Here is a 202,792-nt window from a genome sequence, read left to right as displayed (position 1 = left end):
TCCTTGCTTCCAAAATTACCAAGCAAGGCGTCTACAAATCTAGGGGCTATTCAAGGCCCGTCCAAGTCACGCACCAAGACATAGACATTGCGACGAAACTCATTTCGCAGTCGCGCCTCTTCTTCGCTTAGGCGCCCGCCAGAACCCGCCGAGGCGGGTTTTTCCAGCTCCTCATACCCCGCGACAAAATCTGCCCGCAAACGTCGGCATAGCGCGCGGAACCGCTTTTGAAGGATTGCTTGGTCGATCTCCTCTCGCTCAAAAATTTCGAAGAACTTCTCGAACACATGCGGGTAGTTCGTACGCAAAATCTGCGACTCTTGGGTAAATGCGTTTCTGCGCACGATTATCTCTTCCAAAGTATCCTCCGTATTTGCGCACGAATTATTCAACAAAAGTAGGGATAACCCGCCTTTTCAAAGCTGTATACCCCTGATTCTGGGCCAAATCAGAGCAGACTTTGAGAACTGTAAAGAACGGCATCATCAACCATGGAGAACAATGATGCCAAAACCACCTAAGAAAATCCCGATCAAATCAGTTCAAGCTTCGCCCGAAAAAACCACAGCCGACCGTGTAGTGACAACACATAGTGAATCTACACTAAGTGTTTCATATTGGAATGTGATCGGGAACATACCCAACTGCCCTGAAACCTTGCTCACCCAGTTTGACGAGGCAAAGGCCAACATAAATAAGTTTGCATACAAAAAATTTGCAAACAGCCGAGATGCCGCGAGTGATGGCGATGCTGGCCAGCGCTTCATCATTCGCGAGCAACACTTCTATGACTTAGCCACAGCTGGCCTGTCAAAGTTTGCGACCACAAGAGAAGAAGGTGCCGTGTTGCGTAAGGCCATCGGACTGGATCAGCGCAGTATCTCCCCCATCGTATGGAAAACCGCTGCGAACCCGATCTACCGACTGACCTTCGGCAAAGCCCTTGCGTCAACTCTGTTAGACTGGGCTGAGCACAACAAGCGGGACTGCTACCTGATCACCATCATCAACCCAATCTGGCACACCTCTCGCGCAAATCCCAAAGTCGACATCGCAGGCATGAAGGCCGCAGTTGACCAAGTTCTTGCGGACAACTGCTGGGAGGGGTTTCTGTTCATGGAGATTCAGGGCTTGCGCGCACAGCAAAAAGACCTGCTTCCCCATTTCCATGGGATTATCCGCCCAGCGAAAAGGAACGCAAAGTCTATTGTAGAGGTGCGAGCTGCGCTGACCCTCGCCTTCCCAGATGTCGAGCTCGCTGAAGGGGTAGACCTGCATCTGGCGCTTAGCCGCAGTGATGTCGTTAATTTTTTGATGTATGCAGCAAAGTCTCCTTCTACGATCAAGCGGTTATACAAGAGCAATGTAGCCGATAGCCAGTACAAAACCCGTGAGGGCGCGTCCAACTATTCCAGCCGCTTTGCTCTGGATATTTTGGAGGTACGCAGTATTCTGGCGATGTCGGACTTGGTCTATGCACGCGGCAAGACATTTGCGCGGCTCGTAGAATCCGTGTTTTCAGCGACCGAGAGCAGGTTGAAAGCTTTGGGTATCACGACTGCTGCGCCCGACTTTGACGCGCTTGGGAAAACCTGGGTGGCGATCCGTCGCCGCAACCCTGACAGAAAAGTGCCGAGCACCTACGGCAAGAAGCGCCCCAAGATCCTGCGTTGATCTGGCAACGGTCTTGAAGAGTTGCCCATGTCAAAAAGCAAGCTGGAACGCTTGCGCGCTGCCCATGGCAAAGTCGCGCAGCTTGTCGTGATGGATATCGTCTACCTGCCGATTTTCAGTCGGTTGGAGGCTGAGCTTGCGGTCGAGGAGGCGCGGCAGATGCAAGATCACTTTGCATTCGCCCGTGCCGCCTTGGTCGCACAAAAACTCATCACAAAAAATCAATGAACATGGCCCCCGCGCATTTCGTCGCGCGGGGTTCACTTCTTATCTCAAAAGTTCGGAAGGAACACGTCATGACCCGTCATGACCCGTCATGAAACAATCGCGCACATCACGCGCAAAAGCAAAATCGAGGCTAACAGCCAGACGCCCCATCTTTGGCCTGATCTAGCGCCAATTCTCAGCCGCGGGGCGAAGAGACTTGTCGGCAAGAAGATCCATTTGCTGAGAAGCGCCTTAATCAAAAGTGTCGGACTTGGGCCAGACGGACACGCTGAACTTGAACGCGGCACCCTGCGATGGGGCAAAAACTCGCTGTCTTGGGAATTCCGCGCCTATGATCAGCATTTACTCTATCGCGCTTTTGACAATCAAGGTGGTTATGAAACGATCCGAGTGATCTTTGTCCTGACTGCGCAGGAAGCACTGGAAAACCTTGCCCAAGAACAGGCAAGGCTAGCGGCGCTTCGTGCACTGTATTGGCCGCCCAAGGTTCAAAATGGGCACGAAGGCAAGCAACCACTCCGCTCTAAAAGGCGATCCGCAGGGTGATCTCGTGCAACTGCTTAAGGCTAGCACCCTTGCCATAACGCTCGCGGTCTAGGCTGTGGCCGAACAGGTCGCGGCGGATGCGGTCATCGACACCTGCGGCAAGCATGCGATCCTCAAAGGCATGCCGCAGGCTATACATGCTGTGCTTGGGCGACTCGAGCAATCCGTTGTCGCGTAAATACTTGTTCACCGTGGCCGATAGGCTCGGGTTGTCGGCATAACGCGGAAACCCTTCGGGGCATGCGCGAAACGCCTCTAGGCTGACGCCCGCCAAGGGGATTATGCGGCGCGCATAGGCGCTCTTGAGTTGCCGCCCGTTCGGCTCGATTGAGATATGCGGCACCTCGGTATCCAGCCGAATTTGCGCGGGGCCAAGGCATGCGCCCTCGCTGGGGCGGTAGCCCGTGTTGACCATGCCCAGCAGGATACAGCGCGCCTCTAGGTTCAGGCCGTCCAGTGCCCTTGGGGCCAGTAGCTTGGTCTTGATCCAATCGTTCGAGAACGGCGGGCGCTGCCCCTTTTCGCCCTCTTTCAGGGACAAGTCGCTCAATGGCAGCGACAGACCCAGTCGCCTCATGCGGTTGACGGTTTTCAGCACGTCGCCCAGATGCACCAAGTCTTTGTTGGCCGAATTGGGGGTCAGGTCTTCAGCTTCGATCTTTTCCACCCACCACTGGCGAAAATCCAGCATGTCCTCGCCCGTGATCTCAGCCAAGGCCTTGTCACCCACCACATCAACAAAGTTCTTCACCGCTTTCAAGCGAGGGTTACGCCAGCGCCGCAACTGATCTTCAGATTTGCCAAAGGTCTTATCCTTGGCAAGGCCCCAATAGGCAACCAGCGCACGCGTCACGGTGATGGCGGGTTCTGTCACCCCGCCCAGAACAGCTGTAGCTTCAAACGAGCTTGCTTTACCCTCCACGCCGCGAATGGATTCCACGCGGTCTAGGATGTCTTCGACGGGCAGCTTTGCCACCCGCTCTGCTGGCAAATACCGAAATCCTCGCGCCTGCGCGAGTTGCTTGGCCGCATCGAAATATGCATCGGCCTGATCGGTCTGGCCAGCCAGCATCGCCTCCCACGCCTCTAGCATTTCCGACCACGCGGCTGGGGCCTTGGCCGTGGCCGCCTTCTCGGAATCGGTGTGAAGGCTGATCCAAACCGTTTCGCGAGGTTCAATGGCCGCAAAGCGCAGAGGAACTCGCTTGCGCAGGTGATAAGTCTTGCCGCGAAGAGTAGGTTTCATAGCGCAAGCCTAGCGATGGACGCAAGCAACTGCAAGAACATGTGCGGCATTTTGTGTAGCAAAATGTGCAGCAAAATCCAAAGACCTCAGAGCGCTAAGTGTGTAAACTCAAGGAAATTATACCCATATCAATGGCTTTCAGTGAGTCTCAGGAGAGGAAAATGGCGGAGGGAGTGGACCTGACGCCCAACTCTCTCCTGTGCGGATGTCGGACCGCGCGCGATTCGCACGAAGTATTGCGAACTTCTGCGGGACCATGCCTGCTTCGTCTTGCCACAGCCGAAACGTGGCCAAGAACGAAACCACGACTCGATTGGACATGTCCTCCCCCGCGGCAAACGAATAAAACTTCGATCTCAGCGTCCTATTTTCAGCTGCAATTGCACATTTCTATTGAATGCAGCCGGGTTGAATAGAGTGCCGTCGTTTGCCAATACATGGCGATTAAGATCACGACTTAACTGAAGCAAGTCAATGGCATCCAGGTACTGAGTCCTGAATGATTGCATCTCCGCGTCCCGAAGATGATCCAATCCAACATCCGCAATCACTTCAGTTACAAACTTCGAGAGCTGCGGGCCCCAACGAAATCCCTTGATGGTTGAATATCGAAAAGCTCGAACCGCATTTCCAACTGGATTTGGATTTGGCTTAAGGTTTATTTCAAGCACCTTCTGATCAAGGTCACTGAAATAGTCTGATCGTGTCCGAACCTTTCTGCTGGCCAAGTCATAAATGATCGCATCACACTTGAAGAAGGTAACGTTGCGAAGATCCCCAACGGACCTAACTCTCGCATGGCCATTCACGTGCGCCCAAGTCCGTTGTAACGGCCAAACATCAATCTGCCATTTGCATATCGGTAGCGCGTAGCCGCCAAACCGGTTCACACGAGCGCCAATATCCTTCATATGCCTTTCGAAGGCGGCAAGGTCATAAGGATCAATAACAAAGTCTAGATCAGATTTGAATCCAGCATTTCCAAACAATGCAACATCCCGAAGCATACCACCAATAAGAACCAGACGACCAAAGCCGGTAAGCTGCTTTAGAGCATGACGCACGTCTTCTCGCCCGCGATAACGCGAGTTCAAGAAGTAGCGTATTCGTTTCTCAAGCAGGAGTTCCATTGATCTTGTGCATTTCACGATAGTGTTTGTTGAGGTCGTCGTGGAGGTCAATGCAGAACTGGTCTGTCATCCCCGAAACCATGTCCGTTAGTAGCTGCATTTCTTTGTAACGAATGGGAAGTTCCGCATCTTGGTGGTAGCGCGTAACCTTACCTTCAAAAATGCGACGATAGTTCTTGGAGACTCTGCTGTAGACATATGCGGCAAACGGGGAAGTCCGCTTACTCGCCAAGTCACTGTAGACCTCACGCTCCCTGATGCCGATCCAAAGAAAATCCATGAGTCGATTTAGGACATTGTACCCATTCAACTCAATTTCAAGAACTGCTTTGTGGTTGAATGCGTTCTCGCGATCAAAAGTTTTAAGCAACTTACACAGGCTTGCAGCCTTCGATGATTTGATCAGTTCACCACCGAAATCACCTGCCATGATACTTGTGTAGTTTTCCTTGAAAGCCTCAGCGACTGCCGACACCATCAAATGAATTGCATGAACCCGAAATTTCTGGGTCGCAACGTCCTGTAGTTCGCTTGGATGAAGCTTCTGCTGCCGAAGAATGCCAAGCTCCCAGCGTGTTAGTTCGCAAAGATATCTTACCACCTCATCTTGCTTGCCCGATTCCAACGGATTGTGTTCAAGGGCTGCCAAAAGGTCATTAAGAGAGACAATTCCTTTCTTAATTGCATCTTCTGCGTCGAGCATTGAGTATGCGATATCATCACATGCCTCCATAATCAGTGCCAGCGGATGGCGAGCGTCACCGTTCAAACCAACTTCCTCGCGAACACGATCGACCAAGGACTGCTCCGAAGCAAAGAATCCGACTTTCTTTCTTGGCTGCATTTCCTCGTCAATTTCGTCGGAAGAGGCAACATACTTCATCACTGCGGCAAGCGTACCGACTGTCAAGTTAAGCCCAAGATCATCACCAATGACCTGGAGCTTCGTTAGCACCCGGAGTGTTTGAGCATTCCCTTCAAATAGCAAAAAATCGTTCTTATGCTGCTGGGTCAACCCAAAGGACTTTTCACCTGCGTCTTTCCCTTGCGGCTGTTCCGGCTGTTCGAACAGCGCGGTTGCGTTTCGTTTGAACCAGGCGCGAATTGCAAATTCGCCCTGGTGACCAAACGGAGGGTTGCCTATATCGTGTGCCAGCCCAACTGCTGCAAGCACAGCGGGAATTGACCGGATGGAATTTTCTGGCAGATGTTCCTTCATAGACTCAGCAATTTCAATGCCAAGGGAACGTGCGAGGTTCGCTACTTCGTAAGAATGCGTCAGGCGTGTTCGGATACTTTCAATGCTCTCTAGCGGAAAAACCTGCGTCTTGTCACCCATTCGCCTGAAAGGCGTGGAGAATAGGATCCGATCATGATCGCGCTCTTGGGGTAAGCGGAACTGACCTTTGGCGAAGCTTGGGCCAACGGGGGCCTCTCCGGACTTTGGTCGGCCCAACAGGTCATCAAAGCGAGTGCCGCTGAGGAGCTTTGTCCAGTCCATCATTCGCTCCACAACCTCTCGCAGTCATTTTTTCCAAGGGCATCCGCCCCTTCCTCTAGAGGTGTAGCAGACCCTGCAAGCTACATCTAGCAGGCACGGCGCGCCGGTCCTTCAAAATATTCTTCCATGCACCCCGGGCAGCTTCTCGGCGCCCCCGTGTTGGCGACACTCGGCTTGAGTCGGGCCAAACCACATTTAAGCTCTGATGGAGGGGCACCACTTGGCATGGCAGGTGCCTTGTTGAGAGGACCACATTCTAACCGCAGAGCCAAACTTTGGCAGACAGTGTCTGCCTTCAGGTTCTTCCTTTATCCACCCCCTCACTGCCCAACAGACGCACGGCCTTCAACAGTTCTGCAATCGCTTGCTCGGCCGCTATGAGTTTGACTGCCACCATAAGTTCTTCCCGCCCCGCCATCGCAAGAAATGTGCCAAGTACGTCGTCCGAGTGACGGACCAAAGCCACGAGATGTTCGCCGCTAGGGCCGTACTTGCCAGCGAACCAGTTCTTCACCGTCTTCTCGTTCGCCCCGGTCCAAGACGCGACGACCTTCGCACCCGCGCTGCTGTCCCCGACGGATCTGCGAAGCGCTGCCGCGATCTCGAGAGCAAAAACTTTGTCTGGCTCGTTCTGGCCGTTGTCATCATACCCGTTTTTCTTCGGAAAGAACTTGCCCTTTTTCGGAAACGACATTCCGACCTCCCTCGATTTAAATGCATGCGAGGGATTCAGCCCTGGTTTCAGGCGGTTCGGACGAATTTGCCAGAGATAGCGTGGAGATGGACGTGTGAGCGGTCGATTGGTGACCAATTCGAGCAAGAGCGACAGCGCGCCAGAGATGGATGTGCCGGCGGTCGCCTATGTCCGGATGTCGACCGATCACCAGAAATACTCCACCGAGAACCAGCTGGACATTATCCGTAACTATGCCACCGCGCGCGGCCTGCAGATCCTACGCGTGTTCGAGGACTCTGGGCGCTCTGGCCTACGGCTCGACGGGCGCGAGGCACTGCAAAACCTGATGGCCGAGGTTCAGTCAAGCCGTGCCGATTTCAAGGCGATCCTTGTCTATGACGTCAGCCGCTGGGGCCGGTTTCAGGACGCAGACGAGGGCGCCTATCACGAACACGTCTGCTCCCGCGCCGGAATCCGGGTTCACTACTGCGGCGAGCAGTTCGAAAATGACGGCAGCATCGGCTCGAACCTCCTGAAGACCGTCAAGCGGGTTATGGCGGGCGAGTATAGCCGCGAGCTCTCCGTCAAGGTCTTCGCCGGGCAATGCCGCCTCGTCGAGCTGGGCTATCGACAGGGTGGCGCGGCCGGATATGGGCTGCGGCGGATGCTGATCGACGAACATGGCAATCCGAAGGGTGAATTGTCGCGCGGCGAGCAGAAGAGCCTGCAGACCGACCGCGTGATATTGGTGCCCGGCCCTGATGAGGAGCAGCGGCTCGTTCAGCGCATGTACGAGATATTCGTCACCGAGGGGCGCCCGGAAAGAGAAATCGCGGAGATCTTGAATGCCGAAGAGCACCGCACCGACCTTGGCCGCCTCTGGACAAGGGCGACCGTCCATCAGGTGCTGACCAATGAAAAATACATCGGGAACAATGTTTTCGCAAAGGTATCGTTCAAGCTGAAGCAGCGTCGGGTCGTGAACCCGCGCGACATGTGGATCCGCGCGGAAGGTGCGTATCCATCTATCGTCGATCGTGCCCTGTTCGTGCGCGCGCGAGAAATCGTTGATGCCCGAAGCCGTCATTTCACGGACGAGGAATTGCTCGCAGCGCTGCGCTCCATCCTGGAGCGGCAAGGCATGCTTTCCGCACTGATCATCGATGAGCAGGAAGGGCTGCCCTCCTCCAGCGCATATCGCAGCCGTTTCGGAAGCCTGCTCCGCGCCTATCGGCTAGTCGGTTATCAGCCGGACCGGGACTATCGATACATCGAGATCAACCGCGCCCTGCGGGACGCTTATCCGAAAACGGTCGCCGAGATCATTTCTGGCATTGTCCGGCACGGCGGGACCACCGTCCGGAACAAAGACACCGACTTGGTGCTGGTCAACGACGAATTCACGATTTCGATTGTCCTTGCACGATGCCAGATCACGGCGGCAGGGGCCTTGCGCTGGCACATTCGCTTCGATGTTGGGCTGGTTCCAGACATCACGATTGCCGTCCGCATGGATGAAGCAAATGGGGCGCCGCGCGATTACTACCTTCTGCCCAGCATCGACATGACCGTTGGGCGCCTGAAACTTGCCGAACAGAACGGCCTTTCGCTGGATGCCTACAGGTGTGAAACACTTGATTTTTTCTACTCGCTCGCATCGCGGGCGCGGATCTCGGAGGTAGCGTGATGGATGACGACCAGGAGCATGGCGGCCACAAGCAGGTGACGATGATCCCGACGGATCGGATAAGGATCCTGAACCCCCGTGTGAGAAATCGAAGGGCCTTTGAAGAGATGGTCGCCAACATCGCCAGCATTGGCCTGAAGCGGCCCATCACCGTCGCGCCGCGCCCGGGGACCGACCCGACAGAATATGATCTAGTGTGCGGTCAGGGCCGACTCGAAGCCTTCATCGAGTTAAAGCAGACGCAAATCCCTGCGATCGTGATCGACGCCGATGAGAGTCAGTGCCTTGTCATGAGCTTGGTGGAAAATTGCGCACGTCGACAGCACAACCCGATCGACCTGATGCGGGAGATTGGCACCCTGCGGCAGCGCGGCTACAGCGACCGCCAGATTGGGGCCAAGATCGGCGTGACGGGTGACTATGTCGGCATGATCGCTGGCCTGCTGGAAAAAGGTGAAGAACGCCTCGTCTCGGCTGTGGAAACGGGGATGTTGCCACTCAACTTGGCCATCGAGATATCGAAGACGGATGCCAAGGGCGCACAAGACGCCCTGATGGATGCCTACACCCAAAAGAAACTCCGCGGCCGAAAGTTGACCCTTGTGCGCCGTCTGATCCAGCAACGGGAAGCCCGTGGACCTCAGCTTCGCAGCAACCCGCTTGGCCGGAAGGGCCCCAAGCGAGCGCTGACGAGCGAAGGGCTCGTCCGGGCGTATCAGCAAGAGGCGGCCCGCCAGAAGCTACTGATCAAGAAGGCCGAGCTGACCCAGAGTCGGCTCATGTTCGTCCGTGAGGCCTTTCGCACGCTATGCACCGATGACCACTTCCTGACACTGCTCCGCGCCGAGGGGCTGCAGACTATGCCAGGCTACCTGGCCCAAGCGGTTATCGACGGGGCGCAGCCGTGAGGCGGGAGCCCAGCTCTTCCCGCGGGGTTTCTCGAGGATTCGAGGACCAATGCATCACCCTGCGCATCGAAGCGGTTCTGCCCCTCCGGACGATGAGCAAGACCGCGAAATCGAGCAGGAAGTACCGGCAGATCGCTGCGTCCATAGCCGAAATCGGCCTTGTCGAGCCGCCGGTCGTGGCGCGAAACCCCGACGCTGCGGACACTTGGCTGCTTCTGGACGGCCACATGCGTATCGAAGTGCTGAAGGACTCGGGCGCGCAAGAGGTTGAATGCCTGATTTCCACCGATGACGAAGCTTTCACTTACAATCGACAGATCAGCCGCCTTGCGCCGATTCAGGAACACAAGATGATCCTCAAGGCGATTGAGCGAGGCGTGCCCGAGGAAAGGATTGCGGCCGCGCTCGACCTAAGCCCGCGCAGCATCATGCGAAAAGCAAGGCTACTAGACGGGATTTGCGAGGAAGCTGTCGCAATCCTAAAAGACAAACCCTGCACTGCTGCCGTCTTCGACACGCTTCGCAAAATGAAGACCTTACGCCAGATCGAGTCAGCAGAGCTCCTCGTGAACGCGAACAATTTTTCGGTTGCCTATGCCAATGCCATCTTGGCCGGCACGCCTCAGGCGCAGTTGGTCGAGGCGTCAAAGCCAAAGAAGGTCAAGGGGATCACGCCCGAAGCGATGGCACGCATGGAGCGCGAACTGACCCGGTTGCAAGAGGGGATCGCCTCCATCCAGGACACCTACGGCCAAGATCATCTGCAGCTGACGGTGATCAAGGGATACGTCGGCAAACTGGTCGGCAATGCACGGGTCACGCGCTACCTGGCGCAGAACCACGCCGACTTCTTGAGCGAGTTTCAGACGATCACCGAAGTCACTGCGGGCGAGACCGCCCACACCGATTGACGTCCAGAATTGAAGATGACGCGACGGGGACCCGGACCCGATAAGCGCGGGGACCGCAGGAGACGCCGGACGGTGGGCCGGATCAAGCGCGGCGGTGGGGATGGCGGCGAACCCGCTCGGAGCCCACCAGGTCGGCTCGAGGTTTCGCCGACCGCATGGCGAGGATTCAACCTGCCATGTTCAGTGTTGGGCGTGCCGGTCGAGCACGTGTTTGCTCCTGGCACGCCCTATCCTATTGCTAAAACACGTGTTTCACTCGCATCGGCGTTCGCCGTTACACGAGTTTTCGATTGATTACGCTGCCTTGCTCAAGTAGCCTCCGAACAGGTCCAAAAAATGGACGCGCATATTATTTATACGCATCCACGAAGGTAAGAGAACACTTTGGAAAACGGCAGTGGGGAACTTCGTTGGGGCGTCGAGCAACGGCTCGAGTTCATCGAGTTCCGCCTGTTCTGGGAGGGGCATGTGAACCGCAGCGACGTGATGGAGCAGTTCGGGCTGTCGGTAAACCAGGCGTCATCCGACCTGAATCGTTACATCGGCTTTGCTCCGGACAACATGGTCTACGACAAAAGTGCGCGAACATATGTTCGCGGGCCTGGTTTCAAGGCGCAGTTTCTGCAACCTGACGCAGGCCGCTATCTCGCGCAGCTTCGGTCCCTGGCCGACGGACTGCTCGATCCAGAGGATTCATGGATCGCTGTCCATCCCGCTTACGATGCAGCTCCAACCCCGGTACGGGGTGTGAACCCCGTGACACTCCGCTCGATTGTGGGTGCCATTCGTCGGACCGAGGCAGTCGAGGTGCAGTACCAGTCGCTGTCTCGTCCGGAACCAGTCTGGCGCTGGATTGCGCCGCATGCCATCGCGTTCGATGGCTACCGGTGGCACACTCGTGCTTTCTGCCTGCTGGATAACTGTTTTAAGGATTTCCTTCTCTCCCGGATCCTCGAAACGCGCGGCGTGCAGCCATCCCAGATCGGCAGCGTTGCGGACATGGATTGGGCTGAGCAGGTCGATCTGGTGATCGGCCCACATCCGGAACTTTCCGATACACAGCGCCGGGTCATCGAACTCGACTATGGGATGACGGGCGGCAGTGCCAAGATATCCGTTCGACGGGCGCTGCTGTACTACGCCTTGAGGCGACTGGGCCTCGATTCAGCCCCGGGTTCACGAAAACCGGAAGAACAACAGATTGTTTTGCTGGCATCCAGTGCGGAAGTACGTCGCGCTGAAGCTGAAATGTGATGGGGTGCTCTATGCTCGGGCTTAAACTACGCGGAGAATTTCTAGGCCGCCGCTTGCAGGGCACTGCGATTGAACTTTCCAACGAGAGCAATACCGGCGCCACACAGGTACCGGCTCAGAATTTCTTAGAGATTACCTACCCCACGCTTGATCTTCTGAAGGGCATAGAGGCCGTAGGGCCTGGCCAAGGACGTCCCGTCGTAGTCATCGGCGAACGGGGCCTCGGCAAATCCCACTTGATGGCCACCCTTTATCACGCTGTCCACGATCCAGCTTCGACGAAAGCCTGGCTAGGCAACTGGTCAGTGACGCTGAACGATCCGAAGATCGGCTCAATTCCCCTCCGAGACGGCATGCTTGTGCTCGGCGAAAGCCTTCACCGCCACCGGTACAAGTTTTTGTGGGACATGATCTTTGAGCGCCACCCACATGGCACATACATTAAGGGAAAGTGGGAAGGCATGGGGTCGGCCAAGACCGACATACCCTCCGATCAGCTTATTCTAGAACTGCTGCGCCACACTCCGACCATGCTGCTCCTGGACGAGTTCCAGACATGGTACGACAGTCTGACCAACTCAAAGCAAACCCCTTGGAAGAGCTGGGCGTTCAACTTCATTCAGATCCTTTCTGAAATCGCCAAGGAGCACCCGGAGCTTCTTGTGCTTGTTGTGTCCGTGCGAAACGGCACAAGCGATGCGTACCAACAGATCCATCGAGTAAACCCGGTCCAAGTTGATTTTCGAGCAGGTGGAAGCCCTGACAAGATACAGGTCGACCGCCGCAGAATGTTGCTGCATCGCCTGTTTGAGAACAGGCTTCAGATCACCTCGCCAGCGATTGAGAACGTATTGGCGACACACGTCTCGGAGTACATCAGGCTGATGAACGTTCCTGCCGGTGAGCAGGATCGCAAACAGCGCGATTTTCTCGAATCTTGGCCATTCTCGCCGCATCTGCTGCAGCTACTCGAGGACCAAGTATTGGTTGCAACTGATGCGCAGGAGACCCGAGACCTCATCCGCATCCTCGCAAACCTGTTCAAAAGCCGGGGGGATGCGACCCCGGTCCTTACCTCTGCGGACTTCAAGCTCGACGATGATACCACCGGTATTGGTGCATTGCTTGACTCGGTCGCGAACCAACAGCACCGGTCGCTTCGGGACAAAGCCCTACGAAATTTGACCTCTGTGGTCGAAGCCGTACCGGACCACGCATCAAAAGCGCCCCACCTTCAGGAAATTGTCGGTGCTTTGTGGCTGCGGTCAATTGCCGTCGGCAACTTGGCTGGCGCTGACCCAGCGATCCTGCAGGCCGACATCACGAAGACCAAGAAGGTAGACGACAACGCTTTCCAGGTTGAGCTGGCAACCATCATCGAAAACAGCTTCAATATACACCAGGACGGAACGCGGCTGGTTTTCAAAGAGGAAGAGAACCCGCAAGCCAAAGTGATGGCATCCGCCCGCAACGACAGGCTGTTCACTGACGGAGCAGATCTCGCGCAGCTTGCCAAGGAAGTTCGCTACGTCATCAGCGGAACCGAAGAGGTAGCGCGAAACTTCCGAGTGATTGCTTTGCCGCGCAGCTGGCAAACCGACCCGTGGACTGGGCTCGAGGAAAGTGAACACCCAGATCAATGGGACGACAGACTCCCCATCCTGGTTCTCCCTGAAGAACCCGACCGCTTGCATGAACGTCTTGGGCGTTGGGTCAAAGACCACATGCAAAAGCGCAGGAACACCGTGCGCTTCTTGCTGCCGCGCTCGGGCTTTACGAACGCATTCTACGACCGCGACCTGATCATCCTTGCACGCGCAGAAATGAAAGCGCGGGAATGGGGCAACCAGAACGCTGAATATCGTAAGCTTCACGCGAAGTATCAAAGCGAACTGAGGGATATCCTGCGGAAACGGTTCGACCGATTTGCAGTGATGTACAGGTGGAATTTCTCGGATCCTTCGAAGTGTGAGTTTCACGTTGAAGCCTTGCGAGAGCAAGGTTCGAAGATCCCGGACGCCATCGAGAATGCGTTGACGAACGATTTGTTCGTGCCGGAAGACTTCCAAGACCTCGTTCTTGATGCTGCGAACAGTAACAGCTCGGTTGGTAAGCTTCTGAAGGAGCTTCAGGAACCAAGGCCCTCTGGCCAAGACTGCATCCCGTGGCTTGGCGAAACTGCAATGAAGGAACGAATTATCCGGCTGTGTGCCCGTGGCAAGGTCGCAATCAACTTGCGTGGCATGGAGTATTTGCAGGCTCTGGCCGGCGAAGATGAAGATGCCGCTTGGAGACGTCTGAGACCAAAGTTGGCCTTCACTGGTCGTCAGCTGGATGAGGTTTTCATTCTGCCCCCTTCTGCGGTTCCGTCGACCGGCGGCTCTGCATCCGTGACGCCACCACCTTTGGTGCCTCCTGTTGGTGGCCTCTTTGACGGTGGAGCACCAGCACCGACTCCACCGGTTGGTGGAGCCATCGGAGACCCGCCAGTCGCACCCGCCCCAGACCCAACCCCGCCACCGGGCGGGATCTTTGGTGGAGGCGCAGGAAGCGGTCGTACGCCTTTCGCCAGCTCAGCAACCTCCCCTTTGAATCTCATCGGCAAAGTTGAGAGCTGGGGCATTGGTCCAGCGACGCCCGTCAAGGAAGTGACCATCAAGGTAACTGCAGCCACCGGCGCTCAGCTCAAGGAGCTGCTCAAGAAGCTTCCTGATGGCATGACGTTCGAGCTTTCCCTAGACAAGGAGGGCAACTGATGGCTTTGGACGCACAACAGTTGCTTGATCTGACCAAGTCTTCACCCGAAGAGGCTTGGCAGACCGTGATTGAACTCGCCTTGGAAGTCTGCGGCAGTCCGCTGAATGTCGCCAGCGCATCTGCGGAAGTCACACGGCGCGACCGCGCTATCGGTGAGTTGGACCATTTCCTTTCGTCGGTGGCTTGGGATTTGTGGCGGGCTTTTGGGGATATCGTCCCGCGCAACGCCGACAAGGTCAGCGAATGGTGGGAAAAACCATACAGTGCCAAAGCGGTGCTTGTCTTGGACGGCCTCAGCCTGCGGGAACTGCCCTGGCTGATCGAGGGCGCGAAGGCTCGCGGCTTCGCGCGGCATACCTCCACGGCTTACGCGGCTGAGATACCCAGCGAAACAAACGCCTTCGCCAAGGCGCTCGGGTTGAACAGCCGCGGTCAGCTTCAGAACAACGGCGGCGGCCTGCTTCACCGCCTCGCGCCTGCCAGGACCGAGTGCATCGACATGCCTTGGAAAGATTGTGCCGGGCTGATCGACGCCTCACCCAACTGGCTGTTCTGGCACCAATGGCCTGACACGAAGCTCCACGATGGCGCCGGTGCCGGCCAAGGTCTGGATGTGCTCACACGGGACATCGCGGCGCAGCTTACCAGCGACGATTTCTGGTCATTCGTGGAGCGGCTGGCGACAGGTCGCCGCTTGGTGATCACCTCCGACCACGGCTATGCCGCAACCGGCTTATTCTTCGACGCGGCAGACGATCAGGGCACCTTCCTGAAGAACGCCCTCAAAAGCGGCCGCCTCGCCGCTGGCGATCACGACCCGGGCCCGTTCGTTCCCCCGGTCGCGCTGCAGGTTGACAGCCCGCACGGCAAGCACCTGCTCGCCCTCGGCCGCTGGAAATGGAAAAGCCAGGGCGGATACCCCACCCTCGCGCATGGCGGCCTGTCCCTGCTCGAGATGCTCTGCCCGTTTGTTGAATTGACGAAGTAAGGAATTAACGCCCATGGCGACCAAGAAAGAACTGATTGCCCAAGAGGTCGCGCGTGCGGTGGGTGCTAGTAAAGCCGTCGCCATGGAGACCGTCGATTTCAGCGATCCCAACCGGCCCAAGACCTGCCTTGAGGTGGATTTTCCTATCCTGCCCGTGAACCAGGTCGCTGTGATCGAGGGCAACGCGGGCAAGCCGATCTATCAGATGTCGAAATGGTGGGCGCGGCGGCGGTCCAGCGTGTTCCGCTCGATGCTCATCGCGGCCGCGACCAAAGCACCCGAAGATCCGTCCCATGCGGCAAAGCTGGTCTGGGACAACTATTATGCCAACCACCAGAAGAAGGGTGCCTTCAAGCACCTGAAGGTCGCTGACATCTTCATGGGCGGCGGCACCACGCTGGTCGAAGGCTCTCGCCTTGGCATGCAGATGTCAGGCAACGACCTGAACCCCGTTGCCTGGTTCGTGGTCAAACAGGAACTGGCGGATGTCGATCTGGATGAGGTGAAGCGCCTGCTGGCCGACATCGAGGCCGAGGTGAAGCCGCAGATTATGCCGTTCTATTATTGCGACGGCCCGAACGGCGAGAAAGGCACCTGGACGCATAAACCCTCCGGCAAGGTGATGGGCGTGGATTTCGATCCGCTGGCCCTGAAGCCAGAAGAGCGGAAGGACTACGGCTACGAAGGGCCCGAGATCATCTACACCTTCTGGGCCAAGCATGGGCCATGCCAGGTGACAGGCTGCGGCCATCGTACGCCGATAATGACTAGTCCTGTCATGGCCATAAAGACTATTTCTGTGAAGAGCTGGGCACACAAATGCCCGTCCTGCGACACCTCATTCGACATCGAGGAGGCTGAGGCACGTATGGCGCCGGATGTTCCCCTTTATGTTGCGCCAGAGGAGCTGCCGTATGCAAATCTGTCGGCCAGCGGACAAGTAACTTGCCCCGGCTGCGAAATGAAATCCGCCGCGCACGTTCATCCAACGACAGGGCTACACATAGAGAGCGGTCGAGGGCAGCTTCGCTTGGGCAAAGGGAAGAACAAGAAGGTTGAGCTGACATTGCTCGTCCATCCTGACTGGCTAGCAGGAACCGCTCGAAAAGGCCTAGACGGGACAATATTTGGCGGCGCGGCACAGGACGACGCAGCTTCGACTATTCCGTGGAATAACGAACGAGCAAAGAATCTTCATCTGCTCGAAGTTCGCGGCCAACTTCCGGAGTCGGTCACATGCCCAACGACAGGTGTGTCGTTCTCAACGGGAAAGGACGCAGGGACAGTTCCAAAAAAATCGCACTTTACTTGTGCCGCTTGTGGAACTGAGCAAGACGTTCTCCAGACTATGACGCTCTTTGGCAAAGCTGGGCCGATGGCGAACTATGGCTTGCAGGGTTACACTGAGGATCCGTCATCGAAAGCAGCCCCCTATGGCGGGCGCTTTTACATGCCTGCGACAGGGATATACGTCAAGCAATACAATGCCGCGCTATATGAATGGGAGCGTCGCCGGAATACTGATCTAGCAGGGTTCTGGCCAAAAGCACGCTTGCCTGAGGGCTTCAAGACGACTTATCAGAGAATTCCGGAGCACGGGTATCCAGAATTCCAAGATATGTTTAATCCCCGCCAGCTTCTGGTGCACTCGCTCTTGCTCAAGGCGATCTCTGAATGTGGTGGAACAAAGTATAGCCAGTCAGCACGCGAGAGTGTTCTCGGTGGATTCCAACAGTACCTACGAAACCAGTCAATGTTTTCATTTTGGCACATTACAAAAGACCACTACGCCCCCTCAATGTCCAACAATAACTATCACCCGAAGGCAAATGTGGTCGAAGTTGGTGTTTTTGCAGCTGCGGGATACGGCCCATGGAAAAGCACAATAAAGGTAATTCCCGAAGCTTTGGAATGGAAGGATAACCCTTGGGAGCTAGTTGCCGCGTCCAATCTTGAAAGAGAGTGGCCTTCGCTTTCTCAGGAGATTCAAGGTAAAAGCGAGAAGGTGTTCCCAAAGGACCAACCTGCAGCAGCAAGGCTTTTTCAGGGCTCTGCGACTGCGTTGGACGGAATTGAGACCGGCTCAATAGATTTGGTGATCACCGATCCGCCGTTCGGAAACAACATCCAATACTCTGAACTTGCTGACTACTTTTATGTTTGGCTTCGGCTTGTTTTGAAAGGCAAGTATCCTGAAGTTTTTTCTGCGGAACTAACTCCGAAAGCAATGGAAGCTGTAACGAACCCCGTTCGCGAGAAGGATGACCCCGAAGGCTTTTACAAGCGTTTGCTCACGCAAAGTTGGGTGGAGTCTCATCGGATACTAAAGGATGGCGGCCTTCTGGCATTTACATTCCACCACTCTGAGGATGAGCCTTGGGTTTCTGTCTTGGAAAGCCTCTTCGATGCCGGATTTTATCTTGAGGCCGCATATCCGATCCGCAGTGACGAAACCAAGGGCGAAGGCAGCAAGCCCGGTACTTTCGGTTCCCAGCAGATCGAGTACGACATCATTCACGTCTGTCGCAAGCGCACCGAAGAACCCAAGCCGGTCAGCTGGGGCCGGATGCGCCGCGAGGTGCTGGCTGATGTCCGGCAGCTACAGGGCATGCTGGAGAACCACGCCCGTGCGGGTTTACCTGCGGCTGACCTTCAGGTCATCCGCCGTGGCAAGGCGCTCGAATACTTCTCGCGCCACTACGGCAAGGTCTATGTCGATGAAGGCCGTCCGATCTCGGTCAAGGACGCGCTGGTCGGGATCAACCAGCTGATCGACGAGGACGCGAACAAGACGGCCGAGCCGCCGCCAGTGATCGCAGAGCCAATCTCGCGCCAGTTCCTCCGCATCTTCGACGGCAAGACCGAACTGGCCCGCGACCAGATTCAGAAGCTACTCCGCGGCTCAGGCATAGCCCCGGACGAATTCGAGACACGACGCTGGTGCAATGAGGACAAGAAGGTCTTTCACTTGGTGGACCCGCTGGCATTTGCTCGCGATTGGCAGGGCAAGCATCGGCGCAAGCTGACGGCCGACCTCGATCAGGCCCTTGTGATGGTGGGTGCCTGCTATGACGGCAGCGGCATCAACGCCTCGGACACGCTTAAGAATGAGAACTTCAAGCCGCACCCGGCGCTGAAAAGCCTGCTCGAATGGCTGAGCAAGCGGGGCCAGACCCAAACGATGCGTAATGCCGCATCACGGGCACTGACGATCTACAACAACTGGGCCGCCAGCAACAAAGACCAGGTGCGCCAACTGTCGCTGTTCCAGGAGGACTGAGCATGAAGCAGCTTCTCGACAGCGTATGGCAGCGGCGCGGCGTCAGCTGGATCTGGGAAAACGACGCCTTCTCCTCTGTAGCGAAGGCAAGCGAGGTGTTCAGCCTGCGCGAGTTGGTCCGCGCTTCGAGGAGCTGGCCAGATGACTTGCCCAGCAACGGCAGTAACACGCTGGTCGTGGCAGGTCTGGATGCCTGTCTTGATCTCATGACGCCAACCGATGCTGAGGCTTGGCTGGGCAGCGAGCTGAAAGCCACCGTGTTATCATTCCAGGATTTCTATTCTGGAGAGGCCGCTCTTGTGTTCTGGTTGCCCACCGGCCACCGGCGGCTCGGTGTCTCGCCAGCGACCGAAGCAGTTCATTGGCGTTGTTCAGCCCCCTACTCAGACGAACAGATCGAGTTCGGACGGTTGCTCTGGGGCGAAGCCCGGGAATACCCGCAGGAAATCGTCCTGACGCAAGGGAGCAAGCCTGCCGGCCTCTTCCACCTCCGGATCACCTGATGTTGTCAACTGAGATCACTTTCAGCCCGGGTGAACGGATTACCCACCCCGACCACGGCGCTGGCGTCGTGCTTGAGCCACCACGCGACGGCTACCTTCGGGCATTCTTCACCGGCGGCGAGCGCCGAGTTCCACTCGGCAGCATCAAAAAGGAACGGTCAAGGACCGAGCGAATCCTCGGTTCAGTCGAGGGGACCGCTGAAAGAGCACGGAGTGTCTGGCTGTCCTATGAAGCCCATGCCCTGCCAATCATGGAAAGCGCATCGGCGCTGACCTCTGCGCGGATCGACTTGCTACCCCATCAGGTTGTTCTGACCCACCGGATCGCGACAGCGTCACCCCGCCGGTTCCTGATTGCTGACGAGGTTGGGCTCGGCAAAACCATCGAAACAGCCTTGATCCTTCGAGAGCTGGCTAGCCGGGGTGAACTAAACCGCGCTCTGATGGTTGTGCCTGCCGGACTGGTAAACAACTGGCATCGGGAATTGAATGAAGTGTTCAATCTCGATTTCGAGGTGTTCGGTTCCGAGGGGGATATAACAGACCGGAAAACCAATGCCTTCGCGAAACATGATCGGTTGATCGCCAGCATCGACACTCTAAAGCGCCCAGCCCGCATCAAGCGCCTCTTGGATGCGCCACGTTGGGACCTGGTGGTTTTCGACGAAGCACATCATGTCACCGCACACCGCATCGGCGGCAAGGTGCGAAAGACCGAGAACTACAAGCTTGGCGAAGCCCTGAAAGGTCATGCACGCGACCTGCTTCTGCTTTCAGCTACGCCGCACCAGGGAAATCACTTCCAGTTTTGGATGCTGATCCAGCTACTGAACCCAACCCTCTTCAGCAGCCCCGAAGACATGCTGGAGAACCGGCATCGTCTGAACACGGTGATGTTCCGCCGGACAAAAGCTGATGCGTGCAAACCTGATGGCGAACCGCTGTTTGCCCGACGCTGGGTACACACGGAATCATTCCTAATGAGTGAGGAGGAACGGGGCTTCTACGAAAAACTGCGTGAATACCTTGAGGACGGCTTTGACCTGGCAAAGCGCAAAGGCAATCAAGGCCGCGCCCTTGGCTTCCTAATGGCAATATTCCAGAAGATTGCTGCATCCAGTTTCGCGGCCGTTCGACGTACTTTGAAACGCCGGATGCTGATGTTGACCTTGCATGAAGCGCTGCTGCGAGATCGCGAACTCGACATCGAGGGGCGGGAGCGTCTTTACGATGAAGCCCGAGAGCTGATCCATATTGAATGGGGTCTGGGCAGAGATCCGATTTCGAGAAGCGAAGTTGACAGGGTGATGGCAGACCTGAAACATCGCCTCGCCAAAAAGCTGGATGAAGACGAGCTGGAGATGGCGTCGGATCCCTACGGCAGCGAATTCGTGTCCTCGCATCTCGAAGATCTGGCATCCGCCGCGATTGATCTGCATCTTCCCGAAGAGCGGCTCCGAATTGCCGATCTACTCAGCAGCTTCCCAGTCCAGCGCGAAACCAAGGCTCAGAAACTAGTCGACGGTTTGGGTGTGCTCTGGCGACAGAACCCGAACGAAAAGATTGTGATTTTTGCCACGTATCTCGGCACAGTCGATCTGATTGCGAAGGAAATTGAAGCAGTCTATCCAGGTCAAGGGGTAGCAGTGCTACGAGGAGGCGATCACGGGGCAAAGGTAGCAGCGGAGCGTCGATTCAAGCAAAAGGATGGGCCGAGGGTTCTTGTTTGCACTGCCGCTGGTCGAGAAGGGATAAATCTTCAGTTTGCGCGGATACTTTTCAATTTTGACCTGCCATGGAATCCCATGGACATGGAGCAAAGAATTGGTCGCATTCATCGCTACGGTCAAAACCACACAGCCCAAGTCTATAATCTTGTTCTTTCTGACACTATTGAAGGCAGAATTTTCCTGCTGCTTGATGACAAGCTCACAGAGATTGCCCGTACACTTGGAAAAGTCGATGATCAAGGAAATGTCGCTGAAGACCTCAGGTCGCAGATACTTGGGCAGCTTTCAGAGCGCCTAAACTATGATCGTTTGTATCAAGAGGCACTAGGTGATCCTGAGCTTAAGCGGACAGCGGTTGAACTTGAGGCGGCACTATCCAATGCGCGCGAGGCCCGAGAAGTCGTATTTGACCTTTTCCAAGACCTAGATGGCTTTAGTCTAGATGACTATAAGCCATTCTCCGATGTTTCTTCCGGTATGGGGCGACTGGTTGCATTTCTGTCGTCAACCGTGAGCAATCAGAACATGCGAGTGGTCAAGGTCGATGATCGAACTGTCGATCTGATCACTTCTGAGGGAACACTGAAAACAAGGTTCACGCTTGATCGAGATACTGCCACCGGCAACGACAAATACGATCTAATGGGGCTAGATCACCCACTGCTCCAAGAAGAGCTGGGGCGATGGCGCAGCGTTTCGCCCGAGTCGTTAGGCGTTGCCCTTGAAGACAGCGGTCATGGGCCAGCAGTTCTCACTATTTGGATGATCGAGACGTCGAATAGCGCTGGTGAACACAGGTCTACAATCCAAGCAATCGCCGTGAATCTTGAAGGCACCAGGTTACCAGCAGCTGAACGTCAGATAGACATTGTGCTGCGATCAAACCCGTGTCGCCCAGCGCTTTCGGCGGAAGGGCGGATTGAGTTGTTTGCTCAGCATGTGGAACCAACTTTGCAGCGGGAGCTGAGGCACAAAGGTGCCGCTGCTGGCGACGGTAGCTATTCGGCTGAGTTGATTGGGTACATCGAGCTTGTTTCATAGCGCGCTATACTCAGTGTTCAGTAATCTGTCTCCACATACACCCCCGAGCAATCATAAGCGACTGCTGCTGCCGTTGCCCCGTTGTTCATGAACAGCCGGGGTGACAGGAACTGCGTGTTGACTGGCAGGTCGGCGGTGATTTCCTGCTCGAACACTGCGCCCGACACCTCGTCGACCACCCGCACCCAGACCGAACTGCCATTAGGCGGTGCCGCGATGAACAGGGTCAGCACCCCACCCGTCGCGATGGCGAAACTCGCCCCCATGTCGGTCAGCGTCGGTGCACCGGTGCCGTCGTTCGCGACCAGTTGCCAGCGGGTGTGGGAGCCGCGCTGGAAACCGATGCCGATGCAGTTGGTGGCGGCGGCCAGCGTTAGGGTGGTGGCCAGCGCGGCGGTCGAGCCATAGAGGCCGAAGAAGCCCATGCCGGTCGCCTGCAGTGTCGTGAGCGAAATCCGCGTCACGAAGGTCCAGCCGCCCAGTCCCGCCGCATTGCCTCGCCAGCAGGCCCAACCTGCTGAACGTTGCTCGGCCACCGAATCCACCAACGCCGCTGAAGTCAGACGCCAGCGCCGCATGCTGGCGGCAAGGTTCGTCGCAGCCAGCGTCGGGTGCGAGACGGTGCCGACGTTGGTGATCGGCAGACCCTCGGTGGTGATCGTAGTCGTGACGGACGGCGACCAGTTGGCGATGCGATTGACGCCGAAATGGGGCTGGAGCGGGAAGTCCCGGCCGGAGGGGCGCATCACGTCGATCCACGGTGCCCCCGCCCGGTTGCGGGCGTAGACGGCCGCCTTGCCGGTGGGCGGAGGAGATGGAGCGGCACTGAGACCCGGCAGGATGGTGGGCTGCGGCAGTTCCACCTGGCCGCTGGTCCGGTCCACCTTGATGGCATCGAAGAAGGCCGAGCCATCCGGACTGACCTTGAAGCTGAAATCGTCGTTGCCCAAGAGGCCGATCAGCGCCCGGGCCGAAAACCCGGTCTTGAAGGCGAAAGCTGCGTCGTTTCCGGCGGCCGCCTTGTTGACGGTGGCCTCGATCCCGGCACCGGCGTTGTTGAACAGGAGCGCCGGGGTGTTGACCGATACGCGGTTGTAGCTGTCGGCTGTCGCCCCGCCGAGGCCGAGAAGCTGCGCGGTCAGGTTGGCCTGGGGCATGCCGACCTGCGTCACCGCATTGGCGAAAGTCACGGTGGGGGTATTCACCACGGTCGTGCCCCCGGCCCCTGCCGTGGCCGAGCCGATGTTGACGACGGTGGTCGATCCGGATGCGCCACCGGTGCCGAGGTTCACGGTCTTGGTGACGCCGGTGGTCGTCGCCCCGGTGCCCATGCCGTAGGTGGCGGTGGTCGTTGCCGTGCCGATGCTGGCCGAAGCCGCCGAGACCGTGACGGTGCCCGAGGCGGTCAGCGTGCCGGAGAATGTCTTGTTGCCGGTGAAGGTCTGTGTGCCCGCGAGGATCGCCAGTTCCGACGAGGTGTTCGGCAGTGTGAAGGTCCGGGTCGTGCCGGTGGTGATCCCCGACAGCGAAAACAGTGCCTTCTTCGTCGGATCGGCGTCGTTGACGAGGCTGAAGATCGCGTCGGAAACATCCTGCGGCACACCGACCGGATCCCATGCGCTGCCGTTCCAGACCAGGAACATCTGTTCTGCCGCGACCCAGACCAGCCAGCCTTGGCGCGGCACAAGGCGCAGCCAGACGCCATCGACCCAGAAGGCCACGTTCAGATCCCACCCCGCCCAGAGGCCCGTCGCGCCCGATGCCACGAGGTGGCGGTCGCCATCGGCGGGGCTGGCTGGCGGCGTGGTGCGCGTGCGGTCGAGGACCGACAGCTGCACCATGGCGTCGAGCAGGCGCAGGGCCTCGTTGTGGGTGACATGCTTCTGGGCTTGAGCCGCCAGCAGGTACGGCAGACCAAGATGCGTGGAGGTATCGGACATGAGGCGCGGGCCTTCAGAACTGGAGGGTGACGGTAGCGGGATCGCCGCGGCCAAGGCGGTTCGAGAGCTGGTAGATGCGGATTGCGAGCGTCTGGCCGGGCCCGAGCGGCGCACCCCAATCGGCAGTCTGCTGGGCGGCGGTATATAGGACGGAGGTCGTGGTGCTGGTCAGCGTGCGCTTGACCGAAGCGCCATCGAGGATCTGGACGTCATAACCCTCGACATCTTCGGCCAGCGGCACCTCGACCTGTTCCCAGGCATCGGCCACCAGCGCGCGAGACCGCCGCGCCCAGCGGATCGTCAAATCGCCCGGGCTGCGCGCTGTCCGCCACGGCTGCGCGACATGGACCGGGGCGAAGGGCACGAGGCCGCGACCGGCGGGCGTGAAGGCCAGCGCGGTGTAGCTGGCGTCGCTGACGGACCGCGCCGCAGGGCCGATGCGCCAGTTCCACGGCAGACCGAGATCGGCTTCGGCGATCGGCAGCGGTGCAAGGGCGGAATCCAGCACTACCACTCGTGCCCCGGCCGGGGTGGGATTGCCCATCGCGGCTTCAGTGCCGCGCTGGCCGCGCAGCAGTCGGGTCAGGCGATAGCGGCCGGGGGCGATCAGTTCGGCGGCACCCGCCTGCACGATTTCCCATATGCCTGGTGTGGCTTCCACCGCCAGCGCATTGGCGCCGCCAAACAGGGTCAGATCGGTGACGCTTTCCAGCGTGCCGGACGCCAGATCGACGACCAGCGCATTGCCAAGATCGAAGCGCGAGGTCGGGCCCGGGTAGAAGTCCGACGCCAGCGTGCCGATCCGGGCGCGACTGCCAAATGTGGTCAGCAAGTTGAACCCATCCGACGAGGGGCTGCGGAACACTGCCATCTCGCCCGGCCATGGAACCGCATGGGCGGCGACCATCGGTCGGTGCGCGGGCTGGTCCTCGGACAGTTGCGGCAGGTCGAGCAGCACCACATCCGGCGCGCCGAATACCACAGACCGGGTCAGCGAGGCCGGACGCGGATCGCCGGGCGGCAGGTCATAGGCGGCGCGATCCTGACGGACGGCCTCGACACCGCGCCCCTCGGAATCGGCGATGGACACCAGCCGCAACTCGATTTCGCGGCCGTCATGGACCAGCCGGATCACGTCGGCCGGGTCCAGCGCCAGCCGCGAAGGCGGCAGGCGGAAACTGGCGCTCTCGCGACCGATCCAGGCCTCCATCAGCGCGCGGCGGCAGCGGCGTTCGGCCTCCTCGGGCGGGATCGCCATCGGGAAGCTTTCCGAGGCGATGCGGGTGGTGTCGACGGTGATGCGGCGGGCTTCGACAAGGGCCGCGTCATAGTCCTCGTCGGCCCGCGCGACCTGCCACTTCAGCGCCTGCGGCAGTTCGGTTTCCTGCGCGCGGACCAGTTCCAGTGCCTCGCCCTCGCGGGACGCCACGAGGTCATCGTGCGCCAAGGTCAGAACGGACGCCCGCCCGCGCATGACAAAGCGGATCATGCCTTCGGTCTCGATGGCATCGAATCCGAAATGCCGGGCCAGCGTGCTGATCGAGGATCGCGGCGCTTCCAGTGCGGTGATGGCGTAACCTTCGACGGCCCCCCAGAGGCCGGTGACGTCGATCAGGGCTTCCGGCATTCCGGCGCGTAGGCAGATGTGGCGCACGAGGGCCGCTAGCGACACCGCGCCCAGCCGCCCGGTCAGCCAATGACCGAGCCGCCAGTTCGGGCCATCGGTCCAGACATCGGTCAGTTCGGGAAAGAAGGGATAGGGCCGCGCGTCCCAGGTCCAGGCGGCACATTCGGGCACATGCACCATCCGGCCGCCATAGATGCTGGAGGTCGGGTTGTGGGCCGGGTCGCCCCAATGCAGGTAGCTCGCCTCCAGATAGGCCCGTTGGATCGCGTCATCCCGCCAGCCGCGCGAGAAATACGGCGTGAAGCTCTCGGACGACTTCGGGTCGAAGAAGACGTTGGGCTGGTTGGTGCCCCGGTCGATGGCCGGGCAGCCGAGTTCGGTAAACCGGATCGGCTTCGATTGCGGCACCCATGCGGTGGCCAAGCCGCTTTCCACCCCGCCTGGCCGGTTGAAATGCTGGCTCTGCCACCAGGCGCGGATGTCCTTGGGGCGAAAGACCCACGGCTTCGCAACCGCGCCATCCGTGATGGGCGTGCGGATCTGCGCGGAGCGGTCAGCGGCGCTGGCATAGAACCAGTCGAAGCCTTCGCCGCCCGCGATGTTCGCCTGCAGATAGGCGCGGTCGTAGATCGCGGGCCAGCCTTCGAGGGCATCGGCATGGTCGAAGCCGTCGCGCCAGTCCGACAGCGGCAGGTAGTTGTCGATGCCGACGAAGTCGATGTTGGCGTCCGACCAGAGCGGGTCGAGGTGGAAGTATACATCGCCGCTACCGTCCTGCGGGTGGTGGCCGAAGTATTCCGACCAGTCGGCGGCATAGCCGATCTTGGTACCAGCGCCGAGGATGGCGCTCACGTCGGCCGCGAGGGTCTTGTAAGCGGCAACCGCGGGATAGGTGCTGGCCCCCGAGCGGATGGTGGTCAGGCCGGGCATCTCGGTGCCGATCAGGAAAGCATCGACCCCGCCCGCCGCCGCACAAAGATGCGCGTAGTGCAGCACCATGCGGCGCAGGCCCCAGTCGGCGGGCGAGCCGGTGAAGCTGACCGTCTCGCCCGACACGCTGAAATTCCCCGGCGTCGCCGCCCCGAACAGGGCCGACACTTGCGTTGCCGCCGTGCCGGTCTTGTCCACCGATCCGGCAAATCCGGCCGCTGGGGAACAGGTGATCCGGCCGCGCCATGGAAATGCGGGCTGGCCCGGCGTGGCGGCATTGGCGCTGTAGGGGTTCGGCAGGGTGTTGCCGGGCGGCACGTCCATCAGCAGGAAGGGATAGAAGGTGACGCGCAGCCCGCGCGCCTTCATCTCCTGGATCGCCTGCACCACCGCGAAATCCGCAGGCGTGCCGCCATAGACCGGTCGACCCTCGGCGTCGCGACTGACCAGATGCGCGCTGGCCCGGTTGACCCCGTTCACCGACCAGTTGGCGGGCGTCGTGGCCTTGGAAGCGACCTCGACGCCGGGCTTCACCTTGCAGGATCCCGCGCGCAGGTCGTTCCCGAACCAGGCGACCACAAGACTGACGCTCTCGACCGCCGGGGCCATGGCTTGCAGCCGGTCCAGCGCCACGACGATGTCGGGCTGGTCGGGCAGCGCGTTCAGGTTCTCGGCCACGGTCGCACCGCCGCTGCCCTTGCGAATGGCGTCGGTGGCATAGGTGAACTCGCCCGAAGCCGGGATCAGCGTGACGGCGCGGGTCAGCCCTTCGGCGGTGTCGGGGTCGGCCAGCGGGCGGAACACCTCGAAGCTGAGTTGCGGCAGGCGGTTGCCGAAGGTTGCCAGCGCCAGATCCTCGAACACGACATAGGCCGTGCCGCGATAGGCGGGCGTGTTGGCCGCGCCCATTTTGGCGGCGATGAAGGGATCGGCCGTTTGCACCTCGTTGCCGGGATACCAGCGCCAGGTCACGGTGCCCAAGTCCATCGCCTTGCCGTCAGCCCAGACGCGGCCGATGCCGGTGATCGGACCCTCGCAAAGTGCTACGGCGAAGCTGGCATAGTAGAGGTATTCGGTGGTCTTGACCTTGCCGCCGCCACCGCCCTTGCCGCCGCCCTGCGTGGTGGTCTTGGTCTCCTCGCGGAAATCGGTGGCCCAGATGATGTTGCCGCCGATGCGCATGCGGCCGTAAAGGCGCGGGATCACCGCACCTTCGGTGGCCGAGGTGATGCGCAGCGTGTCAAGCCGCGCGCCCTCTATCCGCTGGGTCGGAGCCAGCGAGGACACGATCCAGCTGTCGACCACAGAGCCCACGGTCGAGCCGATGAAGCCACCGATGGCCGCGCCGGAAAAGCCGAGGATCGCGCCGCCAAAGGCCCCGCCGATGGCAGTGCCGACAGCGCCGAGGACAAGCGTGGCCATGGAAAACTCTCAGCGTTGGGGAAAGAGGAAAGCGAAGGCGATCCGGCGTCGCCACGTCGGGGTCAGCGGTTCCTCGATCACGCCGAGCCGCTCGTAGGCATGGAGGAAGGTGTCGGCGCCGGTCAGGATGCCGACATGCTTGGCAATGGCACGCGGCATCATGCGGAACAGGATCAGTGCGCCGGGCGGGGCATCCACGGGTGCGATTTCCGGCATCATGCGGCGCGCGCCATCGGCCAGCACCTCGCGCGGGCCACTCTCGCCCCAGTCCCGGCTGTAGGGCGGAATCGGGAAAGGCTCAGGCCCCACAACCTCGCGCCAGACGCCGCGCGCGAGGCCAAGGCAATCGCAGCCGACGCGCTTGAGGCTGGCTTGGTCGTGGTAGGGCGTGCCGAGCCACGACCTGGCGGCGGCGATGATCAGATCGGGATTGGCAGGCGTCACAGCACCGCACCCTCGTGGCCGCCATCGGTGGTGGCATAGCGCAGGACGGCATCCTGGCCGGGAATATTGGGAAAGCCCCGGAAGTTGGCGACATTGGCGAACTTCGTGCCGCAGGTCGTGATGCGCTTGTCGCACCCGGCGCGGATGGTGAACGTGACGGTCCCTGCGATGGCGCGCACCGGGGCTTCCAGCAGGGTCAGGACGGCAACGCCATCGACGAGGTCGTGCGACAATACCTCGGCCTGTCGGCCAGCATTGGCCCCACTCGTCCAGTCGAGGGTGCCGAAGGTGAACCAGCCGGACGTGAAACCACCGAGACCAGAGGCGGTAAAGGCGCGGTCGCGCAGCAGGTCGATGATCGCCCCGGTGCCCTTGAAGGCAGGGGCCTCGAGATTGACCCCGCAGCGCGCGTCGCCAAGGGCGGCATCGCATGTCGCCTGAAACGTCCGCCCGACGGTTTGGCCGAGGACATGGGCCAGCGATCGCACCTCGGCCACGAACTCCAGCCGTCCCCGCCGGATCTGGCCGATGGCACCCCGCCGCAACAGCACGCGCTGGGAGGTCGCTGCCCAGTTCACGCGCCAGACCTCGACCGCCGCATTGTCCCAGCGGCCGTCGAGGATATCGGTCTCGGTGATACGGTCGGAGGACAACACGCCTTGGGCATCCTGCGCATCCACGGAGAGGTCGGACCCTGACCGCACCTCGGAGGCCGCAAAGCCGCTCTCTGGCTCGAAATCGGTGCCGTCGAACGTCAGAGTCCAGTCGTGGTCGGTGAAACCGAGCGTCACCCCATCGGCCCGCACAATTCGCCAGCACCAGGCCAGCGTCGTCGTGCCCTCGTCGAGATGGGCCTGAAGCGCGGGCGGGAGAGCCTTCACTTCTGCCCCCAGCCGCGCCACAGGGCGACCGAGGCCAGCGCCGAGGAAATCACGCCTCCGGCGGTGCCGGTCAGCGCGTAGAGGTTGAAGGGCCGCAGATCGAAGCTGCCGGTCACCAGATCGAAATCCGCCAGCCCGGCCATGGCCAGCCCGGAGGCAGCAAGACAGGCCAGATAGACCAGCCCACGTGCAAGGTTCCAGTTCATGATGTTGCCTTTCCTTTGAGAAATTCCATCAGCCGCTGCCACCACGACGGGGCGGCAGATGGTTGGATCGGTACCGGCAGCGGCACGGGCAACGGCACCGGCTGGCTCGTCGGGCGCAGAAATACCAGCGCCTCTGCCTCTGTCAGTCGCCGGACTGGTCGCGAGAAATCCACCCGCCCGTTGCGATCCACCGCCCAGACCGGGATGGTGCCGGTCGGATAGCGGCCATCGCGGAACAGATCGCGTTCGGCCTCGCGACGCATGCGGATCGCGGCGGGTCGAAGCCAGCCCATCAAGCCCTGCGCGGCGGCGGCGCGGTTGCCCGTGTTCAGGTGGCGGGTCAGCGACGCTTTCGCGATGCCGCCGGTGTTGTAGTGGAACGATACCAGCGCATCGAACTCGTGCGGTTCCAGCGGCACCTTCACCGCGCGCAGCACCTCGGCCTCGTAGGCCACGATGTCGCTGCGGAAGATCCGGAACGCCTCGCGGATCCCTGCATCGAGATCAGCAGGCATGCCGCGCGGCAACCGTGCCGAATCGGGCGGACCGGCGGCAGCGGTGTGGCCGATGCCGAAGGTCCAGACGCTCTTCACATCAAGGTAGGGTCCGGGCACGAGTCCTTCGTGCCGGACGAGGGCCAGCAGGCCCCGGTCTGTCATGTGCATGGGATCACCCGAAGATGGAGGAAAGGATCAGTATGAAGGCGGCGACCAGCAGGCCGATGCGCAGTCGATGGCTCAAGGCCTGTGCCGGGTCGGCGGCATCGCAGCGGATGGCGCGCGCAAGGCGGAGCAGTTCATGCATCGGGGTTGCCCCCCTTGCCGCTGCGCAGTCGGGCGAGCACGACTTCAATGAAGGCGGGGCCGAAGACGCCGACGAGATAGGCGGCGGAGCCCGCCGCACCCCCGGCCGGGATCGCCTGCGATGGCAGGCCGAGCCAGGCGGTAATCACCGCCATGGACAGGCTGCCCATCCCCGCCGCGATCAGACCGCCGAGCAGGATGTGGCGCAGGGCATCGCGCAGCCGCATCCGAGTGGTCAGGGCGTTGGTCGCCCCGCCAAGCGCGCCCCAGGCCGCCAGGATGACGGCGGTTGAGGTCGCCAGGTCACGCAGCACAGCGGCGACAAAGCCGGTTTCTTCGTTCATCGCCGGATCTCCAGCAGCGGAATGGATGTGATGGACCCGAGCCGCTCGAGGTCGAGGGTGACGTCGAGCATGTCGGTGTCGAAGCGGACGGGGACGTCGAATTCGAAGCCTGCCGTGATTGCGACGCCCGCGCCGGGGGCAGTGGTGAAGGTGACGCTCCCGGTGGTGGTGTTGACGCTCCAGCCGGTCATCTGCTCGACGCCGTTCAGGGCAAGACGGACAGTCCCTGCTACCGGCTTGGCAATGGCGCGGGTCCAGCTTTGCGCGCCGGAGGTGTAGCGCTTCAACAGGGCGAAGGTGGTGACAGCACCATTGCCAGTACCGATGGGCTGGTCGGTTGGGGCCACCGCCTGCGACGGCAGGCAGGATTTGTAGTCGGCCCAATCCTTGTAGCGAAAGCCATGCAGGCGGGCGTTGCGGGCTTCGAAGAAGGCCACGACCGCCGCCAGATCGTCGGCGCGGCGGATGCCGTAGGCCACATCATAGCGGCGTCGGCTGTTCGCCCAGCTGGCGTTGCGCTCCTCGTCGCCAGACGCCAGTTCCACCACTTGCGTGCGCCGTTCCGGCCCCCCGCGCGCCCCGCGGCTGATGTTGTCGGGGAACCTGACCTCGTGAAACGCCATCACATACCCCTCCGACCCAGCGACACGGCGCGGGCGATGTCGCTCGCCACCTGCGTGCGCGATTGGCGGAACCTCGTCTGGCTTGATCCCGGCCCATCCGCCCGCATGCATGCGCGGGGCATTGGCAAAGGCCAGCGCAGGAACCATACGACCGGGGCCCGGCGATCCGACCATGCCACCCGAATGCAGTATGTTGGCGAATATCCCGCCCGCACCGCCAAGGGCTTCGGACAGGGCGTTGGCGATCGGCCCGAGAATGAAGCGCCGTGCCGCCAGCTTGGCCAGATCGGCGATCATCGACGTCACCAGATCGCGGAAGTCGAGCTTGCCGGTCTTGACGAACTCGCCGACTGCATTCTCGGCCGAGGCGAAGGCCCCGACCAGCGCCTGACCGATATCGCCGCCGATGTTGCGCGCCTTGGCAGCATAGTCGGCGAGCGCGGCAGTCACCGCGCCCCAGCCGGTCGCGGCCTGGTCGGCCCCTGCGGCAGCGTCGGCCCCAGCGTCGCGCGCGGCAGCGCCCGCACTTCCGGCAGCGGTCGCGGTGTCGTCCATCTCGGTGTTCAGGGCATCTGCCGAACTGGCGGCATCTGCCAACGCCATTTCAGCCTCCGATCCGGTGCCGGTCACCGCAGCGCGCAAGGCCTGCCAACTGGCCAGCGGACGCCCGGCGGCATCGGCCAACATGCTTGCGGCCTCGCGATAGCCATCCGCGCGGGCGCGGGCATCTTCAGCCATCGCGCCAAGCCCGAGGTCGGGCGGCTCGAGGTAGGTCCGGGATAGCGCTGCCGAGAAGGCATCGGCCGCGGCAGCGCCAGCGGCCGTCGCCGCCCCCTCGAACGGGTTGCCGATCCGGCCCAATTCTAATGGATCCAGCGTGCCGATCCGCACCCCGCCTTCGCCGACCGCCCAGTCTGGCAGCAGGTCCAACGCGGCGTTCAATCCGTTGATGAAATTGTTGATGCGCGTGACGACGCCGTTCAGCATCGCCTCCACCCCGGAAATCAGACCGTTCGCCGCCTGGAAGGCAAAATCACCGATGGCGCCGGGCAGACTGCCCCAGATTGCCACCGCCGCATCATAGGCCCCTTGAAAAATGGCGGCGGTCCGGTCGCCGAAGCTGACCACGCCCGCGATGGTGCCCTCGAGGGCCGAGAGCCCGGCCGCCTTCAACCCCTCCCAGCCAGCAGCCATGTTGGCAAATGCGGCGTCGAGCGCCAGGCCGATGCGCGACCAGACTTCGGACGCCAGGTCGCCCAGCAGCCGAAAGGCCTCGCCCACGCCGCCGACACGGGTGACAAGTTGCGAGAACTGATAGACCAGTTCCCCCGCGCCAACGATCAGCGCGCCGATCCCGGTCCGGATCAGCGCCCCGCGCAGGAAGACCAGCGCCGTGGCAAGGCCACGCACGGACAAGGCCGCCACTGCCAACCCGGCCACCCAGCGACCCGCCATGAAGGCGGCGAATGTCGCGGCATAGGTAGCAAGGCGTGCGAGGTTGTCGAAGACCGCCGTGATCGCGCCGCCGATGGGCCCGGTGCCGCGCGCCATATCGGCCAGAGCGTTCGCCACCGTCTCCAGCGCCGGGGCGACGGCAGCGGTCAGGCGGTTGGTCAGGCCAAGCCAGATCAGGCTCAGCTTGGCGATGGCATCGCCAGTGCGTTCGATCTGCGCGGCATCGCTTGCGCTGACCGCCACCCCGAAATCCTGCACGTCCTGTGCCGCCTCCCGCAGAGTGGCGGCGTCGATGCGCAGGAAGGCCAGTGCGGCCCGGTCCCCGAAGAGGTCAGAGGCCACGGCGGCACGCTCGGCTTCAGGAACGAACTGATTCAATGCCTCCTGAATGGCGACGATGCGCTGGTCGAGCGGCAAGGCCTGTAGTTCGGCGGCTGTCAGGTTCAGCCGCTGCAGTGCCGCCACCGCCGAGCCCGATCCGGCCGCCGCTTCGGACAGCCGCGTGGTCAGTTTCTTGGTGGCCTGTTCGATCTCGCCCATCGAAACACCGGCCAATTCTCCGGCCCATGTCAGCACCTGCAAGCTCTCGACCGTGGTCTTGAGGGAAGCGGCCATGTCCGCCTGCGCGCCGATGACGTCGAGCCCCGAGCGGACCATCGCCACACCCGCAGCGGCTGCGGCTGCCGTGACCGCTGCCAGTGCGATCCCGGCCTTGCGGGCGAAGCTTGAGAGGCGAGCGTTGGCCAGTTCCATTTCGGAGGACAGGCGGCCAAACCCCCGCGAACCGGCCTCGCCGATCCCTTCCAGCTCGGCCCGAACCTGGCGGCCGCCTTCGGCGACCAGCCGGACAGAGACCCTTTTCTCAGCCATGGCCGTCTCCGATCTGTTCGTTCAGCTTGCGCACCATCACCGCCTCGATCTCGGGCAGCAGTTCGGCAGCGATCAGGGCGTCGATCCCGAGGGCGTTCGCCATCGCCATCGCCGCTCCCATGTCCCAGCCAAGTACTGCGCCGGGGATCACCCGCAGCTGGCCCCCAAGTCGGCCGACCATATCCCAGACCTGCCAGCCCTCCTGCGTCTTTGGGCGGTTCAGTCTTGCGGGACAGTCGGGGCAGATGGCCCCGCGGCCCTCGCAGGGTGTGCAGGCCGCGCAGTAGCGGTCGCCCCCGCCGAAGGACCATTCGGCAAGGGCGCGGAGACGTTTTTTTCCGCGTCCAGGATCAGGCCCTTGGCGACGTATTGGGTCTGGAACGCCTCGAAGACCGGCCAGATTTCCAGAAGGGCATCGACGCCTTCGGGGCTGACGGGCACGATATTGCCCGCGTCATCGCCGATGCCTTCCCAATCCAGCACCGCGCGACGGGCGACGGCCTTGGCCATGGCAAGCGCCAGTTCTTCTTGGGTTGCGGTGTCCGGAAGGGCTTCGATGGCGGGGTCGGCGCGGGCAGAAACCATCAAGGCAGTGGTCAGCGGCGCGACCTTCAGGCGAAGGCCGGTGGCGAGGGTCAGCCACGAAGGGGATGTAGTCAGGTTCAGTCTGATCATGGTCAGTAACTCACAACGGTGTTGACGAGGACGGCGGTGCACATGCGGGCGGGGGTGACAGCTTTGGCGGCCTGCCAGTCGAAGGTGGCCTGGATGCCTTGCGGGCCCGGGATCTCGATCCGGGGGCGCGGCAGGTAGACGGCATGCGCGGTGAAGGTGAAGCTGGCGTTGGCCCCGAGGCTCCAGGCAAAGACCAACTCGCAAGGCGTGCCGTCGATGGCCTGCGTGATCAGCGTGCTGTCGGCGAAACGGACCTCGACACGACCTGTCAGCGCGGCCATGCCGGGGTCTGCACCTTCGATCCGGCCGTCCGAGCGGATGGTCTCGATCCGGTCCAGACCGTTGGAATAGGTCACCTCTGCCGAGATGACGTTGCCGAGCGGCGAGCCGTTGCGCGTGATCGCCCCGTTGAAATGGCCGAACCGCTGCAGGGCCAGTGACGTCGGCGTGCCAGCGGCAGTGGCCGCCGCGACGCTCTCGCCCTGCGCCACCAGCCGGGCAGTCGCGGTCAGCAGGCCCGACCGCGCCATCTGCCACGAAAGCTGATCGCAGACGCAGCCCGTGTACATGGCGTAGCGCGGCACCTCGGGCATCGCAGTTTCGATGGCGAGGCTGGGCAGCGTCCAGTTGCCGGACTGGAAGGTGTGGGTCTTGGGCGTCGTGCCGGAGGTGACCGGCGCGCCGAAGGCCGCCTTCAGCCACAACCCGAGGTTCTCGACGTCGATCGGGACCACGACATCGCCATCGGCGGTGACCGCGTCCTTGATCGGAGCCAAGGGATCGCGCCCCTGGCCCAGCAGTTCCGAGGCGATCAGCGGCTGTTCGGAGCCGAGCGTGGTGCTGGCAAAGGGCACCGTGCGATAGCCCGAGGCGGGCGCGGTGCCATAGACGGTCTCGAACGCAAGCGCCATCTGCGCCCGCGCCCCATGGGCTCGTGCCATCGTGTTCTCCTATCGTGAGTTGGGTCAGGCCAGCGGGTCGGCCGTGGAATAGTGCAGGACCACTGGGATCACGGCCGCCTTGAGGCTGGCGGCACCCTCGACCGGCAGATCGACCGGGCGCGGCGCTGCCGCCTCGACCCAGTCGCAAAGTCCGCCCAGCGTCCGGTCGGCGCCAATCGCCGCGCCGATGCTGGCGCAGAGCGTGTCGAAGGCGGCGTCACGGGTCGCGCCCTGCACGACCGCCTCAATCTCGGCCCGGTGCTGGTAGTGGTAGCGCAGAGGCGACAGCGTGACCTCGGGCTCGCCGGGCTCACCGTCGCGCAGGATCAGGAGACCTGCGGCGGGCACGCGCTCGGGCAACACATCACCGCGCAGGGCGGTGGCGGGCAACGCCGAAAACCGCGCGTGCAGCGCGGCGAGGATGGTTTCACGGGGCGTGGGCATACTGATTTCCGAAGGTTGAGGTCGTTTTGACCCCAACAGCGATCTTAGTCAGGCAAAACCACTGAGGGCTATTGCATGAACGCGAGCGAAAGCTGTCGAGTGTTTTGTTCTGACTGATAGCGCCAGATACTCGCATCAAATTCACGCCGAGAGATAGCCAAGAGGTCCGCTGCAAAGCTGAACACTTCACGCAGATAATCGTAGCTATCGTCTTCCAATCCTGCGACCTCAGCAAACCCCCGGATATGACGGTCAACCGCTATGCAATCTACCCCAACCAGGCAAGCCATGTAATCAACTGTTTTTGGGCCGATTCCTCTCACACGCCGGATATCCACTCGAAAGCTTTCGTCCCGCAAGGCCTTGCCGAGATCACATGTGCTCTGAATTTCAGCTTCGGCCATAAAGGCAATCAGATTATCAAAGCGTGAAACCTTTTCCCTATGCTCCCATTGCAGGAATTTGGGACTTCCCTCCTGTTCGATCACGCCGATCAAGATATCAATACTAATGGCGTGCGGAAACGATCTCAGAATGGAAGCGATCCGGGGCTTCACGACTTTCGCGTAATTCAGACCGGCCTGTAATACCGAGTCAGCAAGTACCGCACCCATATGATGATACACCGGCCTGCATGAGGCGCGAGATGCCAGAATGCCTGTCCGGACAGCGTGGTCCGCAACGCGCCTCGCTGCGTAAAGGGCGTCGGAGTAGTTCAGGTGTTCCGCCATTTTTCTTGTTTCCATTCACGTATTGCCAGCTTCTGCCAAGGCTTTCAGCCGCTCTACGCAGTTTGGGCAGGCCCCGCAAGGAAACGAACTTGAGGCTTGACAGGAGAAGGTTCGGCCGATGGGTACGCCAAGCTGCAGCGCTTGTCGAACGACTTCGGCTTTAGTCTTCTCGCGGAAGGGAGCATGGAAACGCACAGCACCGACGCCACGAGAAAGCTCTTCAAGACCGTTCATGAAGGCGGTGCTGCAGTCGATTTCCTTGGCATGATTGCTGTTGATGAAGCCCGAATACACATTGAGGATTTTCAGCGTCTGGGCACGAGCCGCGGCCACAGCGAAGAACAGCATCGTCCGGTACGGAAGGTATAGGTCATCATCAGAGACGGCTTCCTTCCAAAGGTCTGCCTCCACGATCATCCGTGATGGCGAGCCCCTAAAGATATCCGAGATATTCAGACGTTCTGGCAGCATCGCTTCCTGCGGAAGGACCTCCTGTACCTTCGCCCATTCGGTCTCGGCACAGTGTTGTCCGTAGTCGAAGAAGATCGGATGAACTTCCGTCCCCTCGCTGACCAGCAGATAGCAGACCGTCGTCGAATCGAGTCCACCGGAGACCATGACAACAGCCTGTTTCATAGGCGCGTCGCCCTCAGTTTCGACATGGTTTCGAAGAGGCCGTTCAGGCAGCTATCGAGCTTGTCCGAATAGACCGTGCTACCCGCTATGACCATTGTGTTGGCATTTTCATTGAGGGGATCGTAAGTGATGACTGGCTTCTTTAGCGTGAGGGCCAGTCCGATTTCAACGAGTGTGCCTGGATCGCGCCCCAGAGGCAGTGCGAAAACAAGATCACACTCCTCAAGAAGGCTTAAATCACCCAGATATGCGGCGCGCATCTCATGCATCGAGCTTTGCGGAAGTAGCTCTCCGTTCTCTTGTACTGGTCTGCGGAGCCGAAAATTATGGTAAGCGAGCGCCCGAAGTGCCTCTTCGAGGTGCGTCCGGTCGATGTAGGAAAAATCGGGAGCAGCGAAGTATATCTGAAAGGCTGGTCTCACGTGCCAGGGCAGCACCGTGCCGCCTAGGCCGCGCATCTGATCGACGGAGAGCGCCAAGCTGCGCTGAACATCTCTTTTGAAGTCATCCGGGTAGGTCGTGTGGGCGTAGCAGGTGGCAGCGCGTGCGGCCTTCCATCCGGCATCAAAAACGCCCGCATCCAGCGTAGACGAGAAAACCGCTGAATAAACATCACCGACACCGACTGAGTTGACTGTTTCGCCGAGAAGCGCCGGAACCTCGTCTATGTCATCGGTGAGCAGATCGAACACGCGGCTGCCGCCGCGGTTTTCTTTCAACAGTATCGCCTGCGGCGACAGCTCGCGGAGATCATCCAGCAAGCTGGACATATCCTCTGATGCTTTCTCCAGGAACATCGGAGACGAAGTGGAAGTAATTATGGAGACAAGATTTCCTTTAAACGATGAGAGCAACTGAAGGTCTGGAAGATCATAGGCGATATCGAAGCTTGCCTGAATATCCTCTGCAAGTAGGGATCGCAGCACTGTGAGATCGTATTTTCCAGGGAAGATCAGACAGTTCTTGTACGCCTTTAGAACGTCAACTTCGCCGCGATACCCGACGGATCTTTCGCCTCTCAGGATGTCTTGATAGGCTTGGTCCGCGAGTTCGGTCGGGTCACCAATCGCCATCACATTGGGTGCGCCCTTGACCTCTGCCATCCAAATGAATTCGCTGCACCCCAATCGTTCGAGGTAGGCGCGTGCCTGATCGACCAGATAGCCGGGGCATACTGCGGCGACAGAAAAGCTCGCGTCTATTGCCCAAAGCCCGCGGGCCGCGTGAACGATGCCACCGAGCCGTAACTTGCTTTCTGCCCCCACCTTGGGCAGGGTGAAATCAACGTAGACCTCGCCGACCACCAGAAGGTCGTGATTGCGGCTCATGGTATCCGCGGCGCAAAATCCACGCTGACAGATGCAACTGGAGCCGATCTAGAGGAGTTGACGCGCCCCTCATAAGTGAAACCCGCAGCCATGCAGTCTGCCAAGTAGTTGAACCCGGTAGGCAGCGCTCCCACGGTTTGGCCGCCCGCGTCGACTGCAAATAACCTGCCGCGCTGCTCAATGGATAGCGCCATGTTAGCCGGAGGAACGCCGCCGTTTGCCGAAAAGTAGTCACACTGCTCTACCTCTTCGAGGGCGCAGGAGAATGCCCGGGCGCAGCGATCTTCCCCACTGGCGCCGCCACCACCGGCTCCTTGACCTCCCTCTTTAGGGCGCGAGCCGGGATAGTCCGAAAAGCTTCCAGAGCCAGTGCTACCCATACCATCCCTCAAATCAGCATTTTGTGTTCCAAAGATGGTCATTCAGTTGATCTGGTGTTGCAAGCCCTAAATTTTGACTTCCACGAACCACGAAGACAAAAGGCAAGAAGGTGGGCGACCCCAGCGACCGACAGTTCGGTCCATTCTGGCGGGTTCACAACAGTCGTCTCCCTTCCCAGTTCGCCACAATCAGCGCCGGTACGGCGTCGTGCGCCCGCTCGGCGTCCCGCGTGAGATCCAGCCGCTTCGGCAGCTTGACCTGCGGCAGCAGCAGGAAGATCGGTGCGGTGACGACACCACGGCCGGTTTTCGACCGGGACGCCACGGCGCGACCCTTGGTGTTCAGTCGCCCTTCGGCCACCAGCAGGCTCGGTCCCCGGCGGCGATAGATGAACTGCAGTCGAATGCCGGTGCGGCGTTCCCATTCTCCGGGGGTGATCCTGCCGCCTCGGGTGGACTTGCCTGCCGCTGGCGTCGGGATGGCCAGCCAAAACCCGTTCTTCGAGCGGATCAGCGGGCCGGTGTCATGCGCACCGATGATCACCGGGGCGTTTGACCAGACCAGTGCAGCCGCGTTCAGGCTTTCGCCGGATTTCGGAAAGCTGGCAGAGCGGATCGAGTTGGCAAGGCGCGTGCCCAGCCCCGCACCCGTGATCTGTGTGCGCCAGGCGGATTTCAGGCCGGTCCCAGCCTCCCGCATAGCGGCGGTGACGGCGCGTTCCCCGGCGGCGACTTCGGCCGCCATCAGGGCGACGATGTCTGGATCGATGGCGAGTTTCAGTTTCATGCGGGGCGCAAATCCACGGTCCAGACCAGCCGTTCGCGATCACGGACGGGCTCGCCCTGAATGAGGAAGGCGTCGCCATCAATCTCGATCCGGTCGCCGGGGCGTGGGTTTGGCACTTCGGCCACGCGCAGGTCGACGCGCGTGGTTTCCGACCACAGTCGCGCGTCGCCAAAGTCTGTGACGGCATCCGCACGCCGGGCGACGACGCGCACCAGAATGGGCACGCCGCCGTCCGAGGTGTAGACCGCGTCCCGCCCCATGTTCGGATCGGCGAAAAGCGCGCCGACGGCGGCGGCGAAGGCAGACATCAGAACGCGCCGTTCAGTCGTACGCGGCCGATCAGATCGGTGGCCCCGCCCGCCACAGCCTCGGTCGCCACGCCGATCAGCGTGTTCGACGTCAGGGTCTTGGTGGTCTGCTTGGCGGTGTTGTCCCAGTAGATCTTGTCACCGGCGGCCCAAGCCTGCGAGGCCACCTTCTTCAGATCGTAGACGCCTTCGACAGCGGTTTCGACCGCTTCACCAAGGGCGGCGGTGCCTGCGGCGACGCCGAAGATGGCACCGACGAGCAGGCCATCGCCCGAGGTGACGGCATATGGGGCGGGCAGAGTGATGGTGTTGCCCGGTTGCACGTAGTTTTTCATGGGGAGGATCCTTGTGGAAAGACGAAAGGCGGCCCGCCAGGACCGCCCGCATGTCGGGTTTCAACATCTGGTGTAGGTTACGCGCCCGGGTTCTTGTAGAGACCCCGCCAGTCGATGGCCTTGGCGCCGAAGTCGAGGCGGCACTTGATCTCGACTCCGTCGACGTCGAAGCCGTTGCGGGTCTCGATATAGGCACCCTGCTGGCCCTCCAGATAGGCATACTCGATGGTGTCGATCTGGTTCGGGCTGGCCGCCAGATACCAAGAGGTGGCGCTGGCAGCATCGAGCCGGGGCTCGCTGATCGGCGAGAGCGTCCGGATTGACTGCGGCACCACCTTGGTGCTGTCGGCGGGCACGAGGTTCTGCGCCACCAACTGTTCGGCCTTCAGTTCGAGGGCCGCGGGCACGATCAGGAAGGCGGGGCGGATGTTCAGCACGGTCTTCTTGTCGAAGCCGGTCTGCAGCGCCATCGCCGCCCGGGCCGCCCCCACCGCATCGACGGCAAGCGCCGTGCCGGTCCCGGCTAGGTTCTTGTGGGTGGTGTGGAACAGCGCGTTGCCGTCCGCCATCGCCGGGTTGGCGGTGATGATGCCCCAGACCACATCGCTTTCCAGTTGTGCGATCGAGTTGCCATACATCGCAGGAATGCGGGTGAAGGCATCCAGATCGTCGTTGATCAGGGTCTGGCGGGTGATGGCGACCACGCGGCCATAGGTCTTGACCTTGTAGCTTTCCTTGCTCTCACCGAGCGTGCCGCGCTTGAACTCGCCACTTTCGCCGACCTCCAGCAGCTGGGGTGCCTCGCCCAGTTGCACCCGATTCATCGCCTTGAAGTCGGTGGCCAGCACCTGGCGGCAGAACAGCATGAAGGTGCGGGGATAGGTCTCGTAGGCCTGGCGCAGCGTCTTGTTGGTGACGGCCGACAGGATTTCCGGGAAGTCGGAGGTGGAATGCAGCGACCGCGTCGCCACCTCGTCGCGCGACAGACCGCGCGTGTTGACGCCCGCATTGGTCAGGCTTTCGCGCGCCAGTTCCAGGAGCGACATGCCGCGGTATTGGCGGGCAGAGTCGTCCAGCTGGAACAGCGTCGGGCTGTAGCGGTGCAGCAGCGCGTTGGCCACGGCGTCGCGGCGGGTCACGCGTTCGTCCCGACCGCCGAGCGGGATCGAGACATGCGGGAAGGTGCGGGTCTCGTCCGATTTCGCGGCGACCTGGTCGAGGATCAGGCGGCGGGATTCATCGACGGTGACGCCGCGCTTGACCAGATCCTCGGCAAAGCCGCGCTCGAGGTTCAGGCGGCCCGCGAGATCGTAGATGGTGGAGACGCGGTCGCGTTCACCCTCGCGGGCGCGGGTGGCAATGGCTTCGGTGTCGGGCGGAGTCGTCGGGGCGGTCTGCGGCACGGTGCGCGTCTCGACGGCGCGGGCCTGCGGTTCGGCCGCAGGATTGGTGGGGGTGGTCATCGGGGTCTCCTCGGTCGCATGGGGTTCGGCGGCCGCTGCGGCCGGGGTCGGGGTCGGGTCGGACATCGGGGATGCTCCTTGTCGGGTGTTGGAAGCGTCCCGGCGATGAAGGACGCAGTCGTGAAGGGATTGCTGGGCGCGGAAACCGGCGGCGGGGTCGGCTCCGACCGGCACGGCGGAAACCTCGAAGGGCGTCCAGTCGACCGCACGCCAAAGCTCGCGGCCGCCATCGGGCTTGGAGACCTCAAAGCGGTGCACCTGGTAGCCGATAGACACCGCCCGGATGTGCCCGGCCTGAATGTCGCGCCAGATCGGCTCGACATCGTCGCGTTCGCTGATCCGGACCAGTGCGATGCCACGGCCGTTTTCAAGGCGGGCCGAACCGGGCACGACGGAGCCGATGACGGCGTCCAGCGCGCCCAACTCGTGCACCTTCAGGAAAGGCGCGCCCGCGTTCAGCCGTTCCAGCCGCACATGGGCGGGGTCGAGGCTGAGTTCCTCGTCGTAGGGTTCACCAAAGAAGCTGGCGCGGCGGACGCGGGCCCCGGCCGACCATACCACCTCGACAGTGCGGGCCTGCGCATCGGCCGTGTTCGGCGCAAGCTCCGCCGTCCGGCGCATGGCCGGCAGTTCGATCATCGTATCCATGGGGTCAGTCCTGTTGGGCGACGTTGGGTTGCGCCGGGTCGTCTTCGGGGTCGGCGGCTGGGTCGCTGGCGGGGTCACTGGTTTGCGCGCTGCCGGTTTTGGTTACGCGGCGCGGGTCGCTGTCGAGCACCAGCCCCAGCGCATCCAGCTTGGCATTGGTCGCGGCGATCTCGGCCAGCACCGCGTCGGGGTTGCGACCTTGACGGGCGATCACCTCGGCCAAAGTCATGGTACCTGACCGGATCGACAGCAGGTTGGCCATCGCATCCTTCTGCGGATCGACCGCTTCGAACTTGGGCGGCGACCATTCGACCGGTATGTCTGGTGTCGGTATCTGCCCCGCCGCCCATGCCGCCTCGGTGAACCAGCGCCAGACTGGGGCACAGAACATCGGGATGAACAGCTGCCATTGCACGGCGTCGATCTGGCGGCGGAACTCGACAAGCCCAGCCCGGATCGAGGAATAGTTGACCTGGCTGAGATCGCCGGTCAGCAATTCATAAGGCACGCGGAACCCGGCCGAGATCGTGTGCAGGCTCGCCCGCTTGTATTCGCCATAGCCGCCGGTGGCCGATGGCTGGTTGAAGCGGATGTCCTTTCCACCCCGCGCATAGGCAATGAGCCCCGGTTCGAACTGCTCGACCCGGTTTCCATCAGCATCGACCACGGTGGGTGCGATGCCCTGCTGGGACTCGTCATCGCCAAAGACGATGGCGGTGACGCAGGCCTCGGTCTTTTTGCGGACCAGTTCAGCCACTTCATAGTCGTCGAGATCGCGCAAGCTGCGGATGACCGGCGCGCCCCAGGGAACGCCACGCGCCTGCGTGCGCTGCTTTTCATAGACATGGGCGATCTCGGTCGCAGGAACCGGGCGGCTGTCGAGCCCGCCGCGCAATGCACCATGCGCATCGCCGGGATGGTCCGTGTAGAGCCAATAGGCACGGCGCTTGCCGACTGGGTCGAACTCGATCCCCTGCACAATGCGGGCCGAGTTGGCATCGCCGCGCTTGCTGGCATCGAGAAAGTCTGCCTCCAGCACCTGCAATTGCAGCGGCACCGCCAGACCATCCCCCGCCCGCCGCAAGCGGCGGCGCACCAGCACCTCGCCCGCCTCGACCATCTCACGGCAGATCAAGGTCTGAAGCCCATAGAAGTCCAGCTGGCCATCGGCGTCGCACTCCGCCGTCCAACGGGTGAACAGCCCGTCGACCATGCGGTCCAGCTTGTCATCGCCACTGGCAGCACGGGGCATGATGCCCGAACCGATGATGTTGTTCACCAGCACCGCCACGGCCTTCGCCGCATGCGGATTGTTGCGCACCAGATCGCGCATCCGGTCGCGCAAGAGCGCCCCTGCCACGCCGATCTCGGTATCGGCCGACGATCCCGGCGCGCGCCACCCGTCCGTCCGCCGCCCCTTCGACGCGCCATCATAGCCCCGCGTCAGGGTTTCAAACGCCTGCCGTGCCAGCACGCGCCGCGCCGCCATGCGCGGGGCGACCGATGCAATGGCATGGTCCATCCAGTTCGCGGGCATCAGCGATCCCCACGGCTGAAGCCCGCCAACCCGGAAATCGGCAGCGGCCGCGCGGTCCCGGCGATGGCGCGTTCGATGGTGCGGATGCGGCCCAGAAGATCCTCGGCCGAGCCGTAGTCGACAGATTTGCCGTCATAGCTGACACGGGTCGTGCCGCTGGCATAGGCCCGGCGCAATGCGGCCAGCTCTGTCTCCGTCCAGTCGGTCATGTCAGAACCATCCTCCGCGTCGGCCAAGCCAGTCCGACTGCCGTTTTCCCTGGGGTGCGGCTTGCGGCCGGTTGACCCGCCCTGCGCCAGCGATTTCCGTTGGCGCGACCCCGAGTTGATCCTCAAGATCGCGCCATTTCTCGTCGGTCCAGCGATCCGCGCCCGCGATCCAGACGGCGGCACGGGCATAGACCCGGCAATCCAGCGCCTCATTCCGTTCGCGCAGCTTCTGCCATTCCAGCCGGGCAAAGCCGCGCTTGGTGCGCACCGTCACCAGCTGCTCTGCCACGAACTGCTTCAGCCATTCGTTCTCGACCCACTGCGGCAGATGCACCGAGCCGGGCGGGAATGCCGCCCCCTCTGCCATGTCTTCCTCGGTCGGCCGTTCCAGCCGCAGGAAGCGGTAGGTTTCGGCCTTGAAGGTCGACACCGCCACGGTCCAAAGCCGCGCGCCGCGCCGCAGGCGTTTTCCGCCCTCGGTTGCGTCGACGAAGGTCGGGCCCGACACCGGGCTCGAACGGTTGAACCCCTCGACGCCCTTGACCGGCGATACCTGCCCAAACCCCTGCGCCCGAGACCAGGAATAAACCGCCGGGGCCTCATAACCCGTGTCGATGGCAAGCCGGGCAATCCGCAGATGCGCGCCGCGTTCGTGCGGCCAGGACCGGTCCAGCAGCGCGGTCAGTTCCGACCACGCGTCGTGCCGATCCGGCCCGCCCTCGATCACGATGTGATCGACCAGCCAGCTTTCCAGCCCGCGACCCCAGGCCCAGACATCAACCTCGATCCGGTCCTTCTGCACATCGGCCCCGGCGGTCAGGAACAGCCCGCCCGCAGGCACCGTGCCGGATGTCCAGCGCTCGCGTCGGTCGTAGAGCCGCTGCCAGTCCGGCGCCTCGCCGGTTTCGACCCATGTCTCGCCAAGGATCGTGTTGCGGAAAGCCTTGATCGCCTCGTCCGACCCTTGGGCCGTTTCCCATGACCGCACGATCCGCTCCCAACTCAGCCAGCCGATCGGCGAGTAAAGCGCCGAGAGGTGATAACCGACCGTGGTCGGATCGGCGGCAACGGCGGTCGCCCGCCATTCGCCAGCCTCCAACATCGCCGTCTTGTGATGTTCGCCGATGGGCTGATCACAGCCCTCGCAGTGATATTCCGCCGTTTCCGGCTTGCCCTTCTGCCAGCGCAGCCGGTCGAACTTCAGCCATTGGTCATGGCCACAATGCGGGCACGGCACGAAGAACCGGCGCTGGTCCGATGCCTCATATTCCCGTTCGATCCGGCTTAGCCCCCGGATGGTGGGCGTCGAGACCAGGAGCACCTTGCGCCGATGTGCGAATGTCAGCGACCTCGCCTCGGCCAGCGTGACGGGGTCACCTTCTTCGTCGGCCGAAGCCGGATAGGCGTCGACCTCGTCAAGGAAGATGTAGCGCGCCGGGGTGGACCGCAGCCCGACTGCCGAGTTCGCCCCGGTCATGATCAGGATGCCGCCCGCGAATTCCTTGGACAGCATCGTGTTGCCCGCGTCGCGCGACCGCGCCGGTTTTACCCGTTCCCGAAGGTCCGGGCTTTCGTCAATCAGCGGGTCGATCCGCTGGCGCGAGTTGCGCTTGGCCAGTTCCACGGTCGGCTGGACCGCCAGCATCGGCCCCGGTGCCTGGTGGATGGCAAAGCCGATCCAGTTGTTGCCAGCCTCGGTCGCGCCGACCTGCGCCGCCTTCATGAACACGATCCGTTGCATCGTGTCGCCGGGCGACAGCCGGTCCATGATCTCGCGCACGTAAGGTGTACGCGCCGTCCGATAGCGCCCCGGTTCAGCCGAAGCGCGGCCAGACAACATCCGATGCTTGTCCGCCCATTGCGACACTGTCAGGTCCGGATCGGGCGTTAGCCCCGCGCCCCAGGTACGCAGGATTTCTGCTGCGCCGTCGAAATCCGTCAGGCCATCATCGTCACCGGAAATCAGGCCGGACCTCGGCAAGCTCGTCGAGGTGGGCACGGACATGTTTTTCCAAGGCCTTCTGCATCGCGGCAGGCTCCACGCCCAGTTCCGCCGCCATCAGCGCCGACGACCGCGCAGGCCAGTTCACCCAAGCGTCCCGCACCTCCCGCGCCAGGCGAAACACCAGCGACAGCGCGCGCGCCCGCTCGATCAACTCCCCCTTCAGCTTCTGCAGCCGGATCCGACGTTCCTGCGCCTTCAGCACCTCGTTGGCGGTTTTCGCCTGCAGGTAGGTTGTGCCGCCCCCGACCGCAGGCACCGCCAGACCCTGCTCGCGGAGCGTATCGCCGACAGCGGCCACTGCCGCCTCGGGGACGGGCTTCAGCTTCGGCGCGGGCGGCTTCCTCGTCTTCGATGGGTCCGTCGTCTCGGCTCGCTGGGCATCGCTGGCGGCCGCGTTGATGCTGCCGTCCGGATAGAGGACAAGCCGTTCAGCCGTCTTCGCCTTCTGGATCGCGCCGCGAGACAAGCCGACATGCGCGGCGTACTGGCGCTCGCTCATGCCCTGCATTGGTGGCTCCGATTATCATTCATTTTCATACGCTTATCTCGTTGATAAGCGTCGCGGACAGAGCGAACGTGTCTCCAACGAAACGATGCAACTCACTACGGAGCCACCAGAATGACCCGCCGCGCCACTGACAATTCCAAGGCCCTCGACGCCTTCATCGCCGCCAAGACCGAGATCGACGCGATGCTGGAGCGGCTCGCCGCCTTCAGCGCGGACCATTTCGAGACCAGCCCCGACGAGATCAACTGGGGCCATGTCGGCACCCTCAACCACTACCGCGCTAAGCTGCGCGAGATCACCGACATGGCCTTCCACGAAGGCGAACACGCCGAGTGAGGTGACCCGCTCCCGGTCCCGCCCGCCGACTGGCGGGCTTGGCCTCGTAGAAGGGCCCGCATCCCGCGCGCCCCGATACGGGAGACGAGGATGACCCAGCTTTCCGATACCCAAGCCATGATCCTGAGCGCCGCCGCCCAGCGGCCTGATCACATCGCCCTGCCGCTGCCCGAAAGCCTGCGTGGCGGTGCCGCCGCAAAGGTGGTCGGCGCGATGATCGCTAAGGGCTACCTCGAAGAAGTCGACGCCGACTTGCGCAAGGGCGAACCCATGTGGCGCGAAACCGGTGAAGGCCACGGCACCACGCTGGTTGCCACCGACGCAGGCCTCGCCGCCATTGGCATCGAGCCCGAGGGCGCGAACACCACGCCCACTGGCGGCGACAAGGCGCCCAGCGATGTGCCCGCGACGGACGCAACCACCGAGCCCGAAGCCACGCCCAAGGCGCGCACGCCGCGCGAGGGCACCAAGCAAGCCACGCTGATCGCCATGCTGCGTGCGCCGGACGGCGCGACCATCGAGGAGATCATGGCCGCGACCGGATGGCTTGGTCACACGGTGCGCGGTGCCATGGCCGGGGCGTTGAAAAAGAAGCTCGGGCTTGAGGTGACCTCGGAGAAGGTCGAGGGGCGCGGGCGGGTCTACAGACTTCCCGCCGCGTGACCAGACGCCGGAAACGCTACGCCGCCGCCCCGACCGGGCGGCGGCCTGTATCTACGATGGCCTCGTCAGTGTCGCTGTAAGACCGACCAATGACACCTGCGCTAGCAGCCACTTTCCTGCTGCCATGCGCTTCTGGACGTACACGCGATGCTCTTCGGGCGTGGGCGGGCGCTTCCGCTTATGGCGCTGGCTATTGCAGTACNCCAACAGGCCGCAACGATGTTCTCATCAGTGTCGCGACCACCGTCGGAGCGGGCGTGTAGATGCTCGGCGGTGCAGCGTAGCGCCTTTGATGTCCGCCTCGTTTTCTGGTTTCGTTGAGAAGATGCGGCTTCAACAGCATCGTCCCACATTGGCAGGCCGCAATAGTAGCAGCGGCCACCTTGGGCCATCATCTTCCTCTGACGGATACGTTTAACAGATCCCATGACACGGGTCCTTTCATTCGACTTCGTGAGAAGCGAATGCGCGACGCCCGTAACGGACGCTCCCCGGCTGGAAGCTCCTGCTCGCGCGAGGCCCGGTGATCCGTGGCTCCGCATGCCGGACCGCGAAACCTGCAGGACAAGACCTCAGGTCAGAGTAGCCGCTGGCTTACTCAAATCGGCCGAAGCCGAATTCGCAGCAGGATTAGGATAGATGATCGTCCCGCATCGCGTCAACGGAACCTTTCGAACACCCGCCGCAGGATGTAGGATCGTGCGATGCTCACCACGGTGAACACCGCGCCCATCTTCAGGTTCTGCGCCAGCGTCGTGTGCAGGCCAAAGATCGGAAAGATCAGGATCTGCGTGACGACCGCGACGCCATAGCCGACGAGCACGTTGGCGAATGACTCGACCAGCGACATGAGGCGGGACTGCTTCATGCCGCCACCTCATCCATCGGCCAGCAATTCAGCCGCCAAAGTTCGCAGCGCATACGCCGCAACCAAGGGGACCACGCCGTTGCCGCAGAGGCGAAGCCGGTCCACCCGGTGGGCCAGCCCATCAGCGCCTCGACGAACAGCGGGTTCAAGGTCCGGCGCGCATCGCAGGTATTGCTCCCAGCCATCGGCATCACCAGGACCTGGCGGCCAAGCAGGCCGTTCACCGGCGTGTTCGCCAATGTCGTCGCCCCGTCCTTGTGATCCCGCGCCGTCGGCGTCATCCACATCCCGGCCGCATGGGTCAGGTCGGCTGTCCGCCTGTTGCCCGCGCTCGGCTTGCAGCCGTCGTTCGCCATCGGCGTCGGCCAATCGCGCGCCATGCGGTCCAGACCTTTCTCGTCTTTCCTCTCGCCACCCCGGCTGCGGAAACTGTCGATCTGCGGCGTCGGCCAAAGCGCTGCGGTCGTTGCCAGATTCATCCCGTGCTGGCCCGCTTCCTGCGAGGGCGTCGGCTTCGTCTGCCGATTCTCGTTGGCACTGGCCCGAGGCGTCGGCCAAAGGCGCAGCAATTCCGTCCGGTTCCCGCCACTCGACCGGGTTCCAGAGCAGGCGCGCGGGGTCGGCCAGCTCGTCCCCCTCGCGGATGGCAAGGATGAAGAGCCGCTCGCGCTTGTGGGGCGCGCCGACTTCCGCCGCTGTGAAGAGGCCTGCCGCAAGGCGGTAGCCCATGCCGACCAGTCCGCTGGCGACTTCGGGGAATCCGAGCCGCAGATGATGGGCGACATTCTCGAGGAACACGAAGGGCGGTTTGATTTCGCCGATGATGCGGGCGACATGCGGCCAGAGGTGGCGTGGATCCTCGGAACCGAGCCGTCGGCCTGCGACGCTGAACGGCTGGCACGGATAGCCCGCAGTGACGATGTCCACCGCGCCGCGCCACGGTCGGCCGTCGAAGGTGGCAACGTCGTCCCAGACAACAGACTGATCCAGGGACGCGTCTTCCATCCGCGCCACGAGAGTGGCTGCGGCGAAGGTTTCCCGTTCGACATGGCCCACAGCACGATATCCGGGGATGGCGATTGTGAGTCCGAGGTCGAGTCCTCCGGCGCCAGAGCATAGGGACAGGCCGAAGAGGCATGCGTCTCCGGTCCCGGAACCGCGTCCGGAGGAATGTAAAGCCAGGTCATGCATGTCACGCGGCGGTTTCGGGGAGGGTTTCAGGTTCGGCCGGGGTTTCGGCCAGCCGCTCGGCCTTCACGCCCGCAAAGGTCCTGCCATCGCCGTCGAGAATTGCCTCGCGACCGGTGTCGGATTGCCAGCGTTCGACGGCCACATCGATGTAGGCCGGGCTTATTTCCATCGCGAAGACGCGACGGCCATTAGCTTCGCCTGCCATGATCTGTGACCCTGAACCCGAGAAGGGCTCGTAGCAGAGGCCGCCCCGCGCCACATGCTGGCGCATCGGGATTCCGAAGGCGTCGAGCGGTTTGGGCGTCGGGTGGTCAGGGCGTTCATCCTTGGCGAAGTTGGGCAGCGCCCATGTCGATGGCAGCGTTTCTTCGGCCACTTTCGGTGGCCGGTTCGGGCGGCGCCAGCCCATGAAACAGGGCTCGTGCTTCCAGAGGTAGTGCGACCGGGTAAGAACCCCGCGGTCCTTCACCCAGATGATCTGCTGATGCACGAAGACCCCGGCCTTTTCCCAGCAGGCTTCCAGCATCGCCTGGCGACGCGAGGCGTGCCAGCAATACCAGGCGGCATTCTCGTCGATGGCTTCCGCGACGGCGGCCGCGATGAAGCCGTCGTAGAGCTCGGCCCCCTGCGAACTGTCATCCCACGTCGTGCCGTAGGACGCCGACCAGTCCTTGTTGCGGGTCGGATGGTTCGAACCGTCATAGTCGACGAGATACGGCGGGTCTGTCGCGAACAGGACCGCCCGCTCGCCATTCATCAGGCGGCGCACGTCGGCCGCGCTGGTGCTGTCACCGCAAAGAAGGCGATGGTCGCCAAGGATCCACAGATCTCCGGTCCGTGATGCCGGGTTGCGCGGCGGTTCTGGGATGGTCAACGGCGGCACTGAGCCACCGCCGCCACCTTCTTGCCCGTCCCCCTCCGGCACGAAGGCCAAGAGCTTGTCCAACTCGCCATCGGAGAAACCGACCAGCGACAGATCGAAATCCTCGGCCAGCAGGTCGTTCAGTTCCGCCGAGAGCAGCGCCTCGTCCCAGGTGCCGAGTTCCGTCAGCTTGTTGTCCGCGATCCGATACGCCCGCCGCTGCGCCTCGGTCAGATGACCCAGCACGATAACCGGCGCTTCGGTCAGCCCCAGCTGCGTGGCCGCCAGAACCCGCCCATGGCCTGCGATCAGCTCCCCGTCTTCGCCCACGAGGCACGGCACGGTCCAGCCGAACTCGGCCATGCTGGCGGCAATCTTCGCCACCTGATCCGCGCCATGCGCCTTGGCATTGCGGGCGTAGGGCTGGAGCTTGGCCAGCGGCCACATCTCGATCCGATCCGGGGCAAAGCTCAGCGTCATCGGCGGGTCATTCCTTGGATCAGGGTGGATACCCCTGGCTTCCGGACTCCGGGGTCCAGACTGGACTCCACGCGGGGTCCAGCGGCCACCAAGGGTGTCCAGCTTCAAGGGTTTGATTTTGCAGTGTTTCAGGCGGGTTCAGGCGGCGGTGGCTTCCGGCTGGCTTCCCAAAAATCCGGCCCTGTCGCTAGCGATGTGCCGCGCTTCGCCCGCCAGCATACGAATATCGCCCGGAAGGAACCAGCAATCAGTGGGTTAGCGGGATGGACGCCGGTTGGACCCCGCCCGGACCCGGAAGCCACCCCGAAATCCAACTGCATCCGGCCAAAAGAAAAGGGGAGAGTGAACCCTTCGGCGCACTCTCCCCAGCTTGCCTTTGGAATAGCACGAACATGTTGCAGATGTCGAAGGAAAAAGTGTTGCAACACATTGGAGTCGCTCACGCATTCAGTCGCGCCGCGATCTTGGTCAGCGCCAGCTGCCAGCGTCGCCACGCGGTGGTGCGGTCGCAGCCCAGCTCACCGCTGATCTGTTTCCATGGGACGCGGGCGGCGCGCGACCACACGAGCTTGCGCTCGGCCTCCTCAATCCACAGCACCCAGTCCGAGGTCTGCTCCAGACGGGTGATGGCTGCGGCCGATGGCCAGACCCGCATGGGCTCGGGCTCCATCGCGGCGATCTCGCGACTGGTGCGGACGATCTGCGGCCAGGCGTTGAAGAACCCCTGCGCCCTCACCGGCGGCAGCTTGCGGAGGGTGCGGAACGCTTCCTCGAAATGATCGGCCACACACTCGGCCGTCCAGATACGGTCAGCCATGCCGAACCTCCTTTTCCATCGGGCGTCGCCCGTAGAGCTTCTCGCCAAGTTGGCGGACCAGTTCGCGCTCCGGCCATGTCAGACGCTGATCGTCGGCCGACACCGCCAGCACGCCCTGTTCGTGCCAGCCCTCACGCTTGACCTGATCGGGGTCGCGGCGCTGGCCGCCGTAGCCATGGGGATGCCACCTCATGCGACACCCCCATTCGTTGCGATGGCCCAGAGCAGAAGTGCGATGGCATCAGCCTCGTTGTCGTCCGCAGGGCTGAAGCCGCGTGCCCGGGCAGCGGCGATCATGGCGTCCTTGTCGGCATTGCCCTTGCCGGTGGCGTGGCGCTTGATGGTGCCGACCGGGACACCCTCGTAGGGCACGCCGCGCAGTTCCGCCCATGCGGTCAGCGTGGCCATCAGCCCTCCATAGACATGGGCGGCGTCGGTCGCGACATGGCGACGGACCTCCTCGAACCAGATGGCCGCGATGGGACCAGACAGACGGTCCAGTTCTCCCAGCCAGTTGGTAAAGCGGAGGTATCGCATGCCGCCGCCGTCGAAGCGCCCGGGACGGAAGCTCGCCGATCCACTGGTGATCAGACCGTCGTGGCCGCGCAGGGCCCATCCGGTCGTGGTGCCCAGATCGAGGGCGAGGATGCAGCGGTGGCTTGAACTGGTGACGGGCAGCAATTCAAACCTTGCGCTGTCGGATTTGGGGATCAGAGTCGTCGCAGCCATGATGGCTCTCCTGTCTTGGGGGGCTGGTCCTGGTGGAAGACGACGGCGGTCATGTGCTTGGCGGTACGGGCCGCCGTCGTCGGATCGGGGGGGTGGGAGACCTGTAACGGCGGCCCGCGCGCCAAGCCCTTACGCATGGGATGAGTGGCCCACCCTGGCGTGGGGCCATCCCATACGTAGTATGGGGGTTCAGCACCCAACTGTTCGGGTCGAGTCAACACGTTGATTTTGTTTGGGAATAAGACTTCATGAAGTCTTCGGGCATGAGTTAGGGACCTAACTCTTATTTTCACGTAACCCGTTGATTTCATTGAGCTCACAGTTGGCGCTGTCATATGAGTCAGGCCTCACTCATATGAGTTAGGTCGCCCTCGGACCCGTCCTGGTAGACCCAGACAGCAGGGTTTTCGACCTGAAGGCTGAGCCCGGACTGGGGGCATTTGAAGTGGCTGGGCAGGACCGGACGGACCTCCGTGGTGACCTCGCCGGTGGCCGGATCGACCTCCTCGATGGGCGAACCGAACTGCATGCCTTCCACGCAGAGATAGCCGAACCGCGACCGGGTGACGGGAAAACCGAACCCCGATGGGTCGCGCAGGAACTTCACGAAGCCCTTGGTGGCGAGCACAGAGAGGCGTTCGCGGATGGTGTGCTTGCTGCCCAGACCGCCCCGGTTCTCGAAGGTCTCGGCGAACTGCATGGCGGTGTAGAGCCGTTCGCCCGCCGCCTCATCGAGGAGCATGCCAAGGATGACATCGTGCTTGCGCAGCCGTTCGGCATCGAACTTGGCCCCGACCTCCTTGCGCACCAGGCGCTCGTTCCGCGGGTTCAGCTCGACCCATTCGCCCTTCACCTTGTCGATCAGTTTGCCCGGCAGCGCGGGGCCGTTGCGCAGCTCGATTTCCAGGCGGCGCTGGGTGCTGTCCTCGTCGGGCCGGTGCATGAGAAGACCCGAGGTGTAAAAGCCCCGCAGCGCGCTTGCGCCGGAGAGGGCAAGGAAGGGATCGTCCTTCACCTGATGCTTTGCCGCCTTGCGGGTGTGGTGTGCCAGGATGACGCCCGCGTCCGGATTGATCGCTTCGCGCAGAACCTCGACCCTGTCTTTCAGGAAGAACATCATGGCGGTGTTGTCGTTTTCACCGCCACCATCCGAGCCGCCATCAAAGAGGTTGCGGATCGGATCGATGACGATCACGTCGGGCGGCGCATCAGGGAAAGCCGCCCGGATGGCTTCGGCGATGCGGGTGACGCCGTCGGCATCCAGCAGCAGCTTCAGCTTGGGCGTGGCGATGAAGGTGTCGCGTGCGGCTGCGATCACCCCGGCCGACAGGCTGATCTGCTGCATCCGTTCGCGGAGGTAGTGATACTGGATTTCCGCCTGAAGATAGAACACGCGCAGCGGTCGGGGCGGTGTGAAGCCGAGGAATGGCACGCCTGCCGCCATGTGGACGAGCCACGAGATCAGGAAATCGCTCTTGCCGACCTTCGGCGCGCCGCCCAGCACCAGCAGTCCGCCCGGCGTCAGAACGCGCGGCGCGATTATGTCATCCGGCATGGGGCTGCGATCATCAAGCAGTTCGCCAAGGCTGAAGGTTGGCAGCGGGCTGGAGGGGGTGTTGATGCGTGCCGCGCGAATGAGCGGCGGGCCGTTGCGCTTTACATGCAGAGCCCAGAGCCGTTCTGCCTCGGCCTGCAGCCGATCAATCGGCCATTCAGGGCGCAGCATCGCAGCGTTGTAGCCGCAGATCGCTTCCCAGCCTTCGGTGGGGTCAATGCGGCCATCGTGGACCAGGCGGATGTAATGCCCGATGGCGGCGCTTGCCCCCTGAAATCGCGACCAGTCATCTACTGCGCCCTCTCGCACAGGGGTGGTCAGGACGGCATCGACGCCGGGCTTTGCGACCGATAGCGGCGTGCTGGCCATGCCTACGCCTGGCAGCGGTGGCATGTCGGCCACCAGTTCCGCGAAATCCGCCAGATCGACTTCGACCGGGTTGTGGTCGCGGATCTGCACCAGCCGCTGATGGCCGTGCTTGTGATAGACCGTACCCGCGACACGGATAGGCTGGTGCGCAGAGCGGAAATGCGTGTCGCCGCCGACCTTCACCGCGATATCACCGCGCAGGCGGCACAGGGTGGCCAGATCCTCGCCATCGGCAGGTTCGGTCAGTTTCCACCAGACGTGCAGCTTGGCCGCGCCCTCGGGCGTGCGGCCACCGCTTTCTACGATCAGCGTGGGCGTGCCGAGGTGGCTGACGATGTAATCCAGCTTAGCCGGAATGTCACCCGCGTCGAGATCAACCACGAGGGCCTGCATCTGCAGCACATCGGCGGCGCGGGCCTGGCCCTGTTCGGCGACCGTGCCGGGGATGACATAGACGGCCGCCCCTTCACGATTGGCCCATGCCGCGAAGGTCGCCAGTTTTTCGCGGGCGGTACCATCGGCCGCGATCCAGATGTTGTGGGGCTTGCCGTCCCGGCCCTGACCCTTGTCGACAAAGCCGCGCAGGGGGATCAGCCCTTCGCACCAACTGAACACGGTGTCGAGGAAGATGGCGATCTGGTCCGAGTCCGGATCGCAGCCGAACGGGTTTTCGGCCGGTGGGCTGTCGTTGAAATCCACCCACGGATTGAAGTGCAGGATGCTGTCCTCGCTCACCGATCCAGCCTCCAGCAGCGGGCGGCCCATGGGCAGAAGCGGCATTCGAAGAAATCGGCGCTGGCAGCGATACGGGGCAGCAAGTCGCCTGCATCGGTCGCCTGCAGGATCCGCACCCCGCGATCCGACATGCGCTGCGCAAGATCGGCATCGAAGGGCACCATCTCGTGGTGCATCTCAGCCGTGTCCTTGTTGATGGCCGTGAACACGGCGGGCGCAGTGCTGATGCCGGGCACGCTGGCTTCCATGTAGGCCTGATAAACTGCAATCTGCGCGGCATAGACCGGCTTGGACTGCGTGACCCCGTCCTTGACGCAGGCGCGCCAGTTCTTGGCGTTCATGGTCTTGCATTCCCAGAGCGCGGGAACGGCGAGGCTGAAGCCCTCAGGGCCAGCAGCGATGATGCCATCGACATGGCCTCGGATGCGCCCGCCCGCGACGGAAAAGCCAAACTGGCCACCATCGGGCCGGTTGCCCTTTCGGGTGTAAAGGTCGAAGCCCGCGCCGCGCAGCCACGCCACGGCCATATCCTCTAGAGCATGGCCGATGGCAAAGATGCGCAGCGACTGGCCGCTGAAGTCCTGGCCCTCGTCCTTCGGCGTGCCCGTGAATTCAAACTGAAGGGCGCGCTCGCAGGCGTGGCCAAGGCGCGACCCGCCAAGATAGTCGCGGGGCGTGCGGGTCGCCTGATCGCCGGTCAGGGCGCAATCGACGGCGTCGTTGACCCGGTCGGCGAAGCTGGGGCGACGATTGTAATCGAGGGTCAAAACGGCACCTCTGGCGCATTGGCTTTGGCGATGTCGGACATGGCCTCACGGAAGCCCTCGACGGACTCCTCGATCAGGGCACGCACTTGCGCCTCGCTCAGACCACCCAGAGAGGTGGCCCAGCCAATCTCGTCCATCAGCAAGGCGACGCGCTTCATGGTGGCGGCGATGGCCGCGCGCTCGTCATCGGTCAGGTCAACCATGGCCACACGCTCCCGCGCCAATCGCGTCCAGTAGCCTTGGCAAGACATCGAACAGAACCAGACCGATGGCCGGGGCCGCTTCGAGCGCACCGGATCGAACCAGCCAAAGCCACGGCTGGGTTGCCGGCAGACAGCACAGAGCGTCCCACGCGGATGCCAGAGCCGCCGCCGGTCCTCGGCGGTGATGGGGGTGGATGTGGTCATGGGTCATGCCGCCCTCCGTTCGGGGCTGGCAGCGCCGTCGATCAACTGGCGGATGGCGCGCTTGTTGAAGCCAAAGGTCATCAGCGCGGAGGCGCGGTAGCGCGTCAGGCCGAAGTCATGGCGGCACTCGGGCGGCAGGTACTGAAGCTGCTTTTCGGTCGGCGGCTGACGCAGCCAGGAGCGGGTCTTGAAGGCGCTCTCGTCAGTCTCGTGCGTGTTCAGCCAGTCGTCGGCCTGCGCGAGGCAGACCGTGCGCTCGCCCACGCCCAGCAGATGCGGGCGCTCGCCCTTCGCCCCGCCGATGGCGTACCAGACCCCGTCCAGCCAGAAGATGCCGCCCCAGGCGGTGAAGCCCGTGGCCATCATCGCGTCGTCCGTGCCGTAGAGGTCGACCCACGCGAAGCTGGACCGCTTCAGCAGGTCGATCTCGGTCATCATGAAGCCCGAGAGCGGCGCGGCGGCCCCGCCTTCGCCCGCATCCAGATCCTCGCGCGGGAACGCCTCGCCACAGAGCGGGCATTCGGTGGCGGCCAGCGGGATCTCCGCCTCGCAGGCAGGACAGGTCTTGGTCGGCGCCTCGCCGGTCTCGGTCTTGCCATCGAGATCGACATCCTGTTCCAGCGTGCCGTGGATCAGGCTCGACGTCCCGAAATCCAGCACGACGCAGTCGGTTTTCACGATGCCGGGGTGTTCCTCGGGGTCGACGGTGCGCAGCCCGCGCCCGACCATCTGGATCATGGTGGACTTGAAGGAGCTGGGCCGCAGCAGCACGACGCAGGAGGTGGGCGGATGGTCCCAGCCCTCGGTCAGCACCGCCACGTTGACCACGACGCGAATATCGCCCGCCGCGTAGTCGGCGAGGATCGCCTTGCGGGTCTCGGCCGCCAGGTCGCCGTGGATCAGCGCTGCGGGAACGCCCGCTGCCCTGAATGCATCGGTGACGTGTTCGGCGTGGGCGACGGTGGAGCAGAACACCACGGTCTGCCGGTCGCCTGCTTTTTCCTTCCAGTGGCGGATCACCTCGTCGGTGACGGGGGCGCGGTCCATGATGCCCGCGACCTCCGCCATGTCGAAATCCGACATGGTCTTGCGGACCGAACGCAGCTCGTCCTGGACACCGACATCGATGACGAAGGTGCGTGGCGGCACCAGATGGCCCGAGGCGATCAGCTCGCCCAGTCGCACCTGGTCGGCCACGTTGTCGAAAACCTCGCGCAGGCCCTTCTTGTCGCCCCGGTTCGGCGTCGCCGTGACCCCGAAGATGCGGGCGTCAGGATTGGACTCGCGCACGCGGTCGATGATGCGGCGGTAGCTGTCGGCGACGGCATGGTGCGCCTCGTCGATCACCAGCAAGTCAAGGCGCGGCATGTCGGCGAGATTCGATGTCCGTGCCAGCGTCGGCACCATGGCGAAGACGACTTGGCCGCCCCAGGATTTTTCGGTGGCGTCGATGACCGAGGTTGAAATCCCGGGTACCACCCGCTGGAACTTGGCGCGGTTCTGCGCGGTCAGCTCGTCGCGATGCGCCAGCACGCAGGCTTTGGCACCATCGCCGATCATCTCGCCGGTGACCGCCGACAGCATGATGGTCTTGCCCGCGCCAGTGGGTGCCACACCCAGCGTGTTGCCGCGGGAAGCGAGCGCAGCCACACTGCGCTCGACGAAGGCCTTCTGGCGGGGGCGCAGGCGCATGGCCGATCCCCCCTTACTGGGCCCAGCTCGGCCGCCCGGCATTGCCGGGGGCGGAAGCGGGCTGGCTGGGACGGGTGGTGGCCGTCTGCTGCGGGGCATAGCCCTGCGGGGCGGCGGTGCCGATCGGCAAGGCGGCCGTCCCCATCAGGGCGGCATAGTCGCGGTGGTCCGGCGTGACAGCGCCCCGCACTTCGTTCTTATCATCGCCATTGGTGTCCTGGCCGATGTCGATCCGGGCAACGAATTCCAAGCCATCCAGATCGCCGAACCCGTTGATGCGGCGGCGGGCCTGCGCTTCGGGCGAGTTGTCCTTGTCGGAAATCCCGCGCGCCGAGTTCAGGATGGCGCGGATCAGGCTGCGGCCCATGTTGGCCCAGTCCGGGCCCTTCGGGCTGTAGAGGCCGATCAGCGACCAGATCTTGCGGCGCGCATAGGGCCCGTCGACGACCGTGTATTCGGCGTCGAGATAAACCGCACCGGTCGCGGCGCGCTTGGCGAAACCGCCAGTCCAGCCCTGCGACGGATCATCGAAGCCGCCGGGGCGAATGGTCAGGCGCACCTTGGCCAGCGTGCCTTTGGGGATGACGTTGGAGTTGGATTGGGCGGAGTTGAAGTCGTTCCAGATACCGGACATGGCACGGTTCCTTTCAGTTGGAGTTGGTGGAAGGGGTGATTTCTGCCGACGATGCGGCAGGGTCGGCCGAGGCGACGGCCGGATAACTCAGGCGCTCCGATGCCGGGCGGATCGGGCTTTGGATTTTGGCCATCAGCCGCCCGAGGTGCGTTTCCTCGATCAAGGCCAGACGCCCCGAACGATCCTTGGCGGGGTAGCCCCAAGGGTTCAGCGTCTGGCAGACGAAGGTGCGCTGGGGTTGGCCATTGGCATCGGCGATGTCGGCCATCGTGATGACCTGATCGACAATCCCGGGCAGCTCGAGGCCAGTCTTGCTGCCATCGATCTGCGGCTGGAAGACCTTGCGATTGAAGTCGTCCAGCTTCTCGTCGAGGATGCCCACGAACCAGACATGCTTGCCGCGCGCATGCTGCAGGTGGGTCAACCACCCGATCATCTCGCGGCCATGGAGCCCGTAGGCCCCCCGGATGTCCGGCTTGCCGGTTTTGTCCGAGAAGGCTTCGGGCTGCCCCCGGCACCACTGAAAGCAAAGCCGCCCCGCCACAGTGATGCTGTCGATGAAGATCGTCTCGTAGCGCTCCACCACCGCCGGATCGCCGAACCGGCCGCAGACCTCGTCGAAATGCGCCTGGCTGTAGGGCTGGTCTTCGCGCAGTGCCGGGTTCGGCCCGCCGATGAACACCGCGAAATCGCGGCATTCTTTCCATGTGCGGGGCCGCAGCGTGTCGCCGTTCCAGCCCTCGACCGCCAGATCCCCGGCTTCGAGATCCATGAACAAGGTGGTCGAGGCGTTCAGCGTCCACAGGAGGCTGGTCTTGCCGATGCCCGACCGGCCAAAGATGCAGCCCTTGATGCCTTTGCGTTGCGTCAGCCGTTCGTCGGCGCTGATGATCGGGAGGGCCATTATTTGCCCCCCTTCGCTGCGATCAACGCATCGCCAGCGATGTCTGCGCCCCGAGCGCCGACTTTGCGCGCTTCGTCCTGCAAGGTCCGCAAAGCATCGATCTCGCGGTAAAGAACCGAGGACTGTTCGTTCAGTGCGATGAGCGCGAAGGCCAGATCGTCCACAGTCGCGGTTTCGATCGGCTTGACCGTCTCCTCGCGGCGGTTGCCCAACGCGGGGATCCGGACGGTTTCTGGCAGCTTCTCGAGGCCATAATGGCGCGCGCGCAGCTGGCCCATTTTCCTCTGGCCGATCATTTCGTCACCTCGTCGTTCAGGGAAAGGCGGAAGCGCTGCTTGCCGGTCCGCACCGTGCGCGCGCCCTCGAACGCCATGCGGATATGCGCGGGCCAAGCGGAGTACTTGCGCTCGGCAACATCAAAGGAGATGTCGACGTACTCCGTGGGATCGTCGCCATCCGCCTTGATGCGCTCGACAAGGGACGCGACCTGCGCCTGGTCCCAATCGACCCGCTTGGGCAGTTCAGCGACCACGGTCACGGCGCCATCGGCGAAGCGGATCGTGCCGGTGTCTTTGCCATCGGCATTGCGCGCAGCATTGGCCCGGTCGCCGTACTTCAGCGCGATCGCCCCATCGAGCCAGTCGCAGAGGCCCTTTGCGGTGCGCAGTTGGTCTTCGGCTTCCAGACGCAGAGGGGCGAGTTCTTCGCCCGAAAGTGCGGCGATGGCGCCGACCTGCATGCCGCGCAGGTCATTGAGGGTGATGCGATTGGGGATGTTCATGACCGACCCCTCACGCCGACAACGGGCGATGGGGTTCGTGGTCCGAGCCGCGGATCTGCTCCGCCTCGAAAGCCTCGACATCTTCGAGGCGATAGATCACCCGCCCGCCGAGTTTGATGAACTTCGGGCCTTCGCCCGTCCACCGCCAACGCTCCAGCGTGCGGTGTGAAATGTTCCAGCGAGCCGCCAGCTCGATCTGGGACAGATGTCTTAGCGCCATGTGAACCTCCTTCGGATTTGTGCGAACACTTGCGGGTTCAACATGGCCGACGGGGTGGTAGGGCTCAGGGAGGCGGACGGTAGGGCACCCGGTAGGAAAGCGACAAAAAGCAAAAGGCCGCCCCGAAGGCGGCCTTTGTCATCGCGTGCTTTTGCTCGGATCAGGGCTCGATCCAGCAGTTTCCATCAGCGTACTTGATGAATGAACGCCAGTCGTCACGGCCGCTGAAGACCTTTGCTAGGGCGTTCGTGCCATCCTTGTAACCGGCTTCAAACAGAACGGCGGCTGTCCGACATACGGGCGAACCGGACCAGTACGGATCGAACAACAGGCCCAACAGCTGCCGCTGCTTGTCGCTGCGGAAGGTGATTGTCTCACCTCTCAGCCAGATGATCCCGTAATCGTCCGAGTGATCGATTGGGAACCGACGCTGGACCTGACCGGGGAAGATCAGCGCTCCCAGAACTTGAGGCGAGATCGCGAGCTTGCTGGTCCCTATTACGTCTGCAGCGCTGATGACGTGATTGCGCTTCTGGGTGTTGACCGAAATACGATCGCCCGGCGTCGATGTCAGGATGACGCGGACTTCCTCTGGCGGCCTGCGCGCTAGCAGTCCGTCGAGCTGTGCCCATACCGCAGGGTCGCTGAGCCGCCGCGAAAACCAGACCGGCACGGGGGCTTTCGTTCCGGAAAGCTTGATAGTGCCGACATCCCAGACAAGATCGGCGATCAAAGGTGCCGGGCGCGGTGGCCCGGCCCGCTCGAACGCGACCAGCATCCTGGCAAGCGCCAGCCCGTAGTCGACCCTGCACGCCGAGATCTCCTGATTGTCGACTTTGATCCAGCGGCCTGTGCTGTCGTGGTAGCCAAATGACTTTTGCTCGGGCGACCAGGTGGCCTCGATAGGCTCATCTTCGTATTCGTCCATCGCAGCGACTACAGGGACGTGGCCGTTCGCCAACAGGAGCTTTGCCTCGATCAGCAGGTCGGTCGCGCGGCGCGAAACCTGTTGCAGTGTTGATGCCTGCAACGACGAGCTGCGGGCTTCCATGGCCCGCAGCAGAAGGTCGATCGCCCGCTTACTCAAGGACGTCGCCATCGTCATTGTCATCTTTCAGGATTCCCCAAAGACGCAGATACTTCTCGCCGATCAAGCGCTCTTGCGGCGTCATGTCCTTCAGATTGCAGCCATGCGGCATAGTCACGGTCAGGGCCAGAGACTTTCCTCGACCGCCCGAGGTGCCGGGATGGAATTTGATGGTGAAGCGTGCGCGGGTAATCACCCATTCCGGCACGTCACCTGCGTGACCGAACAAATGGGCACCGCCCCCGATGTCCAGTCCGATACGGTGTTCCGCCATCTGCCAGATCGTGCGGTCGGCGCCCGACATGGATTCAAGCGTGATACGCTCCTTTGCATCGCCGAGTTCCATCAGACGCAATTCCTTGACGGTCACGCTGGCAATCCCGTCGGCAGGGTCGGTCGGGAAGTCGAACGGCCGCAGCAACATGCTGAGGTCGTATTCGCGCAGCGGCAGCGACTGGTCTTCACCAAGGGTGATCCCGAGCAGATCGCGCGCCATAAACCGGGTCAGATCGATCCGGTCCTCGCGGGTCTTAGCCACGACTTCGATCACGCCAGTCGCAGCTTCATAGGTCAGCGCAGCCTCGAAAACCGGTTTCACGATCCGGCGCGACAAGGTGCTGTTGGAATCGAAGCCCAGCATGTCTTCAGGGCGCCCTTCGCGATATACCGCGACCTGAACGAGCTCGCATTCTTCGCCGTCGAGGATCACACGGTGGCGGTCGAAGATGTCGACATGGACATTGGGCGTCTCAAACCGCACCCGAATTGCCGCCGTAAACGCCGCGACCGAGATCGGGTCGTTCTTCACCTCTAGATCGGCATCGACGCCAAACCCGCTCCAGGACCGCGTCCGACGACGCTCATCGTTGTAGCGGACTTCTTCCGCGAGACGGAACCGATCAGGTTCTTTCAGAAAAACCCACAGCGAACGGTTGTTGGCCCCTTCTAGCGTATCGAAGACAGCACGGTTCACCACAACGTTCTGCAGGGCATTTTGGCCCGGTTCATCAGCCAGTGCCGCTACACGACCCGCATCGAGGACCACCCGCTGCTTTTCGTTGTCGGACATGCCGTCGACGGCCTTAATCAGCGGCTCGACGACGTCCGGCTCGGGCTTGGTCCAGTCGATCGGCGAAAGAGAGGTGAACCCACCGGCAGTGAAGTAATCCTGCAAACGGGTGACGGGGGTCTTGCGGAGGAAGGCGGCAATGGCGGTCATGCGGGGCCCTTTCTTGGCCAGGGGAGGAGGGAATCAGCGCAGCGCGATACGATGGCGTTCGATATATATCGAACAAACCAATACGTCTACTTGCGAAGCACATTTTTGTTCGGCATACCGAACGCGCCTCCTGCAGCCAAGGAATCAAGGATGGAACGATGACCACGTCCCTCGGCGCCAAGATCAAGCGCCACCGTCAGGAAAAGGGATTCTCCCTCGACAAGCTCGCCGACCTTACCGACTCGAGCAAGAGCTACATCTGGGAACTCGAGAACCGCGATACACGCAAGCCGTCAGGCGAGAAGTTGACTCGCATCGCCCAAGCACTCGAGGTAACGACCGATTACCTCCTCGATGACAGTGAAGAGCCCGGCAACGAGGTCTTGAAGGAGGCCTTCTTCCGCAAGTTCAGCAAGCTCGCCCCCGACGATCAGGCCAAGATCAACCAGATGATCGACATGTGGGGGAAAAAGGATTGAACCTTCCTGCGACGCCACAGAGTTGGGCCAATCGCCTGACCAAGATCCTGTCGTTGCATCAGGCAGCGCATGGACTACCCCGCTTTCCGGTCGATGTGGCAGCGCTGGCGCAGGACTTCTCACGGCAGGTCTTTCCTGACGCCCCGATCACGATGGTCGGCGGGCTAAATCTCTCCAAAGGTGTCGAGGGCATGTTGATGCCGCGCCCGGGTGGATCAGGTGAATGGGGCATCATTTACAACGAAACCATCCGGTCCGTGGGGCGGCGCAACTTCACGCTTGCGCATGAACTGGGCCACTACCTGCTCCACAGACGTGCTCATCCCGGCGGCCTAGAATGCACCAACCGCAACATGGCTGATTGGGATGAGGCACGGAACAAGATCGAGGGTGAGGCTAACACCTTCGCCTCCTACTTGCTGATGCCGCTCGACGATTTCCGCGCGCAGATCAAGGGACGGGTCATCGACATCGACGTGATGACCGAGTTGTCGGACCGCTATGCAGTGTCGCTAACCGCGGCGATCCTGAAATGGATGACCATCACCGACAAGCGCGCCATGATCGTGGTTGGCAAGGAAGGCTTCATCGACTGGGCGTGGTCCAGCGAACCGTTGCTGAAATCCGGCGTCTTCTACCGGGCGCGACAGTCGGTGCTCGAGCTGCCAGCTGGCTCCCTGGCTGCGCAAGAAGTGGATGGGGACTCCGGTCGCCACGGCCACCAACATCCGGCGGGCGTCTGGGCAGGTTCCGAGCCGGTGCGCGAAATGACCGTGTTCTCGCCCGGCAACGAGATGTCGATTTCACTGCTGCTCTATCCCGACCGTGCCCCGTCGCGATGGGAGTTGGCTGAACTCGAGGAAGAACCCACCCTCGACACCTTCGACAAGTTCATGAGCGGCAACGCAGGTTGATTCGCGGCCCAGCGCCTCATTGACAGCCTTTGAGACGAAGGAGCGCGTGCGCAGATTTGCGCGCTGCTTCTCATGAGCCGCGACTGTCCACAAGATATTGAAAGACTTGTGTTTTTCGGATTTCGCGATACCTTTTGACCATCATCCCAATCGCGAAAAGTCGCCATGTTACCTACATCAGAAGGCCCGATCTCGGGGCCCAACCCCCTATGCCCCGACCGGATGTCGGCCGAGGCGCGCCTCGCGGAAATCGGCCGCATCCTGGCCGCTGGCGTCGTTCGCCTGAACGCTGCTCAGCCCAGTGATTTATCTGCCAACGGCGGAGACAGTTTCGTGGACTTCTTGCCCCGAAAGAGCGGTGGTCGTCGTGCGAAACGTATCCGCATCGGAGGAATTTATGAAGCGAAACAATAAGATATCTCCCTCGAAACCAAGCCAAGGTCCACGCTTGGATCAAACGGTTCTGTCGCGCCTGGCCGCGTTGAAAGCCATGTCCGTGAAGGAGCTGAAAGTCGAATGGGAAAAGCTGATCGGCACCGCCGCCCCGAATAATAGCCGAGCGTTTCTGGAGCTTCGGATCGCGTATCGGCTGCAGGAGCTGACCTACGGCGGCCCCGATCGCGACACCCGCCGCATGCTGGAACTGCTGGCCGACGAGGTCGAAGGGCACAATCGACGCAAGCACCAGATCGCGGATCCCCGTAATCCCGTGGCGGGCACGAAACTTCTGCGCAAATGGGATGGCATCGAGCACACCGTCACTGTGCTGAAGGACGGCTTCGACTGGAAGGGTCGCAGGTTCAAATCGCTCTCGGCCGTGGCGCGTGAAATCACCGGCACCCGCTGGAACGGATACCGCTTCTTCGGGCTGCGCGAGCGCATGCAGGAGGGGGCATGATGGACAACAACGCCCGCGCAAACCGCCGCCTGCGCTGCGCCATCTACACCCGCAAGTCGAGCGAGGAAGGGCTCGACATGGAATTCAACAGCCTCGATGCGCAGAGAGAGGCCTGCGAAGCCTATATCGCCAGCCAAAAATCCGAGGGATGGGTCGCCACGCGCGAACGCTATGACGATGGCGGGTTCTCGGGGGGCAATCTGGACCGCCCCGGCCTGAAGCAGTTGCTGACAGACATCGACGATGGGCTGATCGACGTCGTGGTGGTCTACAAGATCGACCGCCTGTCGCGCTCGCTGATGGATTTTTCCAAGCTGGTCGAGGTGTTCGACCGAAACGGGGTGACCTTCGTCTCGGTGACACAGTCCTTCAACACCACCACCTCAATGGGGCGGTTGACGCTGAATATCCTGCTGTCCTTCGCCCAGTTCGAGCGCGAGGTCATCGGCGAACGCATCCGCGACAAGGTGGCAGCCTCGCGCAAGCGCGGCATCTGGATGGGCGGCTATGTGCCCCTCGGCTACGATGTGCAGGATCGCAAGCTGGTGGTGAACGAGGCAGGGGCTGCCAATGTGCGGCGGATCTTCCAGAGGTTCATTGATCTGGGCTCCGCCACAGTGCTGGCGCGGGAACTGCGTGGCGAGGGTTTCCGCAGCAAGCAGGGCACGCTGATCGACAAGGGCTACCTGTACCGGTTGCTGAACAACAGGGTTTATCGGGGTGAGGCCCTGCACAAGGGCAAGGCCTATCCCGGAGAGCATGACGCCATCATCGACGCGGAAGTTTGGGATAGTGTGCATAGCATCCTGAAGGAAAGCCCCTGCAAGCGGGCCAACAACAGCCGCGCGCAGACGCCAGCGCTCTTGAAGGGGATGATCTTCAGCGAAAATGGTGCCGCCATGACGCCGACCAGCACGAAGAAGGGGGCCAAGCTCTACCGCTACTATGTGTCCATGGACGTGATCCGGAACCGCGAGACCGGCGAGGAGACCGCGCCGCCACGGCTCGCCGCCGGAATGGTCGATGACGCGGTCGTGACCGAAGTTCGGCGCATCCTGCAAACGCCGGAGGTGGTAACGCAGGTGCTGGCGGCCCTGAAACGCGACGGCGGCGGAGCATCTGAGGCGGATGCCATCGCAGCCCTTCACGAGTTCAATGCCCTATGGTCGCAACTCTTCCCGGCCGAGCAGGCGCGGATCATCCAGCTTCTGGTGCGGCGTGTCACGGTAACCAGCGCCGGGCTCGAAGTCGACATTCGGCGCGAAGGCATCGCGGGCGTTATCCGTGAAATGGTCGCGCCGCGCCAGATGGAGGCTGCAGGATGACCAAGCCAGACGATACGATCCGCGTCCTGATCCCCTTAACGGTTCGGAAGAAGAATGGTCGGCCGAAAATCATGCCACCTGCCGACTACCGGCCCAGCGATGACCAGACGCAGGACCCGCACGTTCTCCGCGCCATAGGCCGCGCATGGGGTTGGCGGCGGCGAATGGAGGCTGGCGATTTTGCCACGATCCAGGAACTGGCCGAGGCTATTGGGCTAGCAGAGCGCCACGTCAGCCGACAATTGCGGCTCGCATACCTCGCGCCGGAGGTGTTGAAACGGCTGACCTGCGGGCGTGAGCCGTCAACCGTCACCCTCTACGATCTATGTCGGCTTTCCGGGGAAACATGGCAGGAGCAAACTGAACGAGCGCATGGCTGACCGTCAATGAAAACTCGCCTGAAAAGACATGGCGGTCAGCGATACATGCGCACCGAGCGGCGGGTGCAGTTCGAACGCCTTCGGCTCGCGTGAGAAGTTCCACAGCCGGAACAGGCGCCATTCCGACCGCCGCTCCTCGGCCACGGCCAGTTCATTGCGCGTGATGTGGAAGGGCGTGCGTTCCCAGCCGTTCGTCGTTTTCACCTCGATCAGCCGGGGCAACCCATCCGAGGCGAAACTCGCGATGTCGTAGCCTGCGCCATCGCCGTCCTCCTCCGACACCCAGCGGACCTTTCGCGCCAGATCGTCCCGGCCCGCCGACCTCAAAACCGACCGCTCATGCGCCAGCACACGTTCCTCGCCCGCGCGGCCAAGGGCGCGGTTGCGCTCATCCCGGCCCGCCACGTCGAACTTCTGGGCGATGTGAAGCATCTGCTCCAGCTCTTGTGGCGGCGGATGGTTCGACATGGTAGGCGGCGGACCGATCCAGATCTGCGCCGCTTCTCGCAGACCACCTGCGGGTCGCAAACCAACTTGGCGGCCGAGCCATGCCGGATTCAGTGCCAGCCAACGTGCCACGGCGTCTACCAACGTCATCTGCAAGTTGAAGGCAGGCTTGTAGCCAAGGATCCAGTCCTCGCCGAGCCCCTTGAGCACCGCGCTGATGTTCTGGTGCTTGAACTCGATGGAACTGCGATTGCGGTCGATGCGGGCCTGAAGGTCCCGATTGTGCTCGGCCTTGTTGTAGGGCCGTCCGGCGATATCGTCGGCCAGCATCGCGAAGTAATCCGCGACGATCAGGTCGTTCTCTGCATCCGTCCAGGGCCCGTTCGACATTGCGCCAGGCTATGAGGGCGAAGTTCTGTTGTCATCAAAGACTTCGCACCACTCCGCACAACCACGCCGCCTTCGGGGGTCTCCGTTCGCATCGACAGCGGTCGAACGCGCCTCAACTCCGACGCAATCCGCTTTTGCCAAGTGGCTGAAAATCCATCACCTTTTGAATCCATCTCGATTTTGGTGAAGGGCGTGTGGAAAGAGACGCGGGGCTTTCAGAGACTGACTTCGACCGAAACGCCAGTCTCTGAAAGTCGGACGGCCTCGCTAAACCCCTTTGACATCAAAAGAAAAAAGGCCCCGTCAGGGACCTCATCTCGGGTTTGCGGTGTGCAAGTGGCGGATCGATAGGGATTCGAACCCTAGAGACGGTTCCCCGCCTACACACTTTCCAGGCGTGCGCCTTCGACCACTCGGCCACCGATCCGTTGCGGGTGTTTAGCCTGCAATAATGCGTGGGCGCAAGGGGGGAAACTGGGGTTTTCGGGCGGTATTTGCGGGGATTTGTGGCGGATCAGTCCACCAGCAGCAGGTTTACCCGGCGGTTTTGCTTGCCTTTGTTCTCGATGCGACCGATCTCGACGCGTCCGATCTCGGCGGTGCGAGCGACATGGGTGCCACCGCAGGGCTGCAGGTCGATCTGGGCATCGCCCTGTCCGATCCGCACCAGACGAATCCTGCCCTGCCCCATGGGCGGGCTGACCGACATCGTCTTCACCAATCCCGGATTTGCCAGCAACTCGTCATCGCTGATCCAAGTATCGGTGACGGGAAGATCACGCTCGATCAACAGGTTAAGCGCGATATTCAGGGCCGCCACATCAGTCGGAGGCTCTGGCATGAGGAAATCCAGACGGCCCTTGTCCGCCCCAATCTGCCCGCCGGTCACCGGCAGCGGGATCACCACCGACAACAGATGCAGCGCGGTATGCACCCGCATATGGCGATGACGGCGCTGCCAATCCAGCCGCTGTAGCACCTGACTGCCGACAGGCGGCAGCGCGCTTGCTTCGGCGGGCACCAAGGCGATCAAGCCGCCCTCGACCTTCACCGCCGTCGCAATCGGCAGTCGCGCGCCGGGCCAGATCAGCCAGCCATTGTCACCGGGCTGCCCGCCTGCAGTGGCATAAAAGATCGTGGCATCCAGTACGATGCCCCCTTCAGGCGTATGCGCCAGCACCACGGCCTCGGCCTCGCGCAGATAGGCGTCATCGCGAAACAGCAAAGTCGTGCTCATGCGTCAGGGTCTTTCGCTGCAGGGTGCGGGTCGGCATAAGTATCGTCGGCATTGGCATCATCCAGATCGGCACCAAAGACGCTGCGGCTGGATTTTCGCGCCGGCGCCAAGAACGTTTCAACCGCATCAAGATTGGCCTGCTCTTCTGCCAAAGCCTTGAGTTCGGCTTTCGCGTCATCCGCCGCCTTCTTCAAATAGTCGCGGTGGGCGTTCGACATCAGCACACCATCGCTGCCAAAACGCTCGACAATCTGGTGGTTGATCTCGGATCGCACCGCCACCTGAAAATAGATATCGCGCAGGATCAGCCGGATTTCAAAGTTCATCACCTCGCCGGAAAAGCCCATCAGCGCGATCACCGGCGGCGGCGTCAGAATGGCCAAGGGTTGCGCCTCGACGATTGCGCGCAAGATCGCCTCGACCCTACGGCTGTCCGAAGTGAACGGCACAGAGACCGGCAGGGTGATCCGCCCTGACATGTTGAAGCGCGTCCAATTCGTCACCCGACCAGTGATCAGATCAGAGTTCGGCACGATCACATCTGATCGGTCAAAGGTCTGGATCCGCGTCGAGCGCACCGAAATCGCCTGCACGATGCCCTGCGTGGTGCCAACCTCGATCCAGTCACCCTCGGACACCGGACGCTCGACCAGCAGGATGATGCCCGAGACAAAATTCGACACGATGGTTTGCAGGCCAAACCCGATGCCGACCGACAAGGCCGACGCCACCAGTGCCAGACCTGACAGATCAATCCCGGCGGCATTGATCGCCAACAGCGCCGACAGCATCACCCCGGCATAGCCTACGCCCGAGACAATCGCATTCTGCCCACCCTGATCCAGCGAGGTGCGCGGCAGGATCGAGGATTTCAACCCGCCCTGCACCAGTCGCGTCACCGCATAGCTGACCGCAAACACGATGGCGAGGATCAGGAAATTCGTCGGCGAAATCCGCACCCCGCCCAGCGAGACACCACTGCGGAACGAATCCCACAGGTCTAACAGATCAACGACCCGCGCGCCCCAGATCAGCGCCAGCAACGGCATCGCCGCACAGGTGATCACAAACCCCGCCAACACCGGCACCAACGCTTCGCGCTGCGCCTCTGCCGACCGCGACACCGTCACGTAAAGCTCGGCGATAAAGCCCTGCAACACCACCATCACCGCAAACAGCGTCAGCGTGTTGATCGCAGGCCAGATCAGCGCATTGGCCGCCGAGACATAGCCGATCACCCCCAGCACCGGGGCCGCAATTGCAATCGCCGTCACCACCGTGCTGACCCATACGATCAGCTTGGAGCGGAACGCCGCCGCATCCCCATCCTGCCCCGAGGCACTTTGCTGGCGCAAAATCTGCCCCAAGCGAAACAGCGCAATCGCCGCGAAAATCTGCAACGGCGTCTGCACGACCGAAATCGCGGCATCAGTATATTGCGCCACTTCTTGCGCGCGATCCGCAGCAAGCTTGGCCGCACCGCCCAGAAAATCCGCCGCCCGTGGCACGATCCAGACCGTGACCAGGTTGTACAGCGCCACAGCAAGCCCCAGCAGCACCGCTTGCAGACGGCCCTCGGCGCGGCCCTCAGGCCCCATCCCCAAGACGCTTTCCTGCTCGGGATCGCTGGGGAAGATGCGGAAAGCCAGCCAGCGCGTCAGCAGGATCGTCAGCACAAAGCCCGGCAGATTGGCAAAAAGCGACAACACGATCGGGCCAAACAACGAGGCACGCTGCAATGCCAAAGACAGCAGCACCGCCCCCACAACGGGCAAAACCACCTGCCCCAATGACACGAACCCGGTGATCAGATTGCGCCCGCGCATATGGGTCTTGTTCAGCAGCCAGCGGTGCAGGCGCTGCATCCAATGCCCACCACGCACCAGCAAGAACACCGCCAGCAACAACAGCCCTATGATCAATGGCGCATTGTCGCGCAGCTGATCGACGTTCATCGGCCGGGTGAAGCGCCAGCGCGTCTCATCCCACATCCACTGCCCCATCCAGCGGAACATCTTCGCCGCCGCAGGCCAGTTCACCGGATTGGCGACAGAGGGCGACAGCCGCAGCAGCTTGTCTGCCTGCCGCTCGCGGATCAGCTTGTCGATCAGGCCGATTGTGCTGTCGGCCCGCGTCGTAGCCTCGGTCGCCGTCAGCACCGGGGCCTGCAATTTCGACAGGCTTTCAGTCAATGCCGCCCGCCGCGCCGCAATCGCGGGATCCTCAGCCACCCCATCCGCAGGCACCGCGCCAAGCGCTGCGATCTGGCTTTTCACCGTGCTGATCTGATCGGCATTGGCGCTTTGCGCTGCGGTGAATGTCGCGCGCCAACGCACCATTTCAGCCCGCATATTGCCCAAACGCTCGTCATCGACCTGCGCTTGCGCGACCAGCCCCTCGATCTGCGTCGTGGTGGTGTCAAAGGTTTTGTAATCTTCGGCCTTGGGCTGATCCTGCGCAACAGCGGGCGCTGCCAGCACCAGAACCAGCAGGCATGCGCGCAGCAGCGATCCGATCATGCGTCTTCAAACACCGTTGGGATGCTCAAAGGCGCACGGTCCAGCCATTGCGGCACCGGCAAACCCTTTTCCTTCAGGAAGGCCGGGTTATACAGCTTAGACTGATAGCGATTGCCGTAATCGCACAGGATGGTGACGATTGTGTGCCCCGGCCCCATTTCGCGCGCCATCCGCACCGCACCGGCGATGTTGATGCCAGACGATCCGCCGAGACATATCCCTTCATCCTCCAGCATCTCAAACACCAAAGGCAGCGCCTCGGCATCCGGGATACGATAGCTGAAATCGGGTGTGAACCCCTCAAGGTTGGCAGTGATCCGCCCCTGGCCGATGCCTTCGGTGATCGAGCTGCCGGGGGATTCAAACTTGCCGGTGGTATAGAACGCATGCAGCGCTGCGCCTTCCGGGTCGGCCAAGCCGATCTTCACGCCCTTGGGCTGCAGTGCCATGCCAACGCCCGCCAAAGTCCCGCCCGAGCCTACCGCACAGATAAAGCCATCAACCTTGCCATCGGTTTGCTCCCAAATCTCTGGCCCGGTGGTTTCAATATGGCTCAGACGGTTGGCGACATTGTCAAACTGATTGGCCCAGATCGCGCCGTTGGGTTCGGTGCGCGCCAAAGCTTCCGCCAAGCGGCCCGAATAGCGCACATAATTGTTGGGGTTCTTGTAGGGGGCCGCTGGCACCTGCACCAATTCGGCGCCCGCCAGTCGCAGCATGTCCTTTTTCTCTTGGCTCTGCGTCTCGGGAATGACGATCACGGTGCGAAAGCCCATGCTCGCGCCAACCAGCGCAAGGCCAATCCCGGTGTTGCCCGCAGTGCCTTCAACAATCGTGCCGCCGGGCTGCAACTGGCCTTTGGCCACCGCATCGCGGATCATATACAAAGCCGCACGATCTTTCACCGATTGACCGGGGTTCAGGAACTCACATTTGCCCAAAATCGTGCAGCCCGTCAGCTCTGACGCGCGTTTCAGCTTCAAAAGCGGGGTGTTGCCGATCGTGTCAGCCAGATCAGAGTGAATCCGCATGGGGCTTGTCCTTTTTACCGTTGCCAAAGGAATAAGCGAGCGGGCCGGCAAACTCAAGCACAGCCCCACCGAAAAGGAGATCCGCCCAGAACACCCCGACCCGCCCCGAACCCCATCCCGACAATCGCAGGGCAAGCCAAACAATCCCCGGCTTGCGGCTTTCAGACTGGCCCAAATATCCCCGCCGGAGGCTTCAAGCTCACCGCAAACGCCAAAGCCCCAGAACATGGCCCTGAATGGCCACCCCGCGCTCGATTTTTGCGAAAAACCATGCCCGCATCTGCCAACCGCGCCGCAGTTGCAAACCCACCTCAATCCTTAACAAATCCTAAAGGGAAAAAATCAACCCATTGATCTCAAATCATAATCCAAACGGTCCCAACTCGGGACCGATGAAAAAAGGGCAGAGCCTTACAGCCCCGCCCCGATTTTTCTTAAAGATCGCCCTGACCGAACCGGGCCTTATTTGAACAAGCCATCGCCCTTCAGGCCGACATAACATTCATCAATCGACACCCAAGCCCGCTCGATCAGAACGTCGATTTCTTCCAGCGTGATCACCAGCGGAGGCGAAATAATCATCCGATCCCCAACATGCCGCATGATCAGATTGTTGGCAAAACACCGCTCGCGACAGCGATAGCCCACCGTCCCCACATCCGAAGAAAACTTCGCCCGCGCCGCCTTGTTGGGCGTCAAAGCGATGGATCCCATCAACCCCACCAGCTGCGCATCCCCCACCATCGGATGCTCCATCAACCCAGCCCATTTCTTGGCCAGATAAGGATGCGCCACATCGCGGACATGCGCGACGATGTTTTCTTCCTGCATGATCCGCAGGTTCTCCAGCGCCACCGCAGCCGCCACCGGATGCCCGGAATAGGTGTAGCCGTGATTGAACTCATCCGAGCCAATCACCGCCGCAACTTCATCACAGACGATAGATCCGCCAATCGGCTGATACCCCGACGACAAGCCTTTTGCGATGGTCATGATATGCGGCTTGATCCCGAAGCTTTGCGAGCCGAACCAATTCCCGGTCCGACCAAACCCGGTGATCACCTCATCCGCGATCAGCAGAATCCCGTATTTATCAACGATACGCTGAATCTCGGGCCAGTAGCTGCTTGGCGGCACAATCACCCCGCCCGCCCCCTGCACCGGCTCGCCGATGAACGCCGCGACATTCTCAACGCCGAGGTTGAGGATCATGGCCTCCAACTCTTGCGCCCGCGCCAGCCCGAACGCCTCGGGCGTCATATCGCCGCCCTGCGCCCAATAGTTCGGCTCGCCAATATGCACCACACCGGCGATCTTGCCGCCATGTGCATGGATGCCCGACATGCCGCCCAAAGACCCGCCGCCGATGGTCGAGCCATGATAGCCATTTGTCCGCGCGATGATGATGCGCTTTTCCGGCTGGCCCTTCGCATCCCAATAGCGCCGCACCAGACGGATATTGGTGTCGTTGGCTTCCGAGCCTGAACCCGCAAAGAACACATGGTTCATGCCTTCCGGCGCCAACTCGGCGATCTTGGCGGCCAAAGCGATCGCGGGCACATGGCTGGTTTGGAAAAACGTGTTGTAATAGGCCAACTCGTCCATCTGCCGCTTGGCGACATCGCCCAATTCGGTGCGGCCATAGCCGATATTGACGCACCACAGCCCTGCCATCCCATCAATGATCTTGTTGCCCTCGGAATCGGTCAGCCAGACGCCCTTGCCTTGGGTCATGATCCGCGCGCCCTTGCTGCCCAATGCAGTATTAGCAGTGAACGGGTGCATATGGTGAGCCGCATCCAGCGCCTGCAGTTCAGCCGTCGGCATATGATTGGTGATTTTGTTCATCGCATGACCCCTTGATTGGCACAGGCCAAGCCCCGAATCCGGGCGGCCTTTGGGTCAGGATATGATCAAACTTCCGCGCGTTCAAGGAATTTGATCAAATTATGCAGCTGCGCGTTGCGTCGCTCAGATCTCGCCGCGCTGCAAGGCCGCGCGCACCTGCTCGACCCCCTGCGCGATATCGCGCTGCATCGCGGCGGACAGGCCAAGCGCATCGCCCGCCCGCATCGCCGCCAAAGCTTCCTTGTGGCTGTCTGGCAGGCTGGTCGCACCGGATTGGCTGGACACCACCCGCAAACTTGGCCCAAACCGCAGCCAAAGCGAGCGCGCCATATCCAACAGCACCCCCGCCCCCGCGGCCTCGTACAAAGCGAAATGGAAAGCGTGATTGCTTTGCAGATAGCCCGAGACATCATCCGCCCGGATCGCCGCATCAACCAAGCTATCCAATGCCTCCAGCCGCGCGATCAATGCAGGTGTGACAACAGCAAGCCCCGCCAGATGCGGCTCAATCGTCAGTCGCGCAAATGCCACTTGATCGAGGTCTGTCGCACTCAACCGGGGCACAGTTACCCGCCGATTGCCCTGCGGCAGCAAAGCCCCTTCGGCCGCCAGCCGCCGAATGGCCTCGCGCACCGGCGTCATGCCTGCTCCCAAGCCCGCCGTCAGCCCCTGAATCGTCACCGGCTGACCCGGCTCTAACACGCCAAACAGGATCATGTCGCGCAGGCGGGTGTAGGTGACCTCATGGGTCGGAATTTTACGGGCGTCTTCGGTCATGCGGCCTGTACTCATTAGCTCTGAGCGCCGTTTATGACGGCAATGGCCTGCGTTGCAAGCCCGGCGTTTGCTCCAGCGCCGCGTGATCGCTGAACTGGACAAAATCAACACGACGCAGCCGCTTTGGATCAAGCTTTCTGCAGATTTGCCCACGGGCAAAGGGGGCTCCGGGGGGGACGCTTCCCCCCCGGCCTTTGCCTATTTCAACAATGCCCGCGCCTGATCCGGCCCCAAAGCCGCAGGGCGGGTGCAGGTGGTGGTCAGCGTGATGAACTCACCCGTCTCGCCCGAGCGCAGCGCCGCCGTCATCACATCCACCCCGTGCAGCGTCCGTTCCAACGAGCAGCGCGCATCGCGCCCCTCGGTGATCGCCAGCACCATATCCGCCATCCCTGCAGTGCGATAATTCGCCAGATCTTCGCCGTGATGACCCTTTTGGTTGATGATGCCGAAGGGGTGATCCCACGGTGCCACATCTTGCACCACGCCATCGCGCCCCGCGATCTGCAGCGGCCCGCCAAAGAAATTCGGATCGGGGACGTAAAGCGTGCCTTCGGTGCCATAGAGCTCGAAATGGTTGCGCTTGTGGTGCCAGACATCCCACGAGGCCGAGAAACTGATGGTGGCCCCAGAGTGAAATTCCAGCAAAGCCTGAATGTTAGACGGGGTTTTCACCGCAATCTCTTGCCCCGCCCGATCGCCTGAACCGATAACCCGCGCCGGAGTGGCCGAGGATGTCAGCGCCCCGACCCTGCGCACGGGGCCAAGCAGGTTGATCAGATTGGCGATGTAATACGGCCCCATATCCATGATCGGCCCGGCACCGGGCAGATAGAAAAACTCCGGGCTGGGGTGCCAGCTTTCCGGGCCATGGCCTTGGATCGCCGCACAGCCGGTGGTGATCGCGCCCAGCTTGCCTTCGTCAATCAAGGCGCGGGCTTGCTGATGCGTGCCACCAAGAAAGGTATCCGGGGCGCAGCCAACAGCAAGGCCCTTGCTGGCCGCCAGATCACGCAACGCGACACCTTCCGCCAGCGTCAGCACCAAAGGCTTTTCCGAATAGGCGTGCTTGCCGGCCTCAAGTATCCGCCGCGTCACGCCGTAATGCGCGTCTGGAATGGTCAGGTTGATCACCACATCCACCGCAGGATTGGCCAGCAGATCATCGACCGATTGAGCAGCCACGCCAAACTCTGCCCCGCGCGCCTGCGCGGCTGCCATGTTCATGTCGGCGACGCTGCGCACCTCCAGCCCTTTGAACATCGGTGCCAGCCGCAGATAAGAGGTCGAGATATTGCCGCATCCGATGATGCCGATTCCCAAATTTGCCATGATATTTCCTTACAGATTTTCCGCAGTTGCCAAGGATCGCGCCGCAAACCGCGCATGATCGCTGGGGTTGTCATGTTCCATCACGAAATTGCGCACGCCAATCTTGCGCAAGGCGGGCAGGATGCGCGCCCAATCGACGGTGCCATGGCCCAGATCGGCCCAACCATCCTCGGCAAGATTCTCGCCCGCAGCCGCGATATCCTTGACATGCGCCGCCACGATCCGAGATTTGTGATCGTCGATCCAAACCAAGGGATCAGCACCGCCACGCACCACCCAAGCCACGTCGATTTCCCATGCCAGATCCGGGCCACCTTCAAACAAAGCAGTTTGCGGCACAGCGCCATCGGCGGTCTTGAAGAACTCAAAATCATGGTTGTGCCAGCCGAATTTCAGCCCGGCATCGCGCAAGGGCGCCCCCGCTTTTTGCAACCGCGCGCCCAGATCATGCCAGCCCTTGCCGCTGGTGGGCCGCATTTCGGGCGGCAGCCACGGCACGATCACCGTGTGCATCCCCAAAGTCTGCGCCACTTTGATCGCCCAATCCGGGGTTTCCTCGACCTGCGCCAGCCCAAAATGCCCCGAGGGCATCTGCAACCCGCAGGCATGCAGCCCCGCATGCAGATCGGTCAGCCCGGCCTGATCGGCATATAACCCGCCAAAGCCTTCGCAGGCGCGGTAGCCGGTTTCGGCCAGCATTTCCAAGGTCTTGGCCAGTGGCGGGAAGTTGCGCGAAGAATAAAGTTGATAGCTGAACATGTGAGCCTCCTCAGGCGGTCGGACCATAGGTTGCGGAATGAAGGTCGCGGATGGTGAAACGGGGCGCAGCGCCCGGCGTTGTCGGAGTAAAGCTGATCGCCGCCGGAAAACCGGGGAAAACCGTGATGGCATTGGCCGAAAACCGACCCGGCTGGTCGGCCTCTACCGCCACGAACAAGGCCAATGCCTCGGCACGTAGGGTGATGTGATATTGGCCATCGGCTTCGGTCACCTGATGGCGCAGTTGCGCGGGCAGAAGATTGTAATGTTTGTAAGGCTTTGGCGCAAAGCAATCGCCCGAGATCAGCTGGCTGCCATCGGACCAAGTATAGGCCAGCATCTCTTGCGGGCCCAACGCATCTGCCGCAATCGTCAACGCCAGCACAGCGCTTCCCGCGACCTGAATAGTGGCCGCACCCAAATGCCGCGTTTGACCATCCATCGCCACGGCGCTCGCCGTGACCGTCACATCCAAGGCCGCGCCATCATTCACGGCGCGCAATTCAATACCACCCTTGACGGGCACCGCCGAGACCAGCACGGCTTGGAAAAACTGCTTTGCCATATGATGCAACAGCTTCCAGCCGCCACCGTGATCAAGGCTTGACCACGAACATACCGGCCAAGTGTCGTTCAACTGCCAAATCAGCGCGCCCATGCAATGCGGCTTCAGGCTGCGCCAATGCGTCACGGCGGTTTTGATCGCCAAGCCTTGTTGCACTTGCGACAGATAGACGAAATTCTCAAAATCCACCGGAAAGCGGAAATAGCGGAACATCGTCTCGGCAATCCGCGCATTGCCACCGGCGTTTTTCTGATGGCTCTCCATCACGGGCGCTGCAATGTTGAAATCAGCAGGGTCAGCAAAGCGACGGATCACCTGCATGCTGGGATAGCTTTGAAAGCCAAACTCTGAACAGAACCGAGGGCTTACATCGCGGTAATGGTCGAAATCGCGCCCCTCGTGCCAGACGCTCCAAAAGTGCATGTCGCCCTTGGAATCGTCATGCCATGCATCGCCGAAATCCATCGGGCCGGGGCTGGGCGAGGATGGCCACCACGCCGCCTCCGGAACAGCCGCCTTCAAGGCGGTTTCAATCGTGCGGTTCAGGCGGTCATACCCGACCAGATAGCGGTCACGATTGGCGCGCGTTTCAGGAAACCACGTCAGCGCCCCGATCAGTTCATTATCGCCGCACCACAAAACCATACTGGCATGGTGATGCAGCCGTTTGCCCTGTTCGGCCACTTCGATCGCCACATCATCCAGAAAAGCCCGGTCAGCCGGATAAATATGGCAGGAAAACATGAAATCCTGCCAGACCATCAGGCCCAATTCATCGCACAGATCATAGAACCAGTCGGCCTCATACCGACCACCCCCCCAGACCCGGATCATGTTCATGTTGGCATCCACAGCCGATTGCAGCAAATCGCGGGTGGCCTCGGGCGTGATCCGCCCCGCCAGCGCATCCTGTGGTATCCAGTTCGCGCCCTTGGCAAAAATATCGCGACCATTGATACGGAACTTGAAGCCAAGGCCCGCTGCATCCTTCTCGGTGATCAGCGCCGCTTCGCGCAGACCGATCCGCCGCATCAGCACCTGATCACCAAAGCCGATCACCAGATCATGCAAGACCTGCGCGCCCTGCCCCGCAGGCCACCACAGCACCGGATTCTCTATCGTAATCTCAGCGCTCGCCTGCCCCTGATGCACCGTAGCTGTCGTGCGCAATATGCCCAGCGCGAAAGACAGCAGCGCCCCCTCTGCCGCACCCTCCATCGCCACTTGCACCCGCACGACAGCCCGGTTGGCGGAGTGCTGCTGTGAAACCACCACAGAAGACATCCGCGCCGCCCCCAGCGGTTCCAGATAAAATGCGCCGTAAACCCCAAAGCTGGCGAGCGCGATATTCCAATCCCAGCCGAAATCACACGACGGCTTGCGCAGCATGTTTCCGTTGTGGATCGGGGTGTTATTGGCGCTGAACGGCACGAAATACGGCTGCGCCGCTTGCCTCTTGGCAGCCTCGACCTCGGGCGAGCGGAAGATAATCTCAATGTCATTCGCGCCCAGCCGCAGCGCGCCAGACACATCAACCCGGTGGCTGCGGAACATATTGTCCGAGGCCAAAACCACGATCCCATTCACCGCAATTTCCGCAACGGTATCCAGCATCGACACCACCAGCGCGAGGTCAGTCCGCGTCACGCTGAAGCTACGTCGCGCCACCCAATCTCGCCCGCAAATCCAGCGCAGATCATATTCATTCTGCCCCCGATAGGGATCAGGGATCACCCCCGCCTGATGCAAGGCACTGACCCCATCGCCCGGCAACGCAAACGGCACCGCGTAAGTGCCGCTGTCGTCGGTCAGCGTCCAGCCTTCGGCCAAATCCATGTCAAACCCGCTGCTCGCTAACCGTGTCAAAGATCGAAGCTTTGGCAATATCGACCTTCAGATGCACCTGCGTTCCCGCGGACATCCGGCGCTCTACCGGCACGCGGACCGACATTTTCAAGCCGCCCTCGGCCTCCAGCCACACCAGAGAATCCGCGCCCATCGGCTCGTCAATCTCAACCACCGCTGGAATTGTCAGCCCCAGCTCGGCGTGGTCCTGAATCACCAGATGCTCGGGCCGCAGGCCAAGGATTGCTTTCGGGCGCTCCAAAATCGCACCGCCCTCATAGCCAGCAAGATCAATCCGCGTCGCTCCAAATTGAAACGCCCGCCCACCTTCCACCGTCGCGCCATGCAGGAAGTTCATCGACGGGCTGCCGATGAACCCGGCCACAAAAAGGTTCGACGGGCGGTTGTAGATTTCCTGCGGGGCGGCCAGTTGCTGGATGATGCCGCCGCGCATCACCGCGATGCGGTCGGCCAGTGTCAACGCCTCGATCTGATCATGCGTGACGTAAACCATGGTGTTGTTCAACCGGCTGTGCAGCCGCTTGATTTCCACCCGCAACTCGCTGCGCAACTTGGCATCGAGGTTCGACAAAGGCTCGTCAAACAGGAATACATCGACATCACGCACCAGCGCCCGCCCAATCGCCACCCGCTGCCGCTGCCCGCCCGACAGCGCCGCTGGCTTGCGGTCCAGCAGCGGCCCGATCTGCAAGATCTCCGCCGCCCGCGCGATGCGTTTGTCGATTTCTTCCTTCGGCATCCGCGCGTTTTTCAGCCCGAACGACAGGTTTCCCCGCACCGTCATCTGCGGATAAAGCGCGTAGGATTGGAACACCATACCGATGCCACGCTCGGACGGCTCGGCCCAAGTGACATTCTTGCCCTTGATCCAGATTTCGCCATCGGTGATGTCCAACAATCCCGCCAGACAGTTCAGCAGCGTCGATTTCCCGCAGCCCGATGGCCCCAGCAGCACGATGAACTCGCCCTCGGCCACGTCGATGTTCATATTTTTCAACACCGAAACCGAACCGAAGCTGAGCGTCAGGTCTTTGACTTGGATAGAATGGGTCATAGGTCAGCCTTTCACGGCACCCGCAGCAATGCCGCGCACAAAAAGTTTGCCAGAGACGAAGTAAACGAACAGCGGCACGAGGCCCGTCAGCAAAGTCGCCGCCATGTTGACGTTGTATTCCTTCACGCCCTGCACCGAGTTGACGATGTTATTCAGTTGCACCGTCATCGGGTAAATCTCGGGCTTGGTGAACACCACGCCGAACAGGAAGTCGTTCCAGATGCCAGTGATTTGCAGGATCAGTGCGACGACGAAAATCGGCAGGCTCATCGGTACCATGATCTGAAAGTAAATCCGCCAGAACCCGGCCCCATCCACGCGCGCGGCCTTGAACAACTCCTCCGGCAAGCTGCTGAAATAGTTGCGGAACAGCAGGGTCAGGATCGGCATCCCGAAGATTGTATGCACCAAGATCAACCCGTAAAGCGTCCCGTAAATCCCCAGCTCGCGCAGTAGGATCACGATGGGATACAGCATGATCTGATAAGGGATGAAGCTGCCGAAAATCAGGATAGTGAAGAACACTTCGCTGCCCTTAAAGCGCCAGTTGACGAGTGCATAACCGTTCACCGATGCGACGATGATCGAGATGATCACCGACGGCACCGTGATCAGCACCGAGTTCCAGAAGCCCCGTGACAGCCCGTCGCAATTCAGCCCCGTGCAGGCCTCGGACCAAGCCTTGACCCACGGCTGAAACGTGATCTCAACCGGGGGCGCAAAGATATTGCCCATACGGATTTCCGGCATGCCTTTCAGCGAGGTCATCACCATCACCCAAAGCGGCAACAGGTAGTAGACCGAGACCACGAACAACACGCCATACAGCATGATATTGCTGCCCGAGAACCTGCGGCGAGGCTTGGCCCCGCGCGGTTGCACGCCCGCCATGCTGACATCAGCCATGTTTTTTGCCTCCAAATTCCAGATAGGCCCACGGGATCAGCACGATCAGCACCGACAACAGCATCATCGTGCTGGCGGCAAAGCCTTGGCCAAGGTTTTGGGCTGTAAACATATAGCGATAGACATACATCGCAGGCACTTGGCTGGCATTGCCCGGCCCGCCCGCCGTCTGCGCCACCACCAGATCATAAAGCTTGATGATACCCGCCGCGACGATCACCAGCGTCGTGATGAACACCGGGCGCATCATCGGGATCACCACGAACAGATAGGTTTTCCACTTTGGGATGCCGTCCACCCGCGCAGCTTTCCAGATATCTTCGTCAATGCCGCGCAGACCTGCCAGCATCAGACACATGGTAAACCCCGTGCCCTGCCACAGACCCGCGATCAGCAAACCGTACAGCACCGTGTCGGGGTTGTGCAGCGGATCGAAGGTAAAGGTTTCAAACCCCATCCGGCGCACGACCTCTTGAATCCCCATCTCGGGGTTCAAAATCCACTGCCAGACAAGGCCCGTAACGATGAACGACAGCGCAAACGGGTAGAGCATGATCGTGCGGAACGTGCTTTCAAAGCGGATTTTCTGATCCAGCAGCACCGCCAGTACAAAGCCCATCGCGATGGTGAAGATCAGCGACATCACGCCGTAAAACGCCAGATTCCAGATCGCGGCATTCCATAGATCGTTCGACCAAAGCCGTTTGTACTGATCAAGGCCGACGAACTGCCAGCGCGGCAACAGCTTGGAATTTGTGAAAGAATACAGCACCGTCCACAAAGTGCCGCCGACAAACACCACCAGTGTCGTCAGCACCATCGGCACCGCCGCAACCTTGGCGTTCAGGTTGCGAAACAGCCGCAGCCCCCTTGGTTTACCCGACATGCTCTGCTTTCCCCCCCGAAAATCCGCAGTTGGTGACAAAAGCGCCGCCCGAACGGGTCGGGCGGCGCTTTTGCAGGCGCAGGCTTACAGCCCGGTTTTCAGGATTTCGACATAGCGCGCCTGCGCATCCTCTGGGGTCATGTCGGCGCTCCAGAATTCGCTTTGCATGTCATTCAGCTGAGTCTGCACATCCGGCGACCACGCCTGATCACCCGACGGCACGACATTGCCGGATTTCAAAATCTCCAGCCCTTTCTTCATGCAATCGTTGGCCGACGACATATCAATATCACCCCGGATCGGCAGCGAACCCTTCTTCAGGTTGAACGCCACCTGCACTTCGGGGCTGACCAACAACGCGGCCAGACGCTTTTGTGCAGCTTCCTGATCAGGATCGCTCAGCTTCGGGAAGTAGAACGCATCGCCACCGGTCGAGAGATATGCGTTCAACCCCAGCCCCGGCAGGCAGGTGTAATCCTTGCCCGCAACCTTGCCCGCCACCGCAAATTCGCCCTGCGCCCAATCGCCCATGATCTGGCCTGCCGCGTCACCGCTGATCACCATGTTGGTGGCTTGGTTCCAATCCTGCACGGTCGATTTCACCGCCAGCTTGCGCGCATCCGCCGCCGCCTGGAACACCTTCAGCATATCGGGCCCCGCGGCGACCTCCATATCCTTGTCAAGGTTGACCTTTTTCCACAGATCCAGCCCGCCCACGCCCACGGTAATGGCATTGAACGCCAGCGTCGATTGCCAAGGCTGACGGCCCAGCGCCAACGGGATCTTGCCAGCAGCCTCTACTTGCGGCGCCGAGGCCACGAATTCGGTCCAGTTCTGCGGCACCGGGATGCCCAGATCTTCGTAAATCTTGTTGTTGATCCAAAGCCATTCCGGCGAGTGGATGTTCATTGGCGCACAGTAAACCTTGCCGTCAATCGTGCAACCATCCAGCAAAGACACTGGATTGACCACCTCGCGCCACTTGTTGGCCTCGGCCACATCAGTCAGATCCAGCATCAACCCGGCTTGCACCAATTCCAACGCCTGCTGACCGTGGTTGAACTGCGTCGCCCCCATCGGATCGCCGCCGGTGATCCGCGCGATCATCACCGGGCGCGCGGTATCGCCGCCACCTGCAATCGCGCCATCCACCCAGTGATCACCCGAGGCATCAAACGCCTTGGCCAGCTCTGCCACCGCCGCAGCCTCACCGCCGCTTGTCCACCAATGCGTAACCTCTAGGTCGGTGGCGAAAGCCTGCGAGGGCAGCGCAACCGACAACAGCAGGCCAGCGGCCAGTTTCCAATTTTTCATAAGATCCTCCCAGATCGCTTGATATTCTTGAAGTCTATATCGTTATAGTCCGATCCTATAACGTTATAGTTTTTTCAATCAAGCAATCTTTTCGCTTGTTTCCAGTGAATTTCTGCGCCCTGATCGGGGGCACTGTCGTCGCGAAAAACCTAAGCACTGACGACAGGTCTAAGGTGGAAGTCTCTGAAATATCGGGAAAGTTGGCGGGCAGCCCGCGCGCGCAACCACAGGATGCAAAGCAGCATGTCCCGGTGTTTCAGCGAATCACAGGGCTGGAAGAATGCGCGAAATACCGCCACACCATGCGGCAGATTTCGGAAATGGAAGCGATGACAGAATCACCCCTGCCCCCCGTCGGGGCGGAACGGCCCACGCTGAAAACCATCGCAGCCGCCACCGGGCTTGCGATCGCCACGGTCAGCCGGGCGCTGAAAGATGCCCCCGATATAGGCGAGGAAACCAAGCGCCGGGTGCGCGAAACCGCACTGCGCCTAGGCTACCGTCAAAACCGCGCCGCTGTGCGTTTGCGCACAGGCAAGACCAATGTGATCGCCCTGCTGCTGTCGACCGAATCCGATGTGATGAACCATACTTCAAAGCTTTTATACTCTATCGCCGATGCCCTGCGTGGCACGGCCTATCATCTGGTGGTGATGCCGTTCTTCCGCGACCAAGACCCGATGGACCCGGTGCGCTATATCGTCGAATCTGAAAGCGCGGATGGCATTATCCTCAACCAGACCAAGCCTGACGATCCGCGCATCCGCTACATGACCGAACACAACATCCCCTTTGCCACGCATGGCCGCACCGATATGGGCCTCGACCACCCCTATTTCGATTATGACAACGAAAGCTACGGTCGTCTTGCCGTGCAGGCCCTGTCCGACCGCAATCGCCGCCATGTCTATATGATCGCCCCGCCGCGCAACCACATGTATGCCCGCCACATGATCATGGGCGCCAGTCAGGAGGCCGCCGCGCGTGGCATGCGGTTCGAGTTGGCCGATGAAATCACCTCGGACAGTTCCGCCGACGCCATCGAAGTTGACATCGCCTGCCGCTTTGCCAGCAATCCGCCCGATGCCATCATCGCGGGATCGACCACGGGTGCGATTGCCGCCGTTGCGGGGGCCGAGCGTGTCGGTCTGCGCATTGGGCAAGATTTCGACATCTCGGCAAAAGAAGCCATCCGCCTGTTGCACCGATTTCGGAAAGAGATGATCGTGGTGCAGGAAGATGTGGCGCGCGCCGGGAATTTTCTGGCACATGCAGTGATGGCCGCGATAGAGGGTCGCGCAGCCGATCAGGGACAAGCTTTGGAAGTGCCGCAAGCCTCGGACTTCCGCACGGGAAACTAGGGAGAGACCATGAAGACGATCAAAGGACCGGCGCTGTTTCTGGCGCAATTCGCAGGCGATAGCGCCCCGTTCAACAGCTTTGATAGCATCACCAAATGGGCCGCCGATTGCGGCTACAAGGGCGTGCAAGTGCCGTCATGGGATGCGCGGCTGATTGATCTGGATAAAGCCGCAACGTCGAAAACCTATTGCGACGAATTGAAGGGCGTGGCCGTGCAAAACGGCGTGGAAATCACCGAGCTTTCAACCCACCTGCAAGGCCAGTTGGTTGCCGTGCATCCCGCCTATGACACTCAGTTTGACGGCTTTGCAGCCCCATCGGTGCGCGGTAATCCGAAAGCCCGGCAAGAATGGGCGGTCGATCAGGTCACCAAAGCGATCACAGCCAGCAAGAACCTCGGCCTCACTGCGCACGCCACCTTCTCTGGTGCGCTCGCGTGGCCCTACCTTTACCCATGGCCACAGCGCCCAGCGGGTCTGGTCGAGGAAGCCTTTGACGAACTCGCCCGCCGCTGGACACCGCTTCTGAACCACGCCGACGCCTGCGGCATTGATCTCGCCTACGAGATTCACCCTGGCGAAGACCTGCATGATGGCGTGACGTTCGAGATGTTTCTGGAGCGTGTCAACAACCACCCTCGCGCCAACATGCTTTACGATCCCAGCCATTACGTGCTGCAACACCTTGATTATCTTGAGCATATCGACATCTATCACGAGCGTATCAAGATGTTCCACGTCAAGGATGCCGAGCTGAACCCAACAGGGCGCCAAGGCGTTTACGGTGGGTTCCAGTCTTGGGTGAACCGCGCGGGCCGCTTCCGCTCGGTCGGCGATGGGCAGGTTGATTTCGGCGGCATCTTCTCCAAACTCACGCAATACGGCTTCGACGGCTGGGCAGTGGTGGAATGGGAATGTTGCATCAAGCACCCCGAAGACGGCGCCCGCGAAGGGGCGGCCTATGTCGCCAAGCAGATCATCCGTGTCACCGAGAAAGCCTTCGACGACTTCGCCGACGCAGGCACCGACCGCGCCGCCAACCGCCGCATGTTGGGATTGGAGTAAACCATGGCGATCACCGCAGCACACACAGCCCGCGCTCCCCGCATCCGTCTTGGCATGGTCGGCGGCGGCCGTGGCGCTTTCATCGGCGCCGTCCACCGCATCGCCAGCCGCATTGACGACCAATACGAACTGGTCGCCGGCGCGTTTTCATCCGACCCCGACCGCTCCGCTGCCTCGGCTGCCGATCTTGGGGTTTCACGCAGCTACGGCTCCTTCGCCGAGATGGCGCAGAAAGAAGCGCGGCGCAAAGACGGCATTGAGGCCGTCGCCATCGTCACACCGAACCACATGCACGCTCCGGTCGCCTTGGAGTTTCTGAAGCGTGGCATCCATGTGATCTGTGACAAACCGCTGACCGCAACCTTGCCCGAAGCGAAGAAACTCGCCAAAGCCGCCGAAGCCTCAGGCGTGGTGTTCGCGCTGACCCATAACTACACCGGCTACCCGATGATCCGCCAAGCCAAAGCCATGGTGCAAGCGGGCGATCTGGGCGAGATCCGTCTGGTGCAGGTCGAATACGCGCAAGACTGGCTGGCGCATGAGGTTGACAACAAACAGGCCGATTGGCGCACCGACCCGGCGCGCTCTGGTGCGGGCGGTTCAACCGGCGACATTGGCACCCATGCCTTCAACCTTGCCAATTTTGTCAGCGGCCTCACCCTCACCGAACTCGCCGCCGACCTGCAAAGCTTCGTCCCCGGTCGCCGCGTTGATGACAACGCCCATGTGCTGCTGCGCTACAATTCTGGCGCGCGGGGCATGCTGTGGTGTTCACAAGTCGCGGCAGGTCAGGAAAACGGCCTGCGCCTGCGGATTTATGGCACCAAAGCGGGCATCGAATGGGAGCAAGAGAACCCCAATTACCTGTGGGTCACGCCCATCGGTGCGCCTCGCTACCGTCTGACCCGTGGTGGGGCGGGATCCGGAGAAGCCGCAGCCCGCGTCACCCGCATCCCCCCCGGCCACCCCGAAGGTTATCTGGAAGGCTTCGCCAATATCTACGCCGAAGCCGGTCGCGCCATCATCGCGCGGCGCGATGGCAGCGCCTTGGATGCTGCCGTCAGCTTCCCGGGCCTGAAAGAGGGGCTTGAAGGCGTCGCCTTTGTCGATGCCTGCGTCCGGTCTTCTGCCAAAAACGGCGCTTGGACAAAACTCGCGCTGTAGCGCCGCTGCCCCCCGCGCAACCGGAATTTTCCAAAATTCCGGCACGATTTCCGCGCCGGAAATCGGTTGCGCTGGGTCAAGCCTTGCGCAACCGATCCCGGTTTTGGGCCAGCCACAGCGCGCTTAGCAGCGTCGGCGCGTTGGAAATCTCGCCCGACGTCACCAGCTCCATCAACCGCGCAAAGCTAAGCAGATGGCCGCGAATATCTTCCGCCTCGCCCTCCACCCCAAACACCCCCGCCGCCGCATCGGGCAAATCGGTCAGTGCTACGAACGAATACAGATACTCGGATGAACAGCCCGGGCTTGGGTAATAGCTGGCAATGGGCAGCAGATCATCCAGCACCAGACCCGCTTCTTCCACTGCCTCGCGTCGCGCGGCCTCAATAGGAGTCTCGCCGGAATCAATCCTCCCCGCAATCGCCTCGATCTGCCACGGCTGCGGATCGCCGCGCAAATAGGGCCCGGCGCGGAACTGATCTACCACCAGAACCCGGTCGCGCACAGGATCATAGGGCAACACCGTCACCGCATCGGAGGCGATAAATCCCGCCCGCGTCACTTGCGGGCTCATGCTGCCATCAAAGCGGCGAAAGCTGATATCGACCTCTTCGATGGCGAAAAACCGCGCATAGGGTTCGCGTCTTGCGGCCACCGCCACATCCGCCGCCACCGCATTATGGCGCAGCGTCACTGCACCCGCACGCCCGGCCCTCACCCGTGACGCGCCACGGGTCAGCATCTGCTCAAACCGCGCCGCCACCGCCCGTGGCGGCTTTACCCCAAACAGCGCCAGATAATCCCGCGCCATCGCCTCAAACTCTGCGCCATATTGCGCCTGCCAATCCTGCAACCGCCACGGCGCGCCAAGTGCGGGCTTATGTCCCAAAGGTTCTGGATGAAACACCAAAGCCTCGACGGCTCCGCCCTGCTGCATCACCTGCATCGGATGCGCGCTAAAGCCAAAACCGCCCTCGAAGAAATCCAGCCGCGCCACCTCAAGATCAGTGCCAACCCGCAGCAAAATCCCCTCGGCCCGCGCGCCCGGTTGCGGCACCACCGCCGGAAAACTACTGTCTGTCGCGCAGTAAAGCGCATGATCGGCCAGCCAAGCGGGCTCTGCCACCACCGGATGGCCCAGCACGATTTCCAAAAGCGGCAAATGCCGCAGCGTGCCGCAAAAGAAATACAAACGGTTCAAGACCAGCGCTTCCCCGCCCATTCCGTGATCAACCCGGCCAGAGCACCACCGCCCAGCACCACGACCGCCATATCCGGCACAATCAGCATCCGGCCATAGTCGTACATCAGTTGAAACACGCCCAGCACCGCCTCTGACGGGCCGTCATACATCATGCGGCTGGATTTTTTCAGCATGTAGTAGATCGAAAACGTCACGAGCACCCAGAACACCAACACCAGCGCCGTCATCACCCCCGAATTGATCGCCTCGCGGTAGCCTTGACGGGTCAACTTTCCCATCAAAAACCAACCGACCGCAAAGCCAATCGCGGCGGTAATTTCGCGGAAAAACCCCACGGGCGTGCCCTCGGGCAGATATTTGCGAAAGGTCAGCGCGGCGACAAAGCCCAACACGGCAAAGCAGACGGCTGCCACAAGTTTTGAAGCGGTTGGCATGGCGATCCTTCTCAACAACGGCTCAGATCGCCTGCGCTTTATCCAACCGGACGGGTCAGGGTGATCTGCGTTACATCGCAGTTTCCACCCTCAAACGTGCCCGCACAAGAGGCGAGGTAAAAGTTCCACATCCGACGGAAGCGATCGTCAAAGCCCAGACCCGAAGCCTCGGCCCAGCGCGCGTTGAAAACCTCGTACCAGCGCCGCAAAGTCTGGCTGTAGCTTTTGCCAAACTCGATCGACCCTTTCACCCGCAGCCCAGCGCGCTCTGCCTCGCGGCGCAATACCGACGGGCTGGGCAGCATGCCGCCCGGAAAGATGTATTTTTGAATGAAATCAACGGCCTTACGGTAGGTTTCAAACCGCGCCTCTTGCACGGTGATCACCTGCAATGTCGCACTTGCCCCGGGTTTCAACCGATCCCGCACCGTGTCGAAATAGACGGGCCAATACTTCTCGCCCACCGCCTCAAACATCTCGATACTGGCGATCCCGTCGTAAAGCCCGGTCTCGTCGCGGTAGTCCTGCAGCTTGATCTGCACCTGCTCGGACAGCCCCAGCCGTTGCATCCGTGCCACTGCATAATCATGTTGCGCCTGCGAAATCGTCAAAGCCGTCACCCGCAGCCCACGCTCTTTCGCGGCATATTCAGCAAAACCACCCCAACCACAGCCGATTTCCAGCACATGATCGCCGGCTTTCACCCCCATTTGATCGACCATCGAGGCATATTTCTGCGCCTGTGCGGTTTCCAAACTTTCCTGACCAGTGCGATAAATCGCCGCCGAATAGGTCATGCTGTCATCCAGCCACAACCGGTAAAAGTCGTTGCCCAGATCATAATGCGCCGCGATATTCTTCTTGGCCTGCCGTTTGGAGTTTGACTGCAGCCAGAACCGAAACCGTTCGTATGCCCGCACCAAAGCCATGCCCGGGAAAGCGTCATACACGTCGCCATTGCCCTCATGCACCAGATCCATAAAGGTCATCAGATCCGGGCTGGACCAACCGCCTTCGACATAAGCCTCACAAAACCCCAGATCGCCCTCGCGGATCAGCCGCGCGAACAGGTCGGGATCGTGGACCTCAATCTCAGCCGCAGGTCCGGGCGCCTGGCCCTCAACCCGAAACCGCCGTCCATCCGGCAGCACGAAATCCATCCGGCCATGGCGCAGCTTTTGCGCCATTTCAAACACCGTCGCAAAGTAACGAGGCAGGCGCTTCTGGCCCTTGGTTGTCCGCAGCACGTCCATCATTCTTCCCCGTGTGTCTGTGTTGGTTCGGCACCATCCCGCGCCGCATAAGCCGCCAAAGCCCGCGCCCGCCCCTCGGCCAGCGTCACAATCGGCGCAGGATAGGCCGCGCGCGGGCGCAACTGCCAGCGCTCTGGCACCGCCGCAAAGTAACTCAGCGCATCCGGCCCCGGTTTTGGGCTGATCTCGGCAAGCCAGCGTCGCCGATAGGCCGCATCGCTGTCAAATTTTTCCGCCTGACCCGCCGGATTGAACACCCGGAAATAGGGTGCCGCATCGGGACCAGAGCCCGCAACCCATTGCCAGCCCATCGCATTGGCGGCCTCATCCCAATCGGTCAGACACTCAGCAAACCACGCCTGCCCCACCCGCCAATCGGTCAGCAGATGCTTGGTCAGATACGAGGCCACCACCATCCGCGCACGATTGTGCATCCGCCCGGTGACATACATCTCCCGCATCGCGGCATCGACAAACGGCTCGCCGGTCATGCCGCGCCGCCAGGCCTCGGCATCCGGGTTATCACCGCGCCACGCAAAACCTTCCCAGCCGTCGCGCCAGCTTTGCGTCAAAATCTGCGGTGAATGATGCATCAAATGATAGGCGAACTCGCGCCAGACCAGTTCCTTGCAAAAATGTTCGGCACCCGCAGCGCCCTCATGCAACGCGCGCTGTCCGGCCGCCCAAATCGTCCGCGGCCCGATTTCTCCCCAAGCGAGGTTCTCTGACAATCCCGAAGTCGCGCCAATCTGCCCCGGAAAATCCCGCGCCGCACGATAGCGCTCGACGCTCTCTTCTATGAACTCATCAAGCCGGGCCAAAGCCTTGGCTTCCCCAACCCGCTGATGCGGCAAGCACACCGCAGCCCCGCGCCGCATCGCAGCCCCCAGCTGCCAATCCGCCAAATTGTCAGAGGCTGGCCAGACATCGGGCGTGCACATCGAAGTCACCGACGGCACAGGTGCCGCAAAGCCACGCGCGGACACCGCCCGCCAGAACGGCGAATACACTTTATAAAAGCCACCCTGCCCGGTCGCCACCTCCCAAGGTTCGATCAGCAGGGCCCCCGGGAAACTTTCCGCAACCAAACCCTTGGCCTTCAATGCAGCTTTCACCGCTGTATCCCGCGCCACCGCCTGCGGATCATACATCCGCTGCCACATAACGCCCGCAGCGCCAGTCTCAGCAACCAAATCCTGCAAAATTGCCAATGGATCGCCGCGCCGCAAGATCAGCCGCTGCCCCAATCTGGCAAGAACCTGAGAAAAATGTGCCAAAGCCAAGCCCAGCCGCCACTTCGCCGCAGCGCCCAAAACTTCGGCCTGCGCATCAAGCACGAACACCGGGATAAGGGGGCGACCCGTCGCCACAGCTTGCGCCAGCATCGGATGGTCCGACAGCCTGAAATCCCGCCTGAACCACAAAATCAACGGCTTATCTGTCATCACATCCCACAACTTTCAAATGCTTACGCATCAGACGTGCAGTCAGATCACAAGTTCCATCTTCTGTGCACAAATATCCTGCCGGGGAAGCCAAAGGCGGGGGGCGCACAGCCCCCCGATTTTTTAGGTGAAGAATCGTTACAACACGCGGTCCAATGCAGCGATCAATTTGGAAACATCTTCGGCCGAGGTGTAATGCACCAAAGACATCCGCAGCACGCCCTGCTCCAGATCGACCCCCATCGCGGTCAACGGGCGCACCGCGTAGAAATCACCCGCCCAACAGCCGATGCCCTCGCGGCCCAAAGCTTCGGACACCGGCTCTGCCGCTCGGTCCAGCACCACCGCCACCGTCGGCGCACGGTCCTCGCCCCGTCGCGGCCCGATCAGCCGCAGATCATTGCGCGCCGCCAGATAATCTAACAAAGGCGCCACCACGGCCACTTCATGCGCCCGCATCAGATCATGCACCGCCCGATTGCGCGCCGCCGGGTCGCTCTCAGCCCCGAAATGATGCGTGTGCACAGCGTCGATATAGTCCGCCATCCCAGCACAAGCCGCGATCTGCGCATGGTCCGGCCCTCCGGGGGTGAAGCGCTTATGCAAGCTGCCCGCGTTGAAATAATGCCCCTGCGACGGCAGCTCTGCGCCAAAATCCTCCGAGATCACCATGATGCCCTGATGCGGCCCGTAGGTCTTGTAGGCCGAAAACAGATACACATCGCAGCCAAGCGCCGCGAAGTCCGGCAGCCCATGCGGCGCATAAGACACCCCATCCACCACGACCCGCGCCCCCGCAGCCCGGGCCATCGCGGACAGGCTGGCCACATCATTGATCTCTGCCACCACGTTCGAGCAATGCGGCAGACAGACCAGTTTCACCCGACCATCCGCCAGCAACGCCTGCAGATCCGCCGGATCCAGAGAACCCGTCTGCGGATCAATCTGCCACTCGCGCACCTCGATGCCCTCATCGCTCAGCCGCCGCCAGACGCCCGAATTCGCCTCATGATCCTGATTTGTCACCACAATCGCGGCATTCGCCCCGCGCAGCCACACCCGCACTGCCTGCGCCAAAACATAAGTATTTGCGCTGGTCGACGGGCCGAACGACACCTGCTCGTCCTTCACCCCGATCAGCCCCGCCAAACGGCTCCGCGCCTCATCCATCTCGGCCCCGCCGGCCTGCGCACCCGGATAGGGCCCATAGGGCTGCACCTTACGATCAAGATAGAACCGATGCAGGCGGTCCACCACCTGACGGCAGGGATAGGATCCGCCGGCATTTTCAAAAAACGCATGGCTCGACAGCACAGGGCTATCAAACGCCGGAAACTGGCTGCGCACAAAGTTCAGATCAAGTTGGGTCATCAGACACTCTTTCATTGCGATTCATCAGACGGCCCGGCGAAGTTCCACGGTAAAAGCAAGGCCGTGGCAGGTCTTCCAGCCAAGCCGCAACGCCGCAATGGCGCCATGGCAGATCCTGCACAAAGCAGGCTCACAGCAAATCTAGCCGCGGAATTTCAACCCGTAAACCCCCCGCTCCATCCACCAAAATCTGTCTGAAATAATTCCCCGGAATTTGTATAAAATTGCTATCCGCGTTGGCCAACCTGTCTGCTCTGCTATCCCACTTAGGGCATGACGGGTGTGAAACCCCCGCCTACCCGGCCAGCAGCAAAGTCCGTTTTGATCAAAATTCGACCAAACCCTGCCCAAGCCAGCCCCACCGCACAATAACCACTTGAGCCACCGCGTCCCCCGCTCTAGCCTTGGCCCATCCTCAAACCGCACCTCATAAGCGACCCCCAACAGCCGGAAGGAACTTCATGCGCCTCACACATCTGATCTCCAGCACCGCCATCGCCCTCAGCTTTGCCACGCTTGCCCATGCCGCCGACCCCGATCTGACTGTGTTCGATTGGGCCGGTTTTGAGAATCAGGCCCTGATTGAGGCATATGTCGCCAAAAACGGTCAAATGCCGACCTATTCCTTCTTTGGGGACGACGACGAAGCCTTCCAGAAAGTCTCGAACGGCTTCAAGGCCGATGTCGCGCACCCCTGCGCGCAAATGGTGCAGAAATACCGCGACGCGGGCCTGATCGAGCCGTGGGATGTCAGCAAGATCCCGCTTTATGGCGAAATCGGCGAGCGTTACAAAAACTCCAAGATCTTCGCCGATGAGGGTGGGGTTTGGTACATTCCCACCGATGGCGCCTACACCGCCGTCGCCTATAACACCGATCTCGTGAAAGCCGATCAGGTTGCCTCGCTGCAAGTGTTCACCGATCCGGCGTTTGCGGGCAAAATCTCGCTGCCCGACAACACCGATGACACTTGGTCGCTGGCGCTGCTGGCCACCGGGGTGTCGGATTGGACAAATGTGACGGACGAGCAATTTGCCGCCGCCGCCGCTTGGCTGCGCCTTGCGCATGCCAATGTCCGCACCTATTGGGCGGATCCGTCCGAGCTGGCGCAGCTGATGAAAACCGGCGAAGTTGTCATCGCGTGGACATGGAACGACGGTGTCGCCAACCTCAAGCGCGAAGGCGTGCCGGTGGCGTTCCAGCGCACCCCGAAAGAGGGCGTGGCGAACTGGTTCTGCGGCTACGTCAACTTCAAGGACGCGCCGGGCTCTGAAGAAAAAGCCTATGATTTCATCAACGCATGGCTTGATCACGGCTCGGCCAAGGGGCTTTTGGAAAACTTCGGCTATGTCCACGCCAATGATGTGGCGATGAAGGACATTCCAATGGAAGAGCTGAAAGCCGCAGACGTTGACCCGATTGATGGCACGCTGCTCAGCCAAGTCCCGATCGACCCCGCGATGCGGGATCGCATGACGCAAGAGTTTGAGATGATCAAATCTGGCTTCTGATCGCCAAACATCAGGGAGGGGCGTCCCCCTCCCTGACCCTCCCCGCGCCTGCCCCTCACCCCTTGCGCCCGCATCCGCCCGGCCCTATATTCACTCTGTCCGGGGCAACTCGGACTATGGCGATAAACGCACCCATAATAAACGGCTCGGACCCGGGGGCGGTACCCGGCGACTCCACCAATTCACCCTTTCATTTGGGGCGTGTGGGGTCGAAACAGGATCGACGAACGTCTAAAGGGGCCAGCTTTTGCTCGGTGAGGTACTACCGTTATCGGTCCAAACGTACAGTTGCAAATGACAACCGTGCTCCGGCAATGGCTTTGGCTGCGTAAGCAGTTCGAGTCGCCGAAACTAAGTCCTTGCGCTTAGCCGCGTAAGGCGGGGTCCGCCGGAACCTGGCAACAGAATCCGGCACCTTAGCCCTTTATTTTCAAAGTATTGCGCGCCGCTTCGGCGTATAGATCTGCGCAGATTTTCCAACGCGCGTCCGCATCCCACGCTTGACGCGCCCCCCCGAATTTCCTATCCAAACCCATGGGGTCCGCGAACGCCCCGTGAGGCTTAGGCCCAAGTATCGCATCCCATGTCACCGCACAGGATGCCCCATGCCCGGCCCAAACCAGATCACCCCCGCCCAACTGATGCGCCTGATTGGCCTGCCCGATGCGCCCGCAATCGTTGATGTCCGCATCCCCGAAGACATCGCTGCCGATCCCCGGCTGATCCCCGGAAGCGTGGTCAGGCCGCATGACAGCTTCGACCCCGCCACTGCCACCTTGGCGGGTAAGCGCGTGATCGTGGTCTGCCAAAAGGGGCGCAAACTGTCCGAAGGCGTCGCCGCCCTATTGCGCGCGCAATCCATCGAGGCACAGATTTTAGAAGGTGGATCAACAGCTTGGGCCGATGCCGCCCTGCCGATGATCCCGCTTTCAGCCTATCCCAAAACCAACCTTTGGGTCACACGCCACCGCCCGAAAATCGACCGCATCGCCTGCCCTTGGCTGATCCGCCGCTTCATCGACCCGACCGCCCGCTTTCTGTTCGTCACGCCGTCCGAGGTGCAATCGGTGGCCGAGCGTTTCGATGCCACCCCCTTTGACATTGAAGACACTTTCTTCAGCCACCGCGATGATACCTGCACCTTTGATACCTTTCTGACCGAATTCGCGCTGCACACCGCGCCCTTGCGCCGCCTTGCGACAGTGGTGCGCGCTGCGGATACCGACCGTCATGACCTGTCGCCGCAGGCCGCCGGACTGCTTGCGATTTCTGTCGGCCTGTCGCGGCAATACCGCGATGATCTTGAACAACTCGCCGTCGGATTAACGCTTTATGACGCGCTCTACCGTTGGGCACGCGATGGCCATGACGAAGGCCACGACTGGCCAGCAGGGCGTGCGCAATGACCACACTCCCCGACCTTACCCGTGCCTTCGCCCGCATCGGCATCCTGTCCTTCGGCGGTCCCGCAGCCCAAATCGCATTGATGCACCGCGAGCTTGTCGATGAAAAAAAATGGGTGACCGAGGAAGAATACCTCTCGGCCCTCTCTTTCTGCATGCTGTTGCCCGGACCCGAGGCGATGCAATTGGCGACATGGATCGGCTGGCGCAAACACGGCACCATTGGCGGGCTGATCGCGGGGGGCCTGTTCGTCCTCCCCGGTGCGGCTATCGTGCTAGCATTATCCATGATTTACGCCGCTTGGGGCGACATCCCGCTCGTCGCCGCCTTGTTCACCGGCATCCAAGCCGCCGTGCTTGCCGTGGTGATAGAGGCCCTGCTGCGTGTGTCAAAACGCGCCCTGAAATCCCGCGCGCAATGGATCATCGCCGCGCTTGCTTTCACGGCCTTGTTCGCCTTTGCAGCCCCCTTCCCCGCCGTGATCCTTGCCGCCGGAGCATGGGGCTTTTTCACCGCCACCCCCCCTAGAACAACCGCCCCGACAACCGCCGCGCCATGGGCCGAAACCCTGAAAGCCACAGCCATCTGGGCTGCGGTCTGGCTGATCCCGCTTGCCCTGATCCTGCTGTTCGCCCCACCCATCCTCGCCGAGATCGCGCTGTTCTTCTCAAAGCTTGCGGTGCTGACCTTCGGCGGCGCCTATGCTGTGTTGACATGGATGGCGCAGGATGTGGTGCAGCAAAAACAATGGCTTACCCTGCCTCAAATGATTGATGGGCTGGGTCTGGCTGAAACCACCCCCGGCCCGCTGATCCTTGTGACCGAATTTGTGGGCTACCTTGCCGCCGTCAAACAGGGCATCCCCATGGCCCTTGCCGCCGCCGCAATCACGCTCTGGATGACCTTTGCCCCCTGCTTTCTGTGGGTCTTTGCCGGAGCCCCGTGGATCGCCCGGCTAACCCACGCCCCCCGCCTGTCCCAAGCCCTGCAAGCCATCACCGCAGCCGTCGTCGGCACCATCGCCAACTTGTCACTCTGGTTTGCCGCGCATGTGATCTTCGCCGCCGTCAGCACCGTCAGCTTTGGCCCGCTCCACCTGATCGCCCCCGACCTTACCAGCCTGAAACTGCTGCCGACAGCCCTTGCGCTGATCGCCGCCTACCTACTGCTGCGCCGCCACTGGCCCTTGCCCGCGGTACTCGCCCTCTGCGCGATTTCTTCCGCTGCAGTTGCAGCATTCTGAGCCGCCCCCCTTCCCTTTGAAACCAAATCCCCTATGCTGACCGAATTACAAAGGGGCGGCTCATGGCGAAATCTATTGATTACGGAAACCTCATGCACCGCGCGATGCGGGGATTGATTCAGACCGTTCTCAAGGATGTAGGGGCCGAAGGTCTGCCCGGCGCGCACCATTTCTTCATCACCTTTGACACCACGATTGACGGCGTTGTCATGGCCGATTGGTTGCGCTCGCGCTATCCGGGTGAGATGACGATAGTGGTGCAGCATTGGTTTGAAGACCTGATCGTCTCCGACGACGGCTTTGAAATCACACTGAATTTCGGCAATCAGCCCGAGCATTTGGTGATCCCCTTCGACGCCGTGCGCACCTTTGTCGATCCGTCGGTTGAATTTGGCCTGCGGTTTGAAACCCACGAGGATGACGACGAAGACGAGGATGACGAAAACGATCCCGAAGACGATCCAACCCCGCCGCAAGGCGATGCGCAAATCCTGCGCTTGGACAAGTTCCGCAAGCAATAACCGATAAGGAAGCCTGCCATGGCCAAAGAGGCTGCGCTGTTCTTGCGTCAATTTCTGACCAATCCGCTGCAAGTGTCGTCTGTCGTGCCATCCTCCCGCTGGCTGGCGCGCGCCATGGCGCAGGGCTTGGGTCCAAACTCGGGCCGCGTCGTTGAATTCGGCCCTGGCACAGGCGTTCTGACCGAAGGTATTCTGGCCGCAGGCGTGCCGCCGGAAAACCTGACCCTCTATGAAATGAGCCCCAGCTTCACCAAGCTGTTGCGCGCGAAATTTCCCAAAGTCACCATTCACAACGCCGCCGCCCAAGCCGTTGTGGGCGATATGAAGCCCGGCGTCTCGGCCGTCATTTCCGGCCTGCCGCTGCTGTCGATGCCGCTGGCGGTGCGCGAATCCATCGTCAAAGCCGCCTTCGACATCCTTGCCCCTGATGGCGTTTACGTCCAGTTCACCTATGGCACCAAACCGGCCCTGACGGAGGAGCAGCTTGCGAAACTGGGCCTGAAGGTCAGCGCAGGCCCGAAAGTCTGGCTCAACATCCCCCCCGCCCGGGTTTTCCACTTCCGCAGGGCGTAAAAACCACGCAGTTCTGGCATGGCGATTTGGTATACATCTGCATACCGATTGAATTCTTAACATTTCCCCGCTATGCCACAGCCATCCCATCCAAGAGGCTTGCATATGTCCGCCACTCGTACCGAAACCGACAGCTTTGGCCCGCTAGAGGTTCCTGCCGATAAATACTGGGGCGCGCAGACCCAGCGCTCGATCCTGAATTTCCCGATCGGGTGGGAGCGTCAGCCCACGGCCATCGTCCGCGCTTTGGGCGTGATCAAAAAGGCCTGTGCGCTGGTCAATATCGCGCAAGGCGACATTGATGCGGCATTGGGCGAAACGATTGCGAAAGCCGCGCAAGAGGTGATCGACGGCAAGTTCGACGACAACTTCCCGCTGGTGGTCTGGCAAACCGGCTCTGGCACCCAGTCGAACATGAACGCGAATGAGGTGATCTCAAACCGCGCGATTGAAATGCTTGGCGGCGTGATGGCCTCCAAAAAACCCGTGCATCCGAACGATCACGTCAATATGGGTCAGTCGTCCAACGACACTTTCCCCACCGCGATGCATGTCGCCATCGGCATGATGGCGCGCGACACCCTGCTGCCGGGCTTGGAAAAACTGCACGCAGCGCTGGATGCAAAATCCCATGATTTCAAAGACATCATCAAGATTGGCCGCACCCACACCCAGGACGCGACGCCCCTGACCTTGGGTCAGGAATTTTCCGGCTACGCCAAACAGGTCGAAAAAGGCATCGCGCGCGTCAAGATGTGCCTGCCCGATATTTACGAACTGGCGCAGGGTGGCACCGCAGTTGGCACCGGCCTGAACACCCGCGTCGGCTGGGATACCCGCGTCGCGGCAGCGATTGCCGAGATCACCGACCTGCCTTTCGTCACCGCCCCGAATAAATTCGAGGCTTTGGCCGCGCATGATGCGATGGTGATGTTCTCAGGCGCGCTGAAAACCGTCGCAGCCTCGCTGTTCAAGATCGCCAACGACCTGCGCTTGCTCGGCTCCGGCCCACGCTCGGGTCTGGGCGAGTTGATCTTGCCGGAAAACGAGCCGGGATCGTCGATCATGCCGGGCAAGGTTAACCCGACTCAGGCCGAGGCTCTGACCATGGTTTGCGCGCAGGTGATGGGCAATGATGCAGCTGTCGGTTTTGCCGGATCGCAGGGCCATTTCGAGCTGAACGTCTACAACCCGATGATGTCCTATAACGTCTTGCAATCCATGCAACTTTTGGGCGACGCCGCAGGCTCATTTACCGATAACATGGTGATCGGCACCGAGGCCAACATTCCCCGCATCGACAAGCTGATGAAGGAATCGCTGATGCTGGTCACCGCTTTGGCCCCGACCATCGGCTATGATGCCGCCACCAAAGTCGCCAAAACCGCGCATAAAAACGGCACTACCCTGCGCGAGGAAGCCATCGCTTTGGGCTATGTGGATGGCGAAACTTTTGACCGCGTCGTGCGGCCAGAAGACATGGTTGGGCCGAAAGGCTAATGGCAGAAATTATCAACCTGCGCGCGGTGCGGAAAGCCAAAGAACGGCTGGAAACCCGCGCGCAGGCGGACGCCAACGCTGTGAAATTCGGTCGCCGCAAAGTCGACAAACGGCTTGAGGCCGCACAGCTTGAAAAGGCCAAGCGCGATCTCGACGGCCATGCGATGACACCAAAAGACCCAGAATGAGCGGCCGTCCCGTCAAACATTCCCTCACGCTGAAAGGCCACCGCACCTCTGTGTCGCTAGAGGCGGCGTTCTGGGACGGTTTCTGCGAAATCGCCCGTGCCCGTGGCCAAACCCTCAACGCCCTTGCCGCCGAGATCGACGCGGGCCGAGAGGATGACATCGGCCTCGCCTCGGCTATCCGGGTGTTCGTTTTTGCGGAACTGCGGCGCTGATTCGCCGCAGTTTGGTTAACAGACCAAAGCCGCCACAAATCCAGCACCGCATATGGCCGCTTTCCATACGGAATATGGCCGCTTTCTGGGTCGTTAATCTTTCATAAAGTCGACGATTAACGATGCGTTCTCAAGCGCTTAGCTCACGCCGGGAAATCCGCAGCCAAATCCCATCGCGTGCCCGCACCGTCAAATGCGCCACAGGCACCGCTTCCCGCCCGGCCACACATTCAAAGCGAAACGTTCGCGCCAGTTGGGCCAGCAGCAAGACCCCTTCTACCATCGCAAACCCAGCCCCGGTGCAAACCCGTGGCCCCGCCGAAAACGGCATATAGGCATCGCGGGCGCAGGCGCGATTTTCCTCGGTTTGCCAACGGCTTGGGTCAAATTCATCGGGCCTGTCCCAGATCCGTTCATGGCGATGCAGGTGCCAAGGGCTCAGCACAATCTGCGCGCCGCGGGCGACATTGCGGCCGCGCATCACCTCGGGCTCTGCGTTCTCGCGCACCATCATCGGCACCGGCGGATACAGCCGCAGCACTTCGCGGAACACATCGCGGGTGAAACGCATCTTGGAAAGTGCAGCAAATTCAGGTGCTTCGCCCAAAGCCTGCGCCTCGGCGGCGACCTTTTCCTGCGTGTCGGGGTCCATCGCCAACATCAACAAGGCCCAAGATAAAGCCGAGGCACTGGTTTCATGGCCCGCAAGGAAGAAAATCGCAACCTGATCAACCATTTCCTCGGTATCAAACCGTTGCCCGGTCTGCGGATCGGCGGTGGTCATGATCTTGGTCGCCAGATCATCCGGCGCCAAACCCGCCGCAATCTCCGCCGCCCGCGCCTCTGTCAACCGCCGGATCAGTGCCCGAATAACCGCGGCTGACCGCTTTGTGGCAGACTTGTGAAACCGCGGCACCCAAGCAGGCAATGGCAGAAAAGCCGCAATGTTTAGAATAGGTTGCGTGCGTTGATAGGTGCGAAATTCGGCAAAAACTGCCGATGCCACCTCGTGTTCGATCGGGATTGAGAACAACGTGCGAAAGATCACATCCGCCGCCGCATGGCTCATCTCCGCTTCAACCTCGACCTCGCCCACAGGCATCCGCGCCACCGCAGCCAGCCCCGCCGCCCATATCGCCGGAAAGGTGTCGCGCAACCGCCCCCCCTCAAATGCGGGGTCAATAATGCGGCGCTGCCGCCGCCAAACCTCGCCGTTGGTCACGAAAACCGAGTTTCCGAGCAAAGGGTTAAGCCCCTCCCGGATGCGGTTGGATTTCGGAAAATCATCGGGCCGCTCGACCAGAACGCGGTTTACCAAAGCAGGATCGTTGCACAAATAGCTGTGGAAAAACGGGGTCTTAAACACCGCCATCCAAGCCCGATACAGCCGCGCAGGTTGCGCCGAAAGAATGTCCGCCCGAAACAACCGCAGGTATTGCAGCAAAGAAACCTTGTCTGCGCGCGGCTGTGGTTTTGGCGGGATCATGCCATATCCCGATAACCAGAAGCGGGCCGTTCGATCCGACTTTTCGAGGCCGCTCGGTCGCGGTAGCGATCTGCCAAGCTCAACGGCCCTGCCGTGATCTGGAAATAATCATAGTGGCCGGGGCGATCAAAAGCGCAAAGGTATTGAAAATGCAGACGAAAAAACTTCCATCGCAACGCTTTCCAACGTGCAGGTGACAAAGTTTGCGTGAAGGCGGCCGAGATCACCAATGGCCAAACCTTGGCCTCGGGAGCCACTCCCGTCACCGCAACAGGGTCGCACAAAGCAAAGGCGCAGCCATCGCCGGGGGCGGTCACATCGACCCAAACCAGTCGATCCTGCGCGGCCAGATAGTGCAGATCAGCCCGCAAACGCCGGGCTTTTGGCAGAAAAGACACCATCGGCACGACTTGGCCCAGCGACAAAAATCCAATTTTTGCAGTGTCTTGCGGCAATCCTTCGCGCAAAAGATCAGCCAGAATCGACACCGACAGATGCGCGCCTGAAGAATGGCCGACCACCAGAACCTCGTCAAATCCGGCGCTCAAAGCCGCGCGGATGGAAAGCCGAAACGCGGTCATTCGGGCCTCAAGTTCGGGTGGGTTCGCACCGCCAGCTTGGGCAGAATAGGCGTAATCATGCATCAGATAATAGGCGAACACCTTGTTATCCCAGCGCTTAAACGCACGCAGAACCGCCCAAAGCACGCCCAGACCCGCCGCCCAACCCAAAACCGGGTGGACAGCAGAAACCAACATTCCCACGCCCCAACCCGCCAAAATCGCCAGAAAAAGCTGCACCAGCAGGAACACGAACGGATAAAGCGCCGCGATCATCGGCCCCTTGCGCAGACCCGCCAGCCGGAACAGCGCCCCGGACGCGATATAGGCGTAGGCTGTGCGAACCAGTTGTGCATATGTCGCCAAAATTCCGCGCGACATCGAGGTTTTGACGATATCGGACCAGACCAGAACTTCGACATCTGCGTCAGTCACAACCTCCTTGATGTTGGTCGTGACATGCCAACCATAAGCGCCGCCTGTTTTTTTCGGTTTCAAACCAAGCTCATAGCCGGAAATCTGCGCCTGTGCCTCACCTTCCTTGCGGTAAAGTTCACGGTAGCGGCGCGGATGAAACGGATCATAGCCGGGGATATAGAACACCCGCCGGCGGCGCACGCGCTGATCGGTCTGTGCCACTTCGGTGATCGGTTCCATACTGCCTCTGCCCTGTTGGCAGCATCATGGCAGAGGAATCGGGCGATTCTAAGGGCGAAACTAGCCCAAGCTTGCCAGAAACGGCACGTTCTCCAGCAGCCAATACGAGAAGGATGAAAAGCCCCCCGTCAGCATCAGCAGGCCGATTGTCCACAGCAGCAGGCCCATGATTTTCTCAATCCGCTCGGCATGACGCTTCATGAAAGAGACGAACGGCTGCAAGCGGGCGAAAAACGCGGCAACCAGCAGGAAGGGGATGCCAAGGCCCGCCGCATAGACGCCCAGAAGGGTCATGCCACGGGCGACATTGCCCTCTTGTGCTGCTAGCGACAGGATCGCGCCCAGCTGCGGGCCAATGCAAGGGGTCCAGCCAAAGGCAAAGGCCAGGCCCAGAACATAAGCGCCGAAGGCCGATCCGCCTTGATCGCCTGCATCCAAACGCATCTCGCGATCCAGAAAGCCGATACGATAAATGCCGATGAAATGCGCCCCGAATATCATCACCACCACCCCGGCGATCGTGGCGAACATGTTGGCATTGCCCAAGAAAAACGCACCGAACGCCGAGGCCGCAAGGCCAAGGAGCAGGAAAACCGTGGATAGACCCAGCACGAAAAACAGCGCAGCCAGCAAAGGTGAGCGGCCAGTTTTCATCTCGGACACCGAAATACCGGACATATAGGCCAGATAGGGCGGCACAATCGGCAGCACGCAAGGCGACAGGAAAGACAGGATCCCCGCCACGAGGGCGACCAGAATGGCCGGAAGCAGGCTTGCGTCAAAGATGTCGATGCCGAACATGGGGACTCCGTTTTCTCAGGTCTAGCGCGGTGGATCGCAAAGGTCACGCCCGCGCGCATCACGTCTTGGTGCGGCATTTTGGGCTGGCCTATAGACCGGCGGCGGGGATATTTGCGCACAGAGGATGGGGTGACGTCGATGAATTGGAATGTGGAGTTGGATTGCCTGGGATTGTTGTGCCCCCTGCCGGTTTTGCGGGCCCGCAAGCGGTTGCTTGGCATGCAGCCGGGCGAGGTTTTGCGGGTGCTGGCAAGCGACAGAATGGCGGCGATTGATCTGCCGCATTTCTGTGTGGAGGCTGGGCACGATTATCTGGAGGCTTGCGAGGTTGCAGGTGGTCATGCCCATCTGATCCGGCGCGGGATATGAAAAGGGCGGCAGGTTTCCCCGCCGCCCCAATGGTTTAGCGGCCCAAAGACCACCAACCGCGTTTTTTCGGTTTCGGTGGGCCGTCTTCTTCCGCAGGCTCGACCGCATCACTGCTTTGGCTGAGTTCTGGTTGCGCGCTTGTCGCGGCCGGGGCCACTGCAGGTTCCAACGTCGGCGCAGCGGGTTCCGCCTGCGGTGCTGAGGCTTCAACAACCGGCGGCGCTTCAACCACGACTTCGGGTGCCGCTTCAACCACAGCTTCCGCTTTTGGCTTGGCGCGGCTGGTGCGGCTGCGGGTCGCTTTCGGCTTTTCGTCTGGCGACGCCGGAGCATCCGAAACCACGGCTTCCGCCGCCGTTTCGACAGCCACTTCAGCCACTTGCGCAGATTTTGCGCCACGACTGCGGGTGCGGCTGGCAGGTTTCACCGTCTCGACCACGGCTTCAGGTGCAGCGGCTTCAGGTGAGGTTGCAGCTGATTTGCTGCCACGCGGGGCGCGGGTGCGGGTCGGCTTTTTCACAGGAACCTCGGCCACAGCTTCGGCGGCAGGTTGCGCGATGACGGTTGCAGAATCCGCTACACCTTCGCGGGCGGTGTCATCGCCTGCCTCGTCGTCGCCATCATCCTCGTCGCCATCTTCGCCTTCGCCACCCGGCGCTGCATTGGCCTCTCCCGGTTGGCCCGGCTTTTTGCGGCGACGCCGACGGCGGCGCTTTTTGCCAGTGCCATCGCCAGTTGCCGCAGCAGCAGCGGCAGAAGCGACAGGCACCGCCACCACTTCGACAACTTCGGCCTCTTCAACATCATCCACGTCGTCGATGATATCATCGTCTTCTTCTTCGGCGACCGGCGCGCCCATCAGCGAAGCATTGCCCGAAATCACCGAGGACACTTCCGGCACCACGCGGGTCGCGGTTTTGAATTTCTCAATCGAGAAATCGGGAGAGATCATCAACGGATCACATTCGATCCGTACCGCCATGCCATAGCGGGCCTCGATCAGCGCGATATGCTCGCGCTTGCCGTTGATCAGGAAGTTCACAATGCCAATCGGGGCGCGCAGCAGCACTTCTTTGCTGCGTTTGCGGGTGCCTTCTTCTTCCAAGGCGCGCAAAACTTGCAGACCAAGGCTGTCGTCCGAGCGGATCAAACCCGTGCCGTGGCAATGCGAGCAAGGCTGCGTGGTGCTTTCCAGCATCCCCGGACGCAAGCGCTGACGCGACATTTCCATCAGGCCAAAGCCAGAAATCCGCCCTACTTGGATCCGCGCGCGGTCGGTTTTCAGCTTGTCTTTCAGCTTCTTCTCGACGGCGGCGTTGTTGCGACGCTCTTCCATGTCGATGAAGTCGATCACGATCAGGCCGGCGAGATCGCGCAGACGCAACTGACGCGCAACTTCTTCGGCGGCCTCAAGGTTAGTCTTCAAAGCGGTGTCCTCGATGGACCCCTCTTTGGTGGCGCGGCCCGAGTTCACGTCGATGGCAACCAAGGCCTCGGTGATACCGATGACGATGTAGCCGCCTGATTTCAGCTGCACGGTTGGGTTGAACATGCCGCCAAGGTAGCTTTCGACCTGATATTTTGCGAACAGCGGGGTTTGTTCATCATAGCGCACCACAGATTTCGCGTGGCTTGGCATGATCATCCGCATGAAGTCTTTCGCGGTGCGATAGCCCGCCTCGCCTTCAACCAGAATTTCGTCAATCTCGCGGCTGTAAAGGTCGCGGATCGTGCGCTTGATCAGGTTGCCTTCCTCGTAGATCGCAGCCGGAGCAATCGACTTGAGGGTCAATTCGCGGATCTGTTCCCACAACCGCATCAGATATTCGTAATCGCGCTTGATCTCGGGCTTGGTGCGTTTGGCACCCGCCGTCCGAATGATCAGACCCGCGCCTTCCGGCACTTCGATCTCGGTCGCGATCTCTTTCAGCTTCTTGCGGTCGGCGGCTTGGGTGATCTTGCGGGAAATCCCACCACCGCGCGCGGTGTTCGGCATCAGCACGCAATAACGGCCGGCGAGCGACAGATAAGTGGTCAGCGCAGCCCCCTTGTTGCCGCGTTCTTCCTTGACCACCTGCACCAGCATGATCTGGCGAACCTTCACCACTTCCTGGATTTTGTAACGTCGCGCCCGAGGTTTGCGCGGGGCAGAGATTTCTTCCGACACGTCTTCTTCGGCGATGGATTCAATCTCGTCATCGGTATCCGATGCGTGGTCGATCGAGCGGAACGCAGGTTCAGCGTCGTCGCTGTCTGCCGAAACTACGTCGTGGCTGTGGCTGTGATCATGGTGGTCGTGGCCATGGTGCGGCTGCTCGACCACATCGGCGGGCGCAGATTGCACCAATGCGTCTGCCCCGGTTTCATCCCCAAGATCAACCACATCCATGCTGCTGATTTCAGCAACCTGCACCGCGTCGCCTTCAACGGTTTCAGCGCGCGGACGCTGTTGCGGTTTGGATTGCGGGCGCGGGCGCGCGCGGCGGTTATCTTCTTCATCCTGCGCGCGGTTATAGGCGCGCTCTTCATCCAGCAGGGCTTTGCGGTCGGCAACCGGGATCTGGTAATAATCCGGGTGGATTTCGGCAAAGGCAAGAAAGCCGTGGCGGTTGCCGCCGTAATCGACAAAAGCCGCTTGCAGCGAAGGCTCTACCCGCGTGACTTTGGCAAGGTAGATATTTCCGGCAAGCTGGCGCTTGTTTACGGTTTCAAAATCGAATTCTTCGACCTTGTTTCCATCGACCACAACAACCCGAGTCTCCTCGGCATGGGTGGCGTCGATAAGCATTTTCTTTGACATATCAATCCATTGCGCCCGTCATGCAAAATGCCCCCCGGCGGACCGGAGGGGTTATTTCCCATAGAGAGGCGGCTTGTTCGGGCGGCTGCGCGCAACGCAAACAGGCGGGCTGTGCCCGGTGGGCACCCCTCGCCTTGACTTGCCAATGTCGCGCACATCATCGCGGTTCACGTTTGGGCCGCTTGCGCGCGCCCACCTTAAAAAGCCCGGTTTGTTTCTGTTTTATCAGTCACTTACGGGCAATAATCCGGCCTTGCGACCGATCCGACCACCCCGGCTTTCGGCGCGCATATAGCGCCAGATCATCGGGGCAGAGAATTCCGTGGCGACATGCTGTCACCTGACTGTAACCCTAACGGGAAACAGCCAGCTATGACAATGGGTGATTTACGTCAGATCGGCAGCATTGGGTGGGGATTAACCCCACCGCGCAGGCATAGCTTGGGTCGAACCACAGACTACACATAATCCTGCCGCTGCAAGCCATACTTGGCCATCTTTTCGTTCAGGGTCCGGCGTGGCAGGCACAACTCGTCCATCACCCCGGTGATAGAGCCTTTGTGGCGCCGCATGGTATTGTCGATCAGCATGCGTTCAAACGCCTCGACATAGTCTTTCAGCGGCTTGCCTTCGGTGGTCAGCGCCGGGCCAGAAGCCTCGTTATCGGCCATCAAAAGGCTGGCGATTGAACCCGAACCGCGCCGATTCTGCAGCACCGCGCGCTCCGCGATATTGACCAGTTGCCGGACGTTGCCGGGCCATGGCGCTTGCAACAACTGTGCGGCCTCTTGTGCAGTCACCTGCGGCGCGTCGCAGCCGTATTCTTCGGCAAACTGCTCTGACGAGCGGGTGAACAGCGTCAGAATATCCTCGCCGCGCGCGCGCAGCGGCGGACAAATGATCGTCATCGCCCCCAAACGATAAAACAGATCCGAGCGCAACACGTCTTCCAGCGTCTTGTTGGGCGCGTGTTCATTGCAGATCGCGATGATGCGGGTTTCGGGCGGCGTGCCTTGCTCGTTGATCAAAGTCAGCAGGCGCGATTGCAACGGATGGCTCAGTGCCTCGATATCCTCAAGGCACAAAGTGCCACCGCGGGCTTCTTCCACCAACGGCAGGTTGCCATCATCCGAAGGGCCAAACAACTTGGCCGCGAGCTGGTCTTCCCCCCAAGCCGCACAAGATACCGTCACGAACTTCTTTGATCCGCGCGGGCCAACCGCATGCAAAGCATGCGCCACCAAAGTCTTGCCGGTGCCGGTTTCGCCATCAATCAACACATGGCTATCGGCTTGACCCAGATCAAGAATATCCTCACGCAGCCGTTCCATCGCGGGGCTGGCGCCGACCAGCTTCTTCATCAGGATCGAACCATCCGACAGCTCTTTACGCAAAGCACGGTTGTCCAGCGTCAGCCGCCGCGCCATCGTCGCGCGTTTGGCAAGTTCAGTCATCCGATCCGGGTTGAACGGCTTTTCAAGGAAATCATAAGCACCGACCCGCATCGCCTCAACCGCCATCGGCACATCGCCATGGCCCGTGATCAGGATGACCGGAAGCCCGGAATCCATCCCCATCAACCGCTTTAGAAACGCCATGCCATCCATGCCCGGCATCTTGATATCAGACACCACGACGCCCGGCCATTCCGGCCCCAGCACCTTCAGGGCTTCTTCAGCGCTGGCATAAGTTTCCGTATCAAACCCTGACAGGGCCAGCCACTGGCTGATCGAGGCGCGCATATCTGCCTCATCGTCCACAATCGCCACTTTCATTGCCCGTGCCATGAAACCCTCATTCCGCTGCTTTTGCTTCTTTGCCCAACAAGGGCAGTTGTACTTCAAACACTGCACCGCCGCCTGTGGCGTTATGCGCCGTCAGACGCCCGCCCAGATCGGTCACAATGCCCGATGAAATCGCCAGACCAAGGCCAACGCCCTCACCCGGTTTTTTGGTCGTGTAGAACGGCTCAAAGATCGAGCCGATATCGCCGATGCCAGTGCCGTTGTCGCGCACTGCCAAAGTCGCTGTTTCCCCCATGGTCAACAACAGGTCGATTTGCGGATCAAGCATATCTTTGGTGGCATCCAGCGCGTTTCTCAACAAGTTGATGATCACCTGCTCCAATCGCAACCGATCGGCCATCACCATCACGGGTTGGCGCGGCACGGTGCGGGTTATCTTTACAACGCGCTGCTTCAGTTGCGGTTCCATCATCGCCAAAGCCGAAGACACACAGGCGCGCAGATCGACAGGCTCGAAGGCTTCGCCACCTTTGCGCGCGTAGGATTTCAGCTGACGGGTGATCGCGCCCATGCGGTCGATCAGATCGTCAATGCGCTGGAACGACGACAAGGCTTCATCCGGGCGTTTGCGCTGCAACAGCAATCGCGCGCCCGCCAGATAGGTTTTCATCGCCGCCAATGGCTGGTTCAACTCGTGACTGACCGCCGCCGACATTTCGCCCAAAGCCGCGAGTTTCGAGGATTGCGCAAGCGTCAGCTCGGCCACTTCCAGCGTTTTCTGCACTTTTTCGCGCTCCGCAATCTCGCGGGAAAGCCGTGCGTTCAGCAGCCGCAATTCGGCAGATTCGCGTTGGAACGACACCGATTGCGACCAAGCCCGGCGCGACAAGACGTAAAACGTCAAAGCGGCAAGGATGGCAAAGCCCATGATTTCCAAGGCAATCACGCCGTTCACCCGCTCGCGTACCGAATCGTAGGCGGTGAAGGTCACCATCTTCCAACCCTGAAACGGCACCCGCGCTTCGGTGCGCAGCACGGCCTCACCAGAGACATAGGCATCGGGTGGGTTCTGCGCCCAGTCGGCGGCGCCTTTCAGCGCGCGGTCCAAAGCAGAAGGCTTGTCGGTCGGGGTCAGCGCCTCACCCAGCGGTTTGCTGCGCCACGATGACTCGGTCGCCAAAATCACCGTGCCTTCCGAATTGGCCACCAGCACCGCATCCTGCAAGCCTGCCCAAGCCCGCTCGTGCTTCATCATATCGACGGCCACCACGATCACGCCCAGCACCTGACCATCGGCCTCGATCACACGCGCATAGCTGAAATCAAATGCACCGCCATCGCGGGCGGTGACCGAAAACACCGTATCTTTGGTGCGGATCGCATCGACGAAATAACTTTCCGAGCGGTGCGCCGACCCCAGCAAATTGCGGTTGGTCGATCCGACCGCCAAACCATCTTTGTCCAGCAGCAAGATGGATGCGACGCCGATTTCCTTTTGCACCTCGATCAGGCGCAAGGTGGTGTTGGCGAACAGATTTTTGCGCAAGCTGTCGCGAATCGCCGGATCATCGGCCAGCAGCAACGGCACCACGGACGTGCGCTGCACTTCGGACAGCATGTTGCCGGAATACAGCGCCAATCGCAGTTCGGCCCGGTTGCGGGTGGTTTCGGTGAATCGCTCGGACAGCCAGCGGTTGGTGACCAGCACCACCCCCACGGCAAGCATGATCAAAAGCGTCGCGGCAAGCCTGATGCGCCAGGATTTCCCAGGCGAGGTTTCGCTCAAACGTTTGGAACGGCTGCGGCTTTGCATGGCGCGACATTAAGCCTGCCCGAAGGGGGCCTCAAGCCAAAGCGGCTTAAACCAGCGCCATCCCGCCCATCAGGCTGGCAAACAGCGCCGCACCATCAGTGCCCCCGGCGCGGGCATCCACCACCCGCTCGGGGTGCGGCATCATGCCAAGCACGCGGCGATTGGCGGAAAGCACGCCTGCAATGTCGGCGGCAGCGCCGTTGGGGTTTTGAGTATAGGTGAAGGCGATGCGATCTTCGGCGCGCAAGGCGGCGAGACCTTCAGCATCAATGGTGTAATTGCCGTCGTGATGCGCCACAGGCACGGCGATCTGCTGGCCTTTGGCATAGGCGCTCGTGAAGGCGCTGTCGGTGGTGATCACGTTCAGGCCGACGGTCTTGCAGATGAATTTCAACCCGGCATTGCGCATCAATGCGCCCGGCAACAGCTGCATCTCGGTCAGCACCTGAAAGCCGTTGCAGACCCCCAGCACATAGCCGCCGCGGCTGGCGTGGCTGCGGATCGCGGCAGCAATCGGCGATTGCGCGGCGATGGCACCGCAGCGCAGATAATCACCGAACGAAAAACCGCCCGGAACCCCCACCACGTCGGTGCCCGCTGGAAGAGTGCTGTCCTTGTGCCAGACCCGCGAGACCTCAAACCCCGCGCTTTCAAAGGCCACGGCAAGGTCGCGATCACAGTTTGATCCGGGAAAGGTGACGACGGCGGCTTTCATGGGCGGCACTCCGAAGGATTTGGATAGCCCGCGATTAGCGCAATCCGCGCCCGGCTGCCAGTAGAAACCGCCATTCGGGCAGGGCGGAATTCGCGCGAATTCCGTGCACGATTTTCGCGCGAAAATCGCTTTTGCGGGCGAGGTTGCGGCGTGTCCACGCGTGGACAAAATTGCATGCAAGCAAAATCAATGGCTTGCAGGCGATGATTCATCAAATCTTAAGATATGCCAAAAATCTTAAGATGCGCCGCAGTGGCTTAGGGATTAGAGCAACTCGACGCGGTAGCTTTCGATCACGGTGTTCGACAACAGCTTTTCGCACATCGCTTTGACGGCAACCTCGGCTGCTGCAGCATCGGTTTCGGCCAGATCCAACTCGATCACCTTGCCTTGCCGGACCCCATTCACGCCCGCAAAGCCAAGCGTGCCAAGTGCGTGGCGCACGGCCTCGCCCTGCACATCGAGAACGCCGGATTTCAACATGACTGTGACGCGCGCTTTCATAGCAATCTCCGCAGGTTTGAGGTGAGGCTCCCTTAGCCTGCTCTGGTTTGTTCGACAAGGGTGGAAGCTTGGCTGTGGATGCAGCTCGCAAGCTGGGGGCTCGCCCCCAGACCCCGAGGATACTTGTGCAGAGAGGATGACCAAGCGGGCGTGGGGGTGGTGATTTGCTTAGTTGATCAGGGTTGGCTTGACCGTGTGCGTGACGTTCGACGGCAACACGCCCAAGCGCCGCGCGAGTTCGGTGTAGACATCGGCAAGCGGCCCCGGCTCGGGGATCGGCTGGCCGTCGCCGCGATCCACCAGACCGCGCAAATCCCACAACCGGCAAGAGTCGGGGCTGATTTCATCGGCGACGATCAGACGCATATAGTCGCCTTCCCAGATCCGGCCGATCTCGATGCGGAAATCGGCAAGACGGATGCCAACGCCCAGCATCACGCCGGACATGAAATCATTCACCCGCAACGCCAAAGCGATCATGTCATCAAGGTCTTGCTGGGTGGCCCAGCCGAAGGCGACAATATGTTCTTCGGCGACCATTGGCAGGGTCAGACGGTCGTCTTTCAGATAATACTCGACAATCGGGCGCGGCAGTGGCGTGCCTTCGGGGATGCCAAGTCTGGTCGAGATTTCGCCCGCCGCGAAATTGCGCACCACGACTTCCAGCGGGATGATTTCCGCCATCCGCACCAGTTGTTCGCGCATATTCACCCGGCGGATGAAATGCGTCGGCACACCAATGGCGTTAAGCCCGGCCATGAAAAACTCTGACAAGCGGTTGTTCAAAACACCTTTGCCCTCTACCGCCGCAGGTGCTGCCTCGGCTGCGGTTGGCGCGCTGTCGTCTTTGAAATACTGGATCAGAGTGCCCGGTTCCGGTCCTTCATACAGGATCTTCGCCTTGCCCTCGTAAACCTTCTTCCTGCGCGCCATGGATGCTCCGATGCCAATAGGAAACGGGGGCGGCTGCGCCACCCCTGCCCTTTTTTACGAGCCTATATGACAAGGCGGGGGTGGGGGCAAGGTCTGCGGCGCATAAGCCGCAGCCGCCGGAGTGGCTTTTTATCTTGAACGGCGGGCGCGGCATGGGCATATGGAAGGCAATGTTCCATGACCCAGAGGGCCAGCTATGACCAGTTATGACGACCGCGAAAATGCATTTGAAACCAAATTCGCCCATGATGCCGATATGCAGTTCCGCGCCGAAGCGCGGCGCAACAAGCTGACCGGGCTTTGGGCGGCGGGATTGCTGGGCAAAACCGGCGACGATGCGGCGGAATATGCGATGTCGGTGGTCAGCGCCGACTTTGAAGAGGCCGGTATCGAGGATGTAGTGCGCAAGGTTGCAGCCGATCTGGGCAGCCTGTCGAGCGCCGATGCCGTGCGCGCCAAGATGGCCGAGTTGCTGCCCGTCGCCAAATCGCAGCTTATGACCGAGCTGTAAGCCCGTTTTCGGTGATGCTTTCGGGCCGCTGCCGGATCGGCGGCGGCCTTTTTCATGCGCATGCCAGCTGTGGGCGGCAGTTGTGGTCCACCACATAATGTTATGCAGAATATAGATTTGCCTCGCCGTGGCGCGCGTGGCAAACACAGATTCAACTTGAACAGACGAGGTCGCCCATGTCCCAAGACGCGCTTTCCAAATTGCTTGCCAGCCGCGATTGGCTGATGGCCGATGGGGCAACAGGCACCAACCTGTTCAATATGGGTTTGGAATCGGGCGAGCCGCCAGAGTTCTGGAACACTGACAAGCCCGACAATATCCGCAGCCTCTATCGCAATGCGGTCAATGCCGGGTCGGATATTTTCCTGACCAACACCTTTGGCGGCAACGCCAGCCGCCTGAAGTTGCATGGCGCGCAGGGCCGGGTGCGCGAGTTGAACCGTATCGGTGCTGCCTTGGGCCGCGAAATTGCCGATGCCTCAGGGCGCGTGGTTGTGGTTGCAGGCTCTGTCGGGCCGACGGGTGAGATTTTTGAGCCGATGGGCACGCTGACGCATCGCGCGGCGGTTGAGATGTTTCATGAACAAGCCGAGGGACTGAAAGAAGGCGGCGCGGATGTGCTCTGGGTGGAAACCATCTCCGCCCCCGAGGAATACGCCGCTGCGGCCGAGGCTGCGGCTTTGGCGGGGATGCCGTGGTGCGGCACGATGAGCTTTGATACGGCGGGCCGGACGATGATGGGGACGACTTCGGCGGCGATGGCCGAAATGGTCGAGAAACTCGCCAACCCGCCAATTGCCTTTGGCGCGAACTGCGGTGTTGGCGCGTCTGATCTGATGCGGACCGTGCTGGGTTTTGCCGCCACGGGCTCGGCTCGGCCCCTGATCGCCAAGGGCAATGCCGGCATCCCGAAATATCACGACGGCCATATCCATTACGACGGCACCCCCCAGTTGATGGGCGAATATGCGGTGCTGGCGCGCGATGCGGGTGTGCGGATCATCGGCGGCTGCTGTGGCACGATGCCAGAGCATCTGAAAGCGATGCGCGCGGCGTTGGAGAATACCCCGAAAGGGCCGCTGCCCTCGCCTGAAGAGATCACCGCCAAGCTGGGGGCGTTTTCCTCGGCCTCTGATGGCACGGGCGATACCTCTGGTGATCCGAAGCGCGAGCGGCGCGGCCGTCGCGGCTGAGCATTGGCGGCGTGAACTGTTGCGGGGCGCTTGACCCAAGCGCCCCGGAATTTGAGAAATTCCGGCACGATTTCCGCGTCGGAAATCGGGTGCGTGTTCCGGTTCAGAACAACGTCATCTGATCGCCCGCCCGCGCAGGTGGCGCAAACAGATCACAGCGCATCGGCGGCAATTTCACCGCCAGCCCCAACCGATCCACTGCCACGCGAAACCGCCGCGCCATCAGATCGGCCCAAGGCCCGTCGCCGCGCATGCGTTTTCCGAAAGCGGGATCGTAGTCCATACCCCCATGCAGCTGCCGCACCCGGCCCATCACCTTGGCCGCCTGCCCCGGCACATGTTCGGCCAGCCAATCCTGAAACAGCTGCGACACCTCGCGTGGCAGCCGCAAAGCGATGTAGCTGGCCGCCGTTGCCCCGGCGTCGCGGGCTGCGGCCATGATCGGCTCTAATTCGTGGTCGGTCAGGCCGGGGATCATCGGCGAGATCATTGCCCGCACCGGAATACCCGCATCAGCCAGCCGCCGGATCACCTGCAAACGTCGCTTGGGGCTGGCGGCGCGCGGTTCCATCTTGCGCGACAGATCGGCGTCCAGAGTTGTCACCGAAATGCCGACGCGACACAGGCCCTGCGCAGCCATATCGGCCAGAAGATCAATGTCACGCTCGATCAACGTGCCTTTGGTGGTGATCGCCACCGGATGGTTGAAGGCGCGCAATACGTCCAGCACCTCACGCATCACGCCATATTCGGCCTCTATCGGTTGGTAGGGGTCGGTGTTGGTGCCGAGGGCCATCACCGCCACCTTGTAGGATTTCGCCCGCAACTCGCGCTCCAGCACCGCGCCGATGCCAGGTCGCGCGATCAGTTTGGTTTCAAAATCCAACCCCGGCGACATATTGAGAAACGCATGGCTGGGGCGGGCAAAGCAATAGATGCAGCCATGTTCGCAGCCGCGATACGGGTTGATCGAGCGGTCAAACGGCAGGTCGGGCGACGTGCTGTAGCTGATTGCAGAACGCGGCACTTCCAGACGAACTTCGGTGCGCAACACCCGGTCCTCGTGCGGCTGCCAGCCATCCTCGAACGCCTCGCGCGCGTTGCCTTCAAACCGCCCCACCGCATTGCCCAAGGCACCGCGCCCGCGAGGCCGCACCCCCGGCATGATTGTGCTGATCGGTTTCTCCATCGCGCAAAACTAGAACATATAGAGAACATATCCAAGCATTTTCGTGCCAGCCGTCGCTTTAAGTCGGCTTTCTGTTGGCGTATGTCGCTATTCGTATAGTGTCGTGCTCACTTTGGCAGCATCACACAAACAACCGCCCAAGGAGTTCCCAGATGGCCGAAGACGAAATCATCCTTGCTGATCTTTCCGACGATGAACTTGTGCTGCAAATGCACGACGATCTCTATGATGGCCTGAAGGAAGAGATCGAGGATGGCGTCAACATCCTGATCGAGCGCGGTTGGGCACCCTACGACGTGCTGACCAAGGCGCTTGTTGCGGGCATGACCATCGTGGGCGCAGACTTCCGCGACGGCATCTTGTTCGTGCCAGAAGTGCTGCTGGCCGCCAATGCGATGAAGGGTGGCATGTTCATCCTCAAACCGCTGCTGATCGCCACCGGCGCACCGCGCATGGGCAAGATGGTGATTGGCACCGTCAAGGGCGACATACATGACATCGGCAAGAACCTTGTCGGCATGATGATGGAAGGCGCAGGCTTTGAAGTGCGCGATCTGGGCATCAACAACTCGGTTGAGAAGTATCTGGAAGCGCTGGAGCAGGAAAAGCCCGATATCCTTGGCATGTCAGCGCTGCTGACCACCACGATGCCCTATATGAAAGTCGTGATCGACACGATGAAGGAAAAGGGCATGCGCGAGGACTATATCGTTCTGGTCGGCGGTGCGCCGTTGAACGAAGAATTCGGCAAGGCCATTGGCGCGGATGCCTATTGCCGCGACGCGGCTGTGGCTGTGGAAACCGCGAAAGCTTTGGTGTTGCGCAAGCACAACCAGCTGAACGCCTAACACTGCCAAATGAGCGGCTAGAACTGGCCTAATGCTAATGTGAAAGCCTCGGGGTCTTGCCCCGGGGCTTTTTAATTGCCACCTTGAGGGAAGATAAAAGGAGCATGCCATGCCGCTGCCAACCTTCCTAAGCCTGATCATCGGGGTCGTGCTTGCTGCCGGAGCCTCTGTCGCAGTGGTGCATGCCGCTGGTCTGTCATTCGTCTGGCTTGGCCTGCTGGCTTTGTGCTTTGCTTTGTTCGTGCGCACGCTGAAATGGCACTGATCGACGACGATGTGCTGACAACTGAAGGCTTGGCCCCTTCACATCAGGGACGGGTGCTGCTGATTGCCTGCGGGGCGCTGGCGCATGAGGTGCTGGCGCTGAAGCGGGCAAACCAATGGCAGCATCTGGATCTGCAATGCCTACCCGCCAATCTGCATCTTTATCCTGACCGGATCACCGAAGCTGTGGCCAAAGCAGTGGCTGCCCACCGGGCCGAGTATGACAGCATCTTCGTTTTGTATGCCGATTGCGGCACTGGCGGGCAGTTGTTGGAAAAGTGCAAAGAACTGGGCGTTGAGATGATCGAAGGCCCGCATTGTTATTCGTTTTTTGAAGGCAACGCCGCTTTCGCCGCCCACCCTGACGAGTTCACCGCCTTTTACCTCACTGATTTTCTGGTGCGGCAGTTCGATGCTTTTGTCTGGCGCCCGATGGGGTTGGACCGGCATCCGCAGTTGCGCGACATGTATTTCGGCAATTACACCAAGTTGGTGTATCAGGCGCAAACCAATGATACCGCCTTGGATGCCAAGGCCGAGGATTGCGCCCGGCGTCTGGGTCTGGCCTATGAGCGGCGGTTTACCGGCTATGGCGATCTGGCTGTGGTGATGGCGCAAGCGGCAGGCTAGAGCGATTTCTGCGCAGAAATCCGACACGCAATTCGCGCGAATTGCGGCCACGCGCGATGATGTTCTAATCCAACAACGCGCGTGCGGCGTCTCGGGCGGCCTCGGTCACGCGGTCACCAGCCAGCATCCGCGCAATTTCCTCTATACGCGCATCAGGGGCCAGCGGCACCACGGTCGACAGGGTCTGGCCCTTTGTGACACGTTTTTCCACACGCCAATGATGGCCACCCAAGGCTGCCACCTGCGGGCTATGGGTCACGACCAGCACTTGCGCTGTGCTGGCCAATGCCTTCAGCCGCCGCCCCACTGCATCGGCGGTAGCGCCGCCCACACCGCGGTCAATCTCATCGAAGATCATCGTAAGGCCGGGGGTGTTGGCAGTCAGACAAACCTTCAGCGCCAGCAAAAACCGCGACAACTCGCCGCCTGAGGCGATCTTGTTCAACGCACCCGCGGGCGCGCCCGGGTTGGTGGCGACGGTGAATTGCACCGCATCCAGCCCATCCGGCCCCGGATCGCCGTTTGAGACTGCGGTGGTGAACACCGCGCGTTCCATCTTGAGCGGCGCGAGTTCGGCGGCCATGGCCCGGTCTAGCCGAATTGCTGCAGCTTTGCGGGCTTTCGACAAAGCCATCGCCTCACGTTGATAGGCAAGTTCTGCCTCGGCCTGCGCTTTTTCCAGCTTGGTAAGCCCAGCCGCACCGCCATCAATCGCGGCAAGGCGTGCGCGGGCGTTTTCGGCGAAACTGCCGAGATCGTCGGCCAGCACGCTGTGCTTGCGCGCCATGGCCCGGATGGCGAACAGGCGTTCTTCCAGCTGTTCCAGATCACCGGGGCGGAAATCAAGGCCGCGCAGGCAGTCTTCGATGCCGTCTTGCGCTTCGCCCAATTCAACCAACACCCGGCCCAAGGCAGCAAGTGCGCCATCCAGCCGCCCCTCGGCCTTGTCAGCGGCGCCCCCCAGCCAGCGCATCGCGTCACTGATGGCGTTCTCGGCGCCCTCTCCCAAGGCTGCATGGGCACGCTGGACATCCGAGCGGATCCGCTCGGCCGCCTGCATGGCGCGGCGGCGGGTGTCCAGACTGGCTTCCTCGCCGGGTTCGGGGTTCAGCTTGTCCAACTCGGCAACGGCATGGCGCAGGAAGTCTTCCTCAACCTGCGCCCGCGTCAATGCGGTGCGGGCGGTGGTCAAAGCCTCGCGCGCCTGCGCCTGACCGCGCCAGGCGCTGCGCACCGCTGTCAGGTCAAGCCCGGCGAAGGCATCCAGCAGATTGCGATGACCGCGCGGGTTCAACAGGCCACGGTCGTCGTGCTGGCCGTGAAGTTCCACCAGCGTATCGGACAAATCGCGCAGAACTTCGGTCGAGACGCGTCGATCGTTGATATAGGCGGTCTTGCGGCCATCAGCGGTGTTGACGCGGCGCAGGATCAATTCCTCGGGGTCGTCAAAGCCCGCCTCAAGCAGCACGGCGCGGGCGGCATGGCCGGGCGGCAGATCAAATTCGGCCACCACTTCGCCCTGCGCAGCCCCTGCCCTGACCAATTCAGCCCGACCGCGCCAGCCCAACACAAAGCCCAAGGCATCGAGCAAAATCGACTTGCCCGCCCCGGTTTCCCCGGTCAGCACGTTCAGGCCCGGAGCAAATTCCAAGGTAAGCCGATCAATGATCAGCACATCGCGGATATCAAGTGTGCGCAGCATCGCTTTGCCCTATGCCAGCCGCAGCGCCGCAGCGCTGCGGGATCACAGCCATTCGCCTTTGATCGTCTGGCGGTAGATTTGCGAAAGCCAGCTGGTGCCTTTGGCCTCTGGTGCCAGACCCTGCTTTTTCAGCAAATTGAAGCTGTCCTGATAGAACGGCGAGGACTGGTAGTTATACCCCAGAATCGCCCCGGCGGTTTGCGCCTCATCGGTCAGACCTAGTGCAAGGTAGGCCTCGACCAAGCGGTGCAGAGCTTCGGCGGTATGGGTCGTCGTCTGGAAATCCTGGACAACCGAGCGGAATCGGTTGATCGCCGCAGTGTAATTGCCGCGTTTAAGGTAATAGCGCCCGATCTCCATATCCTTGGCCGCAAGATGGTCGAAGGCGAGGTCGAATTTCAGCGTCGCAGAACGCGCATATTCGCTGTCGGGATATTGCTCGATCACCACACGCAGCGCCTGCAGCGCCTGATAGGTCAGGCCCTGATCGCGGCCAACTTCGTCGACCTGATCGTAATAGGACAACGCAAGCAGGTAAGAGGCATAGGCCGCATCTTCGTCGCCGGGGTAAAAATCAAGGTAGCGCTGCGCCGCGATGCGGGCTTCTTCGTATTTTTTGTTCTTATGTTCGGTGAACGCCTGCATGATCAGCGCGCGTTTGGCCCATTCGGAATAGGGGTAAAGCTGCTCAACCGCCTGAAAATCCGCCAAAGCGTCTTCGTTCTTGCCCTTGCGGTTTTGCAACGCAAGTTCGCCGCGCTTATACAGCTGCTCGGCGGTCAGATCCGATAAAGCCTCGGTATCATTCTGCTTTTTCGCAGAGCACGCGGCCAAGCTGGCCACAAGCACCACCATACCCAGCATCCGCAGAGCTTTGCCCGACTGTCCGCCTGCCATCTTCCGCCTACCCCACTTGCCGCGCCGAAGGCCCCATAGTCGGGGCCATGTTCACCGCGCTTTCGCCTCTCGTAGCACAGAAAAATCGCAGGCGCAAAACGGCTTTCGCGCTTTCTTGGATGGTTTTAGCTGCGCAAAGGCAGATCACCCCGATGAACACCAACGCCGGGCAGCTTTCCGCCCGCAAGGCCTTCACAATCTTGCAACATCCACGCACCCGGCGTTGCGAAAAGCGCGCGCAACAGACGGTTCGTCATCGCATGACCTGCCCGCTCGCCAATGTAGCGGCCAAGGATCGGCGCGCCGGCCAAAGCCAGATCGCCCACGGCATCGAGCATCTTGTGGCGCACAGGTTCGTCAGAATGGCGCAAACCGCCCGGCGACAGCACTTCTGCGCCGTCAAACACCACGGCATTTTCCAGCGTGCCACCCAAAGCCAAGCCGCGCGCCTGCATCGCGATCACATCGGCGTTGCGGCAAAAGGTGCGGCTGTCCGACAACTCGCGCACAAACGCGCCGTTTGACATGTTCAGCACCTTGGATTGCTGGCCGATGGCCGCATCCTCAAAATCAATCTTGAAGTCGATTTCCAGCATATCCGACGGCTCCAACCGCGCAAAAGCGGCACCGTCGCGCACTTCGACGCGGCGCAGAATACGGATCGCCACCACCGGGGCTGCTTGCGCCGCGATGCCTGCGTTGAGGAAACCTTCGACAAACAGCGCCGCCGAGCCGTCCAAAATCGGCACTTCCGGCCCATCAATTTCAATCAACGCATTGTGGATCGCCGAGCCTGCAAGGGCCGCCATCACATGTTCAATGGTCGAGACCGAAGCGCCCGCTGCATTGGCGACCAACGTGCAAAGCTTTGACGGAACAACCGCATCCCAACGCGCCGGGATCATCGCATCACCAGAAACATCCGAGCGTTTGAACCAGATGCCGTGGCCCGCCGCCGCCGGATGCACCTTCATCGTGACGGCAGCACCCGAGTGCAACCCGAAGCCGGTAAAGACAGCCGTGGTTTTGAGCGTGTTTTGCAACAGACTTCTCCGAACGTTACCTCTTTGGCCATAGTTGGGGCCGCAAGATTACCTAAGTCTGATGGGGTGTTATCTCAACTCACAGTTTGTAACGGAGTGTAACAGGAAATTAACGGCATAATGCATTGATATAAAAGGCAAAAGGCCCGGACAAATCCGGGCCTGTTACCGATATATGTCAGACTGTGCCAGCCCGACTCAGTTGGCTTGACGACGCAAGAAGGCCGGAATTTCAATCCGCTCTTGATCTGCAGACAATTCTTGCTCGTCATCATAGGCGGTGACGGGCGGCTGCTGGCGCGCGGTTTGCTGACGTTCCGGCGCTTGTTCGGCACCACCACCGGCCATGCGGTTGATCAGGTTGCCGATGCCAAAGCGCGGGCGCTCGGCCGGTTTCGCCGCCGGGGCCGGGGCAGCCATCCGCTGTTGCGGTTGCTGCATCGGCTGACGCGGCGCACCAGCTTGCGACGGCGATTTCGACACGGCAGCTTGCAGGCGCGCCAAAGCCTCGGGCGATGGTGTGCCAGCCGAACGTGGGCGCGGTGCGACAAAGCTGCCCGCATCTGCATCCAACGACAACGGTGCCGGGGCTGCCGCGCGCGGTTGTTGCACCGGAGCCTGCGCTGCCGGGCGATAGGCGGGCGCTGGCATTTCTTCTTCCATCATCTCTTCAGCGTGATCATGAAAGCTGGGCTGATGCGACTGGAACAGATCTTGCGCTGGAGCTTGCTGCTGCATGACCGGAGCAGGCTGCTGCACAGGCGCGGGTGCCGGGGCAATCGCCTGACGCGGCTCTGGTGCAGGCGCGGTCGGCTTCAGCGGTTCCGCCATCGAGCGGCGGGTGGCTGGCATTTCGGCGCGGTTCTGGCCAACGTCGATACCAGTGGCGACCACGGAAACCCGCAGAGTGCCTTCCATCGAGGTGTCCAAGGTAGACCCCACGATGATATTCGCGTCAGGATCAACCTTTTCGCGGATGATATTGGCAGCTTCGTCCAGTTCAAACAGCGTCAAATCATAGCCGCCGGTGATGTTGATCAACACACCCTTGGCACCGTGCAGGCTGATTTCATCCAGCAGCGGGTTGGCGATGGCTTTCTCGGCAGCTTCCACGGCGCGGTTGTCGCCGGTGGCTTCGCCGGTGCCCATCATCGCCTTGCCCATCTCATCCATCACCGCGCGCACGTCGGCGAAGTCGAGGTTGATCAGGCCCGGGCGCACCATCAGGTCAGTGACACCCTTAACACCTTGATACAGCACGTCATCCGCCATCGCGAAAGCATCGGTGAAGGTCGTGCGTTCATTGGCAAGACGGAACAAGTTCTGGTTCGGAATGATGATCAGCGTATCGACGACTTTTTGCAGCGCGGTGATGCCGTCTTCGGCTTGCTTCATCCGCTTGTTGCCTTCAAACTGGAATGGCTTGGTGACAACGCCCACGGTCAGCACGCCCAATTCGCGCGCGGCTTGCGCGATGATCGGAGCAGCCCCAGTTCCAGTGCCGCCGCCCATACCAGCGGTGATGAAGCACATATGTGCGCCCGCCAGATGATCGACGATTTCTTCGATGGTCTCTTCTGCGGCGGCGGCACCCACGGTCGGGCGCGCCCCTGCCCCCAGACCTTCGGTGACCTTCAGGCCCATCTGGATCTTGGCGGTGGCGCGGCTTTGCTGAAGCGCTTGGGCGTCGGTGTTCGCCACGACGAACTCGACCCCCTCAAGGTTCTTGTCGATCATGTTGTTGACGGCATTGCCGCCCGCCCCACCGACGCCAAACACCGTGATGCGCGGCTTCAGTTCTTCGCGCGCCGAGGCCATGATCAGATTCAATGCCATTTTTATCCGCCTGTTCTTATACGCGGGCTTCTGCCGCCAATTTGCCTATCGGTCTGTTCCCTGCCTGTCCCGAAGCAGAGTCCGCCGAATTATCCTCGATTCTATCCACAGATAGCCAAAAGGTCACGCAAAAAACATACAGGCCCCACAAAATATGGGGCCCGTGATGCTGATATTAGCGGTATTTCGCCAATGCTACCGGATTTAGCGGATCACCAGTTGTCCTTAAACCAGCGGAAGGCACGTTTCAACGAGCGGGCGGGATAACGCTCGGTCGGAATGTCGAAGTCCCACCATTCGTCTTGGGGATGTGCTGCGAAGAGGCAAAGCCCGACGGCGCTTGAAAAGGCAGCCCCGGTTGCGGCTTGCGGCAGGCCTTGCACACGCAGTGGGCGCCCCATCCGCACGCGCTGGCCAAGGATGCGGCTGGCCAATCCATCCAGACCGGGTATCTGGCTTGCGCCACCTGTCAGCACGATCTGCTGGCTGGGCAGGCTGTCAAATCCTGCCGCGTCCAGACGCGAACGGACCTCCTCAAGAATTTCCTCGACGCGTGGGCGCATGATGCCGATCAGTTCGGTGCGCGAGATTTGGCGACGGTCTTTTTCCCAGTCGCCCGAATCGCCGCCCATTTCGATCATGTCGCGATCATCCATGCCCGTTGCATGCACGCCGCCGTGTTTGGTCTTGATGCGTTCGGCCACCACCAGCGGCACTTGCAGGCCCTTGGAAATGTCAGAGGACACATGATCGCCGCCCATCCGCACAGAATCCGCATAGATCATATGCTTTTTCATAAAGATCGAGATGCCGGTGGCACCACCGCCCATATCAATGCAGGCAGCCCCCAGTTCCTGTTCATCCTCGACCAGCGAGGAAATTCCCGACACATAGGCCGAGGACGCAATCCCGGCGAGTTCCAGATCGCAGCGCTTGATGCAGTAAAGCAGGTTCTGCACCACAGACGCATCGACCGACAGCATATGAAGATCGCAAGCCAGACGGTTACCGATCTGCCCACGCGGATCGCCAAGGCCCGATCGGTGATCCAGCGCAAAATTCACCGGTTGGGCATGCAACACTTCGCGCCCGTCGCCAAAATCCGGCACGTCGCAGGCGGCGAGCACGCGCGCCACGTCTTGCTCAGTCACAACGGAATCCTGCAGTTCCCATTCGCCGGCCAAGCCATAGCTGCGCGGCTCTGCGCCCGAGAAACAGGCGATCACATGATCAACCCGCACATTCGCCATCTTTTGCGCCGCTTGAACGGCGGTGCGAATGGCGCGCTCGGTTTCGTTCATCACCGCGATTTCGCCAAACCGCACGCCGCGCGACCGTGTGGTGGCAGCCCCAATCACCCGGAAAGATGATTGCCCAGCCATCGGCCCCACGCCATCGGCGTCGCGGTCGTCGTCGATGCCGTCAAAACGCAGCACCAGACAGGCGATTTTTGAGGTTCCGACATCCAGAATGGCCACCACACCGCGCTGCATCGCTGCGCGCCGCATGTGCCGCATTGCCCGTTGGGATTGGTAAAGGTCTGTCATAATCCGCTCTCCGTCGTCGGTGCCAGCCCTTGTGCACGGCGGACTTCGTTCATTGCGAACGGAGCCAACCGGATTGCCGGGCGGTCTTGATTTCTAAGGTCTATCGAAAGAATGTCGCGTTCCAGCAGCTTGTCGCTGGCGTTCAATGCCAGCAGGCGTTCAACCGCAGCCACCGGGTTGGCAGACGGCAGCATGATGCGCTGATCCCGGTCCAACACCAGATCCCAGCGCCGCTCGCCCACACGGATCAGGCCGCGCACGCGGTCACTGATCGGACGGGCGGTGTCAAAAATCGCCAAGGCTTCGGGCATCGCTGCATCAGCGGCCTCGCCTGCCACCAAAGGCAGATCGGCACGGTCGGCACGCGCGCTCAGGCCCGCGACACGGTGGCCTTCGGCATCAAGCAGTTGCAGGCCATCGGCCCCACGCCAGACCACAACCGGCACACGCTCGGTCAAAAGCACTTGCAACACACCCCCGGACCGCACGCGCAATTCGGCTTTGGCGACGGCGTCCAAGCTTTCGGCCTTGGCGCGCAACGCATCCATATCCAGATCAAACGAGGATTGCGGCAATTTCAGCGCCAGCTTGGCGCGCACCGCATCGGTCAGATCGCGCGAGGCACCTTCGACCGACAGCAGGCTGACGCGGAATTCCGGGCGCTGTTCAAACTTGGTTTGCAGATTTGCAAAGCCCTGCACAATCGCGGCGCGGCGGGCGTCGCTGTAAAGCACGCCAGTGGCAATCAGCGCCACCACGCCCAACGGCAGGCCCAGACGGCAGACCACGCGGAACACAGGCGTCAACCACAAGCGCTGCATGCGGTATTGCCACCGCGTCGGGGCCGGGTCGCGGCGGATGCCATTGCTTTGGGCAGGGACGGAGCGACTGCGGCCTAGCGATTGCATGAGGCGTCCTCCACCATCCAAGCGCAGAATTCGGGAAAGGAAATACCCAGATGCGCCGCCTGTTCCGGCGCAAGCGAGGTCGCGGTCATTCCCGGCTGGGTGTTGGTTTCCAGCAGGATCAGCCCAGCCAGACCGCGGCTGTCATCCCAGCGGAAATCGGTGCGGCTGACGCCACGGCAGCCCAAAGCCTGATGCGCGCGCAGGGCGTAATCAAGGCAGGCGGCGGTAATCTCGGTGGGCAGATCGGCAGGCACCACATGACGCGATCCGCCAGTTTTGTATTTCGCATCAAAGTCATACCAACCATCAGTGATGATGTCGGTGACGCAAAGCGCGCGGTCGCCCATCACGGCACAGGTCATCTCACGCCCCGGCGCATAGGTTTCCACCATCACGCGGTCGGGCATGGTTTCGGCCAAGCGCGGCGCATTGCTGCCCTCGCGGACGATATACACCCCGACCGAAGAGCCTTCGTTGTTCGGCTTCACCACATAGGGAGGCGGCAATATGTGGCTCAGGCTGACATCCTCGCGCGACGCGATCACCGATTTCAGCACTGGCAGGCCAGCCGCAGCAAACACTTCCTTGGCGCGCGCCTTGTCCATCGCAAGGGCCGAGGCCAGCACACCGGAATGGGTGTAGGGAATTTTCATCCACTCAAGCATGCCCTGCACGCAGCCATCTTCGCCCCAGCGGCCATGCAAGGCATTGAAGCAGACATCAGGTTTGAGTTCAGCCAGCCGCGCGGGCAGATCGCGGTCACAATCGACCTCGATCACAGAATATCCCGCTTCCCGCAACGCAGCCGCGCAAGCACGACCGGACGACAGTGACACTTCCCGCTCTGCGGAAGGCCCACCCATCAAAACCGCCACTTTGGAAGCCGCTTTTAAGAAGCCGCCCGCCATTTACTGCCTCATCCAGACCTTTTTCGGCCCATGATATTGTTATTCACGCGTTACGTTGACCGACCCGCATAATTTCCCACTCTAGCGTGATACCGCTCTGTTGGAAAACCCTTTTTCGCACTTCCTCGCCTAAATCTTCGAGGTCTGCGGCACTCGCCCCCCCTATATTGATCAGGAAGTTAGAGTGCATCGGCGACATTTGGGCACCGCCCAGCGTAAACCCGCGCATACCCGCATCGTCGATGACTTTCCACGCTTTCAATTCGTGGCTGTCATCGGCGCGGCCGGTGCTGGAATGGCCCACCGGATTGCGGAAGGTCGACCCTGCCGAGCGGTCTTTTGTCGGCTGGCTGGCGTCGCGCTTGGCGATCTGATCGGTCATCCGCGCCTCTAGCGCTGCAGGATCAGCGGCCTGCGCGCGGAACGTGGCCGAGACGACCACCCAACCCTCGGGCAACTGACTTTGACGGTAGGCAAGTTTGAGATCGACTGCAGGCAACTCGACCACCTCCCCCGTCCGCGTCACGCACCGCACCGAGATCAGATGATCAGCCACATAAGACCCATAGCAGCCCGCGTTCATCCGCACAGCGCCGCCGATGCTGCCCGGAATGGTGCGCAGAAACGTCAGATCCAGCCCCGCCTCTGCTGCCCGGCGCGCCACATGCGCATCAAGCGCTGCCGCCCCCGCCGTTACGGTGCCACCGTCGCAGGAAATTGCGTTGAACCCGCGCCCCAGCCGGATCACCACCGCGCGCAAACCGCCGTCGCGCACGATCAGATTGCTGCCGACCCCCATCGGAAACACCGCCACAGCCGGATCAAGGGCGGCAAGGAAATCGCACAAATCCGCCTCATCCGCAGGCTGAAACAGCCAATCCGCAGGCCCGCCAACGCGCAGCCAGGTGAGATCCGCCAGCGGACGGTTTGGCGTCAAAGTGCCGCGCACGGGCGGAAGATCAAGAGGGATAGGATGTGTCATGCCCGCCTTTTTAGGCGAATTGCGCACAGGCTCAAGCCCCAACCCGCGCCCTGACCCAGCGCCACAGATACCGCAGCGGCCAGCGCAGCACCGAACCCGCCGCCACCGCAAACACCAAGCCCCACCATGGCCCGTTCTCATAAATCAACCAGACCAGCAACGGCAGGCCCACCGCAATCAACCGATAGGCATTGCGCCAATGATAATCCTTGCTGGGCAGCATCCCGGTCACATTGGCCACCACCAACCAGATCAGGGCTGCCACCAACGACATCATTTCTGCAAATCAACTGGCAGTTCGACCGGCAATCCCAGCCCGCGCCGCGCAAAATAGATCAGTGGGCGGCGGAACATCGACAAAAACGCCAGCAGTCCAAGCCCCACCCACAGCAAGCCATGCGCCAGGCCAATCCAGATCAACAGCACCGGAGCCAGCACAATCAGCGTCATCCCCGGCACCATTTGCCGCTTCATCGGCAGCATCGCGGTGATCGTCGCTGCGATCACCCAGACACAACCCATGATCAGCGGTAAACTCATGCCGCTTTGCCGGTCAGCCGTGTCGGCAGCCCATTCGCCCAAGCCGAGATCGAGCCTGCGCCAAGGCACACCACCATATCACCCGGCTGTGCCTGTTCACGCACCAACCGCGCAAGGTCAGCTTCATCGGTGATCGCGCGGGCGTGGCGGTGGCCATGGGCGATCAGCCCCGCCACCAGATCATCGCGCGACGCGCCCGCAATCGGTTCCTCTCCCGCCGCATAGACTTCGGCGATGGCGACCACATCGGCCTCATTGAAACAGGTACAAAATTCCTCGAACAGATTGGACAGCCGCGAATAGCGGTGCGGCTGATGCACTGCAATCACCCGGCCCTTGGTCGCCTGCCGCGCGGCTTTCAAAACGGCGGCAATTTCCACCGGATGGTGGCCATAATCGTCGATAATCGTGACGCCGTTCACTTCGGCCACCTTGGTGAAGCGGCGATTGACGCCTGCGAACCCGGCCAAGGCCTCGCGGATTTCATCCTTCTTCATACCCAGATGCCGCGCGACGGCCACCGCAGACAGAGCGTTCGAGACATTGTGATCGCCCGGCATCGGCAGCACACAATTTTCAATCACCACGCCGCGCCCGTTTTCATCAAGTCCTTCGCCCTGCAAAGCCACGTCAAAATGCGCGACACCGTTGCTATAGGTCAGATTCAGCGCCCGCACATCGGCCTGCGCGTTAAAGCCAAACGTCACCACACGGCGATCTGTCACGCGACCGACCAAAGCCTGCACTTCGGGGTGATCGGTGCAGCAGACTGCCAACCCGTAAAACGGCACGTTCGACACAAAGTCATAGAAGCCTTTGCGCAGGGCATCAAACGTGCCCCAATGCTCCATATGTTCGGGGTCTATATTGGTCACAATGGCAATCGTTGCGGGCAGACGGTTGAACGAGCCATCGCTCTCGTCGGCCTCGACCACCATCCACTCACCCGCCCCGGCCCGCGCGTTTGATCCATAAGCATGGATCACGCCGCCATTGATCACGGTTGGATCAAAGCCGCCCTTGTCCAGCAAAGTCGCCACCATCGTCGTCGTCGTGGTCTTACCATGCGTGCCCGCAATGGCGATATTGCTGCGCAATCGCATCAGCTCTGCCAACATTTCAGCGCGCCGCACGACAGGAAGACCGCGACGCCGCGCTTCTTCCAACTCGGGATTGCCCTTTTTGATCGCAGAAGAAATCACCACCACAGCGGCGTCACCGATATTCTCGGCGCGCTGGCCTTCATGGAATACCGCGCCCAAAGCCACCAAGCGATCAGTGATCTTGCTGGCCTTCGCGTCCGAGCCCTGCACCGCAAAGCCTTGCGTCATCAGCACTTCGGCGATGCCCGACATGCCAATGCCGCCGATGCCCACAAAGTGGATCGGCCCCAGTTCCATCGGAAGTTTCGTCGCGTTCATCTCAATCCCTAACTGGCCAAAGCCTCGACCAAAGCCACCAACCGTTCCGTCGCATCTGGTCTCCCCTGCGCCTGCGCGCGACGCGCCATCTGCTCGGCCGCCTGTGGATCATCCAGAACTGCGGCGATTTGCGTCCAAAGTGTTGCAGCGTCAAGCTGATCCTCGCGGATCAAAATAGCTGCCCCAGCGTCAACCAAGCCGCGCGCATTGGCGGTTTGATGATCGCCCGTAGCGGCGGCAAAGGGAATCAGGATCGAGGGCCGCCCGATCACCGAGATATCCGCCACTGACGACGCGCCCGAGCGTGAAATCACCAATTGCGCCTCTGACAGCCTGCGCGGGATGTCGCTGAAAAACGGCTCGACCTCGGCGCGCACACCAACCTCGCCATAGGCCGCGATCACAGCACCCATATCCTCGGCCCGCGCCTGATGCGCCACCCGCAAATGCCGCCGCAAACTTTCGGGCAAAGCCGCCACTGCCGCAGGCACCACCTGCGACAAAATCCGCGCGCCCTGAGAGCCCCCAATCACCAGCAGCTCCATCGGGTAATCGCCCGGCGCGATATAGCCCGCACCCGCGCGCTCTAACACCGAGGCCCGCACCGGATTGCCAGTATGAATCCCCGTCACCCCGGCAGGCAAAGTGGTCGGCCAAGTGCCGCAAGCGACCTTATCCACCCGGCTTGCGAACAGGCTATTCACCCGCCCCAACACGCCGTTTTGCTCATGGATCATCCGTGGCCTGCGCAAAATCCAAGCAGAGGCCAGCGCCGGGATTGAAGGATAGCCGCCGAAACCCACCACCACATCGGGGCGATCGCGCAAGCTGGACAACAAAGCGCCAAAGACACCGCCCGCGATCTTGAACGGCACGGCAAGCTTGGCCAAAACCCCACCACGCGCAAACGTGGCGGAGGAAAGCTGCACGATCTCAACCGCTTGCGGGAAGCCCCCGGCATAGCGCGCCCCACGCGCATCAGTGGATAATTTCACCCGCCAGCCCTTGGCGATCATCGCCTCGGCCAAAGCCTGCGCGGGGAACATATGCCCGCCAGTGCCGCCCGCTGCGATCAACAGCAATGGCATCAGCGCCCCCGCCGGAAAATATCAGACATCTGCCCCTGCGGACGCGAGCGCGTCATTGCAAGCAGCATCCCGACTGTGATCCCTGCAGCAATCACCGAAGACCCGCCATAAGACACAAACGGCAAGGTCATCCCCTTGGCGGGCAGCAAGCGCACCGCCACCCCCATATTGATCATGGCTTGCACGCCAAAAATACAGGCCAGTCCCGTACCCGCCAGCCGGGTGAACGGATCACGCTCGCGCGTCAGCCGGATCAGGCTGCGCACCACCACGGTTGCGTAAAGCGCGATGATCACCAGCACCAGAACCAGACCGTATTCTTCCGCCGCCACCGCAATGATAAAATCGGTATGGGCATCGGGCAAAGTCCATTTCACCTGCCCCTCACCGACGCCGACGCCAAAGAAACCGCCCTCTTGAATGGCGCTGGTGGCATAGCCCATCTGGCTGCGTGGATCGACATCGGCGTTCATAAACCCGTCAATGCGGCGTGCAAAATGCTCGGACGAATGATAGGCCGCAAAGCCCCCCACGCCCGTCAGCCCAACCACAGACACAATCAAGATCATCGGCGCGCCTGAGACGAAATAGATCACGCCCCAGCCAAACAACACCAGCATCGCCTGGCCGAAATCCGGCTGAAACGCCAAAAACATCACGACAGTCACGGTCAGCGCAAATGAGATAAACTTACCCGGCGGGCCGTTGATGTCCTGCGCCGAGGCCGTCAGCCAAGCAATCACGATCATGAAACCGGGCTTCAGAAACTCGGACGGCTGCACCGAGGCAAAGCCAAAGCTGAACCAACGAATTGCGCCCTTGCCGAAATCTGTGCCGAAAATTGGCAACATCATCAACGCAAAGAACGACACTGCAAAGCCCAGCACGCCCAACCGCCGCACCATCGCAGGCGACATCATCGAAACGCCAAAGATCGCAAGCAACGCCATGCCACCGAAAAATGCCTGCCGGGTGACGTAATAATAGGGGTCCAGACCATTGCGCTCGGCCAGCGGCACCGAGGCCGCAAGCCCCAGCAGCAACCCGATGGCAAACAGCACCAACACCGCCGTCAGCGACCATTTGTCAATCGTCCGCCACCAGCGGGGAATCACCGGTTCCGATACCCGCGAGGGCATCGAGCCATAGACCATCTCAGTCATGGAAAATCCGCCTGTTTTGCCGTCTGCTCTGCCGATACCGGGTCGCCCCGGTCACGCCGGGTTGTCCCGGTCTGGGGTTCAGACTAGCCAAAACGAATCACAAAGGCCAGCAGAAACACAAGCGCGCGAATCACTTCTGTGGCGATTCTTTGCTGCATTGCAGCACTTGTCGGCAAAGACTGGCGCTAAAGCTGATCCTGCGCGCTTTCCTCGCGCCGCATCGGCCAGACCGGATGCGGCACCGGGTCTTTTGCGCGCCAGAAATACTGCCGGATCACCTGCGGGTAGCTGCGATAGACGTAGGCCTCATTGCGCCGCAGGTAATGCTCGCGTCGGCTGCGATACAGTGCGGGCAATTCGTACCACGGCACATTCGGGTGCATGTGATGCACAACGTGGAAATTATTGTTCAAAAACAGATAGCTGAGCGGCCCACGATCCTCCACCACAACGGTGCGTGCCCGAAACGCCTCATGCGCGCGGTGCTCCAGAAAGGTGCGGATTTTCAGCAAGGCCGTGCCAAAATAGCATGCCAGCAGATAGGCCCAAACCGGCATCCCCGCCCAAGCGAGCCAAGCCAAGACCGGCAAAAGCCCCAGCAGATGCAGCCCCCAAGCCAGCCAAACCCGCCGCCGCCCTTGCCGTAAAAACGCAACTTCATCCCGCAGAAAAATGAACGTGCCCAAAGCCGGCCCGATCAAAACGCGCCCCGCAAGTGTGTTGTTAAACCGCAGCAATCCGCGCATCACCGATGAGGTCCGGGCCCAAACATCGGGATCCAGATAGTTGCTTTCGGGATCATCGTAAGGATCGGTCAGCGCCGGATCGAAATGGTGCTGCAAATGCGTGTCCTTAAAGCGCAGATAGGGAACCCACGGCATAAGCGCCGGAAACACCAAAGCCTCATTCAGGATCTGATGGCGAAAAGGATGCCCGTGCAAAACCTCGTGCTGCAACGACGAGAATTGCGCCACAGCAATCCCCACCAACAACACCGACAAGATGCCTGAAATCCCCCAGACCCAGCCCCCAATCCCCAAAACCGCATAACTGCCCAGCAGCATCAGCACAGTCGGGGCCTCAAATCGGCGCTTTTGGGTCATGAAATCCTCTTACGGGGGTTGGGATTTTTATAGCACTTGCCAAATGCGTGCGGAACTCAGAACATCCGCAGCATAATCCCACCATTGCAGATATAAATCACCTAATGCCCTCTTTTATCGACAAACGTGATCGCGCCCCATTGTTTCGCGAGCGGCTTGCCCAGGCGATGGCGCAAAACGGCATCAGTCAGGCGGCGCTTGCGCGTAAAACCGGGGCTGATCGCTCGACAATTTCGGCCCTTCTTGGGGCAGGAACCCGTTTACCAAACGCGCAATTGACCGCCGATTGCGCGATGGCGTTGGGGGTGTCTTGCGATTGGCTGCTGGGCCTGTCGCGCCGCCCCGAACCGATTGACGAGTTGCTTGCCGCGTCAGTGACGCTTGCCGAGGCCCCGCGCGCGCTGTTTGATCAGGAAATGATCGGCTGGCACCATGCCGCCGCAGGCTATAAAATTCGCCATGTCCCCGCCAGCCTGCCCGATATGCTGAAGACGCCCGAGGTGGTGGCGTGGGAATATGCCGATCATCTGGGCCGATCCGCAGATCAGGCTATTGTGGCGTTTCAGGATCAGCTGGCTTGGATGAAAACCGCGCAATCGGATTATGAGATTGCGATGCCCATGCACGAAATATCGAACTTTGCCCGAGGCTTAGGCTATTGGTCAGGATTGCCGCTTTCGGCCCGGCACGCCCAGATGGATCATCTGATAGCGATTTGCGATACGCTGTATCCGTCGCTGCGGATGTATCTTTTTGATGCGCATCGGGTTTATTCCAGCCCGGTTACGGTGTTCGGCCCGCATCTGGCGGCGGTTTATCTGGGCCGCCATTACATCGTGTTCCGCGACCCAGCGCGGGTGCAATCCATTTTGCAACATTTCGACGGATTGGTGCGCGCAGCGCCGTTCAGTGCGCGCGCCGTGCGCGATCATCTGGCACGCTTGCAGCGCGCGATGGATCAGTAAACCGTCAGCCGCCGCAGATCATAACCGTTCCACTCCAGCACATCTTTCGCTGCGCGCAGCCGGTCCGGCGGGAAGCCGCCACGGTTTAGGATAAAGCCCAACCGCCCATTCGGCGTGCCAATCACCAAGGTGCGATAGTCGGCATCAGCCCACAAAATCCACCACGGCCCCGGTTGATCCGGCACATCAAACCGCCCGACAATCTGCGACGGCATCAGCCCCTGCCCGGCCATTTTCACCCCGGATTCGCACAGCTGGTAGCGAATTTGCAGCCCCGATGCAGCGTTGGAAATCTCTGCACCGCCCGGCTTGCAGCCCTCGCCGCCAAAAGCAGCCACCTGCGTCCAACTCCCAACCAAGCGGCTGTGATCCATCACCGCGTTGGAATAAATCGGCGCATCCGGCGCGCGATAGCGCCCGACCGCGACGGTTTTTGGCGCCGAGGCGCAAGCCGCCAGCAACAAAAGCACGATCAATCGATACATAAGGTCACCATAGCGCCATCATTCTGCAAAATTTCATTACATCCGAACAAAGGGGTGATCGGCGCACAAGTGTTTGATCTGGCGAGGCAACTTCCCTCGCAGTCGCTTTGTTTGCGGCAAGATTTGCCTGCATCCCGCAGCATCCGCACGCAAGTCATGCCGCCTGACTTACCCGCAACCGACCATCTGCCGCCCGATTTGACGCAGGCCTGCTCTTGGGGCGAAAGCACCGGCGCCGCAGCTGCGTCCTCAGACGGTGGCACGGCGGGCAGAGTCTCCTCTGCCTTGGCAGTTTCTACGTTCGCAGCGTCTGGCAGCACCGCCTCTGGCTTGGGCGGCTCCAGTTTGGCCGGCTCCGCAGGCCCGCCACCCACTTCCGGTTTTACCGCCGTTTGGGCCTCCAGCGAAGTCACCTCAATCGCGTCGCCAGTGATCGGATTGGACGGGCTGGCAGGCGTTGCCACCTTGCCGCCCCCCAAAGTGCAGCCCGCCAGAACCAGCGCCAGTATCAGGCCAAATCGCATCACGGCCCCTTAATACGGCATCGGATGCGCACGGTGGGCGGCTTCAATCTCAGCCAAAACCTCGGCGTCCAGCACCAGATCAGCGGCACCCAAGGCGAGTTCAAGCTGCTCCAGATTGGTGGCTCCGATGATCGGAATGCAGGGGTGCGGACGAGTCATGCAGAAGGCAATCGCCATTTGCGCCGGGTTCAACCCGTGTCGAGCCGCGATGCCAAGATAGGCCGCAACCGCCGGAAACACCTGCGGCGTCACCCGCCCGGACAGCGTCGGATTAAGCGCGCGGCGCGAACCTTCAGGGATCACATCGCCCGCGTATTTGCCCGTCAAAAGCCCGGTCGCCAGTGGTGAGAACGCCAACAACGGCATGTCTTCCAGCGCTGAAAGCTCGGCCCAATCGCTGTCAAACTGCCGACACAGCAACGAATATTCGTTCTGCACCGTCATCATGCGCGGCAGACCATGCTTTTCGGCCAAAGCAAGCCAACGCGCGGCGCCCCAGACTGATTCATTGGAAAGTGCTATGTGGCGGATCTTGCCCTCTGCGATCAAATCGGCAGATACTTGAAGTATTTCAAACATATGTGCCTCAATGCTCAACTTGTCGCCGCCGCGCGGGTCAAAGTGCCAAATGTCGCGAAAGTGATAGGCGGCGCGATTGGGCCAATGCAGTTGGTAAAGGTCGATGTAGTCCGTCTGCAAGCGCCGAAGCGAGTCCTCGACCGCCGCGCGCATTACCGCCCCTGTCAGTGGCGCACCACCGCGCACCGCATCTTGACCTTCACCCGTGACTTTGGTGGCCAGCACCAACTCATCGCGCCCGCCACGTGCGGCAAGCCAGGTGCCGATGATCTCTTCGGTGCGCCCCACGGTTTCAGCGCGCACTGGGTTGACCGGATACATCTCGGCGGTGTCCCAGAAATTCACGCCTTGCGCGCGCGCCCTGTCCATCTGGGCGTGGCCCTCGGCTTCCGAGTTCTGACTGCCCCAGGTCATCGTGCCCAAGCATATCGCCGAGACAGAAAGCCCGGTCTGCCCCAATCGCACCTGCCGCATCGCACCCTCCTGTTTTGGCCAGACTAGGCGGCGCGCCCCGACAAGGAAAGCCCCTGCAGGCAAGCCCACCCGAGTGAAGTCCAGTCTCACACGAATGTGCGCGGATTGCCGGGGTTCGGTGCTACACTGCGGCAGGATAAGGAGTTTTTCATGCGCCACCTGCTGATGCTGCTGACCCTCTGCGCAGGCCCAGTCTGGGCCGCCCCTGCAAGCTACAGCCTGCAACCCGAGGCTTCGGTGGTGGGGTTTGAGACAGATTTCGGCAGTGACAAGATCACCGGGCAGATGCCGATCACCCGCGCCGATCTGACGCTGGATTTCAAGAATGTCAGCGCAAGCCGCGTGGCGGTGACGCTGGATGCCGCCCATGCTGACGCCTCGTTCCCGTTCGCAGCGCAGGCGATGAAGGGGCCGAAAGTGCTGGATTCAAAAGATTTTCCGCAGATCAGTTTTGTAAGCACCTCTGTCAAATCCAAGGGCGACGGTGCCGAGGTCACAGGCAAGGTCACCATTCGCGGCGTCACCAAGCCGATGGTGATGCAGGCGATGATCTGGCGGCAGAAGGGCACCGAGGCTGGTGATCTCAGCCACCTGACAATCCGGCTGACCGGGGCGGTGAATCGCTCGGATTTCGGGGCGGTCGGCTGGTCGGATATGGTCGGCGATCAGGTGCGGCTGGATATCTTGGCGCGCATCGTGCGGGCTGAATAGGGCATCTGCACAGATGTGGCGCAACACCCCCACCGCTTTTGGCCTGACGACGCGCCTGCTGCATTGGCTGATGGCCGGGCTGATCGTGGCGCTGCTGGTGCTTGGCACGGTGCTGGTGCGGATTCAACCTGATCTTTCCACGCTTTGGCTTTATGGCCTGCACAAGACTCTGGGGCTTTGCGCGCTCGTCCTCGCCTTTGCACGGCTGGTCTGGCATCGTATCAGCCCCCCGCCCGCGCCGACTGGCCCGCCAAATCAATGGGCCAACCGCGCCGCCCGTGCCGCCCATGTCGCACTTTACCTGCTGATGCTGGCGATTCCGCTGTCGGGCTGGATCGCCAGTTCTGCCACGGGCCTTGATGTGGTGATCTTTGGCCAGATCACCCTGCCCGCCATAGCGCCTACATCGGAAGCCCTTGAAAATGCAGGCTTTGCCGCGCATAGCGTGCTGACCAAACTGCTGATGGCACTGCTGCTGACACATATCGCTGGTGCCACCCTGCGCGGGCTGAAACACGACGGCACCCTGCGCCGTATCACAAAAGGCTCATAATCGGCGTCTAGCCCTTGCCTGCGCCATACGTTAAACGGGGCGCAACTGACGGGAAAGGGCATATCATGGCACGGATTCTGATCACATCGGCCATTCCTTATATCAATGGCATCAAGCACTTAGGCAATCTGGTGGGCAGCCAACTGCCCGCCGACCTGTTCGCGCGCTATAACCGTGCCCGCGGGCATGAGGTGATGTTCATCTGCGCAACCGATGAACATGGCACGCCCGCCGAACTCGCCGCCGCCAAAGCAGGCAAGCCAGTGGCCGAATATTGCGCCGAAATGCACGAGGTTCAGGCCGAGATTGCCAAGGGCTTCCGGCTGTCCTTTGACCACTTCGGGCGGTCCTCCAGCCAGCGCAACCATGCGCTTACCCAGCATTTTGCAGGGCGTCTGGCCGATGCAGGCCTGATCCGCGAGGTTGAGGAACAACAGGTTTACTCGGTCGACGACGGCCGCTTTCTGCCCGACCGCTATATTGAAGGCACCTGCCCGAATTGCGGCTACGACTCTGCGCGCGGCGATCAATGCGACAACTGCACCAAGCAGTTGGACCCGACCGATCTGATCAACCCACATTCCACCATTTCCGGCTCGACCAATCTGGAAGTGCGCACCACCAAGCATCTTTATCTGCGCCAACGCTCCTTGCGCGACAAGCTAGAGGCTTGGATTGACAGCAAGAAAGACTGGCCGATCCTGACCACCTCGATTGCCAAGAAATGGCTGAACGATGGTGACGGCCTGCAAGACCGCGGGATCACCCGCGATTTGCACTGGGGCATCCCGGTGAAAAAGGGCGATCAGATCTGGCCCGGCATGGAAGGCAAAGTCTTCTACGTCTGGTTCGACGCCCCCATCGAATACATCGCCTGCACTGCCGAATGGGCCGACGCACAGGGCTTGCCCGATGCCGCGTGGCAGCGCTGGTGGCGCACCGATATGGGTGCTTCGGACGTGACCTATTATCAGTTCATGGGCAAAGACAACGTGCCCTTCCACACGCTGTCATTCCCCGCGACCATTCTGGGGTCGGGCGAGCCGTGGAAGCTGGTCGATTACCTCAAGTCCTTCAATTACCTGAATTATGATGGCGGCCAGTTCAGCACCTCGCGCGGGCGCGGCGTGTTCATGGATCAGGCGTTGTCGATCCTGCCGTCGGATTACTGGCGCTGGTGGCTGCTAAGCCACGCCCCGGAATCGGCGGATAGCGAGTTTACGTGGGAGAATTTCCAGGTCTCGGTGAACAAAGACCTCGCCGATGTGTTGGGCAACCTTGTCAGCCGCGTCACCAAATTCTGCGTGTCGAAATTTGGCAACACCGTGCCAAGCGCCGGTGAAATGGGCGAGCAAGAGGCCCGGTTGATCGAAGAGCTTGGCCAGCGCATCAAGGATTACGCCGCTTGCATGGAGGCGATGGAGGTCCGCAAGGCCAGCGCCGAGTTGCGTGCAATCTGGGTGATCGGCAACGAATATCTGCAAGCCGCAGCGCCGTGGAGCGTGGTGAAAACCGACCCCGAGCGCGCGCAGGCGATGATCCGCCTCAGCCTGAACCTGATCCGGGTCTATGCGATCTTGTCGGCCCCCTTCATCCCCGATGCGGCAGCCACGATGATGGCGGCGATCGGGTCGGATGATTGGACATGGCCAGATGACATTGCCGGTGCGATGACGGCACTGCCCGCAGGCCATGCGTTCAGCGTGCCCGAGAACCTGTTCCGCAAGATCACCGATGAAGAGCGCGCCGATTGGCAGCAAAAATTCGCCGGTATCCGCAGCTGATGTCGTCCGCGCCCAACTCTGCTATACTTGGTCCAGAGGGGGCAACCATGTCAGACGCGCAAAAATTCGTCGCCAAAGGCTCGGCGCATGTCACGCTGTCGGGCCGGATCGAGCCGCTGGACGTGGCCTTCGTGCTGCTGCCGAAATTCACCATGCTGGCGTTTTCATCGGCGATTGAACCTTTGCGCATGGCCAACCAGCTGGCGCAGCAGGTGCTGTTTCGCTGGACGGTGTTATCCGAGGATGGCGCGGCGGTGGCCTGTTCCAATGGCGTGCCGATCATGGTGGATGGCGCTTGGCCACAGGCGAAACCCGAAGGCATGGTGCTGGTCTGCTCGGGCGTGGAACCCGAAGGCAAAGCCTCAGCTGCCTTGGGCGACTGGCTGCGGTCTTTGTGGCGGCGCGGTCGCGTGGTCGGCGGCCTGTGCACCGGGGCTTATGCTTTGGCGCAGGCAGGCATCCTCAAGGGCCACCGCTTTACCTTGCATTGGGACAATATAGCAGCCTTCGCCGAAATCCATCCCGAGATGCTGCCCGCCCGGCAGGTGTTCTGCATTGATGACCGGGTGATGACCTGCGCCGGTGGCGTTGCCGCCGCCGATCTGATGCTCAAACTGATCAACGACCGCTTCGGCGCCACCTTGGGGCAAGAGGTGATGAATATGTGCCTGCTGACCCAGCGCAGGCAGGAAGAAGATTTGCAAACCACCTCGCTGGCTGCCCGGCTTGGCACAAGGCACGACAAACTGTTGCAAGCCGCCGCCTTTATGGAGGCGCATATCGAAGAAGATTTCGACCTTGATGCCTGCGCTGCGCATCTGGCGCTGTCGCGTCGCCAGATAGAGCGGCTGTTCAGTCGCTATCTGAACATCACCCCAGTGCGCTATATGAACGATCTGCGGCTGGCGCGCGGGCGGTCTTTGCTGGCCGAAACCGATATGAAGGTCACGGAAGTGGCGGTGGCCTGCGGCTATGCCTCGACCTCGCATTTCTCAAAGTCATTCCGCAAGAAATACGGAAGCTCGCCCTATCGGTTCTCGCATTTCGGCGGCTGAGCATGGCTGGATTTGCCTTGCGCCATAGAGCCTCCGGCGGAGATATTTGGGCCAGTATGAAAGCCTGACGTCTTTTCACAATTGTCCAAATACTCTGGGGTCAAAATATTCTGGGGTCAAAATAGCCTGAGGCGGGCCCGCGCGCGGGGCAACACCCCTTTTTCTTGCAGCACCCCGCCCCAACCGTTATGCAAGCGCAGCAATACCGGAGCCCAACATGCCCAGTTTCCTGTCGACCACTGACGCCGATTTTGAAACCCGATTTTCAGCCCTGCTGGGGATGAAGCGCGAAGAGGCCGAGGATGTCGATACCGCCGTGGCCAGCATTATCGCCGATGTGCGCGCCCGCGGTGATGCAGCCGTGCTGGATCTGACCGCAAAATTTGATCGTTTGCAGCTGACGCCCGAAACTCTTGCCTTCAGCCCGGCAGAGATAGAGGCCGAATGTGCCAAAGTATCGCCCGAGGATCGCGCCGCTCTGGAACTCGCCGCCGACCGCATCCGCGCCTATCATATCCGCCAGATGCCGCAGGACGCGATGTGGACGGATGAGGCCGGGGCGAGCCTGGGTTGGCGCTGGACTCCGGTTTCAGCCGCTGGGCTGTATGTGCCGGGTGGCACCGCGTCTTATCCGTCATCGGTGCTGATGAACGCCATTCCCGCCAAGGTCGCAGGTGTTGCGCGCTTGGTGATCACCTGCCCCACCCCCAATGGCATCGTCAATCCGCTGGTGCTGCTGGCCGCGCGGATCGCGGGCGTTGATACGATCTATCGCATCGGCGGTGCGCAAGCCGTGGCAGCGCTTGCCTACGGCACGCAAACCATCGCGCCTGTTGATAAAATCACCGGCCCTGGCAATGCCTATGTCGCCGCCGCAAAGCGCCGGGTGTTTGGACGTGTTGGCATCGACATGATCGCCGGACCATCGGAAATTCTGGTGATCGCCGACCGTGACAATGATCCCGACTGGATCGCACTGGATCTTCTCAGCCAGGCCGAACATGACGCAAGCGCGCAATCCATCCTGATCACCAATGATGCCGCCTTTGGCCAAGCCGTTGCCATCGCTGTTGAAAAGCGCCTTGTCACCCTTGCGCGCCGCGACATCGCAGGCCCATCCTGGCGCGACAATGGGGCGGTGATCATCACCCGCGATCTGTCCGAGGCAGCCGCCCTATCCAACCGCATTGCCCCCGAACATCTGGAGCTGTGCACCGCCGACCCCGATGCGCTTTCGCTTGAAATCACCCATGCTGGCGCGATTTTTCTGGGGGCATGGACACCAGAGGCCATCGGCGATTACGTTGGCGGACCGAACCATGTGTTGCCCACGGCGCGGTCTGCGCGGTTTTCTTCTGGATTGAGTGTGATGGATTTTGTCAAACGCACCACTTTGGCCAAAATGACGCCTGCGGCTTTGGCCAAAATCGGCCCTGCTGCCGAGCGTCTGGCAATCTCGGAAAGCCTGCAGGCGCATGGGCTTTCGGTGCGCGCGCGGCTGGATCGGCTGAACACTTCTGGCGAAAATGGGGGGGCGGCATGAACCGGATATGCGCCATCGACATCGACGAGCGCGGCCTAGCCCGCACCACCCCCACCATCGAGCAAGAGCGCAACGTAGCGATCTTTGATCTGCTGGAGGACAACTCGTTTGCCCTGCCCCTGCGCGAAGACCGCCCCAACCAACCGGGGCCCTACCGCTTGGGTCTGGCGATCCGCGAGGGCCGTCTGGTGTTCGACATCGCCACCGAAGCAACGGAAAAGGTTGGAGAGTTTCATTTGTCGCTCGGGCCGTTCCGGCAGGTGGTCAAGGATTACTTCCAAATTTGCGAGTCGTATTTTGAAGCCGTCAAGCGCTTGCCCCCCAGCCAGATCGAGGCGATCGACATGGCCCGGCGTGGCATCCACAACGAAGGGGCGCGGGTGCTGCAGGAACGGCTGGAAGGCAAGGCAGAAGTCGATATCGACACCGCCCGCCGCCTGTTCACCCTGATTTGCGTTCTGCACTGGGGCTGATGATGGCATTTCCGCAATCCGTGCTGTTCTGCTGCGATCACAATGCTGTCCGCTCGCCGATGGCCGAAGCGATGATGAAGAAGTTCTACGGCCAACGCGCCTATGTGCAATCGGCGGGCGTGAAAAACGATATGGAGGTGGATGGCTTTTCCATCGCGGTCTGCGCCGAATTGGGCATCGAGCTGTCGCGCCACCGCGCGCGCTCGTTTGAAGAAATGCAGACTCTGGGCGATGATCTGGGCCAGTTCGATCTGATCATCGCTTTGTCCTCGGCCAGCCAGCACGCGGCGCTTGATCTGACCAAAGCCTTTCATCTCGAAGTCGAATACTGGCCGATCATCGACCCCACCGCCTTGGGCGAAGGCCGCGATGCCAAGTTGTCGGCGTACCGCCAAGCCCGCGACCAGATCAAAACCCGGATGTTGGATCGTTTCGGCCCCCCAACCGAACCGTAAGCCAAAGCGCTAAAATTTATCTAAAATTTGCTTTCATCTGTTCAAAAATATCCCATGGGGGTTTGGGGGTGTGAAACCCCCAATCTTAGGCCGTAACCTGCGCCGCCTGTATTTCTGCCAGATGATCCTCGATCCAGCCCGTCAATGCCCCCACCCGCTCTGCCGCCCCGACGCCCAGCACCGTCAGCGAATATTCCACATGCGGCGGCACCACCGGATGCGCGATGCGCAGCACCAGCCCGTCGCCTTCCAGCGCCTGCAAGGTCTGCGACAACATCCGCTCTGACACGCCACCGACTCTGCGCCGTAAAGCCGAAAACCGCAACGTGCCACCCTGCAGCGCCAGCATCACCAGCACGCCCCACTGGCTTGTCAGATGCTTCAACACCGTGCGCGACGGACATTCGGCAGCCAACACATTCGGCGGAAATTGAAAGCCTGCATTCATCACCAATCCCCAATGCACAAAATTCTCATACTAACATTTATGTATGTACTTCCCTTTGGTAAGTAAAGGCGTATCTCTACGCCATCAACCAAGGAGAACCCCATGACCATCGCAATCACTGGCGCCACTGGCGCGCTCGGCCAACTCGCGCTCGCTGCCGTGAAAGCCCGTGCCCCTCAGGCGGATGTCGTAGCCCTCGTCCGCGATCCGGCGAAAATCACCGGCACCTCGGCGCGTGCGTTTGACTACACCAAACCCGAGACCCTCGCCCCCGCGCTGAAAGGCATCGACACCCTCGTGCTGATTTCCTCGAATGATTTCAACGACCGGGCTGGCCAGCATCGCGCCGTGATTGACGCGGCAAAGGCCGCAGGCGTCACGCATCTGATCTACACCTCGATCCTGAAAGGCGATGCCTCGCCAATGGTGCTGGCTGCCGATCACATCGCAACCGAGGCCGCGATCAAAGCCGCAGGCATCCCCGCCACCATCCTGCGCAACGGTTGGTATACCGAGAATTACACCGGCAGCCTGAAGGCCTCGGTCGAGCATGGCGCGCTGATTGGTGCATCCGGCGAAGGCCGCATCGCTTCCGCCGCGCGTGCTGATTACGCAGATGCCATCGCCATCACTGCGCTGGACAGCACCCATGCGGGCAAAACCTATGAACTCGCAGGTGACATCCCCCACACCATGGCCGAATTTGCCGCCGAAGTCTCAAAACAAACCGGCAAGACCATCCCGTTCAACACTCTGCCGAAAGACACCTATGCGGGCATCCTGCAAAGTTTCGGTCTGCCCGAAGCCTTCGCAAACATCCTTGCCGACAGCGACGATACCGCATCGCGTGGATCGCTGCTGGATGAAAGCCACACCCTGTCGAAGCTGATCGGCCGGCCGACCACGCCGATCGCCACCACGATCAAGGCAGCGCTGTAAGCGCGCGCCAGGCGGCGTTGTAAGACGCCAGCTGACGAAATCCCCGCAACGACAGCGGCCACTCGGTCGCTGTCGCAAACCAGCCAATTCCTGCCGATCCCGGTCTGGACCCCTGCCGCCCCGCGTGCCACCATGTGGCCAAACCCAGACACGAGGCCGCAATGACCCAAACCGCCCGCAACATCGTCACCGCCTATTACGCCGCGTTCAACGCCGAAAATCCTGCGGGCATGCTGGCCTGTGTCAGTGATGACATTGAACACCGCGTCAACGAGGGCGGCATCCGTCTCGGGCGTGAGAAATTCGCCGAATTTTGCGCCCATATGGGCGTGTCCTACCGCGAGCAGTTGAAAGACATCGAAATCTTCGTCAACGAAAGCGGCACCCGTGCAAGCGCCGAATTTACCGTCCACGGTGCATATCTCAAAACCGACCCCGGCCTGCCCGAAGCCAACGGCCAGACATATATCCTGCCCGCGGGATCGTTTTTCGATCTGAAAAACGGCAAAATCACCCGCATCACCACTTTCTATAACCTGAATGACTGGATCGCTCAGGTCTCGGCATGACCCCGGATCAAATCCCCGATCACATCGAAGTCCGCGCCCTGACGGGCCCCGCGCTAGAGGCTGCACTTGATGGTGTTGCCGCCCTGCGCATCGCGGTTTTCCGGGATTGGCCCTACCTTTACGATGGAAACCTCGATTACGAGCGCGCCTATCTGAAAACCTACCGCGACAATCCCGGCGCGCTGCTGGTCGGCGCGTTTCACGCAGGTCGCTTGGTCGGGGCATCGACCTCGACCCTGATGGAAGATCACGCAGAGGCATTTTCAACCCCGTTCCGCGCCCTGAACCTGCCGCTTGAAAACATCCTTTACGGGGCCGAATCCGTGCTGCTGCCTGAATATCGCGGCATCGGCCTTGGCCACCGCTTCATTGATCTGCGCGAAGACCACGCCCGCGCGCATCACCGCAGCCATGTCGCGTTCTGCTCGGTGCAACGCCCCGAAAGCCACCCGGCGAAGCCCGAAAATGCCCGCTCCAATGATGCGTTCTGGCTGGGCCGAGGCTACGCGCCCTTGCCCGGTGTGATCGCCGAGTTCGCGTGGAAAGACGTTGGCGATACCTCCGACTCCACCAAACCCCTGCAATTCTGGATGCGCAAACTGTAGGGTGCGTGATTTGACGCACCGCTTTCCCCCGCAAATGGTGCGTGAAATCACGCCCCCTACCCAAGGCCCGCCACATGATCCTCGCAGCCGCCGCCTACCCGCTGTCATCCCTTGTTGATTTCGCAGAATATGCCGACAAAATCACGATCTGGGTCGAAGATGCCGTCGCCTTGGGCGCGCGTTTGCTGGTGTTTCCCGAATATGGCAGCATGGAGTTGACCTCGCTCGCCTCGCGCGCCATTTCCGAAAACCTAGAGGCCGCCCTGCACGAGGTCGCTCGCCACGGCCCTGCCGTCGATGCGCTGCATTGCCAACTCGCGGCCAAACACAAGCTGTACATCCTTGGCGCGTCGGCCCCCTATTTTGGCAACGCGCGCCCGACAAACCGCGCCACCTTCTACGGCCCCAGCGGCATCATCGGCCATCAAGACAAGCAAATGATGACCCGGTTTGAACGCGAAACCTGGGACGTGGTCGCAGGCGACCCGTTGCAGGTGTTCGATACCCCCTTGGGCAAAATCGGCGTGCTGATCTGCTATGACAGCGAATTCCCCCTGCTGGCGCGCAGCCTGATCGAGGCTGGCGCGCAGATCATTCTCGTGCCGTCCTGCACCGACACTCTGGCCGGATACACCCGCGTCAAAGTCGGCGCGATGGCGCGCGCGCTGGAAGGCCAATGCGTCGTCGTGCACGCCCCCACCGTAGGCTTTTGCGACTTCTGCCCGGCGGTGGATGAAAACGTCGGCGCAGCAGCGATCTACGGCCCTTCGGACAAGGGCTTCCCAGAAACTGGGATTCTCGCGCAAACCGCTGTCAACCAATCCGGCTGGGCCGTGGCCGAAATAGAGCTTGCAGCCATTGATGCCGTGCGCGCCACAGGCTCTGTTTTCAACCACCAACATTGGCCCGAACAAGCCCTGCGCGCCGCCCAACCGGTGCAAATCGTTAAAACTTCGTTAACATGAACACATCAAGCCATTGATATTAAACAACTAAATTTGGCCCCGAGTTGGGACCAACTCTTGCCCAGTCCTCTCCCTTGCAAAAACATCCCCGCCGGAGCCTCTTTGTAACGGCCCCCCACACCCCCCAACTTTCCCCCTTGAAAATCCCTGCCAACAGGTCCATATCCGCGCCCATGCCTGCGGCTTCCGCGGGCTAAATCCTATTGGAGAGACCATGGCCAAGGAAGATATCCTCGAATTCCCCGGTGTCGTGAAGGAACTCCTGCCCAACGCGACTTTCAAGGTTGAACTCGATAACGGCCATGAGTTGATCGCGGTGATGGCAGGCAAGATGCGCAAAAACCGCATCCGGGTTCTGGCAGGCGACAAGGTGCAGGTCGAAATGACCCCCTACGATCTGTCGAAGGGCCGCATCAACTACCGCTTCAAGTAAATTGAAGCTTATCCTCGGATCAGGCAGCCCGCGCCGGAAGGAACTTCTGGCGCAGCTTGGCATCACCCCCGACGCCATCCTTCCCCCCGACATCAACGAAGATCCGCTGAAAGCCGAGTTGCCGCGCCCCTACTGCGCGCGACTGGCGCTGGAAAAAGCCCGCGCGATCCCGGCTGATCCCGACGACATCGTGCTGACCGCCGATACCACGGTTGCCTTGGGTCGCCGTATCCTTGGCAAGCCCGCCAATGCAGGCGAAGCCGCGCGCTTTCTGACCGATCTCGGCGGGCGGCGCCACCAAGTCATCACCGCCATCGCGGTCAAACGCGGTGACAAGATCTGGACCCGCGACTCCGTCTCGGCGGTAAAGATGAAGCGGCTGTCTGATGACGAGTTGAACGCCTATCTCGCCTCGATGGAATGGCAAGGCAAAGCCGGAGCTTACGCGATCCAGGGCGCCGCCTCTGCCTTCATCCCGTGGATTTCAGGCAGCTTCACCGGCATCGTCGGCCTCCCCCTTGCGGAAACCTCCGCCCTGCTGACTGCGGCAGGCTACCCGGTTTGGAAACGCTCATGACCCGTCTCGTCCTGCTCGACACGCTGAAAGGCCGCCCCGCTGCGGCCTTGGTGGTGGATGGCCAACTGCATGATCTGGCGATCGACCCGATCACCGACGCGCCCTTGCCGGGTGCGATCTACCGCGCCATCGCCGACCGCCCGATGAAGGGTCAAGGCGGGCTGTTCGTCAAGCTGCCCGAAGGGTCGGGTTTCCTGCGCCAAACCGCAGGCATCGCCCCCGGCCAACGCTTGCTGGTTCAGATCACCGGCCCCGCCGAGGCGGGCAAAGCCTATCCGGTGACCACGCGGTTGTTGTTCAAATCACGCTACGCCATCGTCACTCCCGGCGCACCCGGTCTGAACATCTCGCGCCGCATCAAGGACGAGCCGCTGCGGGCAGAACTGGAATCGCTGGCACAAGCCGCGATGCAGGGTGCCGACGAAACGCTGGGCCTGATCCTGCGATCCGCCTGCATCCATGCCAATGACGACGAGATCGCCGAAGACATCGCCGCGATGCGCGACCTTGCCCAAGCCGTGCTGGCAGATACTGTCGGCAACGCCGAATTGCTGGTCGAGGGCGCAGGCGCGCACGAGACCGCATGGCGCGACTGGGCCGATCCCGAACCCGATGACGTGATCGAAGACGGCTTTGCCGAGCATGACGTGCTGGAAATGATCGACGCCCTGCTGACCCCGCGCGTGGTTTTGGGCGAAGGTCACATGATGATCGAACCCACACGCGCCCTGCTGGCCGTGGATGTGAACACCGGCAATGACACCTCACCCGCCGCCGCGCTTAAGGCCAATATCGCCGCAGCCCGCGAACTGCCGCGCCAGTTGCGCCTGCGCGGCCTTGGCGGCCAAGTGGTGATCGACTTTGCGCCGATGCCAAAAAAAGACCGCGCGATCCTTGATCAAGTCATCCGCGCCGCGTTCAAATCTGAATCCGAGGTCAATCTCGCTGGCTGGACCACGCTGGGCCTTTACGAGATCACCCGCAAGCGGGATCGGCTGCCCTTGGCCGAATTGCTGGCATGAGTTGCCCGATCTGTGGCCGCAAAGCCGATGAAAAATACAAACCCTTCTGCTCACGCCGTTGCGCAGATATTGATTTGGGTAAATGGCTTACCGGCAGCTACACCATCCCCGCCGAGGCGATCGACGACGAGAACCCCGAGGATCTGAGCGATCCCAAACACCGCCCACAATGATCTTCGCCAAGGCGCATTTTTCTGCCAAATCCCTCTGGACAGCCCCGCGCCTGTGACGTATCACCCCGCCACCAAGCAAGGCAATGCCTTCGCACGATGCCCGGATAGCTCAGTTGGTAGAGCAGCGGATTGAAAATCCGCGTGTCGCTGGTTCGATTCCGGCTCCGGGCACCACGTCATCCCATTGATATTGATATTAAATTCGGCTTGCATCCTGAAGCCCTTTCTTACGGTTTGACGGTTTTGGGAAAAGGTTTGACAATCTTTATGCGCCGTTCAGTCTCAACCTCTAGTGTTTCAATGGTCTTGCGGTTGCTGTCTGTGAGCCGTGCATTCCTAGAATAGTGATGCGCCATGCTTTCGGTTTTCTGCCCGAGTAGATCGGCAATCTCGCGCGGATGCACGCCAGCCTCGCGCAGCACAGTCGCGACAGTATGGCGTAGGCTCTTCAAAGTCAGATCGGCTGGAATCACCCCTGCCTTTACCTGCTTGGCTTTGAAGCGATGCCAGACGGTGGAAAACCCGTTGTAAGTCCACGGCAGGCCAGAAATGTTTGCCAGCACAGTCAAGGCGTCGTGCTTTGGTGCCGCGTCAAACGCCGCCTGCATGGTCGGCACAATCGGCAACGGAACCTCTTGCCCTGTTTTGCCGCGCCGCGCCCAGATTACGCCATCGGCAATCGCATCACGGCGCAGGTTTAGAGCGTCTGAGGGATCAAGGCCCGTGTTCGCCATCAATGCCAACGCAACTCGGATATGCGCCGGGGCAAGGCTCAGAATGGTCGCCCGCTCATCATCGGTCCAAGGGCGGTTTGCATATGCCAGATCGCGCGGACGCGGCTTCACAAGCACGGCTTCGGCAAAGTTGGCGCTGATCAGGCCTTTGGGCACACAATGGCGAAAAACTTCACTTAGGAAGGTGCGCAGCATGTTTGCTTGACGCCAGCCAATTTTGCCCGCCGCCTTCTCATGAAGGCCCGCAATCAGCGGCGTGTCGATAGAATGCACGGGGGTATCGAGAATCTTCTCTAGGAAGGCCGCGCATTTCCGATAGTCGCGCCGGGTGCGGTCTGACAGGTTTTTAAAGTGATCCTCCGCAAAGTAGATTGCGATGATGCCGCCAAGCGTTCCCGCTTTGGGTTGCTTCGATTTCAGCGCGTCGGCCAATGCTTTGATCTTCTCGCATTCAGCAAAAAATTGGGCGCTGCCAATCGGAGCCTTTTCCAAGTCGATCCTATGTCCCGTCGCGCGGTGATAGCATCGCGCCTTGCCGTGGCGATCTGCAGAGATCTGGAAGCCTTTGACCCGAATAACAGTCATCAAAGCCTCGACAGAATTGCTTCGCGGCTGGTGTCGACATCGCCCGTCTTTTCGGCGTCAATCCACCGATCAAGATCACGCTTGTCGTAGCGGAGCGCTTTTCCACCCAAATTAACGGGTTGGACATTGCAACAGACCTTGAAGTGTTTGGCTGGAAGCCCGCAATAACTGGCAGCTTCGGCCTCACTCATCATCCGCTTTTCGGTGACGCTGATATTGAGGTTTGCGATTCCCATGTGCCGATCTGCTTTTCTATTAATTGTCTGATCGAAGGTTTCTGCGCAGGCCAGCGGATAGGACACTTCCGCTGGCCTGCGCCGTATTGCGTCGAGCCGCACTAGGTCCGCTTAGGCACCGGGGTTCATGTACCACGGGCGCCAATCGACAAAGCCGCAGCCGAAGTCCAGCGAGACCTTGAATTCGGTTCCATCGACCTCAAAGCCTTCGCGCGTGGTGATCTGCGGGCCTTTGTTGCCGTCGAGATAAGCGTGTTGCAGGCCATCGGGCCGACCCGGTGCGGCAGCGAGATACCAGCGAGTTGCCGAAGTCAGGTTCGGGTCACAGAGGACGGTCAGCTTGGATGCAAAAGGGTTGACCTCATCGACCTTGACCGATGCGAGTTGCGCAACGATCTGCTCCGCTTCGGTTTCCTTTTCGGGCGGAACCACCAAGAACGTGGGCAGAACTTGGATGATCTCGCCTGCCAAGCCCTTTTGCCGCCGCATCGCGGTCCGGGCCGCAGATACCGACGCGATAGACAAAGCGCTTCCCGAGGCAGCGCGGTTGCCGTGATCAGCATGGAACAGCGTTTTCCCGTCCGCCATCGTCGGCCCCGCGCCGGAATTCATCTGCAACAAGGCGGTAAGCAAGCTGGCTTCGGTTTGCGCCGCTCCGGTGCCCAGCAACTGCACGCGACTGCTGAATGCGTCCAGATCGTCGTTCACGATAGCCTGCCGCGTAATGCCGTAGATCCCGCCGAAAGTTTGGATCGCATAAGCTTCGCCAGCATCTTCAAAATACTTTGCTTTGAATTCGGCACCTTCAGCCACCAGCGGCAGCTGCCCGCCACCGCTCACACGAACGGTATTGATCGGGCGGAAGTCGCGCGACGAAGTCTCGTGGGATGCGGTTTTCAGGGCAGACTGTGCAGCCTCGTAAAAATTCAGCAACACTTTGTTTGACGCAACCGCCAACGCATAGGGGAAGTCGCCAGTGTTGGCAAAGTTGGACATACGCGCACGAACCGCGCCGCCGAAGGTGCGTTGCGGGGCAAAGTCTTCCAGCCGCATAGAGGCAAACTCACGCCCGATCGTCGGCACATGCCCCGGCAGCATCCGAGAAAGCAGCGCATCTGCAACTTGATCGCGAACTTGGATAGACTGCGCCCCAATCGGCACAGCGTAGGGTCGAGCTGCGCCATTCATTTGGCGCACCGCGGCGTAGCTATCGCCGCTTTCATCGCGTCTGCGGACTAGGCCCGATGCGGCATCCAGATCAGCCAAGTGCTGCATCAGCTTTTCGCGGCCATCAGCCACAACCATTTGCTTGGCTTGCCCAGCATCGGGGGCGGTTGCGACCTTCGGCAAAAGGTTGCCCAAGATTTCGGCCATCTTTTCGATTGCAGCCGGGAAAGGCTCGAACATCTTTTGCAACTCAGCAATTCCGGCCGCAACATCATCCGCGATCATAACGGGTATGGATGCGCCGGCCATAATTTCTGCGAAGCTGTCGGGCAGATTTGCCTTGGCCGTCACAATGCGCATTTGGGCAAGGCTGCGCGCGGTCGGGGTGAAACCCGTCAAAGGCTTATTCATCATCACTTCCTTTTTCCAATTTGGCAGGCAAACCATTTGCCCACCCATTCTTTTTCGCCAGCCGCACCAGCGCCGGGGGCGCGGCGCGGAATCGGCCATAGTCGAAGGCAGCGACAGCTTTGCCGCGTGTGCCTTCGCCGTCGATTTCGTCACAGAAATGCAGCGCCAGCGCCTCATCGGCGGTCAGCCATGTCTCGGCATCCATCCACGCCGCTATGCGCGCCACGGGGTTGCCTGTGGCGCGGGCATAGGCCTGCGCGTAGGTTCCGGCGAGTTTGTCCAGCACGTCAGCTTCATCCCGCAGAGCTTCGGCATGGCCGAAAACCACAGCTGCGGGGTTGTGGATCATCAGATGCGCCGTGGGGTGCATGATGATCCGCTTCGCCCCCATAACCACCAGCGAAGCCGCAGAAGCGGCGATTCCGACGATACGACAAGTCGCGTTGCCATGGGCTTGCAGATGCGCAAGCATCGCAGCGCCGTCGAAGGCGCTGCCACCCGGCGAATTGACAGTGATTGTCGTTGCGCCGGGGTTTGCATCGAGGTGCCGCGCCAGATCATCCGGCGTTGCCCCCTCGTCCCCAATGCAGCCTGACAGAAGAAAGCCGCTCATTGCGCGGGCCCCACAGTCTGGCGCACATTGGGCACAAGATATTCGCTACCGCGCTTCCAGAGCTGCTTGCCGCCCTCGGCGGTATGGTCCACCAGATAGAGGCATTTCTGGAAGTATTGGCCTTCATCGGTCCGGCGCGTCGGCTCGACCAGTTCGAGGAACGTCACGCGCCACCACGGATGCGGCAGGGTGAAGACGTGCAGCATCAGCGCGGAACCTCCGAAAAGTCCTCAGCCTCGGGCAACCCCAATTCTTCGGCGCGACGCCGCACAATGGTCGCAACTCGCGAGACATTAACCATAAAGATTCGGACTACGGGCAGGTTGCGGGTGGTGACCGATGCATTTGGGCCTGCGCATGGCCGCGTAGCTTTCTCTTTCACCCAAGCATCGAGGTGTTCCAACTCGCCAACATACCATTCGGAAAAGCGAAAAACCCCTTCGTCGGCGTTGTTATCCTCAAGGACAATCAGACCTGCCCACCAGTCGCGAGGCTCGATTTGATTCAGCGGGTGACGCGGGAAGCGAGACATCGCGTTGTAAACAATGCTCTGAGCGTAGCTTGGCCCAAGCCCATTCAGCTGGGTTTCATCTGTCGACTCACCGCCGATCAGATCCAGCATCAACCGCAGACGAAATGCGTCATCCAGCGAATAATCGGCCCACTTGCCATCCCCGCCTTCAGCTTCGGCATCATCATTTGCGACGAAGGGCAGTTGCCGCCTTTGCTTCAAGACTTTGTAGCGCGGCGCGTCGATGTCAGCGCAATAGAGCATTGCTGCACGTTTCATTTCTCTTCTCCATCAGAGGGCATCATTTGATGTCATCTTGTCGTCAATTTCGAAGGGCGTCAATAGATACCCTTTGAAATTACGCCTCATCCAGTAGCAGGGCAGGCTATCGATCTGCTAACGCAGGTCAGAAAACCCCTAAATATGCTCTATAATCAGCACATTCGCTTCATCGGCAGACAACTCGATAGCGGAAAGAATTCCATCAAGGCCGCGACTAGCGGGGTGATCCTCTGCCGCGACCAGATTGTGCCCAAGGATCACCTGTGCAGCTTTGCAAAGGTCGTTGATGCGCCAGAGGTGGCCGTTGATAACCTTGGCATCGTATACTGTCAGCTTGCAGAGCGCGGGTTCGGAGGGCAAATCAGCGGCGGTCAAATCGCTACCACTACCATTTCGGCAGCCTCCGCAATGATCTGCTCCAATGCATCCAAGCCGCCGAGATCAGAGCAAACGAGGATCCGCACGGCAAAATCGCGGGCTTCAACCATGGGCAGCGCTTCAATATTGTTTTCGGCTTCCATCATTTTGGCCCATGCCGCATCTGCTTCTGCGCAATCAACGGCGAAACTGTTGAAGGTGGCGCGATGGCGCAACCAGTCGTGATAGACGCGCATCATCTGCGAGGGCTGCGGCATGTGGCCCGAATCCGATACCACCGGCACGCCGCCGACAAACGCGCCCATAATCCCCGCAACAGCGCGGCGAGTGAGTGTGTGTGCCATCACATCACCCTCTCAAGATCGGCGGCCAATTCGCGCGCCAGCGGTTCACCTGCCCGCGCAACGGCGAAAACTGGGCCGGACTCCGGGCCTCCGAAGTCTTGCAGACCCATCAGCGCCGCAAATAAATCTGCGACAAGCAGGGCCTTGAAATGAATATCCTTGAGATTTGGCAAGCCGAGGTTATTCCCCGGCGCGGGGTTCTGGTTGGGCATAGGTGTCTCCGTTGTTACTGGGTTTGCAGTGCTTCGGTGCGGTTGCGATCCATGCGCTCACGGATCGCCCGGACAATCTCGCTGTTCTGGCTTGCGCCATTCTTTTCGGCTTCGGCCTTAAGCCAGTTCTTCAGATCATGCGGCAGGCGAAGTTGGAGCGGCTTGCGGTCGGTCATGGGTTCCTCAATGCGTCACGGTGACACCAGATGTCACGGTGACGCCATTGCGGTCAAGGAGAAAATAGTGTCACCGTGACAGAAAAGGTCAGAGCATGTCAGATAGCACTTCACGCGAAAGCGACAAATTCATGCTTCGCCTTCCTGACGGGATGCGTGAGCGGATCAAGGCGTATGCAGATTCAAACCGCCGCAGCATGAACGCGGAAATCATTGCTAGGATAACCGAGTCTCTTGACGCAGATTTGGCTATAGCTGTTGTGAGAGTAGACTTTTTCGCATCTGCGGAGGATCTGTGGTTAGCCGCAGACCGCCTTTCAAATATGGCACAAATGGCTAGAGACAGAGCTATCGTTGTGGCGATGGAAGCTGAAGCGGATAATATTGAGCGGATGAAAGGCCCATCCGAGTAATGCCGATAAAGTATGACCAGCCACCTAGGACCGTGCTTCTTTGTGATTATTCGAAGGGTGGCTTCCGTGAACCTGAGATGGTCAAGCGCCGACCTGTGATCGTGATTTCACCCCGGTTGCGTCATCGCACTGGGCTGATGACCGTTGTGCCTCTTAGCACCACGGTTCCAACGAATCCGGCGGCGCATCATTGTCAGATCACTTTGCCCCAGCCGCTTCCGGGCTTTCCCATACAGGTTTGCTGGGTGAAAGCCGATATGATTGCCACGGTATCCTTTGATCGCCTGGACATGTTTCGGACGGACCGTGACCCCAACGGCAAGCGTAAGTATCTGGCCCCTCGCATTTCTGAGGCGGATTTCTCTGCCGTTCTCGCATGTATCCGCGCTGCACTTGGTCTGTAGGCATTGCCGGGTGTATAATTGGCGGTTTAACCGCCCTTTTATTGACCTTTAAGTCCAATCGCCCTATATATGCCCAGTCAGCTCGCGTTTCGGCGTTGAGCCTCAAGACCGCGCAAGCGGCGACCCCGCCAAAGGCCATTGCAAGCCCGGCGGGGTTTTCTTTTGCCGTCACGGCCTCGGCCTCGGGCTGGTGCTGGTGCGCACCACCCGCCGCACCAAAGCCCGCCCGATCCCCAGGACAGCCCGCCGCTGCCTCAACACCCTCTTGGCAGAATGCCGAGATTCGCCGGTTCCCACAACCTGCGGCAGTTTGGCGTGCGGTTGTAGAACGCCAAGTTAAGCCCCACATCTGTAGAGTATGCAGAAACGCGCACCCTGCGACACTTTGGCGCTGCATCAAGGAACGCAAAGTGCAACTCTAGCGTTGACACGTCATCGAAAAGCTCGAATTGACCGCTATCAATGGCCGAACGAGCTGCCGAACACCGAAAATTTGCGCGTCAAGCGAAAATAGTTTGGGGTTCGTGAATCTTCATGCTTTGATAACGAAAAAACAACAAACTGCCCAAGACAACCCGAGAGGATACCGCAATGATGATGGTTCAAACAGACCCGAGGCTTTTGACTGCGCTTGTCGACGCGGCCAAGCGGGGTGTTTCCGCCGCGCAGCTGCATCGCCAGAAGGTATCATACATCACCACTTCGTTGAGCGATGAGAAAACCAAGATCACGACAGAAATGGTCGAGCGCGAACTGCGCAAACTTGATGGTACGGCGGCCTGATCGAAAGGTAGTCAGATTGATACTCTATGACCTGAACAACTCGGAAGCGAGTGAACCCTACCAAGCGCTGGCGATCTCCAATGGGGATCGCCAGTTTTCGTTTTTGCAGTCAATCGTAAACGCTGCGCTCAGCACCAACCAACTATTTCTCTCGCAGAGCATCCTTAAGGCTCTGAATTTTCATGCAATAGCTTGTCTACACACAAATGCGGGTGAGTATCGGCCTTGCCCAGTTTACGTTCACAACGGGGATGGAAACCCCGAGAACATTTTCCACACCCCGGAACACTTCCGCGTTTCGGCCCTGATGGACAACTTTATCAATCTTATCAACAGCACCTGGTCGCAGGTCGACCCGGTAACGATTGGTGCATTTATCCTATGGAAGCTGTGCGCTATTCACCCTTTCATTAACGGAAACGGGCGGACCGCCCGTGCAGCTTGCTATTTCGCGATATGTGTAAAGGCGGGCGGTTGGCTTCCAGGCGACGTAATTTTACCGACCCTACTGAAGCGAAGCGCCGAATATATCCCAGCGCTGAAGGCTGCCGACGCATCACATAAAGCTGGTGCTCTCGACCTGACGCAGTTGCAGACGCTGATTGGGAAACTGCTGAACGAGCAAATAGCGTCCGCCCAACCGCCAGAGGCATAACGAAGCCGGGCGGGTTTCCCAGCTAGGCCGTTGCGGCCCCTGCTACGTGTGTTTACGCGCCTTGGGTGCGATACCAGCTCGAGCGGTTGAATGACGCCGCCAGAGGCCATTGGACGCGCCAAGTCATCCCAAAATCCGGCCAAGAATCGCGGGCGTCGACTTGCGGCGAATCCATGCCTCCCGTGGCGATCAGCGCCAAGCCATAGGTCGTTGCCGGATCCGGCCCACCCTTGGCCACCAGCGCCGTTCTGGACGCAATCCCACCGCTCAAACGATAAATGCCGTGCCACGCCATGGGCGCAATCATCCGGCCTACGGCAACACCTGTCCAGCAGCAACACAGGCCATCAGCGCCGCGCTGGAGCGGCCTGCGCCACGGTTGCAGCCCAACTATTCACCGATCCGAAGCGACGCGAGGCGGGATGATGCCCGCCGCCTTGTCAAACCCCCGCCAGAGCCTCAATCTGCAATGAAACGGCCCCGCACAAAGGCGAGGCCGCTCAGGTCGTGTGCCGCGCCACCACGGAGGGCATTGGCCGCACTCAGTCGGGGTTTACCCACTTGCCGACAAACGGGGGTGATTTTGTGCCCGACACATGGCCCACCCTGCCAATTCATTCTTAATTTCTTCAATTTTCTCAATGACTACAACAACAACCCAAATCTCAAGTAGGTATTATGTTACCTCACTCACATCTAACAGGGCGCGAATTATCCGCGTACACTTGGAGACTAGGGAGGACCCGCGAAGCCTTGCCGCCCTGCTCGACGCGATTGCCCGCCTCGGAACGCCATGAAGATTTGAAGATTTTCTGCGCGGTCTATTTCTCGAGGTCACAGCGTCACCCCTACGCGCCGCAGATCACTTTCAAGCACCAAGCCGTTGCCAATCATGCAAGCCGCGACTTCGCGACTGATCGCAGTTTGCGGGATGTGGGCATTCGATTTGATTTTCTTCGCCCAAAATGCCGCTACGTTGGCAATGACTGAATTCGGTGCCTTCACTTCGGCATCGTCGGGATAGTCTTCCCACCGGCGAGCATCCAGCCAGTTATCAGCATAGGCCAGATACATCGCCTTGTTGCCTGCGTTCTCTGCCCGATAGCGCTTCGCTGCGTTCAAGATCACTTTGACCCTGACCCCGCTCTGTGCGGCCTTTTCAAAAAGAGCCTTGGATTTTGTGAGATCACGTTTCCTCGGATAAACTTCCCAAAATTCTCGAAAGCTTTTTTCGATGTCTGCGGCATCGCCGCAAACACATGGTTCCCTTAAAGGTTCTCTTACAAGGTTAGTGTCCAGATTCTGGACACGGCTTTCGTCATTTTCTGGACACGGCTTTGCGTCAAAACTGGACACGGCTCCGTGTCGAGAATCTGGACACGGCAATTCTAAACCAAACTGCGGCGCTGGATCCGTTGGCTTATTTTCGACAGGAGTCGGCGCGGACGGAACATCATCAAAGCCATCTTCGAACGGGAACACATACCGCGTTGAAAGCTGCCGCTTCGTCGTTTCACTGCGGCGTTGGATGCGGCGCAGCAGCCCACGCGCTTCCAGCACCGCAAGTTGCTTGTTCAGGCTGGCGCGCGAGATTTCACAGTCAGCGGCCAAGCGCTCTTGGGACGGAAAGCAGCCGTTGTCGGGATTATGCCGATCTGCCAGGTGGAACAGAACAACCTTGGCGGTGGGCTTAAGTCCGCGTTGTTCAATGGCCCAATTTGTCGCTTTGTGGCTCATTGGATGCCTCCACCCTCGCCTGCGTTACGCGGGAAAAAGGTTGGAAATGCCTGCTGAAAAGGTTTGACAAACTCGGGATAACCCTTTGTTTTTCGGGATACGGTTTGACAAGAAATACCTGGGTAAGCGGTTGATTTGTAAGCTTTAGCCCCGGCTTGAAAATCCGCGTGTCGCTGGTTCGATTCCGGCTCCGGGCACCACGTTTTCAATGACCTAGCAGAAACATTTTAATGACCTAGCAGAAACAGCAGTATCGAGTGTCTCATTTAGAGTATCCGGTATCCGTTCTGTGCTTGTTCCGTTCACTGGCGCTTATCCCTTGCGGAGAAAGCGCGCATTACCAAGGCCATTGTCCTGCTTGAGGACGGCTGTGCGGAAATTCCGAGCAGACAGGGGCCGGGACAGCTCCGCTTCCCGACAGGGCGTATCTCTGCTTTGTTTGAGAACATTCGAGGCGTTCTTAAGCAAGAAAGCCGATCGATGAGTGATATTGGAAATTTTGTCCTAGGCTAGCAAGCGCCACTCTGATGATATCTTACAATACGTTTGCAAATTTGATTGCTGCGTCATCACCAATCGAGACGTCACAACCTATAACCCAGCCATCGCCGCACCCGTCAGGCCAAAACGGGGTGGTGGGTCAGTTTCGACAAGTCCAACGAAATGATCTTCTCAGTTGGCATTGATTTCATTTCGCTTTCGGCTTCTGCCAAGGCGATGTCGTAATATCTTCTAATGTTGTGGATACTCACAAGGTCCAGAGTGAGCAGGCTTTGCCTGATTGTCGGGCGCAAAAGAACAGGGCTACTGCTCTTTGCCGCAGCTCAGAAAAATGCCCCCTGACCCGCCTTAAGCCGATATCCGGACCACCTGCGGCACCACCCCGCTGAGTCGGGCTTGCGACACAGTCGCTCCTGCTGGCACATCCTCGGTGATCCAGACGTTGCCACCGATCACCGCGCCTTGGCCTATGGTGACACGGCCCAGAATGGTCGCACCGGAATAGATCACCACATCGTCCTCGACAATCGGATGCCGCGGCAGGCCCTTGATGGCAGCGCCTGTGGCATCGGTTGGAAAGCTTTTTGCCCCCAAGGTCACCGCCTGAAACAACTGCACCCGCTCGCCGATGATGGCCGTTGCACCGATCACCACACCGGTGCCGTGATCGACAAAAAAGCTGCCCCCGATCTGCGCGCCGGGGTGTATGTCGATGCCGGTGGCGCTGTGCGCAAGCTCGGCAATCAACCGCGCGATCAGCGGCGCGCCGAAGCGATGCAGACGGTGCGCGATACGGTGATGGATCATGCACTGGATGCCGGGATAGCACAGCAGCACCTCGTCGGCACTGCGCGCAGCAGGGTCAGCGCCAAAAGCCGCGACGATGTCGCTGTCCAGCAACCGGCGGATATCGACCAAGGTGTTGGCAAAACTGCGGGTGATGCGCAGCGCCTCGGCATCCGGGTCGGGGAGGTCTTGCCCGACATGCCGCACCGCCCATTGCAGCTCTAGCCTGACCTGTGCCAATAGGTCTTGCAGGACGGTGTCGAGCGTGTGGCCGACGTAGTCGTTTTCCGTCTCGGGGCGCAGATCAGGTGGGCCAAGCCGCATCGGAAACAACGCGCCGCGCAGGCCTTCCACGATATGTGCAATCTGCGCGCGCGACGGCAACTCCCGCCCGCCCGCCTCAGCGGTGCCGCCTTGGCTGCGCCGCCAGTCGCTGCGCACCTCGGCCAGTTCAGCCACGATCTCTTCCAGATCGAACAGCCCTGCCTCCTGCGTCTCCAGCACAACAACCTCACCCGTCATTTCCATTTCCCTGCCCCAGCTTCGCGCACAATAGCGCCGGGTAGATTTTGCAAAAGCAAAGATAGCCAAAGCGAAAGCCCCAACGCAAAAAACGCATCGCCCGACCTGCTGAATGAGCAGAAACGATAGGTTTCTTCTAAGAAAATCAAGAAAAACCAGACCGACTGTCTCGGCGGCTGGAGTCATGCCGAATGGCCAAGCTGGCGCTGCAACAAGCAAGCGCACCGACTCAGGCCCTCCTTCCCCCGAGGATGTTATTGGCCCTCATCATCATGGGACGACACACAGCAACGAACTTCTACAAGGGAACATTTTAGTGGTGAGATCTTCCACAGAGGTTGCCGATTTTAGAATTCACGCTTGCGCGCCAAAGGTGCAGAGTAAAGGCGACAACTTAAGTCGTGTAAATTAACCAACAGCACTTGTGGAATCCCCTATGACGTATCAGGTCCTGACCCATCGCCATTTCGCAAGCATTTCCGCAGCACAGCTTCCTGTTGACGACAGTTTGCCACGCCTCACCCGCCACGCCGCCGCCGCATTGGCGGGGCTGGCCCTGATCACGCTGCAATCTCAATACGATATGGCGGCGTTCCGGTTGCGCGGACTTCTGCAACAGATGGACAAACAGGTCACGCCAGACTTGCCATTGCCCGCTGACGATACCGCGACCTTGCTGTGGCGCTTGCAGGTTTTCGATGCCCATTGCGACACGCATTTTCTGACCGGGCTGCGGAAATTGCAGGCTTGGATAGGTCGGTTGCGCGCACATGACCTCCTGCCAAGCGTGAGCGCATCGGCCGCAGTCGCGCGTTTTCTGGAACAGCAGCGCAGTCTGGGCGGCCTGCTGACCAATCCACAACGCAATCAAGCATGGGACCCGGTCCGCAAAGGCACCTTGTCAACAACTCCAAATCCGTGAAGCCATGTGCAAAATGCCTTGCGATCTGTGAGATGCGAGGTGAGTGATCTAGCAGCCGACTACATCATCGTCGACGCAGGCTCGGCCGGTTGTGTGATTGCCAATCGGTTGAACGCTGATCCGCACACCGGCGTCAATTTACTCATGGCGGGCAAGCGCGATTGGAATCTGTGGATACACATGCCCGCCGGTTAGTTCAAAACCATGCACAAGCCTGCTACCGATTGGTGCTTATAAACTGAACCTGACCCACGCCTGAACAGGCGGAAATTGGCATGGCCAAGCGGAAATGTGCTTCGTGGATCGTCGTCGATCAACGGCTTGCTCTATATTCGGCGTGACCTTGGCATTGCCGTGGTGGTCGACCTGCCCGGCGTGGGTCGCAATGTGCAATACCACCTGCAAGCCCGTCTTGTGTTCACCTGCCATCAGCCGACTCTTAATCAAGAGGCCCAGGATACGCCTGAAATCGGCAGACCCATTTGCGCATCCGCTGATCCGCCCAACCTATCTTGCCACCCCGACCGATTAGCAAACCCTTGTCGCGGGCATCAAAATCGCCCGCGCCATAGCCGGTTTCGACCCGTTGCGCGCCTGCATGTCCGGCGAGTTCCGCCATGACCACGCCACCGCATATCCTGGCCTGCTTGACTGGGCGCGCAATACTGCCACCACGATCTGTCATCCGGTCGGCACCTGCAAAATGGACCACAGACCCGAGGCTGTCGCCAACCACAGACTACAGGGTCACGGCATCGCCGCGCTTCGAATCGCCGATTGTTCGATCATGCCCAGCATCGTCTCGGGCAACACCAACGCTCCAGCAATGATGACTGGTGAAAACTTAAGCGATCTTCTGCCCGCGGGACAATGATCCTGCCCAAAGCGCCTGCTAAAGTTTCTCCAAAAATAGAATTTCACGACGAGTTACTGCGCGGATATTAGATCAGTATTCTATGGCGTCCGATCCAAGCCCGCCGCACTCTGGCAAGGTCAGCACGAAATTTTCATGAATAATCGTTACACATCAATATTTTATGCTCAGATGTGCGGTTACATATAGGATAGGCGCGCAACAAGTAGATCCTGGCGGCGTGGTGCCATCGCCGTAATTGACAATATCTACTAATCTAATCGAGATTTAGCACATCGAACAATTCACTGGCCTCACCAGATCGACTGCAGGCCTTAGGAGATCGCAAGATGTTGCTTACCAGACGGACTTTCGGCGCTGCTGCTCTGCTTTTGACCACCGCATTTGCGGTTTCGGCCCATGCTGAAAAGGTTACCACGTTGAAGATCGGCTATCAGAAAACCAACCTTCCGGTGATCGCGAAGCAATTGGGCGTGATCGAAAAGGGGCTGGAGCCGCTGGGTGTGGCGGTGGAATGGGTCGAGTTCCCGGCGGGCCCGCCGCTGGTCGAGGCGCTGAACGTGGGCGCCATTCAGGTGGGGTGGACAGGCGATGCGCCGCCGATCTTCGGGCAATCGGCAGGTTCGGCCATCGTCTATCTGGCGGCGTTGCCGTCGAATGGCGAGGGCGAGGCGGTGTTCACCAAATCTGACAGCGGCATCAAAACCATCGCTGATCTCAAAGGCAAAAAGGTGGGCGTCGGCAAAGGCACCAGCGCGCACAACCTGTTGGTGGCAGCTCTGGAAGCCAATGGGCTGAAGCTTTCTGACATCGAGGTCGTCTATCTCAGCCCTGCCGATGCAGCTGCCGCCTTTGCGTCGGACAACATCGTGGCTTGGGCGGTTTGGGATCCCTTCTTTGCCGTTGCTGAAACCAAATATCAGCCCACCATTCTGGCGCGGTCGTCGGATGTGTTGAAGGTCAACACCTATTTCCTCGCGAACCGCGATTTCGCGGCCGATGCCGACAATGCGTCTGTGATTACCACCACGGTTGCGGCCTTGGGCGAGGCTGCGGCTTGGGCGGATGCCAACCGCGACAAGGTTGCAGCTGCGGTGGCTGAAGTCACCGGGGTGCCGATTGAGGCGCAGACGCTGGCCGTCACCCGCGCGAAATTCGCGATCTATCCGATCACACCGGAGATCATCGCGGGTCAGCAGGCCACGGCGGATCGCTTCTTTGGCCTTGGGCTGATCCCGAGTGCGGTCAAAATCTCGGATGCGGTCTGGACGGCACCGGCCAACTGATCCGATCCCCTTCTTGGCGGTCTGGTCTTGAGAGGTCAGACCGCCCTTTGTGCAGAGGCTGCTTTATGACACGATCAACGCTATGACTGCGGGTTCCAATCGCTTTGGTGCGGCCATCGGGTGGCTGCTGCCCATCCTGATCTTGCTGATGTGGGAGGTGATGTCCCGGCTGGGTGTCATCACCGAAAATGTCCTGCCTGCGCCAACAGAAGTTTTCGCGGCCTTTCTGCGCGTGCTGAAATCCGGCGATCTTGCGCGCAACATTGGCGTCAGTTCCTGGCGGGCGCTGACGGGGTTGGCGATCGGGGGAAGCATTGGTTTTGCCTTGGGTCTTGCCAACGGCCTGTCGCTGTTGTCGCGCAACATCACCGACACCACGCTGCAAATGGTGCGCAATGTGCCGCATCTGGCGCTGATCCCTTTGGTGATCTTGTGGTTTGGCATTGATGAAGGTGCCAAGCTGTTTCTGGTGGCTTTGGGGGTGTTCTTCCCGATCTATGTCAACACGCTGCTGGGGATTCAGACGGTGGACCCGCAGTTGATCGAGATGGGGCGCACCTATGGCATGGACCGCCGCGCGCTGTTTCTGCGGGTTATTCTGCCGGGCGCGCTGCCGTCGATCTTTGTCGGCCTGCGCTATGCTTTGGGCATCATGTGGTTGACGCTGATCGTGGCTGAGACGATCTCGGCCTCGGCTGGCTTGGGCTATATGGCGATGCAGGCGCGTGAGTTTTTGATGATTGACGTCGTCGTGCTGTCGATCCTGATTTATGCCCTGCTGGGCAAATTGGCGGACAGCTTTGTGCGGCTGCTGGAGCGGCTTTGCCTGCAATGGCATCCGGCTTTCCAGAAAACGGCAAGGAGTTAAGCGATGGCAAAGCCCCAGTTGCGCAGTGTTGAGACTGCCCCCGCCCCTGCCCCGCCTGCCTTCAGCTTTCAGGGGGTAAGCCGGCGCTTTGGCGCGAAATCGGTGCTGTCGAACATTGAGCTGACCGTGCCGCAGGGCGAGTTTGTGGCGATCATCGGCAAAAGCGGTTGCGGCAAAAGCACCCTGTTGCGGCTGTTGGCGGGGTTGGATCAGCCGGATGGCGGCCAGATCAGCCGCGCGCAGACCCAGCCGGGGCAATCAAGCATCCGCATCATGTTTCAAGAGCCGCGCCTGCTGCCTTGGGCGCGGGTGGTCGATAACGTGGCGGTAGGGCTCACGGGGCTTGCAGGCCGTGCCGAGGCGAAAGCCCGCGCGCATGATCTGCTGGCGCAGGTTGGTCTTGCCGGGCGCGATGGCGATTGGCCTTCTGTGCTGTCGGGTGGGCAACGGCAGCGGGTGGCCTTGGCGCGCGCGCTGATCGGACAGCCGAGTGTGCTGGCGCTGGATGAACCCTTGGGCGCGCTGGATGCGTTGACCCGGATCGAGATGCAGCACTTGCTGGGCCGGATTTGGCAGACCCAAGGCTTTACCGCCGTTCTGGTGACGCATGACGTGGCCGAGGCGGTGATTTTGGCTGATAGGGTGATTGTGTTGGATGCGGGCAAAGTGGCGCTTGATCTGGCTATTCCGCTGGCGCGACCGCGTCGGCACGGCCACCCTGATCTGGCGCTGTATGAACAGAAAATTCTGGCGCAGCTGTTCGGAGACGAGGCGATTTAGGGCGGATTTTTCGGCCAAGACTTTGGCTTGCGCATGGACAGATTTTGTCCCCGCGGGGACAGATGGTTAAATCTTGTCCCCGCGGGGACAGGCGGCCTAATCTTGTCCCCGCGGGGACAGACTTGTGGTTTTTGAGCGTTTTGGCGCAGATTTACACAAGATGTTGTGTGAAAGGCGGCTTTCGGGCAGGCTGCGCGGCTTTTGGTTAAAGGGCGGCGCAGCCTGACGCAGCTATTGTGCCGCGACCAAGCCGCGCCGGGCGTTGATCTGCCCTGCCACTTCGCGGGCGATGTGTTCGGCCCATGTGATCACCTCGGGCACGCCCATCAGCTCGCCCACCGTCGCGCGGGCGAGGGGCCCTGCGACCAACAGGCTGCCGTCGGCTGAGCCTGAACCCGGCACTGCCTGACCACTCGCCGCCGTGAGCAGACCGAGGCCCAGCGGATCGGGCTGCAACAGCCCCAGCGCGGCCAGATCGGCCAGCGCGGGAGTGGATTTGATCACGCTGCCATGTGCGGGGCCAGTCGCCAAGATCACCCGATCCACCGCAATGGTAAGGCGCGTGCCATTGTGTCGGGTCTGCAAGCCGAGTTTGATCGGGCTGCCCGGTGTCGCCGTGACAATCCGCGCGGCGAGGCTGACCAAGCGCCCCAGCCGCTGCATCTGCTGGTTCGCCTCATAGGTTTGCGGCGCGATGCGAAAGCGGTGCACATCCCACAGGGCGCGCAGATGGCGCAGAAAACGACGCCGCTCGGGCTCGGGCAAGGCCGCCCAGATCGCGGGGCCTTGGGCGCGCAAACGATCAAACACCGCGTGCCATGTCAGGCCCATTGCCTGATCCTGCGCCACGGCCGCGCGTGCACGCCGCAGAAGATCCAGGGCGGTGCGCGGTGGATGTGCGGCGAAATCCGCCTTGGTTTCAGGCTGTGCGGGGCCATGTGGCTGCGAGCGCAGCCCGTGGCGGGACAGCGCGGTGATCTTTCCACGATGCCCGCGCCGGTGCAGGGAGGCGACGATATCCGCCGAGGTCAGCCCGTTGCCGACGATCAGCACGCGCGCGTCAGGGTTGACGCTTGCCAATGCACCTTCGGCAAACGGGTCTGCGATCAGGCTGGGATCATCTGCAAGATTTGCCAGTTCGCGCGGCAGTCCTGCGCTGGGATGCGTGGTTGCCAGCACGATGATATCGGCGCGCAGCGTGCCGCTGTCAGACAGACCGAGAGTATAGCGCCCGCCCTGCCCCATCGACGCGCGCGCCACTGACACCACTTTGCTTTGCAGATGCCGCAAGCGGCCCTCCTGCAGCAACGGCTGAAGCTGCGCCGCGACATAGGCGCCAAATACCGCGCGCGGGGCATAGATTTCGCCGGACAGGCGGGCGGAATTGGCGGGCAATGTGGGTGCATCGGGGCTGTGCAGCCACGCTCTGAAATCCTCGGGGCGGTCTGAGCGCAAGGTCATCTTGTGATCGGGCACGTTCAGGCGGTGATCGGGGTCGGGCGTGGCATAGGCCATGCCGCGCCCCAGATCGGCACGGGGTTCGATGACGGTGATGTCAGCATCGGTCAGGTGTGCGAGATGATAGGCCACCGCAGCCCCGGACAAACCGCCGCCAATGATGGCGACGGTCAGCGGGGTTTTTGTGTGGTGTTTGGTCATTGTGCCGCCTGTAGTTTGGGTTTGTGATCGCCCGCGATGGTTTCGCCGAACGGCCCGGTGTTGACCACCAGATCGCGGCGCGGAATCGGATGCGCAAGGGGAAGTTTCGGCAGCACCAATTCGCCAAAGCTATAGGCTTCTTCCAGATGCGGATAGCCCGAGAAGATAAAGCTATCGACCCCGATGCGGCGATATTCGTCGATGCGCTCGGCCACGGTATCGGCATCGCCCACCAATGCCGTGCCCGCGCCACCGCGCACAAGGCCGACACCGGCCCAGAGGTTCGGGCTGATCTCCAGCTTATCCCGACGGCCGCCATGCAGCGCGGTCATCCGGGCTTGGCCGACTGAATCCATCCGCGCGAACACCTTTTGCGCCTCGGCGATGGTGTTATCGTCCAGTTTGCTGATCAGCTTGTCGGCGGCGGCCCAAGCCTCGGCATTGGTGTCGCGCACGATGACATGCAGGCGGATGCCGAAGGAGACTTCGCGGCCTTCAGCATCAGCATGGCGGCGCATGGTGGCGATTTTCTCGGCCACCTGTGCCGGGGGTTCGCCCCATGTCAGATATTTGTCGATGTGCTTGGCGCCGACCTTGAAGCCTTCCTCCGACGAGCCACCAAAATATAGCGGCGGATAGGGTGTTTGGGCGGGCGGATAGATCAGGCGACCATCCGAGATCTGGAAGTGTTTGCCGGTATGCTCCACGACTTCACCGCGCAGCAGGGCGCGGTAGATACCGAGGAATTCATCGGTGATCTCATAGCGTTCGCTGTGCGGCAGGTTGATGCCGTCGCCCTTATTCTCTAGCGGATCGCCGCCGGTGACGATGTTGATCAGCAAGCGGCCATTGGAAATGCGGTCGAGCGTGGCGGTCATCCGGGCGGCTAGGGTGGGCGATTGCAGGCCGGGACGGACGGCCACCAGAAAGCGAAGGCGCTCGGTTTGGGTCGCGAGGGCGGAGGCGATCACCCAGCTGTCTTCGCAACTGCGACCTGTGGGCAGCAAAGCGCCGTAAAAGCCAAGGCTGTCTGCGGCTTTTGCGACTTGGGTGAGGTAAGCCAGATCGACATGCCGCCCGCCCTCGGACGTTCCAAGGTAGCGGCTTTCGCCATGAGTGGGGATGAACCACAGGACGTTGATTTTATCGGGAATAGGATGGCTCATGTTTTCATTCCAATTGCGTGAACCTGAAGTGCGGTCCAAGTTTCGGCGGAAGGCAAAAGGCGGGGACACCCCTTGCCTGCGAAGGATCAGGCGATCTTTGTCAGCACAGCGAGGACATCTGCCGGTTCGGCGCGCTGGGTAAAGTCGGCCTCGACATGCGACCAGCGCAGCACGCCTGACGCATCGACGATATAGGTGGCCGGGATCGGCAGCGCGTTGCTGGCATCGCCATTCCAGTCAGCAAGATCTATGCCGATCTGGCGATACAGCGGGACCAGATGCTGCGGCAGGTCAAACACCAGACCCAGACTGCGGGCAAAAGCGTTGCCCGTGTCTATCAGCACCGGAAACTCCAGCCCGGATTTCTCGGCCGTTTCCTGTGCGTTTTCAGGGAGTTCTGGCGTGATCGCAACAATGGCAGCGCCTGCTGCGCGGATGTCGTCCAGACGCCGCTCAAACGCTTTCAGCGTCACGTTGCAATAGGGGCACCAGCCGCCGCGATAGAACACCAGCACCAGCGGGCCGTGTTCTGCCAGAGCCGCAAGATCAACGCGGCCCCCGGCAAAATCAGCAAGAGTTGGCAGCGCAATCCGAGTGCCCGCTTTCGCGGCTCGGTTGGTGATGCCGGTTGCTTCAAGATCGGCAACCGATTGCCCAATCGCCGCGAAAATCGGGGCAGGCAGTGCCGATTTGACGGCATCAACCGTGCTGCGCAGTTCAGAATTCAGCGTCATGGCGTTCTCCAATGTGATGGGGTGAAGGCGCGGTCAGCTCCACGCATGGAAGGGCGGGTTGACGCCGTTCAGGTAGTAATTGCCCAAGATCGCGTATTTCCAGCGCACCGGGTCGTGCAATGTGTGGGTGCGGGCGTTGCGCCAGTGGCGGTCAAGGTTATGCTCGGCCAAGGTCGACCGCGTGCCTGCCAGTTCAAACAGCTTGTTGGTGGCAAGGATGGCGATTTCGGTGGAGAGCACCTTGGCCTCTGCCGTGGCGATCTGCGCTTGGGCGACGGTTTCCGCCGTGGGATTGGCCACCGCCAGATCAATCGCCGTGCTGGCGATATCCAGCAAAGCGGCGGCGGCATTGGCGCGCAGGTTCAAGTCTCCTACAGCCTGAATGGTGTAGGGGTCTTGGGCCGCGTGATCGAGGCCGGAATCCACCCAAGCGCGGCTGCGGTGCAGCACGAAATCCTTGGTGTCGGCGATGGCGGCGCGGGCGATGCCCAGATCCACCGCAACCTGGATCACCTGGAAGATCGCGCCATCGGCGGAGGGGGCTTCATAGCCTTTATACCCCGGTACCAGATGGGTTTTCGGCACTTTCACATTGTCGAGGATCACCGTGCCGGACAAAGTGGTGCGCTGGCCAAAGCTGGACCAATCGTCGATCACGCTTAGCCCCTCTGCCCCACGATCGGCAATGGCATACCACGCGCGGCCTTGGTCATCGAGGGCCACGATGGGCACCAGATGCGCAAGCAGAGCGCCCGAGGAATAGAACTTGCGCCCGGTCACACGGACATGATCGCCCGCGTCGGTGAACTTGGTTTCAAAATCCACCGCGCGTTTGCTGCCAAATTCCGAGAACGCATTGCCAAAGCGGGTGCCGCGCAAAACTTCACCAAACAGCAGCGCCTTTTGCGCGGGGTCTGACACGGTGTTGATCGCGGCGACCACACCCAGATGGTTCTGCGGCACTTGGCCCAAGGACGGGTCAGCTTCGGAGATGATCGCGATCACCCGGTTCAGCGTGACATAAGACAGCCCCGGCCCGCCGTATTCTTTCGGCACGTTGATCGACCACAGGCCGGATTGCGAGAACGCGTCCAGTTGTTCCTGCGGCCAGATCCGGTTGCGGTCGCGGTCGGACGCGCCTTTGGCAAATTCGGCGGCCAATTTGTGTGCGACCGCAATCGCTTCGGAGTCGCTTTGGATGATATGCGCAACACCTGCGGGGCGGGCAACCGGGGGGACAGGGGTTTTCAGCGGTTCATGTTTGGTCATTTTTCAAATCCTTACAGGTTCAGGGGTGCCGCCCAGATACAGCGCGCGAATATCGGCGCGGGCGGCGAGGTCGGATGCGGGGCCATTCAGCACCGAGCGGCCATTTTCGATGACCGTGGCGTGATGGGCGTATTTCAGCGCGATGGCAGAGTTTTGCTCGGCCAGAAGGATGGTCAGGCCGGTCTCGCGGTTCAGGCGTGACAGGGTTTCAAAGATTTCAGCCACCACCAAGGGCGCGAGGCCCATCGAAGGCTCGTCCAGCAAGAACACTTCGGGCCGCGCCATCAGGCCGCGCCCGATGGCAGCCATTTGCTGCTCGCCGCCCGAGGTCAGGCCCGCGAGCGAATTGCGCCGCAGTTTCAGCTTGGGGAACAGGTCATAGACTTGTTCAAGCACTTGGGCGATCTGGGCACGGTCAAGGCCGCGGCCAATCGCGCCTGTGGTCAGGTTTTCTTCAATGCTCAGGCTTTTGAAACAGCGGCGGCCTTCCAGCACTGGAACAAGGCCGTTGCGGATATGGGCGTGCGGGGTGTCAGCGGTGACATCGCGGCCCTTGTAGCGGATACGCCCACCGGTGATCTGGCCACGCTCGGCGGGCAGCAGGTTGGAGGCAGCTTTCAGCAGCGTGGTTTTGCCTGCACCGTTTGCGCCCAGAAGTGCGGTGATCTCGCCCTTGCGGACCGTCAGGCTGACGCCGTGCAGGGCGGCGATGGCACCGTTGTAGGCGGCGTAGACGTGGTCAAATTCGAGAACAGGTTCGGGCAGGTTCAGTATGGCCATGATGACCCCCTTTTGGTTCGGCTGGCCCCGATGCAGGGCCAGCCGCCTGGCTTATTGCGTCACCTTGTCGGCATCTTCCGAGGTGCGGATCGGCAGACCTTTTTCCGCCGCATAGGCCTCAGACGATTTGGTGATGATTGGGCGCAGCAAGGCCCAATCGGGAGCGATCCAGTCGGACACCACGTTCCACTTTTTGCCATCCCACTGTTGGAAGGTGACGTAGCCTTCGCCTTCGTGGTTGTCGTAGGTGACGTTGATCGAGTGGAACAGGTTTTCAGCCCCCAGCTCCTTCACCCGTGCGGGGGTCAGTTGCAGATGCTCGAACCCCCAGCGTACTTCGTCGCCGGTCAGGGTGCGGTTGCCGAATTTACCTTGCGCGATGCGGATGGCTTCGACGTTCAGGATGCCGTTGACGATGCCAAGGTTATGATACACCGAACCAATCCGCGATTTGTCGGACAGGTTGCCTTGGCCTGCGGTATAGACCGATCTGATGATCTCTTGCAGCACCGGATACTGGTTGCCCGAGGCTTGGGTGGTGATCGCGGTATAGCCAATCGCGGCATCGCCTGCGGGCAGCGCGTCTTCTTCCGAGTTCGACCAGACGTTGCCGATGATGTGATCGACCGGGAAGCCATTGCGTTGTGCGGTGGTCAGGGCCACCGGGTTCATCACGCCCCAACCGCGGAGGACGACATAATCGGGGGCTTCGCGGCGGATTTGCAGCCATTGCGCGCCCTGTTCGTTGCCGGGATGCGGCACCTCGATCTGCACGACGGTGAAGCCGTATTTCTCGGCCAGAAGTTCATAGATCGGGATGGTTTCTTTGCCGTAGGGAGAGCCGTGGTAGAGCACGACGATCTTCTTGCCCTTGAGGCTTTCCAGCCCGCCCTCTTTGCTGGCGATGTAGTTCACGATGCCCGAGGTTTCGGAATAGGGGTTTAGCAGCAGCGGGAACACATAGGGGAACACCCGGCCATCGGTGGTATCGGTGCGGCCATGGTTCACCGTGATCAGCGGCGCTTTATCCGCTGTCACGCCATCAATCATCGCGTAGGCGATGCCGACGGAAAGCGGGTTCCAGGCGGCGATATCAGCGTGGCTTTTCTGGCGCTGATAGCATTCAACGCCCTTTTCCACGGCGTATTCGGTTTCGCATTCGTCCCAGACCAGCTTGACGCCGTTCACGCCACCGTCGCGGGTGTTGATCAGGGTCATATAGTCGATAAAGCCACCGAAAAACCCGGTGCCGCCAGCGGCATAGGGGCCGACGCGGTAGGATTGCAGGGGAAAGTATTGCTCATCCGCTTGGGCTGCTTGGCCTGCGGCGAGGGTCGCCACGGTCAAGGCCGCTGTGGTGATACGTTTCAGGAAAGACATTTTAGCTCCGTTGGTTACAGGGTGTTGCGCGCAAAGCGGCGCTTTACACGGGTTAGGATGGCCGCCAGCCCGTTCGGCTCGGCGATCAGAAAAGCGATGATGAGGGTGCCGAGGATGATGCGCTGCACCAGCTCCAGCACGCCAGAGTCGATCATGCCGCCGAAGGCCATGGCAGACAGGCGCGACAGCAGCAGCGGGAACACCACGATCAGCCCCGCGCCAAGGAAGGCACCACGCAGGGTGGCCAAGCCGCCGATGATGATGATGAAGAGCACGTCAAAGGATCGGTCGAGATCGAAGCCCGCAGGCTCGATCGTGCGCAGGTAGGTGAAGGCCCAGAGGAACCCTGCGACGCCGATGATGGCCGAGGAGAGGGCGAAGGCCACCAGCTTGGTTTTCAACACTGGCACGCCGATGATCTGCGCGGCGGTTTCATTGTCACGGATGGCGATCAGGTCGTTGCCCAAAGGACCAGCGGTGAAGGCCCAGACGCCGAGGGTGAGCAGGGTAACGAGGGTGAGGGCCAGCAGATAGCGGGCGGTGGTGCTGTCGAGGGAATAGCCAAGGAGGGTCATGCCGGGGGCTGATATGACGCCGGACGGGCTGTAGTTGGAGAACCAGCCGAATTTGGTCAGCGCCCATTGCACGAAGAATTGCGCGGCAAGGGTGGACACCGCCAGATAGAACCCGCGCAGGCGTAGGCTGGGCAGGCCAAAGATCAGACCAACGGTGGCGGCGGTCAGCGCCGACAGCAGGATCGTCAGCGGCAGCGGCAGGTTCAGCCGCAACTGGATGTTATAGGCGGCGAAGGCACCGACCGCCATGAAAGCGGCAGACCCGAGCGAGACTTGCCCACCGTATCCAGTCAGCAGGTTCAGCCCGACCCCTGCCAAGGCGAGGGCGAGGAAGGGCAGCAGGATCGCTTCGATCACATAGGGCGAAGCCAAGGCTGGGATCGCGATAAAGGCGATCAGCAGAAAGGTGGCGAGCGGGGTATGGCGCAGCAAGTTCGGGCTGTGCAAACGGGTATCGGCAAGAGTGGACATCAGAACCGCTCCACCAATTTCTGGCCGAACAGGCCCGAGGGACGGACCAGCAGCACCAAGAGCGCCACGACATAGGCAAACCAACCCTCAATCCCGCCGCCGACGAAGGGGCCGAGGTAGACTTCGGCCAGCTTTTCGGCAGCGCCAATGGCAAGGCCTGCGACGATGGCCCCCAGCACGGAATCAAACCCGCCCAGCACCAGAACCGGCAGCGCCTTCAGCACGATCAGCGACAGCGAGAATTGCACGCCCAGCCGCGCCCCCCAGAGAAGGCCCGCGACAAGCGCCACGATGCCAGCGGCGGCCCAGACCGTGGCCCAGGTGCGATCCAACCGCAGGCCGACGGCGAGGGCGGCGAACTGGTCATCGGCCACAGCGCGGAAGGCGAGGCCGGTGCGGGTCCAGCGGAAGAAGGCGGTGAGGCTTGCGACCAGCACCCCGGCGATGCCGGCAGCGACCAGATCAAAGGTGGAGATGAAAACTCCGGCGATCTGGAATGGCGCGTTCGAGATGCCGAGATCGAGACGGTGGACTTCGGTGCCCCAGATGATCTGCGCAGCGCCTTCGATGATATAGGACAAGCCGAGAGTGGCCATGAACAGGGTCATGGGGGATCGGTTGGCAAGCGGGCGCAGCACGGTGCGCTCGATGGCGAAACCGAGGGCGACCATTATGGCGGCAGAGATGATCAGGGCGAGGAAGAAGGGGACGCCCGCCTCAACCAAAGAAACGAAGGTCAGCGCGGCGAATAGCACCATCGCGCCTTGGGCGAAGTTCAGCACGCCTGAGGTTTTGTAGATCAGCACAAAGCCAATCGCCACAAGGGCATACATCACGCCCGACAGCAGCCCGCCGATGGTGACTTCGATCAGGAACAGAAAGCCGAACCAATCCATCATGCGGCCTCTTGGCCCAGATAGGCCCGGATCACACTGGGGTCGCGCTGCACTTCGGCGGGGGTGCCGTCGGCGATCTTCGCGCCATAATCCAGCACTGCGACGCGATCTGACAGCCCCATGACAACGCCGATGTCATGCTCGATCAGGATCACTGACAGGCCTGTGGAGTCGCGCGCGGCGCGGATATAGCCCGCCATCTCGGCTTTCTCTGTGGCAGTCATCCCCGCCATCGGCTCGTCCAGCAGCAGCAGTTTCGGGCGGGCCACCAAGGCGCGGGCCAGTTCGACCCGCTTTTGCAATCCGTAGGACAGGGTGGAGACGGTGCGATCCAGATGGGCGGTCAGGTCCAGCCGGGCCGCGATTTCGGCGACCTGATCTGCAATCGCGCGGTTCTCGGCGCGGGCATTGGGCAGGCGGAACACTTGGGCGATAGACCAAGCCTTGCGCTGAAAGGTCAGGCCAGCCGCGATGTTGGCCGCCACGCTCAGGCTGGGGAACAGCGCGAGGTTCTGGAAGGTGCGTGCCACGCCCAGACCCGCCAAGGCCTGCGGCGGCACATGTTCAAAGACCTGAGCGCCCAGCACCAGACTGCCACTATCCGCCTGATAGAGCCCCGAAATCACGTTCAGAACTGAAGATTTCCCTGCCCCATTCGGCCCGATCACCGCGCGGATTTCGCCCGGGGCGACCTGAAACGACACTTCACGCAAGGCTTTGATGCCGCCGAACGACAGGCTGATCCGGCTGAGCGCCAAGGCATAGGCCGGGAGCAAAGTGGTGGGGTGCAGAGTATTGAGGACTGGGCGTGCAGGCGCAATCCGGCGCAGAACGGCGCTGGTCATGGCAGTCTTCCTTGGGGGCTAAAGGGGAGTGGGGCCTATTCGGCCGCCACCTGCTGTTCGCGCGCGGCTTCCAACTGGCGCACCAGTGGAATGACGTGTTTGCCGAAGAACTCGACCTCTTCCTGAAAGTGCAGGAAGCCCAGCAGGATCAGATCGGCCCCGGCATCCTTCAGCGCGATGATGCGTTGGGCGATCTGGTCCGGCGTGCCGATCAGGTTCGAGCGGAAGCCGTCGTTGTATTGCACAAGGTCTTCCAGCGTCGATTTCGCCCAATTGCCTTCGCCTTCCGGGCTGGCTTTGCCGGCGTTCTTCACCTCATGCGCGAAGCCCTTGACGGCATCGGGGTTGGCGTTGTCGATGATCTCGGCCAGCACTTCGCGGGCCTCGGCCTCGGTTTCACGGGCGATGGCAAAGGCGTTGACGCCGACCTTGACGCGGCGGCCTTCGGCATCGGCCTTGCCGCGAATGTCATCGACCTGCGCCGCCAATCCTTCGGGCGTGTTGCCGTTGGTGAAATACCAATCGGACACCCGCGCCGCCATATCCCGCGCCGCACGGCTGGAGCCGCCTTGGAAAATCTCAGGCTGCGGATCGGCGGGTTTGGGCTTCATCGTGTAGTTGTTGAAGCGGTAGAAATCGCCTTTGAAGGTGAAATCATCCTGCCCCCAGATCCCGCGCAGCGCCCGGATGAATTCTTCGGAACGGCGGTAGCGTTCGTCGTGATCCAGCCACGGCTCGCCAATCGCGTAGAACTCGCCGCGGAACCAGCCCGACACCACGTTGATGGCGATGCGGCCGTTGGTCAGCTGGCTGATGGTGGCGATCTGCTTGGCGGCCACAGCCGGGTTCCACGGGCCGGGCAGCAGCGCTGCGATTACTTTCAGCTTTTCGGTGGCGGCGAGCAAAGCATGGCTGAACGCGACAGGTTCGTGTTGATTGTCAGCGCCATAGCCCGCCGTGAACCGGATCTGGCTGAGGGCATAGTCGAACCCCGCAGCCTCGGCGATTTGCGCCAACTTGCGGTTATAGTCGATATCCCAGCTGGTGCGCTGTTCGATGTTGGAGATCACCAGGCCACCCGAAACATTGGGCACCCAATAGGCGAATTTGACGGGATCAGTGGTCATGTTGGCGTCCTTTTCGGGTTATTCGGCAGCTTGCGCGGGGCGCAATGCTTGCGGGAAATGCAGATCAAACTGGGCTACGGCGCGCTGCAACCGGGTCAGCGCGGCGGGGTTGCTGAGTTGGCCATCGCTGAAATCCTTGTCCGAGACATGCACGGCGGTGGGCAGGGAATGTGCTTCAAAAAATCCGAACAGCGGGCGCAACTGATGTTCGACCGCCAGCGCGTGCTTTTCGCCGCCGCCTGTCGCTGCGATCAGGATCGGTTTCCCGATCAGCGACAGCGGGTCCAGCAAGTCAATCAGATGCTTGAACAGGCCGGGATAGCTGGCCTTGTAGATCGGCGTTGCCACCACCAGCGCATCCGCCGCGATGATCCGCGCAACCAAAGCCTGCCCTGCCGCATCAAGATCGGTCAGCCGCCGCGCGCGGCCGAGTTGATCGCCGAAGTCATTGACCTCAATAACATCCATGGTTGCGCCCAGCCTATCGGCAGCCAGAGCAGCGGCGGTTTGCACCAACGCCCGGGTTTTCGAGGGGGTGGTGATATTGCCGGACAATCCGACCAGCTTCAGAGTGGACATTGCCAGATTCCTAAACACGATAAAGTTGCTAGACTTTAAGCGCTGGATCGCCGCTGGGGCAATTCCAAAGAAAACAGCATCTTTGGAAGGAGTATCCCCAGCCGCCCTGACGATTAGATAGAAAGGCCTGTTTGGATCATCTTCGGCTTAAACGAGGGCGAGGACGGCTATGGGCAAAGGCGCACCCAACCCGGCGGTTCAGATGACCAATCTAGACGACCAATCCCGGCGCAGAGCACGGGAGTTGACGGAGCGCAGTGCGGTTAGGTGAAAGCGGCAGCGTTTGGATCGGCAATATGTCTGCGCTGGTCAGGTGCTCATTTTAGGTGGGCGTAGGTTCGAGGGCCAACCTTGCTTCTATATTTTCGGGCGATGCCTGTATCGCCGTGTCTGCCATTGGCGTCACCATGGTGATCATCAACCGCGAGATCGACTTGGCGATCGGCGCGCTGATCCGGGTGCTGGCAGTGATTTCCGGCGCGCTTGCGGTATCGGATGCTCTGGTCTGGATGGCTTGGGTGGTATCGATCTGTCGGTAGGCTCAAGGCTGTGCGGCGTGCTGACGGGTGTGGTCTGGCAGAACCTTGGTCTGACGCTCACAGCAGCGATTGTTCTGGTGTTGCTGACCCGGCTGGTTTGCGGGGATTAAGCCTTTCTACGCGATTTCGGGCATCGCTTAGGCGCTGGCGGCGGGGATCTTCGTCTCGCGCGGTTCAAGCAGCCGGGTCGGACATGGGCAGCGGCCCTGAACTTGACGCGAGCATTGCGGTCGTTCTGGGCGGAACAAGCATTTCGGCGGGCGCCGCGTCATCATCGGGACGGGATTGGCGCTGATCCTTGTGCAGGGGCTAAAGAATGGTCTGTCGCTTGCAGGGGTGAAAGGCGACGGCACCGCTGTGCTGATCGGGGGCGTGTTGATCCTGACTTTGCGCGCCGGGTCGCTGACACAGAACCGGGCACGCCGCGAAAGGTGCGCCCGTCAACAAGCCCCGGCGGGAGGTCGGGGCGCAAAGCTTTGGCGGCGGGCGTCACGCACCTGTGCGCACAATGTGGTTGACCGCGCTGACGGCGCATTGCAAGATTTACAAGGCAGGCAATATATTTAGGGGCTTCCTGAGGCCATCCGCGCTGTCTTGCTTTGACGACCAAGGGAGAGTCCATGCGGCCCTATAACAATCGGGCTTGGTTGCTTTTGCTTCCCGCGCTGATGTTGCTGGTTGCGGTGGGGGCTCTGCCGCTGATGGCCGTGATAAATTACGGCTTTCACGACATTTTCTCATTGAGCAATGTGCATTGGATTGGGCTCGACTGGTTCAGTGACATCCTTCAATCGCAACGGTTTCTCGCATCGCTGGGGCGGAGCCTGCTGTTCTCGGCCTTGGCGCTGGCTATTCAGGTGCCTTTAGGCATTGCGGTTGCGCTTTTGCTGTTGAGCTGCGGCAGGTGGGCCGTCTGGGGCTTGATGCTGTGCGCGCTGCCGCTGGTGGTGCCGTGGAACATGATCCCGATGCTTTGGCTGGGGTTGATCAACCAAGATACAGGGATTTTGGGGCATTGGTTGGCGGCCGTTGAATTTGACTACAAGTTCACCGCACTTCACACTTGGATGCTGCTTTTGGTGATGGATACCTGGCACTGGCTAGGGTTGGTTGTTGTGCTGGCCTATGCTGGGCTTTCGACCATTCCGACGGCTTACCGACAGGCTGCCCATATTGACGGCGCGTCACGCTTGGCCGTGTTTCGGCACATCGAGCTGCCACGGATTGCGGGAGGCCTGGCCATCGTCTTCCTGTTGCGTTTTGTGGACAGCTTTATGATCTACACCGAGGCCTTTGCGATCAACGCGGGCGGTCCGGGTGACGCCACCCGCTTTCTGTCGATCGAGTTGGGCGAGGAAATCAACGGCTTTTCCTATGGGCAGGCGGCGGCGCGGGCCACGCTTTATTTTGTGATGGTTTTGATTGTGGTTTGCGCCTTTGTGATGATCACACGACGCCCCGAGGCAGAGGCATGATCCGCGCGCTGGCTTTGGTAGCTTTGGCGGCATTCATCCTGTTGCCCCTGACGCAAGCGGTGATGCTGAGCTTTATCGCAACGCTTCCGCATGATGGCGTGCCTGAAGGCAGCGTCAGCCTTGTAAATTATGCCAATGTTCTGGCGGCGCCAGAGTTGCGCGCAGCCATCGGCAATTCGGTGATTTACGTGCTGTTGAACGTGGCGCTGTGCATCGCAATAGCGCTGCCAGCAGCCTATGCCTTGGCGCGATATCGGTTTTTAGGTGACCGCCATTTCTTGCTGATGATCTTGGTGTTTCGGGTCACACCGCCTGTCGTGCTGTCGCTGCCGATCTTCATTTTGTTTGCGAAGCTGGGTTTGGTGAACTCTCCGGTTGGTATCGCGCTGGTGCATTGCCTGTTCAATCTTCCGGTCGCCATCTGGATTCTCGAAAGCTTTATCCGCGCGGTGCCTTCCGAATTTGACGAGACGGCGTTTCTGGATGGGCACTCTGGCGCGTCGTTTTTCTTTCGCCACCTTATTCCGGCGATTGCACCGGGAATTGGCGTCGCGGCGTTTTTCTGTTTCATCTTCTCGTGGGTCGAGGTGGTTTTTGCGCGTATCCTGACGGTGACCGAAGGCAAGCCGATTACGACGGCAATCAATGCGATGTTCGGGTTTCAGACGGATATGGGCATGGTGATGGCGATGACTTGCCTGTCGCTTTTGCCCGGCGTGGCGATGATTTGGTTCGTGAGGAACCACATCGCGCGGGGATTTGCGCTTCGAGCCTGATCAGAGAAGCGGGAATTCGATATATGGAATTCCGTGCGGCAAGCCTTCAGTCCATGGCATGGGGGCGGATTTAGGTCGAAGTGACGCGGGCTTGTGGTGTCCTTCAATCCGTCCCCGCTGGGACAAAATTATATATAGGGTAGATATCGAAAACACGACCCCTACATCTAGCGCTAGACTGGGTTTACCGCATCACGAAAGGGTCTGGGATCGGATCATCTGATGTGCGCAGCCAGACGGTTTTGACCGTGGTGTAATCCAGCGCGGCAGCCAAGCCGCCTTCGCGGCCATGCCCTGACAACCCGTGTCCGCCGAAGGGTGCGATCGGCGAGACGGCGCGGTAGGTGTTGACCCAAACCACCCCGGCGCGGATGCCGCGGATCATCCGATGGGCGCGGGTCAAGCTGCGGGTGAACACGCCCGAGGCGAGGCCGTAGACGGTGTCATTGGCCAGCGCCAAGGCCTGTGCTTCTGTCTCGAAACTGATCACCGACAGCACCGGGCCGAAAAATTCCTGTTTCAGCCCCGCCGCATCGGGCAGGCCAGAACAATCGAGGATGGTGGGCGGATAGTAAAAGCCGGGGCCATCAGGCACCACGCCGCCCGTCACCAATTGTGCGCCCTGCCCCAAGCTTTGCGCCACCAAATCGGCAATCCGCGTGCGCTGGCGCAGGGTGCAAAGCGGGCCGACCTCGGTCGTCATCTGATCGGGGGCTGCGATGCGGATGGCTTCGGCTTTGGCCTTCAGTTTGTTCAGGAAAGCGTCTTTCACTGAGGCTTGAATGATCAGCCGCGACCCCGCCACGCAGCTTTGCCCGGTGGCGGCGAATATCCCCGAGATTTGCGCGTTTACCGCCGAATCCAGATCGGCGTCGTCAAACACGATGAACGGCGATTTGCCACCCAGTTCAAGCGAGGTAGAGGCAAGGTTTTCAGCCGAGCCGCGCACCACATGCCGCGCGGTTTCCGGCCCGCCGGTAAAGGCGATATGCGCCACTTTCGGATGGCTGGTCAGGGCCGCCCCCGCCGCAGGCCCGCCCGTGAGGATATTGACCACGCCGGGCGGAAAGCCCGCCTGATCGACCAGCCGCGCAAATTCCAGCATCGGGGCCGGGCCATCCTCGGAGGCTTTCAAGACCACTGTGCAACCCGCCGCAAGCGCTGGCCCTAGCTTTACCGCCGACAGGAACAGCTGGCTGTTCCACGGCACAATGGCCGCGACGACGCCAATCGGCTCGCGGCGCAGCCAGACCTCCATATCGGGCTTGTCGATTGGCAGATGCGCGCCTTCGATCTTGTCGGCAAGGCCTGCATAATAGCGATAGTATTCAGCCACATAAGCGATCTGGGCAGAGGTTTCGCGGATGATCTTGCCGGTATCGCGGGTTTCCAACGCCGCCAGCTGCGGCGCTGCTGCCTGCACCAGATCGGCCAATTTATACAGCAATTTGCCGCGTGCCGAGGCGGTCAAACCCGCCCAAGCCGGGGCATGAAACGCAGCCCAAGCCGCATCAACCGCCCGGCCCACATCGGCGGCCGAGGCATTCGGCATCAACGCCCAAGCGGTGCCAGTTGCCGGATCGAGGCTTTCAAAGCAGGCTGCACCATCTTCAAATGCGCCGCCGATATACTGCTGGAACCGTTGCATGAACCACCCTCCTTAGGCGAAAGCAGGCATCACATCTTGCACAAAGCGCAGAAGCGAGGCCTTTTTGCGCGCAAAACTCATGCCAGAGTCGATCCAGAAACTGAATTCATCATAGCCCATATCCTGATAGGATTGCAGACGCGCGATCACCTCGGGGGCTTGGCCGACGATGTTGTTTTTGCGCATTGCAGCGGGTGAATAAAACGGATGGGCGGCGACCTCTTCGGGCGTCAGGGTGGCAATCAAACCCTGCGAGATCGGGCGTTTGTTCAGGAACCACGCACCGAAGTAGTTGTAAAACAAGTTCAATTCCTCGGCCCCCAGATCGGCGTCGGCTTCGCTGTCGGCGACATAGGTGTGCCGCAGCACCATGATTTTCGGGCGCGGTATCTCGGGATGGGCGGCGCAGGCGGTGTTGAAACGCTCCATCAGGCTGACGACTTCTTCATCGCCCATATGCAGCGGCGTCACCTGCACATTGCAGCCATTGGCCACGGCGAAATCGTGGGAATTGGGGTCGCGCGCGGCGACCCAGATCGGCGGAAACGGCTGTTGGCTGGGCTTTGGGGCCGAGGTGGTTTTCGGAAATTGCCAATGCTCGCCGTTGTGTTCATAATCGCCTGCCCACAGGCCCTTGATGGCGGGGATCAGCTCTCGCATCTTTTGGCCAGCGGTCCAAGCGTCAAGGCCGGGGCTCATCCTGTCGTATTCAAAGGTGTAGGCGCCGCGCGCGATGCCCAAATCCAATCGACCTTGCATGATCAGATCGGCCATCGCGGCCTCTCCGGCCAGCCGGATCGGATGCCAGAACGGGGCCACCACATTGCCTGTGCCCAGTCGGACATTTTTGGTGCGGCGCGCAAGATCGACAAGGTTCAGGAACGGGTTGGGGGCGATGGTGAAATCCATGCCGTGATGCTCGCCCGTCCAGATCGCGTGCATGCCGTTTTCATCAGCGATTTGGCATAGTTCCAGCATTTCGTCATAGAGACGCTGCTGCGGCTCGTCGGCGTTGACGCGCTCCATATGCACAAACAGCGAGAATTTCATCGGCGTGATCCTTAGGTTTTGGTTGTGACCGGAGCGACCCGGCCGACATTCTGATTTCCGAAATAGATGCCGTAATCGCCGACGCGGGCCTCTTCGGCGAGACGTTCCAGCATGATGCGCATGGCGGGATCGGTGACATCGTCAAAGCCGTTCGGGGCCAATTCTACAAAGCCGCCCTTGCTGGGGGTGCCCGAGGTGCTTGGGCATAGAAACGCTATATGTTGTTGGCTGGCGGCGACATCTTCATAAACCGAGTAGATGAAGCCCGGCACGGCGGTGACACCCGCCGCCTCGATCAGCGCTTGAAGCGTGGCGGTCGCGCCTTTGGCCCCGACCCGTGCGGTGGGAAGGGTCAAGCCACCCCGGCCATCGTCTTGCAGCAGCACGCGGCCTTCTTGCTCGATCAGCGCCGAGACAACCACCGCAGGGCCGCTGGCCAAGGCCGCCCCAGCCTGCGCTGGCGTGAAGTAAGAGCCGCGATAATAGCCCAGACCAGATTGACCTGAGGCGTCGAAACCCTCGACCCGGCCAATCAGAATGGCGTGATCGCCTGCGTCAATCACCTGATGCGTACTGCAATCGAACCAAGCCGCGACGCCAGCCAAAATCGGCGCACCATGCGGGCCAGCTTGCCAGTTCACAGCCGCAAAGCGATCCTCGGAGGGGCGCGCGAATGTGTTGGAGACTTCTTTCTGATCTTCGGCCAAAATATTGACCGCAAAGCCTTTTGCCGCAAGAAACCGGGCGTAATTGCTAGAGGTTTTGGCGATAGAGACCAGCAGCAGCGCCGGATCCAGCGACACCGAGGAAAACGAATTGGCGGTGAAGCCAATCGGCATGCCCGCATCGTCCATCGTGGTCACGATGGTCACGCCAGTCATGAAGGTGCCAAAAGCATCCCGAAGCAGGCGGCGGTTTTCCAGTGTCATGCGCGCAATCCCTTTTTAGCGGCCAAAAGGGGCACCGCCAGCCAGTCAGCAAGGGCCGCATTGACCAGTGCCGGAGCCGTCAGATTGACCATGTGGCGGTGGCCCTCGATCACCACAACCTGCCCCATCGGCGCCGCCTTCGCCATCGCTTTCGCCATCTCGGGGGTGGAGTTTGCATCGCCGGATGCCGTCAAGACCAGCGCTGGACTTTGAATTTTCGGCCAAGCCGCAGCATAGGTCTGATCGCCGGTGGCAAAGGCGCGGTAGGCGGCGGCGTAGCCTTGCAGATTGACGGTCTGCAGCCAGCCTGCGACCTGCGCGCGGATTTTTTGGTCCGCCGCGCTGTCGCTGAACCAGCGGGTCAACGGCACTTCGATATCATTGGCCCCTGCTGCCAAGGCGGCGGCGCGGGCCTGAACGGCGGCACTTGCCTCGGGCGTGCGACGATAGACGCCGTTTAAAACCGCAAGCCGCAGCACCAGATCGGGGTGATCGACCGCAAGGCCAGCGGCAATCAAAGCGCCCATCGAATGGCCAGCAACATTGACAAAGCTGCAGCCCAATTGCCGCAGGGTTTTCGCAGCCCAAGCGACATAATCGGTTAATGCGGGCTGCCCCGGAAGCAAATCGGACAGGCCATGCCCCGGCATATCCAGTGCAATCACCCGGTTGGTTTTGGCAAAATGCGCAATCTGCGGACCCCAGGATTCAGCGCACATGCCAACGCCATGCAGCAGCACCAAGGGCTCGCCCTGGCCGAATTCCAGATAGCTGATCCGCTGGCCGTCAGACAGCCGCAGGGTTTGCAGGGTCATGGCCCAGATCCTTAAGGTCTTGATAACGATCCCCAATCCGATGATGCGGGCGGCCACCAATAGAAGCACCGAGGGCGATCACGATCTCATCCGCGGCGGGGGCGTCTGGCATGGCGAAATGGATGGTGAGGTAGTGCGAGCGGCGGCCTTCGTCGTTCTTGTCCATCAGCGGGATCATGATGGGCGTGTTGGCGCCGCCACGAATGTTGGTAAACGCGAGATAGGTCTTGGCCCCCACTGCCGTGCGGTAATGATTGCCAAACCGCAGCGTGTGGATCAGCGCCGAGGCATGCTCGACCTCGCCATCCAAGCCGACCACGGCGGCCTTGCCATAGCCCTCAACCGCGGCACCACCACCTGCGGCCTCGATGATCATGCTGGTCAGCAGCGCGCCGAGATCGGGGGCCACATCATGGATCGCGGGCTTGAGGTTTTCGACAAACCCCATCCCCGCCCAAGGGTTTTTCACCACAGCCGCCGCAGCGATCAGCTTGAGAGGGATCGGCGCGGCCTTGCCGCCTTCGATCAGCGTGGTTTCTACATGCAACAGGGTCTTGCGGATGATGGCGGGCATTGGGGCCTCAGAATCGCTGGGATTGTTAGACTGTATGTTGGTATACCATATGACCGCATGTCAAGAACCAGTTGCGATTTCCCCGCGATTTGGCTAGGCTGCCCCCTATGGACACCGCATTTGACGATCTGAAAATTGAGAACCCTCCGCAAACCCTGCGCGAAATTGTGCATGCGCGGATGCGTGGCGCGATCTTGTCTGGGCGTTTCGCCTCGGGGGAGCGGCTGGTTGAGCGCAATTTGTGCGAACAGTTGGGCGTCAGCAGATCTGTGGTGCGCGAGGCGATCCGCTATCTTGAGGCAGAAGGTCTGGTCGAGACCATGCCGAACAAAGGCCCGATGGTGGCGCGGATGGATTGGCCGCAAGCCGTGCAAATCTATGAAATCAGACAGCTTTTAGAGCAAAGCGCTGCCGCCGCCTGCGCCAGTGTTGCCGATGCCGGGGTCAAGCAGGCGCTGCATGCCACGATGACCGCGATCGAGCAGGCGCAGACCACCGCTGCCCGCATTGACGCGACAACCCAGTTTTACGAGGTGATTTTCAGAGCCGCAGGCCATCACATCGCCTGGGAGGTGGTGCAACGCCTGAATGGCCGGATCAGTCGGCTGCGCGCAATGACGCTGGCCACCACGGATCGCCGGGTTTCCGGCCCGGTGCGGATGGCGCGGATTTGCGCGGCTATCCTTGCCAACGATGCCGAAGCGGCGGCACAAGCGGTCTGTGATCATCTGGATGAGGCCGCCAAAATCGCCGAGCGTTTGCTGAAAGAGACCCCGTAGTGCCCGCTTATTGGATCGCCCATGTCACCGTGACCGACCCCGCGCAATATAGCGGCTATCAGGCGCTGGCACCGCTGGCATTTGCTAAATTCGGCGCGAAATTTCTGGCACGCGGTGGGGCGTCAGACAGCCCGGAAGGCGCTGGGTTTGAGCGCCATGTTCTGATCGAATTTCCAGATCTGCAGGCCGCGCGCGCCTGCTACGCCTCGGCAGAATATCAGGCTGCACGCGCCGCGCGCACCGGTGCCGCAGAGGTGATGATCACCATGGTTGAGGGCGTCTAGCCTATGTGTTTGCCCTGTGGCACGCCGGGCAAAACGCACAGCATTTCATACAGCAAATTCGCCCCGATCAGCGCGGTATTGCCCGAGGGATCATAGGGTGGCGACACCTCGACCAAATCGCCTCCGACGATGTTCAGACCGGCACATCCGCGCACGATTTCAAGGCCTTGCCAGATGGTCAGACCGCCCGGCTCGACCGTGCCGGTGCCGGGTGCAAAGGCCGGATCAAGGCTGTCGATGTCATAGCTGAGATACACCGGCGCATCGCCGATCTTGGCGCGGATTTCGGCCATAAGCGGCTTTAGGGATTTATACCAGCACTCCTCAGCCTGCACCACGGTCCAGCCGTTTTTGCGCCCCCAATCGAAGTCATCAAGGCTATAGCCGGTGCCGCGCAGACCGATCTGAAACACCTTGTCATTCTGCAAACAGCCGTCCTCGAAGGCGCGGCGGAACGGGCAGCCATGCGCGACTTTCTCACCAAACATCGTGTCGTTGATATCGGCATGGGCATCGACGTGGATCAGGGCAACGGGGCCGTGTTTGGCCTTGATCGCGCGCAAAATCGGCCATGTCAGGGTGTGATCGCCGCCCAAAGTCAGCGGCAAAGCGCCATGGGCCAGCACGCCGTTGTAATAGTCAGTGATGATGTCGACCGACTTTTTCAGATCAAAGGTGTTGATCGGCACATCGCCAATGTCGGCCACTTGCAGATGATCGAACGGAGCCGCCCCCGTTGCCATGTTGAACGGGCGCAGCATGCGGGACTCGTCGCGGATTTGCCTTGGGCCGTGCCGGGTGCCCGAACGGTTTGAGGTGCCAATATCCATCGGGATGCCGATGAATGCGACATCGAGCCCTGCGGCGGTGTCTTGCGTTGGCAGCCGCATCATCGTGGCAGGGCCGCCAAACCGCGCCATGTCATTGCCGCCAAGCGGTTGATTGAATTTGGACATTCGTGCGGCCTTTCGTGGATTTTCCGGCAGCTTAGCGGCAAGCCGGGCCAAGTGGAAAGGCCCTTCCGCACCGGGATTCGCCATTTTTTCAGGCAGGGCGGTGGAATTGGCGGGCGCAGCTTTTTCCCATCAGGAATATAATTTGACAGAAGCGCGCGAGTCTCGCTAGCCTGCTGTTTAACAGGGACATCGCCCAAAACGGGCGCGATACGACGGAGGTATTCATGGCAAAACGTGTAGCAGTGATCGGCGCAGGGCCGTCAGGTCTGGCGCAATTGCGAGCGTTTCAGTCAGCCAAAATGGCGGGTGCCGAGATCCCCGAGGTGGTGTGTTTTGAAAAGCAATCCAATTGGGGTGGCTTGTGGAATTACACTTGGCGCACCGGTCTGGATGAAAATGGCGAGCCTGTTCACAGCTCGATGTACCGCTATCTGTGGTCTAACGGGCCGAAGGAAGGTCTTGAATTCGCGGATTATTCCTTTGAGGAACATTTCGGCAAGCAGATCGCCTCCTACCCGCCCCGCGCAGTGCTGTTTGACTATATTCAGGGTCGGGTTGTGAAGGCCGGGGTGCGCGATTGGATCCGGTTCTCAACGCCGGTGCGGTTCGTGAAGTATAACGAGGACAAGGGCAATTTCACGGTGACGGCGCATGATATGAAGGCCGACCGGATGTATGAGGAAGAGTTCGACAACGTCATCGTCGCCTCGGGTCATTTCTCGACCCCGAATGTGCCAGAATATCCGGGGTTTGACAGGTTCGGCGGACGGGTGCTGCATGCGCATGATTTCCGGGATGCGATGGAGTTCAACGGCAAGGATATTCTGCTGCTGGGCTCCAGCTATTCGGCGGAGGATATCGGCTCGCAATGCTGGAAATATGGCGCGAAATCGGTGACGGTGGCTTACCGCAACGCCCCCCTCGGCTATGATTGGCCCGAGAATTTCGTTGAGGTTCCGGCGTTGGAGCGGGTGGACGAGACGACCGCTTATTTCAAGGATGGCACCAGCAAACGGGTCGATGCGATCATTCTGTGCACCGGGTATAAGCATCACTTCCCCTATTTGCCCGATGATCTGCGGCTGAAAACCGCGAACCGGCTGGCGGCGGCAGATCTGTATAAGGGCGTGGTTTGGGTGAACAATCCCAAGCTGTTCTATGTCGGAATGCAGGATCAGTGGTTCACCTTCAACATGTTTGACGCGCAGGCTTGGTGGGTGCGCGATGCAATCATGGGGCGGATTGCGGTGCCAGCCGATAAGGCGGTTTTGCTGGCCGATGTGGTGGACCGGGTGGCGCGCGAGGATGCGGGGCAGGACGCGCATGATGCGATCCATTATCAGGGCGATTACGTCAAGGAATTGATCGCCGAGACCGACTATCCCAGCTTTGATGTTGATGGCGCTTGCGAGGCGTTCTTTGAGTGGAAAGAGCACAAGAAAGCCGGGATCATGACCTTCCGCAACCATGCCTATAAATCGGTGATTACGGGCACGATGGCCCCGGTGCATCACACGCCTTGGAAGGATGCGCTGGAAGATAGTCTGGAAGCTTACCTGCGCAACTGATCAAACGGAAAAGGCTTCGGGATTTCCGGGGCCTTTTGTCCACGCGTGGACAGGCGGGCGCTTATATATAAATCAAATACTTACACGGTCTCTTTCATCAATCATTAACACATGCGCGCCATCTTGGTCATCCTCTCTGCCCAAATATCCCCGCCGGAGGCCCTTGGTTTCAGCAACAAGCACGGCTTGAAATTGCCTTACAAAGCGTTCAGCCCGGCATTGATCTGCTCGGCAATCTGGCGGAACGCGGCCAGATGCGGCGCGGTTTCGGACTGAAGCCGACTGGCGGCCACGGCACCGATGGCCGCGTGCAGGGCCGCGCGGTATTCAGGAATTGCCTGCCAATCCGCGACGGTGGAGGGCAGGATTTCGAGGTGATATTGCACTCCATAGGCCCGTTGACCTACCCGCATGGCTTGCACTTTGCAGGCGGGATTGGAGGCCAAGATCGCGCTATCGGGCGGCAGTTTGGTGACTTCGACGCCATGCCATTGCAGGGTGGTCATGGTTTGCGGCAACTGGCCAAAGATCGGATCGGCGCGCCCTGCCCCGGTTTGGGTGATCTGGCTCAGGCCAACCTCGGGAACTGCCATCAGTTGCGCCGCGCCCCCCAAAGCCACTGCAAGCAGTTGGTGGCCCAAGCAGATCCCGAAAAAGGGGCGGTCCAGCACCTGCACCCAATTCTTGATCGCGGCTTTTTCGGGGACCAGCCAAGGGTGTTCGGCTTCCTGCCAGACATCCATCGGCCCCCCCATCACGGCGAGCAGGTCGTAGTCTTCGAGGGCTGGGATTTGATCGCCCTCGTCCAAGGCTATCACATGGAGGCTGTGGCCATCCGCCTGCCAGAGTTCAAGGAATATCCCGGCAGTTTCGCAAGCAAGATGTTGGAAGATAAGGATTTTCATCGCTTTATCACCTGCAGGTTTACGCCATACTCAACCACCCACACTCCGCCGCCCCGGACTTGATCCGGGGCCTCGTGGGTTGACCGGAGGCCCCGGATCAAGTCCGGGGCGGCGGGGTGTGGGGTGGGTGTGGCTTGGCGTCACATCCAGCCTTTGCCTTCTATACGGGCGTCGGAGCCTCCGGCGGGGATATTTATGGAACGGATGAAGGGATAGGGAGCGCCAGAATTGCGCGACGCTCCCCCGAGCGGGTCAGATATCTAGCGTGTTTTCGTGTTCCCATTTCGAGAAATGGCTGACGTAGCTGTCCCATTCCTTGCCCTTGAGCTTGAGGTAGGCGGCAGAGAATTCCTCGCCCATCATCGACTTGAGCGTGGTGTCTTTGTCGTAATCGCGCAGCGCATCCAGCAGGTTCAGCGGCAGCTTTGGCGCACCTGTCACGGTCTGACCTTGGGTATACATATCAATGTCATAGCGCGGGCCGGGGTCGGCTTTGGTGCGCACACCGTCGATGCCTGCGGCGAGGATCACCGCCTGCATCAGGTAGGGGTTTGCCGCACCATCGGGCAAGCGCAGCTCGAACCGGCCCGGCCCCGGCACGCGCACCATGTGGGTGCGGTTGTTGCCCGTCCAAGTCACGGTGTTGGGGGCCCAAGTGGCACCGGATGAGGTGCGGGGCGCGTTGATGCGTTTGTAGCTGTTCACCGTCGGGTTGGTGATCGCGGCCAAGGCGCTGGCGTGTTTCATGATACCGCCAAGGAAGGTGCGGCCACGGTCGGACAGGCCGAGTTCTTTGGTATCGTCGGAAAATACGTTCTTTTTGCCATCCAGATCCCAGACCGAGATATGGGCATGGCAGCCCGATCCGGTCAGGCCCTTGAACGGTTTGGGCATGAAAGTGCAGCGCAACCCGTGCTTTTCGGCCACCGATTTCATCATGAATTTGAAGAAGCTGTGCTTGTCGGCGGTCTGCAAGACGTCGTCGTATTTCCAGTTCATCTCATACTGGCCGGTCGCGTCTTCGTGGTCGTTCTGGTAGGCCTCCCAGCCGAGTTCCAGCATGTAATCGCAAACCTCGGCGATCACGTCGTATTGGCGCATCATCGCTTGCTGGTCGTAGCAGGGCTTTTCGGCATTGTCGTAGGGGTCGGCGATTTTATCGCCCTCGGGGGTCAGCAGGAAGAATTCGGGCTCGACCCCGGTTTTGACACGCAGGCCTTCTTTGGCGGCCTCATCCACCAGACGGCGCAGCACGTTGCGCGGGGCTTGGGCGACGGGTTTGCCCTCCATCACGCAGTTGGAAGCGAGCCAAGCGACTTCTTTTTTCCACGGCAGTTGAATGACCGAGGAGGCATCGGGGACGGCCATCATGTCGGGGTGGGCGGCGGTGAGATCAAGCCAAGTGGCGAAGCCTGCAAAGCCCGCGCCATCGACGGCCATATCGTTGATCGCCTGCGCTGGCACCAGTTTGGCGCGCTGTGCGCCGAACAGGTCAGTGTAGCTGATCATGAAGTATTTAACGCCTTTTTCCTTGGCGTAGGCGGCTAGATCTTGGACCATATCGGTCACTCCCTGTCGTCTTTATGTTTTGACGCGGGCCTGATTGTTCAGGCCCGCCAATCGTTTCGCTTAGAAGCCGTTCCGGCCCGGGATCCAGTTGGTGCCTGCCAGTGGCACGCCTGCCATGGCAGCGCCTTCGATGGTCAGCGCACACAGGTCTTCGGGTTCCAGATTGTGCAGGTGGTTCTTGCCACAGGCGCGGGCGATGGTCTGGGCCTCGAGCGTCATCACTTTGAGATAGTTTTTCAGGCGGCGGCCACCGAGGATCGGGTCGAAGCGGTTGAAAAGCTCGGGGTCTTGGGTGGTGATGCCTGCCGGATCTTTGCCTTCGTGCCAATCATCGTAAGCGCCCGCGGTGGTGCCGAGTTTGTTGTATTCGGATTCCCATTTCGGATCGTTGTCGCCCAAGGCGATAAGGGCAGCGGTGCCGATGGCGACGGCGTCAGCGCCCAAGGCCATCGCCTTTGCCACGTCCGCGCCGGTGCGGATGCCGCCCGAGACGATCAGTTGCACTTTGCGGTGCATGCCGAGGTCTTGCAGGGCTTTCACCGCCAAGGGGATACAGGCGAGGATCGGCATGCCGACGTTTTCGATGAACACGTCTTGGGTGGCTGCGGTGCCGCCCTGCATGCCGTCGAGCACCACCACGTCAGCGCCTGCTTTGACGGCGAGGGCGGTGTCGTAATAGGGGCGCGCACCGCCGATCTTGACGTAGATCGGCTTTTCCCAATCGGTGATCTCGCGGATCTCCATGATCTTGATTTCCAGATCATCGGGGCCGGTCCAGTCGGGGTGGCGGCAGGCGGAGCGTTGGTCGATGCCTTTGGGAAGGTTGCGCATTTTGGCAACGCGGTCAGAGATTTTCTGGCCCAGCAGCATGCCGCCGCCGCCGGGTTTGGCGCCTTGGCCGACCACGACTTCGATGGCGTCGGCGCGGCGCAGATCGTCGGGGTTCATGCCGTAGCGCGAGGGCAGGTACTGATAGACCAGCGATTTTGAGTGGCCGCGTTCTTCCTCGGTCATGCCGCCATCGCCTGTGGTGGTCGAGGTGCCTGCGGCGGATGCGCCACGCCCGAGGGCTTCTTTAGCGGGGCCGGACAGCGCGCCAAAGGACATGCCTGCGATGGTGACGGGGATGTCGAGGTGGATCGGTTTTTTGGCGTAGCGGGTGCCGAGCCAAACGTCGGTGGCGCATTTCTCGCGGTAGCCTTCCAGCGGATAGCGGGAGATCGAGGCCCCGAGGAACAGCAGGTCATCGAAATGCGGCAGTTTGCGTTTCGATCCACCGCCGCGAATGTCGTAGATGCCGGTGGCTGCGGCGCGGCGGATTTCGGCGTTCACGTCGTTGGAATAGGTCCAGCTTTGCTTTGGCGGGGTATGGGGAAAATCGCTCATATATGCCTCAGTAGGACGACGCGTTGTCGATGTTGAATGTGTAGAGTTTGCGGGCGGAGCCGTAGCGTTTGAAGTCTGAGGGCTTGGCAAGGTGTTCGGCTTCGCCGCGCTTCAGAAGATCGGCGATGATGGCGAGGTGTTCCGGGCGCATTTCTTTCTCGATGCAGTCGGTGCCCAGCGATTTGACGGTGCCGCGCACGAACAGATGTGCCTCATACAGCGAGTCGCCCAAAGCATCGCCTGCATCGCCAAGCACAAGGATATTGCCGGATTGCGCCATGAAGCAGGACATGTGGCCGATGTTGCCATGCACGACGATGTCGATGCCCTTCATCGAGATGCCGCAGCGGGACGAAGCGTTGCCTTTGATCACCAAGAGGCCGCCGCGACCAGTCGCCCCTGCGTATTGGCTGGCGTCGCCGTCGATGATCACCGTGCCGCTCATCATATTCTCGGCCACGCCGGGGCCTGCGGAGCCTTTGACGCGGATGGTCGCTTGTTTGTTCATGCCCGCGCAGTAGTAGCCGGTGGAGCCGCGCACGGTGATGTCGATGGGGGCGTCAACGCCGACGGCAATCGCATGGCTGCCTTTTGGGTTGACGACTTCCCATGCGGTCTCATTCGTGTTGGCGTCTTTCAGATTGTGGAGCGCTTGGTTGAGCGCGCGCAGGCCCTGCGCTTCAAGGTCGAAAGTCTGCATGTTCAGCGTTCCCAGAAGTAAACGGTTGCGGGCTCGGGTTCCCAGACGCGGGCGGTCTCAATCCCCGGCAGGTTGACGAGGGCGCGGTATTCTGACCCGAAGGCAACGTATTGGTCGGTTTCGGCCATCACGGCGGGTTTGCAGGCGATAGGGTCACGCACCACGCCGAAGCCGTCTTTGGTGCCGACAACAAAGGTGAAGAAGCCGTCAAGATCGGTGAGGGTGGCTTCCAAAGCGTTGCCGAGGGTTTCGCCCTGTTGCAGCTTGTGGCTGACGAAAGCTGCGCCGACTTCGGTGTCGTTTTCGGTCTCAAACGTCATGCCAGCTTGTTTCAGCACGCGGCGGACGCCGTTGTGGTTGGAAAGCGAGCCATTGTGCACAAGGCACTGATCCGCGCCGGTTGAAAACGGGTGCGCGCCCATCGTGGTGACGGCGGATTCGGTGGCCATGCGGGTGTGGCCGATGCCGTGGGTGCCGTGCATTTTGGCGACTTCAAAGCGGGCGGCCACGTCTTTTGGCAGGCCGACTTCTTTGTAAATCTCAATGCCCTCACCCGATGACATCACTTTGATGCCGGGGCGCAATTCGCGCAGGGCCGAGCGGGCGGCGTCAAGCTGATCTGCCGGCACTTCCAGCACCGCATGGGTGGATTTCACCAGCATCAGCACGGGCTTGCCCAGCGCCGCACCCAGATCAGCGTCAAGGTTTTTGAAATCAACGCCCGGCGTGGCAGATTGCACGGTCAGTTTGCCGTGGCCGACTTTGCTGTTGGAATAGATCGCGATCCCGGCGCTGTCGGGGCCACGGTCGGTCATGGTGATCAGCATATCGGTGAGCATCGCGCCCAACTGAGGCTCTAGCTTGGGGTCTTTCAGGAAAAGCCCGACGATTCCGCACATGGCTGCGACTCCTTGTCGTTTGGATATGGCGCAAGGCTATCACGGCAAAACATTTCGTCAACTGTGAAGAAACTTTTTTTCACTGTGGGTAATGATTTTCATTTTGCCAGATTTGTGGGCGATGCTGCGCGTTGCGGGGTAGGTCACTCCTGCAACAGTGCCGATGGCAGGGAAAAGTCGATCCTCCGGTGGAGGATCGGCCCCGGTCATGTGGGAACGGATCGGAAGAGCGGTTCAAGCACCGATGTCAGAGGGCAGCGCCCGACCCGGTGGGCGAGAAGCGCCCGCCGTGGGCGGGTCGGGCGCTGCCCGGCGGCTTTGGCCACCGGGGTTTGGACTGCGGCGTTGCGCATGGCCGGTGCAATGGCACCCGCCAAGGCAAAGCCCGTGGGGGCAGATCTACAAAGTTATCATTTCGCCTATTTTCTCATCAAATGCTTTGACAGAATGTCGCAGGCTGTGTTTCCTGTCAGAAAATAAAATTCACATGAATGAATACAGGCGGAGGCAATCCGCCGCGACTGCCGCGCTATGGCCCTAAGCGCGCGCAGGTGGAGGGGGCCACTTGGGAGGAAATCTTGTCTGATCTGAACACACGGATCGAGGCGATGCACAAAAGCGACACGCGGATTGCGTGGGCGTTTGTGATCGGCCTTTGGCTGGCGATTGGTTTTGTCGCCTATGGCACCTGGGATCTTGCGCCCTCGGGTGGGGCGCGGGTGATGCTGCTGATCGGCGGCGCGTTGGTGCTGATTTATAACACGGCGGCGATCATGGCGATGTTGCGGCATTACCGCGAGGACCGCGACTTTATGTATGGCTTGGACATCAAGTTTCTGGATGCTGCCAAAGCGGCGAAGGGGAAATAGATGGCACGCTATATCCCCCCCGTTCAAAGCAAACTGGGCCAGATCATCGACGTGATCGTGCTGGTGGTGCTGTCGGTTGGTGCCTTGTTCGTGCCGTTGTGGCTGGGGCTGGCGGGTTCGGCCAAGCTGCCGGTGCCGGTCGAGAACCCGACATGGGAAAGTCTGGGGCAAAACGAGGTCATGGTGGCGCAGTGGAACAAGCTGGGCTTTGCCGATGCAGCTTCGGCGCATGACATCATCACCGCGCGCTATGACTACAGTTTCAGTTGGATGGCACTGGCGGTGATGGTGATCGTGATCATCGGCTATTTCGTGATGATGATCCGGCTTTCCGACAAGGAATACCGCGAAGTCATCGCCGAGAAGTTTGGCGAGAAGTAGGGGCGCATGATGGATACCTGGAATTACATCGAATACGGCGCTTGGGCTTTGTCTGCGCTGTTCGGGCTGTTGATCGTGATCGACTGGATCAAGATCGACACCACCTACTCGGAAGAAGCGCTGACCTCGTCGCGTGAGGGCGAGTTGGAAGCAATGACCGAAAAACACCGGCTGGAGGGCTGAGCATGGCACATTCTGAAGATGTGGATCACACATCACACGGCCAGTCGATGGGCCTTTTGCGGGTGCTGGGGCCTGCGCATGTCTGGGCTTTGGGCGTCGGCATCGTGCTGGTCGGCGAATATATGGGGTGGAACTTTGCAGTGGGCAAAGGCGGGGCCTATGCCGCGCTGATCGCCTGCTGGTTCGCGGGGGTGCTGTATTCCTGCGTGGCGATGATCGATTCCGAAGTGACATCGACGGTGGCGGCGGCGGGCGGGCAGTATACGCAGGCCAAGCATATCATCGGGCCGCTGATGGCGTTCAACGTCGGTCTTTATCTGGTGTTCGCCTATACGATGCTCGAGGCGGGCAACGCCATCACGCTCGGCTTTCTGGTCGATACCGTGGCGGGGATGACGGGGCATGAGGGCGGACTTGATCAGCGCCCGTTCATCGTTCTGGCGATCATGTTTCTGGCATGGCTGAACTATCGCGGCGTGCTGGCGACGCTGACGTTCAATCTGGTGATCACGGCGATTGCCTTCAGCGCGATCATCGTGATGTTCCTTGCCACCTCGCCTTTGCTCGGGGCTGGGGAAATGCTGCACAAGGATCTGATGAGCGGTCAGGCCTCCCTGCCCTATGGTTGGTTGGGGATTCTGGCGGCGATGCACTTTGGTCTTTGGTATTATCTGGGGATCGAGGGCACCACGCAGGCGGCAGAGGAAGTGCGCTCGCCTGCAAGGTCACTGCCGTTTGGCACGCTGGCCGGGATCATGACGCTGCTGATTGCCGCGACGCTGACGTGGTATGTCTGCTCGGGTTTGCTGCCGTGGGAATATCTGGGCGACGGGGTGAATGGGGCGGTGGCACCGTTGTTCTCGGCGGCGCAGATTTCGGGATCGAACGCGCTGGTGTGGTTGCTGGGGATCGGGACGCTGTTTGCCACTTTGGCAAGCGCCAACGGCTGTATCAATGACGCGAGCCGGGCTTGGTTCTCGATGGGGCGCGACCATTATCTGCCCGCGTGGTTTGGCGCGGTGCATCCGGTGTATCGCACGCCCTACCGCGCGATCATCTTTCTTGTGCCGATCGCGCTGATCTTTGCCTTGGGCGCGCCTTTGGATCAGGTGATTACCTTCTCGATCCTGTCGGGGTTGCTGGGCTACACCTTCATGCCGATCAACATGATCATGTTCCGCAAGAAGTGGCCTTTGGATACGATCAAGCGCGGGTATGAGCATCCGTTGCACCCGCTGCCTGCGATTTCGCTGATGGCTTTGTGTTCGGTGACCTACTTTGCGGTGTTCCTTGGTTATGGCACGCAGCTGATTGCGATGATCGGGTTTTATATCGTGGTGTCGTTGTGGTTCCACTTCTGGCGCTACCGCTTTGTGAAACGCGCCGATCAGTTCACCATGCCGTGGCCGCGTCCGCGCGGATACTGACGCCAGCTTCCGGCCCGCCTTGATCGGCGGGCCGGATCAATTTTGGGATGTAGAATGACATTTCTGATCTGGGCCTTGGTGATCACGATGGGCTGCGGCATTGCCCTGCGGCTGCGCGGGCAGAGCGCCAAACGCCTCGCCCTGCGCGGGCAGTATTTTGCAGAGGTGGCGGCGCTGTTTGAGGCTCCGATCACAGCCCTTGCCCCCACCGGATTTCCGCGCCTGTCGGGCCGCCATCAGGGCGCGCTGTTTGATCTGCAAGTGGTGCCTGACACGCTGACCTATCGCAAACTGCCCGCGTTGTGGCTGCTGGTGACACTGGCGGAACCTACCCCCGCGCGCGCCACGCTGGATGTGATGTTGCGCCCGCGCGGGGTGGAGCCGTTCAGCAATTTCCGCGATCTGCCGCATCAGATTGCGACGCCTGCCGGTTTCCCCGAGGATTGCGCCATCCGCAGCGATGCGCCGGGGGATGCGCCGCCCGCCAGCTTGGTGTTGGATCATCTGGGGCGCCTGAGCCCCGATCTGCTGAAGGAGATGGTGATCGCACCCAAGGGCCTGCGGCTGGTCTGGCTGGCCGAAGAGGCCGACCGCACCCGCTATCTCGCGTTCCGCGATGCCGAAATGGGTCGCACACCGCTTTCCCCTGCCCTGCTGCAACCGCTGCTGACCGCGCTGCTGGCGTTGCGCAATGATCTGAAGGAATTGCCATGAGACCACCGCCAAACCCCTATCTGGTCTTGCTGGCCGCGACGATCCTGCCGGGATCGGGTCAGGTGCTGAACCGCCAGCCGATGCGCGGGCTGACGTTCCTGTTCTTCATCATCCTGCTGGGGGCGTTCACCTTGAAAACCGCCGACCCTGCGGTGTCTTTGGTCGGCAAGCTTGCAGGCGGTCTGTTCGTCTGGGCGCTGGCAATGATGGATGCCTACAAAACCGCGCGCATCCGATTCGAGGTCTGGCGGCACAGCGCGCGCGGCTGATCGCCGAATTTTGCGGCAAACAGGCTGGCCTAAGCGGCAGATTTCAGACCCGCTTACAACCGAAAGTTAAAAATTATTCCCCTCAGGCGAAATATTGCTTTGCGCAGGGCCAGACCCGCTTCAATGTGACGCACATCGAAACCAGACGATCTGGCGAAACCAAACGATCGGGCCATCTGAAGGCCGGGCAGCAACAGGGATAAAGGAAGACTTCATGTCTAATGAAAGCAAGGCGGGCGCGCTTCATCGCACGCTGACTTGGAAGGGCGCGTTCTGGGTGGCGGCCGGGGTGCCGCCGCTGGTGTTGTTCTCGATTGGCGGCATCGCCGGGGTGGCGGGGCAAGCGGCGTTCGTCGTCTGGATCCTGTCGATGATCTTGGGGTTCTCGCAAAGCTTTACCTATGCCGAGATGGCGGGGATGTTTGGCAATAAGTCGGGCGGCACCTCGGTCTATGGGGCGACGGCATGGCTGCGCTATTCCAAGCTGATCGCGCCGCTGTCGGTCTGGTGCAACTGGTTTGCATGGTCGCCAGTGCTGTCGTTGGGTTGCGCGATTGCGGCGGGCTATATTCTGAACGCCCTGTTCCCGATCCCTCTGGAAACCGCGCCGCAGGTGGTGGCTTGGGTTTCGGCGCATCTGGCAGACTATACCGCGACCACGCAATCGGTGGTCGATTACATCGCCGCCAATGCGGGTGCGACACCCGAGGCCGCGATCCAAGCCGTAGCCTCGGCGGATGGCGTGGCAGCCCTGACCCCGGCGTTCCGGGTGTGGGAGGCTTATGCGCTGAACGTCCCCGGTTTGGGCACGTTGCATTTCAACTCGACCTTCGTGATTGGCGTGGTGCTGATGCTGATCATGCTGGCGATCCAGCATCGTGGCATTGCAGCGACGGCCAGCGCGCAAAAGGTGCTGGCGGTGGTGGTTCTGGTGCCGCTGCTGTTGGTGGGTCTGATCCCAATTCTGACGGGTGAGATCAACACGATGAACGTCACCGGGATTGTGCCGCCCACCGCCGCCTATTCGGGCGTGAATGGTGAGTGGAACATTGGCGGCTGGACGCTGTTTCTGGGCGGCATGTATATCGCCGCCTGGTCGACTTATGGCTTTGAAACTGCGGTCTGCTACACGGCAGAGCTGAAAGACCCCAAGCGCGATACGTTCCGGGCGATCTTTTACTCGGGCCTGTTGTGCATCGTGTTCTTCTTCCTGATCCCGTTCTCGTTCCAAGGCGTTTACGGGCTGAGCGGCATGCTGGAGACGGGCATCGTTGATGGCACCGGGGTTGCGGCGGCTTTGGGGGCGATGGTTGGCAGCAATCCGATCTTCATCCAGATCTTTGTGATCTTGATGGTGATGGCGCTGTTTCTGGCGATCATGACGGCGATGGCGGGGTCTTCGCGGACGCTTTATCAAGGCTCGCGCGATGGCTGGTTGCCGAAGTATCTCAGCAAAACCAACGAGCATGGTGCGCCGACCGGGGCTATGTGGACGGATTTCGCCTTTAACGTCATCCTGCTGGCTTTGGCTTCGGATGCTGGCGGCTATTTCTATGTGCTGGCGATTTCCAATGTTGGCTACATCCTGTTCAACTTTCTCAACCTCAATGCAGGCTGGATCCACCGGATTGACAGCGCGCATCTGCACCGGCCTTGGCGCGCGCCGACATGGCTGCTTGGCGTCAACACCGTGCTGGCGTTTGTGAACGCGCTGTTCCTTGGCGCGGGGGCAAAGGTCTGGGGCTATGAGAACGCGCTGTGGTCTGGGCTGGTGTTTGCCGCGCTGATCATTCCGGTGTTCTGCTATCGCCACTATGTGCAGGACAAAGGCCATTTCCCGAAAGAGGCGATGGAGGATCTGGGCCTGTCTGATCACGGCGATCTGGGGCCGCGCAAGGCGGGCATGCTGCCCTATCTGACGCTGCTTGCCGGGGCTGCGGTGGTGTTGTGGTCGAACTGGTTCTTCGTGCTGCCAGCATAAGTCGCTGATGTTTTAGGCAAATGGGCGGTCTTCGGGCCGCCCATTTGTGTTTGTGCGGGTTTGGGCAGAAAAATTCCCTGACAGGAAATAATTTTGCACAACAAGGTTGATTTTGCGGTGGGCTGATCGCAGACTGCCCACAGCAAATTCTGCCCAAGGGGGACAACATGACAAATTCCTGGCGATTCTCGACGCTTGGCGACCGCCATCGCGCATTGGGTTCTGATCTGGAGGATTGGTCGGGCATGGGCACGGCCTGGTCCTATACCAAGGGCGACCCGGATGCAGAATATATGGCGATCCGCACCAAAGCCGGGCTGATGGATGTCTCGGGGCTGAAGAAGGTGCATGTGGTGGGCCATGCGGCGTCGCATGTGATTGAACGCGCCACGACCCGGAACATGGAAAAGCTGATGCCGGGGCGGTCGGTCTATGCGGCGATGCTGAACGATGCGGGCAAGTTCGTTGATGATTGCGTGATCTACCGCACCGGGCCGAATGCGTTCATGGTGGTGCATGGCTCGGGTCAGGGGTTTGAGCAGCTGACGATGGCGGCGGCTGGCCGTGATGTCTCGGTGCGGTTTGATGACAACCTGCACGATCTGTCGCTGCAAGGGCCGCTGGCGGTGGATTATCTGGCGCAGCATGTGCCGGGTATCCGCGACTTGGCCTACTTCAGCCAGATGCAGACCAGCCTGTTCGGCAAGCCGGTGATGATCTCGCGCACGGGTTATACCGGCGAGCGGGGCTATGAGATTTTCTGCCGGGGCCAAGATGCGCCGATGATCTGGGACCGTATTCTGGAGGAAGGCAAAGACATGGGGATCATCCCCTGCCGCTTTACCACGCTGGATATGCTGCGGACGGAATCCTACCTTTTGTTCTTCCCATTCGACAATTCCGAGATGTATCCGTTTGAAAACGAAGGCCCCGGCGATACCCTGTGGGAGCTGGGCCTCGATTTCACAGTCTCGCCCGGCAAGGTCGGCTTCCGCGGCGCGGAAGAGCATTACCGCCTAAAGGGTAAGGAGCGCTTCAAAATCTGGGGGCTGAAGCTGGAGGGCAAGAATGTTCCGGGCAATGGTGCGCCAGTGTTCAAAGGCAAGGACAAGGTCGGTGTGGTGACGCAGGCGATGTATTCGCCGCTGAACGACTGGACCATCGCCATTGCGCGTCTGCCGGTCGATTGCGCCAACAACGGCACCAAACTGGTGGTGAATTGCGCCACCCACGGCGAGATTGCGGCGACCACCCATGCGATGCCGTTCTTTGATGTCGAGAAAAAGCGTCGGACAGCGAAGGGCTAAGGCTTTCATACTGGTAAAAATATTCTCGCCGGAGGCTTCCGTCATTGGCGCAAGGAGCCTCCGGCGGGGATATTTAGAAAACAGATGAAATCGGCGCAACAGCCAAGGATTGACGTGACGATGACCAAGACGGAGTTTGAGCCAGCTATTCCCAGCCGCCCGAGCTATGGCGTGTTGTCGCCGGGCATCGGGTCGGCGCATTTGTTCGTCGCGGATGGCGAGGGCGCGGATGCGGTTTGTGATCTATTGAGTGCCGCTGATGGCCTGAAAGCCGCCAGCCATATCATCTATGTGCCCGGCGCGAATGGTTGCGACAAATCCACCGCATTGCAGGCTTTGGGCGTGGCGCAGTTTCACCGAAGCCCCAGTTTTGCCGCTGCCCTGCCCCGGCTGACCAAGGTGTTGGCCGATGCCCATATGGGGTTGCAGATTTATACGGCGGGGACTGAGGGGCTAATGGCGCAGGTGGCGGCGGCTGCGCAGGCGGCGGGGTTGCCCTACGAGGCCGTGCAGATGGAGCATCGCGGATCGCTCGCCCGCCGCGTCCAATGTGTGCATTGCAAGGGCGTCACCGAAAATGTCACGCTGGACCCGTTCCAGTGCAGCCATTGCGGGCTAAGCCTGTTCGTGCGCGACCACTTCTCGCGCAGATTGGCGGCGTTTCAGGGCGTCTGTATTGATGCCGAAGACCCCGGACAGATTCCGGCCTCGGTGGAGCGGTTCAAATGAGTGTGGGTGCGCCAAAAATCCCGGTGGTTGTGGCCGAGGTGGTCGCGGTCAATGATCTGATCAAGCGCTTTCGGTTCGTGCGCCGCGATGGCGGGGCCATGCCGGTGTTTTCAGGCGGCGCGCATGTGGTCGTTGAAATGGACGATCACGGCACGCGGCGGATGAACCCCTATTCGCTGATGAGCCATCCTGCCGACAGCGCTGGCTTTGAAATCTCGGTGCGCCGCGATGAGGCGGGGCGCGGTGGCTCGCTTTATATGCACAATCATGTGCGGGTGGGGATGGAGATGGTGCTGAGCCAGCCCGTCAACCTGTTTCCGCTGGATGCGCGGGCGAAAAAGCATCTGCTGATCGCAGGCGGCATTGGCATCACGCCATTTGTCGCGCAGATGGCGCAGTTGCAGGCGATGGGTGGGCGGTTTGAGCTGCATTATTCGGTGCGCTCGCCAGCTTTGGGCGCTTATGTTGATCGGTTGCGGGATCACTATGGGCCGCGCGTGCATGTGTATCATGATGAATTTGGCGAGAAGATTGATCTTGCGACGCTGTTGAAATCGCAGCCCTTGGGCACGCATGTCTATGTTTGCGGGCCAAAGGGGATGATTGCTTGGGTGCATGCGACGGCGCGCGCGATGGGCTGGCCGGATCGCGCGGTTCATTCCGAGGAGTTTCTGGCCCCCCCCGTGGGGCAGGCGTTTGAGGTGCAGCTTGCAGCTTCGGGCAAAAGCATCACCGTGCAGCCGAACCAGTCGCTGCTTGAGGCGATTGAGGCGGCAGGGATCGAAGCACCCTATTTGTGCCGGGGTGGCGCCTGTGGTCAGTGTGAGACGGATGTTTTGCGTTGTGACGGGATCATCGAGCATAACGACCACTGGCTGACCGATGATCAAAAAGCCAGCAATACCAAGATCATGCCATGCGTGTCGCGGTTTCGGGGCGCTGCCCTGATCCTTGACCGATAGGGGGATACAATGTCACTGGATTTCAACGACGAGACGTTTCGGGGCGATTTCACCTACCGCAATTCGGCGAAGGCGATCAAGCGTTTCCCTTTTCCGTTCCCCGAAGACAGCTACATGTATTCGGTGAATATGGAGCCACATGTGCCGGGGGCGGTGGGCTCGGTCTTTGAGCATATGTTTGATGTCGACGAGCATTATGTCTCTGAAATGCGCGACCGGGCGCAGGTGCTGGCAGACGATCCTTTGCGCTGCCAATCTTTGCCGCATATGGAATTGGCGGGCTGGGATCTGCTGGAACTCATCATGGTTTCCAAGGCGCGAGACTATCCGCATTGGTTTGAATTGCACCGCGACGGCAACCAGTGGCATTGGATCAACCGCCCATTGCAGATTGATCAGAAGTTCACCTTCATGGATGCCTCGACCCTGCCGTATGGGCCGATGGAGTATATCACAAGGCAGACGCAGGGCGATTTTACCCTGCAAGATCAACGCGATGATGATTTGTGGATTGAGGCCGGGATGGTGACGACCCAAGCCGATTGGTCTTTGGATTTCGACATCGGCATGAGCTTCAAGCAATGGCACGCCCCGGTGCCTTTGGCGCATCAGATGCAGATATTTGACCGGGCGTTGAAGTTTTTGCTGAAGCTGCAGCATGGCGCACCGGTGCGGCGGTTCAACTGGACGATGACGGTGGACCCTTTGCTGGACACCAGCCCTGAGAACTATCCGAAATGGGGGCCGGACAAGACCACGATGACGGCTGAGACAGTGGGCCGCCGCCAGCATTTGCGGGTGGAGTTGCAGACCCTGCACCGCTTGCCGAGATCCAATGCCATCGCATTCCCGATCCGCTGCTATCTGATCAGCTTTCAGGATCTGGTGACGGTGCCGAAATGGGCGCGGCGGTTGCATCGGGTGGTGCGCGATATTCCCGACGAATTGGCGACCTATAAGGGCTTTATCCGCAACAAGCCGCTGATGCTGGACTATCTGGCCCCGTTTGACGATGGGGCCGCAACCAGCCCTGGGTTTGGGGTGGAATAGCCCCGCTCACGCCTGTTTGTAGGAAATCACCGACAGATAGCGGGCGGGCAGTTTCACCAGAACCTCGGGGCCATGCTGGGCGTCGGCGTCAAAGAACAGGCTGTCGCCGGGTTTGAGATGGAAGAGCTGATCGCCATGACGGTATTCGACTTCGCCTTCCAACATATACAAAAGCTCGATGCCGTCGTGCTGGAAGGCGGGGAATACATCGGATTCGGTGGTCAGGGTGATCAGATAGGGTTCGACCAGCACGCCGGAATCGTTCGATCCGATATGGCCCAGAAGGTGATATTGGTGGCCCGCGCGGGTGCCGCGACGCTCTATTTCAATGTGATCGCCGGCTTTGACATGCTGCACTTCGCGGCGCTCTTCAAAGCCGCGAAAGAACGAGGTGACCGGGGTGGAAAACGCGTGTGACAGAATTTGCAGCGTGGTGAGCGAGGGTGAGGTGATGCCGTTTTCAATCTTGGACAGCATGCCGATCGACAGGCCGGTGACGCCTGCCAGATCGGCCACGGTCATGCCTTGGGCGCGACGGAACGAGCGGACCGAGCGGCCGATGGCCATTTCCAGATTGCGTTCAGACAATTCGCGGACGCGGTGCGGGTCTTGGTCGAACGCGGGTTTGGCGCGTGGCAGGTTTGGTTCGTCGGTCTCAATATCCATGCGGCTGGCTCTGTCTGGGTT

The 202,792-nt window shown here is 60.8% G+C and carries 205 protein-coding genes, 2 tRNA genes, 1 other RNA gene and 3 pseudogenes; 80 read left to right on the top strand and 131 right to left on the bottom strand.

The annotated features are described in order from the left end of the window. Positions 1-50: 50 nt before the first annotated feature. Entirely contained in the window at positions 51-359 is a 309-nt protein-coding gene (locus QQJ98_RS17195) for a hypothetical protein (protein WP_284326592.1), read from the bottom strand. 145 nt (positions 360-504) lie between these two features. On the opposite strand from QQJ98_RS17195, the gene QQJ98_RS17190 reads away from it, so the two are divergent. The 3 genes from QQJ98_RS17190 to QQJ98_RS17180 all read left to right on the top strand — a co-directional run bounded on the left by QQJ98_RS17190 (position 505) and on the right by QQJ98_RS17180 (position 2,448). Further along, on the top strand, positions 505-1,674 hold the full coding sequence (locus tag QQJ98_RS17190) for a hypothetical protein (RefSeq protein WP_284326591.1): 1,170 nt from the start codon (positions 505-507) through the stop codon (positions 1,672-1,674). 27 nt (positions 1,675-1,701) lie between these two features. Next, on the top strand, positions 1,702-1,902 hold the full coding sequence (locus QQJ98_RS17185; protein ID WP_284326590.1) for a hypothetical protein: 201 nt from the start codon (positions 1,702-1,704) through the stop codon (positions 1,900-1,902). A gap of 78 nt (positions 1,903-1,980) precedes the next feature. Further along, positions 1,981-2,448 carry a hypothetical protein gene (locus QQJ98_RS17180; protein WP_284326589.1) on the top strand — a complete coding sequence of 156 codons (468 nt, stop codon included), beginning with the start codon at positions 1,981-1,983 and terminating at the stop codon, positions 2,446-2,448. On the opposite strand, the gene QQJ98_RS17175 is transcribed toward QQJ98_RS17180, so the two are convergent. From QQJ98_RS17175 to QQJ98_RS17160, 4 genes are all read right to left on the bottom strand, one after another. Continuing rightward, positions 2,426-3,694, bottom strand: coding sequence for a DUF6538 domain-containing protein (locus QQJ98_RS17175; RefSeq protein ID WP_284326588.1), 1,269 nt, complete (start codon positions 3,692-3,694; stop codon positions 2,426-2,428). The genes QQJ98_RS17180 and QQJ98_RS17175 overlap by 23 nt on opposite strands. Positions 3,695-4,050: 356 nt before the next feature. Further along, on the bottom strand, positions 4,051-4,824 hold the full coding sequence (locus tag QQJ98_RS17170; RefSeq protein WP_284326587.1) for a hypothetical protein: 774 nt from the start codon (positions 4,822-4,824) through the stop codon (positions 4,051-4,053). Next, on the bottom strand, positions 4,808-6,325 hold the full coding sequence (gene dgt / locus QQJ98_RS17165; protein WP_284326586.1) for a dGTP triphosphohydrolase: 1,518 nt from the start codon (positions 6,323-6,325) through the stop codon (positions 4,808-4,810). The genes QQJ98_RS17170 and dgt overlap by 17 nt, the downstream gene beginning before the upstream one ends. Before the next feature lie 295 nt (positions 6,326-6,620). After that, entirely contained in the window at positions 6,621-7,019 is a 399-nt protein-coding gene (locus QQJ98_RS17160) for a hypothetical protein (protein WP_284326585.1), read from the bottom strand. Between the two features lie 145 nt (positions 7,020-7,164). On the opposite strand from QQJ98_RS17160, the gene QQJ98_RS17155 reads away from it, so the two are divergent. The 9 genes from QQJ98_RS17155 to QQJ98_RS17115 all read left to right on the top strand — a co-directional run bounded on the left by QQJ98_RS17155 (position 7,165) and on the right by QQJ98_RS17115 (position 22,060). Further along, complete coding sequence (locus QQJ98_RS17155) at positions 7,165-8,688, top strand: recombinase family protein (RefSeq protein WP_284326597.1); 1,524 nt, start codon at positions 7,165-7,167, stop codon at positions 8,686-8,688. After that, complete coding sequence (locus QQJ98_RS17150) at positions 8,688-9,596, top strand: plasmid partitioning protein RepB C-terminal domain-containing protein (RefSeq protein ID WP_284326584.1); 909 nt, start codon at positions 8,688-8,690, stop codon at positions 9,594-9,596. Before QQJ98_RS17155 ends, QQJ98_RS17150 begins: the two co-directional genes overlap by 1 nt. Before the next feature lie 92 nt (positions 9,597-9,688). Then, positions 9,689-10,507 (top strand): plasmid partitioning protein RepB C-terminal domain-containing protein, encoded by an 819-nt coding sequence (locus QQJ98_RS17145; protein WP_431307832.1) that lies wholly within the window; start codon positions 9,689-9,691, stop codon positions 10,505-10,507. A 384-nt stretch (positions 10,508-10,891) separates the two neighbouring features. Continuing rightward, positions 10,892-11,761 (top strand): BrxR family helix-turn-helix transcriptional regulator, encoded by an 870-nt coding sequence (locus tag QQJ98_RS17140; RefSeq protein ID WP_284326582.1) that lies wholly within the window; start codon positions 10,892-10,894, stop codon positions 11,759-11,761. Between the two features lie 11 nt (positions 11,762-11,772). Further along, positions 11,773-14,517, top strand: a complete 2,745-nt coding sequence (locus QQJ98_RS17135; protein ID WP_284326581.1) for a DUF499 family protein — start codon at positions 11,773-11,775, stop codon at positions 14,515-14,517. Continuing rightward, on the top strand, positions 14,517-15,506 hold the full coding sequence (locus QQJ98_RS17130; RefSeq protein ID WP_284326580.1) for a hypothetical protein: 990 nt from the start codon (positions 14,517-14,519) through the stop codon (positions 15,504-15,506). Before QQJ98_RS17135 ends, QQJ98_RS17130 begins: the two co-directional genes overlap by 1 nt. 13 nt (positions 15,507-15,519) lie before the next feature. Next, positions 15,520-18,786: a DUF1156 domain-containing protein gene (locus QQJ98_RS17125; protein WP_284326579.1), complete on the top strand. Its 3,267-nt coding sequence runs from the start codon at positions 15,520-15,522 to the stop codon at positions 18,784-18,786. 2 nt (positions 18,787-18,788) lie between these two features. Further along, positions 18,789-19,289: a hypothetical protein gene (locus QQJ98_RS17120; RefSeq protein WP_284326578.1), complete on the top strand. Its 501-nt coding sequence runs from the start codon at positions 18,789-18,791 to the stop codon at positions 19,287-19,289. Beyond that, positions 19,289-22,060 (top strand): DEAD/DEAH box helicase, encoded by a 2,772-nt coding sequence (locus QQJ98_RS17115; RefSeq protein ID WP_284326577.1) that lies wholly within the window; start codon positions 19,289-19,291, stop codon positions 22,058-22,060. The genes QQJ98_RS17120 and QQJ98_RS17115 overlap by 1 nt, the downstream gene beginning before the upstream one ends. Before the next feature lie 17 nt (positions 22,061-22,077). Here the strand turns inward: QQJ98_RS17115 and QQJ98_RS17110 are convergent, their stop codons facing one another. The 25 genes and pseudogenes from QQJ98_RS17110 to QQJ98_RS16990 all read right to left on the bottom strand — a co-directional run bounded on the left by QQJ98_RS17110 (position 22,078) and on the right by QQJ98_RS16990 (position 46,540). After that, the gene (locus QQJ98_RS17110) at positions 22,078-24,000 is read right to left on the bottom strand and encodes a DUF2793 domain-containing protein (protein WP_284326576.1); all 1,923 of its coding nucleotides are present in this window, start codon (positions 23,998-24,000) and stop codon (positions 22,078-22,080) included. 13 nt (positions 24,001-24,013) lie between these two features. Beyond that, positions 24,014-27,979, bottom strand: a complete 3,966-nt coding sequence (locus QQJ98_RS17105) for a baseplate multidomain protein megatron (protein ID WP_284326575.1) — start codon at positions 27,977-27,979, stop codon at positions 24,014-24,016. 9 nt (positions 27,980-27,988) lie between these two features. Further along, on the bottom strand, positions 27,989-28,423 hold the full coding sequence (locus tag QQJ98_RS17100) for an NlpC/P60 family protein (RefSeq protein ID WP_284326574.1): 435 nt from the start codon (positions 28,421-28,423) through the stop codon (positions 27,989-27,991). After that, a complete protein-coding gene (locus QQJ98_RS17095) occupies positions 28,420-29,304 on the bottom strand; it encodes a DUF2163 domain-containing protein (protein WP_284326573.1) in 885 nt (294 codons plus the stop codon). Before QQJ98_RS17095 ends, QQJ98_RS17100 begins: the two co-directional genes overlap by 4 nt. Beyond that, a complete protein-coding gene (locus QQJ98_RS17090) occupies positions 29,301-29,510 on the bottom strand; it encodes a hypothetical protein (protein WP_284326572.1) in 210 nt (69 codons plus the stop codon). The genes QQJ98_RS17095 and QQJ98_RS17090 overlap by 4 nt, the downstream gene beginning before the upstream one ends. Continuing rightward, positions 29,507-30,175: a lysozyme gene (locus QQJ98_RS17085; RefSeq protein ID WP_284326571.1), complete on the bottom strand. Its 669-nt coding sequence runs from the start codon at positions 30,173-30,175 to the stop codon at positions 29,507-29,509. Before QQJ98_RS17085 ends, QQJ98_RS17090 begins: the two co-directional genes overlap by 4 nt. A 4-nt stretch (positions 30,176-30,179) precedes the next feature. Next, positions 30,180-30,314 carry a hypothetical protein gene (locus QQJ98_RS17080; RefSeq protein WP_284326570.1) on the bottom strand — a complete coding sequence of 45 codons (135 nt, stop codon included), beginning with the start codon at positions 30,312-30,314 and terminating at the stop codon, positions 30,180-30,182. After that, a complete protein-coding gene (locus QQJ98_RS17075; protein ID WP_284326569.1) occupies positions 30,307-30,657 on the bottom strand; it encodes a hypothetical protein in 351 nt (116 codons plus the stop codon). The genes QQJ98_RS17080 and QQJ98_RS17075 overlap by 8 nt, the downstream gene beginning before the upstream one ends. Next, the gene (locus tag QQJ98_RS17070; RefSeq protein ID WP_284326568.1) at positions 30,654-31,280 is read right to left on the bottom strand and encodes a phage distal tail protein, Rcc01695 family; all 627 of its coding nucleotides are present in this window, start codon (positions 31,278-31,280) and stop codon (positions 30,654-30,656) included. Before QQJ98_RS17070 ends, QQJ98_RS17075 begins: the two co-directional genes overlap by 4 nt. Next, positions 31,280-33,605, bottom strand: a pseudogene (locus QQJ98_RS17065) (phage tail tape measure C-terminal domain-containing protein). The gene QQJ98_RS17070 and the pseudogene QQJ98_RS17065 overlap by 1 nt, the downstream one beginning before the upstream one ends. Next, positions 33,598-33,786: a DUF7697 family protein gene (locus QQJ98_RS17060; RefSeq protein WP_284326567.1), complete on the bottom strand. Its 189-nt coding sequence runs from the start codon at positions 33,784-33,786 to the stop codon at positions 33,598-33,600. The pseudogene QQJ98_RS17065 and the gene QQJ98_RS17060 overlap by 8 nt, the downstream one beginning before the upstream one ends. A 38-nt stretch (positions 33,787-33,824) precedes the next feature. After that, on the bottom strand, positions 33,825-34,280 hold the full coding sequence (locus tag QQJ98_RS17055; protein ID WP_284326566.1) for a hypothetical protein: 456 nt from the start codon (positions 34,278-34,280) through the stop codon (positions 33,825-33,827). A 2-nt stretch (positions 34,281-34,282) separates the two neighbouring features. Then, positions 34,283-35,221, bottom strand: a complete 939-nt coding sequence (locus tag QQJ98_RS17050) for a phage tail tube protein (RefSeq protein WP_284326565.1) — start codon at positions 35,219-35,221, stop codon at positions 34,283-34,285. A 24-nt stretch (positions 35,222-35,245) separates the two neighbouring features. Next, complete coding sequence (locus QQJ98_RS17045; RefSeq protein ID WP_284326564.1) at positions 35,246-35,665, bottom strand: acyl-CoA transferase; 420 nt, start codon at positions 35,663-35,665, stop codon at positions 35,246-35,248. Positions 35,666-35,733: 68 nt separating this feature from the next. Beyond that, positions 35,734-36,396: a DUF8548 family protein gene (locus QQJ98_RS17040; protein ID WP_284326563.1), complete on the bottom strand. Its 663-nt coding sequence runs from the start codon at positions 36,394-36,396 to the stop codon at positions 35,734-35,736. A 15-nt stretch (positions 36,397-36,411) separates the two neighbouring features. Further along, on the bottom strand, positions 36,412-37,032 hold the full coding sequence (locus QQJ98_RS17035) for a 7-cyano-7-deazaguanine synthase (RefSeq protein WP_284326562.1): 621 nt from the start codon (positions 37,030-37,032) through the stop codon (positions 36,412-36,414). Next, the gene (locus QQJ98_RS17030) at positions 37,029-38,360 is read right to left on the bottom strand and encodes a nucleoside 2-deoxyribosyltransferase (RefSeq protein WP_284326561.1); all 1,332 of its coding nucleotides are present in this window, start codon (positions 38,358-38,360) and stop codon (positions 37,029-37,031) included. Before QQJ98_RS17030 ends, QQJ98_RS17035 begins: the two co-directional genes overlap by 4 nt. A gap of 534 nt (positions 38,361-38,894) precedes the next feature. Continuing rightward, positions 38,895-39,527, bottom strand: a complete 633-nt coding sequence (locus tag QQJ98_RS17025; RefSeq protein ID WP_284326560.1) for a DUF6441 family protein — start codon at positions 39,525-39,527, stop codon at positions 38,895-38,897. Further along, the gene (locus QQJ98_RS17020; protein ID WP_284326559.1) at positions 39,524-39,835 is read right to left on the bottom strand and encodes a head-tail joining protein; all 312 of its coding nucleotides are present in this window, start codon (positions 39,833-39,835) and stop codon (positions 39,524-39,526) included. The genes QQJ98_RS17025 and QQJ98_RS17020 overlap by 4 nt, the downstream gene beginning before the upstream one ends. Beyond that, a complete protein-coding gene (locus tag QQJ98_RS17015) occupies positions 39,835-40,170 on the bottom strand; it encodes a DUF2190 family protein (protein ID WP_284326558.1) in 336 nt (111 codons plus the stop codon). The genes QQJ98_RS17020 and QQJ98_RS17015 overlap by 1 nt, the downstream gene beginning before the upstream one ends. A gap of 77 nt (positions 40,171-40,247) precedes the next feature. After that, positions 40,248-42,281, bottom strand: a complete 2,034-nt coding sequence (locus QQJ98_RS17010; protein ID WP_284326557.1) for a prohead protease/major capsid protein fusion protein — start codon at positions 42,279-42,281, stop codon at positions 40,248-40,250. 4 nt (positions 42,282-42,285) lie between these two features. Then, positions 42,286-43,818, bottom strand: a complete 1,533-nt coding sequence (locus tag QQJ98_RS17005) for a phage portal protein (RefSeq protein WP_284326556.1) — start codon at positions 43,816-43,818, stop codon at positions 42,286-42,288. After that, entirely contained in the window at positions 43,818-44,027 is a 210-nt protein-coding gene (locus tag QQJ98_RS17000; protein ID WP_284326555.1) for a phage head-tail joining protein, read from the bottom strand. The genes QQJ98_RS17005 and QQJ98_RS17000 overlap by 1 nt, the downstream gene beginning before the upstream one ends. 1 nt (position 44,028) lies before the next feature. After that, positions 44,029-46,032, bottom strand: a complete 2,004-nt coding sequence (locus tag QQJ98_RS16995; protein WP_284326554.1) for a phage terminase large subunit family protein — start codon at positions 46,030-46,032, stop codon at positions 44,029-44,031. Then, positions 45,980-46,540, bottom strand: coding sequence for a hypothetical protein (locus QQJ98_RS16990; RefSeq protein ID WP_284326553.1), 561 nt, complete (start codon positions 46,538-46,540; stop codon positions 45,980-45,982). The genes QQJ98_RS16995 and QQJ98_RS16990 overlap by 53 nt, the downstream gene beginning before the upstream one ends. A gap of 111 nt (positions 46,541-46,651) precedes the next feature. Here QQJ98_RS16990 and QQJ98_RS16985 point away from each other — a divergent pair, with 111 nt between their 5' ends. Together QQJ98_RS16985 and QQJ98_RS16980 are read left to right on the top strand one after the other, a co-directional pair. Then, the gene (locus tag QQJ98_RS16985; protein ID WP_284326552.1) at positions 46,652-46,876 is read left to right on the top strand and encodes a hypothetical protein; all 225 of its coding nucleotides are present in this window, start codon (positions 46,652-46,654) and stop codon (positions 46,874-46,876) included. A gap of 90 nt (positions 46,877-46,966) precedes the next feature. Next, positions 46,967-47,539, top strand: a complete 573-nt coding sequence (locus tag QQJ98_RS16980; RefSeq protein WP_284326551.1) for a DUF3489 domain-containing protein — start codon at positions 46,967-46,969, stop codon at positions 47,537-47,539. A 658-nt stretch (positions 47,540-48,197) separates the two neighbouring features. Here QQJ98_RS16980 and QQJ98_RS16975 read toward each other — a convergent pair. From QQJ98_RS16975 to QQJ98_RS16890, 18 genes and pseudogenes are all read right to left on the bottom strand, one after another. Then, positions 48,198-48,407 carry a DUF7220 family protein gene (locus tag QQJ98_RS16975; protein ID WP_284326550.1) on the bottom strand — a complete coding sequence of 70 codons (210 nt, stop codon included), beginning with the start codon at positions 48,405-48,407 and terminating at the stop codon, positions 48,198-48,200. Continuing rightward, a complete protein-coding gene (locus tag QQJ98_RS16970; protein WP_284326598.1) occupies positions 48,404-48,886 on the bottom strand; it encodes a hypothetical protein in 483 nt (160 codons plus the stop codon). The genes QQJ98_RS16975 and QQJ98_RS16970 overlap by 4 nt, the downstream gene beginning before the upstream one ends. A gap of 205 nt (positions 48,887-49,091) precedes the next feature. After that, positions 49,092-49,598 (bottom strand): annotated as a pseudogene (locus QQJ98_RS16965) (DNA cytosine methyltransferase); the annotation flags it as partial. A gap of 1 nt (position 49,599) precedes the next feature. Continuing rightward, the gene (locus tag QQJ98_RS16960) at positions 49,600-50,940 is read right to left on the bottom strand and encodes a site-specific DNA-methyltransferase (RefSeq protein ID WP_284326549.1); all 1,341 of its coding nucleotides are present in this window, start codon (positions 50,938-50,940) and stop codon (positions 49,600-49,602) included. 439 nt (positions 50,941-51,379) lie between these two features. Then, positions 51,380-51,757 (bottom strand): DUF6362 family protein, encoded by a 378-nt coding sequence (locus QQJ98_RS16955; RefSeq protein WP_284326548.1) that lies wholly within the window; start codon positions 51,755-51,757, stop codon positions 51,380-51,382. Then, positions 51,750-51,950 carry a hypothetical protein gene (locus QQJ98_RS16950; RefSeq protein WP_284326547.1) on the bottom strand — a complete coding sequence of 67 codons (201 nt, stop codon included), beginning with the start codon at positions 51,948-51,950 and terminating at the stop codon, positions 51,750-51,752. Before QQJ98_RS16950 ends, QQJ98_RS16955 begins: the two co-directional genes overlap by 8 nt. Next, positions 51,947-52,486 (bottom strand): crossover junction endodeoxyribonuclease RuvC, encoded by a 540-nt coding sequence (locus QQJ98_RS16945; RefSeq protein ID WP_284326546.1) that lies wholly within the window; start codon positions 52,484-52,486, stop codon positions 51,947-51,949. The genes QQJ98_RS16950 and QQJ98_RS16945 overlap by 4 nt, the downstream gene beginning before the upstream one ends. A 340-nt stretch (positions 52,487-52,826) precedes the next feature. Beyond that, positions 52,827-55,145 carry an AAA family ATPase gene (locus tag QQJ98_RS16940; protein WP_284326545.1) on the bottom strand — a complete coding sequence of 773 codons (2,319 nt, stop codon included), beginning with the start codon at positions 55,143-55,145 and terminating at the stop codon, positions 52,827-52,829. Continuing rightward, positions 55,142-55,912, bottom strand: coding sequence for a hypothetical protein (locus tag QQJ98_RS16935; RefSeq protein ID WP_284326544.1), 771 nt, complete (start codon positions 55,910-55,912; stop codon positions 55,142-55,144). The genes QQJ98_RS16940 and QQJ98_RS16935 overlap by 4 nt, the downstream gene beginning before the upstream one ends. Further along, positions 55,909-56,319: a DUF6511 domain-containing protein gene (locus tag QQJ98_RS16930; protein ID WP_284326543.1), complete on the bottom strand. Its 411-nt coding sequence runs from the start codon at positions 56,317-56,319 to the stop codon at positions 55,909-55,911. Before QQJ98_RS16930 ends, QQJ98_RS16935 begins: the two co-directional genes overlap by 4 nt. A gap of 3 nt (positions 56,320-56,322) precedes the next feature. Then, positions 56,323-58,011 carry a DEAD/DEAH box helicase gene (locus QQJ98_RS16925; protein WP_284326542.1) on the bottom strand — a complete coding sequence of 563 codons (1,689 nt, stop codon included), beginning with the start codon at positions 58,009-58,011 and terminating at the stop codon, positions 56,323-56,325. Positions 58,012-58,024: 13 nt separating this feature from the next. After that, positions 58,025-58,645, bottom strand: coding sequence for a hypothetical protein (locus QQJ98_RS16920; RefSeq protein WP_284326541.1), 621 nt, complete (start codon positions 58,643-58,645; stop codon positions 58,025-58,027). A gap of 13 nt (positions 58,646-58,658) precedes the next feature. After that, on the bottom strand, positions 58,659-59,549 hold the full coding sequence (locus QQJ98_RS16915; protein ID WP_284326540.1) for an ATP-binding protein: 891 nt from the start codon (positions 59,547-59,549) through the stop codon (positions 58,659-58,661). Beyond that, entirely contained in the window at positions 59,549-59,845 is a 297-nt protein-coding gene (locus QQJ98_RS16910; protein ID WP_284326539.1) for a hypothetical protein, read from the bottom strand. Before QQJ98_RS16910 ends, QQJ98_RS16915 begins: the two co-directional genes overlap by 1 nt. Then, positions 59,842-60,330, bottom strand: a complete 489-nt coding sequence (locus tag QQJ98_RS16905; RefSeq protein ID WP_284326538.1) for a hypothetical protein — start codon at positions 60,328-60,330, stop codon at positions 59,842-59,844. Before QQJ98_RS16905 ends, QQJ98_RS16910 begins: the two co-directional genes overlap by 4 nt. 10 nt (positions 60,331-60,340) lie before the next feature. Continuing rightward, entirely contained in the window at positions 60,341-60,550 is a 210-nt protein-coding gene (locus QQJ98_RS16900) for a helix-turn-helix transcriptional regulator (RefSeq protein WP_284326537.1), read from the bottom strand. A 160-nt stretch (positions 60,551-60,710) separates the two neighbouring features. Further along, positions 60,711-61,655: a hypothetical protein gene (locus QQJ98_RS16895; RefSeq protein WP_284326536.1), complete on the bottom strand. Its 945-nt coding sequence runs from the start codon at positions 61,653-61,655 to the stop codon at positions 60,711-60,713. Further along, on the bottom strand, positions 61,630-62,856 hold the full coding sequence (locus QQJ98_RS16890; protein ID WP_284326535.1) for a hypothetical protein: 1,227 nt from the start codon (positions 62,854-62,856) through the stop codon (positions 61,630-61,632). The genes QQJ98_RS16895 and QQJ98_RS16890 overlap by 26 nt, the downstream gene beginning before the upstream one ends. A 158-nt stretch (positions 62,857-63,014) precedes the next feature. Here QQJ98_RS16890 and QQJ98_RS16885 point away from each other — a divergent pair, with 158 nt between their 5' ends. The 5 genes from QQJ98_RS16885 to QQJ98_RS16865 all read left to right on the top strand — a co-directional run bounded on the left by QQJ98_RS16885 (position 63,015) and on the right by QQJ98_RS16865 (position 66,852). Further along, the gene (locus QQJ98_RS16885) at positions 63,015-63,335 is read left to right on the top strand and encodes a helix-turn-helix domain-containing protein (protein ID WP_284326534.1); all 321 of its coding nucleotides are present in this window, start codon (positions 63,015-63,017) and stop codon (positions 63,333-63,335) included. Continuing rightward, a complete protein-coding gene (locus QQJ98_RS16880; RefSeq protein WP_284326533.1) occupies positions 63,332-64,249 on the top strand; it encodes an ImmA/IrrE family metallo-endopeptidase in 918 nt (305 codons plus the stop codon). Before QQJ98_RS16885 ends, QQJ98_RS16880 begins: the two co-directional genes overlap by 4 nt. 448 nt (positions 64,250-64,697) lie before the next feature. Then, positions 64,698-65,147, top strand: coding sequence for a DUF2924 domain-containing protein (locus QQJ98_RS16875; RefSeq protein WP_284326532.1), 450 nt, complete (start codon positions 64,698-64,700; stop codon positions 65,145-65,147). Continuing rightward, positions 65,147-66,472, top strand: coding sequence for a recombinase family protein (locus tag QQJ98_RS16870; protein WP_431307834.1), 1,326 nt, complete (start codon positions 65,147-65,149; stop codon positions 66,470-66,472). The genes QQJ98_RS16875 and QQJ98_RS16870 overlap by 1 nt, the downstream gene beginning before the upstream one ends. Continuing rightward, on the top strand, positions 66,469-66,852 hold the full coding sequence (locus QQJ98_RS16865; protein ID WP_284326530.1) for a hypothetical protein: 384 nt from the start codon (positions 66,469-66,471) through the stop codon (positions 66,850-66,852). Before QQJ98_RS16870 ends, QQJ98_RS16865 begins: the two co-directional genes overlap by 4 nt. 3 nt (positions 66,853-66,855) lie before the next feature. On the opposite strand, the gene QQJ98_RS16860 is transcribed toward QQJ98_RS16865, so the two are convergent. From QQJ98_RS16860 to QQJ98_RS16795, 14 genes are all read right to left on the bottom strand, one after another. Continuing rightward, the gene (locus QQJ98_RS16860) at positions 66,856-67,689 is read right to left on the bottom strand and encodes a protein NO VEIN domain-containing protein (protein ID WP_284326529.1); all 834 of its coding nucleotides are present in this window, start codon (positions 67,687-67,689) and stop codon (positions 66,856-66,858) included. Positions 67,690-68,026: 337 nt separating this feature from the next. Continuing rightward, positions 68,027-68,116 (bottom strand) — tRNA-Ser (locus QQJ98_RS16855). An 87-nt stretch (positions 68,117-68,203) separates the two neighbouring features. Continuing rightward, positions 68,204-68,926 carry an alanyl-tRNA editing protein gene (locus tag QQJ98_RS16850; RefSeq protein WP_284326528.1) on the bottom strand — a complete coding sequence of 241 codons (723 nt, stop codon included), beginning with the start codon at positions 68,924-68,926 and terminating at the stop codon, positions 68,204-68,206. Continuing rightward, positions 68,923-71,445, bottom strand: coding sequence for a DUF3772 domain-containing protein (locus tag QQJ98_RS16845; protein ID WP_284326527.1), 2,523 nt, complete (start codon positions 71,443-71,445; stop codon positions 68,923-68,925). The genes QQJ98_RS16850 and QQJ98_RS16845 overlap by 4 nt, the downstream gene beginning before the upstream one ends. Beyond that, the gene (locus QQJ98_RS16840; RefSeq protein ID WP_284326526.1) at positions 71,442-72,476 is read right to left on the bottom strand and encodes a cysteine synthase A; all 1,035 of its coding nucleotides are present in this window, start codon (positions 72,474-72,476) and stop codon (positions 71,442-71,444) included. Before QQJ98_RS16840 ends, QQJ98_RS16845 begins: the two co-directional genes overlap by 4 nt. A 462-nt stretch (positions 72,477-72,938) precedes the next feature. Continuing rightward, positions 72,939-74,324: an aspartate aminotransferase family protein gene (locus QQJ98_RS16835; RefSeq protein ID WP_284326525.1), complete on the bottom strand. Its 1,386-nt coding sequence runs from the start codon at positions 74,322-74,324 to the stop codon at positions 72,939-72,941. 123 nt (positions 74,325-74,447) lie between these two features. Beyond that, complete coding sequence (locus QQJ98_RS16830) at positions 74,448-75,101, bottom strand: GntR family transcriptional regulator (RefSeq protein ID WP_284326524.1); 654 nt, start codon at positions 75,099-75,101, stop codon at positions 74,448-74,450. Positions 75,102-75,299: 198 nt separating this feature from the next. Then, a complete protein-coding gene (locus QQJ98_RS16825) occupies positions 75,300-76,433 on the bottom strand; it encodes a Gfo/Idh/MocA family protein (protein WP_284326523.1) in 1,134 nt (377 codons plus the stop codon). A gap of 9 nt (positions 76,434-76,442) precedes the next feature. Further along, positions 76,443-77,192, bottom strand: a complete 750-nt coding sequence (locus tag QQJ98_RS16820; protein WP_284326522.1) for a sugar phosphate isomerase/epimerase family protein — start codon at positions 77,190-77,192, stop codon at positions 76,443-76,445. 10 nt (positions 77,193-77,202) lie between these two features. After that, positions 77,203-79,593 (bottom strand): beta-mannosidase, encoded by a 2,391-nt coding sequence (locus tag QQJ98_RS16815; RefSeq protein WP_284326521.1) that lies wholly within the window; start codon positions 79,591-79,593, stop codon positions 77,203-77,205. Between the two features lies 1 nt (position 79,594). Further along, positions 79,595-80,677, bottom strand: a complete 1,083-nt coding sequence (locus QQJ98_RS16810) for an ABC transporter ATP-binding protein (RefSeq protein ID WP_284326520.1) — start codon at positions 80,675-80,677, stop codon at positions 79,595-79,597. Positions 80,678-80,680: 3 nt separating this feature from the next. Continuing rightward, the gene (locus QQJ98_RS16805; protein WP_284326519.1) at positions 80,681-81,583 is read right to left on the bottom strand and encodes a carbohydrate ABC transporter permease; all 903 of its coding nucleotides are present in this window, start codon (positions 81,581-81,583) and stop codon (positions 80,681-80,683) included. Then, positions 81,576-82,469, bottom strand: a complete 894-nt coding sequence (locus QQJ98_RS16800) for a carbohydrate ABC transporter permease (protein WP_284326518.1) — start codon at positions 82,467-82,469, stop codon at positions 81,576-81,578. The genes QQJ98_RS16805 and QQJ98_RS16800 overlap by 8 nt, the downstream gene beginning before the upstream one ends. Positions 82,470-82,553: 84 nt before the next feature. Then, on the bottom strand, positions 82,554-83,783 hold the full coding sequence (locus tag QQJ98_RS16795) for an ABC transporter substrate-binding protein (RefSeq protein WP_284326517.1): 1,230 nt from the start codon (positions 83,781-83,783) through the stop codon (positions 82,554-82,556). 329 nt (positions 83,784-84,112) lie between these two features. Here QQJ98_RS16795 and QQJ98_RS16790 point away from each other — a divergent pair, with 329 nt between their 5' ends. Genes QQJ98_RS16790 through QQJ98_RS16780 form a run of 3 tightly spaced genes read left to right on the top strand, consistent with a single transcriptional unit; the run spans position 84,113 to position 87,373 of the window. Next, complete coding sequence (locus QQJ98_RS16790; protein ID WP_284326516.1) at positions 84,113-85,144, top strand: LacI family DNA-binding transcriptional regulator; 1,032 nt, start codon at positions 84,113-84,115, stop codon at positions 85,142-85,144. A 9-nt stretch (positions 85,145-85,153) separates the two neighbouring features. Then, a complete protein-coding gene (locus tag QQJ98_RS16785) occupies positions 85,154-86,209 on the top strand; it encodes a sugar phosphate isomerase/epimerase family protein (RefSeq protein ID WP_284326515.1) in 1,056 nt (351 codons plus the stop codon). 3 nt (positions 86,210-86,212) lie between these two features. Continuing rightward, positions 86,213-87,373 carry a Gfo/Idh/MocA family protein gene (locus QQJ98_RS16780; RefSeq protein WP_284326514.1) on the top strand — a complete coding sequence of 387 codons (1,161 nt, stop codon included), beginning with the start codon at positions 86,213-86,215 and terminating at the stop codon, positions 87,371-87,373. 76 nt (positions 87,374-87,449) lie between these two features. Here QQJ98_RS16780 and QQJ98_RS16775 read toward each other — a convergent pair whose 3' ends face one another. From QQJ98_RS16775 to QQJ98_RS16755, 5 genes are all read right to left on the bottom strand, one after another. After that, positions 87,450-88,595, bottom strand: a complete 1,146-nt coding sequence (locus QQJ98_RS16775) for a gamma-glutamylcyclotransferase (RefSeq protein ID WP_284326513.1) — start codon at positions 88,593-88,595, stop codon at positions 87,450-87,452. After that, positions 88,571-89,011: a TrgA family protein gene (locus QQJ98_RS16770; protein WP_284326512.1), complete on the bottom strand. Its 441-nt coding sequence runs from the start codon at positions 89,009-89,011 to the stop codon at positions 88,571-88,573. Before QQJ98_RS16770 ends, QQJ98_RS16775 begins: the two co-directional genes overlap by 25 nt. Before the next feature lie 38 nt (positions 89,012-89,049). Further along, on the bottom strand, positions 89,050-90,264 hold the full coding sequence (locus tag QQJ98_RS16765) for a class I SAM-dependent methyltransferase (RefSeq protein ID WP_284326596.1): 1,215 nt from the start codon (positions 90,262-90,264) through the stop codon (positions 89,050-89,052). Continuing rightward, positions 90,264-91,712, bottom strand: a complete 1,449-nt coding sequence (locus QQJ98_RS16760) for a cryptochrome/photolyase family protein (protein WP_431307831.1) — start codon at positions 91,710-91,712, stop codon at positions 90,264-90,266. Before QQJ98_RS16760 ends, QQJ98_RS16765 begins: the two co-directional genes overlap by 1 nt. Positions 91,713-91,847: 135 nt before the next feature. Then, the gene (locus QQJ98_RS16755; RefSeq protein WP_284326510.1) at positions 91,848-93,080 is read right to left on the bottom strand and encodes an aminotransferase class V-fold PLP-dependent enzyme; all 1,233 of its coding nucleotides are present in this window, start codon (positions 93,078-93,080) and stop codon (positions 91,848-91,850) included. 461 nt (positions 93,081-93,541) lie between these two features. On the opposite strand from QQJ98_RS16755, the gene QQJ98_RS16750 reads away from it, so the two are divergent. The 9 genes from QQJ98_RS16750 to QQJ98_RS16710 all read left to right on the top strand — a co-directional run bounded on the left by QQJ98_RS16750 (position 93,542) and on the right by QQJ98_RS16710 (position 100,232). Further along, positions 93,542-94,591 carry an ABC transporter substrate-binding protein gene (locus tag QQJ98_RS16750; protein ID WP_284326509.1) on the top strand — a complete coding sequence of 350 codons (1,050 nt, stop codon included), beginning with the start codon at positions 93,542-93,544 and terminating at the stop codon, positions 94,589-94,591. Between the two features lie 58 nt (positions 94,592-94,649). Further along, positions 94,650-95,007, top strand: a transfer-messenger RNA (tmRNA) gene (gene ssrA / locus QQJ98_RS16745). Between the two features lie 189 nt (positions 95,008-95,196). Next, positions 95,197-95,997 (top strand): chromate resistance protein ChrB domain-containing protein, encoded by an 801-nt coding sequence (locus QQJ98_RS16740; protein WP_284326508.1) that lies wholly within the window; start codon positions 95,197-95,199, stop codon positions 95,995-95,997. Beyond that, positions 95,994-97,238 (top strand): chromate efflux transporter, encoded by a 1,245-nt coding sequence (gene chrA, locus QQJ98_RS16735; RefSeq protein WP_284326507.1) that lies wholly within the window; start codon positions 95,994-95,996, stop codon positions 97,236-97,238. The genes QQJ98_RS16740 and chrA overlap by 4 nt, the downstream gene beginning before the upstream one ends. A 62-nt stretch (positions 97,239-97,300) precedes the next feature. Continuing rightward, positions 97,301-97,759, top strand: coding sequence for an SspB family protein (locus QQJ98_RS16730; RefSeq protein ID WP_284326506.1), 459 nt, complete (start codon positions 97,301-97,303; stop codon positions 97,757-97,759). Between the two features lie 18 nt (positions 97,760-97,777). Then, the gene (locus tag QQJ98_RS16725; RefSeq protein ID WP_284326505.1) at positions 97,778-98,332 is read left to right on the top strand and encodes a class I SAM-dependent methyltransferase; all 555 of its coding nucleotides are present in this window, start codon (positions 97,778-97,780) and stop codon (positions 98,330-98,332) included. A 105-nt stretch (positions 98,333-98,437) separates the two neighbouring features. After that, positions 98,438-99,832, top strand: a complete 1,395-nt coding sequence (fumC, locus tag QQJ98_RS16720; protein WP_284326504.1) for a class II fumarate hydratase — start codon at positions 98,438-98,440, stop codon at positions 99,830-99,832. Beyond that, positions 99,832-100,020, top strand: coding sequence for a DUF4169 family protein (locus QQJ98_RS16715; protein WP_284326503.1), 189 nt, complete (start codon positions 99,832-99,834; stop codon positions 100,018-100,020). The genes fumC and QQJ98_RS16715 overlap by 1 nt, the downstream gene beginning before the upstream one ends. Beyond that, positions 100,017-100,232, top strand: coding sequence for a ribbon-helix-helix domain-containing protein (locus QQJ98_RS16710; RefSeq protein WP_284326502.1), 216 nt, complete (start codon positions 100,017-100,019; stop codon positions 100,230-100,232). The genes QQJ98_RS16715 and QQJ98_RS16710 overlap by 4 nt, the downstream gene beginning before the upstream one ends. Positions 100,233-100,362: 130 nt before the next feature. On the opposite strand, the gene QQJ98_RS16705 is transcribed toward QQJ98_RS16710, so the two are convergent. Genes QQJ98_RS16705 through QQJ98_RS16695 form a run of 3 tightly spaced genes read right to left on the bottom strand, consistent with a single transcriptional unit; the run spans position 100,363 to position 103,736 of the window. Continuing rightward, positions 100,363-101,718: a cytochrome P450 gene (locus tag QQJ98_RS16705; protein ID WP_284326501.1), complete on the bottom strand. Its 1,356-nt coding sequence runs from the start codon at positions 101,716-101,718 to the stop codon at positions 100,363-100,365. Beyond that, positions 101,715-102,935, bottom strand: coding sequence for a hypothetical protein (locus tag QQJ98_RS16700; RefSeq protein WP_284326500.1), 1,221 nt, complete (start codon positions 102,933-102,935; stop codon positions 101,715-101,717). The genes QQJ98_RS16705 and QQJ98_RS16700 overlap by 4 nt, the downstream gene beginning before the upstream one ends. A 60-nt stretch (positions 102,936-102,995) precedes the next feature. Next, the gene (locus tag QQJ98_RS16695) at positions 102,996-103,736 is read right to left on the bottom strand and encodes a cytochrome c biogenesis CcdA family protein (RefSeq protein ID WP_284326499.1); all 741 of its coding nucleotides are present in this window, start codon (positions 103,734-103,736) and stop codon (positions 102,996-102,998) included. A gap of 138 nt (positions 103,737-103,874) precedes the next feature. Between QQJ98_RS16695 and QQJ98_RS16690 the strand changes: the two genes are divergently transcribed. After that, entirely contained in the window at positions 103,875-104,105 is a 231-nt protein-coding gene (locus tag QQJ98_RS16690) for a sulfurtransferase TusA family protein (RefSeq protein WP_284326498.1), read from the top strand. Positions 104,106-104,139: 34 nt separating this feature from the next. On the opposite strand, the gene QQJ98_RS16685 is transcribed toward QQJ98_RS16690, so the two are convergent. The 6 genes from QQJ98_RS16685 to QQJ98_RS16660 all read right to left on the bottom strand — a co-directional run bounded on the left by QQJ98_RS16685 (position 104,140) and on the right by QQJ98_RS16660 (position 112,615). Further along, positions 104,140-106,905 (bottom strand): Rne/Rng family ribonuclease, encoded by a 2,766-nt coding sequence (locus QQJ98_RS16685; RefSeq protein WP_284326497.1) that lies wholly within the window; start codon positions 106,903-106,905, stop codon positions 104,140-104,142. Between the two features lie 458 nt (positions 106,906-107,363). Next, a complete protein-coding gene (locus QQJ98_RS16680; RefSeq protein ID WP_284326496.1) occupies positions 107,364-108,692 on the bottom strand; it encodes a sigma-54-dependent transcriptional regulator in 1,329 nt (442 codons plus the stop codon). 7 nt (positions 108,693-108,699) lie between these two features. After that, a complete protein-coding gene (locus QQJ98_RS16675) occupies positions 108,700-110,376 on the bottom strand; it encodes a sensor histidine kinase (protein WP_431307830.1) in 1,677 nt (558 codons plus the stop codon). 133 nt (positions 110,377-110,509) lie between these two features. Beyond that, positions 110,510-111,178 carry a phosphoribosylformylglycinamidine synthase subunit PurQ gene (gene purQ / locus QQJ98_RS16670; protein WP_284326494.1) on the bottom strand — a complete coding sequence of 223 codons (669 nt, stop codon included), beginning with the start codon at positions 111,176-111,178 and terminating at the stop codon, positions 110,510-110,512. A gap of 264 nt (positions 111,179-111,442) precedes the next feature. Further along, positions 111,443-111,682 (bottom strand): phosphoribosylformylglycinamidine synthase subunit PurS, encoded by a 240-nt coding sequence (purS, locus tag QQJ98_RS16665; protein WP_284326493.1) that lies wholly within the window; start codon positions 111,680-111,682, stop codon positions 111,443-111,445. Between the two features lie 168 nt (positions 111,683-111,850). Continuing rightward, positions 111,851-112,615 (bottom strand): phosphoribosylaminoimidazolesuccinocarboxamide synthase, encoded by a 765-nt coding sequence (locus QQJ98_RS16660; protein ID WP_284326492.1) that lies wholly within the window; start codon positions 112,613-112,615, stop codon positions 111,851-111,853. Positions 112,616-112,811: 196 nt separating this feature from the next. Between QQJ98_RS16660 and QQJ98_RS16655 the strand changes: the two genes are divergently transcribed. Together QQJ98_RS16655 and bmt are read left to right on the top strand one after the other, a co-directional pair. Beyond that, positions 112,812-113,126, top strand: a complete 315-nt coding sequence (locus QQJ98_RS16655; RefSeq protein WP_284326491.1) for a DUF1476 domain-containing protein — start codon at positions 112,812-112,814, stop codon at positions 113,124-113,126. A gap of 176 nt (positions 113,127-113,302) precedes the next feature. Further along, positions 113,303-114,319, top strand: a complete 1,017-nt coding sequence (bmt, locus tag QQJ98_RS16650) for a betaine--homocysteine S-methyltransferase (RefSeq protein WP_284326490.1) — start codon at positions 113,303-113,305, stop codon at positions 114,317-114,319. A 103-nt stretch (positions 114,320-114,422) separates the two neighbouring features. On the opposite strand, the gene QQJ98_RS16645 is transcribed toward bmt, so the two are convergent. Continuing rightward, positions 114,423-115,508, bottom strand: a complete 1,086-nt coding sequence (locus QQJ98_RS16645; protein ID WP_284326489.1) for a PA0069 family radical SAM protein — start codon at positions 115,506-115,508, stop codon at positions 114,423-114,425. A gap of 152 nt (positions 115,509-115,660) precedes the next feature. On the opposite strand from QQJ98_RS16645, the gene QQJ98_RS16640 reads away from it, so the two are divergent. The 3 genes from QQJ98_RS16640 (at position 115,661) to QQJ98_RS16630 (ending at position 117,250) form a co-directional block, all read left to right on the top strand. After that, entirely contained in the window at positions 115,661-116,356 is a 696-nt protein-coding gene (locus QQJ98_RS16640) for a corrinoid protein (protein ID WP_284326488.1), read from the top strand. A 109-nt stretch (positions 116,357-116,465) separates the two neighbouring features. After that, a complete protein-coding gene (locus tag QQJ98_RS16635; protein WP_284326487.1) occupies positions 116,466-116,621 on the top strand; it encodes a hypothetical protein in 156 nt (51 codons plus the stop codon). After that, positions 116,612-117,250 carry a DUF1638 domain-containing protein gene (locus QQJ98_RS16630; RefSeq protein WP_284326486.1) on the top strand — a complete coding sequence of 213 codons (639 nt, stop codon included), beginning with the start codon at positions 116,612-116,614 and terminating at the stop codon, positions 117,248-117,250. Before QQJ98_RS16635 ends, QQJ98_RS16630 begins: the two co-directional genes overlap by 10 nt. A gap of 64 nt (positions 117,251-117,314) precedes the next feature. Here the strand turns inward: QQJ98_RS16630 and recN are convergent, their stop codons facing one another. The 14 genes from recN to QQJ98_RS16560 all read right to left on the bottom strand — a co-directional run bounded on the left by recN (position 117,315) and on the right by QQJ98_RS16560 (position 132,388). Further along, positions 117,315-118,952 (bottom strand): DNA repair protein RecN, encoded by a 1,638-nt coding sequence (gene recN / locus QQJ98_RS16625; protein ID WP_284326485.1) that lies wholly within the window; start codon positions 118,950-118,952, stop codon positions 117,315-117,317. A gap of 42 nt (positions 118,953-118,994) precedes the next feature. After that, entirely contained in the window at positions 118,995-119,849 is an 855-nt protein-coding gene (locus tag QQJ98_RS16620; RefSeq protein ID WP_284326484.1) for an outer membrane protein assembly factor BamD, read from the bottom strand. Between the two features lie 125 nt (positions 119,850-119,974). Further along, complete coding sequence (gene lpxC / locus QQJ98_RS16615) at positions 119,975-120,892, bottom strand: UDP-3-O-acyl-N-acetylglucosamine deacetylase (RefSeq protein WP_284326483.1); 918 nt, start codon at positions 120,890-120,892, stop codon at positions 119,975-119,977. A gap of 198 nt (positions 120,893-121,090) precedes the next feature. Next, on the bottom strand, positions 121,091-122,728 hold the full coding sequence (gene ftsZ / locus QQJ98_RS16610) for a cell division protein FtsZ (RefSeq protein WP_284326482.1): 1,638 nt from the start codon (positions 122,726-122,728) through the stop codon (positions 121,091-121,093). Positions 122,729-122,940: 212 nt separating this feature from the next. Then, positions 122,941-124,275 (bottom strand): cell division protein FtsA, encoded by a 1,335-nt coding sequence (gene ftsA / locus QQJ98_RS16605; protein ID WP_284326481.1) that lies wholly within the window; start codon positions 124,273-124,275, stop codon positions 122,941-122,943. Beyond that, positions 124,272-125,183: a cell division protein FtsQ/DivIB gene (locus QQJ98_RS16600; RefSeq protein ID WP_284326480.1), complete on the bottom strand. Its 912-nt coding sequence runs from the start codon at positions 125,181-125,183 to the stop codon at positions 124,272-124,274. Before QQJ98_RS16600 ends, ftsA begins: the two co-directional genes overlap by 4 nt. Beyond that, positions 125,171-126,091 (bottom strand): D-alanine--D-alanine ligase, encoded by a 921-nt coding sequence (locus QQJ98_RS16595; RefSeq protein ID WP_284326479.1) that lies wholly within the window; start codon positions 126,089-126,091, stop codon positions 125,171-125,173. Before QQJ98_RS16595 ends, QQJ98_RS16600 begins: the two co-directional genes overlap by 13 nt. A 43-nt stretch (positions 126,092-126,134) precedes the next feature. After that, positions 126,135-127,073 carry a UDP-N-acetylmuramate dehydrogenase gene (gene murB / locus QQJ98_RS16590; RefSeq protein ID WP_284326478.1) on the bottom strand — a complete coding sequence of 313 codons (939 nt, stop codon included), beginning with the start codon at positions 127,071-127,073 and terminating at the stop codon, positions 126,135-126,137. 31 nt (positions 127,074-127,104) lie between these two features. Continuing rightward, positions 127,105-127,347, bottom strand: a complete 243-nt coding sequence (locus tag QQJ98_RS16585) for a DUF2484 family protein (protein ID WP_284326477.1) — start codon at positions 127,345-127,347, stop codon at positions 127,105-127,107. After that, complete coding sequence (locus tag QQJ98_RS16580) at positions 127,347-127,613, bottom strand: DUF2484 family protein (protein WP_284326476.1); 267 nt, start codon at positions 127,611-127,613, stop codon at positions 127,347-127,349. The genes QQJ98_RS16585 and QQJ98_RS16580 overlap by 1 nt, the downstream gene beginning before the upstream one ends. Next, entirely contained in the window at positions 127,610-129,034 is a 1,425-nt protein-coding gene (gene murC / locus QQJ98_RS16575) for a UDP-N-acetylmuramate--L-alanine ligase (protein ID WP_284326475.1), read from the bottom strand. The genes QQJ98_RS16580 and murC overlap by 4 nt, the downstream gene beginning before the upstream one ends. Before the next feature lie 8 nt (positions 129,035-129,042). Further along, positions 129,043-130,122, bottom strand: coding sequence for a UDP-N-acetylglucosamine--N-acetylmuramyl-(pentapeptide) pyrophosphoryl-undecaprenol N-acetylglucosamine transferase (locus QQJ98_RS16570; protein ID WP_284326474.1), 1,080 nt, complete (start codon positions 130,120-130,122; stop codon positions 129,043-129,045). Continuing rightward, entirely contained in the window at positions 130,122-131,285 is a 1,164-nt protein-coding gene (locus tag QQJ98_RS16565; protein ID WP_284326473.1) for a peptidoglycan glycosyltransferase FtsW, read from the bottom strand. Before QQJ98_RS16565 ends, QQJ98_RS16570 begins: the two co-directional genes overlap by 1 nt. 185 nt (positions 131,286-131,470) lie before the next feature. Next, on the bottom strand, positions 131,471-132,388 hold the full coding sequence (locus QQJ98_RS16560) for a fatty acid desaturase (RefSeq protein ID WP_284326472.1): 918 nt from the start codon (positions 132,386-132,388) through the stop codon (positions 131,471-131,473). Positions 132,389-132,492: 104 nt separating this feature from the next. Between QQJ98_RS16560 and QQJ98_RS16555 the strand changes: the two genes are divergently transcribed. Next, positions 132,493-133,353 (top strand): helix-turn-helix domain-containing protein, encoded by an 861-nt coding sequence (locus tag QQJ98_RS16555; protein ID WP_284326471.1) that lies wholly within the window; start codon positions 132,493-132,495, stop codon positions 133,351-133,353. On the opposite strand, the gene QQJ98_RS16550 is transcribed toward QQJ98_RS16555, so the two are convergent. From QQJ98_RS16550 to QQJ98_RS16540, 3 genes are read right to left on the bottom strand one after another with little or no spacing between them, the layout of a single operon-like run. Further along, positions 133,347-133,838 (bottom strand): lipocalin family protein, encoded by a 492-nt coding sequence (locus tag QQJ98_RS16550; RefSeq protein ID WP_284326470.1) that lies wholly within the window; start codon positions 133,836-133,838, stop codon positions 133,347-133,349. The two genes, QQJ98_RS16555 and QQJ98_RS16550, sit on opposite strands and share 7 nt — an antisense overlap. Then, the gene (locus QQJ98_RS16545; RefSeq protein WP_284326469.1) at positions 133,826-134,362 is read right to left on the bottom strand and encodes a hypothetical protein; all 537 of its coding nucleotides are present in this window, start codon (positions 134,360-134,362) and stop codon (positions 133,826-133,828) included. The genes QQJ98_RS16550 and QQJ98_RS16545 overlap by 13 nt, the downstream gene beginning before the upstream one ends. A 9-nt stretch (positions 134,363-134,371) precedes the next feature. Further along, entirely contained in the window at positions 134,372-135,415 is a 1,044-nt protein-coding gene (locus tag QQJ98_RS16540; RefSeq protein WP_284326468.1) for an aldo/keto reductase, read from the bottom strand. Between the two features lie 150 nt (positions 135,416-135,565). On the opposite strand from QQJ98_RS16540, the gene QQJ98_RS16535 reads away from it, so the two are divergent. From QQJ98_RS16535 to QQJ98_RS16505, 7 genes are all read left to right on the top strand, one after another. After that, positions 135,566-136,126: a YceI family protein gene (locus QQJ98_RS16535; protein ID WP_284326467.1), complete on the top strand. Its 561-nt coding sequence runs from the start codon at positions 135,566-135,568 to the stop codon at positions 136,124-136,126. Between the two features lie 13 nt (positions 136,127-136,139). Further along, complete coding sequence (locus QQJ98_RS16530) at positions 136,140-136,679, top strand: cytochrome b (protein WP_284326466.1); 540 nt, start codon at positions 136,140-136,142, stop codon at positions 136,677-136,679. A gap of 65 nt (positions 136,680-136,744) precedes the next feature. Next, the gene (gene metG, locus QQJ98_RS16525; RefSeq protein ID WP_284326465.1) at positions 136,745-138,463 is read left to right on the top strand and encodes a methionine--tRNA ligase; all 1,719 of its coding nucleotides are present in this window, start codon (positions 136,745-136,747) and stop codon (positions 138,461-138,463) included. Positions 138,464-138,510: 47 nt separating this feature from the next. Then, entirely contained in the window at positions 138,511-139,518 is a 1,008-nt protein-coding gene (locus tag QQJ98_RS16520) for a GlxA family transcriptional regulator (RefSeq protein WP_284326464.1), read from the top strand. Positions 139,519-139,735: 217 nt separating this feature from the next. Beyond that, the gene (gene hisD, locus QQJ98_RS16515) at positions 139,736-141,061 is read left to right on the top strand and encodes a histidinol dehydrogenase (protein WP_284326463.1); all 1,326 of its coding nucleotides are present in this window, start codon (positions 139,736-139,738) and stop codon (positions 141,059-141,061) included. Continuing rightward, positions 141,058-141,534 carry a UPF0262 family protein gene (locus QQJ98_RS16510; protein WP_284326462.1) on the top strand — a complete coding sequence of 159 codons (477 nt, stop codon included), beginning with the start codon at positions 141,058-141,060 and terminating at the stop codon, positions 141,532-141,534. The genes hisD and QQJ98_RS16510 overlap by 4 nt, the downstream gene beginning before the upstream one ends. A 2-nt stretch (positions 141,535-141,536) precedes the next feature. Continuing rightward, positions 141,537-141,989, top strand: a complete 453-nt coding sequence (locus tag QQJ98_RS16505) for an arsenate-mycothiol transferase ArsC (protein WP_284326461.1) — start codon at positions 141,537-141,539, stop codon at positions 141,987-141,989. 85 nt (positions 141,990-142,074) lie between these two features. Here the strand turns inward: QQJ98_RS16505 and QQJ98_RS16500 are convergent, their stop codons facing one another. After that, positions 142,075-142,437 carry a winged helix-turn-helix transcriptional regulator gene (locus QQJ98_RS16500; protein ID WP_284326460.1) on the bottom strand — a complete coding sequence of 121 codons (363 nt, stop codon included), beginning with the start codon at positions 142,435-142,437 and terminating at the stop codon, positions 142,075-142,077. Positions 142,438-142,539: 102 nt separating this feature from the next. Here QQJ98_RS16500 and QQJ98_RS16495 point away from each other — a divergent pair, with 102 nt between their 5' ends. The 9 genes from QQJ98_RS16495 (at position 142,540) to QQJ98_RS16455 (ending at position 147,894) form a co-directional block, all read left to right on the top strand. Next, a complete protein-coding gene (locus tag QQJ98_RS16495; protein ID WP_284326459.1) occupies positions 142,540-143,376 on the top strand; it encodes an SDR family oxidoreductase in 837 nt (278 codons plus the stop codon). Positions 143,377-143,537: 161 nt separating this feature from the next. Further along, entirely contained in the window at positions 143,538-143,945 is a 408-nt protein-coding gene (locus QQJ98_RS16490; protein WP_284326458.1) for a ketosteroid isomerase-related protein, read from the top strand. Further along, complete coding sequence (locus QQJ98_RS16485) at positions 143,942-144,550, top strand: GNAT family N-acetyltransferase (protein WP_284326457.1); 609 nt, start codon at positions 143,942-143,944, stop codon at positions 144,548-144,550. Before QQJ98_RS16490 ends, QQJ98_RS16485 begins: the two co-directional genes overlap by 4 nt. Before the next feature lie 74 nt (positions 144,551-144,624). Continuing rightward, a complete protein-coding gene (locus QQJ98_RS16480) occupies positions 144,625-145,515 on the top strand; it encodes a carbon-nitrogen hydrolase family protein (protein ID WP_284326456.1) in 891 nt (296 codons plus the stop codon). 214 nt (positions 145,516-145,729) lie between these two features. Continuing rightward, positions 145,730-145,948, top strand: coding sequence for a translation initiation factor IF-1 (gene infA, locus QQJ98_RS16475; protein ID WP_054005112.1), 219 nt, complete (start codon positions 145,730-145,732; stop codon positions 145,946-145,948). A gap of 1 nt (position 145,949) precedes the next feature. Continuing rightward, entirely contained in the window at positions 145,950-146,525 is a 576-nt protein-coding gene (locus tag QQJ98_RS16470) for a Maf family protein (protein WP_284326455.1), read from the top strand. Continuing rightward, positions 146,522-147,547 (top strand): ribonuclease E/G, encoded by a 1,026-nt coding sequence (locus QQJ98_RS16465; protein ID WP_284326454.1) that lies wholly within the window; start codon positions 146,522-146,524, stop codon positions 147,545-147,547. Before QQJ98_RS16470 ends, QQJ98_RS16465 begins: the two co-directional genes overlap by 4 nt. Next, complete coding sequence (locus QQJ98_RS16460) at positions 147,544-147,720, top strand: DNA gyrase inhibitor YacG (protein ID WP_284326453.1); 177 nt, start codon at positions 147,544-147,546, stop codon at positions 147,718-147,720. The genes QQJ98_RS16465 and QQJ98_RS16460 overlap by 4 nt, the downstream gene beginning before the upstream one ends. 98 nt (positions 147,721-147,818) lie before the next feature. Beyond that, positions 147,819-147,894 (top strand) — tRNA-Phe (locus QQJ98_RS16455). A gap of 53 nt (positions 147,895-147,947) precedes the next feature. Here the strand turns inward: QQJ98_RS16455 and QQJ98_RS16450 are convergent. The 10 genes from QQJ98_RS16450 to QQJ98_RS16405 all read right to left on the bottom strand — a co-directional run bounded on the left by QQJ98_RS16450 (position 147,948) and on the right by QQJ98_RS16405 (position 153,369). Then, on the bottom strand, positions 147,948-149,039 hold the full coding sequence (locus QQJ98_RS16450; protein WP_284326452.1) for a tyrosine-type recombinase/integrase: 1,092 nt from the start codon (positions 149,037-149,039) through the stop codon (positions 147,948-147,950). Further along, positions 149,039-149,341, bottom strand: coding sequence for a hypothetical protein (locus tag QQJ98_RS16445; protein ID WP_284326451.1), 303 nt, complete (start codon positions 149,339-149,341; stop codon positions 149,039-149,041). Before QQJ98_RS16445 ends, QQJ98_RS16450 begins: the two co-directional genes overlap by 1 nt. Before the next feature lie 45 nt (positions 149,342-149,386). Next, positions 149,387-150,853 (bottom strand): phage major capsid protein, encoded by a 1,467-nt coding sequence (locus tag QQJ98_RS16440; RefSeq protein WP_284326450.1) that lies wholly within the window; start codon positions 150,851-150,853, stop codon positions 149,387-149,389. Further along, the gene (locus QQJ98_RS16435; protein ID WP_284326449.1) at positions 150,846-151,466 is read right to left on the bottom strand and encodes a head maturation protease, ClpP-related; all 621 of its coding nucleotides are present in this window, start codon (positions 151,464-151,466) and stop codon (positions 150,846-150,848) included. Before QQJ98_RS16435 ends, QQJ98_RS16440 begins: the two co-directional genes overlap by 8 nt. Further along, complete coding sequence (locus tag QQJ98_RS16430; RefSeq protein ID WP_284326448.1) at positions 151,463-151,672, bottom strand: hypothetical protein; 210 nt, start codon at positions 151,670-151,672, stop codon at positions 151,463-151,465. Before QQJ98_RS16430 ends, QQJ98_RS16435 begins: the two co-directional genes overlap by 4 nt. Further along, positions 151,672-152,256, bottom strand: coding sequence for a hypothetical protein (locus tag QQJ98_RS16425; protein WP_284326447.1), 585 nt, complete (start codon positions 152,254-152,256; stop codon positions 151,672-151,674). Before QQJ98_RS16425 ends, QQJ98_RS16430 begins: the two co-directional genes overlap by 1 nt. Positions 152,257-152,394: 138 nt before the next feature. Continuing rightward, entirely contained in the window at positions 152,395-152,634 is a 240-nt protein-coding gene (locus QQJ98_RS16420; RefSeq protein WP_284326446.1) for a hypothetical protein, read from the bottom strand. After that, on the bottom strand, positions 152,631-152,942 hold the full coding sequence (locus tag QQJ98_RS16415; protein WP_284326445.1) for a hypothetical protein: 312 nt from the start codon (positions 152,940-152,942) through the stop codon (positions 152,631-152,633). Before QQJ98_RS16415 ends, QQJ98_RS16420 begins: the two co-directional genes overlap by 4 nt. Positions 152,943-152,980: 38 nt before the next feature. Then, positions 152,981-153,193 carry a hypothetical protein gene (locus QQJ98_RS16410; protein ID WP_284326444.1) on the bottom strand — a complete coding sequence of 71 codons (213 nt, stop codon included), beginning with the start codon at positions 153,191-153,193 and terminating at the stop codon, positions 152,981-152,983. A 14-nt stretch (positions 153,194-153,207) separates the two neighbouring features. After that, positions 153,208-153,369 carry an Arc family DNA-binding protein gene (locus QQJ98_RS16405; RefSeq protein WP_284326443.1) on the bottom strand — a complete coding sequence of 54 codons (162 nt, stop codon included), beginning with the start codon at positions 153,367-153,369 and terminating at the stop codon, positions 153,208-153,210. A 95-nt stretch (positions 153,370-153,464) separates the two neighbouring features. Between QQJ98_RS16405 and QQJ98_RS16400 the strand changes: the two genes are divergently transcribed. From QQJ98_RS16400 to QQJ98_RS16390, 4 genes are all read left to right on the top strand, one after another. Beyond that, positions 153,465-153,782: an Arc family DNA-binding protein gene (locus tag QQJ98_RS16400; RefSeq protein WP_284326442.1), complete on the top strand. Its 318-nt coding sequence runs from the start codon at positions 153,465-153,467 to the stop codon at positions 153,780-153,782. Then, on the top strand, positions 153,782-154,186 hold the full coding sequence (locus QQJ98_RS19875) for a type II toxin-antitoxin system PemK/MazF family toxin (RefSeq protein ID WP_431307829.1): 405 nt from the start codon (positions 153,782-153,784) through the stop codon (positions 154,184-154,186). Before QQJ98_RS16400 ends, QQJ98_RS19875 begins: the two co-directional genes overlap by 1 nt. Positions 154,187-154,777: 591 nt before the next feature. Beyond that, on the top strand, positions 154,778-154,969 hold the full coding sequence (locus tag QQJ98_RS16395; protein WP_284326441.1) for a hypothetical protein: 192 nt from the start codon (positions 154,778-154,780) through the stop codon (positions 154,967-154,969). Positions 154,970-154,985: 16 nt separating this feature from the next. After that, positions 154,986-155,624 carry a Fic family protein gene (locus QQJ98_RS16390; protein ID WP_284326440.1) on the top strand — a complete coding sequence of 213 codons (639 nt, stop codon included), beginning with the start codon at positions 154,986-154,988 and terminating at the stop codon, positions 155,622-155,624. A 52-nt stretch (positions 155,625-155,676) separates the two neighbouring features. Here the strand turns inward: QQJ98_RS16390 and QQJ98_RS16385 are convergent, their stop codons facing one another. From QQJ98_RS16385 to epsC, 3 genes are all read right to left on the bottom strand, one after another. Further along, complete coding sequence (locus QQJ98_RS16385; protein WP_284326439.1) at positions 155,677-155,919, bottom strand: hypothetical protein; 243 nt, start codon at positions 155,917-155,919, stop codon at positions 155,677-155,679. A 539-nt stretch (positions 155,920-156,458) separates the two neighbouring features. Continuing rightward, positions 156,459-157,361: a helix-turn-helix domain-containing protein gene (locus QQJ98_RS16380; RefSeq protein WP_284326438.1), complete on the bottom strand. Its 903-nt coding sequence runs from the start codon at positions 157,359-157,361 to the stop codon at positions 156,459-156,461. 849 nt (positions 157,362-158,210) lie between these two features. After that, complete coding sequence (epsC, locus tag QQJ98_RS16375) at positions 158,211-159,170, bottom strand: serine O-acetyltransferase EpsC (RefSeq protein ID WP_284326437.1); 960 nt, start codon at positions 159,168-159,170, stop codon at positions 158,211-158,213. Between the two features lie 436 nt (positions 159,171-159,606). Here epsC and QQJ98_RS16370 point away from each other — a divergent pair, with 436 nt between their 5' ends. From QQJ98_RS16370 to QQJ98_RS16350, 5 genes and pseudogenes are all read left to right on the top strand, one after another. Then, positions 159,607-160,092: a hypothetical protein gene (locus QQJ98_RS16370; protein ID WP_284326436.1), complete on the top strand. Its 486-nt coding sequence runs from the start codon at positions 159,607-159,609 to the stop codon at positions 160,090-160,092. A gap of 39 nt (positions 160,093-160,131) precedes the next feature. Further along, positions 160,132-160,966, top strand: a pseudogene (locus tag QQJ98_RS16365) (GMC family oxidoreductase). A 329-nt stretch (positions 160,967-161,295) separates the two neighbouring features. Further along, complete coding sequence (locus QQJ98_RS16360; RefSeq protein ID WP_284326435.1) at positions 161,296-162,252, top strand: aliphatic sulfonate ABC transporter substrate-binding protein; 957 nt, start codon at positions 161,296-161,298, stop codon at positions 162,250-162,252. A gap of 82 nt (positions 162,253-162,334) precedes the next feature. After that, entirely contained in the window at positions 162,335-163,120 is a 786-nt protein-coding gene (locus QQJ98_RS16355) for an ABC transporter permease subunit (RefSeq protein ID WP_284326434.1), read from the top strand. A 3-nt stretch (positions 163,121-163,123) separates the two neighbouring features. Continuing rightward, positions 163,124-163,900: an ABC transporter ATP-binding protein gene (locus tag QQJ98_RS16350; protein ID WP_284326433.1), complete on the top strand. Its 777-nt coding sequence runs from the start codon at positions 163,124-163,126 to the stop codon at positions 163,898-163,900. Positions 163,901-164,131: 231 nt separating this feature from the next. On the opposite strand, the gene QQJ98_RS16345 is transcribed toward QQJ98_RS16350, so the two are convergent. The 11 genes from QQJ98_RS16345 to msuE all read right to left on the bottom strand — a co-directional run bounded on the left by QQJ98_RS16345 (position 164,132) and on the right by msuE (position 175,381). After that, positions 164,132-165,559: an FAD/NAD(P)-binding protein gene (locus tag QQJ98_RS16345; protein WP_284326432.1), complete on the bottom strand. Its 1,428-nt coding sequence runs from the start codon at positions 165,557-165,559 to the stop codon at positions 164,132-164,134. Beyond that, positions 165,556-166,725 (bottom strand): FMNH2-dependent alkanesulfonate monooxygenase, encoded by a 1,170-nt coding sequence (ssuD, locus tag QQJ98_RS16340; RefSeq protein ID WP_284326431.1) that lies wholly within the window; start codon positions 166,723-166,725, stop codon positions 165,556-165,558. The genes QQJ98_RS16345 and ssuD overlap by 4 nt, the downstream gene beginning before the upstream one ends. A gap of 86 nt (positions 166,726-166,811) precedes the next feature. Then, positions 166,812-167,459, bottom strand: a complete 648-nt coding sequence (locus QQJ98_RS16335) for a peroxiredoxin-like family protein (RefSeq protein ID WP_284326430.1) — start codon at positions 167,457-167,459, stop codon at positions 166,812-166,814. Between the two features lie 33 nt (positions 167,460-167,492). Further along, positions 167,493-168,728 carry an SfnB family sulfur acquisition oxidoreductase gene (locus tag QQJ98_RS16330; protein WP_284326429.1) on the bottom strand — a complete coding sequence of 412 codons (1,236 nt, stop codon included), beginning with the start codon at positions 168,726-168,728 and terminating at the stop codon, positions 167,493-167,495. Positions 168,729-168,731: 3 nt separating this feature from the next. Beyond that, a complete protein-coding gene (locus tag QQJ98_RS16325) occupies positions 168,732-169,508 on the bottom strand; it encodes an ABC transporter ATP-binding protein (protein ID WP_284326428.1) in 777 nt (258 codons plus the stop codon). Positions 169,509-169,559: 51 nt separating this feature from the next. Further along, complete coding sequence (locus QQJ98_RS16320; RefSeq protein ID WP_284326427.1) at positions 169,560-170,888, bottom strand: ABC transporter substrate-binding protein; 1,329 nt, start codon at positions 170,886-170,888, stop codon at positions 169,560-169,562. A 14-nt stretch (positions 170,889-170,902) separates the two neighbouring features. Then, on the bottom strand, positions 170,903-171,934 hold the full coding sequence (locus tag QQJ98_RS16315; RefSeq protein WP_284326426.1) for a branched-chain amino acid ABC transporter permease: 1,032 nt from the start codon (positions 171,932-171,934) through the stop codon (positions 170,903-170,905). After that, positions 171,934-172,830 (bottom strand): branched-chain amino acid ABC transporter permease, encoded by an 897-nt coding sequence (locus tag QQJ98_RS16310; protein WP_431307833.1) that lies wholly within the window; start codon positions 172,828-172,830, stop codon positions 171,934-171,936. Before QQJ98_RS16310 ends, QQJ98_RS16315 begins: the two co-directional genes overlap by 1 nt. Then, the gene (locus QQJ98_RS16305; RefSeq protein WP_284326424.1) at positions 172,830-173,675 is read right to left on the bottom strand and encodes an ABC transporter ATP-binding protein; all 846 of its coding nucleotides are present in this window, start codon (positions 173,673-173,675) and stop codon (positions 172,830-172,832) included. Before QQJ98_RS16305 ends, QQJ98_RS16310 begins: the two co-directional genes overlap by 1 nt. Before the next feature lie 35 nt (positions 173,676-173,710). Then, complete coding sequence (sfnG, locus tag QQJ98_RS16300) at positions 173,711-174,802, bottom strand: dimethylsulfone monooxygenase SfnG (RefSeq protein WP_284326423.1); 1,092 nt, start codon at positions 174,800-174,802, stop codon at positions 173,711-173,713. Positions 174,803-174,820: 18 nt separating this feature from the next. Further along, entirely contained in the window at positions 174,821-175,381 is a 561-nt protein-coding gene (gene msuE, locus QQJ98_RS16295; RefSeq protein WP_284326422.1) for an FMN reductase, read from the bottom strand. 407 nt (positions 175,382-175,788) lie between these two features. On the opposite strand from msuE, the gene QQJ98_RS16290 reads away from it, so the two are divergent. From QQJ98_RS16290 to QQJ98_RS16280, 3 genes are all read left to right on the top strand, one after another. Next, the gene (locus tag QQJ98_RS16290) at positions 175,789-175,920 is read left to right on the top strand and encodes a hypothetical protein (protein ID WP_284326421.1); all 132 of its coding nucleotides are present in this window, start codon (positions 175,789-175,791) and stop codon (positions 175,918-175,920) included. A 620-nt stretch (positions 175,921-176,540) separates the two neighbouring features. Continuing rightward, positions 176,541-177,395, top strand: a complete 855-nt coding sequence (locus QQJ98_RS16285; RefSeq protein ID WP_284326420.1) for a carbohydrate ABC transporter permease — start codon at positions 176,541-176,543, stop codon at positions 177,393-177,395. Then, positions 177,392-178,171 carry a carbohydrate ABC transporter permease gene (locus QQJ98_RS16280; protein ID WP_284326419.1) on the top strand — a complete coding sequence of 260 codons (780 nt, stop codon included), beginning with the start codon at positions 177,392-177,394 and terminating at the stop codon, positions 178,169-178,171. Before QQJ98_RS16285 ends, QQJ98_RS16280 begins: the two co-directional genes overlap by 4 nt. A 184-nt stretch (positions 178,172-178,355) precedes the next feature. On the opposite strand, the gene QQJ98_RS16275 is transcribed toward QQJ98_RS16280, so the two are convergent. From QQJ98_RS16275 to QQJ98_RS16255, 5 genes are read right to left on the bottom strand one after another with little or no spacing between them, the layout of a single operon-like run. Continuing rightward, on the bottom strand, positions 178,356-179,819 hold the full coding sequence (locus QQJ98_RS16275) for an aldehyde dehydrogenase (protein ID WP_284326418.1): 1,464 nt from the start codon (positions 179,817-179,819) through the stop codon (positions 178,356-178,358). 12 nt (positions 179,820-179,831) lie between these two features. Then, positions 179,832-180,869 (bottom strand): LLM class flavin-dependent oxidoreductase, encoded by a 1,038-nt coding sequence (locus tag QQJ98_RS16270; protein WP_284326417.1) that lies wholly within the window; start codon positions 180,867-180,869, stop codon positions 179,832-179,834. Between the two features lie 11 nt (positions 180,870-180,880). After that, the gene (locus QQJ98_RS16265; RefSeq protein ID WP_284326416.1) at positions 180,881-181,798 is read right to left on the bottom strand and encodes a flavin reductase; all 918 of its coding nucleotides are present in this window, start codon (positions 181,796-181,798) and stop codon (positions 180,881-180,883) included. Beyond that, positions 181,795-182,613: an alpha/beta fold hydrolase gene (locus QQJ98_RS16260; protein WP_284326415.1), complete on the bottom strand. Its 819-nt coding sequence runs from the start codon at positions 182,611-182,613 to the stop codon at positions 181,795-181,797. Before QQJ98_RS16260 ends, QQJ98_RS16265 begins: the two co-directional genes overlap by 4 nt. Further along, positions 182,585-183,187, bottom strand: coding sequence for an amino acid synthesis family protein (locus QQJ98_RS16255; RefSeq protein WP_284326414.1), 603 nt, complete (start codon positions 183,185-183,187; stop codon positions 182,585-182,587). Before QQJ98_RS16255 ends, QQJ98_RS16260 begins: the two co-directional genes overlap by 29 nt. 107 nt (positions 183,188-183,294) lie before the next feature. Between QQJ98_RS16255 and QQJ98_RS16250 the strand changes: the two genes are divergently transcribed. Both QQJ98_RS16250 and QQJ98_RS16245 read left to right on the top strand, forming a co-directional pair. Further along, positions 183,295-183,966 carry a GntR family transcriptional regulator gene (locus QQJ98_RS16250; RefSeq protein ID WP_284326413.1) on the top strand — a complete coding sequence of 224 codons (672 nt, stop codon included), beginning with the start codon at positions 183,295-183,297 and terminating at the stop codon, positions 183,964-183,966. Beyond that, positions 183,966-184,250, top strand: a complete 285-nt coding sequence (locus QQJ98_RS16245; RefSeq protein WP_284326412.1) for a DUF1330 domain-containing protein — start codon at positions 183,966-183,968, stop codon at positions 184,248-184,250. Before QQJ98_RS16250 ends, QQJ98_RS16245 begins: the two co-directional genes overlap by 1 nt. Here the strand turns inward: QQJ98_RS16245 and speB are convergent. Further along, positions 184,247-185,206 carry an agmatinase gene (gene speB / locus QQJ98_RS16240; RefSeq protein WP_284326411.1) on the bottom strand — a complete coding sequence of 320 codons (960 nt, stop codon included), beginning with the start codon at positions 185,204-185,206 and terminating at the stop codon, positions 184,247-184,249. The genes QQJ98_RS16245 and speB overlap by 4 nt on opposite strands. 224 nt (positions 185,207-185,430) lie before the next feature. Here speB and QQJ98_RS16235 point away from each other — a divergent pair, with 224 nt between their 5' ends. Next, positions 185,431-186,774, top strand: a complete 1,344-nt coding sequence (locus QQJ98_RS16235; protein WP_284326410.1) for a trimethylamine monooxygenase — start codon at positions 185,431-185,433, stop codon at positions 186,772-186,774. Between the two features lie 197 nt (positions 186,775-186,971). Here QQJ98_RS16235 and QQJ98_RS16230 read toward each other — a convergent pair whose 3' ends face one another. The 5 genes from QQJ98_RS16230 to QQJ98_RS16210 all read right to left on the bottom strand — a co-directional run bounded on the left by QQJ98_RS16230 (position 186,972) and on the right by QQJ98_RS16210 (position 192,233). Further along, entirely contained in the window at positions 186,972-187,679 is a 708-nt protein-coding gene (locus QQJ98_RS16230) for a type 1 glutamine amidotransferase (protein ID WP_284326409.1), read from the bottom strand. A 252-nt stretch (positions 187,680-187,931) separates the two neighbouring features. Next, positions 187,932-189,239 carry a type III glutamate--ammonia ligase gene (gene glnT, locus QQJ98_RS16225; RefSeq protein ID WP_284326408.1) on the bottom strand — a complete coding sequence of 436 codons (1,308 nt, stop codon included), beginning with the start codon at positions 189,237-189,239 and terminating at the stop codon, positions 187,932-187,934. Positions 189,240-189,308: 69 nt separating this feature from the next. After that, entirely contained in the window at positions 189,309-190,634 is a 1,326-nt protein-coding gene (locus QQJ98_RS16220) for an FMN-binding glutamate synthase family protein (RefSeq protein WP_284326407.1), read from the bottom strand. Between the two features lie 7 nt (positions 190,635-190,641). Further along, positions 190,642-191,334, bottom strand: a complete 693-nt coding sequence (locus tag QQJ98_RS16215) for a GltB/FmdC/FwdC-like GXGXG domain-containing protein (protein WP_284326406.1) — start codon at positions 191,332-191,334, stop codon at positions 190,642-190,644. 2 nt (positions 191,335-191,336) lie between these two features. Then, a complete protein-coding gene (locus tag QQJ98_RS16210) occupies positions 191,337-192,233 on the bottom strand; it encodes a class II glutamine amidotransferase (RefSeq protein ID WP_284326405.1) in 897 nt (298 codons plus the stop codon). Between the two features lie 491 nt (positions 192,234-192,724). Here QQJ98_RS16210 and QQJ98_RS16205 point away from each other — a divergent pair, with 491 nt between their 5' ends. From QQJ98_RS16205 to QQJ98_RS16155, 11 genes are all read left to right on the top strand, one after another. After that, positions 192,725-193,102 carry a hypothetical protein gene (locus QQJ98_RS16205; RefSeq protein ID WP_284326404.1) on the top strand — a complete coding sequence of 126 codons (378 nt, stop codon included), beginning with the start codon at positions 192,725-192,727 and terminating at the stop codon, positions 193,100-193,102. Next, on the top strand, positions 193,103-193,483 hold the full coding sequence (locus QQJ98_RS16200; protein WP_284326403.1) for a hypothetical protein: 381 nt from the start codon (positions 193,103-193,105) through the stop codon (positions 193,481-193,483). Between the two features lie 9 nt (positions 193,484-193,492). Further along, a complete protein-coding gene (locus QQJ98_RS16195; RefSeq protein ID WP_284326402.1) occupies positions 193,493-193,666 on the top strand; it encodes a hypothetical protein in 174 nt (57 codons plus the stop codon). Between the two features lie 2 nt (positions 193,667-193,668). After that, positions 193,669-195,093: an APC family permease gene (locus QQJ98_RS16190; RefSeq protein ID WP_284326401.1), complete on the top strand. Its 1,425-nt coding sequence runs from the start codon at positions 193,669-193,671 to the stop codon at positions 195,091-195,093. Between the two features lie 54 nt (positions 195,094-195,147). Continuing rightward, positions 195,148-195,807, top strand: coding sequence for a hypothetical protein (locus QQJ98_RS16185; RefSeq protein ID WP_284326400.1), 660 nt, complete (start codon positions 195,148-195,150; stop codon positions 195,805-195,807). Beyond that, positions 195,804-196,076: a hypothetical protein gene (locus QQJ98_RS16180; protein WP_284326399.1), complete on the top strand. Its 273-nt coding sequence runs from the start codon at positions 195,804-195,806 to the stop codon at positions 196,074-196,076. Before QQJ98_RS16185 ends, QQJ98_RS16180 begins: the two co-directional genes overlap by 4 nt. A 214-nt stretch (positions 196,077-196,290) precedes the next feature. Continuing rightward, the gene (locus QQJ98_RS16175; RefSeq protein ID WP_284326398.1) at positions 196,291-198,057 is read left to right on the top strand and encodes a trimethylamine N-oxide permease; all 1,767 of its coding nucleotides are present in this window, start codon (positions 196,291-196,293) and stop codon (positions 198,055-198,057) included. A 167-nt stretch (positions 198,058-198,224) separates the two neighbouring features. Next, the gene (locus QQJ98_RS16170) at positions 198,225-199,364 is read left to right on the top strand and encodes an aminomethyl transferase family protein (RefSeq protein ID WP_284326397.1); all 1,140 of its coding nucleotides are present in this window, start codon (positions 198,225-198,227) and stop codon (positions 199,362-199,364) included. A gap of 120 nt (positions 199,365-199,484) precedes the next feature. Further along, positions 199,485-200,093, top strand: coding sequence for a dimethylamine monooxygenase subunit DmmA family protein (locus tag QQJ98_RS16165; RefSeq protein WP_284326396.1), 609 nt, complete (start codon positions 199,485-199,487; stop codon positions 200,091-200,093). Next, complete coding sequence (locus QQJ98_RS16160; RefSeq protein ID WP_284326395.1) at positions 200,090-201,055, top strand: PDR/VanB family oxidoreductase; 966 nt, start codon at positions 200,090-200,092, stop codon at positions 201,053-201,055. Before QQJ98_RS16165 ends, QQJ98_RS16160 begins: the two co-directional genes overlap by 4 nt. 9 nt (positions 201,056-201,064) lie before the next feature. Beyond that, on the top strand, positions 201,065-202,105 hold the full coding sequence (locus QQJ98_RS16155) for a heme-dependent oxidative N-demethylase family protein (RefSeq protein ID WP_284326394.1): 1,041 nt from the start codon (positions 201,065-201,067) through the stop codon (positions 202,103-202,105). Positions 202,106-202,111: 6 nt separating this feature from the next. Here the strand turns inward: QQJ98_RS16155 and QQJ98_RS16150 are convergent, their stop codons facing one another. Continuing rightward, positions 202,112-202,771 carry a helix-turn-helix domain-containing protein gene (locus tag QQJ98_RS16150; protein ID WP_284326393.1) on the bottom strand — a complete coding sequence of 220 codons (660 nt, stop codon included), beginning with the start codon at positions 202,769-202,771 and terminating at the stop codon, positions 202,112-202,114. Positions 202,772-202,792 lie beyond the last annotated feature (21 nt).

The organism is Cypionkella aquatica, assembly GCF_030161095.1.
Classification (GTDB): domain Bacteria; phylum Pseudomonadota; class Alphaproteobacteria; order Rhodobacterales; family Rhodobacteraceae; genus Cypionkella; species Cypionkella aquatica.
This window is presented reverse-complemented; position numbering and strand designations above follow the sequence as displayed.

What these genes read in the sequence shown, in the direction of transcription:
- QQJ98_RS17190 (WP_284326591.1), top strand. Translation starts at nt 505, where the DNA reads ATGCCAAAACCACCTAAGAAAATCCCGATCAAATCAGTTCAAGCTTCG.
- QQJ98_RS17185 (WP_284326590.1), top strand. Translation starts at nt 1,702, where the DNA reads ATGTCAAAAAGCAAGCTGGAACGCTTGCGCGCTGCCCATGGCAAAGTC.
- QQJ98_RS17180 (WP_284326589.1), top strand. Translation starts at nt 1,981, where the DNA reads ATGACCCGTCATGAAACAATCGCGCACATCACGCGCAAAAGCAAAATC.
- QQJ98_RS17175 (WP_284326588.1), bottom strand. Translation starts at nt 3,694, where the DNA reads ATGAAACCTACTCTTCGCGGCAAGACTTATCACCTGCGCAAGCGAGTT.
- QQJ98_RS17170 (WP_284326587.1), bottom strand. Translation starts at nt 4,824, where the DNA reads ATGGAACTCCTGCTTGAGAAACGAATACGCTACTTCTTGAACTCGCGT.
- dgt (WP_284326586.1), bottom strand. Translation starts at nt 6,325, where the DNA reads ATGGACTGGACAAAGCTCCTCAGCGGCACTCGCTTTGATGACCTGTTG.
- QQJ98_RS17160 (WP_284326585.1), bottom strand. Translation starts at nt 7,019, where the DNA reads ATGTCGTTTCCGAAAAAGGGCAAGTTCTTTCCGAAGAAAAACGGGTAT.
- QQJ98_RS17155 (WP_284326597.1), top strand. Translation starts at nt 7,165, where the DNA reads ATGGATGTGCCGGCGGTCGCCTATGTCCGGATGTCGACCGATCACCAG.
- QQJ98_RS17150 (WP_284326584.1), top strand. Translation starts at nt 8,688, where the DNA reads ATGGATGACGACCAGGAGCATGGCGGCCACAAGCAGGTGACGATGATC.
- QQJ98_RS17145 (WP_431307832.1), top strand. Translation starts at nt 9,689, where the DNA reads ATGAGCAAGACCGCGAAATCGAGCAGGAAGTACCGGCAGATCGCTGCG.
- QQJ98_RS17135 (WP_284326581.1), top strand. Translation starts at nt 11,773, where the DNA reads ATGCTCGGGCTTAAACTACGCGGAGAATTTCTAGGCCGCCGCTTGCAG.
- QQJ98_RS17130 (WP_284326580.1), top strand. Translation starts at nt 14,517, where the DNA reads ATGGCTTTGGACGCACAACAGTTGCTTGATCTGACCAAGTCTTCACCC.
- QQJ98_RS17125 (WP_284326579.1), top strand. Translation starts at nt 15,520, where the DNA reads ATGGCGACCAAGAAAGAACTGATTGCCCAAGAGGTCGCGCGTGCGGTG.
- QQJ98_RS17120 (WP_284326578.1), top strand. Translation starts at nt 18,789, where the DNA reads ATGAAGCAGCTTCTCGACAGCGTATGGCAGCGGCGCGGCGTCAGCTGG.
- QQJ98_RS17115 (WP_284326577.1), top strand. Translation starts at nt 19,289, where the DNA reads ATGTTGTCAACTGAGATCACTTTCAGCCCGGGTGAACGGATTACCCAC.
- QQJ98_RS17110 (WP_284326576.1), bottom strand. Translation starts at nt 24,000, where the DNA reads ATGTCCGATACCTCCACGCATCTTGGTCTGCCGTACCTGCTGGCGGCT.
- QQJ98_RS17105 (WP_284326575.1), bottom strand. Translation starts at nt 27,979, where the DNA reads ATGGCCACGCTTGTCCTCGGCGCTGTCGGCACTGCCATCGGCGGGGCC.
- QQJ98_RS17090 (WP_284326572.1), bottom strand. Translation starts at nt 29,510, where the DNA reads ATGAACTGGAACCTTGCACGTGGGCTGGTCTATCTGGCCTGTCTTGCT.
- QQJ98_RS17085 (WP_284326571.1), bottom strand. Translation starts at nt 30,175, where the DNA reads ATGCACATGACAGACCGGGGCCTGCTGGCCCTCGTCCGGCACGAAGGA.
- QQJ98_RS17080 (WP_284326570.1), bottom strand. Translation starts at nt 30,314, where the DNA reads ATGCATGAACTGCTCCGCCTTGCGCGCGCCATCCGCTGCGATGCCGCC.
- QQJ98_RS17075 (WP_284326569.1), bottom strand. Translation starts at nt 30,657, where the DNA reads ATGAACGAAGAAACCGGCTTTGTCGCCGCTGTGCTGCGTGACCTGGCG.
- QQJ98_RS17070 (WP_284326568.1), bottom strand. Translation starts at nt 31,280, where the DNA reads ATGGCGTTTCACGAGGTCAGGTTCCCCGACAACATCAGCCGCGGGGCG.
- QQJ98_RS17060 (WP_284326567.1), bottom strand. Translation starts at nt 33,786, where the DNA reads ATGGTCGGCCGACTTGGGGGCCAGCTGCGGGTGATCCCCGGCGCAGTA.
- QQJ98_RS17055 (WP_284326566.1), bottom strand. Translation starts at nt 34,280, where the DNA reads ATGATCAGACTGAACCTGACTACATCCCCTTCGTGGCTGACCCTCGCC.
- QQJ98_RS17050 (WP_284326565.1), bottom strand. Translation starts at nt 35,221, where the DNA reads ATGGCACGAGCCCATGGGGCGCGGGCGCAGATGGCGCTTGCGTTCGAG.
- QQJ98_RS17045 (WP_284326564.1), bottom strand. Translation starts at nt 35,665, where the DNA reads ATGCCCACGCCCCGTGAAACCATCCTCGCCGCGCTGCACGCGCGGTTT.
- QQJ98_RS17040 (WP_284326563.1), bottom strand. Translation starts at nt 36,396, where the DNA reads ATGGCGGAACACCTGAACTACTCCGACGCCCTTTACGCAGCGAGGCGC.
- QQJ98_RS17035 (WP_284326562.1), bottom strand. Translation starts at nt 37,032, where the DNA reads ATGAAACAGGCTGTTGTCATGGTCTCCGGTGGACTCGATTCGACGACG.
- QQJ98_RS17030 (WP_284326561.1), bottom strand. Translation starts at nt 38,360, where the DNA reads ATGAGCCGCAATCACGACCTTCTGGTGGTCGGCGAGGTCTACGTTGAT.
- QQJ98_RS17025 (WP_284326560.1), bottom strand. Translation starts at nt 39,527, where the DNA reads ATGAAACTGAAACTCGCCATCGATCCAGACATCGTCGCCCTGATGGCG.
- QQJ98_RS17020 (WP_284326559.1), bottom strand. Translation starts at nt 39,835, where the DNA reads ATGTCTGCCTTCGCCGCCGCCGTCGGCGCGCTTTTCGCCGATCCGAAC.
- QQJ98_RS17015 (WP_284326558.1), bottom strand. Translation starts at nt 40,170, where the DNA reads ATGAAAAACTACGTGCAACCGGGCAACACCATCACTCTGCCCGCCCCA.
- QQJ98_RS17010 (WP_284326557.1), bottom strand. Translation starts at nt 42,281, where the DNA reads ATGGATACGATGATCGAACTGCCGGCCATGCGCCGGACGGCGGAGCTT.
- QQJ98_RS17005 (WP_284326556.1), bottom strand. Translation starts at nt 43,818, where the DNA reads ATGCCCGCGAACTGGATGGACCATGCCATTGCATCGGTCGCCCCGCGC.
- QQJ98_RS17000 (WP_284326555.1), bottom strand. Translation starts at nt 44,027, where the DNA reads ATGACCGACTGGACGGAGACAGAGCTGGCCGCATTGCGCCGGGCCTAT.
- QQJ98_RS16995 (WP_284326554.1), bottom strand. Translation starts at nt 46,032, where the DNA reads ATGTCCGTGCCCACCTCGACGAGCTTGCCGAGGTCCGGCCTGATTTCC.
- QQJ98_RS16990 (WP_284326553.1), bottom strand. Translation starts at nt 46,540, where the DNA reads ATGCAGGGCATGAGCGAGCGCCAGTACGCCGCGCATGTCGGCTTGTCT.
- QQJ98_RS16985 (WP_284326552.1), top strand. Translation starts at nt 46,652, where the DNA reads ATGACCCGCCGCGCCACTGACAATTCCAAGGCCCTCGACGCCTTCATC.
- QQJ98_RS16980 (WP_284326551.1), top strand. Translation starts at nt 46,967, where the DNA reads ATGACCCAGCTTTCCGATACCCAAGCCATGATCCTGAGCGCCGCCGCC.
- QQJ98_RS16975 (WP_284326550.1), bottom strand. Translation starts at nt 48,407, where the DNA reads ATGAAGCAGTCCCGCCTCATGTCGCTGGTCGAGTCATTCGCCAACGTG.
- QQJ98_RS16970 (WP_284326598.1), bottom strand. Translation starts at nt 48,886, where the DNA reads ATGAATCTGGCAACGACCGCAGCGCTTTGGCCGACGCCGCAGATCGAC.
- QQJ98_RS16960 (WP_284326549.1), bottom strand. Translation starts at nt 50,940, where the DNA reads ATGACGCTGAGCTTTGCCCCGGATCGGATCGAGATGTGGCCGCTGGCC.
- QQJ98_RS16955 (WP_284326548.1), bottom strand. Translation starts at nt 51,757, where the DNA reads ATGGCTGACCGTATCTGGACGGCCGAGTGTGTGGCCGATCATTTCGAG.
- QQJ98_RS16950 (WP_284326547.1), bottom strand. Translation starts at nt 51,950, where the DNA reads ATGAGGTGGCATCCCCATGGCTACGGCGGCCAGCGCCGCGACCCCGAT.
- QQJ98_RS16945 (WP_284326546.1), bottom strand. Translation starts at nt 52,486, where the DNA reads ATGGCTGCGACGACTCTGATCCCCAAATCCGACAGCGCAAGGTTTGAA.
- QQJ98_RS16930 (WP_284326543.1), bottom strand. Translation starts at nt 56,319, where the DNA reads ATGACCACATCCACCCCCATCACCGCCGAGGACCGGCGGCGGCTCTGG.
- QQJ98_RS16925 (WP_284326542.1), bottom strand. Translation starts at nt 58,011, where the DNA reads ATGCGCCTGCGCCCCCGCCAGAAGGCCTTCGTCGAGCGCAGTGTGGCT.
- QQJ98_RS16920 (WP_284326541.1), bottom strand. Translation starts at nt 58,645, where the DNA reads ATGTCCGGTATCTGGAACGACTTCAACTCCGCCCAATCCAACTCCAAC.
- QQJ98_RS16915 (WP_284326540.1), bottom strand. Translation starts at nt 59,549, where the DNA reads ATGGCCCTCCCGATCATCAGCGCCGACGAACGGCTGACGCAACGCAAA.
- QQJ98_RS16910 (WP_284326539.1), bottom strand. Translation starts at nt 59,845, where the DNA reads ATGATCGGCCAGAGGAAAATGGGCCAGCTGCGCGCGCGCCATTATGGC.
- QQJ98_RS16905 (WP_284326538.1), bottom strand. Translation starts at nt 60,330, where the DNA reads ATGAACATCCCCAATCGCATCACCCTCAATGACCTGCGCGGCATGCAG.
- QQJ98_RS16900 (WP_284326537.1), bottom strand. Translation starts at nt 60,550, where the DNA reads ATGGCGCTAAGACATCTGTCCCAGATCGAGCTGGCGGCTCGCTGGAAC.
- QQJ98_RS16895 (WP_284326536.1), bottom strand. Translation starts at nt 61,655, where the DNA reads ATGACGATGGCGACGTCCTTGAGTAAGCGGGCGATCGACCTTCTGCTG.
- QQJ98_RS16890 (WP_284326535.1), bottom strand. Translation starts at nt 62,856, where the DNA reads ATGACCGCCATTGCCGCCTTCCTCCGCAAGACCCCCGTCACCCGTTTG.
- QQJ98_RS16885 (WP_284326534.1), top strand. Translation starts at nt 63,015, where the DNA reads ATGACCACGTCCCTCGGCGCCAAGATCAAGCGCCACCGTCAGGAAAAG.
- QQJ98_RS16870 (WP_431307834.1), top strand. Translation starts at nt 65,147, where the DNA reads ATGGACAACAACGCCCGCGCAAACCGCCGCCTGCGCTGCGCCATCTAC.
- QQJ98_RS16865 (WP_284326530.1), top strand. Translation starts at nt 66,469, where the DNA reads ATGACCAAGCCAGACGATACGATCCGCGTCCTGATCCCCTTAACGGTT.
- QQJ98_RS16860 (WP_284326529.1), bottom strand. Translation starts at nt 67,689, where the DNA reads ATGTCGAACGGGCCCTGGACGGATGCAGAGAACGACCTGATCGTCGCG.
- QQJ98_RS16850 (WP_284326528.1), bottom strand. Translation starts at nt 68,926, where the DNA reads ATGAGCACGACTTTGCTGTTTCGCGATGACGCCTATCTGCGCGAGGCC.
- QQJ98_RS16845 (WP_284326527.1), bottom strand. Translation starts at nt 71,445, where the DNA reads ATGATCGGATCGCTGCTGCGCGCATGCCTGCTGGTTCTGGTGCTGGCA.
- QQJ98_RS16840 (WP_284326526.1), bottom strand. Translation starts at nt 72,476, where the DNA reads ATGCGGATTCACTCTGATCTGGCTGACACGATCGGCAACACCCCGCTT.
- QQJ98_RS16835 (WP_284326525.1), bottom strand. Translation starts at nt 74,324, where the DNA reads ATGAACAAAATCACCAATCATATGCCGACGGCTGAACTGCAGGCGCTG.
- QQJ98_RS16830 (WP_284326524.1), bottom strand. Translation starts at nt 75,101, where the DNA reads ATGACCGAAGACGCCCGTAAAATTCCGACCCATGAGGTCACCTACACC.
- QQJ98_RS16825 (WP_284326523.1), bottom strand. Translation starts at nt 76,433, where the DNA reads ATGGCAAATTTGGGAATCGGCATCATCGGATGCGGCAATATCTCGACC.
- QQJ98_RS16820 (WP_284326522.1), bottom strand. Translation starts at nt 77,192, where the DNA reads ATGTTCAGCTATCAACTTTATTCTTCGCGCAACTTCCCGCCACTGGCC.
- QQJ98_RS16815 (WP_284326521.1), bottom strand. Translation starts at nt 79,593, where the DNA reads ATGGATTTGGCCGAAGGCTGGACGCTGACCGACGACAGCGGCACTTAC.
- QQJ98_RS16810 (WP_284326520.1), bottom strand. Translation starts at nt 80,677, where the DNA reads ATGACCCATTCTATCCAAGTCAAAGACCTGACGCTCAGCTTCGGTTCG.
- QQJ98_RS16805 (WP_284326519.1), bottom strand. Translation starts at nt 81,583, where the DNA reads ATGGCTGATGTCAGCATGGCGGGCGTGCAACCGCGCGGGGCCAAGCCT.
- QQJ98_RS16800 (WP_284326518.1), bottom strand. Translation starts at nt 82,469, where the DNA reads ATGTCGGGTAAACCAAGGGGGCTGCGGCTGTTTCGCAACCTGAACGCC.
- QQJ98_RS16795 (WP_284326517.1), bottom strand. Translation starts at nt 83,783, where the DNA reads ATGAAAAATTGGAAACTGGCCGCTGGCCTGCTGTTGTCGGTTGCGCTG.
- QQJ98_RS16790 (WP_284326516.1), top strand. Translation starts at nt 84,113, where the DNA reads ATGACAGAATCACCCCTGCCCCCCGTCGGGGCGGAACGGCCCACGCTG.
- QQJ98_RS16785 (WP_284326515.1), top strand. Translation starts at nt 85,154, where the DNA reads ATGAAGACGATCAAAGGACCGGCGCTGTTTCTGGCGCAATTCGCAGGC.
- QQJ98_RS16780 (WP_284326514.1), top strand. Translation starts at nt 86,213, where the DNA reads ATGGCGATCACCGCAGCACACACAGCCCGCGCTCCCCGCATCCGTCTT.
- QQJ98_RS16775 (WP_284326513.1), bottom strand. Translation starts at nt 88,595, where the DNA reads ATGGGCGGGGAAGCGCTGGTCTTGAACCGTTTGTATTTCTTTTGCGGC.
- QQJ98_RS16770 (WP_284326512.1), bottom strand. Translation starts at nt 89,011, where the DNA reads ATGCCAACCGCTTCAAAACTTGTGGCAGCCGTCTGCTTTGCCGTGTTG.
- QQJ98_RS16765 (WP_284326596.1), bottom strand. Translation starts at nt 90,264, where the DNA reads ATGGACGTGCTGCGGACAACCAAGGGCCAGAAGCGCCTGCCTCGTTAC.
- QQJ98_RS16755 (WP_284326510.1), bottom strand. Translation starts at nt 93,080, where the DNA reads ATGACCCAACTTGATCTGAACTTTGTGCGCAGCCAGTTTCCGGCGTTT.
- QQJ98_RS16750 (WP_284326509.1), top strand. Translation starts at nt 93,542, where the DNA reads ATGCGCCTCACACATCTGATCTCCAGCACCGCCATCGCCCTCAGCTTT.
- QQJ98_RS16740 (WP_284326508.1), top strand. Translation starts at nt 95,197, where the DNA reads ATGCCCGGCCCAAACCAGATCACCCCCGCCCAACTGATGCGCCTGATT.
- chrA (WP_284326507.1), top strand. Translation starts at nt 95,994, where the DNA reads ATGACCACACTCCCCGACCTTACCCGTGCCTTCGCCCGCATCGGCATC.
- QQJ98_RS16730 (WP_284326506.1), top strand. Translation starts at nt 97,301, where the DNA reads ATGGCGAAATCTATTGATTACGGAAACCTCATGCACCGCGCGATGCGG.
- QQJ98_RS16725 (WP_284326505.1), top strand. Translation starts at nt 97,778, where the DNA reads ATGGCCAAAGAGGCTGCGCTGTTCTTGCGTCAATTTCTGACCAATCCG.
- fumC (WP_284326504.1), top strand. Translation starts at nt 98,438, where the DNA reads ATGTCCGCCACTCGTACCGAAACCGACAGCTTTGGCCCGCTAGAGGTT.
- QQJ98_RS16715 (WP_284326503.1), top strand. Translation starts at nt 99,832, where the DNA reads ATGGCAGAAATTATCAACCTGCGCGCGGTGCGGAAAGCCAAAGAACGG.
- QQJ98_RS16710 (WP_284326502.1), top strand. Translation starts at nt 100,017, where the DNA reads ATGAGCGGCCGTCCCGTCAAACATTCCCTCACGCTGAAAGGCCACCGC.
- QQJ98_RS16705 (WP_284326501.1), bottom strand. Translation starts at nt 101,718, where the DNA reads ATGATCCCGCCAAAACCACAGCCGCGCGCAGACAAGGTTTCTTTGCTG.
- QQJ98_RS16700 (WP_284326500.1), bottom strand. Translation starts at nt 102,935, where the DNA reads ATGGAACCGATCACCGAAGTGGCACAGACCGATCAGCGCGTGCGCCGC.
- QQJ98_RS16695 (WP_284326499.1), bottom strand. Translation starts at nt 103,736, where the DNA reads ATGTTCGGCATCGACATCTTTGACGCAAGCCTGCTTCCGGCCATTCTG.
- QQJ98_RS16690 (WP_284326498.1), top strand. Translation starts at nt 103,875, where the DNA reads ATGAATTGGAATGTGGAGTTGGATTGCCTGGGATTGTTGTGCCCCCTG.
- QQJ98_RS16685 (WP_284326497.1), bottom strand. Translation starts at nt 106,905, where the DNA reads ATGTCAAAGAAAATGCTTATCGACGCCACCCATGCCGAGGAGACTCGG.
- QQJ98_RS16680 (WP_284326496.1), bottom strand. Translation starts at nt 108,692, where the DNA reads ATGGCACGGGCAATGAAAGTGGCGATTGTGGACGATGAGGCAGATATG.
- QQJ98_RS16675 (WP_431307830.1), bottom strand. Translation starts at nt 110,376, where the DNA reads ATGCTTGCCGTGGGGGTGGTGCTGGTCACCAACCGCTGGCTGTCCGAG.
- purQ (WP_284326494.1), bottom strand. Translation starts at nt 111,178, where the DNA reads ATGAAAGCCGCCGTCGTCACCTTTCCCGGATCAAACTGTGATCGCGAC.
- purS (WP_284326493.1), bottom strand. Translation starts at nt 111,682, where the DNA reads ATGAAAGCGCGCGTCACAGTCATGTTGAAATCCGGCGTTCTCGATGTG.
- QQJ98_RS16660 (WP_284326492.1), bottom strand. Translation starts at nt 112,615, where the DNA reads ATGGCGCGCAGGAAGAAGGTTTACGAGGGCAAGGCGAAGATCCTGTAT.
- QQJ98_RS16655 (WP_284326491.1), top strand. Translation starts at nt 112,812, where the DNA reads ATGACCAGTTATGACGACCGCGAAAATGCATTTGAAACCAAATTCGCC.
- bmt (WP_284326490.1), top strand. Translation starts at nt 113,303, where the DNA reads ATGTCCCAAGACGCGCTTTCCAAATTGCTTGCCAGCCGCGATTGGCTG.
- QQJ98_RS16645 (WP_284326489.1), bottom strand. Translation starts at nt 115,508, where the DNA reads ATGGAGAAACCGATCAGCACAATCATGCCGGGGGTGCGGCCTCGCGGG.
- QQJ98_RS16640 (WP_284326488.1), top strand. Translation starts at nt 115,661, where the DNA reads ATGGCCGAAGACGAAATCATCCTTGCTGATCTTTCCGACGATGAACTT.
- QQJ98_RS16635 (WP_284326487.1), top strand. Translation starts at nt 116,466, where the DNA reads ATGCCGCTGCCAACCTTCCTAAGCCTGATCATCGGGGTCGTGCTTGCT.
- QQJ98_RS16630 (WP_284326486.1), top strand. Translation starts at nt 116,612, where the DNA reads ATGGCACTGATCGACGACGATGTGCTGACAACTGAAGGCTTGGCCCCT.
- recN (WP_284326485.1), bottom strand. Translation starts at nt 118,952, where the DNA reads ATGCTGCGCACACTTGATATCCGCGATGTGCTGATCATTGATCGGCTT.
- QQJ98_RS16620 (WP_284326484.1), bottom strand. Translation starts at nt 119,849, where the DNA reads ATGGCAGGCGGACAGTCGGGCAAAGCTCTGCGGATGCTGGGTATGGTG.
- ftsZ (WP_284326482.1), bottom strand. Translation starts at nt 122,728, where the DNA reads ATGGCATTGAATCTGATCATGGCCTCGGCGCGCGAAGAACTGAAGCCG.
- ftsA (WP_284326481.1), bottom strand. Translation starts at nt 124,275, where the DNA reads ATGACAGACCTTTACCAATCCCAACGGGCAATGCGGCACATGCGGCGC.
- QQJ98_RS16600 (WP_284326480.1), bottom strand. Translation starts at nt 125,183, where the DNA reads ATGCAATCGCTAGGCCGCAGTCGCTCCGTCCCTGCCCAAAGCAATGGC.
- QQJ98_RS16595 (WP_284326479.1), bottom strand. Translation starts at nt 126,091, where the DNA reads ATGGCGGGCGGCTTCTTAAAAGCGGCTTCCAAAGTGGCGGTTTTGATG.
- murB (WP_284326478.1), bottom strand. Translation starts at nt 127,073, where the DNA reads ATGACACATCCTATCCCTCTTGATCTTCCGCCCGTGCGCGGCACTTTG.
- QQJ98_RS16585 (WP_284326477.1), bottom strand. Translation starts at nt 127,347, where the DNA reads ATGTCGTTGGTGGCAGCCCTGATCTGGTTGGTGGTGGCCAATGTGACC.
- QQJ98_RS16580 (WP_284326476.1), bottom strand. Translation starts at nt 127,613, where the DNA reads ATGAGTTTACCGCTGATCATGGGTTGTGTCTGGGTGATCGCAGCGACG.
- murC (WP_284326475.1), bottom strand. Translation starts at nt 129,034, where the DNA reads ATGAACGCGACGAAACTTCCGATGGAACTGGGGCCGATCCACTTTGTG.
- QQJ98_RS16570 (WP_284326474.1), bottom strand. Translation starts at nt 130,122, where the DNA reads ATGCCATTGCTGTTGATCGCAGCGGGCGGCACTGGCGGGCATATGTTC.
- QQJ98_RS16565 (WP_284326473.1), bottom strand. Translation starts at nt 131,285, where the DNA reads ATGACTGAGATGGTCTATGGCTCGATGCCCTCGCGGGTATCGGAACCG.
- QQJ98_RS16560 (WP_284326472.1), bottom strand. Translation starts at nt 132,388, where the DNA reads ATGACCCAAAAGCGCCGATTTGAGGCCCCGACTGTGCTGATGCTGCTG.
- QQJ98_RS16555 (WP_284326471.1), top strand. Translation starts at nt 132,493, where the DNA reads ATGCCCTCTTTTATCGACAAACGTGATCGCGCCCCATTGTTTCGCGAG.
- QQJ98_RS16550 (WP_284326470.1), bottom strand. Translation starts at nt 133,838, where the DNA reads ATGTATCGATTGATCGTGCTTTTGTTGCTGGCGGCTTGCGCCTCGGCG.
- QQJ98_RS16545 (WP_284326469.1), bottom strand. Translation starts at nt 134,362, where the DNA reads ATGCGATTTGGCCTGATACTGGCGCTGGTTCTGGCGGGCTGCACTTTG.
- QQJ98_RS16540 (WP_284326468.1), bottom strand. Translation starts at nt 135,415, where the DNA reads ATGCGGCAGGTGCGATTGGGGCAGACCGGGCTTTCTGTCTCGGCGATA.
- QQJ98_RS16535 (WP_284326467.1), top strand. Translation starts at nt 135,566, where the DNA reads ATGCGCCACCTGCTGATGCTGCTGACCCTCTGCGCAGGCCCAGTCTGG.
- QQJ98_RS16530 (WP_284326466.1), top strand. Translation starts at nt 136,140, where the DNA reads ATGTGGCGCAACACCCCCACCGCTTTTGGCCTGACGACGCGCCTGCTG.
- metG (WP_284326465.1), top strand. Translation starts at nt 136,745, where the DNA reads ATGGCACGGATTCTGATCACATCGGCCATTCCTTATATCAATGGCATC.
- QQJ98_RS16520 (WP_284326464.1), top strand. Translation starts at nt 138,511, where the DNA reads ATGTCAGACGCGCAAAAATTCGTCGCCAAAGGCTCGGCGCATGTCACG.
- hisD (WP_284326463.1), top strand. Translation starts at nt 139,736, where the DNA reads ATGCCCAGTTTCCTGTCGACCACTGACGCCGATTTTGAAACCCGATTT.
- QQJ98_RS16510 (WP_284326462.1), top strand. Translation starts at nt 141,058, where the DNA reads ATGAACCGGATATGCGCCATCGACATCGACGAGCGCGGCCTAGCCCGC.
- QQJ98_RS16505 (WP_284326461.1), top strand. Translation starts at nt 141,537, where the DNA reads ATGGCATTTCCGCAATCCGTGCTGTTCTGCTGCGATCACAATGCTGTC.
- QQJ98_RS16500 (WP_284326460.1), bottom strand. Translation starts at nt 142,437, where the DNA reads ATGAATGCAGGCTTTCAATTTCCGCCGAATGTGTTGGCTGCCGAATGT.
- QQJ98_RS16495 (WP_284326459.1), top strand. Translation starts at nt 142,540, where the DNA reads ATGACCATCGCAATCACTGGCGCCACTGGCGCGCTCGGCCAACTCGCG.
- QQJ98_RS16490 (WP_284326458.1), top strand. Translation starts at nt 143,538, where the DNA reads ATGACCCAAACCGCCCGCAACATCGTCACCGCCTATTACGCCGCGTTC.
- QQJ98_RS16485 (WP_284326457.1), top strand. Translation starts at nt 143,942, where the DNA reads ATGACCCCGGATCAAATCCCCGATCACATCGAAGTCCGCGCCCTGACG.
- QQJ98_RS16480 (WP_284326456.1), top strand. Translation starts at nt 144,625, where the DNA reads ATGATCCTCGCAGCCGCCGCCTACCCGCTGTCATCCCTTGTTGATTTC.
- infA (WP_054005112.1), top strand. Translation starts at nt 145,730, where the DNA reads ATGGCCAAGGAAGATATCCTCGAATTCCCCGGTGTCGTGAAGGAACTC.
- QQJ98_RS16465 (WP_284326454.1), top strand. Translation starts at nt 146,522, where the DNA reads ATGACCCGTCTCGTCCTGCTCGACACGCTGAAAGGCCGCCCCGCTGCG.
- QQJ98_RS16460 (WP_284326453.1), top strand. Translation starts at nt 147,544, where the DNA reads ATGAGTTGCCCGATCTGTGGCCGCAAAGCCGATGAAAAATACAAACCC.
- QQJ98_RS16450 (WP_284326452.1), bottom strand. Translation starts at nt 149,039, where the DNA reads ATGACTGTTATTCGGGTCAAAGGCTTCCAGATCTCTGCAGATCGCCAC.
- QQJ98_RS16440 (WP_284326450.1), bottom strand. Translation starts at nt 150,853, where the DNA reads ATGAATAAGCCTTTGACGGGTTTCACCCCGACCGCGCGCAGCCTTGCC.
- QQJ98_RS16435 (WP_284326449.1), bottom strand. Translation starts at nt 151,466, where the DNA reads ATGAGCGGCTTTCTTCTGTCAGGCTGCATTGGGGACGAGGGGGCAACG.
- QQJ98_RS16430 (WP_284326448.1), bottom strand. Translation starts at nt 151,672, where the DNA reads ATGCTGCACGTCTTCACCCTGCCGCATCCGTGGTGGCGCGTGACGTTC.
- QQJ98_RS16425 (WP_284326447.1), bottom strand. Translation starts at nt 152,256, where the DNA reads ATGAAACGTGCAGCAATGCTCTATTGCGCTGACATCGACGCGCCGCGC.
- QQJ98_RS16415 (WP_284326445.1), bottom strand. Translation starts at nt 152,942, where the DNA reads ATGGGCGCGTTTGTCGGCGGCGTGCCGGTGGTATCGGATTCGGGCCAC.
- QQJ98_RS16410 (WP_284326444.1), bottom strand. Translation starts at nt 153,193, where the DNA reads ATGCCCAACCAGAACCCCGCGCCGGGGAATAACCTCGGCTTGCCAAAT.
- QQJ98_RS16405 (WP_284326443.1), bottom strand. Translation starts at nt 153,369, where the DNA reads ATGACCGACCGCAAGCCGCTCCAACTTCGCCTGCCGCATGATCTGAAG.
- QQJ98_RS16400 (WP_284326442.1), top strand. Translation starts at nt 153,465, where the DNA reads ATGTCAGATAGCACTTCACGCGAAAGCGACAAATTCATGCTTCGCCTT.
- QQJ98_RS19875 (WP_431307829.1), top strand. Translation starts at nt 153,782, where the DNA reads ATGCCGATAAAGTATGACCAGCCACCTAGGACCGTGCTTCTTTGTGAT.
- QQJ98_RS16395 (WP_284326441.1), top strand. Translation starts at nt 154,778, where the DNA reads ATGATGATGGTTCAAACAGACCCGAGGCTTTTGACTGCGCTTGTCGAC.
- QQJ98_RS16385 (WP_284326439.1), bottom strand. Translation starts at nt 155,919, where the DNA reads ATGGCGTGGCACGGCATTTATCGTTTGAGCGGTGGGATTGCGTCCAGA.
- QQJ98_RS16380 (WP_284326438.1), bottom strand. Translation starts at nt 157,361, where the DNA reads ATGAGCCACAAAGCGACAAATTGGGCCATTGAACAACGCGGACTTAAG.
- epsC (WP_284326437.1), bottom strand. Translation starts at nt 159,170, where the DNA reads ATGACGGGTGAGGTTGTTGTGCTGGAGACGCAGGAGGCAGGGCTGTTC.
- QQJ98_RS16370 (WP_284326436.1), top strand. Translation starts at nt 159,607, where the DNA reads ATGACGTATCAGGTCCTGACCCATCGCCATTTCGCAAGCATTTCCGCA.
- QQJ98_RS16360 (WP_284326435.1), top strand. Translation starts at nt 161,296, where the DNA reads ATGTTGCTTACCAGACGGACTTTCGGCGCTGCTGCTCTGCTTTTGACC.
- QQJ98_RS16355 (WP_284326434.1), top strand. Translation starts at nt 162,335, where the DNA reads ATGACTGCGGGTTCCAATCGCTTTGGTGCGGCCATCGGGTGGCTGCTG.
- QQJ98_RS16350 (WP_284326433.1), top strand. Translation starts at nt 163,124, where the DNA reads ATGGCAAAGCCCCAGTTGCGCAGTGTTGAGACTGCCCCCGCCCCTGCC.
- QQJ98_RS16345 (WP_284326432.1), bottom strand. Translation starts at nt 165,559, where the DNA reads ATGACCAAACACCACACAAAAACCCCGCTGACCGTCGCCATCATTGGC.
- ssuD (WP_284326431.1), bottom strand. Translation starts at nt 166,725, where the DNA reads ATGAGCCATCCTATTCCCGATAAAATCAACGTCCTGTGGTTCATCCCC.
- QQJ98_RS16335 (WP_284326430.1), bottom strand. Translation starts at nt 167,459, where the DNA reads ATGACGCTGAATTCTGAACTGCGCAGCACGGTTGATGCCGTCAAATCG.
- QQJ98_RS16330 (WP_284326429.1), bottom strand. Translation starts at nt 168,728, where the DNA reads ATGACCAAACATGAACCGCTGAAAACCCCTGTCCCCCCGGTTGCCCGC.
- QQJ98_RS16325 (WP_284326428.1), bottom strand. Translation starts at nt 169,508, where the DNA reads ATGGCCATACTGAACCTGCCCGAACCTGTTCTCGAATTTGACCACGTC.
- QQJ98_RS16320 (WP_284326427.1), bottom strand. Translation starts at nt 170,888, where the DNA reads ATGTCTTTCCTGAAACGTATCACCACAGCGGCCTTGACCGTGGCGACC.
- QQJ98_RS16315 (WP_284326426.1), bottom strand. Translation starts at nt 171,934, where the DNA reads ATGTCCACTCTTGCCGATACCCGTTTGCACAGCCCGAACTTGCTGCGC.
- QQJ98_RS16310 (WP_431307833.1), bottom strand. Translation starts at nt 172,830, where the DNA reads ATGGATTGGTTCGGCTTTCTGTTCCTGATCGAAGTCACCATCGGCGGG.
- QQJ98_RS16305 (WP_284326424.1), bottom strand. Translation starts at nt 173,675, where the DNA reads ATGACCAGCGCCGTTCTGCGCCGGATTGCGCCTGCACGCCCAGTCCTC.
- sfnG (WP_284326423.1), bottom strand. Translation starts at nt 174,802, where the DNA reads ATGACCACTGATCCCGTCAAATTCGCCTATTGGGTGCCCAATGTTTCG.
- msuE (WP_284326422.1), bottom strand. Translation starts at nt 175,381, where the DNA reads ATGTCCACTCTGAAGCTGGTCGGATTGTCCGGCAATATCACCACCCCC.
- QQJ98_RS16290 (WP_284326421.1), top strand. Translation starts at nt 175,789, where the DNA reads ATGGTGATCATCAACCGCGAGATCGACTTGGCGATCGGCGCGCTGATC.
- QQJ98_RS16285 (WP_284326420.1), top strand. Translation starts at nt 176,541, where the DNA reads ATGCGGCCCTATAACAATCGGGCTTGGTTGCTTTTGCTTCCCGCGCTG.
- QQJ98_RS16280 (WP_284326419.1), top strand. Translation starts at nt 177,392, where the DNA reads ATGATCCGCGCGCTGGCTTTGGTAGCTTTGGCGGCATTCATCCTGTTG.
- QQJ98_RS16275 (WP_284326418.1), bottom strand. Translation starts at nt 179,819, where the DNA reads ATGCAACGGTTCCAGCAGTATATCGGCGGCGCATTTGAAGATGGTGCA.
- QQJ98_RS16270 (WP_284326417.1), bottom strand. Translation starts at nt 180,869, where the DNA reads ATGAAATTCTCGCTGTTTGTGCATATGGAGCGCGTCAACGCCGACGAG.
- QQJ98_RS16265 (WP_284326416.1), bottom strand. Translation starts at nt 181,798, where the DNA reads ATGACACTGGAAAACCGCCGCCTGCTTCGGGATGCTTTTGGCACCTTC.
- QQJ98_RS16260 (WP_284326415.1), bottom strand. Translation starts at nt 182,613, where the DNA reads ATGACCCTGCAAACCCTGCGGCTGTCTGACGGCCAGCGGATCAGCTAT.
- QQJ98_RS16255 (WP_284326414.1), bottom strand. Translation starts at nt 183,187, where the DNA reads ATGCCCGCCATCATCCGCAAGACCCTGTTGCATGTAGAAACCACGCTG.
- QQJ98_RS16250 (WP_284326413.1), top strand. Translation starts at nt 183,295, where the DNA reads ATGGACACCGCATTTGACGATCTGAAAATTGAGAACCCTCCGCAAACC.
- speB (WP_284326411.1), bottom strand. Translation starts at nt 185,206, where the DNA reads ATGTCCAAATTCAATCAACCGCTTGGCGGCAATGACATGGCGCGGTTT.
- QQJ98_RS16235 (WP_284326410.1), top strand. Translation starts at nt 185,431, where the DNA reads ATGGCAAAACGTGTAGCAGTGATCGGCGCAGGGCCGTCAGGTCTGGCG.
- QQJ98_RS16230 (WP_284326409.1), bottom strand. Translation starts at nt 187,679, where the DNA reads ATGAAAATCCTTATCTTCCAACATCTTGCTTGCGAAACTGCCGGGATA.
- glnT (WP_284326408.1), bottom strand. Translation starts at nt 189,239, where the DNA reads ATGGTCCAAGATCTAGCCGCCTACGCCAAGGAAAAAGGCGTTAAATAC.
- QQJ98_RS16220 (WP_284326407.1), bottom strand. Translation starts at nt 190,634, where the DNA reads ATGAGCGATTTTCCCCATACCCCGCCAAAGCAAAGCTGGACCTATTCC.
- QQJ98_RS16215 (WP_284326406.1), bottom strand. Translation starts at nt 191,334, where the DNA reads ATGCAGACTTTCGACCTTGAAGCGCAGGGCCTGCGCGCGCTCAACCAA.
- QQJ98_RS16210 (WP_284326405.1), bottom strand. Translation starts at nt 192,233, where the DNA reads ATGTGCGGAATCGTCGGGCTTTTCCTGAAAGACCCCAAGCTAGAGCCT.
- QQJ98_RS16205 (WP_284326404.1), top strand. Translation starts at nt 192,725, where the DNA reads ATGAATACAGGCGGAGGCAATCCGCCGCGACTGCCGCGCTATGGCCCT.
- QQJ98_RS16200 (WP_284326403.1), top strand. Translation starts at nt 193,103, where the DNA reads ATGGCACGCTATATCCCCCCCGTTCAAAGCAAACTGGGCCAGATCATC.
- QQJ98_RS16195 (WP_284326402.1), top strand. Translation starts at nt 193,493, where the DNA reads ATGGATACCTGGAATTACATCGAATACGGCGCTTGGGCTTTGTCTGCG.
- QQJ98_RS16190 (WP_284326401.1), top strand. Translation starts at nt 193,669, where the DNA reads ATGGCACATTCTGAAGATGTGGATCACACATCACACGGCCAGTCGATG.
- QQJ98_RS16185 (WP_284326400.1), top strand. Translation starts at nt 195,148, where the DNA reads ATGACATTTCTGATCTGGGCCTTGGTGATCACGATGGGCTGCGGCATT.
- QQJ98_RS16180 (WP_284326399.1), top strand. Translation starts at nt 195,804, where the DNA reads ATGAGACCACCGCCAAACCCCTATCTGGTCTTGCTGGCCGCGACGATC.
- QQJ98_RS16175 (WP_284326398.1), top strand. Translation starts at nt 196,291, where the DNA reads ATGTCTAATGAAAGCAAGGCGGGCGCGCTTCATCGCACGCTGACTTGG.
- QQJ98_RS16170 (WP_284326397.1), top strand. Translation starts at nt 198,225, where the DNA reads ATGACAAATTCCTGGCGATTCTCGACGCTTGGCGACCGCCATCGCGCA.
- QQJ98_RS16165 (WP_284326396.1), top strand. Translation starts at nt 199,485, where the DNA reads ATGACCAAGACGGAGTTTGAGCCAGCTATTCCCAGCCGCCCGAGCTAT.
- QQJ98_RS16160 (WP_284326395.1), top strand. Translation starts at nt 200,090, where the DNA reads ATGAGTGTGGGTGCGCCAAAAATCCCGGTGGTTGTGGCCGAGGTGGTC.
- QQJ98_RS16155 (WP_284326394.1), top strand. Translation starts at nt 201,065, where the DNA reads ATGTCACTGGATTTCAACGACGAGACGTTTCGGGGCGATTTCACCTAC.
- QQJ98_RS16150 (WP_284326393.1), bottom strand. Translation starts at nt 202,771, where the DNA reads ATGGATATTGAGACCGACGAACCAAACCTGCCACGCGCCAAACCCGCG.